The following is a 225739-nucleotide window of genomic DNA, read 5'->3' on the forward strand; positions in this document are numbered from 1 at the left end:
AGCAGGCGCGAGTGCTCGGCATGCTCGCGGAGGGCCTTCTGAACAAGCAGATCGCCTACGAACTCGGTGTGTCCGAGGCGACCATCAAGGCGCATGTCTCGGCGGTGCTGCAGAAGCTCAACGTGGACAGCCGCACCCAGGCCGTCATCCGCCTGTCGAAGATCGGCAGCGAGATGCTGCGCGGCGGCGAAGGCGACAGTACGGCCAGCGCCTGAGGCCGGCCAGGGCCCGTTCCGCTCAGCCGAACCGGCCCGAACGCGGGAAGCCCTTGGGCACCATCCGGCCGGCGCCGGCACGCACGCCCATCCATTCGGCCAGTTCGTCCCTCGACCGGGTGAACGTGCGGCCGGACGAATCCTGCCAGCTCAACCCCTCCTGCATCGCGAACACCTTGGCGTCGCCGATGCCGCCATCCTTGTAGCGCTGCAGCCGCACGCCCTTGCCGCGCGTCATCTCGGGCACCTGATCGAGCGGAAAGACCAGCAGCTTGCGGTTCTCGCCGACGACCGCCACATGGTCGGGTGCCGCCCCGCCCTCGGCCGTCTCGATCGTCCTGCAGATGCGCGCCTCGTCGGGCATCTTGACGTTCATCACCTGCTTGCCCTTGCGCGTATTGGCGCTCACATCGCTTTCGCCGACGACGAAGCCGTTGCCGGCCGACGAGGCGACCAGCAGCTTGCGCCCGGGCCTGTGCACGAAGGCGGTGACGATGTCGGCGTCATTGTCCATGTCAACCATCAGCCGGATCGGCTCGCCATGGCCGCGCCCGCCGGGCAGCCGGTCGACGCCGATCGTGTGGAACTTGCCGGTGGTCGTGAACACCAGCACCTTGTCGGTCGTGTGGGCGGGGAAGGCGGTCTTGAGCGTGTCGCCCTCCTTGAAGGTCAGCGTGGACGGGTCGATCTGATGACCCTTCATGGCGCGCATCCAGCCCTTGTCGGATACGACGACGGTGACCGGCTCCTTTTCGATCATCGCCTGCTGGACCGCTTCGAGATCGATCTCCTGCGCCTCGGCGAACGAGGTGCGGCGCCTGCCCAGCTCGGTCTCCTTGCCGAACCGGTCGCGCACCTTGCCGATCTCCCAGGCGATCGTCTTCCACTGCGCGTCCTCAGAGGCCAGCAGCCGTTCGATCTGGTCCTTTTCCTCGGTGAGCTGGTCGAATTCCTTGCGGATCTCGACCTCCTCGAGCTTGTTCAGCGCGCGAAGCCGCAGGTTCAGGATCGCGTCGGCCTGCACCTCGGTCAGCTCGAACGCGGCCATCAGCTGCTTCTTCGGCTCGTCCTCGTAGCGGACGATGCGGATCACCTCGTCGATGTTCAGATAGGCGATCAGGAAGCCCGAAAGCACCTCGAGCCGCTTTTCGATGTTGGCCAGCCTGTGCTGTGACCGGCGCACCAGAACGTCGCGGCGATGATCGAGCCATTCGCGCAGCACCTCGCGCAGGTTCATCACCTTGGGCACGATCCCGCCGGAAAGCACGTTCATGTTCAGCGGCTGCCTGCTTTCCAGATCGGTCAGCTTGAACAGCGACTCCATCAGAAGGTCCGGGTCGACCGAGCGCGACTTCGGTTCGAGCACGATGCGCACATCCTCGGCGCTCTCGTCGCGCACGTCGTCCAGCAGCGGCACCTTGCGGGCGATCAGCAGTTCGGCGATCTTCTCGATCAGCCGCGACTTCTGCACCTGATAGGGGATTTCCGTGACGACGATCCGGTAGCCGCCGCGACCCGTCTCCTCCCTGTGCCAGCGCGCGCGCACCCGGAAACCGCCGCGACCGGTCTTGTAGGCTTCGAGGATGTTCGCACGCGGCTCGACGATGATGCCCCCGGTCGGCAGGTCCGGGCCGGGCACGAACTCGACCAGCTTTTCGATCGTCGCGTTCGGAAACTTGATCATATGCAGCGCCGCCTCGCAGATTTCGGCGGCGTTGTGCGGCGGGATGTTGGTCGCCATGCCGACCGCGATGCCCGAAGAGCCGTTGGCGAGCAGGTTCGGGAACGCGCCCGGCAGCACGACCGGCTCGGTGTCTTCCTCGTTGTAGTTGGGTCGGAAGTCGACCGCGTCCTCGGTGATGCCCTCGAGCAGCAGCGTGCCGACCTCGGTCATCCGCGCTTCGGTGTAGCGGTAGGCGGCTGGGCTGTCGCCGTCGATGTTGCCGAAATTGCCCTGGCCGTCGACCAGCGGATAGCGCACCGAGAAATCCTGGGCGAGCCGGACCAGCGCGTCATAGATCGCTTGGTCGCCGTGCGGATGAAAGTTACCCATCACGTCGCCGACGATCTTGGCGCACTTGCGGTAGGCGGCCTCGGGATTGAGGCGCAGCAGCCGCATCACGTAGAGGATGCGCCGGTGCACGGGCTTCATGCCGTCGCGCGCATCGGGCAGCGCCCGGTGCATGATCGTCGACAGGGCGTAGGCGAGGTAGCGCTCCTCGAGCGCCGACTTCAGGTCGATCGGCTCGACCTCGCGCCCGGGGCCGTCGCCATCGCCCGGCGGTTGCACGGTTTTCGACATGATTTCTGGTTACCGGCTTGCGCGATTCGCAGCAAGCGAGCCGCTGAGCGATCCCCGGCGGGGCCGGGGATCGCGCGGCGCGTCCTGGCTCAGGCCTGCTTTCGCAACAGGTCGCGGATTTCGGTCAGGAGCACCACGTCCTCCGCCGGCGCGGCGGGCGCGGCTTCGGCTTCGGTTTCCTGCTTGCGCTTCATGTTGTTTACCGCCTTGACCATCAGGAAGATGATGAAGGCGAGGATCAGGAAGTTGATGACGGCGGTCAGGAAGGCGCCATAGGCCAGCACGGCGCCCTGTTCGCGGGCCGCTTCAAGCGAACCCGCGGTGACCTCCGCGCCGAGCGGGATGAAATAGTTGGAGAAGTCGAGCCCGCCGAAGATGGCTCCGACGATCGGCATGATGACATCGCCGGTCAGCGACGTGACGATCGCGCCGAACGCCGCCCCGATGATCACGCCCACGGCGAGATCCATGACATTGCCCTTGGCGATGAATTCCTGAAATTCCTTGAGCATGTGCGCCCCCTTTGTCGGTTGCTCGAAAGACGATCGCGGCGGACCAGAAAATGCCGCCGGCGCTCACTACAGCACTTGATGCCCGCGTGGAACGGCAATTCGGCACCGACGGCCATTGAGTGTGGTTAGACATCGATGGTGCGCTCTGCTTGAATGCGCGCCGGATCGGGAGTGGTGCATGCAGGGTTGGCTGGTAGCGCTGTCGGCGTTCGGATATCTGGCCATTCTGTTCGCGGTCGCCGCCTATGGCGACCGGCGTTCGCGCGCCGTCCCGCCGGGCAGCCCGCGACCGCTGATCTACGCGTTCAGCCTGGCCGTCTACTGCACCTCATGGACCTTCTTCGGCTCCATCGGCCTCGCCGCGAGCGACGGCTTCGAGTTCTTCGCCATCTATCTCGGGCCGATCCTGGTCTTCACCCTTGGCTATCCGCTGGTCCGGCGGGTGGTCCACCTGTCCAAGTCCGAGCGGATCACCTCGATCGCCGACTTTCTGGGCGCCCGATACGGCAAGTCGATGCACGTCGCAGCGCTCGCCGCCTGCATCGCCGTCATCGGCACGGTTCCCTACATCGCGCTGCAGCTGAAGGCCGTCTCCAACGCGGTCACGCTGATGGTCAGCCACTATGACGGCACGGGCGGCTATCCCGCCACGCTGACGCTCGACGTGTCGTTCGTCGTCGCGGCCTCGCTGCTGGTCTTTTCGGCGCTGTTCGGCACCCGCCATGCCGATGCGACCGAGCACCAGGACGGGCTGATCACGGCGATCGCGGTCGAATCGGTCGTCAAGCTGCTCGTCTTCCTGCTGGTCGGCCTTGCCATCACGTTCTTCATCTTCGGCGGCATGGAGCCGATCGCCGAGGCGTTCCGGTCGGACCCGGCGGTCGCGCGATCGCTGTCGGAGGGCACGTCCGGCGAGACCTGGCTGGTGATGACGTTGCTCAGCGCCTGCGCGATCCTGATGCTGCCCCGCCAGTTCCACGTCACCGTGGTCGAGCATCGCTCGGACGTCGAACTGCGCCGCGCCGCCTGGCTGTTTCCGATTTATCTGATCGCCATCAACCTGCTGGTCATGCCGATCGCCGTCGCCGGCATGATCCATCTGGGGCCGGACGTGCCGGCTGACATGTACCTGCTGGCGCTGCCGCTTGCCGCCGACCTGGACCTTCTGGCGCTGATCACCTTCATCGGCGGGCTGTCGGCGGCGACCGCCATGGTGATCGTCGCCTCGGTGGCGCTGGCGATCATGGTGTCCAACGACCTCGTGCTGCCGGCGCTGCTGTGGCGCAAGGGCGCGGCCGCCCGTTCGGCGGCGAGCGACTGGTCGCAGATCATCCTGAGCATCCGGCGCGTCGCGATGGCGGTGATCATCCTCGCCGCCTTCGTCTATTACCGGCAGGCCGACCAGACGGCGCAACTCGCATCGATCGGACTTTTATCGTTCGCCGCGATCGCCCAGTTCGCGCCGGCCTTCCTGATCGGCCTGATCTGGCGCGGCGCCAATGCCCGCGGCGCGTTTCTTGGGATGGCGTCGGGCTTCATCGTCTGGGCCTACACGCTGCTGCTGCCCAATCTGGCCGGCGCCGATTCGCAGATCGTGCGCGAAGGCCTGCTCGGCATCGCCATACTTCGGCCCAGCCAGCTCTTCGGGGTCCAGTTCGACCCGCTGGTGCACGGCGTCTTCTGGTCGCTGGCGGTCAACATCGCCTTTCTCGTCGGCGGCTCGCTGTCGCGCGTGCCGACGCCGCTCGAACGCATCCAGGCGGTCACCTTCGTGCCGCGCGAGACCCAGCAGACGATCGGCCTCAAGCGGTTCCGGACCACGACCACCATCGACGAACTCAAGGGCGCCATCGCCCGCTATGTCGGCACCGCGCGCATGGAACGCGCGTTCGAGACCTTCGAGTTGCGCGAGGGCCGCAAGCTGGTCGGATCGGATACGACCGACATCTCCGTGGTGCGCTATGCCGAACAGGTGCTCGCCAGCGCCATCGGCTCGTCGTCGGCCCGGCTCGTCCTGTCGCTGCTGTTCGAAAAGGACGGCGCCTCGTCGCGCGAGACGGTGCGGCTTCTCGACGACGCATCCGAAGCGTTGCAGCAGAACCGTGACCTTCTGCAGAAGGCGCTCGACCAGATGGATCAGGGCATTTCCGTGTTCAACAGCGAGTACCGGCTGACCAACTGGAACGGGCAGTTCCGGCGGCTGCTCGGCCTGCCGCCCGAAATGGGCAATTTCGGCATGCCGCTCAAATCGATCACCGGAACGCTGGTCGAGGGCGGGCAGATCACCGTCGAGGCCGAGCGCGAGCTTGTCGAGAACGTCACTCGGTTCCGCCGCGCCTGGCAACTCTCGCTCGGCCGCAGCGGGCGCATTCTCGAAATCCGCTCGAACCCGATGCCCGACGGCGGGCTCGTCATCACCTACACCGACATCACCGGTCGGGTGGAGGCCGACGAGGCGCTCAAGCGGACCAAGGAGAGCCTCGAGATGCGGGTTCAGGCGCGCACGGCCGAACTGACCGAAGTCAACGAGGAACTGGCCGTCGCCCGCCGCCGCGCCGAAGAGGCCAACATCGGCAAGACGCGCTTTCTCGCTGCCGCCGGCCACGACATCTCGCAACCGCTCAACGCCGCGCGGCTCTACACCTCCTCGCTGGTCGAGCGCATGGGCGGGCAGGCCGACGCGACCAATCGCGAGATCGCGCACAAGATCGATTCCGCGCTCGAATCGGTCGAGCACATCATCGGCGCCGTGCTCGACATCTCCCGGCTCGATGCCGGCGCGCTGACGCCGAGCCCCACCCGCTTTCGGCTGATCGATCTGCTTGAACAGGTGCGCACGGATTTCGCGCCGATGGCGCGCGAGAAGGGCCTCGAGATCCGCCTCGTGCCGACCAGCCTGATCGTCGAGACCGACCGCAACCTTTTGCGCCGCCTTTTGCAGAATCTCGTCTCCAACGCGGTCAAGTACACCCACGAGGGCCGCGTCCTGATCGGTGTGCGCCGGCACAATCATGACGCGGTGATCGGCGTCTACGACACGGGCATCGGCATCGCGCCCGACAAGGTGGCGCGGGTGTTCGAGGAGTTCCAGAGGCTGTCGGACGGTGCGCGCATCGCCGCCGGTCTTGGCCTTGGCCTTTCGATCGTCGACCGGATCTCGCGTGTGCTGAGCCTGGAGGTGGCGCTGGAATCGACGCCGGGTCGCGGAACCGCCTTCAAGGTCGCCGTGCCGACCGTCGAGGCGGCGCCGCAAGCCGCTCCGGCCCCAAGGCCCGCCGAGCCCGCCCCGAGCCGGTCGATCCTGACCGGGCTGACCATCGCCTGCATCGACAATGACGAGACGATCCTGTCGGGCATGAGCGTGCTGCTGACCGGCTGGGGCGCGACCGTGATCGGAGCCCCCCGCCGCGAAATGCTGGCCCGTGCGCTCGATGAGCATGGCGCCGATCCGCAGGTGATCATAGCCGACTACCATCTCGACGACGGCACCGGCATGGACGTGATCGCCGATATGCGCGCCCGCTATGGCGAGGAGATCACCGCCGTCCTCGTCACCGCCGACCGGTCCGGCGAACTGCGCGAACGAACCTCGTCCGCCGGCGTGCATCTTCTCAACAAGCCGCTCAAGCCGGCGGCCCTCCGCGCCATGCTGACGCAGGTGCCGCTGCCGCGCGTCGCTGCCGAATAGGGCAGGACAGAGGGCGCCCGGATCGTAGCCCGACAATGAGCCGACCTCCAAATTTCGGTGCTGAGCCCGCCGGATTAACCATCTCAATTTTCACTTTCGCAGTAATTGCCCGTTAATTTCGGCGACCGGCGCCGGCGGGTGGCGCCCATACATTCCTCGAACCCCTGGTGCGATCCATGCGTGGTCTTTTCGGCGCGGCCGGTCTTTGTGTGCTATCGGCTCTTGTGGTCGCCGGGTGCACCGCATCCTCGGGCATCGAAGCGCTGGAGTTGCCCGAACCTTCGCGCGAGATCACAAGCTCGATTACGCCGCCGGCGCCGGTCCCGGCCGCCGGCGTCCCCGATGCCGCGCCGGCGAACGCGATGGCGCCGTCCGCCCTTTCGCGCACCGCTCCCGCGATTTCGACGCCGCCGGCGCCGGCCCCTGTCGAAGTGGCGCTGGCCCGTCCCGAAAACCCCGCTCGAACGGGCGGCCGCCTGACGATCTACGCCCCCCGTTTCGGCGACGCCAAACCGGTCAATTTCGGCCGCGCCTCGCCCGACAGGTTCGCCGTGCACGGCGTTGACGTCTCTCACTGGCAGCAGGAGATCGACTGGAAGACGCTGCGCACGCAGGGCGCCAATTTCGCCTTCATCAAGGCGACCGAGGGCGGCAAGCATGTCGACCGGCTGTTCCGGCGCAACTGGGACGAAGCGCGAAAGGCCGGTATTCCGCGCGGCGCCTATCATTTCTTCTACTGGTGCCGTGCAGCCTCCGAACAGGCCGACTGGTTCATCCGGAACGTGCCCAAGGAGCCGGGCGCGCTTCCGCCGGTGCTCGATGTCGAGTGGTACGGCAACAAGGGCTCGTGCCCGAAAAAGCCGCCGCGCGCCACAGTCCTCAAGAAGATGAAGGTGTTCTCCGATCGGATCGAGGCGCACTATGGCGTCAAGCCGATCATCTACACCACGCCCGACTTCTACGAGGACAATCTGCAGGGCCAGTTCACGGACCATTCCTTCTGGTTGCGTTCGGTCGCCGCCCACCCCAGGGAGCGCTACCCGAACCGTCCGTTCGCCTTCTGGCAGTATTCGGGAACCGGCACGGCCAAGCGCGGTGTCGAAACGAAGATCGATCTGAACGTCTTCAACGGCACCGAGGAAGGCTGGCACAACTGGCTGGCGCAGAACCTGACACGCTAGCACGCCGCCCGGCGACGAAAGATCCGCGCGATCGCGATTGACCGCCGTGAGCGGGTGTTGCAACGGTTCGCCATCACCGAGCAGCGCGGAATCATCGCATGAGCCGGCCTCTCTATGTCATTGAACACTGGGCCCTTGCCGAGCCCGATGCCGGACGGCGCCACCTGATCGCGCGCGGCCACGACGTGCGCGTGATCGAGCCGTGGCGGGGCGAGGTCTTGCCCGACCTGACCGGCGAGGAAGCCGGCGTGATGGTGATGGGCGGCCCGCAAATGGTCACCGATCTGGCCGACCATCCCTACCTGTCGGACGAATGCCGGCTGATCGAGCAGGCGATGGAGAAGAGCGTCCCGCTGGTCGGCGTGTGCCTGGGTTCGCAACTCGTCGCGCACGTGCTTGGCGCCGCTGTCGGCCCTCTGACCGACGGCTCGCAGTGCTTCGGCTACTACCCCACACGATCGACTGGCGATGGCAGCGGTCTTCTGCCCGAGCGGCTGGTGACCCTCAACGGCAACGCCGAACACTGGTCTCTGCCTGAAGGCGCGCGCCTTCTCGCGATGGGCGAGAGCGAGGCGGCGCCCCGCCAGGCCTTCTCCTACGGCGAGACGACGATCGGCCTGCAGTTCCATCCCGAGGTCACGCGGCCCATTCTCGACCAGTGGCAGCGCGATTATGGCCATGTCATCGGTCTGCCGGGTACGCAGCCAAGAGCCGAGCAGGACGAAGGCTTCGGCCGGCACGATCCGGCGCTCAAGGCCTGGTACGGTCGCTTCCTCGACACCTGGTTCGGGCCGCCGGCGGCCTGATCAGGGCCGGGAAAGGGCGTCCTCGATCGCCTCGCGGATGAAGCGCTGATAGGGGATGTCGCGCGCTTTCGCCCGCGCCTTGACCGCATCGAGCATGTCCTCGGGCATGCGGATGTTGATCTGCTTGTCCTTGCGCCGCAGTTCGAAGCGCATGAACCGACCGCCGGAGAGGTCATACTCGGTCAGGTCGGCATTATCGACGAAGTCTTCCGCTTCCTTGTTCGTTCGAAACGTCGGAAGCGGCTTAAGTGCTCTGTCTGAGTCGCTCATAGTGTTCGGCCTCCTTTCTGTGCATGTAGCGCGCGCTGATGGGTCGAATGAGGATGCGGCCCAGCCTGTTGCGATAGCAGAACGCCACGAACAATCGTGCGCCGTCCTTCGTGCGGCCGATGCCGCGAAAGCGCGGTTCGGCGAGCGTCGAATTCGGATCGTCGAAGACGACGAGACCCTCGTTGAACACGAACTCGATCTCCGCCTTGCTGACACCGTGCTTGGCGCATTTGGGCCAGTTGCCGTCATCCCAGTCGAAGCCGTCGATCTTCATCGGCCATCACGATGTCTATACAAATGCATAGACATGAAGGCAAGCTCACATCCAGCGCGCCACATAGGCCACGGTCGCGGGATCGAACCAGTTGCGCGAATATTCCTCGATCGTGTTGGCGTTGCCCCAGGAAATCCGTTCGACGCGGCCGAGCGGATCGCCGGGCCTGAACGGCAGGCCGTCCGGCGCGAAGTCGGGGCAGGGCGAGACCGACACGCGATCCTCGACGCGGGCGATCCAGAAGCCGAGCGCCTCCCGGTAGAAAAGATGCAGCGATTCCGGAATGTCGGCGGCGTCGAGCGAAGGCGCATGGCGCACGTCGAACCAGATTTCCTCGACGGCGGCGGGCGCATCGCCCAGATAGCGCAGCCGCCGGATGCGCCACGCCTCGGTCGAGGAGCCGCTACCAAAGCGCGGCGCGAAGTCGGGATGCGGCAGCCGGTCGAGCGACAGGATGCGCGCCGTCGGCAGGCCCGCCCCGTCCTTCAGTTCCAGATGGAAGAACTCGTAGATCGCGCCGGTCTTGGCGCGCGCCCGCACATAGGTGCCCGAGCCCTGGATGCGCTCGAGCAGGCCGCGGCCTTCCAGGTCCGCGAGCGCCTTGCGCAGCGTGCCGACGGCGACCCCCAGGCTCCTCGCCAGTTCGACCTCGGTCGGCAGGCGCGCCCCGTCGGGCCATATGCCGGCGGCAATCTCGCGCGCCAGAAGTTCGGAAATCTGGATGTAGAGCGGCAGCGCGCCGCCCTTGACCGGTGGTGCCGCCACGGCTCGTCCCCTTTGCCTCGACCATAGGCGGCGGAGCAGACGCTGTCACCGCTTCAATTCATTCACTATTGATACATGTATGATCCGATGCTAGCTCTATCGGCAAAGGGCGCGTCACAAGCGCCACCGAAGAATGGCTGGGAGAATGCCAGATGACCGTCGTACCGGTGACGAGCGCGGACCTCGATGCCGCCGAAGTGGCGTGGTTCGCGCCGATCTGTTCCGATGACTACCGTTACCTGGGCGTGCCGGACGGTACGTTGCGCTCCTCGTTCGCCCACACAAGCGAGATCGTGCGCACCGCCGACCGTCTCGGCTTCCGCAACATACTGTGCCCCTCCTCCTATCAGGTCGGCCAGGACACGTGGAGCTTCGTCTCCGCCATGGCGCCGCAGACCGACAACATCAACATGCTGGCCGCGATCCGCTGCGGCGAGGTGCATCCGGCCATGCTGGCGCGCGCCATCGCCACGGTCGACCACGTCATGAAGGGGCGGCTGACGCTGAACGTTATCTCTTCCAACCAGCCCGGCGAGGATGCGACGAGCGAGTTGCGCTACAAGCGCTCGACCGAGGTCGTGGAAATCCTGCGCCAGGCCTGGACCCGCGAGCAGATCGATTATGAGGGCGAGATTTACCGCCTCAAGGGGCTGAGCACCGAGCCGGTTCGCCCCTACCAGCAAAATGGCGGGCCGCTCCTCTATTTCGGCGGCTATTCGCCGCCGGCCGTTGAATTGTGCGGCGCCCACTGCGATGTCTACCTGATGTGGCCCGAACCCGAGGAATTGCTCGCCGAACGCATGCGGACCGTCCATGCCCGCGCCGAGGCCCATGGAAGGACGCTTGACTACGGCCTGAGGGTCCACGTGATCGTGCGCGACACGGAGGCCGAGGCGCGCGACTATGCCGACGAACTGGTCTCCAGGCTCGATGATGGCACCGGCGAGGAAATCCGGAACCGGGCGCTCGATGCCAAGAGCTTCGGCGTGTCGCTGCAATCGGCCAACCGCGACAGGGCCGACGAGGACGGCTTCGTCGAACCCAATCTGTGGACCGGCATCGGCCGCGCGCGGTCGGGCTGCGGTGCCGCGCTGGTCGGCTCGGTTGACCAGGTCATGGACAAGCTCGAGCGGTACCGGAAGATGGGCATCCGCGCCTTCATCCTGTCGGGCTATCCGCATCTGGATGAGTGCGTCAATTTCGGGCAGAAGGTGCTTCCGCACTTGCAAACCTGCTCGTTGCCCCATGTCTATGGGCGCGTACCCGAACAAACACCGGCAACGCCGCTCGGCGTTGGAGAACGACACTGATGGAAACGATCGACTTCGGCCACGGCGTGCCGCCCATGAGCCGGCTGGTCTATGGCGCCTGGCGCCTGGCTGACGACCATGACCGGTCGCTGAGCCATGTGGTCGAGAAGGTCGAAGCCTGCCTCGACCAGGGTATCACCACCTTCGACCATGCCGATATCTATGGCGACTACGAGTGCGAAGCCCTGTTCGGCCGCGCGCTGCACGGCCATTCGACGCTCAAGCAGAAGATGCAGATCGTCACCAAGTGCGACATCATGCTGGTCTCGCCGGACAAGTTCCCGCGCCGGCGCACCAAGCACTATGACACCTCGGCCGCCCACATCCGCGATTCGGTCGAGAACTCCCTGCGCCGGCTCGGTGTCGAGGTGATCGACATGCTCCTGATCCACCGGCCCGATCCCTTCACGGATCATCACGAGACCGGCGGCACGCTCGATGCGCTGATCGCCGAGGGCAAGATCAGGGGCGCGGGCGTCTCCAACTTCATGCCATGGGACGTCGATCTGCTGCAGTCGGCGATGCAGAACCCGATTCTGACCAACCAGATCGAGATCAGCCTTCTGAACAAGTCGGCCTTCACCAATGGCCAGATCGCCACGGCGCAGAGGCAGGCCATGCCATTGATGGCGTGGTCGCCGCTCGGCGGCGGTGAACTGTTCATGCCCGGCAGCGAGGTCGGCAAGCGCATCATGCCGCGCCTGACCGAACTGGGACAGGATCAGGGCGTCGCCGCCGAAGCGGTCGCGCTTGCCTGGCTTCTGGCCCATCCGGCCCGGATCATGCCCGTCGTCGGCACGAACTCGATGGGCCGGATCCGCCACATCTCCGATGCGCTGAACGTCGAACTCGATCGCGAGACCTGGTTCGAACTCTGGGCGCTGTCCGAAGGCGCCGAAGTGCCTTGAAAGGAAACCCGATGAACGCCGACGCCCATCTCAATCTCACCGCGCTCGAGCAGGCCGAACTCAAGCGGGCCATGGGCTGCTTTGCGACCGGGGTGACGATTGCCGCGACGCGTCACGGCGGCGCCGATCACGGCATGACCTGCAATTCGTTCAACACGGTCTCGCTCGAGCCGGCGATGGTGCTGTGGTCGATCAGGAAGCAGAGCGCCAGCCGCGCCGCGTTCCTTGAAAGCGGCGGCTACACGATTTCGGTCCTCGGCGCCGACCAGCGCGCCCTCGCCGAACGGTTCACCAAGGGTGCGCCGCAGGCGCGGTTCGACGGCGTTGACGCCGAGCGCCTGCCGAGCGGCCGCCTGCGGGTCGCCGATGCCATCGCCTGGTTCGACTGCGAACTGGTCGAGGCGGTCAGCGCCGGCGATCATGACGTTCTCATCGGCCGGGTGATCGCGTTCGCCGCGCGGCCGGACGCGCCGCTGCTTTACGTTCACGGCGCCTTCGTCGGCGAGGACTGAGCCCTGCGGCCAGCGCCGTTGAGCTGCCACAGCGCATGGGCGCCGAGCGCGCCGATCAAGAGCGCGCCGCCCAGCAGCACCGCCGGCGTCGGCGCTTCGGCGAAGATCAGCCAGACCCAGACGGGTGCGAGCACGGTTTCCAGCAGATAGAACATCGAGACCTCCGGCGCGGAGATGTATTTCGGTCCCGTCGCCAGACACCAGTAGGCGACCGGCAGCAGCACGACCCCGTTGAAGACGTGCCAGAACGCGTTGTCGGCGCTGACAGGAGCGCCCTGCCAGCCCAGCACGATCGCGGCGATCAGCGCCGGCACGATGCCGCCGATCATCGGCGCGAAACCGACGTCGGCGCGGCTGGCGCGCGAGATCGTGATCACGCTCGAGATCAGCAGCGAGGCGGCCAGAGCGAACATGTCGCCGAGAAGGTTGCCGGCCCTGAGCCCGTCGGCGACGATGATGCCGACCGCCACCATCATGGCCAGGATCGTCAGGACCGTGGCCAGCGACGGCCGCTCCTTGAGGAAGAACCAGCTCATCAGCGCCGTGAAGGCCGGCGTGAAGGCGATGATGAAGGCGACATTGGCGGCATCGGTGTTCATCACCGCGATCACGAAGGCCACGACCGTCAGCCCGTAAATGCCGGCGATTGCGTATCCGACACGGCCGGGCAGAAGGATGATCGTTCGCCCGGTCAGCCGTTGCGCGATCTGCCAGATCACCAGCGCCGCGATGAACGCGCTCCCCGAGCGCAGCAGCATCGCCGACCAGGGGTCGCCGCCACCGAGCTTGATCATCGGTATGTCGAAGCTCAGCGCCGTCCCGCCGATCGCGGTCAGCAGCAATCCCCTGGCATGCGGTGTCATCGCCGCACTTGGCTGGGCGCGGCGAAAACTGTCAAGCCGACCGGAGGCGCCGGGCGTTCCCGGCGGCCGGTTTCAGTGCGTCGGGGGTGCGATCACGTGCAGGGCGCCGCGTTGCCGCGGCATCGAAGCTGCCGGCGCGCCTGCACGATCTGCCAGATCGAATGGGCAAGAAGCGCCCCGATCAGCAGCGTGCCGCCGGTCAGAACGGCCGGTGTGGGCGCCTCGGCGAAGATGAGCCAGACCCAGATCGGCGCGAGGACCGTTTCCAGCAGATAGAACATGCCGACCTCGGGGGCGGTGATGTATTTGGGGCCCGTCGCCAGGCACCAGAAGGCCACCGGAAGCATGACCATGCCGTTGATCACGATGAAGAACGGTGCGTCGAGCTCGGCCGGTCGGCCCTGAAGGCCGAGCACGAGCCCGGCGACGGCAAGCGGCAGGAGCCCGCCGACCAGTGGCGCAAAGCCCATGTCCTGCCGGCTTGCCCGCGCCAGCGTGATCGCCGCTGCGAGCAGGATGGCGGCGCACAGCGCGAACAGGTCGCCGAAAACGCTGCCGGTCTGAAGTCCGTCGCCGACGATGATGATCACCGCGACGACCATGACGGCCATGGTGAGGAGCGTGGAACGGGCGGGGCGTTCGCCGAACAGCGCCCAGCTCATCAGCGCGGCGAACATGGAGGTGAAGGCGATGATGAAGACGATGTTGGCCGCGATCGTGTGCTGAACCGCCAGCACGAAGAAGATCGCCGCTGCGCCATAGAGCGCCGCGACCAGCGGTGCGCTGCGACCGGGAAGCAGGGCGATCGGCCGGCCGGTCAACCAGCGCGCGAGCTGCCACAGAAGCAGCCCCGCGAGCAGGCCGCCGGCGGAGCGAACCAGCAGGATCGACCAGGCATCGCCGCCGCCGAGCTTGAGCAGCGGAATGTCGAAGCTCAGCGCCAGCCCACCGGTGGCGGTGATCAGGACGCCTTTGGCGTGCGGTGTCATCAGGCCTGCTCTCGTCGCGCGATGACGGCGTGGCGTGCCGCGCCGATCATGGCTCCTGCCGTTCCCAGCCGTTGCCGGTCAGATGTTCCTGCGGCTGGAAGCGGATCTTGTAGTCCATCTTGCGCGAGCCCTCGACCCAGTAGCCCAGATAGACATGGGCGAGCCCCTGCCGGCGGGCGCGCTCGATATGGTCGAGGATCATGAAGGTGCCGAGCGAGCGATGCTCCTCGGCCGGGTCGAAGAAAGAATAGACCATCGAATAGCCGTCCGACATCATGTCCGACAGCGCCACCGCGATCAGCGGGCCTTCGCCGCGGCCGGTGACGAAACTGTCCGGGCCGCGCCGGCGATATTCGATGACCTTGGATTTGACGTGCGTGTCCTCGACCATCATGGCGTAGTCGAGCACCGTCATGTCGCTCATGCCGCCGCCCGAATGGCGCGCGTCCAGATAGCGGCGGAACAGCGAATACTGTTCGCTCGACGGCTCGGCGGTGTATTCGGTGCCGATCAGATCACCGTTGCGCCGGCTGATGCGTTTCATCGAGCGGGTTGGCTGGAACTCGTCGGCGAGGATGCGCACCGACACGCAGGCCCGGCAGCTTTCGCAGGCCGGCCGATAGGCGATGTTCTGGCTGCGGCGGAACCCGCCAAGCGTCAGAAGATCGTTCATCTCGGAGGCCTTCTCGCCGACCAGATGCGTGAACACCTTGCGCTCGAATTGCCCCTCCAGATAGGGGCAGGGGGCCGGCGAGGTCAAAAAGAACTGGGGCGCCTTGGCGCTGTGTCTTGTCATGGCCCGGTGCAGACTGTTGTCCCGTCGGCGCAGCGCGCCGGGTCACAACAATGGCATGTCGGAGCGCTCGGTCAAGCACCCGTGCAGGTTTTACCGACCCTGATCGAAGCGCTCGGCGCGCACCACCACGGTGCCAAGGGCCAGGTCGTGCAGAAGCCGCTTGTGGCGTGTGAACAGGGCGACCAGCACGATGAACGGTGTCAGGATCGCGTTCGCGGCCCAGAAAAGGACCGCGTGCACGATGGCCGTCATCCAGTCGATCGGCTGACCGTCATAGCGCACGAGCTTCAGGCCCATGGCGCGCATGCCCAGCGTCGCCTGCGCCTGCCCGCCCATCGTCCAGGCGATGTAGGTCAGCGCGATGAACGGGGTCAGGATGGCGTAGAGCAGCCAGGCGATGCCGAAGGTGACGATGCCCAGAAGGGCGATCACCGGCACCGCGATCACGACCAGCAGCAGGACCAGCGCATAGTCGATGACGAAGGCGAAGGTGCGTCGCGTGCGCACGCCTTCGTAAAGGCGCCAGTCCTCGAACCGGCCGGCGATGTCGATCGGGGTGCTCATCGTATCTGTCATGGCTTGCAGATGGCGGCCCGGCCGCTGCCTTTCAAGACCTGGGTCAGCCGGCGAGCAGGCGCGCCACGCGCGGCGCATAGTAGGTCAGGATGCCGTCGCAGCCGGCGCGCTTGAACGCGACGAGCTTTTCCATCATCACCTTCTCGCCGTCGATCCAGCCATTGGCCGCCGCCGCCTCGATCATCGCATATTCGCCGGAGACCTGATAGGCGAAGACGGGCACGCGCAACTCGCTCTTCAGGCGGTAGCACACGTCCAGATAGGGCAGGGCCGGCTTGACCATGAGCATGTCGGCGCCCTCGTCGAGATCGGCCTCGGCCTCGCGCACCGCCTCGTCGGAATTGCCCGGGTCGACATAATAGGTCTTCTTGTCGCCCTTCAGCAGCCCGCCGGTGCCGATCGCCTCGCGATAGGGGCCGTAGCAGGCCGAGGCGAATTTCGCCGTATAGGACATGATCGCCACGTCCTGATGGCCGGCTGCGTCGAGCGCGTCGCGGATGGCGCCGATGCGCCCGTCCATCATGTCCGACGGGGCGATGATGTCGGCGCCCGCATCGGCCTGCAGCACGGCGGCGCGCGCGATGATCCCGACCGTCTCGTCATTGACGATGATGCCGTCGCGCAGCACGCCGTCATGGCCGTGATCGGTGAACGGGTCGAGCGCAGCGTCGGTGATCACGCCGATGCCGGGCACCTCGGCCTTGATGGCGGCCGTTACGCGGTTGATGATGTTGTCGGCATCGAGCGCGTGGCTTCCGGTCTGGTCCTTGCGCTCGTGCGGGATGTTGGCGAAGATCGCGACGGCCGGAATGCCGAGCCCCTGCGCCTCGCGGGCGGCCAGCACCGCGCGATCGATGGTGAACCGTTCGACGCCCGGCATCGAACCGACCTGTTCGGCCTTGTCCTCGCCCTCCATGATGAAGATCGGCCAGATCAGATCGTCCGGCCCCAGCGCGCTTTCGCGCACCAGCCGGCGCGACCAGTCCGCCTTGCGCATCCGCCGCAAGCGCCGGCTGCCCGTGATCTCGTCGACGCTGCGTCCGCCTTGATGTCGGCCCGTCATTGCCTCTCCGCCGCTTCGGTGTTCGCCAAGGGCCCGCCTTTACAACGCGCTTTGCCTTTCGCAAACCGTTACGTTAGGCAAAGTGCGGTGATCCAGCCGCCCGGGGGCGAACATCATGGTGATGCTCGAAGCAGGTCTGCAGCCGCCCAGGAGGGGCGCCGTCGAGCGGCTGTTCGCGCTCTTGCTGCGCCTGCTCGCGGTCGTCTCGCTGATCGCCGGCCTGCTCTACTGGGCAGGGCTCGTCGGGATCGCCGGCGACGGCGCCTTCCGCTTCGACCTGCTCGCCCCGCACGTGCGGATCCTTTACACCGCGCAGGCGGTGATCGCGCCGGCCGCAGCGCTCGGTCTTTGGCTGACGGCGCGCTGGGGCGTGGTCCTCTGGGTGGCCGCGACGACCGCCGAGATCGTCGCGCACGGACCATTGTCCGACGCGTTCCCGGCCCGGCCCGGTGTGGCTCTGGTCGGCCTGGTGTGCCTGGTGGTGCTGGCGCTGGTGGCGATCGCCACGCTGCTCGAGCGGCGGACCGCGGGCCGGACCGGGTCGTGATTCCGCCGGCCCCGGAACCGGTCGAAAGCCGGCGTTCGGCTTGACCTTCCGTTAAGCACGGCGACAGGGAACGACCCCGTAACGGTCCGTTAACGCTTGCCTTTAAGCAGCATTTTATGCGCTTTGCTTAGGTTGCCCCTCACAAAGGCGGGAAACATCGCCGACCAAACATGTGAGGCAGTTATGATCAACCAGTCCAACTTCGTGGGCGAACCGCGCACGGAATCCGACGCCGACGCACTGCGCCGTCTCTACCACGAGACGCTGCAGCTTGTGGAGCGTCTGCATCGGCGCCTGCAGGACGTCGTCAAGGACGAGTTCGACCGGTCGGGCCGCGACGACATCAACGCGGTCCAGGCCATCTTGCTGTTCAACATCGGCGACAGCGAACTGACCGCCGGCGAACTGCGCTCGCGCGGCTACTATCTGGGCTCGAACGTATCCTACAACGTCAAGAAGCTGGCCCAGGAAGGCTTCATCAACCACAGCAAATCCAAGGCCGACAAGCGCTCTGTGCGCATTTCGCTGACCGAAAAGGGCCGGGAGGTCGCCGAGACGGTGGCGGAACTCTACGAACGTCACATCTCCTCGATCGAGGCGGTCGGCGGCATCAATGCCGAGGAATTCCAGAAGATGAACCGGGCGATGCAACGCCTCGACCGCTTCTGGAACGACACGATCCTCTATCGCCTCTGAGCCGAAGGCAGGTGTTTGGGCGAGGGCCGGGCGCTGCGCCCGGCCTTCGGCGTTCGCAAGGTGCGAAGCGATCTATTCGGCGGGCTGGCGGTGGCGCGTGCCTGCCGACGGCGCGGGCCGGCGGGGCAGAACGAGAAGCGCCGGAACACGCTCCATGTAGTCGGCATAGTCGGGCCGGGTCCGCATCATGTGCTGTTCGGTCAAAGGCAGCGAGACGAACCGAATGACGAGCGTCAGCAACGCCGGACCGGCGAGCGCCAGCAGGCTGCCGGAGATCGCGAACGCGGCGATGCCGATGCCCCACCACAGGATGATCTCGCCCAGATAGTTGGGATGGCGGCTCATGCCCCACAGCCCGTCCGTGACCATGCCGGTCTCCGGGCCGGCCGCGCCGGTCACCCGCTTGCCGGTCGCAAGCTGCACGTCGGCGATCCATTCGATCGCAAGTCCGATGCCGTAGACCGCCATGCCGACGATGAAGCCGATGGTGGCGACTTCCGAGGGGCCTGCCAGAAAGGCCACGTGCAGCGGCGAGGCGATCAGCCAGAGAAGGACCGCCTGCAACAGGAACACCTTGAAGAGGCTTGCCCACCACCATGACGGGCCGCCGCTCTCGCGCATCGCCCGATAGCGGCCGTCCTCATGTACCGAACCGTGATGGCGGCGCACCAGATGGATCGCAAGCCGCGCAGACCATGCCAGCACCGCTGCGAGGAGCACAGCCTGGTAGGTGCCGCCTATCCCGTGGAACCAGACATGGACCAGAGCGATCACGGAAAATCCGGGGCCCCAATAGTAGTCGATCACGCCGGCATCTTCGGTCAGGACATTAATCAGCCATATTCCTGTGAAAGCCACACAGGTGAGGGCGAATGTCACGAACAGCGAGGCTTCCATCCGTCGCGCCTTTCGGTCAGCGGGAAACCGGCCTACATGGTTTCCGTTTTGTTAAGCGGGTGGGGCTATAGCTCGTTCAGACGGTAAACCCCAGGGGCGAACAAACGGGATTACGCGGATCGATCATGAATGGATTGAAATCAACCAGCAGGCGCGCTTTTCTGAAATCGGCCGGCACGGCGGGCGCCATGGCCGCCTTCACTGGCCATGCGGCGGCACAGTCGTCCATCATGGAGATCCTGCAGTCGCCCGAACGCGGCAACTGGGATGACCAGTTCGATGCCGCCGGCCAGCGCGTCAGCCGGGTGACCAACACGCGCATGCCCGTGCTCAGCCAGGAAACCGCGTTCCACGTCGAGGGCGCGATCGAACGCTACCGCCAGATCGTGGCGAGCGGCGGCTGGCCCCGGGTCAACGCCAACAAGGCGCTCAAGGTCGGCGTCCAGGACAATGCCGTGCGCGAACTGCGCCGGCGTCTGATCGTTTCGGGCGACCTGCCGCGCAACGCAGGCGACAGCGCCACCTTCGATACCTTCCTTGACGGGGCGCTCAAGCGCTATCAGGCCCGCCACGGCATGACCGCCGACGGCGTCGTCGGCAACTACACGCTTGCCGCCCTCAACGTGTCCGCGCCGGTGCGCCTCGGCCAACTCGAGACCAACCTCGTCCGTCTGCGTTCCATGTCGGGCTTCCTCGGCGACCGATACGTGATGGTCAACATTCCGGCCGCCCAGATCGAGGCGGTCGAGAACGGGCGCGTCGAACAGCGCCACAAGGCCATCGTCGGAAAGACGGACCGGCAGACGCCGATCCTGTCCTCGCGCATTCACGAGGTCATTCTCAATCCGTACTGGACCGCGCCCAAGTCGATCATCCGCAAGGACATCATTCCCCTGATGCGCGAGGATCCGACCTATCTGACGCGCAACAAGATCCGCCTGTTCGATCAGCAGGGCAACGAAGTGCCGCCCGAGATGGTCGACTGGTCGACCGAGGAGGCCGTCGATCTGCGTTTCCGCCAGGATCCGGGCAAGATCAACGCCATGTCCTCGACCAAGATCAACTTCCACAATCCGCACGCGGTCTACATGCACGACACGCCGCAGCAGAGCCTGTTCGGCCAGTTCATGCGCTTTGAATCGTCGGGCTGCGTGCGTGTGCACAACATCCAGGAACTGACACTGTGGCTGCTTGAGTCCTCGCCCGGCTGGGACCGCGCGCGGGTCGAGCAGGTGGTCGCCTCCGGCGTCAACACCGAGGTTCCGCTGGAAGTGCAGATCCCGGTCTATTTCGTCTACGTCTCCGCTTGGGCGACCGATGGCGGCGTGGTCCACTTCCGCGACGACATATACAAGCGCGACGGTGTCGAGGAACTGCAGCTCACCTCGACGACGCTGTAACCGGCCTTTCGGCCGCAAGTCTGACAAGGGGCCCACGTGGCCCCTTTTTCGATGCTGCGTCCATTGTTCACATTGCGTCATCGGCGGTCCCGGCGGGACATGACAGCCACAGGCGCCCATGGTATGGCGCCGCTTTGCGACCCCAACACCGCCGAGGACCGCCCATGTCGACCGACAGCGCCGCCGCGCCGCACCTTTCCGATGCCTTTTTCGGCGACGATCTCGCCAGCTGCGACCCCGAGATCGCCGGCGCGATCGGCAAGGAGCTGGGGCGTCAGCAACAGGAAATCGAGCTGATCGCATCCGAGAACATCGTCTCGCGCGCCGTGCTCGAGGCGCAGGGCTCGGTGATGACCAACAAATATGCCGAGGGCTATCCGGGCCGGCGCTATTATGGCGGCTGCCAGTATGTCGACATCGCCGAGGAACTGGCGATCGACCGCGCGAAGGAACTGTTCGGCTGCGGCTTCGCCAACGTCCAGCCCAATTCGGGCAGCCAGGCGAACCAGGCGGTGATGCTCGCGCTCGCCAAGCCCGGCGACACGATCCTGGGCATGAGTCTGGACGCCGGCGGCCACCTCACGCACGGCGCCCGGCCCAACATGTCGGGCAAATGGTTCAACGCGGTCCAGTACGGGCTCGACCTCGACACCGGCCTGATCGACTACGACCAGGTCGCCGCGCTTGCCGAAGAGCACAAGCCGCGCCTGATCATCGCTGGCGGCTCGGCCTATTCGCGTGTCATCGACTTCGCCCGCTTCCGGAAGATCGCCGATGCCGTCGGCGCCCATCTGTGGGTCGACATGGCGCATTTCGCCGGTCTGGTCGCGGCGGGCGTGCATCCGAGCCCCTTCCCGCATGCCCATGTCGCGACGACGACCACGCACAAGACACTGCGCGGCCCGCGCGGCGGCATGGTGCTGACCAACGACGAGGACATCGCCAAGAAGATCAATTCGGCCGTCTTCCCGGGCCTTCAGGGCGGACCGCTGATGCACGTGATCGCCGCCAAGGCCGTCGCATTCGGCGAGGCGCTTCAGCCCGAGTTCAAGAGCTACATGAACGCGGTGGCCGAGAACGCCAAGGTTCTGGCCCAGACCGTGATCGAAGGCGGCATGGAGATCGTCTCGGGTGGCACCGACACGCACCTGATGCTGGTCGATCTGCGCCCCAAGGGCGTCACCGGCAAGGCCGCCGAGACCGCGCTCGGCCGCGCCTTCATCACCTGCAACAAGAACGGCGTGCCGAACGATCCGCAAAAGCCGGCCATCACCTCGGGCATCCGGCTGGGCACGCCGGCGGCGACGACGCGCGGTTTCGGCCCGGCCGAGTTCCGCGAGGTCGGCCGGCTGATCGTTCGCGTGGTCGACGGACTTGCGCAGGCCGGCGATGAGGGTGATACGTCCGGCATCGAGGACGCGGTCAAGGCCGAGGTCGTCGAACTGACGCGGCGCTTTCCGATCTATCCGCATCTGAACTGAGGAGTGCCGGGCCGTGCGCTGCCCGTTCTGCCATACCGAAAACACCGCCGTGAAGGACAGCCGTCCCGCCGAGGACGGCACGGTGATCCGCCGCCGGCGCGTCTGCGCCGATTGCGGTGGCCGCTTCACCACCTTCGAGCGCGTGCAGCTGCGCGAACTGTTCGTCATCAAGAAGAACGGCCGCAAGGTGCCGTTCGACCGCGACAAGCTGGCCCGGTCCTTCGAGGTCGCCCTGCGCAAGCGGCCGGTCGAGCAGGAGCGCGTCGAGCGCGCCGTCTCGGCGATCGTGCGTCAGCTCGAAAGCTCAGGCGAACAGGACATCCACGCCGACGAGATCGGCACGATGGTCATGGAAGCGCTCAAGCGCATGGATGAGGTCGCCTTCGTGCGCTTCGCCTCGGTCTACAAGGACTTCCGCGACCCGCAGGACTTCGCCGACCTGCTCGGCGAGATCGCCGGGCCGGACGTCGACCCCGACCCCGTGGCCGATGCCGCCGAGTGATACCGGCTCCATGACGGCCGACGATGCGCGCTTTCTGAGGGCCGCGTTGCGCTATGCCCGTTGGCATCTGGGCCGCACCGGCACCAACCCCTCCGTCGCCACGCTGATCGTATCAGACGGCGCGATCGTCGGGCGCGGCATCACCGCGATCGGCGGCCGTCCGCATGCCGAAACGATCGCGCTCGAAGAAGCAGGCGCGGCCGCGCGCGGCGCGACCGCCTATGTCACGCTCGAACCCTGCGCCCATCATGGCCGCACGCCGCCCTGCGCCGAAGCGCTCGTCGCGGCGGGAGTCGCGCGCGTCATCGCCGCCGTCTCCGATCCGGATGAACGGGTCTCCGGCAGGGGGTATGCGATCCTGCGCGAGGGAGGCATTGCCGTGCTCGCCGACTGCGACCCCGCCGGCGCTGGCGACGTGCTCGGCGCCTATCTGACTCGGTCATCGAAAAAACGCGCGCAAGTGACTCTGAAGCTTGCCGTTTCCGCCGACGGCATGGTCGGCCGCAAGGGCGCCGGCCAGGTGGCGATCACCGGCGCGGTCGCGCGCGCCCAGGCGCACCGCATGCGCGCCGAACACGATGCGATCCTCGTGGGCATCGGCACGGTACTGGAGGACGACCCGGAACTGACCTGCCGGCTCGAGGGCATGGAACCGCGCTCGCCGCGCCGGATCGTGCTGGACACCGATGCGCGCCTGCCGCTTGGCTCGAAGCTGGTGGCTGGCGCCGCCATGCCGCCGGTTCATGTCGCGACCGCCGACCCCTTGTCCGACCGGGCGCGTGCGCTCGCCGAAAGGGGCGTGCGGCTGATCGCCAGCGAGACGGTGGACGGACGCATCGCGTTGCCCGAACTGGTCGAGGATCTGGCAGCGCTCGGCATCGCCAGCGTCATGGTCGAGGGCGGCGCAGCCGTCGCGCGGGCCTTTCTTCAGGAGGGACTCGTCGACCGCATCGCCCTGTTCGAAAGCGATGTGCTGGTGGGCGAGGGCGGCATCGCCGCGCCGTTCACGGGCGAAACCCTGCCCGCCGGGTTTGCGGTTGCGCGCCGGGCGGTCTATGGCGCCGACCGGTTCATGCTTGCGGAGCGCCCCTGATGTTCACCGGGATCGTCACAGATATCGGCGAGGTGATCGCCGCCACCGACCTGCCCGAGGGCCGGCGCTTCCGGATCGCCACGGCCTACGACTCCGCGACGATCGCCATCGGCGCCTCGATCGCCTGCGCCGGCGTCTGCCTGACCGTGACCGGGCTGCCCGAGCCCGGCAACGATGCGCGCTGGTTCGAGGTGGAAGCCTGGGAGGAAGCGCTGCGCCTGACCAGCGCCGGCAAGTGGGCAGCCGGAACGCGGCTCAATCTCGAACGGGCGCTGAGGGCGGGGGACGAATATGGCGGGCACATGGTCTCGGGCCATGTCGACGCGATGGCGACGATCACCGAGACCCGCGTCGAGGGCGATGCGGTGCGCTTCATCCTCGTCGCGCCCCATGCGCTGATGCGGTTCATCGCGCCCAAGGGGTCGGTGGCGCTCGACGGCACTTCGCTGACCGTGAACGGTGTCGAGGATGATCGGTTCGATGTCTTGCTGATCCGCCATTCGCTCGAGGTGACGACCTGGGGCGAGCGGAAAGCGGGCGATGCGGTCAACCTCGAGATCGACCCGATCGCGCGTTATGTCGCGCACTATGCCGACCGGCTTGCGGCGGCCGGCACAAAGGCGTAGGGCACGGCCAAAACAGCCATCGGCGCAAGGCCGCACCGTTCCCATGAGTTCCGACAAGCCACATATCCTGATCGTCGAGGCGCGCTTTTACGACGACATGTCCGACGCGCTGCTCGATGGCGCCCGGCACGCGCTCGAAGCGGCCGGCGCGACCTTCGATGTCGTCACCGTGCCCGGCGCGCTCGAGATCCCCGCCGCGATCGCGTTCGCGCGCGCCGGCCGCACGATCTATGACGGCTATGTCGCGCTCGGCATGGTCATTCGCGGCGAAACCTATCATTTCGAGCTGGTCTGCAACGAATCCGCGCGCGGACTGACCGATCTGGCCATCGCCGACAAGCTCGCCATCGGCAACGGTATCATGACCGTCGAGAATGCCGAACAGGGCTGGGCCCGCGCCGACCGCAACCGCAAGGACAAGGGTGGCGCCGCCGCGCGGGCCGCGCTCGCCATGATCGGCCTGCGCGAAAGGCTCGGCACACGATGAGCGCGGACGCACCAAGGCTCAAGGCCGCCAACAAGCGCGGCGCCGCCCGCCTCGGCGCGGTGCAGGCGCTCTATCAGATGGACATGTCTGGCTCGGGCGTGCTGGAGACGGCGGCCGAATATGAAACCTTCCGGCTCGGCCAGGAGATCGACGGCGTCAGGTATCGCGATGCCGATGCGGCCTGGTTCCGCGCCATCCTGTCGGGCGTGGTCGCCGAGCAGACACGGCTCGATCCGGTCGTGCGCGACTCGCTGTCCGAGGACTGGCCGCTGTCGCGGCTCGACGGCACGCTGCGCGCCATCCTGCGCGCCGGCGCCTGGGAGCTGATCCACCGCAAGGATGTGCCGGTCGCCGTCGTCGTGACTGAATATGTCGACATCGCGCACGCCTTCTTCGAGGACGGCGAGGAGCCGCGCATGGTCAATGCCGTGCTCGACCGCATCGCGCGCCGGACGAGGGCGGCATGAGCGCCGGGGGACACAGGATGTCCGCCACGGCGCCAAGCGCGCCGGTCGCCGATCTGAGCTTTGCCAAGCGCACCACGCTGACCATCGCCGCCTCGCAGGCGATCGTCGGCGCCGCGGCCCCGGTCGCGATCTCCATGGGCGGGCTTGCCGGCCACTATCTGCTCGGGGCCGACAAGACGCTGTCGACGCTGCCCGTCACCGGTTTCAATATCGGCGTGGCGCTCGGCGCGCTTCCGGCCGCCATGCTGATGCGCGCGGTCGGCCGCCGCAACGGCTTCGTGTCGGGCGCAATGGTCACCGCCCTCGGCGGCGCGATCGCCGCGCTCGGCCTGTTCGAGACCAGCTTCTGGCTGTTTGCCACCGGGCTTCTGGTGATCGGCCTTGGCGGCGCGTTCGTCCAGCAATACCGCTTCGCGGCCGCCGACGCCTCGCCGAAGATCTTCAAGCCCAAGGCGATCTCCTGGGTGCTGGGCGGCGGCGTCTTCGCCGCCATCATCGGCCCGCAGGCGGTCATCCACACCAAGAACCTGTTTGCGCCGGTCGAATTCGCGGGCGCCTTCGTCGCCGTGATCGGTCTTGGCCTGCTGGGCGCGCTGATCCTGTCGACGCTGAAGATCGCCGACCATGTCGAGCCGGTCGCCGCCGATGCGCCGCCGGCCGCGCCGGAGCGCTCGCTCGGCGCCATCGTGGGCCAGCCGCGCTTTCTGGTCGCCTTCATCTGCGGTGTCACGTCTTATGCGTTGATGAGCTTCCTGATGACCGGCGCGCCGCTCGCCATGGTCGGCTGCGGCTACAGCGCCGAACAGGCCACGCTCGGCATCTCCTGGCACGTCATGGCCATGTTCGCGCCGAGCTTCGTCACGGGCAACCTGATCGCCCGGTTCGGCAAGGAGACGATCGTCGCCGCCGGCCTCCTGATCCTGATCGTCTGTGGCCTTGTCGCCCTGTCCGGAATCGCGCTGTGGCAGTTCTGGCTGGCGCTGATCCTTCTGGGCGTCGGCTGGAACTTCGGCTTCATCGGCGCCACCGCCATGCTGACCGACACCTATACGCCGGCCGAGAAGAACAAGGTTCAGGGCGTCCATGACTTCGCCCTGTTCGGCACGGTCGCCTTCGCCTCGCTGATGTCGGGCGCGACGCTCAACTGGTTCGGCGAAACCGCAGAGGCCGGGTGGGTCGCGCTCAACTGGATCCTGCTGCCGGTCGCCTCGGTCTGCCTGGTGCTGCTTGCCGGCTTCGTCCTGCGCGACCGGAGGCTCGCCGCCCGGCGCGGCTGATACCGCCGGCCGGCATCGGCTTGGGTAAAGGGCGCATGCCGCCTTGACCCAAATTCGCCCTTTCTGCATAGACGACGCCGACGCGGGGCCGATCGGCCCTGCCTTTCGTTTATGCGGCTCGCCGGGGGACCTGGGCGGGCCCGTCAGGAGGACACCCGATGATACTTCTCGCCGTCATTGCCTGCGGCCTATTGTCTATCGTCTATGCCATATGGGCCACCCAGTCGGTGCTTGCCGCCGACCAGGGCAACCAGCGCATGCAGGAAATCGCCGGGGCCATTCGCGAGGGCGCGCAGGCCTATCTGAACCGGCAGTACGCCACGATCGGCATCGTCGGCGCGGTCGTCTTCATCGCCACCTGGCTGTTGCTCGGCGCTACGGCCGCGATCGGCTTTGCGATCGGCGCGGTGCTCTCGGGCGTCGCCGGTTATATCGGCATGCACGTGTCCGTGCGGGCCAACGTGCGCACGGCCCAGGCGGCCGCCCACTCGCTTTCGGCCGGCCTCGACATCGCCTTCAAGTCCGGCGCGATCACCGGCATGCTGGTGGCGGGCCTCGCGCTTCTGGGCGTCGCCATCTACTACTACATCCTCACCGACATGATGGGCCTTGCGCCCGAAAGCCGTATCGTCATCGACGCGCTGGTCGCGCTCGGATTCGGCGCTTCGCTGATCTCGATCTTTGCGCGTCTGGGCGGCGGCATCTTCACCAAGGGCGCCGATGTGGGCGGCGACCTGGTCGGCAAGGTCGAAGCGGGCATTCCCGAGGACGATCCGCGCAACCCGGCGACCATCGCCGACAATGTGGGCGACAATGTCGGCGACTGCGCCGGCATGGCCGCCGACCTGTTCGAGACCTATGCGGTGACGATCGTCGCCACGATGGTGCTCGGCGCGATCTTCTTCGCCGGCAACGAAGTTCTGGCCGACGTCATGCTCTATCCGCTGGCGATCGGCGCCGCCTGCCTTCTGACCTCGATCGTCGGCACGTTCTTCGTGCGGCTGGGCACCAACGGCTCGATCATGGGCGCGCTCTACAAGGGCCTGATCGCGACCGGCGTTCTGACCATCGCCGGCCTCGGCGCGGCGACCTCGCTGACCATCGGCTGGGACGACATCGGCGAAGTGGCCGGCCAGACCATCAACGGCCGCTACCTGTTCTATTGCGGCCTGATCGGTCTTGTCGTCACCGGCCTGATCGTGATCATCACCGAGTACTACACCGGCACCAACAAGCGCCCGGTGAACTCGATCAGCCAGGCCTCGGTCACCGGCCACGGCACCAACGTCATCCAGGGCCTTGCGGTCTCGCTGGAATCGACGGCTTTGCCGGCGATCGTCATCGTCGCCGGCATCATCGCCACCTTCCAGCTCGGCGGCCTGTTCGGGATCGGCATCGCGGTCACCGTCATGCTCGGCCTTGCCGGCATGATCGTCGCGCTCGACGCATTCGGCCCGGTCACCGACAATGCCGGCGGAATCGCCGAGATGAGCGAACTCGACCCCGAGGTCCGCAAGTCCACCGATGCGCTGGACGCGGTCGGCAACACGACCAAGGCCGTCACCAAGGGCTATGCGATCGGTTCGGCCGGCCTTGGCGCGCTGGTGCTGTTTGCGGCCTATTCGAACGATCTGGCCTATTTCGCGGCCAACCCGGAGACCTATACCTACTTCGCCGATCTCGGCGACATCTCGTTCGAACTGTCCAACCCGTACGTCGTGGCCGGCCTGATCTTCGGCGGACTGATCCCCTACCTGTTCGGCGGCATCGCGATGACCGCGGTCGGCCGCGCCGGTGGCGCCGTCGTCGAGGAAGTGCGCCGCCAGTTCCGCGAGAAGCCCGGCATCATGGAAGGTACCGAGCGGCCCGACTATGCCCGCGCGGTCGACATGCTAACCAAGGCGGCGATCAGGGAAATGATCATCCCCTCGCTGCTGCCGGTGCTCGCGCCGCTGGTCGTCTATTTCGGCGTGCTGTTGATCTCCGGCTCCAAGGCCTCGGCCTTTGCCGCGGTCGGCGCCATGCTGCTCGGCGTGATCGTCAACGGCCTGTTCGTCGCCATCTCGATGACTTCGGGCGGCGGCGCCTGGGACAACGCCAAGAAGTCGTTCGAGGACGGCTTCATCGACAAGGATGGCGTCAAGCACGAGAAGGGCTCGGAGGCCCACAAGGCCTCGGTGACCGGCGACACGGTCGGCGATCCCTACAAGGACACGGCCGGCCCGGCGGTGAACCCGGCGATCAAGATCACCAACATCGTCGCGCTTCTGCTGCTGGCCGTCCTCGCCCAGTAGGCCGGCGCGACCGCCACGAAAAAGGCCCGCGCGGAGCGATCCGCGCGGGCCTTTTCTATCCGGCCTTCCCGCGAAGTGCGGGCTGCGCTCAGCGTCCGCCGAGCAGTGACTCCGGCGAGGGTCCGCCGATCGTGCCGGTCAGGACCTGGGTCAGGAAAGTCTGGTCACGGCCGCCCGTCGGTGTCGTACGGGTGATGAAGTCGAACACGCGTCCGTCCTGAAGGCCGTAGTCGGCGATCCGCTCCACCGTGTTCTCGCCGTCGAAATAGACCGCGAGGATGCGCTGGTCGACCAGGCGCGGCTTGAGAAACTGGGCGCGGCGCTGCCGCGTCTGCGAGATGTAATAGAACACCTCGTTCTCGAACGTGTTCGTCGTCGTCGGCGTGCCAAGCGCCAGAAGCACCTGCTCTCGGCTCGAGCCGGGCGGCACCAGCGCCAGCGTCTGCTCGTCAACCACGTAACCCTGCTTGAAGGTCTCGGACATGTTCGTCACTTGCGACACGTTCATCAGCTCGGAACCGACCGAGTTGCAGCCTGCAAGCGCCGTGGCCGCCACAACGAGCGCGGCCGATGCCCGCAGCCCCGTTCGCGTCGACTTGAAATTTCGCGCCATGACGTTCATCTCCTTGGCCGGGCCTGCCGGCCGTACTGGACCGTTCCGGTAAACCAGCGGCGGCCCTGTTGCAAGCCGTCGGCGCCAGTCCTGCCGGTCGGCCACGGATATGCGCATGATTGTGTCACTGTTTCGGCGAAGCACGCAAAACGCCAATCGGATCATCGTCGACCGGCTGTTCGATCAGATCGTCGCGGCGGCCCGCCAGCCGGCGATCTATGCCCAATGGGGTGTGCCCGACACGCCGCTTGGCCGCTACGAGTCGCTCGGCCTTCACATGATCGTCTTTTTGCGCCGAACGCGCGGCGCCGGACCCGGCGTCGAAGCGCTCGCCCAGGACGTGCTCGACGAGTTCTTCAAGGATGTCGACCATTCGATCCGCGAACTCGGCATCGGCGATGCCGGCGTGCCCAAGCGCATGAAGAAGCTGGCGCGCATGTTCTATGGCCGCATGGGGCCCTATTGGGAGGCGATCGACGCGGGCGATGCCGACGCGCTCGCCGCCGCGCTCGAACGCAACATCGCGCCCGACGCCAAGGAAGAGCCGGAATTCGACGCGCGCTCGCTCGCCGGCTACACGCTCGCCGCGGCCGAAGCACTGGCGGCCCAGGACGACGCGTCGCTCCTGTCGGCCCGGATCGCCTTCCCGGAAGCGGGAGCCCCGGCATGACCGACCGACACGAGCCCGATACCATCTCGCCGGTCAGCCATCGGCTCAACGTTTCGGTCCTGCCCGCGCGCGGCCGTCGCCAGACGATCGAGGCCGATGCCGAGCAGCGCCAGGCGCTCGCCGCCGAACACGATCTGGTTTCGGTCGAACGCTTCGCCGCCGACATCGAGGTCAAGCGCTGGCAGCGCGACGGCGTCAGGCTGGTCGGCACGGTCGATGCCGAGATCACCCAGCGATGCGTGGTCACGCTCGATCCCCTGCCGGCGCGCGTCCGGGCGCCCTTCGAGGCGGTGTTCGTGCCCGACGATTCGCCGCTGTCGCGCCGGGCCGAGCCGGGCGAGGGGGCGGACATCATCGTCGACGCCGAGGGCCCCGACCTGCCCGAGCCGTTCACCCCGCCAATGCTCGACATCGGCGCGGCGGCCGAGGAATTCTTTGCGCTGGCGCTCGATCCCTATCCGCGCAAGAAGGGCGCCGAGCCGCCCGGGGACTTCGCGCCGGACCCGGCCGACGCACCGGAAAACCCGTTCGCCAAGCTGGCGGCGCTGAAGACGAACGGCGAGCGCTAGGACGCATTTTGCCGGTTGAGCACACGACCATTATCGTTATGGTGCCGCCACCTTGCAGGGGCGGGCGCACCCCGATGCGGGGCGCCGGAATTTCAGGATCGGTTGAACGGTGATCACGGTATCGATTGATGCGATGGGCGGCGATCACGGCCCCTCCGTGGTCATTCCCGGCGCAGCGCTGTCGCTGGAGCGCCATCCGCAGATGCGCTTCATCCTGTTCGGAAAGGCCGACGAGATCGAGCCGATTCTGGCCGGCCATCCCAAGCTGAAGGCGGCAAGCACGGTCGTGGACTGCGAGGTCGCCGTGCAGATGGACGCCAAGCCCAGCCAGGCGCTCCGCAACGGCCGCTGGAAGTCCTCCATGTGGAAGGCTATCGAGGCGGTCAAGGCGGGCGAGGCCGACGTTTGCGTCTCGGCCGGCAACACCGGTGCGCTGATGGCCATGGCGCGGTTCTGTCTCAGGACCATGGGCGACATCGAACGGCCGGCGATCGCCGCCATCTGGCCGACCCTTCGCGGCGAATCGATCGTCCTCGATGTCGGCGCGACGATCGGCGCCAACGCGTTGCAACTGGTCGACTTCTCCGTCATGGGTGCGGCGATGGCGCGTGCGCTGATCGAGGTCGAGCGTCCGACGGTGGGCCTTCTCAATGTCGGCGTCGAGGAGATCAAGGGCCAGGAGGAGGTCAAGGAAGCAGGCCGCCTGCTGCGCGAGGCCGAACTGAGCGGGCTCGAATATCACGGCTTCGTCGAGGGCGACGATCTGGGCAGGGGCACGGTGGATGTCGTCGTCACCGAGGGCTTTTCGGGCAACATCGCGCTGAAGACGGCCGAGGGCACCGCCCGGCAGATCGGCGAGTATCTGCGCTCGGCGATGAGCCGCACCTGGCTCGCCCGGCTCGGCTACCTGCTCGCGCGCGGCGCGTTCCGCCGCCTCAACGACAAGATGGACCCGCGCAAGGTCAATGGCGGCGTCTTCCTTGGACTGAACGGCATCGTGGTCAAGAGCCACGGCGGCACCGACGATGAGGGCTTCGCGGCCGCCGTCGACATGGCCTACGACATGGTCCGCAACGAATTGCTCGCCCATATCGATCACGACCTTCAGCATTTCCACAACGGCCAGGTCCGCGCCAGCCTCGATGCGGCGGTCGAAGACAGCGGGTCCGCGGCAAAGGCAGCACAATGATCAGAACAGCCATCAGGGGCGTGGGATCGGCCCTGCCCAAGCGCGTCGTGCCCAACAGCGAACTTGAGGAGCGGCTCGAAACGTCCGACGCCTGGATCCGCCAGCGCACCGGCATCGCCCAGCGCTATGTGGCCGGTGACGACGAGACCACCGCATCGCTCGGGGAGGCGGCCGCACGCGCCGCGCTCGACGATGCCGGCATCGACATCGACGCGATCGACCTGATCATCGTCGCCACCTCGACGCCGAACAACACCTTTCCGGCGACCGCCGTCGACATCCAGTGCCGGCTTGGCATGCACCATGGCGCCGCCTTCGATATCCAGGCCGTTTGCACGGGCTTCATCTACGCGCTGACGACCGCAGACACCTATGTGCGCGCCGGCCTCGCCCGCCGCGTCCTGGTGATCGGCGCGGAGACCTATTCGCGCATCCTCGACTGGAACGACCGGCGCACCGCCGTCCTGTTCGGCGATGGCGCCGGTGCGGTGGTCGTCGAGGAGGCGCACGGCAACGGGCTGACCTCCGACACCGGCATCCTGGCCGCCCATCTGCGCTCGGACGGTCGGCACAAGGAAAAGCTCTATGTCGACGGCGGCCCCTCGACCACGCAGACGACGGGCCATCTGCGCATGGAGGGACGCGAGGTCTTCAAGCATGCGGTCGGCATGATCACCGACGTGATCGAGCAGTCGTTCGCGACCGCGGGCATCACCGGCGAGCAGATCGACTGGTTCGTGCCGCACCAGGCCAACCGGCGCATCATCGAGGCCTCGGCGAAGAAGCTCGGAATCCCCGAGGAAAAGGTCGTGATCACCGTCGACCGTCACGCCAACACCTCGTCCGCCTCCATCCCGCTGGCGCTGGCTGTCGCGGTTCAGGACGGCCGCATCGGCAAGGGCGATCTGGTGCTGCTCGAGGCGATGGGTGGCGGCTTCACCTGGGGCGCGCTGCTCGTGCGCTGGTGAGGCCGACTCCGATTGCCTGTTTCAAAACGGGATTCGGACCATGTCGCCGGCTTCATATCCGGGCGCATTTGCTTGATTTCAAAGGTCTTTGACGATACCCTTCGGCGCGTCCGAGATTTATCGCTTTGCGGAAAGACATTTCATGGGGGAGAATACGGTCACACGGTCGGACCTGACCGAAGCCGTCTACCGCAAGGTGGGACTGTCACGCACCGAATCCGCCGCTCTCGTTGAAATGATCATTGACGAAATCTGCGATGCGATCGTGCGCGGCGAAACCGTCAAGCTTTCCTCCTTCGCCACGTTCCAGGTGCGCTCCAAGACCGAACGCATCGGCCGCAATCCGAAGACGGGCGAGGAAGTGCCGATCTCGCCGCGCCGGGTCGTCACCTTCAAGGCGTCCAACGTGCTCAAGCAGCGCATCATCGACGGATACAAGAAGCGGCACAAGAAGGGCTGAGGACGAGACGGGGGCAGGGCTCCAATAGCGCCGCGATGAGGGACGATGATGACCGAGAAGAGCCCAGACGCCTTCCGCACGATCTCGGAGGTCGCCGACGACCTCGACCTGCCCCAGCACGTCCTCCGCTTCTGGGAAACACGCTTTTCGCAGATCAAGCCGCTCAAGCGCGGCGGAGGGCGGCGCTACTATCGCCCGTCCGATGTCGATCTGCTGCGCGGCATCCGGCACCTCCTTTACGAGGAGGGATACACGATCAAGGGCGCCCAGAAGATCCTGCGCGAGAACGGCGTCCAGTTCGCCGTCGCCATCGGCGCGGGCGACCTTTCTGCGCTCGAGGAAATGGCCCGCCGCAACGCCGAGGCGCGCGCCATCGAGGGGCAGGCGTCCGAGAACAAGGTCGACACGGCGCAGAAGGCCGATTCCCCCTCGGCCAGGGCAGCGGCCGACGCGGTGGACGACGAGCCGACGGCCGATGCGGATGTGATGGTCGGCCATGCAAGGCCCCGGTCGCGCGGCCTGTTCGGTCTTGGCGGCCGTGGCGGAGAAGGCGCGTCCGAGACCGGCACGGACCTTTCCCGTGACAACCGGACCCTGTTGCAGGAAGCGCTGTTTGATCTTCTCGAATGCAAGCGCCTGCTCGACCAGGCACGCTGATCGCACCGGTGTTCGACCAATACTCCTCGCGTCGTCCGCGCTTCGGTCGGTGCCGAGCGGACAAATCCGCTCTTGTTTCGCGCGCCCGCCGGAACTATAGCACGCCAAGGTCGGAGCGTAGCGCAGCCCGGTAGCGCACTACACTGGGGGTGTAGGGGTCGTGGGTTCGAATCCCGCCGCTCCGACCAGTTTTCCCTTCATCGTCGGTTTCCGCATCGGTCCTTTCGCGGAACGATGGGTCCGCCGACGTCCGGCCCGAACGCGCGACCCTGGCGCGCGGGGTGCCGGTCAGCTTGCCGTGTTTTTGGCGATCCAGTGCCGGTGAAGGTCTTCGATCCGGCTGCTGGTCAGCAGCGGCATGGCCGCTTCGAGTTCGTCCTCCGGCCAGTCCCACCATCGCATTTCCTCAAGCAGCGCGATCAGCCGCTCGTCGAAACGCTTGCGGATCGTCCGTGCCGGGTTGCCGCCGACGATAGCGTAGGGCGCCACGTCCCGGGTCACCAACGCGCGGGTGCCGATGACCGCACCATCGCCGATGCGAACCCCCGGCATGATGATGGCCTCCGACCCGATCCAGACGTCGTTCCCGACAACCGTGTCGCCGGCCGGCACGTAGCCGTTTTCCGCCGCCGCGAACGTGGGAACCTCGGACATCCAGTAGAAGGGAAAGGAGCTGACCCAGTCGTGCCGGTGCCCCTGATTTCCCGCCATGATGAAGGCCGCACCGGTCCCGATCGAGCAGAAGCTTCCGATGAGGAGCCGGTCGACGCCCGCATCGGGCAGAAGATAACGCGCGCAGTCCTCGAACGAATGACCGTGGTAGTAGCCCGAATAGTAGCTGTAGCGACCGACGCTGATGTTGGGGTTCTCGACCTGCTTGTCGAGCGGGACGCCCTTGAACGGGCTTTCGAAGAAATTTTGCATGGTCCGGTTCCTGAAATGAGTTGTTTTCTGCGGTCAGGCAGAAGCGGCGCGCATACACTTCGGTATCGCGGCGATCCCCCGGGCGTCTTCCGGGGCTCATTCAGGTGGTTCGGCGTGCCGCCTTCATCGGGCTGGAAACCTGCTGCAGGGTGGGGCGTCCAGCATAGCCCGCGCGGCGATCGAGGCCAAGCCGCAAGAGGCCTTTTGCCGCGAAAGAACGTCTCGGGATGCCCGATACGGGCAATGTCGCTGACGGCGACGCGCCTCCCGCGTTCAGGGAGGGCTCGGCCGTTTCCCGTTGGTTTGCGATAAGCGAACCGGCTACCGGTCAGGCGTACGTCGATGCGTCGCGAGGCGTGCCGTGATGCGCCGGCGGCGTGGGCGAGGGGACCTGCGCGCGCTGGTGGCGCGCTTCAAGCGCGATGCAGCCCCAGATGATGCCCATGATGAGATAGAGATGCCGCCACCGGTCGGTGTCGATGACGTTGCCGACCAGCATGTGGCCGAAGAAGACAACCAGCGCACAGATCAGAACGGGCTGCCAGGGCCGGTCGCGCAGGGCGATCCGCAGGCCGGCCCCGAGCGTCCAGAAGACCAGCGTGACATAGGCGGCAAAGCCAAGCCACGAATAGTCGAACAGCGCCTTCAGCCAGATGTTGTGCGTATCGGTGCCGAACCGGCGGCCGAACTCGAGCGGGCCGATGCCGAGCGGGTGCTCGGTCGCCTTGAACAGGCCGAGCACCTGGTTCGAAAAGCGTCCGCCCTGGCCCGCATCATAATCCTGGACCAGGCGGGCGCGCTCGACCAGCATCTCGCGCACGGTGTCGATCTGCAACGCGATGCCCAGCGCGATGACGATCGCAACGAACGCCGCCACCGACAGCGCCAGGACACGCAGCCGGAACGCCGGCGTCGGCGAGGCGATCAGCAGCGTCATCGTCAGAAGAAGCGCGCAGACGACGAACAGGCCCCAGCCGGCGCGCGAGAAGGAAAGAAACAGGGCGAGCACGAGCACGGCAAGCAGCGGCAGCCGCCACAGGGCGCCCTGAGCGGGCGCGTCAGAACGCCGTGAAGGCACCAGATGGTCGGCAGTGCGAGAAAGGGCGCGAACACGTTCGGGTCCTGAAAGGCGCCCATCGCGCGACCGTAACGAGTGAAGATCTCGGCGCCGGGCAACAGGCCGAAATAGCCGACGATTCCCAGAAAGCCGGTCAGGACCGCGGCGGTCAGATAGCCGTTCATGATCACGTTCAGCCGCCGCCAGTCCGCCGCGATCACCGCAGCAAAGAAGATCGCGGTGAAGGCGAGAAAGAAGCCGACGGCCAGATAGAGCGGCGCGTCCCGCCAGTTTGCCATCGTCATCATCGAGATGACGCCGCCGATGTTGAAGACGACGAGCAGCACCGTCAGCGGCATGATCGCGGCGGGCAGGCGCAGCCCGCACAGGAACCATATGGCGACGAGCCCCACCATGAACAGTTCGTACGGCGCCGGCTCGTTGATCACGAAGCCGCTCAGGAACGCGCTCAGCCAGATGGCGAACGCCGCCAGCAATCCGCCGAGCGCGCGGTTCCTGTCGACCGGCGAGAGGGGCGGGGCGGCGGTCGTCAATAGGCGTTTTCCGTGTTCAGAAGGCTGATCGGCGTCAGGAACAGGATCTTCAGGTCGAGCAGCAGCGACCAGTTTTCAATGTAGTAGAGGTCGTACTCGGTGCGCTTCTTGATCTTCTCGTCCGTATCGACCTCGCCGCGCCAGCCATTGATCTGTGCCCAGCCGGTGACGCCCGGCTTCACCCGATGCCGCGCGAAATAGCCGTCCACCACCTCGCCATAGAGCTTGTCACGGGTCTGGGCGTGAACGGCGTGCGGACGCGGGCCGACCAGCGACAGATCGCCCTTGAGCGCGTTGAAGAACTGCGGCAGCTCGTCTATCGAGGTCTTGCGGATGAACCGGCCGACGGGCGTCACGCGCGGATCGTTGCGGGTCACCGCGTTGCGCGCCGTCGCGTCCTGCTGATCCACATACATCGAGCGGAACTTGTAGACGTTGATGATCTCGTTGTTGAAGCCGTGCCGCTTCTGCACGAAGATCACGGGGCCCTTCGATGTCAGCCGCACCGCGATCGCCGTCGCCAGCATGATCGGCGAGAGCACGATGATCCCCAGAAGCGAGAAGACGATATCGAAGCCGCGCTTGGCGACGCGGTCCCAGTCGCGGATCGGCCGGTCGAAAATGTCGAACATCGGCACCTTGCCGATGAACGAATAGGTGCGCGGCCGGAAACGGAGCTTGTGGGAATGGGCCGAAAGGCGGATGTCGACCGGCAGCACCCAGAGCTTCTTGAGCATGTGCAGCACGCGGTTCTCCGCATCGAGCGGCAGCGAGACGATCAGCATGGAGATGCGGGCGCGCCGGGTGAACTCGACCAGCTCCTCGATGTTGCCGAGCTTCGGGTAGCCCGCCACGATCAGCGGTGAACGCTCGTCGTCGCGGTCGTCGAAGATGCCGCAGATGCGCACGTCATTGTCCGGCTGCGCCTCCATGGCGCGGATCAGCTTCTCGGCGGCCTTGCCGCCCCCGACGATGACCGCGCGCCGCTCCATGGTGCCGTTGCGCGCCCATTTCCGCACGAGCCAGTTCAATGTGAGCCGCACGGCGAACAGCAGAACGAGGCCGGCCAGGAACCACGATCCGAACCAGACCCGCGAGAAGTCCTCCGAGGTCTTCATGAAGAACGCCGTCAGGGCCATGACGGCGAACGCGGCCGTCCACATCGCGGCCACGCGCGGGAAGAACGCAACCGAGTTGCGGATCGCACGGATCTGATAGGCGTCGGCCACCTCGGCGAAGATCACGTAGAGCGCCGAACCGGTGATGATGGCGGCGGGATAGTCCAGGAGCATGCCCTGCGGCACGCCCACATAGACCAGCATGATCAGAACCGAGATCGCGGCAAGCGCGAGGAATTCGCCGACGCGCAGCAATCCGCTGACCATCGACGGCGAGATCGTGTCGCGCCGGTATTCGTCCGCGATCCGCGCGGCCAGCGAATTGAGCTGGCCCTCCTTGATGACCAGTTCGTCGCCCGTCTGGTAGGCGCGGACGGTCTCCGGCGTGTAGCGCAGGCGCGGGTCGATCTCGTTCATCACTGCTTTCCGTTCGCGATTGCCGCGAAAGCCTATCGGGGCAGGCTTAAGAAACGCTTGATGAAGGCCCCGATCCCGGCCCCGCCGCGCCTCGCGCGCGGGCAAGCGCCTCGCGATAGGTTTCGATGATCGCGCCGGCCATCGTCTCGGCGCTGAAGCGGGCCCTGAGATCGGCCACGGGCGGCATCTGCCTTGCCAGCCGGTCGGGCTCGGAGAGGGCCCTGTCCATCGCTACGGTCAGTTCGGCGCCTTCGGGCGCGATCAGGGCAGGGTTCTCTGGCCCCATGATCTCTGGAATGCCGCCGACATGGCTTGCGATCAGGGGTTTGCCGGCGGCAAGCGCTTCGAGCACGATGTAGGGCATCGCCTCGGCGCGCGAGGGCATGGCGACGGCGCGGGCAAGCGCGAACGCCTGCCGGGCCGGCATCGGGTCGCGCAGGGCGATCGCGTCGCCGAGCCCCGCATCGGCAATGCGGCCCGCGATGGCGTCGCGATCAGGGCCCGCGCCGACCATCACGCCAGAGACCTGCGGATGCGGACCGCCGCGCAGCGCGCCGATGGCGTCGACGAACAGGTCCGGCCCCTTCAGCATGCGCATTTCGCCGATGAACAGAAAGTCCGCCGCATCGGGCGCGGCGGGGACCGGTTCGAACTCGCCGGGGGCAAGCCCGTTATGGACAACGCGGGTCGGACAGCGCGGCTCGCCGATCTTGGCGCGCCAGGTCTGGCGTTCGTAGTCGGCCACGAAGAGGATCGTCTCGCAGACCCGTTCCAGCATGCGCTCGACGGCGAAGTACAGCCGGCCGCTGCGGCTCGCCGGGTCGTAGTGAAGGCTGCCCCCATGCGGCGAATAAATCCGTGCCGGCCGCCTGGAGCGGTTCGCCATCGCACCCACAGCGCGCGCGAAAACGCCGCCCTTGGCGCCGTGGCCATGGACCACGTCGGGCTCCATTTTCCTCAGCAACGCCAGTATGTTGCGGGCAGCTCCAATGTCCCCGGGTCCGATCGAGCGGGCCATCGGCACCCGCCGCAGGCCGAGCGCGAGGCCTTCGGCCAGTTCGGCCAGCATCGGTTCATTGTAGCCAGCCGTGCCGGCAACGTCGCAGATCAGGCCGACCCGGTGACCGGCCGCGCCCTGGGCGTCGGCCAGATCGCGCACATGGCGCAGAACGCCGCCCATGGGCGCCCTCAGCACATGGACGATCGTCAGGCTCGGCGCGTCGGCCATCGCATCAGGGCCGGTCAGAACAACCGTTCGCGGACATAGATCGTGTCGCCCGGCAGGATCGGGTCGGAGATCAGCACACGGCCGGTCATGACGCGGCCGTTGATGTGGCGGGTGATGTCGGCATTGGCCTGGTTGGCGCGGGCCGAAAAGCCGCCCGCCGAGGCGATGGCGGTCTGCACGGTCATGCCCGGCACGTAGGAGTATTGGCCCGCGGCGCCGACCTCGCCCATCACGAAGATCGGCCGATAGGTCTCGACCTGTACCGAAACGTCCGGATTGCGCAGGAAGCCCTGGCGCAGCTCGGTGGCGATGGCGCTTTCGAGCTGGTGGACGGTGCGGCCGCGCGCCGGCACGGCGCCGACGAGCGGAAACGAGATATAGCCCGACTGGTCGACCGCGTAGGCGTTGGTCAGATCGGCCTGGTCGAAGACCGTGACCCGGACCTGGTCGCCGGCATCGAGCGTATAGGGCTGGTTGATCGCCTCGTGGAATGCTGGCGGGGCGGGGCGATAGCCCGAGCAGGCCGCCAGCGCGAGCATGGCGGCGGCGGCGAAACCTCGCATGACAAAGGAGCGCAACTGAACACGCATTGGCACTTCCAACCGTTCATCGAAAGGCGCGTGGTGCGCCCTGGTCGGTACGGTTATCGCGTCATTAGGGTTAATGGCCGGTAAAGCGGGCGGGGTCGGCGCTCCGCCGCCCGGCATGATTTACGCTTCGTCAATCCCGGTGAACGAAGTCTGAAGGGCCGGTTTACACCATGGAAACCATACCGGTTTACGCTCGCCGGCAAGTACCGCGTTGCCGGAGTGTGCACATGGCCGTTTCGTCCTATCAGTCGCAAGACGCCGACCTCGATGTCGGCCGGCTGTTCTCGGCCCTATGGCGCGACAAGTGGATCATCGTGATCGGGGCGCTGGCGATCACCGCGATCGTCACGCTTCTTTTGTTGATGGCAACACCGCAATATCGCGGCGATGCCCGCGTGCTGATCGATGCCGGCGAGTCCGTCTTCACGCGCCCCGATCGCGACCCGCTGGCCGATCAGACGCTGCTCGACCAGGAAGCGATCGCCAGCCAGGTCCAGATCATCACTTCGACCGATCTCCTGCTCCAGGTGGCGGAACAACTCGATCTGGCGTCGCGCGAGGAGTTCAACGCCGACGCCAACCTCTCGGCCTTCCGGCGCGGGCTGATCCTGATCGGCCTTGCCGCGGACCCGTCCGAGCGCAGCCAGGAACAGCAGGTGCTCACCGCAATCCGCGAACGGCTTTCGGTTTATCCGGTCGAGAACTCGCGCGTCATCGTGATCGGCTTCCGGTCCTCCGATCCCGAACTTGCGGCCCGCGTTCCCAACACGCTGGCCGAGGCCTATGTCGCCCTCGAAAGCCGGGCGCAGCTCCAGAACACGGGCGCGGCCGCCGACTATCTCGAGCGCGAGATTGCCGACCTGCAGCAGGAGGTGCGCGCCGCAGAGGCGGCCGTCGCCGACTATCGGGCGGAGAACGGGTTGCTGCTGGGGGAGAACAATGCCGTTCTGGCCACCCAACAGCTTGCCGAACTGTCGACCGAGCTGTCGCGGGTCAGGGCCGAACGGTCGGCGACCGAGGCGCGGGTGCGCAGCGTGGAAGCCGCGCTCGAAAATGGCGTGTCCGTCGACACGCTGCCCGACGTGATCGCCTCGCCCGTCATCGCCCGGCTGACCGAGCAGCGCGCGAACCTGCAGGCCGAACTGGCCGATCTGTCGACCACGCTGCTGCCCGGCCATCCGCGCATGCAGGCGCTGCAGTCGCAGATCGAGGGTCTGGGTGCGCAGATCCGCGCGCAGGCGCGCAACGTGCTCGCCGGCCTCCGCAACGAGGCCGGGATCGCCCGTGATCGTGAGGCCGAACTGGGCGCCGATCTCAACACGCTCAAGGCCGCCTCGGCCGACGCCAACGACAGCGAGGTCGAACTGCGCGCGCTCGAGCGCGAGGCGGCCTCCAAACGGGCGCTGCTGGAGACCTATCTGGTGCGTTTCCGCGAAGCCCAGTCGCGCGATCAGGGAGAGTACGCCCCGGCGAAGGCGCGCCTGATCTCGTCCGCCACCGTGCCGATCGAGCCGTCCTTTCCGCGCATGGTGCCGCTCATCGGTGCGACCTTCTTTGCGTCCCTTCTATTCATGATCGTCGTCACGCTTATGCGCGAACTGTTTTCAGGCCGCGCTCTGGTTCCGGCGGCAAATGCGCCGGCGGTTTCCGATGCGGCATCGGCGGCCCCTGCCGTCAGCGAGCCCGTCGCGCCGGCCGCCACGCCCTCGGTCGCTGACGCCGAGCCCGAGCAGGTGGGCCGTGCGGCGCCCGCTGCCGCACCTGCCCGTGCCGAAGGGCCGGCCAACGACAATTTCTCGGTCTCCGCGGTCGCCGACAAGCTCATCCGGCGCGGTGCCGGCCGGGCGCTGATCGTCGCGCCGCCGGGCGGCACCGCCGCGCCGAATGTCGTCGGCATCGCGCGGCGGCTCGACGAGAAGGGCCTTCGCACCATCGTGCTCGATCTGTCGGGAACCGGCTATGCCGGCGGCCTGATGGACGCCGATCCGGCCGAGCCGGGCATCACCGATCTTCTGGCCGCGCAAGCCTCCTATTCGGAGGTCATCTTCGGCGACAGCCGGTCCGGGGCCCATGTCATGCCTTCGGGCGGCGCCGATCCGGAACGCGCGCTGGCGGGCATCGAACGGCTCCCGATCATCCTCGATGGCCTCGCGTCCGCCTACGACATCGTGGTCGTCGACTGCGGCGTCACCGACGCGGCCGGTCTGGCCCGGCTTGCCAGCCACGAAAGCGAGATCATCCTTTCGGTCGACCCCGAAAGCGGCGATGCCGCGGTCGAGGCGGCGCAGGACCTGGCCGATGGCGGCTACGACGATGTGCTGATCGTGCTGGGCGAGGATGATGCCTCGCCCGATCCCGATACGCCCGTCGATCTGCGCAAGGCGGGGTGAGCGGCTAGATCCTTGCGACCTAAGAGCGGCTTGCGAGCGCCTTGCGCACCCGTTTTGCAAGGGCCCAGGCCCGTTCGTTGGACTTGAGCGCCCGCACGAGGCGGCTCCGGCCGGTCTGGGCGGCCGCCCGCATCTTGCCCGGCAGCGTGAGGCCGATCGTCGTGTCGTAGTGCGTGGTCTCGATATCGCACCAGGCACGCTTGTATCGTTCGTCCCCGATGCCGAAGTCGAAGATCCTCACTCCCGTCTCGCAGGCGTGGGCGATCATGCTGAAAAAGAGCTGTTCGCCGGGTCTCGCTGGCGCATGGTGGACGTCGAACGTGCCGAACTCGACCGTCATCCGGCCGTCGAGCGTCGTCGTGCCGGCGATGGCGATGATCTCGTCGTCCAGCGTCAGGGCGTGCAGTTCATGCTGCGGGCCGTGCTCGGTGAACAGCACCCTGAAGAACGCCTGCGTGCGCGCGTCGCCAAAGACGTCGGAAATGCCGGCCGCCCTGAACCGTTCCGCCTTCAGCGCAAAGAAGCGGTCGAGCGCGGCCGGCGCATCCGCCACGGGAACCGGATGGTGGAACGCGACGGTCCCGATCGCGTCGAGCTTGCGCCGGTAGCTGCGTATCTTCTTGCGTTTGTTCTTGCCGCCGCGTTCGGTCAGCAGCGTGTCGAAGTCGCTGTCGATTGCGAACGAAAGCGCGATGTTCGGGCTCTGGACGCTCGTGCCGAAGACGAACGGATTGGCGATGCCGTTCCAGACGGCGTGCTGGCGCTCCAGTATGATCGAGCCGGCCGGGCAGTCCGCCGCCCGCAGCGCCGCCTTGATCGCCGGCTCTCCCGCGCGCGCCAGTGCCTCGATGTCGGCACGGCGACCGACGGGAAAGTTCCCGTTCGCGTGGCGCCCGCCGCAATAGCCGGCGACCCCGTTTCCGCACAGTTCGAGCGGCAGCAGGACCGGACCATGGCCATCCGTGGCGAAGGTCAGGAACATCGGTTCGCAGCCGGCCGTGCCGACCCAGGCCGAAAGCATTGCCGGGTGCTGGTAGCCGGTGTGGATCATGTCGGGCGTGATCGCATCGATTGCGGTGCGCGCGGCGGCGACGCCCGCGATGACCTCGACCGAGACCGCCGGCACGCGCGCGGCGGTGGCGGCGCCGGTCCGCTGAAACGTTGCGTCAACCATTCCTTCAACCCTTTCACCGTACCTTAAGCCGATGCGGGTTTCATTTCCGTTGAAGGCCGCCGGCCAATTGCCCCGGTCGGGCGGTCACTGACGTGCAGGATAGGTGATGTACAAGACGCTGTGGCGGAAGTCGGTCATGATCGGCGCGCGCGCGACAGGCCTGTCCGCCGTGTCCCAGCGGCTCTTCGGCGGTATGGGCGCGATCTTCATGCTGCATCGGATCGGGCCGCCGCAGAACGCCTCTGGGCTCAACGCGTTCCTGTCCTGCGCTCCGGATTTCCTGGACGAGCTGTTCGGCACGCTCAAGCGCGAGGGCTGGCGCTTCGTCACGCTCGACGAGGTCGCCGATCGCCTGCGCGCGGGCCATCGCGACGAGCGTTTCGCCGCCGTGACGCTCGATGACGGCTACCGCGACAACGCCGAACTCGGCGCGCCGGTCTTTGCGGCGCACGAAGTGCCTTATGCGGTGTTCATCTGCCCGGGGCTCATCGATGGTTCGACCTATCTGTGGTGGGAGATCGCGGCGCGGATCATCGAAAGCCGCGACACGGTTCGCTTCCGCACGCACGACGATGCGATCGAACTGCTCTGCGCCACCGCCGCGCAGAAGCAGGCCGCATACGATCGCCTTACCGGCTATCTGACGAGCGAAGTCGACGAGGACGCCCAGCGGGTCCTGATGACGCGATTCGCGGCCGATCACGGCGTCGATGTCGATGCGCACCGGCGCGCGTCGATCATGGACTGGGACGAGGTCCGCGCGCTTGCCGCCGATCCGCTGTGCACGATCGGCGCCCACACGTCCCACCATTTCAGCCTCAGGCGCCTCGAACGAAACCGCGCGATGGAGGAGATCGCCGGATCGGTGCGGCGCATCGGCGCCGAGATCGGCCAGACGCCGCGTCATTTCGCCTATCCCTATGGCGGTCCGTCTGCGGTCGGCGAACGCGAGGTCGATCTCGTTCGCCAGGCCGGTCTCGCCACGGCGGTGACCACGCGCCATGGCCTTCTGCAGCCCGGCCACGCCGACCATCTGCACGCCCTGCCGCGCATTTCGCTGAACGGCGAGTATCAGCAGCCGCACTATGTCGAGACGATGCTGAGCGGGTTGACCGTGGCGCTCGCCAACCGGGGTCGGCGCCTGGTCACGCTTTGAGCCTCAGCGGGCGTCCTCGCGCCGCGCCGGTCGTTCCATCCATGAGATGATGAACATGGCCGGCACCACCCAGACCAGCCCCGAGAGCCCGAAGAAGGCCAGATGCACATACCATGCGCTGTCGGCCAGCCGCGCCGAGGCGATCGCCATCGCGACCAGCGCATAGACGATCACCAGCGCCACCAGCGCGACCATGCCGATGAATTTTCTCAGCCTTTGCGGCATCGGGTCTTCCTCTTTGACCGCCGATCTAGCACATGCGATCGCCGTGCCAAGCCCCGCACGCTGCGGCAAAGCTGCACTTGCCAGTCCGCCGGCCATTTGCCATCTGCGCTGCGACCCGACAGCGAGCCGGACCATGAGTGCCGTCACCACACCAGCAATGCAGACCCCTGATATCAGACGCGCGGACGCCGAACTGCGCCATCGCGCTCAGGTGCGCGGCTGGCTCTATTTCACGGCTCTCGTCCTGCTTGTGCTCGTCACCGTCGGTGGCGCCACAAGGCTGACCGATTCGGGCCTGTCGATCACCGAATGGGCGCCGATCCACGGGGTCATCCCGCCGCTGACCGAGGCGCAGTGGGAAGAGGAGCTCGAACGCTACCGGCAGATACCGGAGTACCAGGTCGTCAATCGCGGCATGTCCATGGCCGAGTTCCAGTTCATCTACTGGTGGGAATGGGGCCACCGGTTCCTGGCGCGGGCGCTTGGCCTCGTATTCGCAGTGCCGCTCGCCTTCTTCTGGCTGACCGGCCGGCTGGACAGGCGCGTGAAGCTGCCGCTGCTGGGCCTTCTTGCGCTCGGCGGTCTGCAGGGCTTCATCGGCTGGTGGATGGTCTCGTCGGGCCTGACCGAGCGGGTCGACGTCAGCCACTATCGCTTGGCCGTGCATCTGTGCATGGCGGCGCTGATCCTGGGCTGGATCGTCTGGGTCGCGCGCGGGCTCGCCCCGCACGCCCGCGATCTCAAGCCGACCGCGCGATCGAGCCTGTGGGCCGGCATCGTCGCCGGTCTTGTCTTCGTGCAGATCTATCTGGGCGCCCTCGTCGCCGGGCTCGATGCGGGCTGGGTATTCAACGAGTGGCCGATGATGGGCGAGGGGCTGTTTCCGGCCGTGATGTGGGAGCCGGCGCTCGGCTGGCGCAACTGGGTCGAAAACCCGGCCATCGTCCAGTTTGCTCATCGCACGGGCGCCTACGTGCTGCTGGCGGTCATCGTCGGCCACGTCTGGTCGTGCTGGCGCTGGGCCCCGGGTTCGACGCATGCCCGCCGGGCCATGGTGCTGCTCGGACTGGTGCTCGCGCAGGCCCTTGTCGGCATCGTCACGCTGGTGATGGAAGTGCCGCTCTTCTGGGCCCTCGTGCACCAGGCGCTGGCCTTCTTCACGCTGGCCTTCGCGGTCGCGCACTGGCGCGCCATGGTCGGCCCGCTGCCGCTGTCGAACGGCCGCCGGCACCTGCACGCCTGACCGCGATCAGTCGAAGCGGACGTCCGCCTTCGACAGCATCAGGTCCAGGTTCTGGACGGCCGCGCCCGAGGCGCCTTTGCCCAGATTGTCGAGCGAGGCGATGAGGTTCATCTGCCCGTCGCCCGGCGTGCCGCAGACATAGAGCCGCATCCGGTCGGTTCCCGCCATCTCGGTGGCATCGTTCCGCGCAAGCCCCGCGCTCTCGTCCAGTTCGACCACCTCGACGACGCTCTGGCCGGCATAGTGGGTCTCCAGCGCCTCGTGCACGCGCTCCATGGAGGCATTGTCGTTCAGATGCGCCGCATGCAGCGGCACGTTGACCAGCATGCCCTGCGCGAACCGGCCGACCGAGGGCGTGAAGACCGGCCGTGTCGAAAGCCCCGAGCGCTCCATGATCTCGGGCACGTGCTTGTGGCGCAGTGACAGCGCATAGGCAAAGAACGGCGCGGCGATGCGGTCGTCCGCCGTCTGGTCCTCCATCTGCCGGATCATCTGCTTGCCGCCGCCCGAATAGCCGGAGACCGCGTTGATCGTCAGCGGGTAGTCGGGCGGCAGGATACCGGCCAGCACGAGCGGCCGCACAAGGCCGATCGCCCCGGTCGAATAACAGCCCGGATTGGAGACCAGGCGCGCCTCGGCGATGCGGCTTGCCTGGCCTGGCTCGGCCTCGGCGAAACCGTAGACCCAGTCCGGGTCGGTCCGGTGCGCGGTAGATGCATCGATGAACCGCGTCTCGGCACCCTCGGCCAGCTTGACCGCTTCGCGCGCCGCATCGTCGGGCAGGCACAGGATGGCGATCTCGGCCTCGCGGAGCAGGGCGGTGCGCTTTTCGGCATCGCGCCGGTCGTCGGCGGCGAGCGACAAGAGCGCGATGTCGGTGCGCTTGGCGAGCCGGTCGCGGATTTGCAGCCCCGTCGTGCCATGCTCGCCGTCGATGAATATCTTTGCTGCCATGGAAACCCTGAACGTCTTTCGTTTCAATATGTTGCCGCGGACTTCGGACTCAGGTCGCGAACCCGTTGAATCGCGATCTCAACGGCTTGAATCACTGTCTCAGCCGGCCGCCTTGCGCGCCGCCAGAAGCCCAAGATAGTGCATCGCCACCGTCGCCCCGGCGATGGCCGTGATATCGGCGTGATCGTAGGCCGGCGCAACCTCCACGACGTCCGCGCCGACCAGTTGCAGGTTCTTCAGATGCATCAGCGTGCCCAGCATCTTCGCGCTTGAGGGGCCGCCGGCGACAGGCGTTCCGGTACCCGGAGCGAACGCCGGATCGAGGCAATCGATATCGAAAGTGATGTAGGCCTTGCCGCCGCCAACGCGCGCATAGATCGCTTCGGCGATCTCGGTCGCGCGCATGTCCTCGAGGCGATGCGCGTCGATGATCTCGATCCCGCAGGTCGCGGGCGCATGGGTGCGGATGCCGATCTGGATCGACCGATCCGGATCGATGATGCCATCACGCGCCGCGCGACCGACGAACGAGCCATGGTCGATCCGGTTGCCGTCGTCCGGCCAGGTGTCCTGATGGGCGTCGAACTGGATCAGGGCGAGGGGCCCGTGCGCGGCCGCGTGCGCCTTCAGCAGCGGCCAGGTGACGAAATGGTCGCCGCCCAGCGCCAGAACAAACGCGCCCGCCGCGATGACAGCGCGCGCGGCGGCCTCGATGCGCGCCGGCGTTTCGGCATGATTGCCGTAGTCGAGCAGCACGTCCCCGGCGTCGATCACCGCGAGATCGGCGAACAGATCGTTGGCGAACGGGTATTGCGGATCATTGTCCATGATCGCCGAGGCGCGGCGGATCGCCTGCGGGCCGAACCGGGCGCCCGGCCGGTTGGAGACGGCCGCGTCGAACGGGATGCCGAGCACGGCGACATCGGCGCCGGCCGGATCCTTGGAATATTTGCGGCGCATGAACGATGTCACGCCCGCATAGGTCGGATCGCCGGCCGCGCCGGTCAGCGGGCCTTCGGCGATCGCATGGTCGATGGAGCTTGAGGGCATCGGTCGGGCCTGTTCACAGCGCTGGAACGTCCATCGCGTTCAACAGCTTTCGCGCCCCGTTGGCAACCGACTTGCGGCGATCATCGGCGAGCGCGCGCACCCGCACCTCGATGCGCGGGATGATCGCCGCATCGCGTTTCACCCAGCGCTGGAGCGTCTTCATCGTCATGTTCAGGGCGATCCAGTCGTCTTCCTCTTGCAGATTGCGGATCATGATCGCCGTCGCGGCGGCGCGCTGCTTGGCCGTGAGCCGTTTCTCATGCTCGAGGAACAGTTGCGCCAGCGTCCATTTGGCCGAGGGCTGGTCGATCGCCGAGACCTCGGTGATGAACCGGTCCGCCCACGCCGGGAACCAGTCGGGCCGCGCCTTGAAGACACGCCGGCAGGCGTTCGAGGTACGCAGGCGCACGATCGCGTCCTCGCTGAAATAGCAGTCGAACAGTTCGTCCATGCGACCCGGATCGTCGAGAACGATCTCGACCACTTCGAGCGTGCGGCCCAACGAGTTGGGATGGCCGCCGGCAAGCATCATGCGGAACGGTTCCATGTCCATTCATAGCCGCGACCGCGCCAACAAAAAAGCGGGGCCGGGGCCCCGCTTCGGTCTCTGCTGACAGGCGCCGAAAGATCAGCGCTTGGAGAACTGGAAGCTCCGGCGTGCCTTGGCCCGGCCGTACTTCTTGCGCTCGACCACGCGGCTGTCGCGGGTCAGGAAGCCGCCCTTCTTGAGCACCGGGCGAAGCTCGGGCTCGTAGTGGGTCAGGGCGCGGGAAATGCCGTGGCGCACGGCGCCCGCCTGACCGGAGAGCCCGCCGCCCTTGACGGTGGCGACGACGTCGTACTGTCCGTCGCGGTTTGCGGCGATCACCGGCTGCCTGAGGATCATCTGCAGGACCGGACGGCCGAAATAGGCCTCCATGTCCTTGTCGTTGATCGTCATCTTGCCGGTGCCCGGCTTCAGCCAGACGCGGGCGACGGCGTCCTTGCGCTTGCCGGTGGCATAGGCGCGGCCATGTTCGTCCAGCTTCTGGACATGCACCGGGGCTTCGGGCGCGGCAGCCGGCTGACCTTCGCCGGTCGCCAGGTTGCCCAGTTCTTCAAGGGAGTTTAGATCAGCCATCAGATACGGGCCTTCTTGTTCTTGCGGTTGAGCGCGGCGACATCGAGCATCTCCGGCTTCTGCGCTTCGTGAGGATGGTCGGTGCCGGCATAGACGCGCAAATTCTTCATCTGGCGCCGGCCGAGCGGACCGCGCGGGATCATGCGCTCGACGGCCTTTTCCACCACGCGCTCGGGGAAGCGGCCGTCCAGAAGCTGCTCGGCCGAGCGCTCCTTGATGCCGCCGGGGTGGCCGGTGTGCCAGTAGTACTTCTTCTCCCAGCGCTTGTTGCCGGTGAAGACCACCTTGTCGGCGTTGATGACGATGACGTTGTCGCCATCATCGACGTGCGGCGTGAAGGTCGGCTTGTGCTTGCCGCGCAGGCGCGAGGCGACGATCGTGGCAAGGCGGCCCACGACGAGGCCGTCTGCGTCGATCATCACCCATTTCTTCTGCACATCGGCAGGTTTCTGCGAAAAGGTCCGCATGGGTTCGTCCTTGTTCCATCCCGCCGGACGCACCGCGCGGGCATTTCTTGTTGCTTGGATTGTCGCGTGAAGCGGCAAAAACGGACGCACGGGACCAGCCCGCGCGTGCTCGTAGGGGCGTCTAGTCGGCGCGGCGTGTCTTGTCAAGCGACATTTCCGAGCCAAGTCTCAAAAAGGGATTGAAAAGCAGCAGGTTAGCAATACGGTATTATTTTACCGTATGAGGCTTGCGTGGCGGGATCGAATAGGTGGCCGTGGCGTGGGAGACGAGCGTGCCGTCCTCGTCGCGAACCGAGACCTCGGCCACCGCCAGCCGCTTGCCGAGCTTCAGAAGACTGGCTTCGCAGGTCAGCGGCCCGGGCGCGGCCCGGTGGACGAAATTGATGTTCAGGTTCGTCGTCACCACGAGCGCGACCGGGCCGATATGGGCAAGGATGACGTAGTAGGCGGCAAGATCGGAGATGGTGAACAGGGTAGGGCCGGAAATCGTCCCGCCGGGCCTGAGATGCCGGTCGTTCGGCTCGAGCCGCACGCTCACCGCGCCCGGCTGCACCGAGCGGACCGAGAGCACCCGCCCGTCCATGTGGACCTGAGGAAAGTGCGCGTCGATGAACGCCTCGATGTCGCTTGCCTCCATGACCGGGGTAAACCGTTCCGCCACGTTCTTCTCCTGCTTCTTGCCCGCACGTTTCCGCTGGGATACGGCTTGAGGGGTTAGCCGGAGCACCCAAGGGGAGGCAAGCCATGGCGGGAACGGTCACCGAACTCAGACAGCCCGAACCGGAGGGGCTCGTGCTGGCCCGCAATGAGGGCGCGATCGCGCGCCTGACGCTCAACAGCCCACCCGCCAACGCCCTTTCGATCGCGATGATGGAGACGCTGCTGTCAGCGCTGGTCGAGGCCGGGAGCGATCCGTCCGTGCGCGTGATCGTGATCCGGTCGGAGGGGCGCGTCTTTTCGGCCGGGCACGATCTGAAGGAACTGACCGCCCATCGCGCCGATCCCGACCGTGGCGCCGCCTTCTTCGCGTGGACGTTTGCGCTGTGCGCCGACCTGATGACCGCGATCGTCCGCCATCCCAAGCCGGTGATTGCCGAGATCGACGGTCTGGCGACCGCCGCCGGCTGCCAGCTCGTGGCCAGTTGTGACCTGGCGATCTGCACGGACAGCTCCGGCTTCTGCACGCCGGGCGTCAACATCGGCCTGTTCTGCTCGACGCCAATGGTCGCGCTGTCGCGCAACGTCCAACGCAAGCAGGCCATGGAGATGCTGCTGACCGGCGAGACGATCGATGCGTCGACGGCCAGGGAGTTCGGTCTCGTCAACCGCATCGTGCCGCGCGAATATCTGAATCAGGTTGTCACGAAATACGCCCAAACCATTGCCGACAAGTCGTCCATGGTTGTCCGGACGGGCAAGGAGGCGTTCTACCGGCAGGCCGAGATGGATCTCGACGAGGCCTATGCCTACACGGCCGAGGTGATGGTCGAGAACATGCTGGCGCGCGATGCCGAGGAAGGCATCACCGCGTTCCTGCAGAAGCGCAAGGCGCAATGGACGAAAGAGCAATGAGCGGCAGCGAGACCGACCTTCGCTGGACATGTGAGATGGCTTGCCGTGCAGCATGGCCGGCGGCCATCGAGGTGCGGCACGGGGATTGGACGGCGCGCTACGACGGCAGTCCGATCCGACGCACCAACTCGCTCAATCCGCTGCCCGGCGCGACAGGCCTCACCCGTGATGTTCGCCATGCTGCCGAGTCGTTTTATGCCGGTCGCGGGCGCCGAACGGTGATCCGCCTTCTCGACTTTGCGGCGTCCGATCAAGCGGCGCTCGAGGGCGAAGGCTATCGGTGCGACGGCAACACGCAGACCCTCCACGCCCGGCTGGACGGGGACATCGCCGGAATCGGACAGGACACGACGCTGCATGATCATGCGTCGGCGGGCTGGCTCGCTCTGCGCGAAACGCTCAATCCCGATGGTGGCGTCTTCCGCTCCATGCTGCAGCGGATCGAAGCACCACTTTGTTTCGCTGAGACGCGGGTTGATGGGCAGGTTGCGTCCATCGCTTATGGCGTTCTCATCGACGATCTTCTGGTCATCGAGGCCGTTGCCACCGATCCGGTCTTTCGGGGACGCGGCTTGGCTCGCCAGACCGTCGGTGCGCTGATCAACTGGGCTCGGCGGCAAGGCGCCGGGCAGGCGACCTTGCAGGTTGTCGCCGAAAACGCGCCGGCGCGGGCGCTCTACCAGCGGCTCGGCTTTGACAGGCTCCTGTTCTCATACAGCTACATGTATGCGCCCCAGCCGGAGCGCATGGAGATGTGATGGCGCCCGCCATGCACCACGACAGCTATTCCGACGAGCATGTCCGCTCTGTTCTGACGGGCGTCAAATCCATCGCCGTCGTCGGCGCTTCGCCCAACCCGGCCCGGCCGAGCCATGGCGTGACGAAGTTCCTGGTTCGCAAGGGGTTCGAGGTCTTCGCCGTCAATCCCGGCCATGCCGGCAAGACGATCGCCGGCGCGCCCGTCGTGGCCTCGCTCGCCGACCTGCCGCAGCCCGTCGATATGGTCGACGTGTTCCGTCGCTCCGAACATCTCGGCGGGGTGATCGACGAGGCCCTCGCGCTGCCGGACCGGCCGAAGGTCGTCTGGAGCCAGCTCGGCGTGCGCGACGACGAGACGGCGGCCCGTGCCGAAGCCGCCGGCATCACCGTCATCCAGGACCGGTGCCCGGCCATCGAGATGCCGCGGCTGGGCCTCTGAGACGCAACTCCGTTCCCCGGTGACGAATGTTTGCCGGCGGTTGCGCGCCGATTGCGTCCCCGGCGCGCAAAAATCTTCTTTGCATTCGCTTCTGGCCTCGCCGATAAGATCGGCCGGATCCCCACGAACCTGCATCCGGGAGGCAAGAACCATGTCAGATCATACGCCGGGCTTTGAGACGCTCGCCATTCACGCGGGCGCCCAGCCCGACCCGACCACCAAGGCGCGCATCACGCCGATCTACCAGACGACCTCGTTCGTCTTCGACAGCGCCGACCATGCCGCGCGCCTGTTCGGCCTGCAGGAATTCGGCAACATCTATACGCGCATCATGAACCCGACCAACGCCGTGCTCGAAGAGCGCATCGCCGCGCTCGAAGGCGGCACGGCGGCGCTGGCGGTGGCCTCCGGCCATGCCGCCCAGCTTCTCGTCTTCCACACCCTGATGACGGCCGGCGACAACTTCGTCGCCTCCACCCGCCTTTACGGCGGGTCGATCAACCAGTTCGGCCATGCCTTCAAGAACTTCGACTGGCAGGTGCGCTGGGCCGACATGGATGATCCAGACGCGATCGAACAGCAGATCGACGAGCGCACCCGCGCCGTCTTCGTCGAGAGCCTCGCCAATCCCGGCGGGGTCATCACCGACCTCGAAGCGGTCGCCAAGGTCGCCCACAAGCACGGCCTGCCGCTGATCGTCGACAACACGATGGCCACCCCCTACCTGACCCGTCCGATCGAGCATGGCGCCGACATCGTGGTCCATTCTCTGACCAAGTTCATCGGCGGGCACGGCAACTCGATGGGCGGCATCATCGTCGATGGCGGCACCTTCGACTGGTCGGCCTCGGGCAACTACCCGATGCTGTCGGCGCCGCGCGAGGAGTATGGCGGCGTCGTGCTGCACGAGGCGCTGGGCAACATCGCCTTCGCCATTGCCTGCCGCGTGCTCGGCCTGCGCGATTTCGGTCCCGCCCTGTCGCCGTTCAACGCGTTCCAGATCCTGACCGGCCTCGAGACGCTGCCGCTCAGGATGCAGCGCCACTGTGATAACGCCCATGCCGTCGCCAAGCATCTGAGCAAGCACGACGCTGTCTCCTGGGTCCGCTATGCGGGCCTGAAGGGCGACAAGTACAAGGACCTTCAGAAGAAGTACGCGCCCAACGGGGCCGGCTCGGTGTTCACCTTCGGCCTCAAGGGCGGCTACGACGCCGGCGTCAAGTTCGTCGAGGGCCTCGAGATGTTCTCGCATCTGGCCAACATCGGCGACACGCGGTCGCTGGTCATCCATCCGGCCTCGACCACCCACCGACAGCTGTCCGACGACCAGCGCGAGGCGGCCGGAGCCGGCAACGATGTGGTGCGCCTTTCGATCGGCATCGAGCACATCGACGACATCATCGCCGACATCGACCAGGCGCTGGTCAAGGCCGGCTGACCCATGGGGCCGGCCGCCATCGACGGAAGGAGAACATCGAGATCGCTCTAGGATAGGATGGGGGCCAGGCGCGAGGCGAGGAATGCACGGTCCACGGGCAGGGGGTCTTCCTGTTCGTATGAATGCATCAGCAACTGGGCGTGCCGCCCAAGGATCGGCGCCACGCCGGTGTCCGCGACGTCGTGCAGTCGCACCAGCGCGTCAGCGATATGCTGAAGCATCAGCAGGTTGCCGGAGGCCGCCCTGCGCAGCGGGTGAAAGGCCGTGTTGATGACGTCCTCGACTGTCAGCCCCGCGATCTGGACGCGCACGGTTCCGGCGTCGTCCGCCAGCACCCGTCGCCGCAAGCCTCGTCGCACCGGCTCGGCGCAGGCCGAGCTGATCCGGTCGACGCAGGCGATCGCGGTGAACGTGTCATTTACGCCCGGCGACAGCGCCCGCAGCGCGATTTCCAGCAGCACGCTGATCGAATATTCGATGTCCTCGACCGAACCGCGCGCGGGCTGCAGCGCGATCGCCTGGTTGACGGCGTCGGCTGCCGCCCGCCCGTCGCCAGGACCCTGCCCGGCGCTGAACCGCGCGATCGTCTGGCCCTTGAGCATGAACGTGCCCGTCTTGCGGGTGATGTCCAGGAAAAGACCGTGTTCTGCGGCAAAGCTGAGCAGCGACTGCTCGTCCATGCCGGTGATGTAGCCGTTTTCCGCGGCGCTTATCTCGGACATGGACGCCTCGTCGAATTCGAACGCCCTGTCATCCTCTTCGGTCTCGGCCAGAACGCGCGCCAGACGGCTTTCAAGCTGTCTGGAGATTTCGGCGATCTCCTCGTCGATTGTCACGCTGCGCGAGACGGTGTGGACGAAGAAGATCAGCTGAAGGACCGCCACGGCCGACAGGGCGACAGCCATTGCGATCGACAGGACGGGCACGAAGCCGGGGTCGGTCTGGTGCAGCAGCGTCAGCGCGAACAGGAACAGACCGCCGAAGAGGCCGGCCGTCACCTGATTGACACGGTCACTCGTGAAGCGGCGGAGCAGGCGAGGTGCGATCGTTCCGGCCGCCAATGTGAAGACCACCAGTACGAGTGAATAGACAAGGCTCAGCGTTGTCACCGCCGCGCCGGCGATTGTCGACAGGATGGCAACCGCGGTCTGGTAGTCGGTCTGCAGGAATTGATAGGGCTCGGCGCCGGACAAGGCGGCGAACCACTCGTCGAGCCAGAGCGCGAGCGGCGCGATCGCCCAGACGAACAGCGCGATCGTTCCGGGCACGGTGATCAATCCCCGCACGTTGCCCAATTCCGTCAACGCACGCTTGTACATATCGCCCCTCGCGCCGGCCTGCTGGCCAAAACGATGGCAGTGTCGCGCGGTTCCGTCGCCGCGTCAAAGCGTTGGACGCGGGTTGACCTGCCGCAAGGCGCACAAGCCGGATGATCGCTATGTCCGCACTTGGCGAAATCAACCGGAAAGGAGCGTGTCGATGCGCTTCCGCACCATCGTTTCCGCAATGGCCATCGGCGTGGCCGCCGCACCGGTCGTCGCTCTGGCGCAGTCGGCCGACCCGGCCTGGCTCGATACCGTGTCCGAGCAACTGGCCCGCGACGAGCAGTGTCTGGTCGAATACTACGTCAACATCCGCGAGGGCGAACTCGCTGGCCGCAAGACCTACGAAGCGCGCGCCCAGTGCCGGGACGGTCGTCAGTTCGACGCCGTGCGCACCGAGCCGGAAGCGCAGTTCACGGTCCGGCTGTGCGAGGTCCAGGTCTGCTGACCGGCATGGTCCACGGCCCGATCAGTCGACGTCCGCCGAGGCTTCCATGCTGCTGAAGCGGCTGAAGTTGACGCCCTTTTCGGTCGGCACCGACTGCAGGTCCCCGCCCTCGGCGATGATCGCGTTTTGCAGCACCACCGGAAGCGGCGGCCGCCACGCATCCTGCGGGTCGCGCGACACCTCCTCGTCGGGATAGATGTTGTCGAACGTCCAGTTGACGTTCTCCCAGGCGCGATGGAACTTCTCGGGCAGGAACTTCTTCACGGCGAACAGCGTCGGCCGCCGGTCGCCGAATGCCGAGGTCTGGATCAGGATGTCCTCGGGCACTTCGATGCCGCGTTCCCTGAGCCGGTCCTTGTCGACGACCTCTGAGACGACGAAGGCCGGCCGTTCGCTCGGCGGTTGCGCCAGCACCTCGCGGTGAAGCGCCTTGAATTCCGGTGTGGTGATGAAGGCGATCAGATCGTCATAGGCGGCTCGCATGGCCGCCTGCAGTTCTTCGAGCGTGAAATCGAGATGATCATAGGTCATGGCCGGTGCTCCGGTTGCGTCGAAGGGGCGCCGGGACGCTGCCCCGGCGCGATGCCTTTGCCGAAGTCGCGGGCTTCAGGTGCTGCCGCCGGCGCCGCCGCAGAAGCTCAGCCCGCCGCCGCATGCGCAGCCGCCCACGGCGACCACGTCGGGATCGTTGGGCAGTTCGCTGCGGGTGCCGGTGAAGGCGCCGGCATCGTCGACGCTGATCACCGGCTTGCCCGGCTCGAAATAGCGGCTGGAAATGCGCATGTCGTCGGGAAGCGGAACGCCTTCCTTGCGCAGGCGCTTGGGGTCCAGCAGTTTGGCCCCGACCTTGAGCCGGTCCTCGACCGGCGTCTCCTTGAGCTTGCGCATCGCCTCGACGAAGGCCGGCGACGAAATCGCGTCGATCATCTCGCTCGACATCTTCTTGAGGCGCTCGACCTCAAGCTCATCCACTGCTTCCTGCGGCATTTCTACCTCCCTCAAATGTATTAATACCAGTTGAAGGTTAGCATAAATCTGGGATTTTGAAAGAAGATATAAAAGATCAACCCGATACAATCATACCGTGAAGTATCGATGTTGCCGATTGCGAGACGTTCGACTTAGTCCCAGCGCATCGGTGCGCTTTCGAGCCCGTGAAAGTGATAGGTATCGCCGTAGCGCGGTGGACGGGCGAACCGGATATCAGGCAGCCGTTCGAACAGCACCGACAGCGCCTCCTGCAGTTCGATCCGCGCCAGCGGTGCGCCGATGCAGAAGTGAATGCCGGCGCCGAACGTCACGTTGGCCTGGTCGGTGCGGCCCGGCCTGAAGGCGTCCGGCGCCTCGAACCGGCGTGGATCGCGATTGGCGGCGCCGAGCAGCAGGCCGATCCGGTCGCCCTTTTTCAGCGCGATGATCTGCCCCTCGACAGAAAGATCGATGTCCTCGAGCGCATAGCGGGTGAACATGTGCAGCGGCGCATCGTGCCGCAGGCATTCCTCGGCGGTTGCCGCGGTCGCTTCGGCATCGTCGAACAGCGCGGTCGGCTCGAGACCCGAACCGAGGATCGACGCCATCGCGTTGCCGATCTGATGGACGGTCGCCTCGTGGCCGGCATTGAGCAGCAGCACGACCGTCGAGATGAGTTCGTCCTCGCTCAGCGTCGTGCCGCCATCCTCGGCGGCGATCAGCGCCGACAGGAGATCGTCCGCCGGCACGTCACGCTTGGCGGCGATCTGTCCGCGCAGGAAGGCTGCGAAATCGCGTGCCGCTTCGTTGGCGGCGACCTGCTCGGACATCGGGGGATCGAGCACGTACATCTTCACGATTGCGTGCGACCAGGCGAGCAGTTGCGGACCGGCGGCGCGGTCGACGCCGAGCAGCGTGCAGATCGTCTCGAGCGGGATCGGCGTCGCATAGGCCGACAGCAGCTCGACCTCGCCATCGGCCGCGAACCCGTCGATGAGCCGGTGGCACAGCGCGTTGATCGCCGGCCGCAGCCGTTCGACCTGGCGCGCGACGAACGCCTTGGTGATCAGCCGCCGCAGCCTGGTGTGCGCAGGCGGCTCCAGTTCGAGCAGCGAATGGCGTTCGACCGCGTCGAAAGCGGCCAGATGCGTCGGCCGTTCGGGCCAGCCCAGCTCCTGCCGCGTCGCCACGTGCAGGATCTGCCGCCCGAACCGGCGGTCGCGCAGCAGCCGGTCGACCGCGTCGTAGCCCGCAAAGCACCAGTGGCCGTAATCATCCCAGAAGAATGCCGGGCTCTCCCTATGCGCCCGCCGATAGGCGGCATAGACGTCCTGGACGAAGGCCGGATCACGCGGGTCGAGGCAGACGCGATCGACCTGTCCTGTGCCCGCATCCGCCAATGCCGCAAACCTCCATCCGTTCGTCCCTGCCGCGCGCTCCATAGGTCCGATTTACCCTGACGCGCAAGCGTCGGCCCGTCCGCCCTTGCGAAGCCGGTGGCCAGCGCCCTATCTAGGGGGTCGCAAGTCCAGTGATTCCCGCTTTCCTGCCGCCGGTTCGCGCGGCGGTTCCCGATAGGTGAAAAATGCCAAGCCCCCTTGATACCGCGATGAATCTCGTCCCGATGGTCGTCGAACAGTCGAACCGTGGCGAGCGCGCCTACGACATCTTCTCGCGCCTGCTCAAGGAGCGGATCATCTTCATCACCGGTCCGATCGAGGACGGCATGGCTTCGCTCGTGTGCGCCCAGCTTCTGTGGCTGGAGGCCGACAACCCGAAAAAAGAGATCGCCATGTACATCAATTCGCCCGGCGGCGTCGTCTCGTCCGGGCTGGCGATCTACGACACGATGCAGTTCATCAAGCCTGCCGTGTCGACGCTTTGCATCGGCCAGGCCGCCTCGATGGGCTCGCTGCTGCTGACCGCCGGCGCCAAGGGCATGCGCTTCTGCGTCCCCAACTCCCGGGTCATGGTCCACCAGCCCTCGGGCGGGTATCAGGGCCAGGTGACCGATATTCTGATCCACGCCAAGGAGGTCGAGAGCCTCAAGCGGCGCCTCAACGAGATCTATGTCCACCATACCGGCCAGGATTACGACACAATCGACAAGGCGCTCGAGCGCGACAATTTCATGACCGCCGAGATGGCCAAGGAATTCGGGCTGATCGACAAGGTCATCTCGTCGCGCGAGGCGATGGAAGCCGAGGCCAAGGGCGACTAGGCCCATCGCGGATGTGGAGTGCGGCATGATTGCAACGCATTTCCGATTGCTCTTGCCGCAATGCGCGCTAGGCTGATGCCAGTGTTAAGGTCTTGTTGACAAAGGCCGCCTTAGCCTTCGATGATTCGAGGGGTCGGGTTTGTGTCTTTGCCGCGTATGTTTATTGTGTCCCCATGGGGTGGCGCAGGGCAGCTAGTGTACACCCCATGACCGCGAAAACGCCGGACGTGCCGGGCAGGGACCGGCCGCAATCCGGCGCAGGAAAGGATTGATCATGAGCAAGGTTTCATCGAGCGGAGGCGGCGGCGACGCCAAGAACACGCTCTATTGCTCATTCTGCGGCAAGAGCCAGCACGAGGTCCGCAAGCTGATCGCCGGACCGACCGTGTTCATCTGCGATGAATGCGTCGAACTGTGCATGGACATCATCCGCGAGGAAAACAAGTCGTCGATCTCCAAGTCGAAGGAGGGCGTGCCGACGCCGCAGGAGATCCTGGGTGTCCTCGACGACTATGTGATCGGCCAGGAACGCGCCAAGCGCATCCTGTCTGTCGCCGTGCACAACCACTACAAGCGCCTGGCCCACGCCGAAAAGAACGAGGACGTGGAACTGGCCAAGTCCAACATCCTGCTGATCGGCCCGACCGGCTGCGGCAAGACGCTGCTCGCCCAGACGCTTGCGCGCATCATCGACGTGCCGTTCACCATGGCCGACGCGACGACGCTCACCGAGGCGGGCTATGTCGGCGAGGATGTCGAGAACATCATCCTGAAGCTGCTGCAGGCGTCCGACTATAATGTCGAGCGCGCCCAGCGTGGCATCGTCTACATCGACGAGATCGACAAGATTTCGCGCAAGTCGGACAACCCGTCCATCACCCGCGACGTGTCGGGCGAGGGCGTCCAGCAGGCGCTCCTGAAGATCATGGAAGGCACGGTGGCCTCGGTGCCGCCGCAGGGCGGACGCAAGCACCCGCAGCAGGAGTTCCTGCAGGTCGACACGGCCAACATCCTGTTCATTTCGGGTGGCGCGTTTGCCGGCCTCGACCGGATCATCTCCGAGCGCGGCAGCAACACCTCGATCGGTTTTGCGGCCTCCGTTGAGGCCGCCGACGAGCGCAAGGCGGGCGAGTTGTTCCGCAAGGTCGAGCCCGAGGACCTGCTGCGTTTCGGCCTGATCCCGGAATTCGTCGGCCGCCTGCCGGTGCTCGCCACCCTCGAGGACCTCGACGAGGACGCGCTCGTCTCGATCCTGACCGCGCCCAAGAACGCGCTCGTCAAGCAGTACCAGCGCCTGTTCGAGATGGAGAATGTCGAACTGACGTTCCATGAGGACGCGCTGCGCGCGATCGCCCGCAAGGCGATCGAACGCAAGACCGGCGCGCGCGGACTGCGCTCGATCATGGAGACGATCCTGCTGGACACCATGTTCGAACTGCCGGCGCTCGAGGGCGTCCGCGAAGTCGTCATTTCCGACGAGGTGGTCACGGGCGGCGCCCGTCCGCTCTACATCTATTCGGACAAGGACGAAGAGGCCCAGGCCGCCGAGAGCGCCTGAGGCCAGTCGACCTTCCTTGCGGCCGGCGGTCCGACGACCGGCGGCCGTCGCGTGCGAAACTTCCGTGAATTGGCGTTGCCGGCGTATCGCGGCACCCTTCGTCGCGATTGCGCGAATCTGCCGATGGCGCGATGATGGTCCCGATGCGGCGCTCCGGTTGAAATGCCGGCCTTCCGGCTCCAGTTAACGGTGGACGCCACGTGCGTATCCAGTGCCGCCGGGACTTCGGTACGGCGGCCAATCGGCGCCAAGCCGCAAGCGGCCGAAAGGCCTTGAAAGGACGTAACGCATGACAGATGCAATCCAGGAAACGACAGCGGGCGGACAGGACGGGCTCTTTGCCGTGCTGCCGTTGCGCGACATCGTTGTCTTCCCGCACATGATCGTGCCGCTTTTCGTGGGACGCGACAAATCGATCCGCGCTCTCGAGGAAGTGATGGAGAACGACCGCCAGATCCTGCTGGCGACTCAGAAGGACGCTGCCGACGACGACCCGTCGACCGACGCGATCTACGCGACCGGCACGCTCGCCAACGTGCTGCAGCTCCTCAAGCTGCCCGACAACACGGTCAAGGTGCTCGTCGAGGGCGTCGAGCGCGTCGCGATCGACCGCTTCACAGACCGCACGGACTATCTTGAGGCCTATGCCAGCCCCGTCGAGATGCCGGCCGAGGACGAGATCGAGGTCGCCGCGCTCGCACGCTCGGTGGTCGCCCAGTTCGAAGACTATGTGAAGCTCAACAAGAAGATTTCGCCCGACGTCGTCAGCGCGGTCGCGCAGATCGATGATCATTCCAAGCTGGCCGACACAGTCGCCTCGCATCTCGCCGTCAAGATCGGCGACAAGCAGGCGCTGCTCGAGACGCTGCCCGTCAAGGAGCGGCTGGAGAAGGCGCTCGGCCACATGGAGGCCGAGATTTCGGTCCTGCAGGTCGAAAAGCGCATCCGCAGCCGTGTCAAGCGCCAGATGGAGAAGACGCAGCGCGAATATTATCTGAACGAGCAGATGAAGGCGATCCAGAAGGAGCTGGGCGACGGCGAGGACGGCCAGGGCGAACTGGCCGAGCTCGAAGAGCGCATCGCCAAGACCAAGCTCTCCAAGGAAGCGCGCGAAAAGACCGAGGCCGAGTTCAAGAAGCTCAAGCAGATGAGCCCGATGTCGGCCGAGGCCACCGTCGTGCGCAACTATCTCGACTGGATGCTGTCCATTCCGTGGAACAGGAAGTCGAAGGTCAAGTACGACCTGGACCTCGCCGAAGAGGTGCTCGACGCCGACCATTACGGCCTCGAGAAGGTCAAGGAGCGGATCGTCGAATATCTGGCCGTGCAGAAGCGCCAGAAGAAGCTGAAAGGCCCGATCCTGTGCCTCGTCGGCCCGCCCGGCGTCGGCAAGACCTCGCTCGCCAAGTCGATCGCCAAGGCCACCGGACGCGAATATGTCCGCATGGCGCTCGGCGGCGTTCGCGACGAGGCCGAAATCCGCGGCCACCGGCGTACCTATATCGGCTCGATGCCCGGCAAGATCATCCAGTCGATGAAGAAGGCCAAGAAGTCCAACCCGCTCTTCCTGCTCGACGAGATCGACAAGATGGGCATGGACTTCCGCGGTGATCCGTCCTCGGCGCTGCTCGAGGTGCTCGATCCGGAACAGAACAACACCTTCATGGACCACTATCTGGAGGTGGAGTACGACCTGTCGAACGTTATGTTCATCACCACGGCCAACACGCTCAACATCCCCGCGCCGCTGATGGACCGGATGGAGATCATCCGCATCGCCGGCTACACCGAGGACGAGAAGGTCGAGATCCTGAACCGGCACCTGATGCCCAAGGCGGTTCGCGACAATGCGCTCCAGCCCGGCGAGTTCGAGGTCACCGAAGGCGCGATCCGGCAGATCATCCGGCTCTACACGCGTGAGGCCGGCGTCCGGAACCTCGAGCGCGAGCTGATGAAGCTCGGCCGCAAGGTCGTCACCGAGATCCTTCGCTCCGACGTCAAGACGGTGAAGGTGACCGAGGACAATCTGGCCGACTATCTGGGCGTGCCGAAGTTCCGCTTCGGCGAGATCGACCAGGAAGACCAGGTCGGCGTGGTCACCGGGCTTGCCTGGACCGAGGTCGGTGGCGAATTGCTGACGATCGAGGGCGTCATGATGCCCGGCAAGGGCAAGATGACGGTCACGGGCAACCTCAAGGACGTCATGAAGGAGTCGATCTCGGCTGCCGCGTCCTACGTGCGTGCCCGGGCGATCGACTTCGGCATCGAGCCGCCGGTGTTCGACAAGCGCGACATCCACGTGCACGTGCCCGAGGGTGCGACGCCCAAGGACGGTCCCTCGGCGGGTATCGCCATGGCGACGGCCATCGTCTCCGTGCTGACCGGCATTCCGGTCCGCAAGGAAGTGGCCATGACCGGCGAGATCACGCTGCGCGGCCGCGTGCTGCCGATCGGCGGATTGAAGGAGAAGCTTCTGGCGGCGGTCCGGGGCGGCATCAAGAAGGTGCTGATCCCGCAGGACAACGCCAAGGACCTCGCCGACATCCCCGACAACGTCAAGAGCGCGCTGGACATCGTTCCGGTCAGCCATATCGGCGAAGTGCTCGAGCATGCCCTCGACCGGCAGCCCGAGCCGATCGAGTGGACCGAAGAGGACGAGAAGATGGCTGCGGCGATCGCTTCGTCCAGCGAACAGGTCCCAAGCGTCGCCCACTGAACGGTGGCCGCACATCGCCAATATTGATCAAGGCGCCGTTTCGACGGCGCCTTTTTCGTGTCTGGTTGCCTTTAATGGCGTGATTTCATGTTGAATTCTGTCGTTTACCGATCGTTTGACGCCTAAGGGCTTAGGAATCGCCCCAATTCCCGCTAGTGTCGCCCCACTGTGCACCGACCGCCGATTCGCGCCGGTGCCGGACAATTCCGACTGAGGGGAGTAAACCCATGAACAAGAATGAACTGGCCGCAGCGGTCGCCGAAAAGGCTGGCCTGGGCAAGGGCGATGCGGCATCGGCTGTCGACGCCGTCTTTGCGACGATCACCGAAACATTGAAGTCCGGCGGCGATGTGCGCGTGCTCGGCTTCGGCAATTTCGTCGTCCAGCAGCGCGCCGCCACGACCGGCCGCAATCCGATGACCGGCGCGGCCGTGGACATTCCGGCCAAGCGCGTGCCGAAATTCTCCGCCGGCAAGGCACTCAAGGACGCCGTGAACGGCTGACCTGCATGCCGGGGCGGCGTTCGCCGCTCCCGACAGGAACGGAGACGGCCCATGCGTTTCGGGCCGCTTCCACTTCGACCAGGGCGAAAATCGGCAGCGTGGGCTCTGGCGGGGCATGATCGCCAGTCACACCGAACGGCCGCAACAACCCGGCTCCGGAACCGACGGCGGCGGCTTGAGTGGAAATGCGGGGATCGTGCCTGCGTCTTCTGCATCGCAGGCATGGCGTTGAACTCACCGCCAGTGAGAAGGCGCAACGCCGTCGCCACACTTGGCCTGCGCAGGTGTCCCCCGGCGGGCGATTTCGGGGGACAAGCGCGTCGTCCACAGGTTCACCGAACCTGCCACGCGTTTCGCGGTGATCAGCTAAGTGCTTGAGGTCATTGGTGGGCGATGAGAGACTCGAACTCCCGACATCTTCGGTGTAAACGAAGCGCTCTACCAGCTGAGCTAATCGCCCTGGTCGACCGACCGCCCTCCGTCTAGTCGCCAACCTGTCTGCTTGCAAGCGGCTTTGATGCGGCCATCGAGACGGCCAGCGCGTGCCCCTTGCGGGCCGCGCGCGCGCCCGCCGGAATCGGCGTTCGCACCGCTTGACACCATCATGGGTTCCACTTAAGTGACCGGAACGCCGGCGCGCCCGGCGCCCAGCAAATGCGGGTGTAGCTCAGTTGGTTAGAGTGCCGGCCTGTCACGCCGGAGGTCGCGGGTTCGAGCCCCGTCACTCGCGCCATTTGCTGTAGGTTTTCAATACATTGGCAAGTCGTCTGCGGACCTGTCGCATCTCGGCGGGTACGGGCGGCTTGGGCGCTCAGTCCTCGTCGAAGAGGCCGGCTATGATCGGCAGCACGAAGTCGGGTTCGGCGTAATAGACCAGTTGTCCCGCCTCGGGGTGCTCGTGCAGCACCGCGCGACTGTGATAGCGGCGGGCGAAGGCCCGGACCGTCTCGATGCGCACCACCGGATCGTGCGCGCCATGAATCAGATGGATCGGCCTGTCGGTCCCGTCGATCAGGTGGGACCAGTCGCGCACCACATGGTAGCTGTCGATCTCGAAGGCGCGGTGGCCCTGCGCGATCGCATACCGATACCCGCCCGAGACGATGTTGAAAATCTCGCCGCGCGCGCAGGCCTGCTGGTCGGGCTGCGAGGCGACGTACAGCGCATCCATGAATTTCTTGGCGCCGCCATGATCGAGCTGCCGGATGCCGGCGCGCAGGAGGAAGGGCAGCGCGCTCGGCGTGTAGCGGGCGGTGTAGGCGACCATGCGCTGGCGCGGCGACATCACCTTGAACTGGTCGGCGCTGACGATCGGCAGCCCCCCGGCGACCGCGACGATCGCCGCCACCCGATCACCGAACCGTCCGGCAAGCGCATGCGCCGGGACCGCGCCGGCCATGTGGCCGACGACGACGAAACGGTCGAGGCCGAGCGTTTCGATCATGTCGTGCAGGTCGTCGGCGAACGCGGTCATCGCATGCTTGGTCGGCACGTGCGGCCCTTCGGCCGACCCGAAGAAGGGCCGCTCGGGCCCGATCAGCCTGAGCCCGTGCTCGTTGAGCAGGGCCTGGATCTGGTCGGTCACCTGCACGCCGTCGAGCATGCCGTGCAGGAAAACGACCGGCTTGCCGTCCTCCGGTCCGAACGTGTGATAGGGGATGGAACGGCCGCACGGCAGAACGTGAAAGCGAACGACCTCCGCGCCGATGCGGCGGCGGTTCACATTGGCCGGCATGTGCGCCGACAGCACCGTGCAGAGCCGCAGCAACTCGTTCTGCGAGTGCGTGTGCGTCTTCTTGAGGATCGACTTGAGCTGGGTCCGCACCGTGGCGACCGTCCGGCCCCGGATCTCGGCGATGTCGTTGAGATCGCGGCCCTCGACGAGCATGCCGGTGATCTCGGCCTCCGATGCCGACAGGCCGAACGCATCGCTGATCACCTTGCCGGCCTGGTCCGTCCACCGCACATCCGCCTGATCGAACATCAGTGTGCGGTTCTTCGGCTGGTCGCCCATCACGGTGACCAGCATGTGGATGCTGCGCTCCATCGTGCCGCTTTCGAAGGCGACGATGAACGGCCGCGGCTCCAGTTGCGGATCGGTCAGTTCGGAAAGCGCGTTCTCGATCAGTTGCGCGCCCTGTGCGCCGACCGGCAGGGCCGAGACCGCCATGCCCTTGGCGACCTTCAGATCGCGCGCGGCGATCCCGTTGAACCAGACGACGCGGCCTTCCGGATCGAGCATGAACTTCGGCTTGCCGGTGGCGAACACCTGCGATCCGCCCGGATGCTCCCGCTCGCGCCCCAGCGCTTCCAGAATCTGGAAGGAGGTCTCGAAATGCGGCATCGCCCCGCCGACCTCGATCAGGTCGTCGCCCTCGGGCTCCCGCTCCCGTTCGGCGCCAAGCTCCTCGACCGCCTTTTCGATGTGCTGCTGCCAGCGCGCCATCAGCGTGTCGTAGCTGTCCGGCGTCACCGCCGTGCGGTAGACCGCCTCGAGCAGCTCCGGTTCCGGTGCGATCTGTGGTGTGTTCTTGTCTGACATGACCAGTGTCGTCGCCGTTACGCCCGCCGCGCGAGCTTATCCATACACCATCTGGTGTAAAACGTCGCCCTTGCGGGTCCGCAACCTGCGTGGCGGCGACGCCTGGCGCCACCAAGGGCTGCCATTCGTCCGATGAACTTGTCACACCCGGCCGGCACAGTAAGGTTGCGATGAAGCGATTCGCGACGCGAAAGTTGATTCGTGACCGGTGGCAACGTCCATCTGAGGGGAATGGTCATTGAACGAGTGCCCGCCCGGGCCTGCGCCCGAAGCCGATCTTCGTGACCAGATGCGTCGGGCGCTGGTGGTTGTCGCGGCCATGGCCCTGCTTGTTGCGGTTCCGGTCGGCGCCGTGGCGCAGCCGATCGAACTCGTTCCCGGCGAGGCGGTCGAGACCGAGATCGAGGATGCCGAGCAGGAGCCGGAAATCCCGGCGCTCGAACTCGTCGACGAGTTGCGCGAGGCGCCCACGATCGAACCGGTCGATGTCAATGGCGGCGCCGGGGCAACCGCTGCCGACACCGAAGCCGAGGTGCGGACGCCGCAGCCAAGGACCGAACCCCGGCGGCGCGCGCGTCTCGCCGCACCGCCACCGCCGCCGCCGCCTTTCGTGATCCGCACGATCGAGGTCTCCCCGTCGGGCTATCTTCTGGCGTCGGAAATCGACGCGGTGGTCAGCGAACTGGTCGGAACGCGCATCGCGATCGCCGATCTCGCCACGGTGGCCGCGCGCTTCAACGCGCTCTACGATGCCCAGGGCATCGCCCTTGCCCAGGCGCTGATCGACCGGGTCGACCCGACCGCCGGTCTCATTGTCATCGAGCTGCTGGAAGCGCGCATCGGCGCGGTCGAGCCCAACGGTCGGCTCGCGCGTGACGAATACTACCGCAGCCGCATCGGCGTCGCGCCTGGCGATCTCGCCGACAACCGCGTCATCCAGGCCAACCTGCAGCGCTTTTCGGTGACCGACGGCATCATCGCCGATGCCCGTTTCGTGCCCGGCGCCGAGCGCGGACAGACCAATCTGGTCGTCGATTTCGCCGAGCCGCAGAAATACGTCTTCACCGCCAGCGCGGACACCTACGGCAATCCGGCGACCGGGCAGTACCGGGCTCGCTTCGGCTTCACCGACGCCTCCCTGACCGGCGTGCTCGATCCGCTGAGCCTGACGTTCACCATCTCCGAGGGGTCGCAGGCCCTCGGCGGCGCCTATGCCCGGCCGATCAATGCGCTGGGCACCCGCATCTTCACCTCGCTGGACGGCGAACGTTCGACGACGCTGGGTGCCACGCGCGTGCTCGCCCACTCGATCAATGGCGAGATCGGCGTCAACCATGCGTTCCTGACCGAACCGCAACTGCGAATTCTCGGTCGCGCGTCGGCGCTCGGCTTCTTCGACGAGAGCCTGCTGGCCGGCGTGCGCATCAACGACCAGATCGGCGGCGGCGTGCAGGCTGGCGTGACCATCGTCTACGAACAGCCGGGCTTTCTCGTTACCTACGACCAACTCGTGCGCCACGTCATATGGGACGACCGTGTCTTCGCGCAGACCGGTCTGGATACGACCTATCTGGCCGGCAGCGGCACGGTGATCGTGCGCCCCGTCGACCGGGTCGCGCTGTCGGTGCGCGGCGGCTGGCAGGCCGCATTCGGCGATCGCGCGCCCTCGGCCTACCGCACCACGATCGCTTCGCCCGAGATCGTGCGCGGCTACACGACGGGCCTTTCGGCCGGAGACGGCTACTACTGGATCAGGTCCCAGGTGGAAGCGGAGTTGCCGCTTGGCGAGGAGACCGACGTCGCCGTGCGGCCGTTCGCGTTTGCCGATTTCGGCCAGGCGTTCGATCAGGTGGCCGGCAGCCCGCTCGCCCAGGATCCGCTGGCCTCGGTCGGCGCCGGCGTGGCGGTGCAGATCGCCAATTGGGGTACAGGCGAGGTGTTCGTGTCCAAGCCGCTCGTCGATGCGAACGGTTTTGACGCGGACGATGCGGTGCGCGTGGACGGACGCGTGGCGCTGCGGTTCTAGCGGTTTCGAGCGAGATGACGGGAGATGGCTTCATGAGACGCGCACTTGTCACGACCGGCGCGGCGATCGTCGCGATGGCCGCAGCCGGCTTCGCCCACGCGCAGGACCAGACGCAGGATCGCGTCGTCAATGGCGAACGGTTCGGCGCGTGGACAGTCAATTGCGAGGCGCTGGCCGTCAACGAGACGGTCTGCGTGCTCAACCAGCGCCTGGTGCGCAGCGCCGACCGCGTCTTCCTCGCCGAGTTCCTCGCCTTCGACAATGCCGGCGAACCCGGCGCCTTCCTCGCCGCGCGCGTGCCGCTTGGGGTGCATTTCCCGTCGGGCTTTTCGATCCGGCCGGATCAGGAGAGCGAGGACGTGCTGGAACTGGCCTGGCAGTCCTGCGCCACCGATCTGTGCGAAGCGCTGATCCCGCTCGATGCCGAGCAGATCGAGGCGCTGTCGGCGGCCGACGGCGCGATCGCCGGCTACCGGCCGCGTTTCGGCGCCGACCCTCTGGTCTTCCGCGTCGATCTGACCGGCCTTGCCGATGGTCTCGCCGCGCTTGCCCGCGCCACCGGCAATGCCGACGCCGATGCGGGCGCAGAGGATGACGACACGGACGCCTCGGACGCTCAAACCGACCAGTGACCCGGCGCGCGGGCGCTTCCCGACAGCCGGTCGGGCGATACCTCAACTGGGGTAAAACCGCCTCCCATCGCGCCGAAACGGGTGCCAGGGCCCGGAATTTCTTCACTTTTCGCTAACCGTGCCGTTCAGCCGGTCGCCGCGCCGGGCTTTAGTTCGGCATGCGCGGGTCGCGAGCGGCACGCGCCAATGGGGCGAAAATACCGGCCGCGCGGCAGGGTTATGCGGACCGGCAGCGTGTCGGGAGGCACCATGGCACTGGCAAGATTGCGGCGCGATCTGTTCGTGAGCGCGAGCGCGCTGTGCGTTGTCGCCGTCACGGGCGCCGCCTTGGGTCCGGCCCGCGCACAGGTCACGGCGGACGGGCGCACCGCCACGAACGTCACCACCAGCGGGACGGTCACCGACGTGACCACCTCGACCGTCGTCGGCGGACACGGTGTCAACACGTTCTCGAGCTTTTCGACCGGTGCCGGCACCACCACGAACCTGCACGTGCCCGGCGGCGCGTCCGGCACCGTCAACATCGTCAATGGCAGCCGCAGCCAGATCAACGGCGCCGTGCGTTCGATGCAGAACGGACAGGTTGGCGGCAACCTCTACATCGCCAATCCGAACGGGTTCGTGGTCGGCCCGGGCGGCTCGGTCCAGGGCGGCTCGGTCAGCCTGTCGACGCCCTCGCAGAAGTTCGTCGATGAATTCGTCGGCCCGAACGGCGCGGTCAGCGGTTCCCATGTCGACCGCCTCGTCAGCGGCACCGCGCCGCAATCGGACGCCGACATCGACGTTCAGGGCTCGATCAGCGGTCACCGCGCGGTGCGCCTGCGCGCCGGCGGCAATGTCACCATCTCCGGCCGGGTCTCGGCCGGCGACCGCGCCGCGATCATGGCGGGCGCGGTCAACGGCGCCGGCCCCGCCCCGGGGGTGACGCTCGACGCGGGCGGCACCGTGACGGTCTCCGGCAGCGGCCGCGTCGTGTCCGTGAACGGCGCTTCCGGCGGCAATGTGAAGGTGCGGGCGGCCCATGTCAGGCTCGAACCGGGCGCGCGAATGCTGGCCGAAGGCGAGGGCGCCGGCCATGGCGGCACGGTCGACGTGTTCGCCACCGGGTCGTCGGTGCTGAGTGCGGGCGCGACGATTTCGGTCGCCGCGCGCGGCAGCGGCGATGGCGGCCATATCGGCTTTTCCGCCGAGGAACTGGTCGAACTGAACGGCGAACTGGCCGCCTGGTCCGGGACCGGGCAGGGCGGCTCGATCTTCATCGACCCGGACGTTCTGGAAGTCGACACCGACCGGATCACCGGCGGCGTGGACATCACGCTTCAGGCCGGCGACCGCATCGTCGTCAGCGAGCGCACCATCATCAACACGCGCAAGACCGACGGCGATCCCAACGATTTCGGCGCGGCCTCGGCTGGCGATTCCGGCGACATCATGCTCGTCGCCCCGCAGATCGTCATCGAAAAGGGCGCCCGGCTTCTCGCCTTTGTCGAAGAGGGCAGCGGGTTCGAAGCCGGCGACATCACGCTCGAGGCCAACCGCATCGACGCCGACGGCCATTCGACCGAACCGTCGCCGGTCAGCGTCAGCGGCATTTCGATCAACGGCGCTTATCTGCGCGGCGGCAACATCCGGCTGATCGCCGAGGTCGAAAAGGACAATCTCGTCGACGTCGAAGGCACGGCCGACGGCTATATCGCCAGCCTCGGGCTCGATGACACGGGTGTCGGTTTCGTCGACGATCTGGTCGAACTGGTCAGCGATGCGGCGTCGAAGGCCGATCAGATCCTAGACAGCGTCAATTACGAGAACTGGCCGTCCTATCTGGAAGCGCGCACCCGCATCGAGGTCACCGGCTCCTCGCTCGTCGCCAGCGGCGATATCGAGGCGGCCGCGCAGTCGCGCACCGTAACCCGGATCGGCCCGGACACGGACGGCATGGCCGTCGTCGTTTCGGTCTCCAACACCAGGGCCGAAACGGTCATCGCCGATTCGCGCCTCGAGGCCGGTGGCACGGTCGACGTGAGCGCGACGACGAAGGCGACCCAGGATCTCAAGGCCGAGGCAGCCCAGGGGTTCGATGGCCAGAACGACGGCGTCAACATCGGCGCGGCCATCTCGATCCGGATGGCCGAGGCGACGACGATCGTCTCGGGCGACGCCGAGACGGCCTACGATCCGACCGAGCCCGGCAACGTCGCCGATGCCGGCATCAAGGCCAAGGAAGGCATCGCCATCGGCGCCACCAACATCGTCGATGTCAGCGCGGCGGCCGAGGCGCTCCTGTCCGACAGCGCGTTCGGCGGCGCGATCCTTGTCTCGCTCGACGATATCGACGCGACGACGGCGGTCGGAACCGAACTGGTCAACCCCAAGGGCAAGATCAGCGTCGAGGCGCTCAACGACTATCAGAGCGTCGATCTGTCCGCGCGCGTCACCGGCGGCACGCTGACCGACGCGGACAGCCCCGATCCGACCGCGCCCGATCCGACGCCCGAGGACAATCGCGAGCAGCTCCTGCCGCTTCTCAGTGCTGCGGCGAACACGGCCAATGAGGCCTCCGGCGTCTCGGACGACAATGGCGCTCCGGCCCCCGATCAGTCCGGCGATTCCGGCGACAATGCCTATGCGGTTGCCGTCGCCGTCGCCAACCACAATGCGCAGGCGCGCACGCTGTTCGGTGATGCGGACTATACATTCGACACAGATGCCGGTACCGGCCAGCGGCTCGGCACGCCGCTCATCCTGGTCGAGCCCGAGAGCGATCAGCGCGGTACGCCCGATCTGGGGCTTGACGAGACCGGCGTGGTCATCGGCGCGCGCAACCAGCTTGGCGCGGTCTCCCAGTTCGCGCTGGCGGCGGCCGGCTCGGCCGATCTGCCGGACGACGACACGCCGGGCGGCCTGACCGGCAAGTCGAAGAGCGAGCTTCAGTCGGGTGGCGGTCTCGTCCTTCTGGGCGCGTTCAGCCTCGCCGACTGGGACATGCAGGCCGACGCCCGCGCGAGCGCAAAGCTCGACGCGCCCGCGCCCGGCGATGTCGTCTACATTCCCTACGAGCCGACCATCGTCACCCCCGGCTCGGTCTCGATCATCGCCGAGAACAGCGCGCCGGATATCGCAGGACGCGACGCGCTGGACACCGCTCATGCAGCCCGCAAGGCCGAGATCCTCGGCGAAGCCGACCCGGACGCCGATCCCTCGGTGATCGGCGCCTGGTCGGATGGTGAAGGACCGATTTTCACCGATGCCGACGACGCGCCGATCGCGCTCAGCCGGGCGCGCACGCTCGGCGCGGGTGACGAACTCGGCATCGGCTTTTCCCTGTCACGCCTGACCGGCGACCAGACCGCCACGGCGACGCTCGGCGCAGGCAGCTACATCGAGGACAATGCCGACGAGTATGGCGACATCGACGAGGGCGCCAACGACGAGACCTGGCTGGTCAGCGCCCGGCTGAGCGGGGCCTTCGGTGCATCGGCGGGTGCGCCGGGCGACAGCGTCGGCTCGGCCGAGGGCTCGGGCCTGGGCGCATCGGTCTCGCTGGTCGACATGGACGGGCTGGCGCGCGCCAATGTCGAGAACGGCGCGATCATCGCCGCGACGGAAAACATCGACGCGGTCAATGTGAGCGCGCGCGACGACCGGCTCGTCTTCGCCGATGCGCGCGCGCACGGTTCGGCCGAGAAGACCAATTTCGCCGGCGCGCTCGCCCTGACCCAGCGCGACGACACCGTGCAGGCGTTCGTCGGCCACCAGACCGATTTCGAGATCGCGGGCGATTTCGCCCTGACCGCCACCAATGCCGGCGACACGGTCACCGTGGTCTCGGGCGCCGCCGACGGCAAGAGCTCGATCGGCGTCGGCGTGAGTCTGAACTTCGCCGACCGGACCACCGAGGCGCGTATCCTGGGCAAGCAGGAGGCGCTCGCTTACGGCCCCGACACGGACCTTTCCGGCTGGGCGCTGCTGGGCGGGCTGGAGATCGCCGCCGAGGCCGAGGGCAACGTGATCGTCGGCGGCACCGTCTCGGCCGGCGGCAGCGGCGACGAGGACGACGCCGGCGAACCCGGCGCCGGCGATCCCGACCCCGATGCGCCCGACGATGACGCAAAGGACGAGGACAAGACCACCATCGACCCGGACATGCTGGGCACGGACGATGCGGACCGCGTCAAGCAGGCGATCGGCGGCGGCGCGCCCGACAAGGAGGGCGAGGGCGGCTTCACCTTCGCCGGCGATTTCGGCGGCCTGTTCGCCGATGTGACCACCCGCGCCGGCATCGCCGACCGCGACGGCGTGTTCAGCCAGCACGATGCCGACGACATCTATGTCGATGTCGAGGGCGAGGTTTCGATCACCGCGCTGACCGATATCGCCTATGGCCAGTCGAGCGCGGTGACGGCCGCGGCGACCGGCGGCATCGGCATTTCCGGCAGCTTCGGCCTGACCGCCATCGCCCAGGATACGACGACGACGCTGCTCGACACCGACATCGAGTTCGGCGCCGATCTGGTCGGCGAGGACAACACGCTCAAGCCGCTGTCGATCCGCTCCCCCGACCGGTCTACGCTCGATCTGGTCGTCAACGGCCGCACCGGCCGCGCCGACGATGGCTGGGGCATTTCGGTCGCCGCCAACTTCGCCCGCGTTGCCGCCACCGCGCGCACCGAACTGGTGGACGCCTCGATCCGCTTCGGCACCGGCAACGGTCCGCTCGAACAGGGCGGCGGCGAGGGCGGCTTCGAAGGCGAAGGCGAGGGGGGCTTCTGCGAGGAGTGTTCCGTCGAGATCACCGACGAGGCGCGCGACATCGAGATCACCGCCCATGCGGTGCCCCAGATCACCATTCGCGCCGCCTCGCTGCGCACCGGACCGGAAGCAGACGACCCTGATGCGCCCGCTGACCCCGACGCGCCCGGTGACCCCGACGCCGACGACGAACCCAAAAAAGCCGATGTCGCCGACACCGAGCAGATGGACGCGGTCGCCGATCTGGTTCGCGATGCGGGCGAACAGGCGCGCAATGGCGAGGAAGAAGGCGGCGGCGGCCTCAAGGGCCTGTCGATCACCGTCGCGCCGCTGCGCCTGATCGCCGATTCGACCGTCTGGCTCGAGGATTCGCTCGTCGAGGTCGATCTCAACCGCGACGCCAACGGCCAGCCGGCCGGCTCGGCCGGAACGCTGGAGGTGGCCTCGACCGCGCGCACGGGTCTCGACATCGACGCCTCCTCGGACACGATCGCCGCAGCCATCGGCATCACCGACACCAATTCCCGCACGGTCATCCGCTCCACCGACTTCGACGCCTTCAACGACGGCACGCTGACCATCACCTCGACCGCCGTCGAGGACCACACCATGCGCGCGACCGCCGGCGCGGAACGCTTCATCAAGGCGGCCGGCATCCTGTCGCTGCGCTCGGTCGACAACCGCATCCTGATCGACGCCCAGCAGGACCTGGTCCCCTGGTACTTCCGCGACAACGAGACCCAGACCTTTTCCCGCTTCATTTCGGGCGACGGGCTGACCATCGCCGCGCGCACCGAGCACGACATCGACATGGAGGTGATCGCCGCCGACGGCACCGCGTCGGCCCTTGCGATCGCCGGCATCGTCTCGCTGGCTGACACGGTCACCGAAGTGGCCTCGGGCGCGACCATGTTCCACGATGGCGACGCGCCGGTCACGGTCAAGGCCGAGAACGTCTACACCAACTATTCGGCGCGCGCGGTCGCCTCGGCCGGCACGCTGGTGCCCGGCGCCGAGGATCCCGCCGAGGGCGGCGAGGGCGACGGCGATCCGGACGACCGGCCCGGCGATGGCGACGGCGACAAGATCGGCAAGGTGGCCACCGCGCTGATGGACGTCTCCGACGAGACCCAGGAAGAGGTGCAGGAAGACCAGCCGGCCCCGCCCGGCGGCGGCGATACGCCCGAAGCGCGCGCCAGCTTCAAGGATGCATTCGCGCTCGCCTTCAATCTGGAACGCCACGACGACGTGACGACCGCCCGGCTCGGCGGCGAGCGCTACCAGCCCGATGCGCCCGAACCGCTCTATGTCGGCGCGACGATTCTTGGCGGCTGGAACACTGGCGAGGGCAGCCTCGCGCTGAGCGCGGCGACCGGCATCGAGCAGTTCCACAAGGAGACGCGCTCGGCGATCGGAACCGGAGCCGATTCCCCGCGCGTGGGCGCGGTCGTTTCCGTGCCGCTCGGCGACTGGAACCTGACCACCGACGCCGCGCTGGGGCGCAACTTCTTCACCTCGTCCGCCGGTTCGATCGCCGTCAGCGCGACCACGAACCTGCCGCAGATCGCCTTCCAGAACAGCCCGACCGGCCAGTTCATCGACGATGGCGGCACGCCGGACGATCCGGGCGACGGCACCGTGCTCGACCGCGATGCCATGTTCGAACGCGGCGGGGGCGGCTATGTCGACATCGACGACCGGCCCTTGTCCGCCGATGCGCTGGTCGGCGACGACAATTGGAACATCGTCACCTCGACCCAGACCGACGGCGAAAAGGCCGCCATCGCCGTCGATGTCGCCATTCACCGCTTCCGCACCGACACGACCGCCCGCTTTGCCGCGACCAAGAACGCCGGCTCGATCGACACGCAGTCGCTGTCCCTGACCGCGCTGACCGATGGCGGCTTCGCCTCGCGGCGCGACAATGCCGATCCATTCGTCTCCGGCGCGTCGGGCGTCGGCGGATCCGGTCATGTGCTGATCATGCGGCCGACAACCGAAGCGATCTTCGCGGCGCCGCTGCCCGAGGCGCGCGGCAACTCGATCGGCACGATCGGGGCGCTGAGCCTTTCGGCGACCAACGATCTCACCGCGGCGACCGCTGCCGCTTCCTACGGCAAGGCCGAGAAGTTCGCGCTGAACATCGGCTTTGCCATGACCGACTATGACGGGGTGGCGAACGCGCTGCTTGTCGACCCGTCGCGCTACAAGATGGGTGAGACATCGCTGATCGCCACCGACAAGAGCACGCTGCTGGCCGATGCCGGCAGCGGCGCCTCCGGCAGCACATCGATCGGCGTGTCGCCTGCGCTGGTCTTCGCCGACCGCACGGCCGATGCGGCGATTGTCACCAATCCCGATGGCAGCTCGGGCTTCACCGGCGACTGGTCGCTCGGCTCCACCACGGTCGCCGCTCTGATCGGCGGCGATGTGATCGTCACCTCGGTCGCCGGGGCCGGTCTCGACGAATCCTCGGCCATCGACGAGGACGATGACGGTGAGCCCGACAAGCGCAAGAAGACCGAGGTGCCGGTCAAGCTGCTTGGGGACCGCGCGACGACCAACGCCGACGATCTTGCCGACAAGACGGCCGACACCAAGACCGACGATCCGGCCAACCCGGACGACGACAACGACAATCTCGACAGCCCGGCCGACGGCAAGGAGTTCGGCTTCGCCCTTGCCGGCGATTTCTCCGGCATCTTCGGCGATGTGGCGGCAACGGCCCGCATCGAGCACAACCGGACTGTCGACACGACGTCGGGCGGTGGCGGCAACCTGTCGGTGGTCGCCACCAACACGACACGCAACTTCGCCGCCGCCGGCTCGGCGGTCTCCGGCGCGGGCGAGTTCGGCATCGCCGCCTCGGTGGCGCTCGGTCGCATCGACCGGACGACGCGCGCCACGGTCAGCGCGCCCGAACTGTTGCTCGATGACGGGGCGAGCTTCGTCCAGGCGATCGACACGACGACGATGAACCTGTTTTCGGCCGGACGCGGCGACGCGGCGGTCAAGAGCACCGTGCTCGGCAGCGCCTCGGTCGATGTCAGCACCGTCGTCACCGAGGCGTTGGTCACCGATACGAACGTCGATCAGGATCTCGCCGGCGGCGGTCTGACCGTCTCGGCGCGCAATGGCGGCTCGTCGCTGCTTCTCGCCGGCGCCGTGCGCGACCCGGCCGAGGAGGACGACGCCGACGATCCCGATGCGCCGGATGCACCCGATGCGCCCGACGCACCCGATATCCCTGCCGGAGACGGTGAAGGCGAGGGCGGCGACGAGGAAGCCGAAGGCGGCGGCGACGGCTCGGGCGGCTTCTCGGTCGGCATCGCCTTCGCCGGCAACGTGCAATCCGAAACCGTCCGCGCGCTGATCGACGAGAGCACGATTTCGGCGGGCGAAGTCACCGTCAGCGCCCGGCGCGACGGCTCGATCGACGGCGCGGCCGCCTCGAGCGGTTCGTCCGATTCCTTCACTCTGGCCGCGGCGGCGGCGGTCAACGTCACCGACCGCGATGTCACCGCCGACATCGTGGGTGGCTCGGTCGAGGCCGGCGCCGTGGACGTCAGCGCGACTGACACCGCCGACAGCCGTGCCCGGATCGGCTCGGACGCCGCATCGGGCGAGGTCAGCATCGGCGCTTCGGCGGCGGTCGTCGTCGAGGACCGGACCGTGCGCGCACGGATCACCGATGCCGACCTGTCCGGCAATCCGGCCGTGACCGTCACGGCGACCCAGTCGGGCAATGTCGACGTCATGCAGAAGGGCGGCGGTGAGGCCGACGAAGGCTTTGCCGGCAACATCGGCGTCGGCGTGATCGTTTCGCGGCGGACGACCGAGGCACTGATCCGCGATGCCGATGTCGATGCGGGGTCGGTCGCCATATCCGCCCTCACCGAGGGCGATCTCGTCAACCGGCAGGGCCTGTCGGTGGCGGCCGAGACCGCCGGTGCGATCGGCGTGATCGTCTCCGACCTGCGTACCGACACCAGCGCCCGGATCATCGGCGGCGACGTCGACGCAGGCACCGGCGACATCATCGTCGGCGCCCGGCAAGCCGGCCGCGTGCTCGCGCGCACCGGCAAGTCCGGCTCAGGCGAGAACGCGCTCGATGTGATGGTCTCGAGCGCGACGATGAACGGCACGGTCATCGCCGAAGCCGACGGCACGACGCTTTCCGGCCGGCGGGCCGAGTTCAAGGCCGAGGACAAGTCGGTCCTGCAGGCGGCCGCGATCGCGCGTGCCGAAACCGGCGGCGTCGGCATCGTCGGCGGGGTCGGCTATGCCCGTAACGGGCTCGACGTCAGCGCCCTTGTCACCGACACCGCGCTCGATTTCACTGACCGCACCGATGTCGTCGCACTGAGCGAGGCCGCGCTGACCGGCACCGTGGTCGGCATGAATTTCGGCGGCGGCAACTTCGCGGCTGCGTTCCAGGCCGGCTGGCTGACCTCCAATCGCGAGATCGTTGCTCGCGCCTCTGGCGACTTCGGCGGCACCGTCGGCGGCGATCTGAACGTCCGCGCCGAGCGTCAGGACAAGCTGATCGGCATCTCGGTCACCGCCCAGGAGGCGAACGCCGCGGTCGGCATCGGCGGCAACGTGCTGCAGACCGGTGGCCGCACGCTGGCCGAATTGATCGTCGACGACGATCTCGTCATAGACGGCGCCCTGTCGGCACGGGCCCGCGATCTCAGCGAGGCGGGCAACATCGCCATCGGCGCGGCGACGGGATCGGGCAGCTTCAGCCTGGTCGGCTCGCTTGCCTACACGCAGATGGGCCGCCGCCCTGCTGGTGCCGTCATCCTCGAACCCGGTGAGCGCAGCCAGGAACACGAGGCGCAGAACGAGCAGACGCGCGACGATCTGGGCAACGCGGTGGCCGACGAACTTCAGATCACCGATGCGGCCGCCCGCGCCGATCTTGTCCGCCGCATGGATCTGGCGGTCGAATCGCGCGTTGTCGTCGCAGACGACACGTCACTCACCGTCCCCGGCGCGACGCTCATCGAGGCCGAGGATGCCCGCAAGGTCGCCTCGATCGCCGGTCAGATCTCGATCGGCTTCGACACGGGCGGGCTGACGGGCGAAGCGGCGAACGCGGTCACCATCGACGAAAACGGCATCTCCGTCAGCGCCCGCGATGTCGCCAATACGGCGCTCTCCAACATCATCCAGATCGCGCTGTTCGGCTTTCCGAGCGGCGATGACGATGGAGGCCTGGACGAAGCAGGCGGCCAGGCCAATGGCGACAGGCCCTCCGGCGACGGCGGCGATGGCGGCGACGGATCGAGCGGCGGCAGCGGCGGGGTCTCGATCGGCGCGTCCTTCGGTTGGGCGCGGCTGGGCGGTCTCGTCTCCGCCGATCTGGTGCTCGGCAGCGGGTCAAGAGCCGTGCTCGGCGACACGACCATCACCGCCGCCTCGACCGCGCGCGCCATGGGCCTTTCGGCCGGCGCCTCGGCGGGCCAGTCCAACGTCGCGATCGGCGCGGGTGCCGGCATCAGCCGGCACGACCAGCTGGTTCGCGCCCGGATCGACGGCGCGGGAAGCTGGGCCACCACCGGCAGCGCGCTGCGCGTCGGCGATCTGACCGTCGATGCGACATCGGACGGCCAGTCGCGGGCGATCGCCGGTTCGGTCACCGCCACGAGCGGCAATGTCGCCGTCGCCGCCGTGCTCGCCGTCTCCGACATGGACGCGCAGACCGAGGCGTCGATCACCGACGTGGCGATCGATGCGGGCGGCGATGTCGCCCTTTCGAGTGTCGACGAGGGTGGCGCGCTGTCGCTCGGCGTGTCGGTCGGCGCGTCGACTGGCGTCGGGATCGGCCTTTCGGTCGGCCTGAACAGCGCCAAGAGCGTCACGCGCTCCACTGTGCTGGACGCTGAAATCAATTCCAGCCGCGACATCGTCGTCGCGACCCGGCGGTCGCAGAGGATGAACGCCTTCGTCCTTCAGGCCTCGGTCGGCTCGAGCGCCGGCGTGGGCGCAACGCTCGGCATCTCCGAACAGAAGGGCGAAAGCGTCGCGCTGGTCGATAATTCGACCCTGACGGCCACCGATGACGTGATCGTCGACACGTTCGGCGATTCCGAGCTGACCGCCGCCGCGGTCGGCGCCGCCGGCGGCGGCTCGGCGGGCATCACCGGCTCGATCTCGATCACGATCAAGCGCGACGTCGCCGCGGCAAGGATCGTCGATTCGACCGTGACGGCTGATGACAGCGTGCTTGTCCGCGCCATCAATGGCGGCGTTCTGTCGGGCGTGGGCGGGGGCGACGATTCGGCCAGCCGCGAACTGGGGGCCAGCCAGACCACCGGCTCGATAGCCATCGGCGGCTCGGTCGGCATCGGCGTGTCGGTCTCGGTCATCTCGATGGCCTCCGAGGTCATCTCGGAGATCGTCGATTCCGAGGTCACGGCGCGCGCCTTCGATGCCGGCATCGACACGATCACGCGCTCCGCCACGGGCGATGTGCAGACCGACTATGTCGAGCGCCAGGACACCGCGATCAGCGGCGTCTCCGTACTCGCCGACAATCAGACGTCCCTTCAGGCCATTGCCGTGTCGATTGCCGGCGCCGGCTCGGTGGCGATCGGCCTTCAGGTGCCGGTGCTTCTGGTGCGCGACGCGGTCAAGGCGCGCATCGTCGACAGCACGGTCGTCTCCGGCCGGAACGTCTCCGCCGAGGCCTACAATCAGAGCGACATCTTCACCTTCTCGCTGACCGGCGCGGTCGGCATCGGCGGCGCGGGCGTGGGCGCGCTGGTCGAGGTCGGCTCGCTCAAGAAGACCACCGAGACAGAAGTGATCGGCAGCACGATCGACGCCGACCGCGACATCGTGCTGACCGCTGCCGCCCCCGAAAAGCTGAACAAGTTCTCGATCGCCGTCGCCGGCGGGCTCTATGCGGGCGTTGCCGGCATCGTCGAGAGCCTCGTGACGACCAACGCCACGCGTACGCTGGTCTACGATTCCACCCTGATCAGCGGCCGCGACACCGAGCTTGTCGCCGCATCGCCGCGCAACATCGTCAACAACGCGGCGACCGCCGCCGGCGGTATTGCCGGCGTCGCCGGCGGCGTCGTCATCCTCAATGCGCGCGATGAGACCCGAGCCGAGATTCTCGACGGCAACGCCGGCGATGCGTCGAACCTGCGTGTCACGCGCGATCTCGACATTCGCGCGGATTCGCAGCTGCGCACCAATTCGGTCGTCGCCGGCGCGGCTGGCGGCCTTGTCGGCGTGAGCGGGTCGATCCTGGTTTCCAAGTTCGAGCAGCAGGTCTTCGCCCGCATCGGCAACAACACCGATTTCGGCGCCTATGTGGGCGCGCCGGCGCCGCGCAACGTCAATGTCCACGCCTATCAGGGCTTCGACCAGACCATGACGGTCGGCGCGGTCGCCGGCGGCTTCGTCGGCATCGGCGCCTCGGTCGGCGTGACCAATGTGCGCAACACGGTCGAGGCCTCGATCGGCAGCGGCGTCACCCTCGTGGCGCAGGACACGATCACGGTCAGGGCCGATGGCGTGCGCGACCTGACCGCGAACGCGCTGACGGTCGGCGGCGGCGCGGTCGGCTTTTCGGGCGCCGCGCTGGTTGCCAGCTTCGCCGCCTCGGCCGACGACGAGGAGAGCCGCGAGACCGTCGAGGAGGTCGATGCGGGCATGGAAGGCGATCCGTTCGAGGCCGAGGGCGACAGCCCGGCCAATGCGGACAGCCAGCTTGCCTCCCTGCTCGGCGAGGCGGCCGGCGACCGCAACTCGGTCGATCTGGGCGGTCTTTACGCGACCGGCCAGACCGACGCCCTGCGCGCCTCGATCGGCGACGCCACCCGGCTCGAGGCGGGCGACGAGATCGATATCGCCGCGAAGGAAGACGGGCTGATCAAGATGCGCGCGGGCGCGGCCGCCATCGGCGGCTATGCGGGCGTTGCCGGCGGCGTCGTCACGCTCAAGCGCGGCTCGACCATCGTCACCGAGATCGGCGACAATGTTCAGATCCGCGGCGGCGACGTGATGATCGGCGCCAGTGCCGTCGATCAGACCGGCCAGCGCGATGTCGACGAGGACGGCAACCCGCTCGGCAACCAGGTCGCCGTCGCCGGCAGCGGCGGCCTCGTCTCGGCCAACGCGGCCATCGCCGTGACCACCCTGTCGCGCACGATCGATGTCGAGTTCGGCCAGAACGTCGACATCAATGCCGGCGCCGGCGATGTCGCGATCAGCGCCCGCGAGGATGGCGAGACCTGGGCGAGCACCGTGTCGGCGTCGACCGGCGCCATCGCCAATGGCGGCGCGCTGGCGACGACGAGGCGCGAAACCGACATCGCCATCGATCTGGCCGATGCGCGGGTCGTCGGCGTCAATGTCGACGTGACCGCCGAGCGCGACGGCCTGCTGCGCAGCCAGGGCGTGGCCGCCGCCGGCGGCATCGCCTCGGGCGTTGGTGTCGCCACCGACACGCGCGACGAGGCGACGGTGACCGTCGATCTGGGCACCGCCCGCATCGAAACGCTCGACGCCGCGACCATCCGCGCTTCGAACGCGGCCAACGTCACCTCGCTCGCCGTCGGCGTCGCCATTGGCGGCGGCGGCGCGGTCGGCGTGTCGAGCGCGGTCGCCCGCCGCGAGGGAATCGCGCAGGTCACCGGCTCTGGCGCCGAATTCCGCGTCGGCACGCTGTCGGTGACGACCAATGACGCGGTGTCGATGGACGAGGAGGGCGTCAGCCTGGTCGACGCGCGCGCGATATCGGCGGCCGGCGGCGGTCTTCTGGGCGGGCAGGGCGCCCGTTCGAATGCGGTCAACGAAAGCCGCTCGATCATCGACCTGACGATCGCCTCGCTCGATGCCGAGGGTGATGTGGAGATCGACGCGCGCACCAACGGCGCCATCGACACACGCACCGACGGTTTCGCGCTCGGCTTCGCCGCGGCCGGCGCCAACCTGACCGAAGCCACCATGTCGAGCATTGCTTCGACCCGTGTCGATCTGACCGGCAGCGCGCAGGTGGACGGCTCGGTTCTCATCGGCGCGACGGCGGCCGACACCACCTTCGGCAAGTCGGTCTCCGGGCAGGGCGGGGCGATCGCGCTTCAGGCCTCCAAGGTCAATCTGACCATGGTGCCGACCACCACCGTCGCCGTGACCGGTTCGGGCATCGCCGCGCTCGGCGGCATCGACGTTGTGGCAAACCGGGCCAGCACGTTCGAAGTCGAAGCCGATTCGCTGCAGGCATCCTTTTCGGGCGCCAGCGGAACGGGCATCGACAGTACGGTCGACGCGACGATATCGGTCCAAATCGGCGCCGACCTGACCGCGCCGACCATCACCGTCGCCGCGCTGCAGCAGATCACCAAGCTGGCCGAAGGCTTCAACGTGCGCACCACGACCGGCGGCGTCACGAGCGGCTCGTCCGTCAGCAGCGAGACGATCGTCGATGTCGACAGCAACATCGAGATCGGCAGCCGACTCGAACAGCTCGTCTCGCCGTTCCTTGACGGTGAGGGCATCGCGGTCACGCTCAACAACCGCTTCGATCTGGTCGACCGGCTCGAACTCGACACGGGCGGCGCCGTGGCGATCCCGCGCGGCGACGGTCAGATGCGCATCGACGTGCGCAGCGCCGACATCCTGTTCGAAGACGCCGAACTCGCCGCCTTCGACGACATCACCGTCTCGGTGACCAACGATGTCGATGCGAGCCTTGAAGCCAACGTCGCCGCCTACGGGCTGGCCGGCGCGCCAAGGGGCGGCGTCGAGCTCGAATTCGATGCCAATCAGCTCATCGCCCTGAGCGGGTCGAGCGAACTGACCTCGCGCGCCGGCTCTGTGCGGCTGCTCAACGGCCGGACCGTCACGCGCCAGCAGGAAATCCTGCTCAACGCCGAAACGCGCATCTTCAACGGAACGACGATCCCCGTGCCCGCCGGCGTCACGGCGATCGCGGACGCCGATGTCCGGTCTGGCCTGACGATCGGCACCAACGCCCGCATCATGGCCGCCCGCGACGTGCGGCTCGTCTCCGATCAGGGTTTTGTCGACCCGTACGGCTACTATTCGGTCTCCGACCTCTATTCGGGCGCGGCCGAGGCGATCACCAACTTCTTTGGCGGCATCGTCGGCGCCGACGAAATCTCGCTCGACCGAACTGGCGGCCAGTCGATCAACAATTCGGCCTCGCGCACCGCCATCGCGGGCACCGCCATCGCCGGCGCGTTCGCCGAGGCGACCGTGGACATCGCCCTCAATGGCGACATCACGCTGGGCGGCAGCACCGAGGGCGTTTCGGTCGATTATGCCACCAACGAGTTGCGCAACGCCGCGCTCGTCGCCTTCATCGCCGAGCGGCAGGCCGAACTCGACGACATCGACATCTACGAAGAAGGTGCCGACGAACTGCGCGCCCGCCTTCAGGCCGAGATCGACAGCCTTCAGGCGCGACTCGCACGCCTTGGCGGCGCCGACGCGCGCGGCGACACGGTCACCGTCTCGCCGATCGTCGCCGCGGTCGGCAATATCGAGATCATAACCGATGCGATCGGCGGCGACGGTCGGCTCGAAGCCAATGGCGACGCGCTGATCCGCATCACCAACGCTTCGTCCGCCCTGCTCGAGGTGGAGGGCGCCTCCGTGCCGTTCCGCGCCGGCGGCGAGGTGCGCGTCAACGGCGTTGCCGTGCGCGACAATGCCGAGGCGCTGCAGCGCGCCGGAGAGGACCAGTTCGTTCGGGCCGAACTCGACATCGCGCCCTCGGACGGCGACCGGCCGTCGATCTCGATCTCGGGCACCTATATCGGCTCGGGCGATGACGACCGCTCCGACATCATCATCTCGGGCAACATCGAGAACCTCAACGGCGACATCACCGTCTCGACGCTCGACGGCAACGTGCTGGTGCTGGACGCAGACATTTCCGGCCGCAACGTGACGATCGACGCCGGTGGCGACTTCTTCCTGTCCGCCCCGCCGGGCGTGACGACGGTGGGTGGGCGCGATCCGGCCGGGCTCTATCGCGACTTCTTCGCCGAATATGAGGACATGTCCGATCAGGCGTATCTTGGCTACCTGATCGACCGGGGGCAGCTCTTCCTGCCCGGCGTCAGCGGCGTCATCGCATCGAACGCCTATATCGCAGCGGGCGTGCCCGCATGGGAGCGCGAGCGCGGCAACGGCCAGATCCGCGCCATCGGCGGCGTCTACATCTATGCCGATACGCTCAACATCGACGGCACCATCCAGTCCGGCGAGACCGACTGGCGCCTGACCGTCCACGATCAGCTGTCGACGCGGCTGGCGAACCTCACGCCGGGCGAAATCGCCGGCCGCGACCGCATCCTCATCTCGCGCGCGGTGCGCGACGACGGCGACCTTCTGATCGGCGACGAACTGACCGGCCCCACGGGCATGGTCCCTCTGGTCTCCTCGAACGTGTCGGTCTGGTACAATGTCGGCACGGGCGAACTGGAAGTCGACCCGATGATCACCAAGGGCGGCTATGTCGAACTGGTCGGCCGGATCATCTCGACGGGCGGCAACTGGCGCAACGGGCCGACCGAGAACCAGGCGCGCATCACCGCAGCCAACGGCTATGGCCATGTCACCGTCAACAACATGTCCGACCTGCCGGTGGTCTTCTCGGCGATCAACACGGCGACCGAACCGGTCGACGGCTTCATCACGATCACCGATCTGGGCAACAAGGTGCTCGACCGCCCGCCCGGCCAGGACGATGTCTTCCAGAGAACGACCTACCGGATGTTCGGCGGCCAGATTCAACGGACCACGCTCGCCACCACCAATTTCAGCGGGACGCCGTCCGTCATCCCGATCATCACGGCGCTCGATCCCGACACGGCCCAGTTCCAGATTTCCGATGCCTACGCGCTCGAATATTCGCGCTCGCGGATCATCGAGGAGGTCACCACCGAGCAGAAGACGGTCACCGAACGCTTCATCCTCAACAACTACGAAGAGGACGAGGTGCTCAGCACCTCCTCGCAGATCCTTTTCGAGGACGAGGAGCTTCGCTCGATCGCGACACTGGTGACCACCACCGCCGCCGATCTGGCGACGCCCTACGATTACGGCCGTGACATCACCGACGAGACGGTCCAGACCGGCAACTGGGCGCTGGTCGGCGAGCGCCGCGTGGTCGATCGGTTCCTGGGCGTCCCCGTCAAGTGGGAGAGCGATTACGAACGCGAGATCGTGCGCACCTACAACCAGCTCGACAATCACGAGATCGCCGCCAACGTGCCGATCTCGATCGGCTTTGAAGGGTTCGAGACCTCGGCCATCACGATCGACTCGGTCGGCGATGTCCGCTTTGCCGGCAATGTCTTCAATGTCGCCGGCGAGACCGAGGTCAACGCCACTGCAGGCTCGATCTCGGCCGAAAGCGGCAACGCCATCCTGTTCCTCGACCATTCCCGCTTCGAGGCGGCCGGCGACATCTCCGGCGCCGACTTCATCACCACAAGGCGTCTTGGCGGCGGCCTGACCGGCGGCGGGTTCACCGAACGCACCGCGCGCACCGGTGTCGCCGACATGGTGATCGACCAGAACGACGGCGCGCGCCTGTTCGCCCAGTCCAACGGCGGCGACGTGCTGCTGCGCGAACTGTCCGGCAACATCACGGTCAGCCAGGTGTCGGGCAACCGCGTCCGGCTCGTCTCGCCCGGCTCGATCTTCCGCGAGAACCGGCTCAACCGTCCCAACCCCGCATTCGGCGCCGACACGCTGGAACTGATCGCCGAAAGCGGCGCCATCGGGACGCCGCAAGGGCCGCTGCCGGCCATTGTGGCGACACGCCTCGACGCCCGGGCGCTGGGCAACATCTCCATCAGTTCGCCCTTCTCCGATCTGCCGGTCGGCCACGTCCAGTCGACCGATGGCGAGGTGTTGCTGACCTCGACCCGCTCGATCACCGACGCCAACGACAATGCCGTGCCCGACCGCCGCGCCATCGACGGGCTGCTCGACGAATTGTGGGACGAGATCGGCCTGCGCGATCTCGGAACGGCGTCCGACGGCCGGCGCGAGGAGGTCACGCGCGGGCTCGAAGCGGCCGAACGCGCCGATTACGAGTTCTACTGGTCGGTCCGCCGCCAGATCGAGATCACGCGGAACGAGACCGGCGAAGTCGTCGACAAGCGCGTCCGGGATCTGGGCTACGACGAGGACTACCAGTTCAAGTTCACCGACGAACAGGTCGACGCCATGCTCGATGGCAAGGCGAGCGGCGTCCCGCTGACCCAGGAGCAGATCGACGCCGAGGCCGAGGCCAGAACCGAGGCCTACCACCGCATCCATGAGAAGTATGGCGAGGGGCCCTACGATGTCGATGTCCGCATCAAGCTCGATGATGAGATCGTCGCCGAGACGCAAAGGGCGATGTTCTTCACCGACGCGCAGCTTCAGAACCGGCTGCGCGCCGAGCTGGTGCTCGGCATCACCGACACCGAACTGACCATCGAGGAGGCCAACATCACCGCCGACACGGCGAACCTTTCTGCCAGCATTTCGATCGGCAGCCGCATCGAACCGGTCGTGCTGCGGGACGGGGACGAACTGACCGAGGAACTGCTCACCGCGCTTTGGACGGCCGAGCCGGGCGATATCGTTCGCAAGGGCGACCAGACGGTGATCACCATCTTCGACGATGTCGATGTCGATCTTCAGGGCGAATTGACCGCGTTCGCGTTCAACGACGCGCTGATCGGCTCGGAAGGCGATCTGCGGATCAATTCGGTCGACGCCAACGAGATCGTCCGTCTGAAGGCCGGCGGCTCGATCGTCCGCGCGCCGGGCGCGGGTGTCGACGACATCGTTTCTGGCAACCGGATCCTGCTGGAAGCCGCCCAAGGCGGCATCGGCACCAGCCCCGCTCCGGTTCGCGTCGGCACCGAGGGCGCCGAACCGTCCGTCTCCGCGCGGGCGAGCGGCAATATCTTCATCACCGCGAACGGCGATCTGCCGATCGGCACCATCTTCACCCCGTCCAGCGTCCGGCTGACCGCCGATGGCGGCACGATCAGCGCCGTTGCCGGCCAGACCACCCCGCATGTGACCGCAACCGCGGCCTATCTCGCCGCCCAGGGCTCGATCGGCCCTGGTGGCAGGGCGCCGCTGGTCGCCGGCATCGACGGCGCGCCGGTCGTGGTGCGCACGCAATCGGGCGGCGGGGTCGCCTTCGACGTCGCGCCGGGCGAGACGGCGCGCTATTGGCTCGGCGGCGCAATCCTGCCGCAGACGATCACGATCGGCGGCGAGGGCGATCTCGAACTCGGCGATTCGATCTTCGCCTGGAACGCGATCGACATCGCGGTGGATGATCTGGACCTGTCGCAGTTCATGGTGTCGAACAATGGCGGCGGCATCGAACTGAACGTCACCGGCGAACTGGACGCCTCCTCGCCGGATGCCTGGATCGGCGCCGTCGGGGGCCTGACGCTCGATATCGGTCGCCTTTTGACCGGAGATGAGGGCGCGCTGCGCATCGACACCGATCGTCTCGACGCGCGGATCGGGGGCGGCAACGCTCTTATCTCCAACGGTCAGCGCCTGCGGCTCGACGAACTCGTGCTCGATGGTGGCGGCGTGATGCAGCTTGTCACCGAAGGCCCGCTGACGCTGAACGGCAAGATGGGCGTTGCCGGCGGCGGCACGATGGTCCTGACCGGTACGAACGGCATCGCGGGTACCGGCCAGCTCACCGGAGGACAGGCCTTCTTCACCGCCAACGCGGGCAATATCGATGTCGACCTGACGGTCGACGATCTGGACGTCCTGAACCTTGCCGCTTACGCCGGCTCGATCCTGGTCGATCTGGCGAGCGGCAACATGCGGAGCGATTTCGTCACGGCGGCGCAGGGCGATGTCTTCATCACCCACTTCAATGCGGGCGACGAGGTCGCGATCGAACGGATCGGCGCAGTCCAGGATCCGCAGATCGTGGCCTCCGCGTTCGGGTTCGACCAGTGGGGCGCCGAACCGGTCGATCTGCTGCGCGCATTCGACTTCCCGGCCGTGCGGCCCGAACTCTATACACCGACCGCGGTCCCCGGACCCGGTGAACCCGGCGAGGGCGGCGGCGAAGTCGGTGGCGGCGGCAACACCGGTGGTGGCGGCGGCGGCAATACCGGTGGTGGCGGCGGCGGCAATACCGGTGGCGGCGGCGGTGGAAACTCCGGTACTGGCGGCAACGCCGGCGGCGGCACCGGTGGCGGCAATGCCGGTGGCGGTACGGGTGGCGGCCGCAATCCGGGCGGCGTCATCAACGACAATGGACGGGTCCCCGATGGCATCGTCCGCGGTCCCGGCGGCAATACCGGTGGCGGGTCGGGCGGCTTTGATCCGGGCGGCGGCAAGCCGGGCCTCGGTCCGGCGGGCGGCGGTTTCACGCCAGCCCCCGGAGGCGGCAACGGGCGCGGTCCCGGCCTTTCGAGACCGGGTGGAGGCGCGCCCGAGACCGGCGACGGACCGCTGTTCGAGACCCGCAGCACCGCCGGCGGCCCGAACGTGCGCATCCAGAACTCGACCGGTTTCGGCTCCGGTGGTACGAGCGGCGGGTCCGAACGGACCGGAGGCAGCGCGGACGATGAGGAAGAAGAGCGCGACGACGACCGCCGCGCGCGGCGCTGATGTGACGGTGCCCGGGGCACCCGGTTTCGCATTCGCCCTTGCCTTGGCCGCGCTCGCCTTCTGTCTGCTTCCGATGACGGCGGCGGCGCAGGACGCTCGCGCCGACCGGTTCCGCGACTGGATGCTCTACCGCGCCGGAGGGCAATGCCTTTTGACGACGCAGATCGCCAGCAGGGCATCCGGTTCCACCATCGCCGAGGTGATCCTGCGCCCGCGCGGCGACGGCGAGCCGGGCGCGGCGATCGGCGTGCGCGTCCCGAACGGCGTATCGCTCGCCGACGCCATCGCCTACGTTCATCCAGAGCGCCCGGGCGAGGCGGTCGGTCTTCAGTGGCAATCGTGCGACGCGGAACGGTGCCTTGCCGCCGGAACGCTGAGCGAGGCCGGTCTCGACCGGCTCAAGCGTGGCCGCTTCATCGTTCTCGGCTTCCGCCCCGTCGCCGGCGCGCGCACGCTCAATGTCGACATTCCGCTGTTCGGCGTGACTGCCGGCTGGCGGGCGCTCGAGGCCTGCGCCGAATGACCGTGCCGACCCTTGCACCCTCGTCCGCAAGGCGATAACTGGCCTGTCAGAAAAAGAGCGCGCCCGCCTTCTGCCCCGTGCGGCTTTCGGCCATATGGTGCGCCGCGACGAATGGGACTAGATGAATCGCAGTCCCACGAACCATCGGGGTGTTGTCACATGGAAGCCGTTGTCGCCTCCTATCTGCCGATCATCATCTTTCTCGTCGTGTGTTTCGGCATCGGCGCCGCGCTGCTGATCGCGCCGTTCATCGTCGCCTATCAGAGCCCGGACCCGGAAAAGCTGTCGGCCTACGAGTGCGGCTTCAACGCCTTCGACGATGCGCGCATGAAGTTTGACGTGCGCTTCTATCTCGTGGCGATCCTGTTCATCATCTTCGACCTGGAAGTGGCGTTCCTGTTTCCCTGGGCGGTCTCGTTCGGCGAACTGGGCATGTTCGGCTTCTGGTCGATGATGGTCTTCCTTGGCGTTCTGACGGTCGGCTTCATATATGAGTGGCGCAAAGGAGCGCTGGAATGGGATTGAACGACGACCAGACACTTCTCGCGCCGCAGCCGCGCGGCGTCATCGACCCGAAGACGGGCAAGCCGATCGGCCATGACGACTCCTTCTTCGGCGAGATCGACAACGAACTGGCCGACAAGGGCTTTCTGGTCACCTCGACCGACGAGCTGATCAACTGGGCCCGCACCGGCTCGCTCATGTGGATGACGTTCGGGCTCGCCTGCTGCGCCGTCGAGATGATGCACACATCGATGCCGCGCTACGATGCCGAGCGCTTCGGCGTGGCGCCGCGCGCCTCGCCGCGCCAGTCCGACGTGATGATCGTCGCCGGCACGCTGACCAACAAGATGGCGCCGGCGCTGCGCAAGGTCTACGACCAGATGCCCGAACCGCGTTACGTGATTTCGATGGGCTCGTGCGCCAATGGCGGCGGCTACTACCACTATTCCTATTCGGTGGTGCGCGGCTGCGACCGCATCGTGCCGATCGACATCTACGTGCCCGGCTGTCCGCCGACCGCCGAGGCGCTGCTCTACGGCATCCTGATGCTGCAAAAGAAGATCCGCCGCACCGGCACGATCGAACGCTGACCCGCGCCGGTCGCCGCAAAACGGAAAGCCATTGATGGCCACGCTTGAAAATCTCGACGATCTGGCGAGCACCGTCGCCGACACGCTCGGCGACATCGACCACGAGGCGCACACCGCCTGGGGCGAACTGTCGATCACCGTCGGCGTCGAGGATATCATCCCCACGCTGACGCGGCTGCGCGATTCCATGCAGACCGGCTTCGTCTCATTCATCGACCTGTCCGGCGTCGACTATCCCGAGCGGGACAAGCGCTTTGACGTCGTCTACCACCTGCTGAGCCCGACGCTGAACCAGCGGCTGCGCGTCCGGGTGATGACCGACGAGGAAACGCCGGTTCCTTCGGCCACGGGCGTGTTTCCCGGCGCCAACTGGTACGAGCGCGAGGCCTACGACCTTTACGGGATCCTCTTCACCGGCCATCCGGACCTGCGCCGGCTGCTGACCGATTACGGTTTCGAGGGCCATCCGCTGCGCAAGGATTTCCCGCTGACCGGCTTCGTCGAGGTGCGCTATGACGACGAGGCCAAGCGGGTGATCTACGAGCCCGTCAGCCTGCGCCAGGAGTTCCGCGATTTCGACTTCCTGTCGCCGTGGGAGGGGACGGAGTATGTGTTGCCGGGGGATGAGAAAGCCGAAGGGAAGTGAATGGTGAAGTGGTGAGTAGTGAATAGTCGAGACCGCCACGCACCCATTCACGACTATCGGGATCTTACGGTCTGGAAGGATTCAATGGCGCTGGCAGTTGAGATTTATCAGTTGACGAAGTCCTTCCCGCCGGACGAGCGCTTCGGAATGAGCAGTCAAATGCGGCGATGCGCAACATCCATCCCGGCCAACATTGCCGAAGGATTCGGTCGGGAGAGCCGGCAGTCTTTCATCCAGTACTTGCGGATCGCGCAGGGCTCGCTGAAGGAACTTGAAACGCTCTCCGAATTGGCACGGCGGGTCGGCTTGCTGGGTGGAGATGAAAGCGAAGGGGTGGCCTCGAAATGCACGAGCCTTGGCAAGATGCTTCGGTCACTGATCCGCAAGCTCGAGCAAAAGGGCCGATAGCGTCGGCATGACCATTCACCAATCACCATTCACCATTCACGCGCCCGCCAGGAGCGCTCCATGACCGAACACAACGTCCGCAACTTCAATATCAATTTCGGTCCGCAGCACCCTGCGGCGCACGGCGTGTTGCGCCTGGTGCTCGAGCTTGACGGCGAACTGTGCGAGCGCGTCGATCCGCATATCGGCCTGCTGCATCGCGGCACCGAGAAGCTGATCGAGCACAAGACCTACCTGCAGGCCGTGCCCTATTTCGACCGGCTCGACTACGTCGCGCCGATGAACCAGGAGCACGCCTTCGCGCTCGCGGTCGAACGTCTTCTGGAGGTCGAGGTGCCGCGCCGGGGCCAGCTCATCCGCGTGCTCTACTCGGAGATCGGCCGGATCCTGTCGCACCTTCTGAACGTGACAACCCAGGCGCTCGATGTCGGCGCGCTCACCCCGCCGCTGTGGGGGTTCGAGGAGCGCGAAAAGCTGATGATGTTCTACGAGCGGGCCTGCGGCGCGCGTCTGCACGCGGCCTACTTCCGGCCCGGCGGCGTCCACCAGGACCTGCCGCCCAAGCTTGTCGAGGACATCGGCGACTGGATCGATCCGTTCCTGAAGGTCGTCGACGACATTGACGGGCTCCTGACCGGCAACCGCATCTTCAAGCAGCGCAACGTCGACATTGGCGTGGTCGATCTGGACGATGCCTGGGCCTGGGGCTTTTCGGGCGTGATGGTGCGCGGCTCGGGCGCGAAATGGGACCTGCGCCGTTCACAGCCCTACGAATGCTACGACGAGATGGAATTCCAGATCCCGATCGGCAAGAACGGCGACTGTTTCGACCGCTATCTGATCCGCATGGAGGAGATGCGCCAGTCCGCCGCGATCATGCGCCAGTGCGTCGACAAGTTGATGAGCGCCGACGGCCAGGGCCCGGTTTCCGACACCGACGGCAAGATCGTGCCGCCCAAGCGCGGACAGATGAAGCGCTCGATGGAAGCGCTCATCCACCATTTCAAGCTCTACACCGAAGGCTACAAGGTGCCGCCCGGCGAGGTCTACGCCGCCGTCGAGGCGCCCAAGGGCGAGTTCGGCGTCTATCTTGTCGCCGACGGCACCAACAAGCCCTACCGCTGCAAGCTGCGCGCGCCCGGGTTCGCGCATCTGCAGGCCATGGATTTCCTCAGCCGCGGCCACATGCTGGCCGACGTCTCGGCGATCCTTGGTTCGCTCGACATCGTGTTCGGAGAGGTTGACCGATAATGTCCGTACGCCGTCTCGCCGAAGACACGCTCCAGCCCGAAGGCTTCAAGTTCGACCGCGCCAATGCGGCCGAGGCCAAGGGGTGGATCAGGAAGTATCCCAAGGGCCGCCAGCATTCGGCGGTGATCCCGCTTCTGATGCTGGCCCAGGACCAGGAAGGCTGGGTGACCCGTGCCGCGATCGAGCATGTCGCCGAGATGCTCGATATGCCGCTGATCCGCGTCATGGAGGTCGCCACATTCTATACCCAGTTCCAGCTGGAGCCGGTCGGCACGAAGGCGCATGTGCAGGTGTGCGGCACCACGCCCTGCATGCTGCGCGGCGCCGAGGAACTGATGGCGGTCTGCCAGCGCAAGATCAACGAGCGCCAGTTCGTGCGCAACGATGCGGGCACGCTGTCCTGGGAAGAGGTCGAGTGCCAGGGCGCATGCGTGAACGCGCCCATGGCGATCATCGGGCGCGACGCCTACGAAGACCTGACGCCTGAACGGCTCGAGGAGATCATCGACGCGTTCGAGGCGGGCAGGGGCGACGAGATCGAGCCGGGCCCGCAGATCGACCGGGTCTATTCGGCGCCGGTAACCGGCCTGACGAGCCTGCTCGACGATGACGGGAAAAAGCCTGCTTCAAGGGCGCGCAAGACACCGGGAACGAAGAGCAAGGCCGCCGCGGCCAAAGGACCGGATGCGGCCAAGGCCAAGCCCGGCACGGCGAAGACGAAGACCAAGGTCAGCCCGACGGCTGCGATCGCCTCCACCGCGAGCGCTGTCCGCCCCAGCAAGAAGCAGCCGGCCAAGTCCGTGGCCGAAGGCAATCCGACCATGAAGCTCGCCGCGACCGCCTCGGGCCGGGCCAAGAAGCCCCCGAAACGCTCCGAACTGACCGGTTCGGAGAGTCCGGCCGCGGCGGCACAATCCAGGGCGGCGGGCCGGGACACGCCGCAGACAGCGCCGAAGAGTCCGGCCCGCACCCGCAAGCCGGCCAAGGGCGCGCCGGCGGCCACCGCGCGTGGCGCCGCGTCCGACAAGACCGTCAAGGCCGCCTCGCAAAGCGGCACCAGGGCGTCGGGCGCCGCCATGCGCGATCCGGTGGTCCACGACGAGATGGGCGGCCTGCGCGCGGACAAGAACCGGCCGGCGGCGATGGAGCGTCCCGCCGCGCCCGACGATCTCAAGCTGATCTCCGGCGTCGGGCCGAAGCTCGAGGAAAAGCTCAACGGTCTGGGCATCTACACGTTCGGCCAGATCGCCAAGTGGAAGAAGGCCGAGCGCGAATGGGTCGACGGCTATCTGAGCTTCAAGGGCCGCATCGAACGCGACGACTGGGTCAAGCAGGCCAAGGCCTTGGCCAAGGGCGGCGTGGACGAGTATGTTCGTGTCTTCGGCAAGAAGCCGCGATGAGGCAGCGATGACGGATCAGACCCAGGAACTGATGTTCGAGATACTGAAGAACCTCCAAGGTGAGGTCCGCATGCTTCGCGAAGGTCAGCGAGACATAAAGGAAGAGCTTATCGCCGTGCGCCTGCACCAGCATGCGGCGCAGGGAGAGCTCAATGCCCTGCTTTCCCGCATGGGAGGCGTGGAAAACCGTCTCGAACGCATCGAACGACGCCTCGACATCGTATCGGAACCGGCGAACTGAGAGAAAACCATGCTCGCTGACAAGGATCGCATCTTCACCAACATCTACGGCCTGCGCGACAAGTCGCTCAAGGGCGCGATGGGCCGTGGTCACTGGGACGACACCAAGGGCCTGGTCGACAAGGGCCGCGACTGGATCATCTCCGAGATGAAGGCGTCGGGCCTGCGCGGCCGTGGCGGCGCGGGATTTCCGACCGGCCTGAAATGGTCGTTCATGCCCAAGGAAGTGGGCGAGCGGCCGCATTACCTCGTCGTCAATGCCGACGAATCCGAGCCGGGCACCTGCAAGGACCGCGAGATCCTGCGCCACGATCCGCACACGCTGATCGAGGGCTGTCTCGTCGCCGGCTTCGCGATGAACGCGCATGTCGCCTACATCTATGTGCGTGGCGAGTTCATGCGCGAGCGCGAGGCGCTTCAGGCGGCAATCGACGAGTGCTACGAGGCCGGCCTTCTGGGCAAGAACAACAAGTGCGGCTGGGACATGGAGGTCTACGTCCATCACGGCGCCGGCGCCTATATCTGCGGCGAGGAGACCGCGCTGCTCGAAAGCCTGGAAGGCAAGAAGGGCCAGCCGCGCCTCAAGCCGCCGTTCCCGGCCAATGTCGGCCTTTACGGCTGCCCGACCACCGTCAACAACGTCGAATCGATCGCCGTTGCGCCGACAATTTTGCGGCGCGGGGCAGGCTGGTTCTCGGCGCTCGGCAAGGAGAACAACACCGGCACCAAGCTGTTCTGCGTGTCCGGCCACGTCAACGCGCCGTGCACGGTCGAAGAGGAGATGTCCATTCCGTTCCGTGAACTGATCGACCGCCACTGCGGCGGCATCCGTGGCGGCTGGGACAATCTGCTGGCGGTGATTCCTGGCGGCTCGTCCGTTCCGCTCGTTCCGGCCGAACAGATCATCGACTGCCCGATGGACTTCGACAGCCTGCGCGGCCTTCAGTCGGGCCTCGGCACCGCCGCCGTGATCGTCATGGACAAGTCGACCGACATCGTAAAGGCGATCGCGCGGCTGTCCTATTTCTACAAGCATGAAAGCTGTGGCCAGTGCACGCCGTGCCGCGAGGGCACCGGCTGGATGTGGCGCGTGATGGAGCGCATGGTCGTCGGCAACGCGCACAAGCGCGAGATCGACATGCTGCTCGATGTCACCAAGCAGGTCGAGGGACACACGATCTGCGCGCTTGGCGATGCCGCCGCATGGCCGATCCAGGGCCTCATTCGCCACTTCCGGTCCGAGATCGAGCGCCGCATCGACGAGTTCTCGCGGAACGCGCATCAGGCCAAACCGGTTCTGGAAGCGGCGGAGTAGAATTTCGCCGAGAATTATGCTGCAATGCAGCACGCGTTCCCTTGCCTGTTCTCTTTGTGTTGATCGAAAGGGCCGGGCTAGGGGGCGAACGAGACCATGAAGAGACCGTTACCGGTCCGCCCGGACGCCGTTACGACGAGCGTCCGGCACGAGGAAACACCACGGAACGGCGAACGCAAGCGACAGCTGAGGAGAGACACATGTCGATGTTTCCGTTCGCAGACGACTGGATGAGCCCGCAGGCCAGGGAAAACCCGTTCGTGGCGCTGATGCCGGGCATGGAGCCGCTGCAGAAGACCACCGAAGACTGGCTTCGCGGCATGGGTGTGCCGAGAGTTCCGGACATGTCCGGCATGGCCGTGCTGCCCGACGCCAAGGCAATCGAAGCCAACATGGAGACGATGCTCAACGCGGTGCCGGGCTTCGAGGGCATGCCGAATCTCGCCACTCATCCCGTGGCCGCGATGGCCGCCGGCACCGCCGTGTCGATGGGCGCGGCGAGCCAGATGATGGGCACCATGTTCGGCGCGATGACGGGCATGATGGACACCGCCATGCGCATGCAGAAGGCGACCCGCGAGGTCTCGCCCTTCGCGCCGCCCGGGACGGACATGACCAACCCGCTCAAGTTCGAGTGGGCGTTCGGCCTGGCTGAAGAGATGGCCGGGAATGCCGCAACCGTGGCCGAGACCACGCCGAAGGCCGAGGTCCGCGCGCCCCGCAAGAAGGCAACCGCCAGGAGCAACGGCAAGACGAAGCTCGCGCTGGAACCGGCGGCGGCCGTGGCGCCGACGCCCGATGGCGCGCCGGCCGCGACGATCCCCGCCGCGGAGGCCGTTGCGACCGAGCTTCCGGCCCGCCCCGGAGGCCCGGCCCCGCTCGACATCATGCCCGAGGATTTTCGTCAGCCACGCAAGGTGGAAAAGCCGGCATCGCCCGACGATCTGAAGATGATCTCGGGCGTCGGTCCCAAGCTCGAAAGCGTGCTCAACAGCCTCGGCATCTGGACCTTCGCACAGATCGCCGAGTGGACCCCCGAGGAAGTCGCCTGGGTGGACGATTATCTCCAGTTCAAGGGCCGCATCGAGCGTGACGGCTGGATCGCCCAGGCTGCCGCGCTCGCCAAGGGCGGCCGCGACGAATATGTCAGGATGTTCGGCAAGGAGCCGCGCTGAGACGGACCCATCGGCCCGGGCGCCAAGGCGTCCGGGCCGGCCCATTGACCGGCACTTGCAGAAGGCCGGCGACAAAAACGGAGGAAAGCCCTTGCTGCTGGCCGAGGCAAACATTGCTCGCGCAAAAAAACCGCTCGACGATCCGGCCATGGCCGATTTCGTTGCAAGGATCGACCAGGTGAACGCGGTCGCCGAACGCTCGGACGGCTTTGTCTGGCGCTATCAGGTTGCAGAGGGCAACACGCTCGCGATGGGCGTTTTTGACGATCCGATGGTGATCTTCAACATGAGCGTCTGGGAAACACCCCGGCACCTCGAACACTATGTCTGGAATACCGTCCACAAGCACGTTTACCGGCGCAAGGCCGAGTGGTTCGACGCGATCGAGTCCCATAACTTTGCGATGTGGTGGGTGGAGGACGGGCATCGACCTTCGCCTGATGAAGCACGCCAACGGCTTGACCATTTGGACCGGCACGGCAATACGGACCATGCGTTCGACTGGGCGCACTTGCCGCACGTCAAGCTGTGGCAGAGCCAGCGCTGCGCGTGAGATGACGACTGAGAGACGGAAAGGCGCCCATGGCCCTGATCAAGGTTGACGGCAAGGAAATCGAGGTTCCCGACCACTACACGCTGTTGCAGGCGTGCGAGGAAGCCGGCGCCGAGATTCCGCGTTTTTGCTATCACGAGCGCCTGTCGATCGCCGGCAACTGCCGGATGTGCCTGGTCGAGGTGAAGGGCGGGCCGCCCAAGCCCGCCGCGTCCTGCGCGATGGGCGTGCGCGATCTGCGCCCGGGCCCCGAGGGACAGCCGCCTGAGGTTTTCACGACCACGCCGATGGTCAAGAAGGCTCGCGAAGGCGTGATGGAATTCCTGCTGATCAACCATCCGCTCGATTGCCCGATCTGCGACCAGGGCGGCGAGTGCGACCTGCAGGACCAGGCGATGGCCTACGGCATCGATTCCTCGCGCTTCCAGGAGAACAAGCGCGCCGTCGAGGACAAATATATCGGCCCGCTCGTCAAGACGATCATGACGCGCTGCATCCACTGCACCCGCTGCGTCCGCTTCACGACCGAGGTCGCCGGAATTTCCGAGCTTGGCCTGATCGGTCGCGGCGAGGACGCCGAGATCACCACCTATCTCGAACAGGCGATGACGTCCGAACTGCAGGGCAATGTCATCGACCTTTGCCCGGTCGGCGCGCTCACCTCGCGCCCCTACGCCTTCCAGGCGCGCCCATGGGAGCTGACCAAGACCGAATCGATCGACGTGATGGACGCGGTCGGCTCGGCCATCCGCGTCGACACGCGCGGCCGCGAGGTCAAGCGCATCATGCCGCGCGTCAACGAGCAGGTGAACGAGGAGTGGATCTCCGACAAGACCCGCTTCGTCTGGGACGGCCTGCGCACCCAGCGGCTCGACCGGCCCTACGTGCGCGGCGCCGACGGCAGGCTCAAGCCCGCCGCGTGGAGCGAGGCATTCGCTGCCGTCAAGGCGGCGCTCGACGGCAAGGCGGGCGACCGGATCGGCGCCATCGCCGGCGATCTGTCCGGTGTCGAGGAGATGTTCGCCGCCAAGCTCCTGATGGAAAGTCTTGGTTCGCCGAACGTCGATTGCCGCCAGGACGGCGCCGCGCTCGATCCCGCGCTCGGCCGCGCCTCCTACCTGTTCAACGCCACCATCGAAGGCATTGAGGATGCCGACGCGATCCTGATCGTCGGCGCCAATCCGCGCTTTGAGGCCTCGGTCCTGAACGCGCGCATCCGCAAGGCCTGGCGCGCCGCGCCGATCCCGATCGGCGTGATCGGCGACATGGGCGATCTGCGCTACGATTACGAGGCGCTCGGCGCGGGTCCCGAAACGCTCAAGGATCTGGTCGAAAAGGGCGGCAAGTTCGTCACCAGGCTCAAGAAGGCCAAGCGGCCGCTGATCATCGTCGGCCAGGGCGCGCTGGCGCGCGGCGACGGCCGCGCCGTGCTCGGCCTTGCCGCAAGCCTTGCTGATCAGGTCGGCGCGCTGACCGAAGACTGGAACGGCCTGTGCGTCCTGCACACGGCCGCCGCGCGCGTCGGCGGGCTCGACATCGGCATGGTGCCGGGCGAGGGCGGTCTGAACGCGGCCAGGATGGTCGCAGAGACCGACGTGCTGTTCCTGCTTGGCGCGGACGAGATGGATCTTCGCAAGCGCAAGCAGGGCGCGACGACCATCTATATCGGCACCCACGGCGATGTCGGCGCCCACCATGCCGACATCATCCTGCCGGCCGCGGCCTACACCGAGAAGTCGGCGATCTACGTCAATACCGAGGGTCGCGTGCAGATGACCAACCGCGCCGGCTTCCCCCCGGGCGAAGCGCGCGAGGACTGGGCGATCCTGCGCGCCCTGTCCGACGTGATCGGCCACAAGCTGCCGTTCGATTCGCTTGGCCAGTTGCGCGCGAAACTGTTCGAGGCGCACCCGCATCTGGCCGCGATCGGCACGATCCAGCCCGGCGACGCCGACGCCATGCGTGCATTGGCCTCCAAGGGCGGACGGCTGGGGAAATCGGCGTTTGCATCACCGGTCAAAGACTTCTATCTGACCAACCCGATCGCCCGCGCCTCGGCCGTCATGGCCGAATGCTCGGCGCTGGCGCGCAACGCCATGCCCGAAGCGGCGGAATAAGCCGGCGATTGGACCGATATCATGCTTGAGACCTACGTCATTCCCGGCCTGCTGATCCTCGCCCAGTCGCTGGCGTTCCTGACGGTGCTGCTCGTGTTCACCGCGTTCGTGCTGTACGCCGACCGCAAGATCTGGGCTGCCGTGCAGAGCCGGAAGGGCCCCAACGTGGTCGGCCCGTTCGGCCTGCTGCAGTCCTTCGCCGACCTTTTGAAGTTCGTCATCAAGGAACCGATCATTCCCGCCGGCGCAAACCGGGGCATCTTCCTGTTCGCGCCGCTCGTGTCGGCCGGCCTTGCGCTGATCGCCTGGGCCGTGATCCCGGTGCAGGAAGGCTGGGCGATCGCCAATATCAATGTCGGCATCCTGTTCGTGTTCGCCGTCTCCGCGCTCGAGGTCTACGGCGTGATCATGGCCGGCTGGGCGTCGAACTCGAAATATCCGTTCCTGGGCGCGCTGCGCTCGGCCGCGCAGATGGTCTCCTACGAGGTCTCCATCGGCTTCGTGATCGTCACCGTGCTGCTGCTGGTGGGTTCGCTCAACCTGACCGACATCGTGCTCGCCCAGCGCGACGGCATCGGCACCTGGCTGGGCCTGCCGAACACGTTCCTCGACTGGCACTGGCTCGGCCTTTTGCCGATGTTCGTGATCTTCTTCATCTCCGCGCTCGCCGAGACCAACCGGCCGCCCTTCGATCTGGTCGAGGCCGAATCGGAACTCGTCGCCGGTCACATGATCGAATATTCGTCGACGCCCTACATGCTGTTCATGCTGGGCGAGTACATCGCCATCCTTCTGATGTGCGCGCTGACCGTGATCCTGTTCATGGGCGGATGGCTGCCGCCTTTCGATTTCGCGCCGTTCACCTGGCTGCCCGGCGTGTTCTGGTTCATGTTCAAGCTGTGTCTGGTCTTCTTCATGTTCGCCATGGTGAAGGCGATCGTGCCGCGCTACCGCTACGACCAGCTCATGCGCCTTGGCTGGAAGGTGTTCCTGCCCATATCCCTGTTCATGGTGGTGGCCACCGCCGCCTTCCTCAAGCTGACCGGCTGGGCTTAAGCCAAAGGACCGGAGACCGAACCGATGACAACATTCGCGCAAGCCGCCAAATCGCTGCTGTTGGCCGAGTTCGTCAGCGCCTTCTTCATGGCGATGCGCCGGTTCGTGGCGCCCAAGGCGACGATCAACTACCCGCACGAGAAGGGCAAGCTGAGCCCGCGCTTCAGGGGTGAGCACGCGCTGCGCCGCTATCCCAATGGCGAGGAGCGCTGCATCGCCTGCAAGCTGTGCGAGGCGATCTGCCCGGCCCAGGCGATCACCATCGAGGCCGGCCCGCGCCGCAACGACGGCACGCGGCGCACGGTCCGCTACGACATCGACATGGTCAAATGCATCTATTGCGGCTTCTGCCAGGAGGCCTGTCCGGTCGATGCGATCGTCGAGGGACCGAACTTCGAGTTCGCCACCGAGACGCGCGAGGAACTGTACTACGACAAGGAAAAACTGCTGGCCAACGGGGACCGGTGGGAACGCGAGATCGCCCGCAACATGGCGCTCGACGCGCCCTACCGTTGAGGCCGGCGACAAGAAAAGTCCACGGGGCGGGGCGGTTCAACCAAATGCGCCTAGCCCCAGCGCGCCGGGCCTGCTAGAGCGCAGCCGGCACACCACAGATCGGGGAAACACATGCTGTTGACCGGCCTTTCGGCGGCATTCTTCTACATGTTCGCGCTCGTTGCGGTGACATGCTCGGTCATGGTCGTCGTGGCGCGCAATCCGGTGCATTCGGTGCTCTACCTGATCGCGGTGTTCTTCAACACCGCCGCGCTCTTCATCCTGACCGGCGCCGAGTTCCTCGGCATGATCCTGCTGGCGGTCTATGTCGGCGCCGTGGCGGTGCTGTTCCTGTTCGTCGTCATGATGCTCGAGGTCAATCGCGCCTCCGTGCGCCAGGGCATCGCGGAATACGCGCCGGTTGGCGTTCTGATCGGCATCGTCATCGCCGCCCAGCTTCTGATCGTTGTGGTCGGCCAGTCCTTTGCCGTGGCGACGCCCGGCACGGCCGAACTGCCGATGCCGGACCCGGCGGTGCGCCACAACACGGCCGCGCTCGGCGACGTGCTCTACACCGACTATGTCTACTTCTTCCAGATCGCCGGCATGGTGCTGCTGGTGGCGATGATCGGCGCCATCGTTTTGACGCTTCGCGACCCCCGTCCGCAGGTCAAGCGCCAGGACATCGGCGCCCAGGTCGGCCGCGATCCGAAGAAGGCGATCGAACTGGTCGATGTCGACAGCGGCAAGGGGCTCTGAAAGACGCCATGACCATCACCATCGCCCACTTTCTGACCGTCTCGGCGCTGATGTTCGTCATCGGCATCTTCGGCATCTTCCTCAACCGCAAGTCCGTCATCGTCATCCTGATGAGCGTCGAACTGATCCTTCTGTCGGTGAACCTGAACTTCATCGCCTTTTCGGCGCACCTGCAGGATCTGGTCGGCCAGGTCTTCGCCCTGTTCGTGCTGACCGTCGCGGCGGCCGAAGCCGCCATCGGGCTTGCCATCCTCGTTGTCTTCTACCGCAATCGCGGCTCGATCGCCGTTGAAGACGTCTCCACGATGAAGGGCTGATCGCACCCATGTATCACGCCATCGTCTTCCTGCCCCTTCTGGGCGCGCTGATTGCCGGCTTCGGCGGACGCGCGCTCGGCGCAAAGGCCTGCGAATACGTCACCTCCGGCTTTCTGGTGATCGCCGCGATCCTGTCGTGGATCGCGCTGATCACGGTCGGCTTCTCGGAAGCCGATCCGCGCACGGTCCAGGTCATGCGGTTCATGGATTCGGGCAATCTGGATGTCGACTGGGCCTTCCGCATCGACACGCTGACGGTGGTCATGCTCGTCGTCGTGACGACCGTCTCCTCGCTCGTGCACATCTATTCGATCGGCTACATGCACCACGACCCGCACCGGCCGCGGTTCTTCGCCTATCTGTCGCTGTTCACCTTCGCCATGCTGATGCTGGTGACCGCCGACAATCTGATCCAGATGTTCTTCGGCTGGGAGGGCGTCGGGCTCGCCTCCTATCTGCTGATCGGCTTCTGGTACAAGAAGGCCTCGGCCAACAACGCCGCCATGAAGGCGTTCATCGTCAACAGGGTTGGCGATTTCGGCTTCATCCTGGGCATTTTCGGCGTGTTCGTGCTGTTCGGCTCGGTCAATTTCGACACGATCTTCGCCAATGCCGCCGCCTTCGCGTCCGTCGACGGCGAGGCATCCGAGGCGGCGCGCGAGGTGCTGCTGACCTTCCTCTGGATGGACCTGACCGCCGGCGAGGCGCTGACCGCCGTGTGCCTGCTGCTGTTCCTGGGCGCGATGGGCAAGTCGGCCCAGTTCCTGCTGCACACCTGGCTGCCCGACGCGATGGAGGGCCCGACGCCGGTCTCCGCGCTCATCCATGCCGCCACCATGGTCACGGCGGGCGTGTTCATGGTCGCGCGCCTGTCGCCGATCTTCGAATATTCACAGGACGCGCTGACCGTCGTCACCATCGTCGGCGCCATCACCGCCTTCTTCGCCGCCACGGTCGGCCTCGTCCAGAACGACATCAAGCGCGTCATCGCCTATTCGACCTGCTCGCAGCTCGGCTACATGTTCGTCGCGCTCGGCATCGGCGCCTATGGCGCCGCGATGTTCCACCTGTTCACCCACGCCTTCTTCAAGGCGCTCTTGTTCCTGGGCGCCGGCTCGGTGATCCACGCGGTCTCCGACGAGCAGGACATGCGCAAGATGGGCGGGCTCCGCAAGCACATCCCGATGACCTACTGGATGATGATCATCGGCACGGTCGCGCTGACCGGGGTCGGCATTCCGGGCACTTACATTGGCACCGCCGGCTTCTTCTCCAAGGACGCCATCATCGAGAGCGCTTTCGTCGGCCAGAACGCGGCCGCCGGCATCGCCTTCGGCCTGCTGGTGATCGCCGCGCTGTTCACCTCGTTCTATTCCTGGCGCCTGATCTTCATGACCTTCCACGGCAAGCCGCGCGCCACGGCCGATGTCATGCACCATGTGCACGAATCGCCGCCCGTGATGCTGGTGCCGCTCTACGTGCTTGCGGCGGGCGCCCTGTTTGCCGGCGTCCTCTTCTATTCGGCGTTCGTCGGCCACGGCCACCACGAGGGCTGGTACAACGACTTCTTCCGCACGGCGCTGTTCGCCGGACCCGACAACCATGTTCTCGACGAGTTCCACGACGTTCCCTACTGGGTGAAGTGGAGCCCGTTCGTGGTCATGGCCATCGGCCTTGTGACGGCGTGGTACATGTATATCCGCTCGCCGGAGACCCCGGCCGCACTCGCCCGCCAGCACGCCGGCCTTTACCGGTTCCTGCTCAACAAATGGTATTTCGACGAACTCTACGACTTCCTGTTCGTCCGCCCGGCAAAGCGTCTCGGCACCTTCCTGTGGAAGCGCGGAGACGGCTGGCTGATCGACGGGTTCGGACCGGACGGCGTCGCCAGACGCGTCACCGACGTCACCGGCCGCGTGGTCAAGTGGCAGACCGGCTACATCTACCACTACGCCTTCGCCATGGTGATCGGCATCGCCGCGCTCGTCACCTGGATGATGCTCGGAGGAGTGCTGTGATGGCCGGCATGCCGCTTCTGTCGCTGGTCACCTTCCTGCCGCTGGTCGGTGTCCTCGTCATCTTCTTCATCTCCGACGAGACGGAGATGGGCCTGCGCAACATCCGCATGGTCGCGCTGCTGACGACCGTGTTCACGTTCCTCGTCTCGCTGCTGATCTGGGCCGGCTTCGACACGTCCAATCCCGGTTTCCAGTTCGTCGAGGAGGCCGAGTGGCTCGGCGGTGGGCTGACCTACCGTATGGGCGTCGACGGCATCTCGATGCTGTTCGTCATCCTGACCACCTTCCTGATGCCGATCTGCATCCTGGCGAGCTGGGAGGCGGTGCAGAGCCGCGTGAAGGCCTACATGCTCGCCTTCCTGATCCTCGAGACGCTGATGATCGGCGTGTTCTGCGCGCTCGACATCGTGCTGTTCTACGTCTTCTTCGAGGGCGGCCTGATCCCGATGTTCATCATCATCGGCGTGTGGGGCGGCAAGCGGCGCGTCTACGCCTCGTTCAAGTTCTTCCTCTACACGCTGCTCGGCTCGGTGCTGATGCTGCTCGCCATCATGGCCATGTACTGGGAGGCGGGCACGACCTCGATCCCCGAACTTCTCGCCCATGATTTCCCGCCGCAGATGCAGTTCTGGCTGTGGCTGGCCTTCTTTGCGTCCTTCGCCGTCAAGATGCCGATGTGGCCGGTGCACACCTGGTTGCCGGACGCCCACGTCGAGGCGCCGACGGCCGGCTCGGTGATCCTTGCCGGCATCCTGCTCAAGCTCGGCGGCTATGGCTTCATCCGCTTTTCGCTGGGCATGTTCCCGCTCGCCTCGGCCGATCTGGCCTGGCTCGTGTTCACCCTGTCGGTGATCGCCATCGTCTACACCTCGCTGGTGGCGATGATGCAGCAGGACATGAAGAAGCTGATCGCCTATTCGTCGGTCGCCCATATGGGCTTCGTGACGATGGGCATCTTCGCCGCCAACGTGCAGGGCCTTGAGGGCGCGATCTTCCAGATGCTCAGCCACGGCCTCGTCTCGGGCGCGCTGTTCCTGTGCGTCGGCGTCGTCTACGACCGGCTGCACACGCGCGAAATCGCCGCCTATGGCGGGCTGGTCCACAACATGCCGGCCTATGCGGTCGCCTTCATGGTGTTCACCATGGCCAATGTCGGCCTGCCGGGCACGTCGGGCTTCGTCGGCGAGTTCCTCACCCTGATGGGCATGTTCCGCGTCAACACCTGGTTCGCCCTGTTTGCGGCGACCGGCGTGATCCTGTCGGCCTGCTATGCGCTGTGGCTCTATCGGCGCGTCATCTTCGGCGCGCTCGAAAAGGAGACGCTGAAATCGCTGCTCGATCTTTCCACCCGCGAGAAGGTCACGCTCTACCCGCTCGTCGTGCTGACGATCTTCTTCGGCGTCTATCCCGCGCCCATCCTCGATGTGATCGGCCCCTCGGTCGAGGCGCTGCTGGTCGACTACCAGGCCGCGCTCGATGCGGCCGCCGCGGCCGGTGACGTTGCCGCGCAGATGAACTGAACGGACCCACGATGACCGCCCAAGACCTTGCCCAGAGCCTTGTCATCGCAGCGCCCGAGCTGATCATCGCGGTCGGCGCGATGGCGCTCCTGATGGTCGGCGTGTTCGTCCACAAGGACCGCGCCAACGCGATCGTGACGTCGCTCACGGTGGCGCTTCTGGTCGCCGCGCTCGGCTGGATGGTCTTCTTCACGCCGACGGGCCCGGCCTTCGGCGGCGCCTATGTCCATGACGCCTTCAGCCTGTTCATGAAGACGCTCGTGCTGGTCGGTTCGACCGTTGCGCTCGTCATGTCGGTCGGCTTTGCCCGCGAGGAGAAGTTCGACCGGTTCGAGTTCCCGATCCTGATCGCGCTGGCGACGCTGGGCATGATGCTGATGGTCTCGGCCGACAATCTGCTCGGGCTCTACATGGCGCTCGAACTGCAGTCGCTGGCGCTCTACGTGATTGCCGCGATCAACCGCGATTCGATCCGCTCGACGGAAGCGGGCCTGAAATATTTCGTCTTGGGCGCGCTGTCGTCGGGCATGATGCTGTACGGCATCTCGCTGATCTACGGCTTTACCGGCCACATCGACTATCAGGCGATCGCCGGAGCGATAGGCGGCGAGCGCTCGATCGGGCTGCTGTTCGGCCTCGTTTTCCTGCTCGTCGGGCTGGCCTTCAAGATCTCGGCCGTGCCGTTCCACATGTGGACCCCCGACGTCTACGAGGGCGCGCCGACACCGGTGACGGCCTTCCTCGCCGCCGCGCCGAAGATGGCCGCCATGGCGCTTCTTGTGCGCGTGGTCATGGAGGCGTTCCAGCCCGTGACCACCGACTGGCAGCAGATCATCGTCTTCATCTCGATCGCCTCGATGCTGCTCGGCTCGTTCGCCGCCATCGGCCAGAGCAACATCAAGCGCCTGATGGCCTATTCGTCGATCGGCCATATGGGCTACGCGCTGGTCGGCCTCGCGGCCGGCTCGGTCGCCGGCGTTCAGGGCGTCATGCTGTACATGGCGATCTATCTGGCGATGACGCTGGGCACCTTCGCCTTCATCCTGGCCATGCGGCGCAAGGACGAGGGCAATGTCGAGCAGATTTCCGATCTTGCCGGCTATGCAGCCAACAATCCGCTGATGGCGACGATCCTGACCGCGCTGATGTTCTCGCTGACCGGCATCCCGCCGCTCGCCGGCTTCTGGGCCAAATGGTATGTCTTCCTCGCCGCCGTGGAGGCGGGGCTGTGGCCGCTGGCGATCATCGGCGTGCTCGCCTCGGTGGTCGGCGCCTACTATTATCTGCGCATCATCAAGATCATGTGGTTCGACGACGCCGAGGCGCGCTTTGTTGCCCCGGCGGGCGAACTGCGGCTGGTGATGGGCGCAAGCGGCCTGTTCGTTCTGGCCTACATCGTCTTCGGCGGGCCGATCGCGGCCTATGCCGAAACCGCCGCGCGGACCTTCTTCTGATCGTGGACACGTTCCGGCTTTCCCCGGATGCCCTGGCCGCCGGCTACCGGCTCGAGGCGCACGAGCGGATCGGCTCGACCAACGCACGGGCGCTCGAGCTGGCGGCAAACGGCGAGTCCGGGCCGCTCTGGGTGGTGACGGACGACCAGTTCTCCGGCCGCGGGCGGCGCGGACGGCAGTGGCACGGGCCCAAGGGCAATCTCGCCGCATCGCTGCTGATCACGCCGCGCACCGATCTCGGCACGGCCGCGACGCTCGGCTTTGCCGCAAGCATCGCCCTGTCCGACGCGCTCGGCCGGCTCGCCCCTGAGATGGGCCTTTCCCTGGGGCTCGATGGCATGGACGCCAACGGCGCGGGCAGGACGCGCCTCGAACTGAAATGGCCCAACGACGTCCTGCTTTCGGGCGCCAAGATCGCCGGCATATTGCTGGAATCGGCGTCGCTTCGCGGTGGCGCGCCGGCGGTGGTGATCGGTATCGGCGTGAACGTGGTTGCCGCGCCGGAGGATGTGGGCTACCCGGCGACCTCGCTGCGCGCGGTCGGCTTTCAGGGCTCGGCCGCCGATGTGCTTGCGGTGCTCGCCGATGCGTGGCTTGACGCCCATCGCATCTGGAGCGGGGGCGACGGCCTGCCTCAGGTGCGCCGGCGCTGGCTCGAACGGGCGGCGGGACTGGATGCGCCCGTGGCGGTGCGGACCGGAGGCGGCATCGTTCGCGGGCGCCTTGAAACGATCGACGACGACTGCCGGCTGATCGTCAGGCACGACGACGGCACGGTGACGAAGGTTGCGGCCGGCGATGTCCATTTCGGCGCGGTGGCGACCGAACGGCAGGCCGGACAACACGGCGGAGAGAACTGACATGGCCCCCAAGGGCGAACCCGAACTGGTATTCGTGCCGCTTGGCGGCGTTGGCGAGATCGGCATGAACCTGGCCCTTTACGGCTATGGTCCCGAGACCCGGCGCCAGTGGCTGATGGTCGACTGCGGCGTGACCTTTCCCGGTCCCGACCTGCCCGGCGTCGATCTGGTCCTGCCCGACATCCGCTTCGTCGAGGCCGAGCGCAAGAACCTCGCCGGCATCGTCATCACGCACGCACATGAGGACCATTACGGCGCGCTCCTGTCGCTCTATCACCGCCTGTCGCCGGACGGCTCCATGCCCGTGCACATGACCCCGTTCGGCGCCGGCATGCTCGAAGCCAAGGCGCAGGGCGAGGCCGACGCGCCGAAGGTGCCGATCGAGACCTATGATGGCGGCGAGCGCTTCTCGATCGGCCCGTTCGACATCGAGGCCATCGCCGTCACCCATTCGATCCCCGAGCCGGTCTCGCTCGCCATCCGCACACCGGCGGGCCTGGTTCTGCACACCGGCGACTGGAAGCACGACATCGATCCGGCGCTCGGCCCGCTGACCGACGAGGACCGCTTCCGGCAACTGGGCGACGAGGGCGTTCTGGCGCTGATCTGCGATTCAACCAACGCCATGCGCGAGGGCGAGTCGCCGTCCGAACGGCAGGTCTCGCAGGGGCTCGCCGAGGTGATCGCCAACGCCAGGGGCCGCGTGGCGATCACGACGTTTTCGTCCAATGTCGGCCGCATCAAGTCGATCGCGCTCGCCGCCCAGGCGGCAGACCGGCGCGTGCTTCTGATGGGCCGGTCGATGAAGCGGGTCGTCGATGTCGCCACCGACCTTGGCTACATGGAGGGCATCGAGCCGTTTCTCGACGAGGCCGAATTCGCCTCGGTGCCGCGCGATCAGGTGGTCATCATCCTGACCGGTTCGCAGGGCGAACCGCGCGCCGCGCTGGCCAAGCTCGGCCGTGACGAGATGCGCGATGTCAAGCTCACCGCCGGCGACATGGTCGTCTATTCCTCGCGGACGATTCCCGGCAACGAGAAGGCCATCCTTGAGACGAAGAACCGGCTCATCGACATGGGCATCGACGTGATCGAGGACGGCGACGCGCTGGTCCATGTCTCCGGCCATCCCCGCCGCAGCGAACTGCGCCAGATGTATCAGTGGACGCGCCCGAAGATCGGCGTGCCGGTGCATGGCGAAGCGGCGCATCTCTCCGCCCATGCGGCGCTGATGCGCGAGGCCGGCATCGCCTCGGTGATGGACGCGCGCAACGGCGATCTGGTGCGTCTCGCTCCGGGCGACCCGGAAATCATCGACGATGTGCCGCACGGCGAGATCTACAAGGACGGCGCCATCATCGGCGATGATGACGCGGTCGGTGTGGTCGACCGGCGGCGGCTCTCCTTTGCCGGCCATGTCGCGGTCTCGGTGATCCTCGACAGGAAGCATGAGATCGCGGTGGAACCGCAACTCGTCGCGGTCGGCATCCCGCGCAACGATGCCCACGGCGAGGATCTCGAGGACATCCTGTTCGAGGCCGCGGTGGGCGCGGTCGAGTCGATGCCGCGCGGCCGGCGCAAGGACCTCGATCTGGTCGAGGAGGCGGTGACCAAGGCCGTGCGCGCCGCCGCCCGCAAGGCATGGGGCAAAAAGCCGCTCGTGACGGTGCTCGTCGACCGCGTATAGGTGCCCGCATGCTTGGACGTCTGAACCATGTCGCCATCGCCGTGCCGGATCTGGGCGCCGCCGTCGCGCGCTACCGCGATACGCTTGGCGCGTCCGTCTCCGCGCCGCAGGCGCTGCCCGAGCACGGCGTGACCGTGGTCTTCGTGGAGCTCGAGAACACCAAGACCGAACTGCTCGAACCGCTTGGCGAGACATCGCCGATCGCCGCCTTCCTCGAACGCAACCCGTCGGGCGGCATCCACCATATGTGCTATGAGGTGGACGACATCATCGCGGCGCGCGACCGGCTGAAGGCGCAAGGCGTGCGCGTGCTCGGCGATGGCGAACCGAAGACCGGCGCCCACGGCAACCCGGTCCTGTTCCTGCATCCCAAGGATTTCGACGGCACGCTGATCGAACTCGAGGAGGTGCCCGCCCGATGATTGTCACCGCCGGTCGCGCGCGCGGAGCCTCGTGATGGGCTGGCTCTCGGCATTCGCCATCTTCTTCATCATCTGGTGGGTCGTGCTGTTCGCCGTCCTGCCGATCGGCGTGCGCTCGCAGGCCGAGGACGGCAGCGTCGAGCCGGGCACTGAAGCTGGCGCGCCTGTCGCGCCGCGCCTCGGCTTCAAGGTGGCGCTGACCACAGCAATCGCCATCGGCGTGTTCTCGATATTCTACGTGCTGACGGTGACGATGGGGCTCAGCGTCGATGACATCCCGTCGATCGTCCCCGACTTCTCCGAACCGGGCTGATCGCGCGACCCGGTCGCCACAAAAAAATGGCAGGACCGAAGTCCTGCCATTTCGAAACGGGTGATTTTCTTCTCTTCCCGATGGAAGCGGCGGCTCCTTGGAGCGCCCGAAAACCAGTTCCTCCCAAGACTTTGACCCGTTCCGTGGCCGCAGGCGCGCTAACGCCTGCGAGCGTGGCGGGGAAGCTAGCAATGACAAGCGCGCTTGTCACCCGTAAATTGCGGCTAACTTTTGATTTTCGCGACACAATTGCGCCCGGTTCATATCGCTGCCGACACAAGCGCGACCGGTGCGCGTCGCGTTTTGCGTTTCGTTGCGACGCGGTCTAGAAGGGCCCCAATTTCGCCGCTGTCGGCGGTGATTCCATGGCCCTCATTCCGATCGGTCCGACCATGCGCCTGTCCCGCTACTTTCTGCCCATTCTCAAGGAGAATCCCAAGGAAGCCGAGATCGTCTCGCACCGGCTGATGCTGCGCGCCGGGATGATCCGCCAGCAGTCGGCCGGCATCTATTCTTGGCTGCCGCTCGGCAAGAAGGTGCTCGAGAAGATCAACCAGATCGTGCGCGAGGAGCAGAACCGGGCAGGGGCCATCGAGATCCTGATGCCGACCATCCAGCCCGCCGACCTGTGGATCGAGAGCGGCCGATACAATGATTACGGCCAGGAGATGCTGCGCATTCGCGACCGGCATGATCGCGCCATGCTGTTCGGGCCGACCAACGAGGAGATGGTCACCGACATCTTCCGGTCCTACGTGCGTTCCTACCGGGACCTGCCGCTCAACCTCTACCACATCCAATGGAAGTTCCGCGACGAGGTGCGCCCCCGCTTCGGCGTCATGCGCGGCCGCGAATTCCTGATGAAGGACGCCTATTCCTTCGATCTCGACTATGAGGGCGCGAAGGCCTCCTACAACCGCATGTTCATCGCCTATCTGCGCACCTTCGAGCGCCTCGGCCTCAAATCGATCCCGATGCGCGCCGAGACCGGACCGATCGGCGGCGATCTCAGTCACGAATTCATCATCCTGGCCGATACCGGCGAATCCGAAGTGTTCTGCGAGAAGACGTTCCTCGATATGCCCGTGCCCGGCACCGATGTCGATTTCTTCGACAATGCCGAGATCGCGTCCATAGTCGAGCGCTGGACCACGCCCTACGCGGCGACCGACGAGATGCACGACGAGGCCGCCTGGGCGGAGATCGCCGATGGCGACAAGGTCTCCGCGCGCGGCATCGAGGTCGGCCACATCTTCCATTTCGGCACCAAATATTCCGAGCCGATGGGCGCGACCGTCGCCGGCCCGGACGGCAAGGAGGTGCCGGTCTCGATGGGGTCCTACGGCATCGGCCCCTCGCGCCTGATCGGCGCGATCATCGAGGCATCCCATGACGATAACGGGATCATCTGGCCGGAAAGCGTCGCCCCGTTCGGCGCGGTCGTCATCAACATGAAACCGGGCGAGGAAGCCTGCGATAACTGGTCCGAACGCGCCTACGCCGCGCTCGGCGAGGCCGGCGTCGACCCGCTCTATGACGACACCGACCAGCGGCCCGGCGCCAAGTTCGCCACCGCCGACCTGATCGGCCTGCCCTGGCAATTGATCATCGGTCCGCGCGGGGTCAAGGCGGGCACGGTCGAACTCAAGCACCGCGCGACCGGCGACAAGCACGAGCTCGATCTCGATGCCGCCATCGCGCGCATCACGGGAGCCTGAACCGGTGGACGCGAACGCTCCGGCCGACAAGGCGGGCACGGCGGACGGCGCAGCGGTCGCCCGCAAGGACGGCGCCGCAGGCCCGTTCTCGGCCTTCGAGCGGATGATCGCCTGGCGCTATCTCAGGCCCCGCCGCAAGGAGGCGGCGGTGTCCATCGTCACCATCATTTCGCTGGTCGGCGTCACGCTGGGCGTTGCCGCGCTGATCATCGTCATGGCGGTGATGAACGGGTTCCGCGCCGAACTGCTCGACCGCATCCTCGGGCTCAACGGGCACGTCATCATCCAGCCGGTCGAACGGCCGCTCGACGATTATGCGGCGGTCGCGGACCGCATCTCGGGCGTGGACGGCGTGAAGATCGCCGTGCCGCTGATCGAGGGGCAGACGCTCGCCTCGGGCAATGCCGGCGCCGGAACGGGCGCGCTGGTGCGGGGCGTGCGGACCCAGGATCTCGATGGCCTGACCTCGATCTCCGAGAACATCGTCGAAGGATCGCTGGTCTCTTTTGCGTCCGGAGATGGCGTCCTGATCGGCAGCCGCATGGCGCGCAGCATGGGGCTGATCGCCGGCGATTCGATCACCCTGGTCTCCCCCGAAGGCGATGTGACCCCGTTCGGCACCACGCCGCGCGTGAAGACCTACCCGGTCGCGGCGATCTTCGAGATGGGGATGAGCGAATATGATTCCTCGATCATCTTCATGCCGTTCGAGGAGGCCCAGCTCTACTTCAACTCGGAAGGCGTCGCCCAGCTCATCGAGGTGTTCATCGACGATCCCGACGCGGTCGACGCTTTCGCGCCGCTGATCGAGGAGGCGGCGGACCGGCCGATCTTCATGGTCGACTGGCGCCAGCGCAACTCGGCCTTCTTCTCGGCGCTGGTGATCGAGCGCAACGCCATGTTCCTGATCCTGTCGATCGTCGTGCTGGTGGCCTCGCTCAACATCATTTCGAGCCTGATCATGCTGGTCAAGGAGAAGGGCAGGGGCATCGCCATCCTGCGCACCATGGGCGCCAGCCAGTCGGCCATCCTGCGCATCTTCATCATGGCAGGCACCGGGGTCGGGGTGGTCGGCACCGGCGTGGGTGTGCTGCTCGGCGTGCTCGTGTGCTGGAACATACAGTCGATCCAGCGCTTCATGAACTGGGCCTCCGGCGCCGAGGTCTGGGACCCGACGATCCGCTTTCTCACCGAGATACCGGCGCGGATGGACGCCGGCGAGACCTTCGCGGTCATCATCCTATCGCTGACGCTGTCGTTCCTGGCCGCCATCATCCCGGCGCGCCGCGCCGCCCGGCTCGATCCGGTCGAAGCGCTGAGGTACGAGTGATGGCCGACGCGGTGCTGCGCCTTGAGGCCGTCGAGCGCGCCTATCAGGAGGTCGATCACAAGCTCGAAGTGCTGCGCGGGGCGGACCTCGCCTTGATGCCCGGCGAGATGGTCGCGCTCGTCGCCCCGTCGGGCGCCGGCAAGTCGACGCTGCTGCACACCGCCGGTCTGCTCGAACGGCCGGACGGCGGCGAGGTCTACCTGTCGGGCAAGCCCTGCGGCTCGCTCACCGACCGCGAGCGCACCGCGCGCCGGCGCAACGACATCGGCTACGTCTACCAGTTCCACCATCTGCTGCCCGAGTTCTCGGCGCTCGAGAACGTCATGATCCCGCAGCTCATTCGCGGTCTGCCGCGCCGCGAGGCCGAGGCCCGCGCGCACGAACTGCTCGACTATATGCGCATCGGCCCGCGCGCCACGCACCGGCCGGCCGAACTGTCCGGCGGCGAGCAGCAGCGCGTGGCGATTGCCCGCGCGGTCGCCAACGCGCCGCTTGTCCTGCTTGCCGACGAGCCGACCGGCAATCTCGATCCGGACACCTCCTCCTACGTGTTCGAGGCGCTCGAGGCATTGGTGCGCCAGTCGGGACTTGCCGCGCTGTTCGCCACCCACAACCATGCGCTGGCCCGCCGGATGGACCGGATCGTCACCATGGCCGATGGCCACATCGTGCCCTACGACCCGCCGGCCTGATCCGCTAGCGCGCCAATTCATTCACTCTTTGTTCACGCTGCCTTCCGTTCGCGTCCGCCACGGTCGGGCACCCGTTGACGCATGAACAGAAATAGAACAAAATGCCAACAGGACAGAACGGGAGTGAGACATGACCGACCTCGCACGCGACTTCGCCGCTTTCTTCTCGATCGCGACCTTCGTCGCCACGCTGGCCCTTGCGATCGGCTATCTGTGACGCCGACGGTGGATAGCCGCGCCGGCCGGCTGGACAGGCCGGACCGGCCGGACGACGATCGGTCCGTGACGCGGCGCTGATTCCGGCGCCGCTCGAAGGGCAGGCACAACAATGGACAGTGTGGACGATCGCGCAAACGCAGGCGAGGCGCCCGGGGCGGATGCTCCAGAAGCGGGCCTCATCGATCCGGGCTTCATCCATCTGCGGGTGCATTCGTCCTATTCGCTGCTCGAGGGCGCGCTGAAGCTCGACAGGATCATCGAGTGGGCCAAGCACAACGGCGCCCCCGCGCTCGCCGTGACCGACACGTCGAACCTGTTCGGCGCGCTCGAGTTCGCCCAGAAGGCGTCGGGCGCCGGCATCCAGCCGATCATCGGTTGCCAGCTTGGTCTGCGTTTCGACGCCGAGGGTGAGGAAACCAGGGGCCGCGCCGGCCGGGCAGGCCATGCCGATCCGGCGATCGTCCTGCTCGCCGCCGACGAGACCGGTTACCGCAACCTCGTCGAACTGGTCAGCCGCGCCTATCTGGACGAAGACGATCTCGACGCCGTGCGGGTGCACGACACCTGGCTCGCCCAACGGGCCGAAGGGCTGATCGCGCTGACCGGTGGGCCGGGCGGGCCGGTCGGTTCCGCGCTCGCCGCCGGCCAGCCAAGGGTCGCCGAGCAGCGGCTCGCATCGCTGGCCGCGCTGTTCGGCGATCGTCTCTACGTCGAGCTCCAGCGCCATGGCGACTGGGACCGGACCGTCGAGGCGCGCACCGTCGAACTGGCCTACGCCCACCGGCTGCCGCTGGTCGGCACGAACGAGGCCTTCTTTTTCGCGCGCGAGGATTTCGAGGCCCACGACGCGCTGATCGCCATCGCCGAGGGTGCGCTTTTGTCGATGGACGATCGCCGCCAGCTGACCGCCGATCACTGGCTGAAGCCGCCCGCCGACATGATCACCCTGTTTTCCGATCTGCCCGAGGCGACCGCCAATACGGTCGAGATCGCCCGGCGCTGTTCCTGGTTCCCGCGCAAGATCAAGCCGATCCTGCCGCGCTTTGCCGCCGTGCCCGAGGGTGCGACGGGCGAGGAGGCCGAACAGGCCGAGGCGGACGAGTTGCGCCGCCAGGCCGTCGAGGGACTGAACGCCCGGCTCGAGCATCAGGGCCTGGCCGACGGCTACAGCCGCGACGATTACGACGAGCGGCTCGATCACGAACTGTCGATCATCGCGCGGATGAAGTTCCCCGGTTACTTCCTGATCGTCGCCGACTTCATCAAGTGGGCCAAGGCGCAGAACATCCCCGTGGGCCCGGGGCGCGGCTCGGGTGCGGGCTCGCTGGTCGCCTGGGCGCTGACGATCACCGACATCGACCCGCTGCGCTTCTCGCTGCTGTTCGAGCGCTTCCTCAATCCCGAACGCGTGTCGATGCCCGACTTCGACATCGACTTCTGCCAGGACCGGCGCGACGAGGTGATCCGCTACGTCCAGGACAAGTACGGCCGCGACCAGGTTGCCCAGATCATCACCTTCGGAACGCTGCAGGCGCGCGCGGTGCTGCGCGATGTCGGGCGCGTGCTCGAAATGCCCTATGGGCAGGTCGACCGCCTGTGCAAGCTGGTGCCGAACAACCCGGCGAACCCGACCAAGCTGGCCGATGCGATCGCCGGCGAGGCCAAGTTCGCCGAGGAACGCGAGCGCGAACCGATCGTCGGCCAGCTGCTCGACATGGCGCTCAAGCTCGAAGGGCTCTACCGGCACGCCTCCACCCACGCCGCCGGCATCGTGATCGGCGACCGGCCGCTGTCACAGCTCGTTCCGCTCTACCGCGACCCGCGCTCGGACATGCCGGTCACCCAGTTCAACATGAAGTGGGTCGAGGATGCCGGGCTGGTCAAGTTCGACTTTCTCGGCCTAAAGACGCTGACCGTGCTCGACATGGCGGTGCGGCTGATCGCCCGGCGCGGCGAGACGATCGATCTTTCGGCGCTGCCGCTCGACGACCCGCCGACCTACCAGATGATGGCGCGCGGCGAGACCGTCGGCATCTTCCAGGTGGAAAGCCCGGGCATGCGCAAGGCGCTGGTCGGCATGAAGCCCGACCGCATCGAGGACATCATCGCGCTGGTCGCGCTCTATCGGCCCGGTCCGATGGACAATATCCCCACCTACAATGCGCGCAAGCATGGTGACGAGCAGATCGCCTCGATCCATCCGAAGATCGATCATCTGGTCGCGGAGACGCAGGGCGTGATCGTCTACCAGGAGCAGGTGATGGAGATCGCCCAGCTTCTGGCCGGCTATTCGCTCGGCGAAGCCGATCTTCTGCGCCGCGCCATGGGCAAGAAGATCCGCGCCGAGATGGACAAGCAGCGGGTGCGCTTCGTCGAGGGCGCCGTCGAGCGCGGCGTCTCCAAGGCGCAGGCCGACTTCATCTTCGACCTGCTGGCCAAGTTCGCCGACTACGGCTTCAACAAGTCGCACGCGGCCGCCTACGCCATGGTCGCCTACCAGACGGCCTATCTGAAGGCGCATTATCCGGTCGAGTTCCTCGCCGCGTCGATGACCTACGACATGGCCAACACCGACAAGCTGAACGATTTCCGCCGCGATGCCGAACGGCTCGACATCACGGTCGTGCCGCCCTCGGTGCAGACCTCGTTCCGCGCTTTCGAGGTCGGCGACAGGCGCATCTTCTGGGCGCTGTCGGCGATCAAGGGCGTCGGCGATGCCGCCGTCGACCACATCGTGGCGGTGCGGCCGGACGGCGGCTTCGACAGCCTTGAGGATTTCGCCCGGCGCATCGATCCCAAGATCGTCGGCCGGCGCGTTCTCGAAGCGCTGATCGATGCGGGCGCGCTTGACTGCTTCGGCCACGACCGGGCGGTGCTCGCCGCCGGGCTCGACCGGATCCTGGGCCTTTCTCAGCGTGTCGCCGACGAGGCCGAAAGCGGGCAGGGCGACATCTTCGGCGCTGTCGAGGCGAGCCAGCCCGAACGCCTGTCTCTGCCCGCCGACGCGCACTGGCCGGATGCCGAACGGCTGATGCGCGAATTGCGCGCGATCGGCTTCTACTTCTCCGCCCACCCGCTCGACGCCTACGCGCCCATCCTCGAAAAGAGGCGCGTTCAGGCCTACGCCGATTTCGCCGCGGCGATCCGCCATGGCGCGACCGCCGGCCGCCTTGCCGGCACCGTCGCGCACAAGCAGGTGCGCCGCACCCGCAACGGCAACAAGATGGGCATCCTGACCCTGTCCGATCCGACCGGGCAGTATGAAGTCGTCATGTTCTCGGAGATGCTCGAACAGTTCGCCGATGCGGCCGAGCCGGGCCGAAGCTTCGTGTTGACCGTCGGCGTGCGGCACCGTGACGACGATTCCATCTCGCTGACGCTCAATTCGCTCAGCGCGCTCGACGAGCACGCCGGCGCCGATGCAGCCCACATGCTGCGCGTGTTCATGCGCGATGCGGCGCCGGCGCGGTCCGTGGCGCGGCAGCTGCGCCAGAATGGGCCGAGCCCGGTGTCGCTGATCGTCATCAAGCCGGACGGGGCGGGTGAGGTCGAAATCGAACTGCCCGGCCAGTATTCGGTTTCCGGCCCGGTCGCCAGCGCCATCAAGGCGGTGCCCGGCGTGGTCGACGTCGAACTCGTCTAGGTGGCAACCGTGGCGCCGGCTGTTGACTCCTGTTCGCGGCCGACCGCGTCCGTCTCCGGCTGGCTTCCGTGCGCCACCGTCTCGCGAAGATGGTCGATCATCACGCGCGTCTTGCGTGGCAGGAATTGACGGCTCGGATAGATCAGCCATGCCGCCGTGTCGAAGCTGGTCGCGGCCACGTCATGTGCGGGGAACAGGTCCCGGCAGCGCCCCGCGGCGAGGTCGTCGGCGATCAGCCAGTCGGCAAGCAGCGCGGGCCCCGCGCCGGCGAGCATCAGTTCGCGAACCTGCAGCGCGCTCGAACTGAAGACGCCGCCGCGCACCGGCACCTCCTGCACGCGGCCATGCGTGTCCCGGAACATCCATCGCGTGCGATAGGCGGGCATGGAAAAGAGCACGCAGTCGGTTCGCACAATGTCTTCCGGCTCGTGAGGCACGGGGTTGGCCGAAAGCCAGTCGTGCGAGGCGACCACCCGGTAGCGGGTCGGCATGAGCCGGCTGCAGATCACGTCGGCATCGATCTCCGGCGCCAGCCTAATGGCAAGATCGATCCGGTTCTCGACCAGATCGAGCATCGTGTCGCTCAGTTCCAGTTCGAGCTTCAGGCGCGGATAACGCGCGCGGAAACCGGCCACCAGCGGCGTCAGCAAGTGGACGCCGAAAGCGACTGAGGCAGTCATCCGCAGCGTGCCTTCCGGCTCGCCCCGGGCGGCGGTCGCGGCCTCGCCCGCCGCGGCAAGCTCGTCCAGGACCGGTTCGATCCGCGCCAGATAGCGCGCGCCGGTTTCGGTCAGCGAAAGGCTGCGCGTCGTGCGATGGAAGAGCCGCGCGCCAAGCGTGCGTTCGAGCTTCGATATCGTGCGCGAGACCACCGACGGATCGATGGTCCGACGGCGCGCCACGGCGGCGAAGCTCCCATATTGCACAACCTCGCGCAGCATCTGAAGGTCTTCGGTATCCATTCATGCGAAACTTGCATGAATTTCATGCGCGCGCGAGGGTTTATCCGGGACGCGCGGCGCGCGATCCTGCCCCTGCAGACCGGAGGCCATCATGACAGACTTCTCGCAGAAAACCGCCATCATCACCGGCGCCTCGCGCGGCATCGGCGAAGCCGCCGCGCGGGAGCTTGCCGCAGCCGGCATGAACGTCGTCCTCGCGGCGCGGTCGGCTGCCGACATCGAGCGCATCGCCGCCGAGATCGCCGAGGCGGGCGGCGAGGCGATCGCTATGACCTGCGACGTCGCCGACCACGCTTCGGTGAAGGCTGTCGTCGATCGCGCGCTCGACGCGTTCGGCACGGTCGACCTGCTCGTCAACAATGCCGGTGTTATCAATCCGATAGCCCGGCTTTCTGAATCAGATCCGGAGGCGTGGGGCGCGGCCATCGATGTCAACGTCAAGGGCGTCTATCACGGCATTCGTGCCGTGCTGCCGGCGATGGAGCGGCAGGGCGGCGGCACGATCATCAACATCTCCTCGGGCGCGGCCTACGGGCCGATGGAGGGCTGGAGCCACTACTGCGCGTCCAAGGCGGCCGTCCTGATGCTGACGCGCGCCGTGCACAAGGAGCATGGCGAAAGCGGCATCCGTTCGGTGGGGTTGAGCCCGGGCACGGTGGCCACCCAGATGCAGGTCGACATCAAGGCCTCCGGCATCAATCCGGTTTCGCAGATGGACCCGGACGCGCATGCGCCGCCCGAATGGATCGGCCGCGCCATCGTCTGGCTGGCCGGCGAGGGGGCGGACGACTATCTCGGCGGCGATCTCAAGCTGCGCACAGATGCCGAGGCGCGCGCCGCGATCGGACTGCCGCCGGCCTGACTCGGTTCATTCGCGGGGCTTGTTCAGCCGGCGCACGGCGGCGTCCATCGCCTGCAGGAAGCGCGAACGGTCCGCGCGCGTGAACGGCGCCGGCCCGCCGATCTGTTCGCCGCCGGCGCGCAGATCGGCCATGATCGCTCGGGTCGCCACGGCGTTGCCGATCGAGGCAGTGGTGAAAGGCACGCCCTTGGGGCCGAGCACCGCCGCGCCGGCGGCAAGGCAGCGCTCGGCAAGCAGGATGTCGGCGGTGATCACCAGAACATGGTCGCCTGCGCGTTCGGCGATCCAGTCGTCCGCGGCGTCGAACCCGTCCGAGACGATGACGCGGTCGATCAGCGGATCGTCGGGGATCCGGATGAAGCTGTTGGCGACGATCGTCACCGCCACGCCATAGCGCTCGGCGACCCGGTAGACCTCGTCCTTGACGGGACAGGCATCGGCGTCGACGAGGATCAGGGGGGCCGGGCGGTCGGTCTGCATGACGGCCTTATCGGGGCGATGGCCGGCGCGCGCAAGCCGCTATCCGTCGCGCTGCGGCCGGCCGCGATGATCGGTGCCGAACGTGTAGCCGGTCTCGACGGCCCGCTCGCCGAACTTGCCGCGCAGCGCGTCGACCGCGCGTTCGGCCTTGGCGCGTCTTGCCGCGCTCACATCGATCAGATCGTCGGGATCGGCCCGCGCCGGGTCGGCAAAATCGGCGACCCCGACGCCGAGCAGGCGATAGGCGGTCCCGTCCAGTTCCTTTTCAAGAAGCGGCAGCGCCGCCCGGAAGATGCGGTCGGCAAGCTGAGTGGGATCGGGGAGCTGGCGGTTGCGCGTCTTGGACCGGAAGTCACGGTCCTTGAGCTTGAGCGTCACCGTGCGTCCCGCCAGCCCTTTTGCCTTCAGCCGCGCCGAAACCTTCTCGGTCAGCGACCGCAGCACCGGCACCAGCGTTTCGGCGTCCGCATGGTCCTCGTTGAACGTCGTCTCGTGGCTGATCGACTTGGCGCCGCCGCGCGGTTCGACATGGCGCGTGTCCTCGCCGCGCGCCAGATGATAGAGCCGCCGGCCCATCACGCCATAGCGCTTCATCAGGGTTGTCTCGTCCATCGTCTGGAGCTGGCCGATGCGCGCGATCCCGTCGCGCTCGAGCACGCCGGCGAACGCCTTGCCGACGCCCCAGATCAGCGTCACCGGCTGCCCGGCAAGGAACGTCATCGCCTCGGCCTGACCGATCACCGAGAAGCCGCGCGGCTTTTCGAGGTCCGAGGCCACCTTGGCGAGGAACTTGCAATAGGAAAGGCCCACCGAAACGGTGATGCCGATCTCGTCCTCGACGCGCCTTGCGAAGCGGGCGAGCGTGCGCGCCGGCGTGTCGCGGTGCAGCCGCTCCGTGCCGGTCAGGTCCAGGAAGGCCTCGTCGATCGACAGCGGCTCGACGAGCGGCGTCAGTTCCTCCATCAGCGCGCGCACCTGCCGGCCGACGGCGGCATATTTCTCCATGTTCGGCTTGATCACCACCGCGTCCGGGCACGCCTTGAGCGCCTTGAACATCGGCATGGCAGACTTCACGCCATTTATCCGCGCCACGTAGCACGCCGTTGAAACGACTCCCCGTCTGCCGCCGCCGATGATCACCGGCTTGTCGGCCAGATCGGGATTGTCGCGCTTTTCGACGGCTGCATAGAAGGCATCGCAATCGACATGGGCGATCGACAGCGCCGAAAGCTCGGCGTGGCGCGCCATGCGCGGGCTGCCGCAGCGGCGGCAGCGTCGCTCGTCAGCCTCGGCGGGGGCCAGGCAGTCGCGGCAGAAGGCGTTGTCGGCGCGCGGCATCGTCATGGCTTGAACATAGCACGAACGCCAAGCGGCCGTGAGCGCTTTGCGCGGTCAGACGAAGTCGCCGGGGCCGGGCACGGCGCCACCGGCGAGTTCCGCGTGGGCGCGCTGGACGGTCGCCGGCTCGATGCCGTTGTCGTCGCAAAAGCGCATCAGCGTGGGTTCATGCGCCAGGAGGAATTCGAGCACCCCGGCCAGAAACCCCGGCTCGCTCGCCGCCTGGCGCATCTGGCCGGGCTCGATGCCGGTCAGCGCACAGAAGCGGCTGATCATCTCGCCGTCGGCGGAAATCCAGGAAAGCGCCGCGATCGCGATCGACGACCCGTCTGCGTTTATCGCCGCGCCGTGCGCGGCCTGGTGATCGGACTGCCTTTGCATGCCGGCTTTCGCTCTTTTTCAATCAAATGCTTCTATAGCCAAGTCCGGGACGGCTTGGGCACAATGTGCCGTGCGGCGATTCTCTCACACAGACCGACCGCCAACGGGGTTCGATATGACAAAGACCGTGATGATCGTAGAAGACAACGAGCTCAACATGAAGCTCTTTCGCGACATCATCGAAGCCAGCGGCTACCAGACCGTGCGCACGCGCAACGGGCTCGAGGCGCTCGATCTGGCGCGGGCCAACCGGCCGGACCTGATCCTGATGGACATCCAGCTTCCCGAGGTCTCGGGCCTGGAAGTGACGAAATGGCTCAAGGCCGACGATGATCTTCATCCGATCCCGGTGATCGCGGTGACCGCCTTTGCCATGAAGGGCGACGAGGAGCGCATCCGCCAGGGTGGCTGCGAGGGCTATATCTCCAAGCCGATCTCGGTCCCTAAGTTTATCGAAACGATTCGCTCCTATCTTGGCGACGCCTGAGCGCCGCATGGCGCCGGCCGTTCGCGCATGGAGCCGACATGACCGCACGCATCCTCGTCGTCGACGACAACCAGCTCAATCTGGATCTGCTCAACGCGCGCCTGACGATGGAATATTACGAGGTCGCCACCGCGCTTGACGGCCATCAGGCGCTCGAGGCGCTGGCGCGTGAAAGCTTCGACATCGTGCTGCTCGACATCATGATGCCGGGGATCGACGGGTTCGAGGTCTGCCGGCGCATCAAGGCCGATCCGGGGACGATGGACATTCCGGTGGTCATGGTCACCGCGCTCGACCAGATGGAGGACCGCGTGCGGGGTCTTCAGGCCGGTGCCGACGACTTCCTGACCAAACCGGTCAACGAGCTTCAGCTGCTGGCGCGCGTCAAGAGCCTGACCCGGCTGAAGATGCTGACGGACGAATTGCGTCTGCGCGCCCACACCACGCGCGACATCGCCATAGAGGAACTGCTGCGGCGCCACGGCACAAAGCCCGAAGCCCGCGCCGAGGTGCTGCTGATCGACGAACGCGCCTCGGTCTTCGAGCGATACAGCGGCATTCTGCGCGGCGTCGCCAATCTGCACCACGTCAGGGATCCGCAGGAGGGCGTGCTCGCCGCCGCCGAGGGCGGTTTCGAGTGCGTGATCGTCTCGGCCGACTTCGCCACCTTCGATCCGCTGCGCGTGATCGCCCAGCTTCGCTCGCTGGATCGCACGCGCTTCCTGCCGATCATCCTGTCCTCGGACACCGAGAACGATACGCTGATCGCCCGCGCGCTCGAGCTGGGCGTCAACGATTTCGTCGTCCGCCCGGTCGACGCCAACGAATTCGTCGCGCGCCTGCGCACCCAGGTGCGCCGCAAGGCCTATCATGACGGGCTGCGCTCCAACGTCGCCGAATCGATCGAACTTGCCGTCACCGACGGGCTGACCGGCCTGCACAATCGACGCTATCTCGACACCCATCTTCAATCGCTCGTCGACCGCGCCCGCAAGCGCGGCCGCCCGCTGTCGCTGCTGATCACCGACATCGACCACTTCAAGGCCGTCAACGACACGCACGGCCACGATGGTGGTGACGAGGTGCTGCGCGAGTTCGGCCGCCGCCTGCGCGGTCAGGTACGCGGCCTGGACCTGGTCTGCCGGTTCGGCGGCGAGGAGTTCGTGATCGTCATGCCCGACACGTCGGCGGTGATGGCCGCCGAAATCGCCGAGCGGCTTCGGCTCGACGTCGCCGAGACGCCGTTCGCGGTCGGCGCCGACCGCTCGAAGATCGCGGTGACGGCCTCGCTCGGTGTCGCAACGCTCGATCCCTCATCCGCAGAAGATGGCGCGGCCCTGATCAAGAAAGCCGATCTCGCGCTCTACGAAGCCAAGAACGGCGGTCGGAACAAGGTTATTGCCAAGGCCGCGTAGATCGCCTGAAATGAGAAAACCGCCGGGGCAGGGCGCCACGGCGGTTTGCAGGAAAAGTCCAGGACGGGTGGGGCGAAGCCCTACTTGATCTTGGCTTCCTTGAACTCGACGTGCTTCTTGGCGATCGGGTCGTACTTCCGCTTGACCATCTTCTCGGTCATCGTGCGGCTGTTCTTCTTGGTGACGTAGAAAAAGCCCGTATCGGCCGTCGACTGCAGCTTGATCTTGATGGTTGTGGCCTTGGCCATGGTGATGCGCCTCTCGAACGGTGCCGGTGCTGTCGGACAAAAACAAAGCCGGCGCGCGCGAAGGCGGCCCGGCGTCTGGCGGCAGATGACCCATCGGCGGGAAAAAGTCAAGGCCGGCGGGCTGCTCAGGGAAACGCGCCGTCCGCCGGATATTCGACGATGCGCCGGCCGTTTCGAACCCGAAAGCAGGGCACCGGCGCGTCCGAGGCCAGAGCTGGATCGGCGCACAGCCGCTCGTGCGACAGCCGCATCATCACCCGCGTGATCTGGTGCACCGCGTCATCGTCCTCCCTCGGCAGAGGATACCAGCCGATGTCGGCCAGTTCGCCGTCGGTCGACGCATAATCGAGCCGGGCGCGGTCGACCGAGGCGAGGAAGAAGCGCGTGTCGTAGCGACGGACCTGACCGGGCGGGGTGATCGCCCGCGCCACATAGCGGATCGGCGTGCGAAGGGCCGCGCCCGCGAGCAGCAGGCCGGTTTCCTCGTGCGCCTCGCGCAGCGCGCATGTCCCGAAGGCGGCCGCCCGTCGCGATCGGCTGCGGCCGCCCAGCTCGTCGGCCAGCCGTTCGATGTCGGCTGTGGCCAGTGCGTCCGGCGTCCGCGCGAAGCTGTCGGACCGTTCGACCCTGCCACCGGGAAAGACGCGATTGTGCGCCATGAAGACATGGCCGCCCGAGCGTCGGCCCATCAGGAACAGCGGATCCTTGCCGGTCATGTCGGCCAGGATCAGCGAGGCGGCATCGGCGGGCCGGAGGGCGGGGCGCTGCGTCATCGGCGGGCCGGCATGCGATCGTCAGCCGTGCTGACGCGGATCGATGTCGGGGTCGGCGACGTCGTCGGTCTCGCCGCCGAAGCCGTGCATCCGGTTGGCCCATTGCAGGCCGATCACCGCGCCCTTGATCGGCGGGATCAGCGCCAGCGCCATGATGATCGTGACCGGGATCCACAGCGCCAGATGCGCCCAGCCGGGCCAGTCCGTCACGCGCTCGACGAGCAGGAAGCCGGCGACGACGATGTGGCCGACGATGAACACGTTCAGATAGGCCGGCAGGTCGTCGGCGCGGTGATGGAGGATTTCCTCGCCGCAATGGCCGCACCGGTCGACCGACTTCGCATAGGCGCGAAACAGGGCGCCCTCGCCGCAGTTCGGGCAACGACCCTTGGCGCCGCGCCACATCGCCGAGAACAGGGGCCGACGCGGCTCCAGGCCCGCGCCGCCGAAACTCTGCGTCCGGAACGTCCCGCTCATCGCTTGCCTTTCCCTCGGCCCGCGCGCTGGCTGCGCCGCGCGGGTCGCCCGCTGCGTTGTCCGCGTGTGGCCTTGTGGCGCGACTTCATCGTCTTGCCCAGATCGCGCGGATCGCTTTCCATGTCAAAGCGGATCGCGCCGGCCAGCGCCTGCACCTCGGCGAGCCGCACCTCGACCGCATCGCCCAGCCTGTAGCCCTGACCGGTGCGTTCGCCCACCATCGCGTGCAACGCCTCGTCGTGGCGATAATAGTCCTCGCCCAGCTTCGATGCGGGGATGAACCCGTCCGCGCCATAGGCGTCGAGCGTCACGAAAAGGCCCGAACCTGTCATGCCCGACACGCGCGCGTCGAACGTCTCGCCGACGCGCCCGTCCAGATGTTCGGCGATCAGCCGGTCGACCGTGTCGCGCTCGGCATTGACCGCACGCCGTTCGGCCGACGAGATCAGCCCGGCGATCTCGCGCAGCTGGTCGAGCTCCATCTCGGGCAGTTCGTCGCCGCCGTCGCCCAGACCGAGAGCCCGGATCAGCGCGCGGTGGACGATCAGGTCCGCATAACGCCGGATCGGCGAGGTGAAATGCGCGTAGCGCTTCAGGTTCAGGCCGAAATGACCGATATTGTCCGGCGAATACTCGGCCTGGCTCTGCGAGCGCAGCACCACCCCGTGCACCAGCGGCGAGTGATCGGTGTCCTCGACCCGATCGAGGATCGCGTTGAACGCCGACGGGCGGAGCTGGGCGCCGCGCGCCAGCGGGATGTCGAGGGTCTTGAGGAATTCGCGCAGCGCCTCCTGCTTGGCGAGCGCCGGCGCGTCGTGGATGCGGAAGACCAGCGCCTGCTTCTTCTTCTCCAGCGTCTCGGCGGCGGCGACGTTCGCCTGGATCATGCATTCCTCGATCAGCTTGTGCGCGTCCAGACGCGGCGGCACGACGACCTTGTCGACCGTGCCATCCTCGCCAAGCACGATCTCGCGCTCGGGAATGTCCAGCTCCAGCGGTTCGCGGTCCTTGCGGCCCTTCAGCAGACACCGGTACGCCGCCCACAACGGCTTGAGGATGGTGTCGAGCACCGGGGCGGCGGTCTCGTCGGGCGCGCCATCGATCGCCTGCTGGGCCTGCTCGTAGGACAGCTTGGCGTGCGAGCGCATCATGATGCGGTGGAAACTGTGCGTTGTCTTGCGCCCGCTCGCGTCGAAGACCATGCGCACGGCCATCGCCGGCCGGTCCTCGTTCTCGCGCAGAGAACACAGATCGTTGGAGATGCGCTCGGGCAGCATCGGCACGACACGGTCGGGAAAATAGACCGAGTTGCCGCGCTTCTGCGCCTCCCGGTCGAGCGCCGAGCCGGGCCGCACGAAATGGGCGACATCGGCGATCGCCACCGTGACGATGTGCCCGCCGGGGTTCTTGGGATCGTCGTCGGGCGCGCCATGGACGGCGTCGTCATGGTCCTTGGCGGTCTCCGGATCGATTGTGATCAGCGGCACATCACGCCAGTCCTCGCGCGGCGGCTTGAGCTTCGGCCGTTTCGCCGCCTCGGCTTCGGCCAGAACCTCGTCGGGGAAGATGTGCGGAATGCCGTGCGCGTGGATGGCGATCATCGAGACCGCCTTTTCGCTCTTCAGCGAGCCGATCACCTCGAGCACTTTCGCTTTCGAAAGCCCATGCCGGCCCGAGCGTGTCGTCTCGACCTCGACCAGATCGCCGGGTTTCGCCCCACCCAGATCGGCCTTGTCGACCTCCATCTCGCTCTGCTTGCGCTCGGTCGGCTCGATCCGGTAGCCGCCCTTGTCCGTGCGGCGAACGACGCCGAGCACGGCCGCCTTCTTCCTGTCGAGCCGCTTGATGACGCGGCCGGCATAGGCGCCGTCCTCGGCCTGTTCGCCGATGCGCGTGAGCACCCGGTCGCCGACGCCGGGCACGATCACCTTGGCGCGACCCTTCTTGGGCGGCGCGATGGCGATGCGCGGAACAGCGCCGCGTTCGGTGTCCCATTCGATCGGGCGCGCCAGAAGGCCGCCGTCCGGATCGCGGCCGGTCACTTCGAGCACCATCACGGGGGGCAGGGAGCCGGGCGTTGCAAGGCGCTTTCCGCGCTTTTCGATCAGCCCCTCTTCTTCCAGTTCGCGCAGCACGTGTTTGAGCGCGACGCGCGCGCCGCCCTTCAGCCCGAAGGCGCGGGCGATGTCGCGCTTGGTGGCCTTTTGCGGATTGTCGCGCACGAAGGCGGCGATCGCCTCGCGCGATGGCGTGCCTTTGGGGCGAGCGGCCTTACTCATCGGCCGAGGCCGAAGCGGCCGCCTTGCCCTTGCCTGTCGCCTTCTTCGGCGCCGCCTTCTTCTTGCCCGTCGCCTTTTTCTTTGCGCCGGACGGGCCCGCGACTTTCTTGCCCGCCTTTTCGGCGCGCGCGGCGATCAGTTCGACCGCTTTTGGCAGGTCGACGCTCATCGGGTCCGTGCCCTTCGGGATGGTGGCGTTGATCTTGCCATGCTTGACATAGGGCCCGTAGCGGCCGTCATGGACTGTGACCGGACCGCCCACTTGCGGATGCTCGCCAAGTTCCTTGAGCGCCGCCGCGCCGCGGCCGCGCGCGCCGCCCTTGGCCTTCTTTTCGGCGATCAGCGTGACCGCCCGGTTCAGCCCGACCGAGAAGACCTCCTCGACGCTTTCGAGGTTGGCGTAGGTGCCGTCATGCAGCACGAACGGGCCGTAGCGGCCAAGCCCGGCCGAGATCATCTTGCCGGTCTCGGGGTGGGCGCCGACGTCGCGCGGCAGCGACAGCAGCGCCAGCGCCTTTTCATGGTCGATTTCCTCGGGCTTCCAGCCCTTCGGCACGCTCGTGCGCTTGGCCTCCTTGCCTTCGCCTCGTTGCACGTACGGCCCGAACCGGCCCGTGCGCAGGGTGATCTCCTCGCCGGTGAACGGGTCCTTGCCGAGCACCTGCGGGCCGTCGGCGAAGGCATCGGCCTCGCCATTGCCTTCCTGGCCGAGCTGGCGCGTGTAGCTGCAGTCGGGATAGTTCGAGCATCCCACGAACGAGCCGAACTTGCCCAGTTTCAGGCTGAGCTGGCCGGTGCCGCATTTGGGACAGATGCGCGGATCGGATCCGTCCTCGCGCTTTGGAAAGACCAGCGGTTCGAGCCGCTCGTTGAGCGCATCGAGCACGTTGGCGATCCGCAGTTCCTTGGTCTCGTCGACATGGGCCGAGAAATCGCGCCAGAAATCGCGCAGCACGTCCTTCCAGGCAAGCTTGCCGTCGGAGATCAGGTCGAGCTTTTCCTCAAGGTCGGCCGTGAAATCATATTCGACGTAGCGCTCGAAGAAGTCCTGCAGGAACGCCGTCACCAGCCGGCCCTTGGGTTCGGGCACCAGCGCGCGCTTGTCCAGGCGCACATAGTCGCGATCCTTGAGCGTTGAGACCGTCGCCGAATAGGTCGACGGCCGGCCGATGCCGATCTCCTCCATCTTCTTGATCAGCGAGGCTTCGGTGAAGCGCGGCGGCGGCTCGGTGAAGTGCTGGTTCGCCTCGATCGCCTCGCGCGCGCAGGTCTCGCCCTCGGCCATCGGCGGCAGGCGATTGTCGTCGCCGTCCTCGTCATCGGCCTTCTGGTCGTCGCGGTGTTCGGTGTAGGCGGCAAAAAAGCCCTCGAAGGTGACGACCGAGCCCGTCGCGCGCAGTTCGGCGCGCTTGCCGTTGCCTTCGGCGAGGATGTCCACGGTCGTGCGTTCGAGCCGCGCCTGTTCCATCTGGCTGGCGATGCCGCGCTTCCAGATCAGATCGTAGAGCTTGAACTGTTCGTCGGTCAGCACGGAACGGATCGCATCGGGCGCCCGTGTGAAATCGGTCGGTCGCACCGCTTCGTGCGCTTCCTGCGCGTTCTTTGCCTTGGATGAATAGAAGCGGGGTTTTTCGGGCACGAACCTGCCGCCGAACCGCTCGCCGATCGCAGACCGGGCGCTGTCGATGGCCTCGGGCGCCATCTGCACGCCGTCGGTCCGCATGTAGGTGATCAGGCCGGCGGTCTCGCTGCCCAGATCGACGCCCTCGTAAAGCTTCTGGGCGATCTGCATCGTGCGCGCCGGCGCAAAGCCCAGTTTCGCCGAGGCGGCCTGCTGCAGCGTCGATGTGGTGAAGGGCGGCGGCGGATTGCGCTTGACCGGCTTGGCCTCGACGTTTGCGACCTTGAAGCTGGCCGCCTCCAGCATCGCCTTTATGGCGCCGGCCGTGTCGCCGTCCTTGACGCCCATCTTGGTCAGCTTCTTGCCGTCGAACCCGGTCAGCCGGGCGGTGAAGGACGCCTCGGCCGCCGTCTTCAGCTGCGCCAGGATGGACCAGTATTCCTCGGGCTTGAACTGCTCGATCTCGGTTTCGCGGTCGCAGACGAGACGCAGCGCGACCGACTGGACGCGGCCGGCCGAACGGGCGCCGGGCAGCTTGCGCCAGAGGACGGGCGACAGGGTGAAGCCGACCAGATAGTCGAGCGCCCGGCGCGCCAGATAGGCGTCGACCAGCGGGCCGTCGATGTCGCGCGGATGGGCGATGGCGTCGAGAACCGCGTTCTTCGTGATCGCGTTGAAGACGACGCGCTTGACCGGCTTGTCCTTCAGCGCCTTCTTCTTGTTGAGCACTTCCAGCACATGCCAGGAAATCGCCTCGCCCTCGCGATCGGGGTCGGTGGCGAGAATGAGCCCGTCGGCCGCCTTGACCGCCGAGGCGATCTCGTTCAGCCGCTTGTTGGAGGCGGTGTCGACCTGCCAGGACATGGCGAAGTCGTCCTCGGGCTTGACCGAGCCATCCTTGGCGGGCAGATCACGGACATGGCCGAACGAGGCCAGGACCTTGTAGCCCGACCCCAGATATTTGTTGATGGTTTTCGCCTTGGCTGGCGATTCGACGACAACGACTTCCATGAACGACCTGCAAACAGGCGCCTTCTGCACGGCGCGGCGGCACGGACATGGCCGCGCTGTGCCGTCCGGTCAAGGCCCGACCGGCGCATTTGTGCCCGTCCGCAGGTCATTGCGCGCCCTTCGGAGCACACCTTAAGCGTGCAGTTAATGGCGTGTTCGGCTTGAATTACAACCAGAGGTAACATAGTCTGCCATTGTTGCGACATGCTACGCGATGTCGTCGGGTGAGGAATGAGTCGTGTCAGATGTGACCAGTCCATCGCGGATGGACAATATCCGCTATATTCAGGCCATGCTTGGCGAATTGCGCACCATGGCCGAGGCCGAGCGCAGCGATCTCCTGACCTACATGATCGAGATGGCATATATCGAAGCCAGCGACATCGTGCGCGGCGAACGTCCGTTACGGGTCTCCGAGCAGAAGCGAAACTCGATTGCCTGAATGACGCTCGATGCGACCGGCAAGGTCGAGTTCGATGATGATCAGCGCCATCTGCGCCGGGCCGACACCGGCCTCCGCGATCAGATCGTCGACCGGCACAGGCGCGGGACCCAGAAGCGCGATCACGCGCTCTCGCGCATCGTCGCCGGGGGGTGGCTCGCCGGGTGAAGGCATGTCGATCGGTGGCGGAGGCGGCTGATAGAGGCCCGCCTCGGGGTCGAGCGGCGCGATCGCCTCGACGATGTCGTCGACCGAACGCACCAGCGTCGCGCCGTCGCGGATCAGCGTGTTGGTGCCGTGCGCGCGCGGATCGAGCGGCGAGCCCGGCACGGCAAGGACGAGCCGGCCCAGTTCGCCGGCCAGCCGTGCCGAGGTCAGCGAGCCGGATCGCGCGGCGGCCTCGACCACCACGAGCGCGATCGACAGCCCTGCTATGATCCGGTTTCGGCGCGGAAAGTCCTTTGAGCGCGGCTGCCAGCCGAACGGTTTTTCGGTGATCGAGCAGCTCGGCCCCCCGGTCTCGATTCGTTCGAGAAGCGGCACGTTCTCAGGCGGGTAGGGGCGGTCCGGGCCGCCGGCGAGCACGGCGATGGTTCCGGTCTCCAGCGCTGCTTCGTGCGCGGCCGCGTCGATGCCGCGCGCAAGGCCCGAGGCGACCGCGTAGCCGGCCTCTCCGAGACCGGCGGCGAGGCGCCGCGCCATCGTCAGCCCGGCCATCGAGGCGTTGCGCGAGCCGACGATCGCCACGCACGGCTGTCCCAGAACGGCGGCATCACCCTTGACCGTCACCAACGGCGGCGCCTGGTCGGACAGGCGCAGAAGCGGCGGATAGTCCGGCTCGCCGATGCCGATCAGGCGCGCCCCGTGCCGCGCGATCGCGGCCAGTTCGGCTTCGGCCTCGTCTTCGGAGGGGATGTGCGGATGACGCTGGCGCCCGCCGCGCGTTGCCAGCGTCGGCAGCATGGAAAGCGCGTTCTCGGCCGAGCCGCAATGGTTGATCAGGTCGCGGAAGGTCGCCGGGCCGACATTGTCCGTCCGCCAAAGGCGCAGCCAGGCGATCCGCTGCCTGTCGGACAGTTCGAACCGGATCGGGTCGGCTTCGGTATCGGCCTGCTCGCCTTCCGGCAATGCGTCTCCCCCGTCACCCCTTCTGGCCGATCCGGCTTTCGGTGCCGGCGCGCAGCCTTGCGATGTTCGTGCGATGCTTGAAGACCACAAGCGCCGTCAGCAGAACGTATAGCCAGCCGAGCGCGGTCTGGCCAACAAGGAACAGGGTCAGGGTCGTCACCGCGACGCCGACGAGCGCCGCAAGCGATGAATAGCGGGTGGCGAACGCGGTCACCAGCCAGCCGACCGCGAACGGCAGCAGCACGGTCCATGAATAGCCCAGCGAGATGCCGGCGAAGGTGGCAACGCCCTTGCCGCCGCGAAAGCCCAGCCAGACTGGGTAGAGATGGCCGACGAACGCGCCAAGGCCGGCCGCGAGCGCGGCCTCCAGGCCGAACGCCTTGCCGATCACGACGGGGACGAGCCCCTTGAGCGCGTCGAGCAGCAGCGTGAGAGCGGCCAGCCATTTGTTGCCGGTGCGCAGCACGTTGGTCGCGCCGATATTGCCCGATCCGATCGACCGGATATCGCCGAGCCCGGCCGCGCGCGTCAGCAGCAGGCCGAACGGGATCGACCCGCTCAGATAGCCGCCAGCGAGCGCGACGAGGATCGCAAAGATGCTCCAGTCCGTGGCCAGTTCCATGATCGCCTCCCGTGCCGACTATGCGGCAAACACGGTACGGCCGCCAACCACCGTGCGCACCGGCCTGCCCGAAAAGCGCGCCCCGTCGAACGGCGTGTTCTTGGACAGCGATTTCAGATCGGCCGGATCGAGCACGAAGGGCGCGTCGAGATCGACCAGCGCGAAATCGGCGGGCGCGCCGGGCGCGAGCGTGCCTGCATCCAGGCCAAGGCGCCGGGCCGGCGCCGTGCTCATCGCCTCGATCAGGCGCATGAGCGGCACCTCGTCCGAGTGGTAGAGGCGCAGCGCCGCGCTCAGCATCGTCTCGAGCCCGACCGCGCCGTCCTCGGCCTCGGCGAAGGGCAGGCGCTTGGTGTCCACGTCCTGCGGGTCGTGGTCGGAGCAGATGATGTCGAGCGTGCCGTCGCGCAGGGCCTCGACCATGGCGAGCCGGTCGTCCTCGTGGCGCAGCGGCGGCGCCAGCTTGAAGAACGTGCGGTACTCGCCGACATCGTTCTCGTTCAGCGACAGATGGTTGACCGACGCGCCGGCGGTGACATCGAGCCGTTCGCCCTTGGCCGCGCGGACAGCGTCGGCCGACATGGCGCAGGAGATCTTGGCGGCGTGATAGGCAGCGCCCGTCAGCCGCGCCAGGCGCAGATCGCGTTCGAGCGGCAAGAGTTCGGCCTCGCGCGGGATGCCGGGCAGACCGAGCAGGCTCGCGAAGAGCCCCTCGTTCATGACGCCGCGCCCGATCAGTTCGTCATCGGCGGTATGGTGGGCGATCACCGCGCCGAAATCGCGCGCGTACGTCATCGCGCGGCGCATCACGGCGGCGTTGGCGATCGTCGCGCGCCCGTCGGTGAACATGACCGCGCCCGCCGCCTTCAGATTGCCGATCTCGGTCATCTCGGCGCCGGCAAGCCCGACCGTGATCGCGGCCGCCGGATGGACGCGGACCGTGCCGGTCTCGCGCGCGGTGCGCAGCACGAACTCGACCAGCGCCACATCATCGATCACCGGATGGGTGTCGGGCATCATGACGATCGAGGTCACGCCGCCCGCAGCCGCCGCCTCGCAGGCCGAGGCGATCGTCTCGCGGTGCTCGCCGCCCGGTTCCTCGACATGCACCCGCATATCGACCAGGCCGGGGATCAGCGTCAGGCCGGCGCAATCGATGGTCGTCGCACCCTCCGGCATGCCCTGATTGCGCGCACCCGCGCCGCAGGCTGCGATCACGCCATCGGTGACGATCAGCGTACCGGTCTCGTCGATGCCGCGCGATGGATCGACGATGCGCGCGTTCTGGTAGACCTCGGTACCGGAAGCGGGGGCCATCATGTCGGCGTCTCCGGCTTGCGCGGGTCGAGCAGCGCTTCCATCACCGCCATGCGCACGGCCACGCCCATCTCGACCTGCTCCTCGATCACCGATTGCGGCCCGTCGGCGATCTCCGAGGCGATCTCGACGCCCCGGTTCATCGGCCCCGGATGCATGACCAGGCAATCGGGCCGGGCATGGGCGAGCGTCGGCGCATCGAGCCCGTAATGGCGGAAATATTCGCGCACCGAGGGCACGAACGCGCCGGCCTTGCGCTCGCGCTGCAGACGCAGCATCATGACCACATCGGCATCCCTGATCCCGTCGGCCATGCGCACATGGTGCTCGGCGCCCATCTCGGCGATGCCCACTGGCATCAGCGTCGACGGACCGACCGCGCGCACCCGTGCGCCCATCGTGTTCAGCAGGATGATGTTCGAGCGCGCCACGCGGCTGTGCAGGATGTCGCCGCAGATCGCCACCGTCAGCCCGTCGAGCCGACCCTTGTGGCGCCGGATCGTCAGCGCATCGAGCAGCGCCTGGGTGGGGTGTTCGTGCGCGCCGTCGCCGGCATTGATCACCGAGCAGGCGACCTTGCGCGCCAGAAGGGCGGCCGCGCCCGCCGCGCCATGCCGGATCACCAGAATGTCGGGGTGCATGGCGTTCAGCGTCATCGCCGTATCGATCAGCGTCTCGCCCTTCTTCACCGACGAGGAGGCGACCGCCATGTTCATCACGTCCGCGCCGAGGCGCTTGCCGGCCAGTTCGAACGAGGCCTGGGTGCGGGTCGACGCCTCGAAGAACAGGTTGATCTGGGTGAGGCCGCGCAGCGTCGCCCGCTTCTTGTCGCGCTGGCGCGAAACGTCCACGGCGCGGTCAGCCCGGTCGAGCAGGGTTTCGATGTCCGGATAGTTCAGCCCTGCCATGCCCAGAAGGTGCCGGCGGGCGAAGATCGGAAGGTCTTGCGGGCTGTCCATGCTGAATGGGTCGCATAAGCGCTATCGCACCGGCCCGCAAGCGGTCCGCCGACCGGTCGACAGGTTTTTGCCGCCATCGGACACGGGCCATTCGCAGCGCGCGGCGCTTGGGTTAGGTTTGGCCTGCAGCGCCAGAATCAAAGGGTCCGGGAACCGACAGTGAGCCAGACACACCAGGTCATCAACCAGCCGCCGCCGCGCGCCGGCGGAAATGCCTTTCGCGACGATCCCATGCTGCTGGCCCTGGCGCGGCCGCTGGGCGATCAATCGATCCGCGAACTCGACGAGATCGGCCGCTACGTGCTGGCGCCCGAGGCCCTCGATCTGGCGCGGCTCGCCAACGAATACGAGCCGAAACTGAGGACTCACGACCGGCAGGGGCATCGCATCGACCGGATCGAAGTGCATCCGGCCTGGCACGCACTCATGCGCCGGTCGGTCGGCTACGGTCTTTCCGGCTCGATCTGGGAGGAGGGCGCCGGGCGCTCCGGCGATGCCCATCTGAACCGCGCCGCGCGCTTCTATCTCCTGTCGGGGCTCGAAAGCGGCCATATGTGCCCGCTGACCATGACGAGCGCGGCAATGGCGGCGCTGCGCGTGTCGCCGCAACTTGCGCGGGAATGGGGACCGCGGCTGACCACGCGCAAATATGACAGCTCGAACAGGGCGCCGGTCGAAAAGAGCGGCCTGCTGATAGGCATGGGCATGACCGAGAAACAGGGCGGCAGCGACCTGTCCGACATGTCGAGCCGGGCCGAGCCCGCCGGAAACGGGCTCTACCGGCTGACCGGCCATAAATGGTTCATGTCCGCGCCGATGGCCGACGCGTTCCTGATGCTGGCCCGCGCGCCGGCGGGCATTTCGTGTTTTCTGGTGCCGCGCCTGATGGCGAGCGGCGAGCTGAACGGGCTGCGTTTCCAGCGCCTCAAGGACAAGCTCGGCAACCGCTCGAACGCCTCATCGGAGGTCGAGTTCGCCGGCGCCATCGGCCAGCTCGTCGGCGAGGAGGGCAGGGGCATCCGCACCATCATCGAGATGGTGACCCTGACGCGGCTCGATTGCGCGCTCGGCTCTGCGGGCATGATGCGGGCCGGTCTGGCCGAGGCGGTCCACCATGCGCGCCACCGCAAGGTGCGCGGCGAAGCGCTGATCGACAAGCCGCTGATGGCGCGCGTGCTCGCCGACATGGCGCTCGATGTCGCCGCCTGCACCGCGCTCGCCTTTCGGCTGGCGCGCGCCTATGACGCTGCATCGAAAGACGCGGCCGAAGGCGCCTTCGCCCGCGCCATGACCCCTGCGGTCAAGTACTGGGTATGCAAAACCGCCCCGCCGCTTCTGGCCGAGGCGATGGAGTGCATGGGCGGCAACGGCTATGTCGAGGAAGGCGTGCTCGCCCGCCATTATCGCGAAGCGCCCGTCAACGCGATCTGGGAGGGTTCGGGCAATGTGATGGCGCTCGACGTGATGCGCGTGCACGAAAAGTCGCCCGAGGCGATCGAGACGATCGTCGGCGGGCTCTCAAGGCAGCTTGGCGCGCGCGGCGAAAAGACCGTCGAGGTGATCCGTGCAGCGCTGGTGCTGGCCGCCCATGACGAGGGCGCCGCGCGCATCGCGACCGAGCAACTCGCAATCGCTTCGGCGGCCGCCGAACTGCGCCGGCTCGGCATGGGCGCACTGGCCGATGCCTTCGCCGAAACGCGCCTTGGCGGGGCCTGGCGCGCCACCTACGGCATGCTCGACTCGCGGTTCGATGCGCGGGCCATCATCGACGGGCTCTACGCGCCGCCGAGCTGAGCGACGATCGCCAGCACGGCCGGCATGGACAGGAAGGCGATCGCGGTCTGAACGGTGACCGTCGCGGCATAGGCCTCCGCGTCGCCGCCCATCTCGCGGGCCAGCACATAGCCGTTCATCGCGGTGGGCACCGAGGCGCAAAGCGCAAGGTAGCTCAGTTCCGGCCCCTCGATCCCCACCAGCATGGCAAGTCCGATCATCACGACGGGCAGACCGACGAGCTTGAGCACGGTCGGCGTCGCAATCGCCCAGACCGACAGCGTCCGCCGGTCCACCTTGAGGCCGGCCCCGATCGCCAGCAGGCCCATGCCGAGCGCGGCGCGGCCGAGAAGATGCAGCGCCTCCATGATCGGACCGGGCAGGGGCCAGGGCAGCAGCCGCAAGACGATCGCCAGCGCCGTCGCCACGATCAGCGGATTGACGGCGATCTTGGCGAGCGTGCCGCGCAGATTTGGCGCGGCGTCCGTGAACCAGGCAATGACGCTGACGCAGGCGACGTTGATCGGGATGATCACGACCGCCATGGCCAGCGCGACCATGGCCGCGCCCTCGGGCGGGAACATGGCCTCGGCGACGGCCAGCGCGATGAAGCCGTTCCAGCGCACCGCGGCCTGGAACACCGATGAAAAGCCCGGCCGGGTGACCCCGCGTGCGCGCAGGGCCGGCCAGAGCGCGAGCGTAAGCGCGCCGATGGCCATGACCGCCACAAGAAGGATGCCGATCAGCCAGCCGAGGGTCAGTCCGCCGAAATCGGCGCGCACGATCGTCGTGAACAGCAGCACCGGATAGAGCACGTAGTAGCCCATCCGGTCGAGCCCGCGCCAGAAGGTGGGCTCGAAAAGGGACAGCCGCCTCAGTCCGTTGCCGGCGAAGATCAGCAGGAAGATCGGCGCGATGGCCGCGAATGTGATCGCCATGGCATGGCCCATACGCCCGCGCGCGCGATCGGGCAATCCGCGACGTCTTCGGCGTTAGAGGCGGCGGCCGCGTTAACCCTAACGAATGGTTGCCATTGTGCCCCCAATCGCGCTGACCGATAGTGGGGCGGGCAGGGCACGAGCGGCGAACGGAGCGACATATGCGCTACATCTTCTGGTTCTGGTTCGTGCCGATGGGCTTCCTGTGGAGCTGGTACTTCCTGTCGCTCAACGACATCAGCCTGGGCATGGGCTTCTTTTCGCGCGAAACCCACGACCTCGTGTTCCTGATCTACGGTCATATTCTGGACCTCGAGAAGGACATGATCGTGCGTCTGCTCGTCAAGGCCTGCATCGTCGACACCGGCCTGATCTTCGCGATCCTGGCATTCCGGCGCCGCAAGCAGATCCGCGCATGGTGGAACGCGCGCCGTGCCGAACAGCGCCCGGAAGAGGCGGCGACGGCCCGCGCCGAGGTTCAGTTCACGACGCCCGCCGAATAGAGCCTGTCGAGCGCACCCTGCAGGATGAACGCGGCGGCTTCCGAATCGACGCGGTCCGCGCGCTTCTTGCGGCTGACATCCTGATCGATCAGCGACCGTTCGGCGGCGACCGTCGAAAGCCGTTCGTCCCAGAACGCGAACGGCAGGTTCAGATGCCGGTCCATGTTCCTGGCGAATGCGCGCGTCGCCTGGACGCGCGGGCCCTCCGTCCCGTCCATGTTGACGGGAAGGCCGATCACCACGCCGCCGACCCGGTCCCTTGCAAGCTGGCGGCCGAGCGCCTCGACGTCGGCGGTGAACTTGCCGCGGCGGATCAGGGTGCGCGGTGTGGCGAACGACAGGCCGGCATCGGAGACCGCAAGGCCGATCGTCTTCGTGCCCAGATCGAGCGCGGCGAGCGTCTGGCCGCGTTCGAGTCCGTCGGCGATTTCCTCGATGGCGACTTCCGGCACCGCTTGCCCCATGGACTGTGACCGAGCGCCTTTCTAATGTGCGCCCGGCGCAAAGGCGAGGGAGGTTTGCCGATGAAGATCACCTGGTACGGCCATTCGGCGTTTCGCATCGATCACGGCGATGCCCGCATCCTGATCGATCCGTTCCTGACCGGCAATCCGTCGTGGGACGGCGGCTGGGAGGGGCCGGCCGACGGCGTCACCCACGTGCTGCTCACCCACGGTCATGACGATCATCTCGGCGACAGCGTCGATATCCTGAAGGCGACCGGCGCGATGCTCGTCGCCAATTTCGAGATCTGCATGTATCTGGTCGGTCAGGGGGTCGACGACGCCAGGATCAATCCCGGCAACCATGGCGGCACGGTCGACTGCGGCGGATTTGCGACCTCGTTCGTGCGCGCCGAACATTCCTCCTCCAGCCAGACCGACGGCGGGCAGAACGTCTATCTGGGCAACCCCGGCGGCCTCATCCTCGCTTTCGAGGACGCGCCGAGCGTCTATCACATGGGCGATACCGCCATCTTCGCCGACATGGGGCTGATCGACGAGTTCCATCGGCCGCAGATCGGCATCGTGCCGATCGGCGATCGGTTCACCATGGGCGCGCAGGCGGCCGCACTCGCCTGCCGGCGCTATTTCAACTTCGACAAGGTGATCCCTTGCCATTTCGGCTCGTTCCCGATCATCGACCAGACTGCGGACGCGTTCGTCGATGCGATGGAGGGCGAATCCGGCACGGTGCTCCTGCCGAAGATCGGAGAGCCCGTCGACGTCTGAGGCGCATTCGTGCGCCCGGGATGATGCAGCCATCAGGCCGCCGGGCCCGGTAGCCCGGGGGGCGTTGCGCGGCCACCACGCCATCGCTATAGCGGGCCTGCAAGTCCTGCCCGGAGTTTCCGATGTCCGTCGATACCGCAACCGTCAAGCGCGTCGCCTCGCTTGCCCGCATCCGCGTCACCGATGAGGAAGCAGCCAGCCTCGAAGGCGAATTGAACGCGATTCTCGGCTTCGTCGAACAGCTCTCGGAGGTCGATGTCGAGGGCGTCGAGCCGATGACCTCGGTCACCGAGATGACCATGAAGAAGCGCGAGGACCAGGTGACCGACGGCGGTATCGCCGATGCCGTCACCGCCAACGCGCCCGCGTCCGAAGACAATTTCTTCCTCGTGCCCAAAGTGGTCGAGTGAAAGCGAGCATGTCCAACCCATGACCGACCTGACGCACTTGACCATCGCCGAGGCGCGCGAGCAACTGCGCGGCAAGCAGATCACGGCGAGCGAACTGACCGATGCCTATCTCGGCGCGATCGAGGCCGGCAATGGCGCGCTCAACGCCTATATCGCGGTCACCGCGGACCAGGCCCGCGCCATGGCCAGGGCCTCCGACGAAAGGCTGGGCAAGGGCGAGGGCGGCGCGCTCGAAGGCATTCCGCTCGGCATCAAGGACCTGTTCGCCACGCGCGGCGTCCATACCCAGGCCGGCAGCCACATTCTTGACGGGTTCGAGCCGCCCTACGAATCGACCGTCACGTCGAACCTTTGGGCCGACGGCGCGGTCATGCTGGGCAAGCTCAACATGGACGAGTTCGCCATGGGCTCGTCCAACGAGACTTCCTATTACGGCCCGGTCACCAACCCCTGGCGGGCGAAGGGCGACAACAAGGCGCTTGTGCCCGGCGGCTCGTCGGGCGGCTCGGCTGCTGCCGTCGCCGCATGGCTGTGCGCCGGCGCGACCGCGACCGACACGGGCGGGTCGATCCGCCAACCGGCGGCGTTCACCGGCACGGTCGGCATCAAGCCCACCTATGGCCGCTGCTCGCGCTGGGGCATCGTCGCCTTTGCCTCCTCGCTCGATCAGGCCGGCCCGATCGCGCGCGATGTGCGCGACGCGGCGATCCTGCTCAAGTCGATGGCGAGCATCGACGACAAGGACACCACATCGGCGGACGTGCCCGTGCCGGACTACGAGGCGGCGATCGGCCGGTCGGTCAAGGGCATGACCATCGGCGTGCCGGCCGAATACCGCATGGACGGCATGCCCGGCGAGATCGACACGCTATGGCAGCAGGGCATCGAATGGCTGAAGGAGGCCGGCGCCGAGATCAGGCCGATCTCCCTGCCGCACACCAGGTACGCGCTGCCGGCCTACTACATCGTCGCCCCGGCCGAGGCGTCCTCGAACCTGGCCCGCTATGACGGGGTCAAGTACGGGCTGCGCGTGCCCGGCAAGGACATCGTCGAGATGTACGAGGCGACCCGCGCGGCCGGCTTCGGCGCCGAGGTCAAGCGCCGGGTGATGATCGGCACCTATGTCCTGTCGGCCGGCTATTACGACGCCTATTATCTGCGCGCGCAGAAGGTGCGCACGCTGATCAAGCGTGACTTCGAGACGGTCTTCGCCGACGGCGTGGACGCGATCCTGACCCCAGCGACGCCCTCGGCCGCGTTCGGCATTGGCGACCAGGACATGGCCGCCGATCCGGTCAAGATGTATCTCAACGACATCTTCACGGTGACGGTGAACATGGCCGGCCTGCCGGGCATCGCCGTGCCTGCCGGGCTCGACGCCAACGGCCTGCCGCTCGGCCTGCAGCTGATCGGCAAGCCGTTCGACGAGGAGACGCTGTTCGCCACGGCCAACGTGATCGAACAGGCGGCCGGCCGGTTCACGCCGGAAAAGTGGTGGTGAGCGAGGCAGGAGCCGCGCTCGACGCGCTCAGGGCCGACGGGTTCGCGATGGGCGAGGGCTTCGAGCGCGCCCACGCTATCGCGAAGGCGCACGAAGGCGAGGCGCCGTTCGACTGGATTCATGCGCTGTGCCACCGCATCGAGGGCGATGCCGGCAACGCGAACTACTGGTATCGCCGCGCCGGCCGCCCGCCTTTCGACGGCGGGTTCGAGGCCGAAGCCGACGCCATCGCCGCCGAACTGGGCCGATAGGCCTCAGCCCTTGTAGATATCGGTAAGCGGGATCGACACGCCGAGTCGGGCGAGCGCGATCGTCGCAGCGCGGTCTTCGAGGATGATCGGTTCGATCTCGAACGCGCCGTCTTCGTTGCGCGTCCACTGCCACACGCGCGGCTCGTCGGCCGAGAAGATCAGGTACGTATCGAGGCTTTTCAGGCCGAGATATTCCTCGCGCTTTGGCCCGAAATCATTGTGCTGGGTCGAGGGCGACAGCACCTCGACGACGACGATGGCGTTCTCGGTCCAGCGCGCGTCGCCCGCTCCACCGGCCGTTTCGACGAAGACATCGGCATAGCGCATCGTATCGTCGTCGGTCGGGATCGCGAAATCGCCGGCATGGACGCTGTAGGCATCGTTGTCCAGGCTGCTTCTCAGCGCGAAGTAGACATTGCCGGCGATCAGCGAGTGGTTGCGTCTGACATATGGCAGCATCACCGGCACCCCCCGCACCAGTTCGTACTTGCGGTCCTGCCGCTGTCCCCAGCGCATGAACTCGTCCAAGCTCATCTTCGGTGGGCTCTGGACGTTCATGCGTCGCTCCTGACGCCCTTTGGGTCCGAATAAATGTCGGCAAGCGGGATCGTCACGCCGAGCCGGGCGAGGGCGATCGTCGCAGCGCGGTCTTCGAGGATGATCGGTTCGATTTCGAACGCGCCGTCTTCGTTGCGCGTCCATTGCCACACGCGCGGCTCGTCGGCCGAGAAGATCAGGTACGTATCGAGGCTTTTCAGGCCGAGATATTCCTCGCGCTTTGGCCCGAAATCATTGTGCTGGGTCGAGGGCGACAGCACCTCGACGACGACGATGGCATCATCGATGTGCGGCGTGTCGCCGGAAAGCCCTGCCGGGATGACCAGAAGGTCGGCGAAGCGAGAGGAGTCGTCCCCGGTTCGCAGGGCGAACTCGGCGTCGGCGAGTTCGAATGCCGTGCCTTTCAATTGTGGTCCGATCGTCTGGACAAGTGCCATGACGATCCGTGAATGCTTCAGTCTCACCCATGGCAGCATCACCGGCACCCCCCGCACCAGCTCGTACTTGCGGTCTTGGTGCTGTCCCCAGCGCATGAACTCGTCGAAACTCATCTTCGGTGGGCTCTGGACGTTCATCGCCGCCTCCGTTGCTGGCCCGACTATAGCAGCGCGGACCGAGCCGGCAAAACGGGCGCGGCGTTGCGGCCGCGCCCGCCGTCTCAGCGATTGTCGAGTTGGCTGCGCACCAGTTCGAGCCCGCGTCTGGTGATGCGATAGGCGCCGCCATTGAGCGAGCGGATCGCACGCTTGCGCTTGAGCTTGCGGAAGAGGTCGAGGTCGAGATCGGGATATCGCCACCCCTCGCGGGTGAAGCAGTCGACCTGGATGATGCGCTTGTCGGCCTTGACGGCCCGGATGTGCCCGCCCTGGGCGAGCAGGTGCAGGATGCGCTGTTCTGCGCGCGAAATGTCCATTGTTCGAAGTCCGGTACTGGCGGCCATCTGGCCGCAGACAAAGGCAGGCCGCCGGCGGGCGGCCGGTTGCTTCTGTCTGGCCCTGATCCGTCGCGGGGACGGTCAGGGCATTACCGGGTCTCGTTCGAACCGAACATGAAGGCTCCTGTAGCGCCGCCGATATAGGCGGCGGCAGCCGGCAAGTCCAGCGCTCACAGCGCCGAAACCATCTCCGCGATGCGCTGCTCGACCAAGGCGTTGAAATCGGCCGCCGGCTGCTGGCCGGCGATGCGCGGGCCGAGCGGGTCCTCGGCGCGGATCGCCGATCCGCTCATCTGTTCGAGCACCGCATGGCCGCAGAACGGCACATGCAGCTCCGAATAGCCGCCCTCATGCGCCATGACGAGCCTGCCGCCGCAAAGCCCGGACGCGGCCTCCATCACCATCTGCGTCATCGCGCCGAAGGTGTGTGATCCGGCCATCATCCGCGACAGCGGATCGACGCCGGACGCATCGAACCCGCAGGCGACGATGATCACGTCCGGCCGGAACGCGGACAGCGCCGGCAGCACGAGGCGCTCCATCGCCATCAGGTAGCCGGCATGGCCGGTGCCCGGCGGCAGCGGCACGTTCAGGTTCGCGCCGAGCCCGTCGCCCTGACCGCGCGCGTTGAATTCGCCCGTGTCGAGCGGATAGTTGCGCTCCTGGTGCAGCGAGATCGTCAGAACGTCGTCGCGCTCGTAGAAGATCGCCTCGGTGCCGTTGCCGTGATGGACGTCCCAGTCGACCACCGCGAACCGCTCGGCGAGGCCCGCCGCCTTCGCCGCCTCGATGGCGATCGCGATGTTGTTGAGCAGGCAGAACCCGTTCGGAAAGTCGGGCAGGCAGTGATGGCCGGGCGGACGCGACAGGGCATAGCCATTGTCGAGTTCGCCGCGCAGAACGGTTTCGAGCGCCGTCTTGACCAGTCCTGCCGACAGCGCCGCGATCTCGTAGCCGCCCGGGCCGAACGGCGTGCGCAGGCCCAGTTCGCCGCCGCCTTCATCGGACCGGCGCTTGAACTCGTCCACGTAAATGTCCGGATGGACTCGCAAAAGGTCCTCCCGGCTCGCCGGCTCGGCGCCGCGCATGGACAACTCCCGGTCGAGGCCTGTCACGGCAATCAGATTGCGGAAGCGGCGCTTGGTTTCGGGATTTTCCGGGAGTCCGCCCGCCGCCAGCGGCTGCACCAGCCCGCCCACGGGCGCCAGGAACGCGTAGTTGCCGCCCGAATGCCAGAAGCAGCGCTCGTCGAAGAAGAAGCCGGTCCGATTCATCGGCAGCACTCGACCCGCTCGCGCGAGCCATGTCAACGGCGCTGTGACAACCGTCACATAGTCGAGATGTCCCCGGGCTTAGGCCGCGCTATGATGGCACGGAAACTCTGCGGAGATCGGACATGCGGAAACTGACGGCAATCGCGGCGGCGCTGATGGCGGGCCTTGTGATCATGGGCGGCCCGGCGGCGGCCGCCGAGCGCGCGATCATCGTCATGGACGGGTCGGGCTCGATGTGGGGGCAGATCGACGGCAGGACCAAGATCGAGATCGCGCGTGAAACGCTCGGTGGCGTGCTGACCGCCATTCCCGATGATCTCGAACTGGGCCTGATCGCCTATGGCCACCGCGAAAGGGGCGCCTGTTCCGACATCGAGGAAATCGTCGCGCCCGGCACGGGCAACCGCGATGCGATCGCCGAGGCCGTCGGCGCGCTCAACCCCAAGGGCAAGACGCCGATTTCGGATGCGGTGCGGATCGCCGCCGAAAGCCTGCGCTATACCGAGGACAAGGCGACCGTGATCCTGGTCACCGACGGCATCGAGACCTGCGAGGCGGACCCGTGCGCCGCCGCCACCGCGCTCGACCAGCAGGGCATCGATTTCACCGCCCATGTGATCGGTTTCGGCCTGTCCGACGAGGAAGGCGCGCAGGTTTCCTGCCTGGCCGAGAACACGGGCGGCAAGTTCATCATGGCCGGCAACGCCGACGAACTGGGCGATGCGCTCACCGAGACCGTCACCGCCGAACCCGAGCCGGAGCCGCAATTCGCCATCGGACCGGGCATGGAGGACGGTGTCGACAGGCCCGGATCGGATTTCGAACGCATCGTTCTGACCGATGCCGACCCGGCGATCTGCCAGTCCGCCTGCGAGGACAATGCCGCATGCCTCGCCTGGACCTTCGTCAAGCCCGGCGTGCAGCGCGACGACGCGGTCTGCTACCTCAAGGAGCCCGCACCGGCCGCCCGCGAAAACGATTGCTGCATTTCGGGCCTCAGCGACAAGCCCGTGCCCGTCGATCGCAATCTCACCGCCATGGCGATGCTGGCCGAGGACGTGCCGCTCGATACGATCGATACGTTCTGGGAGGTCTTCCCGATCGGCGAAGCCGGGCAGCCGGGCGATCGTGTCGACTACCGCTACGAGCGGGCCGGCTATGACCGTTTTGTGGAGCCGGGCCGCTATCTCTTGCGCGGCAGCGCCGGCATGGTCAGCGCCGAGACGACGGTCGATCTGTCCGCGACCGAGACGACCGACACGCGGCTCGTCTACGAAGCCGGCATCGTCGATCTGACCGTCGCGCCGGCCGAGGGCCTCGAGCCGGACGGCAACGCCTACATCAACATCGCCGCCGGCGATGAGACCGAGACGGCCTATGGCCGCCTCGTCCATGTCGTCCCCGCCGGCGCCGTGGACCTGACGGTGCGCATCGGCGAAGCCGAACTGACCGAAACACTGGACATCGCGGCGGGACAGACGCTCGAGCGCACCGTGATCGTGCCGGCTGGCAGGCTGACCACCGGCGCGCTCTACGCCGAGGGTGGGCCGGTCGTCGAAAGCGGAAACATTCGCTACGATGTCTTCTCGGCCAAGAAGAAGCTCGATGGCAGCCGCACCGGCTGGACCGGCAGCTACGGCGCGGGCGACTACATGCTGCCACCGGGCGATTACGTGGTCGAGGCGCGGCTCGGAATCGCCACGGCCGAAGCACCCGTCAGCATCGGTGCCGGCGAACTCAGCGAAGTCGAACTGGTCATGGATGCCGGCGTGCTGGCGATCGAGGCGCCGGGTGCCCGCCGGATCGATGTGCTCGCGGGCAAGGCGGACATCGAAGGCGATCGAGCCCGGCTCGAAGGCGCCTATGGCGAAGCCCTGCAGGTCACCGCGCCGGGCGGCGACTATCTCGTCCGCGTCGAATATCAGGGCGATCGCGCGCCCGTCGAGCAGGCCGTGAGCGTCACCGCGGGCGAGCGCACCGAAACGACGATCGAATAGGGGCGCATCCCTTCGGGGGGACCGCCGTCAGCGGCAAAAAAAGACCGGGTCCATCCGAAGATGAAGCCCGGCCAGTCGGTTGGGAGACGTTCGGAGGGGGTCAGGCGTGGGTCAGCCGTTCCGCCTCGATATCGTGTTTCAGGCGCTCGAACATGTCGTGGTTGCGGCAGTATCCGGGCGCCTCGTCGGCGTGGTCGTGCTCGGCCAGCCAGGACTGGCACGCGTCCGGCTCGGCGCAGGTCATGCACCTGTTGGCGGCGCGCCGCAGCACGTTGGCGTGGTCGGCGCGGGTTTCCAGCGCGTCGCGCACGTCGACCGTGTCGATCATCCGTTCCATCAGATCGGCCTTGCGCATCATGCGCTTGTAAAGGCTCAGAAGGGGCATGGCGTTTTCCTCGCGTTTGACCAAGCCTGATGCGATTTGCGCCGCGCCTCTTTGACTTCGATCAAGCGTTTTGCGGGGTGGCCGGGCCGGCCGGACCCTTGCGGGCCGCGCGCCCGTGCACTAACGAGCAGCAGAGACTCCCGTACCGAAAAGAACCGGACGACGGACCGCCATGACGCTCGTTGACACCCGCACGCCCGATCCCAAACGCCTGATCTCCGGCGCCACCGGCGACTGGGAGGTGATCATCGGCATGGAGGTGCATGCACAGGTCACCTCCAGTGCCAAACTGTTCTCCGGCGCCTCGACCGAATTTGGCGCCGCGCCGAACGCCAATGTCAGCCTCGTCGACGCTGCGATGCCGGGCATGCTGCCGGTCATCAACGTGGAATGCGTGCGCCAGGCCGTGCGCACCGGCCTTGGCCTGAAGGCACAGATCAACAAGCGCTCGGTGTTCGACCGCAAGAACTATTTCTACCCGGACCTGCCGCAGGGCTACCAGATTTCGCAGTTCAAGCAGCCGATCGTCGGCGAGGGCGTGGTTCAGGTCGCCGTCGGCCCGGACCGGAACGGCGAGTTCGAGGAGGTCGAGGTCGGCATCGAGCGGCTGCATCTGGAGCAGGATGCCGGCAAGTCCATGCACGACCAGCATCCGACCATGTCCTATGTCGATCTGAACCGCTCGGGCGTTGCGCTGATGGAGATCGTCTCCAAGCCCGACCTGCGCTCGGCAGAGGAGGCCAAGGCCTATCTGACCAAGCTGCGCCAGATCCTGCGTTATCTGGGCACCTGCGACGGCAACATGGACGAGGGATCGATGCGCGCCGACGTAAACGTATCGGTGCGCCGGCCCGGTGAAGCGTTCGGCACGCGCTGCGAGATCAAGAACGTCAATTCGATCCGCTTCGTCGGCCAGGCGATCGAATACGAGGCCCAGCGCCAGATCGCCATTCTCGAGGATGGCGGCACGATCGACCAGGAGACGCGCCTGTTCGATCCGCAGAAGGGCGAGACCCGCTCGATGCGGTCCAAGGAAGAGGCGCACGACTACCGCTACTTCCCCGATCCGGACCTTTTGCCGCTCGAGTTCGACGACGCGTTCATCGACGAACTGGCGGCCAATCTGCCCGAACTGCCCGACGAAAAGCGCGCCCGCTTCATGGCCGAGGGGCTGACGGCCTATGACGCTTCGGTGCTCGTCTCCGAAAAGGCCATCGCCGACTATTTCGAGAAGCTCGCCGCGGGACGCGAGGCCAAGACCGCGGCGAACTGGGTCATCAACGACCTGCTGGGTGCCTTGAACAGAACCGGCCAGACCATTGACGAGACTCCGGTTTCTCCCGGCCAGCTCGGCAAGATCATCGATCTGATCCGTGAAGGCACGATCTCCGGCAAGATCGCCAAGGACCTGTTCGAGATCGTCTGGGAAGAGGGCGGCGACCCCGAAGCGATCGTCGACGAGCGCGGCATGAAGCAGGTCACCGACACCGGCGCCATCGAGGCCGAGGTCGACAAGGTGATCGCCGCCAACCCGGACAAGGTCGAGCAGGCCAAGGCCAAGCCCAACCTCGCCGGCTGGTTCGTCGGCCAGGTGATGAAGGCGACCGGCGGCAAGGCGAACCCGCAGGCGGTCAACGCGCTGGTGCGCGACAAGCTGGGCGTCGATGCGTGAGGCGGCCGTCCGCCCGTCCGTTCTGGAGGATGTGCCGGAGATCATCGCGCTGACCAAGGCGAGCTGGGCGCGCACATACGATCCGATCCTCGGAACGGCCGCCCGGATCGAGGCCTGTGACGCAAAGCACGTGCCGGCCCTTTTCGAGGCCGAGATCGCCGACCCAGATGGCGTCAGCGCCGTCGCCGAATTCGGCGGCCGGATCGTCGGCCATGCCGGCGGCCGGTTGCGCACCGACGGCACGCTCTACATCGACCGCCTGCACGTTGCCCCTGAAGGGCAGGGGACCGGCCTTGCAACCCTGTTGCTCGATGCGGTGGTCGATCAGGTTCGCCCGCGCGTCCGTCTGATCGAGCTTCTCGTGCTCAACGGCAACGGTCGCGCCATGGCGTTCTATCGCAAGAACGGCTTCGAGCCGATCGCCGCGCGCGGACCGGGTCACGGCCTTGGCGGGGTGGGCGACGTCGCGATGCGCCGCAAACCCGCCTGAGTTGCGCGATTCCAGCTTCCCCCTTGTCATTTTGCCGCATTGCGTCAAGGATGCGGCCGATTGACGCCGGAAAGGGCCAAGACAGAAGCGATGTGGATCCGCACTGCGTCCACCGACGATCTCGAAACGATCTCCGCCATGCTGACCGAGACATGGCACGATACCTACGATCACATCTACGGCCGCGAGAAGGTGGCCGAACTGACCAAGGCCTGGCATTCGGTGCCCGCGCTCAAGCAGCGCATGAACAAGCCGCGCACAGAATTCATCGTCTGCGACGACGGCGCTGAGATTTCCGGCATGGCCTATGTGAGCCAGGTCGACAACGAGACCTCGATGCTGCACCAGCTCTACGTGCGCCCCTCGACCCAGGGCCAGGGCATCGGCAAGAAGCTCCTGATCGAGGTCGAGGCCTGCTTCCCCGACGTGCGAAAGATCCGCCTCGAGGTCGAGGAGGCGAACGATCGCGCCGTGCGCTTCTATGGTGAGAACGGTTTCCGGCAGGTCGGAACGACGCCCGACTGCGGGGTCAAGGGCTCGGGCATTCCGGCCGTGATCATGGAGAAGGTGATCTGGTAGCGCCGCGGCCCCGGCGAGCCTACCACTCCATCAGCGCCGTGCCTGCCTGATCGTAGACCTGAGCCAGCGAGCATTCGATCAGATAGTCGCGCTCGGTGCGGTCGCACATGTGCACCGCGGTCGCCCGCGCGATCGTCTCGGTCGGCAGGCCGCAGACGACTTCGTGCCAGTGCAGCCCCTCCTGGTGCTGGACGAAGATGTCGATGCTGAACCCGGCCGGCTCGCACCAGTTCGTGCGGATGCAGTCCTCCTCGTAGGCGCCCGATTCCATGCATTGGGCGACGGCCGCCGCGAAGGCGGCCTCCATGGTCTCGCCGACCGCCACGCCGCTGCCCTGTTCGGGCGCCTGCACGAATGCGATGCCCTCGGCGTGTACGCTGCCTGCGCCGGCGAACAGGATCGCGCCCGCCATCACCGCTTCGTGAATTCGCCATGCCATGGCCGTCCCTCCATTGTGACCGTGTTCCGATGGGCAGCGGCGGCATCGGGGTCTATGCTGATCGACGATCGCAGCCGCCCGGGACACGATACCATGACCCGCTTTCTCGTCATCGCCATTCCCGTGTTTCTGATCGGCTTCGTCAGCGGCGGGGCGGCGTGGTACCTGTTCTCGCCGCTCTTCATCGATGACGTCGTCTCCGAGGACCTGCCGGCCGGACTGGTCGTCACCGAGGTCGCACGCGGCGCCTTTCGCGATGCCGACCGTGCCCACCGCGGGCAGGGCACGGTGCAGCTGCTCGAGACCGGCGCGGGCGCGCATCTGCTGCGCTTCACCGATTTCGAGGTCACCAACGGTCCCGACCTCGAAGTGTGGCTGGTCGAGACGCCCGATCCGCAATCTTCGGCCGACGTGACCGCCAGCCGGTGGCTCTCACTCGGCCAGCTCAAGGGCAATGTCGGCGACCAGACCTATGTCGTTCCGGAGGGAACCGATCTCGCCGCGTTCGGTTCTGTCGTCATCTGGTGCGAGCAGTTCTCCGTCCTGTTCTCGCCGGCGACCCTCACACGGACGGCCGGACAATGAGACCATGATCGACACGACGATCCGCAATCCGGGCAATGAGGCCCACCGCGCCCGCATCAAGCCCGTCGGCCGCCTGCTGCGAGTGCATCGCGGCGACACCGTGCTGGCCGAGAGCCGTCGCGCCGTCCGTCTGATGGAGACCGGCCGCGACCTCTACGACCCGGTCATCTACGTGCCCGAGGCGGATCTGGTGGCCGCGCTGACGCCCGTCGGGGGCAAGTCGACCCATTGTCCGCTGAAAGGCGACGCCTCCTATCTGGCGTTCGACGGCACCGAGATCGCCTGGACCTACGACCGCCCGCTCGAGGGATCGCGCATGCTCAGGGGCCTTGTCGCCTTCGACGCCGAAAAGGTCGTCATCGAAGAGATCGGAGCGGACGCCTAGGCCCTCGTCCCCCTTGCATTGGCCCGGGCGCACGGTCATAAGCGGCCCATCACCGATTGGGCGGACCCGATGAAGACCTTCCTCACTCAGTTCTTTACATGGTGGAACGGCCAGACGCTCGGAACGCGCTACTTCACCTGGCGTTACGGCAAGCGCGTCGGCGAGGACGAGTTCGGCAATGTCTATTATCAGGGCGGCACCGACGCCGACGGCGCCACGCGCCGCTGGGTCATCTACAACGGCTATGCCGAGGCCTCGATGGTTCCGCCCGGCTGGAGCGGCTGGCTTCAGCACCGGTTCGACACGCCGCCGAGCGAGGAGGATTACACCCCGCGCGAGTGGCAGAAGCCGCATCTGCCCAACCTGACGGGCACCTCGGCCGCCTATCGCCCGAAAGGGTCGATGTACAATCCCGAGAAGCGTCCGGTCGCCGACGGCGACTACGACGCCTGGACCCCGGGCGGCTGATCGGCGCCAGGTGTTCTTCGGCGAAGCCCGCATTCCGGACGGCGTCCGCGTTTACGCCATCGGCGATGTCCATGGTTATGCCGGCCTGCTCGCATCGCTGTTCGCGCAGATCGACGCGGAGCTCGCCGACGATCCGCCGAAGGATTACCGCATCGTCACGCTGGGCGATTATTGCGATCGCGGGCCCGACAGCCGGGCCGTGCTCGATGCGCTGATCGCCCGCCGCGCCGCCGATCCGCGCCTTGTCTGCCTTAAGGGCAATCACGACGACTGGATGATACGGATGCTGACCGAGCCGGACCGTGTCGGTCCCGAATGGCTCACCTGGGGTGGTCGCGAGACGCTGGCCTCCTACGGGGTGGGCACGCCCGAGGCGATCCCGGTCGAGGGGCTGGCGCCGCTTGCCCGGCAGTTCGGCGCCGCGCTTCCGGACGAGCATCACAGCTTCGTCGAAGACCTTCCGCTGATGCATGTCGAGGGCGACTATTGCTTCGTCCATGCCGGGCTTCGCCCGCATGTCGCACTTGGTGACCAGCGCATGGAGGACCTGATCTGGATTCGCGAGCCCTTTCTTTCGCACGCCGGCTCGTTCGGGAAGGTCGCCGTGCACGGACACACGATCCACGAGCGCCCCACAGTGCTTCCAAACCGGGTCGCCGTCGACACCGGAGTCTACCGGTCCGGCCTGCTGACCGCGGCCGTGCTCGAAGCGGACCGTTGCCGGTTCATCTGCGCACATCCGGGCGGAATTGCCCTGATCGCCCCATGATTTGACCACAAGCGCCGACTATCGCACCCCCACCCACAAGCGGAAAATGGCATAACGTGCACCCATGAAGCCGATTCGCACTCTTCTGGCCGGAAGCCTGATCGCCGTCGCCGCCGCGATCGCACCGGCCGTCGCCCAGGAAGCGGCCAAGACGCCCAATCCGGTGGCCGAATTCTCCGGCATCGACAAGATCACCGGCCGGATCATCACCTTCGACGTCTATATCGACGAGACCGTGCAGTTCGGCGCGCTGCAGATCACGCCGCGCGTGTGCTACTCGCGCCAACAGAACGCCCCGCCCGGCTCGTCCACCTTCGTCGAGGTCGACGAGATCACCCTCGACCGCAAGATCCGGCGCATCTTCACCGGCTGGATGTTCGCCGACAGTCCCGGCCTGAACGCGATCGAACATGCCGTCTATGACGTCTGGCTGAAGAGCTGCAAGCCGGACTCCGAAGTGCCCGCGCCGCAGAGCTGATAGCCCGCCGTCCTCTTCCATGTTAGGCTCCCTCCGACGGACAAAGGAACGGGGGAGGGGTGCCATGCGCGCGTTCATTGTCTTGCTGTCGGCTGCGATGATTGCGGCCGCCGTGCCGGCCGATGCGGCCGAGATCGACGATCATCCGCTCATCAGCCGCTATCCGGGCTCCGAGCCGACCCGCCGGGAGGGCAGCGAGTTCGAGACCTATCCGCTGATCGTCGGCGTGAAGCCGGACAGCCTGGAATTCGACAGCATTGAGCTCGAGGGCACGTTCACGCGGATCAACTACGAGAACCCGCCCGACCGCTCGGCGCTGGAGATCCTGACCAATTACGAGCAGGCGATCGCCGGCGCGGGCGGCGAGATAATCTACAAATGCGTCGAGGCCGAATGCGGCCCGTCCTTCGCGGGAAGCCGCTGGGGGCGCTTCAACGGCTCGATCCACCTGCCGGGCGTCGGCGGCTACGTGGCGGGCAAGGTCGCCACCGTGCAGGGCCCGGTCTACATCGCCATCGGCGTCGCCGAGCGGCGCCACCAGATCGCGCTCCTTGAGGCCGGCGAGATGGAGACCGGCCTGGTCGAGGTCGATCCGGACGCGCTCGGCGACGAACTCGACCGGCTCGGCCATGTGGCGATCCCCGGTGTCTTCTTCGACGTCGGCAAGGCGACTCTGACAGCCGAGTCCGATGTCGCCCTTCAGGCGATGGCGACGATCCTCGACGCGCGGCCGGAGATGCGCGTCTGGGTGGTCGGACACACCGACTGGACCGGCGATTTCGGGCTCAACATGCGCCTGTCCGACGAGCGGGCCAAGGCGGTCGTCGCGGCGCTGACGGGCCGTTTCGGCGTCGACGCGACCCGCCTTCAGGGGCACGGGGTCGGGCCACTCGCGCCGACCGCCTCCAACGCCGGCGATCCGGGCCGTCAGGCAAACCGCCGGGTCGAGCTGGTCATCGCACCCTGAACGCGCCCGGGCGGCTCAGTCGAACACCGCTTCGCCGATCAGCGCCTCGGCGAGCATCCCCTCATAGTCCGCCCGCGGCACGTCGATGGCGCCGAAGCGCTTGAGGTGCTCGGTCGTGAACTGGGTGTCGAGCAGCACGAAGCCGCGCTGCCTCAGCCGCTCGACCAGATGGACCAGGCAGACCTTGGAGGCGTCGGGGCGGCGCGAGAACATGCTTTCGCCGAAGAAGGCCCGCCCCAGCGTGACGCCGTAGAGCCCGCCGACGAGTTGGTCGTCGTCCCACGCCTCGACCGAATGGGCATGCCCGAGCCGGTGCAGATCGGTGTAGAGTTCGAGAATGGTGCGGTTGATCCACGTCTTCTGGCGTCCCGGCGCCGGTTCGGCGCAGGCGCGGATGACTGGCCCGAAGGCCGCATTGAAGGTGATCTGGTAGCGCTGCTGCCGGACCGCCTTGGCAAGGCTCTTCGGGACATGGAATGCATCGAGCGGGATGATCCCGCGCATCTCCGGCTCGACCCAGTAGAGCGTCGGGTCGTGCGCGTCCTCGGCCATCGGAAACAAGCCGACAGAATAGGCCTTCAGGAGCACCTGTGGCGTGATGCGGCCGTCGCCGCCCTTGCCGTCACGGTTGGCCATGTGATCCTGCCGCCCGGCCACGCACCGGTCGCGCTCTACCGCTCGTCCTTGTGCGCGGCGAGGTACTTCTCGAGCCAGTGGATGTCGTAGTCGCCATTGGCGATGTCCGGGTTCTCGACCAGGTCCAGAAACAGTGGCAGCGTCGACGAGATGCCGTCAATGACGAACTCGCCGAGCGCCCGCCGCAGCCGCATCATGCATTCGACGCGGTTGCGGCCGTGCACGATCAGCTTGCCGATCAGGCTGTCATAGTAGGGCGGGATCGAATAGCCCGCATAGACGCCCGAATCGACTCGAACGCCAAGCCCTCCGGGCGTGTGGTAGTGGGTGATCACGCCGGGCGAGGGCATGAAGGTGCGCGGGTCCTCGGCGTTGATCCGGCACTCGATCGCGTGCCCGTTGAAGACGATCTGCTCCTGGGTGGCGGAAAGGCCGGCGCCGGAGGCGACGCGCATCTGCTCGTGCACCAGATCGATCCCGGTGATCGCCTCGGTGACCGGATGCTCGACCTGCAGGCGCGTGTTCATCTCGATGAAGTAGAACGCGCCGTCCTCGTACAGGAACTCGATCGTGCCGGCGCCGCGATAGCCCATCTCGGCCACCGCGTTGGCGCAGATCATGCCGATCCGCTCGCGTTCGGCGTCATTGAGCGCCGGAGAGGTCGCTTCCTCCCACACCTTCTGGTGGCGGCGCTGCAGCGAACAGTCCCGTTCGCCCAGATGGATGCCCTTGCCCCGGCCGTCGCCGACCACCTGCACCTCGATGTGACGCGGCTTGTCGAGAAACTTCTCGATGTAGACCGCATCGTTGCCGAACGCCGCGCCCGCTTCGGTCCGGGCCGTGTCGAGCGCGACCGAAAGGTCGGCCTCCGAACGCGCCACCTTCATGCCGCGTCCGCCGCCGCCGGCCGCCGCCTTGATGATCACCGGATAGCCGATCTCGGCGGCGATGCGCTTGGCTTCGACCGGGTCGGTGACCCCGCCATCGGAGCCGGGCACGACAGGGATGCCGAACTTGGCGGCGGTGCGCTTGGCCTCGATCTTGTCGCCCATGATCGAGATGTGGTGCGCGGTCGGGCCGATGAAATTGATATTGTGGGCTTCCAGGATCTCGGCGAACTTGGCGTTCTCGGACAGGAAGCCGTAGCCGGGATGGACGGCGTCCGCGCCGGTGATCTCGCAGGCGGCGACGATCTGATGGATGTTCAGATAGCTGTCGCGCGAGGGCGGCGGGCCGATGCACACACTCTCATCGGCAAGGCGGACATGCATCGCCTCGTCGTCGGCGGTCGAATGGACCGCGACGGTGGCGATGCCCAGTTCCTTGCAGGCGCGCAGGATGCGAAGCGCGATCTCTCCGCGATTGGCGATCAGGACCTTGTTGAACATGAGGTCGGTCCCGCGCCTAGGCGATGACCAGAAGCGGCTGGCCGAACTCGACCGGCTCGCCGTCTTCGATCAGGATTTCGGTCACCGTGCCCGACCGGGGCGCGGCGATCTGGTTCATCACCTTCATCGCCTCGATGATCACCAGCGTCTCGCCTTCGGTGACGCTGGCGCCCACTGCGATGAACGGTTCGGCGCCCGGCGCGGGCGCCAGATAGGCGGTGCCGACCATCGGCGCGGGAACGGCGTTGGAGCGATCTTCGGATGCTGCGGCCGGTGCGGACGCTTCGGCCGCTTGAGCGGCGGGAGCCGCAGGTGCCGGCGCCGGCTGGGCGGGCATTTGCGGGGCGGCATGGCCGATGAAGTGCTGCGAGATCTCGCGGCTGACGCGCACGCGCATCTCGCCCTGCTCGACTTCGATCTCGGTCAGGTCGGTTTCGTTGAGGATTTGCGCCAGATCGCTGACCAGTTTCGTGTCGAACGTCTTCTTGTTGTCAGACATTATCGTCCTCGTTTTGCCCCCGGCCGCCCGCCCGCGCGGCCATGGTCTGGTTAAGCCGCGTCGGCCTCGACCGCAAGGGCACGCAGCGCGAGCAGGTAGCCGGTCGTGCCCATGCCGCAGATGACGCCCTGGCAGACCGGGGCGATCATCGAACGGTGGCGAAAGCGCTCGCGCGCGTGGATGTTGGAGATGTGCACCTCGATGGCGTGCGCGTTCGAGCCGGCGATCGCATCGCGCATGGCGATCGAGGTGTGACCGTAGGCGCCCGGATTGATGACGATCGCATGCCCGGCGAGCCCCGCCGCCTGGATGCGGTCGACCAGTTCGCCTTCATGGTTGGACTGGAAGTGCGTGACCTCGAGGCCGAGCTCGGCGCCGAGCCGTTCGCAGGCGGCGTTGACGTCGTCGAGCGTCTGGTCGCCATAGACGTCCGGCTCCCGCTTGCCCAAAAGGTTCAGGTTCGGTCCGTGCAGAATGAGTACGTGCTTGCCCATGGCGCATATGGCCTCGTCTCGCGTCATGCCTGACTAGTCGTCGCGCGGTGCGTCGACAAGCCCGGCCTTCGCGGCACGGGTCCGGCGAGCGGCGAAAACCACATCATTTCCCGGGGCGCGGCCGCTCAGCAGCTCGTTTCGGCGCACTCGCGCGCCTCGTCGATCTTTTCGCGAAGAAGGTCCGCGCCCAGCGCGCCGGGCACCAGTTCGGTGCCGATCACGTAGGAGGGCGTGCCGGTGATGCCGAGCGCCTCGGCCAGAAGGTAGGTCATCTCGACCTGCCGGGCATTGGCCGGGTTGGTCATCTCGTCCCGCAGCGCCTGTTCGTCCGCGCCCAGTTCCAGCGCGATCTCCATGGCCGTCGTCTCGTTGGCGCGGCCTTCGGCCATCATCAGCCGTTCGTGAAACTCGCCATAGGCCTGCGGCATGACCCGGTTGAAGGCCAGCGCGACCTGGTGGGCCCCGTTGGAATCCTCGCCCAGGATCGGAAACTCCTTGAGCACGAAGCGCAGGTTGGGATCGCTCTCGATCAGCGTGTTCATGTCGTCGAGCGCACGCCGGCAGAAGCCGCAATTATAGTCGAAGAACTCGACCACCGTGATGTCGCCGGCCGGATTGCCGAGGACCGGGTCGGACGGATTGCGGAACAGATCGTCCGCCGCCGAGGTGATGATCTCGCGCCGCCGCTCGTCTTCTTCGGCCACCTGCCGCGCCTCGAGCGCCTCCTGCACCTCGATCATCACCTCGGGATTGGCGAGCAGATAGTCGCGTACGATCTCGCCGATCTCCTCGCGCTGGGACTCGTCGAAGGCTTGCGCGGCCGACGGGCCCGCGAACATCGCAAGGCCGATCAGCGTGGCAAGCACGGTTCGGGTGAGGCGAGCGATCATGAGGTGTCTCCGGTGGGTTGGACGGCGCGCCGCTCAGCGCGGCACGCGAAAGCGCTGGATGTCGTCGGCGCGCAGCCACTGCGGCGCGCCACGTTCGAAACGCCGCTTGGCGCGGGCGGCGAACCGGCGCGCCTCGTCATAGCGGCCGGCATGGAAGTTGGCTTCGGCGGTCGCCAGTTCTGCTTCGCCGTCGGCGCCCAGCCGCCCATAGGCCATGGCCAGGTGCTGATAGGCGCGCGTGTTGGCCGTGTCGAGCGTGATCGCCACCTCCAGTTCACCGATGGCGCGGCGCAAATTGGCCTCGCCGCCCGCCAGCACAAGCGCATGGCCGAGCGCGACCTGGATCGTCGGCGCGTTGCCGTTGGTCAGCTGCACGGCGCGCGAGAAGGCGTTCACCGCCCCTTGCGCGTCCTGTGCGCGCAGCAGCACCTCGCCCTTCATCTCGTGCAGATAGGGATCGCTCGGGCTCTCGGCGATCAGCCGGTCGATCATCGGCACCGCGTCGCGCGGCGAGCCGTAAAGGAAGGTCGAGATCGCCTTGCCGTAGCGCGCCGCCTGCGAATTGGGCGCGTCCCGGAAGGCGTCGTCGACCGCGCCCGGCCCGAACACGTAGGCGAGGATCTTCGCCCGTGCCCGGTCGTGGCGCCGTTGCAGCGCGGCGCTGTCGGTCTTGTCGAAATGCGGGCTTTGCCGCGCGATCGTCTCCAGCGCCGAAAGACGTTCCCGGGGCAGGGGGTGGCTGATCTTGTAGGGGTTGATGCGGTCGGCGATCAGGCTGATGTCGCGCTGGAAGCGCACGAACGTGGTGAGCAACCCCTTGGCCGACTGACCGGTGCGGTTCAGATAGTCGACGGCCGCGCGATCGGCGGCCAGTTCCTCCGAACGGCGGTAGGACATCAGCCCGCGCTGGGCGGCCTCGACACCGCCGGCCGCGATGCCGCCGCCGGCCTGGGCGGCCTGCCGGTTGCCGGACACGCCGCCGGCGATCGCCGCGCCGACGCCGAGCACGGTGGTCACCGCCGCGATCGTCTGGGCCCGGTCGATCTGCTGGCGCAGCCGGTCCTGATGCCCGCCGGCCAAATGGCCGACCTCGTGCGCGATCACGCCGATGATCTCGTTGGGCGTTTCGGCCTGCACGATCGCGCCCACATTGATGAAGATCTTGCGGCCCGACACGAACGCGTTGAACGAGCGCTGGTTGACCAGCACGATCTCGGTGCGGTTGCGCTTGACGCCGGCGACGCGCATGATCGGCTCGGCATAGTCGGCGAGAAGCGCCTCGATCTCGGCATCGCGCACGATCGGCACGCGCGTCGACTGCGCGGCGGCCGTGGCCACCGCCGACAGGGCGAAGGCGACGACGAGCAGGCAATGGAGCATGCGGCGGGCCAAGATGGCGATGACCTTCCCGGATATCGTTTGCGTGCGGGCGGCAAATGGCCTAGCGGCGGTACCGCGCTTTGCGCACCAATAGCAGCGAAAACAAGGCGGTTCACGTGATTTTCGGTCCCTTCGCGACAGGAACCCCGGCGCAATGATGGCGACATCGAAACGCGCCCGGGTCGACCCGTTCCACGCCATGGATGTCCTGGCCGAGGCCAATCGCCTGGCGGCTGAAGGCAAGCCCGTCTTGTCGCTTGCGGTCGGCCAGCCCGCCGCGCCGGTCCCCGAACCGGTGCGCCGGGCGGGCGCCGAAGCGCTGCTTGGCGGGCGGCTCGGCTACACCGACACGCTCGGCCGGGCCGAAACGCGCGCCGCCATCGCGGCCCATTATCGCGACCACTACGGCGTCGACGTGCCGGCCGGGCGGATCGCCGTGACGACCGGCTCGTCGGCCGGCTTCTCGCTGGCGTTCCTGGCCCTCGCCGATCCGGGCGCCCGCGTCGCCATCGCATCGCCCGGCTATCCCGCCTATCGCAACATCCTCAAGGCGCTGTCGCTTGAAGCGGTGGAACTGCCCGCCGCCGGCAGCGCCTTCGATCTGGACGCGCTGATCGCCGCCCACCGCGAAAGGCCGATTGCCATGCTGCTGCTGGCGAGCCCCGCCAATCCCACCGGAACGGTGATCGAGCGGGACGAACTGGGCGCCATCATCGCCGCCTGCCGCGACCACGGCATCGTCTTCATCTCCGACGAGATCTACCACCGGCTCCGCTATACGGGCGACGACGTCACCGCGCTCGAGTTCGGCGACGACGTCATCGTCATCAATTCGTTCTCGAAATATTACTGCATGACGGGGTGGCGCATCGGCTGGATGGTGCTCCCCGAAACACTGGTGCGACCCGTCGAGCGGCTGGCGCAGAGCCTTTACATCTGCGCGCCCGACGTCTCGCAGATCGCCGCGCCGCACGCCTTTGCCTGCACCGGGGACTATGAGGCGATCAAGGAAGGCTACCGCGCCAACCGCGCGCTGCTGCTGGAACGGTTGCCCGGAATGGGGATCGAATTCGCAGCCGCTCCGGACGGTGCCTTCTATGTCTGGTGCGATATCTCCCGGCACACCAACGATTCGATGGCCTTCGCAAAGCGAATGCTGTCGGAGATCCACGTCGCGGCGACCCCCGGCGCCGACTTCGACGTGTTCGAGGGCGAACGGCACATCCGCTTTTCGTATGCCGGCGATCAGGCGGTGATCGCCGAGGCGCTGGACCGGATCGAAGCCTGGCTCTGACCGCAGCGCGTATCGGCGAGAAAAAACCGCGCCAGGGCAGGGCCTTGTCGCGGTTTTTCGATTCGGTCTGTCAGCGCGGTGCGATCAGAAGAAGCCCTTGCCGCGCGCCCACCATCCGGCGCGCTTGGGCTTTTCGTCCTTGCCGGCGCTGTCGGAGACGACGACCGGCTCGACATCGAGATTGATGTTGGAGGCGGTCGCGCGCTGGCGGGCGGACTTGTCGTCGCCGTTGGCCGCCGCCGCGTCTTCGGCCGCCTCGCCGTCGGCTGCCTTTTCAGGTTCGTCCTTGGCCGTTGGAGCCTTGTCCTCGTCGCCCGCAGTTTCGGCCGGCTTGGTTTCGACCGGGGGAGCCGCCTTCGGCTGTTCCTGCGGCTGATCGTTCGCCGCGTCCTTGCGTGCGCGCGTCGCCTTGTCGGCGTCCGGCTTGTCCTGCTCGGGCGCATCGGCCTCAGGCGTCTTTGCCTCGGTGCGTGCCGCTTCGGCCTCGGCGGCGATCTGGTCGGCCAGCGGGCCGACCGGCTCTGCGTCCGGCACCCGCACCCGATCGCGGCGGCTGCGGCCGCCACGGCGTCCGCGCGAGCGTCGCTTGCGCTTGCGGCCGCCGGAGCGGTCGTCATCGTCGTCGCTGTCATCGGAGGAGGCATCGGCCTGGCTGGCATCGGCGCTTTCTTCCTCGCCATCCCTTGCGCGGCCGCGCCGGCCTCGGCGACGCTTGCGCCGGGGCTTTTCGTCGTCGCCTTCATCGTCCGAGCGGGCGTCCCTTTCGCCGCTCGTGTCCTGCTGCGCCTCTGTCTCGGCCTCGTCGTCGTCATCGTCCAGACCGATGCCGATCGCCGGGCTTTCGATCGTGGGAAGGTCGGACACCGCTCCCCGGTCGATGGCGAACATCTCCGCGCCGATCTCGTTGTCCATCTCGACGGTGATGCGGACGCCGAAACGGCCTTCCATCTCGGCCAGCGTGTCGCGCTTGTTGTTGAGGATGTAGAGCGCCGTGTCGGCCGGCGTGCGCACTGTCACATGGTGCTTGGAATTCTTGATCAGATGCTCTTCCAGCGAGCGGATCACATGCAGCGCCACCGATTGCGGCGAGCGCACATAGCCGGTGCCGTTGCAGGTCTGGCACACCGACATGGTGCTTTCGAGCACCGAGGCGCGCATGCGCTGGCGGCTCATCTCCAGAAGCCCGAAATGCGAGATGCGGCCGACCTGGATGCGCGCGCGGTCGTGCTTGAGGCAGTCCTTGAGCTTCTTTTCGACCGCACGATTGTTGCGGTTCTCGTCCATGTCGATGAAGTCGATGACGATCAGGCCGGCGAGGTCGCGCAGGCGCAACTGGCGCGCCACTTCCTCGGCCGCTTCCAGATTGGTGGCGAGCGCGGTCTCCTCGATCGAGTGCTCGCGCGTCGACTTGCCCGAGTTGACGTCGATGGCGACCAGCGCCTCGGTCTGGTTGATGATGATGTAGCCGCCCGATTTCAGCGTCACCTGCGGCTGGATCAGCTTGTCGAGCTGCGCCTCGATGCCGGTCCGCGCAAGGATCGGCGCGGTCTCCTTCCACGGCTTGACCACCTTGGACTGGCTCGGCATCAGCATCGTCATGAAGTCCTTGGCTTCACGATAGCCCGCCTCGCCGGCGACGATGATCTCGTCGATTTCCTTGTTGTAGAGGTCGCGGATCGACCGTTTGATCAGGCTGCCTTCCTCGTAGACCAGGGCAGGCGCCGTCGATGACAGGGTCAGGTCGCGCACATTGTCCCAAAGGCGCATCAGGTAGTCGTAGTCGCGCTCGATCTCGGCCTGCGTGCGGTTGGCGCCGGCGGTCCTCAGGATCACCCCCATGCCCTTGGGCACGTCGAGCTTCTTGACGCATTCCTTCAGGCGCTTGCGGTCGGAGGCGTTGGTGATCTTGCGCGAGATGCCGCCGCCGCGCGCCGTGTTCGGCATCAGCACCGAATAGCGGCCGGCCAGCGACAGATAGGTGGTCAGCGCGGCGCCCTTGTTGCCGCGTTCTTCCTTGACGACCTGGACCAGGATCACCTGGCGGCGCTTGATGACCTCCTGGATCTTGTACTGGCGCCGCGAAGGGCGGCGGCGCGGGCGGCTCTCCTCGAGCGCGTCGTCCTCGCCGACATCCTCGAAATCGGTGTCCTCGTCGTCATCGCCGCTATCGTCGCCATCGTCCTCGTCGACATCCTCGGCGACGGTGTCCGCGGTGTCGGCATCGGTCGCAAGCGTGCGCGCCACGCCCTTGGCGTCGTCGTCTTCCAGCGCGGCGAGGATGGCTTCCATGCCGACCGGTTCGGCGTCGGGCGTCTGGGCCTCGCGGCTCTTGCCGCCGCGCCGGTCGCGCCGGCCCCGTCCGCGACGGCGACCGCCGCCACGGCTCTTCTTGCCGCGCCCGCCATTGTCCCCGTTCTTGCCGTTGTCGCCGTCCTCGTCATCATCGTCGAAGTCGGCGTGGGCCTGGGCCGCCTCCTCCTCGATCAGCGCCTGCCGGTCGGCCAGCGGGATCTGGTAGTAGTCGGGATGGATTTCGGAGAAGGCCAGAAAGCCGTGGCGATTGCCGCCATAGTCGACGAAGGCCGCCTGAAGCGACGGTTCGACCCGCGTTACCTTGGCGAGGTAGATGTTCCCGCGGATCTGCTTCTTGTGTTGTGATTCGAAATCGAATTCTTCGAGACGGTTACCCTTGACGACGACGGCACGTGTTTCCTCCGGGTGGGAGGAATCGATGATCATTCTGTTTGACATATGTTCTGTATCCGCCGGGCGGAGCGGCCTGCGCGCGCTCCCGAACGGGGAGCGCCTTTCGGCACAATGGCTGCGCCTTCGGCGTCAGCGGAAGTCCGCCCACCGATGGCCGCACGCCCGGTTGTCCGTTGATTTGCGCTGACCGTGGCTTCGCATCGAGGCGCGCCGGCATCTCATCGGGTGCGGCGGAGGCTTTCTGCGATACTCTCGATTGTCTGAACAACATGGCCGGACAGCAATTTACGATGGACCCGTGCTGGCACGGGCCGTGAAATGCGCTCCTCATCGGAGCGGGAAACTGCGTAGCGGTTTCCAAACAGACCTCTGCGACGATCCTGGCAATCGCGCGGACGACGCGTCGGCAATCCTGCGTGGCGGACCAAGATACCTTGCATCGGCACCGGACCGCTTGTTTCAAATTAGGTACTTGTCCTTGCAACCGCAAGCGATTTTATTCTTTGACGTAGCCGTCGGGCGGTGTCCGGCAGGCTGCGGCGGCTTGTCGCGGACGCCGCCAGGGCTGCTTTCCCGCTTGAACCCGGACACCGGACCGGCCATATGCGGCTCGCTTTCAGACTCGTCAATCTGTGGACGGATGCGCGCGGTCGAACCGCGTTGTCATTGACTTTACGTAACCGACCCGTCCACGCAGTCAGAGCAAACCCACTCCAAGAGAATCGACGGCGGTTCGATCCGTCTCGCAATGCCCGTGTTGGACGACAACAAGAACAGTTACCGCGAGCGCGTTTCGCTCTGTACGACCACCTATGACCTGCTGCGGCTGATCAGGGAGGTGACGACGGAGTTCGGCTACCGGTATTTCTCCATAGCGCGGCTGCCGTCCTCTAAGGACGAGCGGCTGGCCTCGCTGACCGTTCTGACGAACTGGCCGGAGGAACTGCTGCGCCGCTATGACGAGATGGGCCTTCTCAAGGACAGCCCGATCTATGGCGCGCTGCGCACGACCACCCGGCCGCTGATCTGGTCGAACCGGGCCGGCAGCCGGCACCTCCTGCGCGGGCATGGCCGCGAGGTGCAGGACATGTTCTGCTCGTTCGGCATGGTCGAGGGGGTGCACATCAGTGTGCAGGAGCCGGGCGGCAAGCGGGGCGCGGTGGGCCTTTCGGGCGACCGGCCGCCGCCGGGCGAGGCGGAACTGGCCGAACTGAGCTATGTGGCGAACCTGATCTACGAGCGCTTCTCAGAGCTCGACAAGGGCAACAAGCCCCAGAAGATGCAGAAGCTCAGCCAGCGTGAGGGCGAATGCCTGATGTGGACCGCGTCGGGCAAGACCAGCGCCGAGATCGCGATCATCCTCAAGCTGTCCGAACACACGGTCAATCACTATCTGACGGCGGCCTGTCAGAAGCTCGGCGCGACCAACCGGGCACACGCCGTCTACAAGGCCATGCGCGCCGGCTATCTGGACTAGGTCCTGACCTGGGCAGCGCGATCGGGAGGAAACATGGACCAGACCCTGCAGTTCGCCGTGCTCGACAAGGCAAGGCCGGTTCAGAAGGTCGAGGGGGCGGGCGTCGACGGAACGACGCTGCTGACCCTGCTGTCGCAGTTCGAACCATTCGGCCTGTGGCGCATGGAACTGGCGACCGGCCTCGTCTACTGGACGCAGGACATCTACGAGATCCATGAACTGCCGCCCAGCAGCGGGCCGGTGAACCTGAAGACCGCGATCGACGCCTACCATCCCGACGACCGGCAAATGGTCATCGATTGCCTCGAGGACGTCGTCGCCCGCAAGTCCGGGTTTCACTTCGTGCTGCGCATCGCCGGCAAGTCGGGCGGCTACAAGCTCGTCAAGGCGCTGGGCATGTTCCATGTCGACGCCGATGGCGCCGAATGGCTGATCGGCACGTTCTGCGAGGACCCCGGCGGGGTGCGCGGCGTCGTCATCCGCTGAGCGGTGTCTCAGGGCCGGGGAGCGGTCCGGCCAGGGCCCCTTGGCAACGCATTGTTGATCAGGGCGGCGCGCAGGGCGTCGTCGCCGACACCATCTTCTCCATCGGCCTTGATATGCTGCAGTTCGATCGATGCGTGATCGGCCCGGATCGTCAGCCGCACATGCGCGACGAGCCGACCCGTCGCAATCCGCACGCCGAGCGCGACGCTCGGGGCGCCATTCCAGTCGGCGCTGACATTGGCGTCGCGGTCATAGCCGATGAAGCCGGGCGCGTAGTGCAGCTCGGCCGCCGCATCGACGATCTCGGCGACGGCGGCCTCGCGCCCGTTGACCACATGGTCGATGAAGGTGACGAGCTCGGTCATCCGCAGTTCGCTGACGAGCGGGGTCAGCGCCTTGGCGAGCGTTCGTTCGAGACCGAGATAGCGATCGTCCGGCAACATCGGCTCAGACCCGCTTCTTGTTCAAATAGACGATAATCTCGGCCACGGCCTCGAAGAACTCGGGCGGGATCACCTGGTCGACCGAAACCTGCTTGTACATGGCGCGCGTCAGCGGCGGGTTCTCGTGCACCGTGACATCGTGCTCGATGGCGATGTCCTTGATCCGCTGCGCGATCAGGTCGGTGCCCTTGGCGACGACCACGGGCGCCCGATCGGTCGGCGGATTGTAGCGCAGCGCGATCGCATAGTGCGTGGGGTTGGTCAGGACCAGCGTGGCGTTGGGCACCGAGCCCATCATGCGCTTGCGCGAGCGTTCCCGGGCCACCGACTGCATTCGCGCCTTCATCAGCGGGTCGCCCTCGGCCTGCTTGAGCTCGTCGCGGATTTCCTTGTGCGACATGCGCAGGTCCTTCAGCCACTCCCGGTTCGTCCACAGGAGGTCCGCGACGGCGATCAGTGTCATCGCCAGGACCATGGTGAACAGCAGGCCGAACAGGATCCGCCCGATCTGGGTCAGGAACACTTCCGAACTGGTCATCGGGCCTTCCGCGAGGACCGGCATGATGTTGCCCGCAAAGATCGCCACACAGGCGCCCGTGAAGACGATCTTGGCCAGCACCTTGAAGAACTCGGCCCAGCCCTTGGAGCCGAACATGCGCTCGAACCCCTTCTTGGGCGAGACACGCGAGAATTCGGGCTGAATGCGCTTGAGCACCATGCGCGGCGGGTTCTGCGCCAGCGAGCCGGCAAGCCCGGCAAAGGCGAGCGCCAGCATCACCGGCGCCAGGATCACCATGGTGACCTCGAAATAGCGGGTCATCACGAGCAGCGTGTCGGCCGTCGTGCTGAGCGAGTACTGGCCGGCCCGGTCGAGCAGGATCTCGAGCTGCGACTTGAGGTTGGCGGTCAGCCCGCTCGCCGCAAAGCCGATGATCGCGGTGATCGCGGTCAGCGTGAACAGCACCGGAAGTTCCTTCGAAAAGGCCGTCTGTCCCTTCTCGACAGCGTCCTGCTTCTTCTTCTCGGTCGGTTCCTCTGTCTTGCTGTCCTTGTCTTCGTCTTCGGCCATTGCCGGTCACCGTGTCGTCAGCTTCGCTTGGGCAGCGTGATGCGACCCTCGGAGGCCAGCTTCATGGCGAGCTGCGCGATCTGCTTGCGCGCATCCTCGATTGCCGCGGCGGTGTCGCGGCCGCCGGCCGACAGTTCCGACTCGATCATTTTGCGGGCCCGCTGGCTGATCGAGGACAGGATGGCCTCCTTCAGCGCGTCGCCGGCACCGCGCAGGGCGCGCACCAGAAGGTCGTTGGGCAGTCCGTCGACGACGAGCGTCCGGTCGCGATCCTCCAGCAGGACCAGATCGTCGAAACGGAACAGGCGCGATTCGAGCGCGGCGAGCTGCTTGGGGTCGATCGCCTCGCGCACATGCTTCATCAGCGATTCGCTGGCCGACTTCTCCATCGCGTTCATGATCTCGGCCACCCGCAGCGGCGCGGTGGCGCTGCCGCCCGAGCCGCCGCCGTCATTGTCGAGCTTGAGATCCTTGACCAGCGCGCGGCCGACATGGGTCAGCCGGTCGACCGGTATCTCGCGGGCCGTCATCATCGCCGTGACGATCGGCGTCTGCTGTTCGGCCGGCATGGCCTCGAGCACGCCGGCGGACTTCGCCGGCGGCAGTTGCGCCAGAAGGGCGGCGACCAGGCGCGGCGGCTCGGCCGCAAGGCGCCCGACGAGCACGTCGTTGTCGACGGTCGCGATCAGCTCCCAGGGCGACTTGCGGGTCTCGGCCGGCTGGGACGCCTTGGGCGCGGGATCGCCGGGGGTCTCGGTCATCGATTCGTCGATGATCGCGTTGATCGCGTCTCGGCTGTCAATGATGCCGGAGCCTTCGACGAACGCGGCCTCGAACTCGCTCACCAGCGCGTCCACGTCTGTCTGCGGCAGGTTCTTCAGGCTGTGACCGGCATCGATCATCAGCCGCAGTTCCTCGCCCTTGAAATATTTGAGAAGCTGCTTGGCGCGCGGCTTTCCCATCGCGATCAGGACCGCGGCGGCCTTCTGCGGCGTCGTCAATGTGTAGCGGTGCTGCATGGGACCCGGCTTCCCTCCGACATGATCAGGCGCAGACGCTGGTCACCTTGAAGGCGAAGCGGTCGGGCTCTTCCTCGGAGACCTGCATCTGGCCGGTGGCGACCTTGACTCCGTTGACGAAGATGTCGACCGGATCGCCGACGCGGCTGTCGAGCGCGATCGTCGACCCCTTTTCGAGCCGATTGAGTTCGGCGACCGACAGTTCGGCCCTGCCGATCACCGCCTGCACCTGAAGCGGGATCTCGCGCAATGTCTTCGACAGCCCGGCGGTCGCCGCCTCGTTGTCCTTGTCGACGACGTCCTGCAGGTCGTGAATGGCCTTTTCGAGCGCATCGTCCGGATCGATGCGGATATTGTCGTCGTCCGCCTCGGCGACGGCGACATGCTCCTCGTTTGCCTGCGTTGCCATCTCACTTACCCCCTTTGCGTGAATGCTGTTGCACGTGCGCCTCGATCGCCGCAGTCAGCGGCGCGATCGGGCCTGTCACACGCGCTGCGTTCGCCTGTCCGAGCCGCCCGATCTGACCGGCGAACAGGTTGCGCCCCTTGGCCCGCACGACGGCGCCCCCGCCGGCCGTGGCCCCCTCGATCACGTCGCCGGGCTTGAGCCGGGCGATCTGTTCGAGCGTCATCCCCTCGAGCGGCAGCACCACGTCCACGTCGATCGTGAAATCGGGCACGTTGAAGCCGCGCCGCTCGCGGCTTCTTGCGGCGGCCGCCTCGATCTCGGCCAGCCGCGCCGACAGTTCGATCAGCAGCCGGTGCGGAATGTCGAGCCAGCACCAGACGCGGTTGACGCCGAACGTCAGCGAAAAGGTCAGCGTCGCCAGCGCATCGCCGCTCGTATTGGCAAGCGCGGCGTCATCGCCACGGTGCACGTTGACGCGGTTGAAGCCGAGCAGCGGCTGGTCCGTCTGCCGCGTCCGGTTCGCTGCTTCGGTCACCGTATGCAGGACGCCGAGTTCGAGATGCGACACTGGCCCCGTCGCTGCCGGCAACTCCATTTCCGGATCGGCGCCAAGAAGCGCGCTGTCGAGAAGGTTCGCGCCCTCGCGGTCCAGATGCAGGATCAGCCGGCACTGTTCCTCCGGATAGTGGAACGTCAGGCCGACGCTGTGGTCGCTGGCGGCGGGCTTCTGCGCGCCGGGCGGTTGCCCGCCGGCCTGGAAGGCGAATCCCAGTTCCGGCGACAGCGTGCGCAACCGCGCGTCCATATGGGCGCCGAACGTCGTGCCCATCCGCTTGATGACCTGGCGGACAGCGTCCTCGCTAACCCGCTTGCGCAGGATGCGGTCGACGACATCGCGGTCTTCGGCGGACAGGTCGTATCGTTGGGCAATCGAACTCACGCGGCCTGCGCCTCGTTCGCCCGGCTGGCCTCTTCCTCGACATCCTCGAGGGAGGGACGATAGTAGGCCGAGATCGTCTTGCGACCGAACTCGAGGGCGACCTGCGGCATGGAGCCGTTCATGTAGGCGATCAGCGTTTGCTTGGCGACGTAGTAGAGCCGCACGCTCTTTTCGCGCACGCCCTTCACCTTGGTGGCGATCGGGCCGACGACGGCATAGGCCAGGAAGATGCCCAAGAACGAACCGACCAGCGCGGCGGCGATCAGCCCGCCCAGGATTTCGGGGCTCTGGTCGATCGCGCCCATCGCCTTGATGACGCCGAGAATGGCCGCGACGATGCCGATCGCCGGCAGCCCGTCGGCCGAGTTCTGCAGCGCCTGATAGGGCTTGAGCCGGTCGCCCTTGATCGTCGCGATCTCCTCTTCCATCAGGGCTTCGACCTCGTGCGGACGCGCATTGCCGACGATGATCAGCCGGACATAGTCGCAGATGAAGTTGGTCAGGTCCTCGCGTTCGAGGACCGCCGGATACTCCGCGAAAATGTCTGATTCTTCGGGATTGTCGATATGCGCTTCGACCTCGTTGCGCGGTTTCGACTTCAGATCCCGCATCAGCCGGTGCAGCAGGCCGAGCAGTTCCAGATAGTCGTCCTCGCCGGGCACCTTGTTGGTCAGCGCTTCCATCATCGCCTTGCCGGTATCCTTGATCGCCGACATCGTGTTGGCGACGATGAAGATGCCGATGGCGGCGCCGCAGATGATCACCACCTCGAACGGCTGCCAGAGCACTTTGACGTAGCCGCCCATGGCCATGTAGCCGCCAAGCACGCAGCCGAACGTTACAATCAGTCCGATGATGATGCCCACTGGGAACTCCTGTCGCGGTTAACCAAAAGCTAAGCGCCAAACCTTGCTTGAACCTGTCTTTTCGGCCCTTGCCCCGGTTCGGCACGCGCGCGCGAGGCGCACGGAAAGGTTCGCGCAAGAACTTGCCGGTAGGCTGGCCGCATGACGGGCAAGGTGCGGCCATGAACACGACGCTGGTTTCCTTCAAGCAGATCACGCGCGACATGAGCGCGAGCCTGGACCGGCTCGGCGAGCGCGCCGATATCCAGCGCGAGGTCGACTACTACCGGGAGACGATCGGGACGATCAAAACGCCCGAGCAGTTCGTCGCGGATACGCGCGTGTTCAATTTCGCCATGAAGGCGCACGGGCTCGAGGACATGGCCTACGCCAAGGCCTTCATGCTCAAGGTCCTCAAGGAAGGCCGCGACGAGCAGGATGCCTTCGCCAACACGCTCACCGATCCGCGCTACCGCGACTTCGCCGAGACGTTCGACTTCGCCCGGCACGGCGAGACCGCGACCATCTTCACCAAGGCGCAGGACGGCGTCATCGACCGCTACATGATCCAGTCGCTCGAAAACGAGGCGGGCCGCAACGATCCGGGCGTGCGGCTGGCCCTCTACTTCCAGCGCAAGGCTCCCGAGATCACATCCTACTTCGACATTCTCGCCGACAAGGCGCTGAGCCAGGTCGTGCGCACCGCGCTCGGCATGCCGACCGCCACGGCGACGCTCGACATCGACAAGCAGGCCGCGATGATCGCCGACAGGCTGCCGCTGTCGGACCTCAAGGATCCGGCCAAGCTCGACAAGTTCGTCGAGCGCTTCGCCAATCTCTGGCAGCTTCAGAACGGCGGCGCGCAGGGCGGCGTCATCCCGCCCGGTTCGCCGGCCCGGCTGCTGATGCCGGTCAGTTCGATGGGCATTTCCGGCGATCTGCTGCTGCAGATCGCGCAATTGCGGCGATAGGGGCGATTCGATGAACGATGGCTTGACGGTCGGGCTTTCTGCGCAGATCGCGCTCGAAAAGCGGCTGACGACGATCTCCTCGAACATCGCCAACACGCGCACGGTCGGCTTCCGCGCCGCCGAGGTGAAATTCGAGGACGTCGTCGCGCGCCAGCAGGCCGCCGAGGGCAACACCGTCATCGCCTTCGCCTCCGACGGGGCCGAATTCGCCAACACCGAGGCCGGCGGGATCGAGAAGACCGGCTCGCCGCTCGATTTCGCGATCAACGGCGATGCGTGGTTCGCGCTCGAGACGCCGGCCGGCATCGCCGTCACCCGTGACGGCCGCTTCAAGGTGACGGGGGAGGGTGCCGTCGTTTCGCTGGGCGGGCACCCGGTCCTCGATCCGGGCGGCGCGCCGCTCGAGGTCGACCCCGGCGGCGGAACGCTGGAGGTGGGCGCCGACGGCTTCATCCGCCAGGATGGCGCCCAGGTCGGCGCGCTCGGCCTTTATGCGTTCCAGCCCGGCCCCGATTTTGTCCGGCACGGCGATTCGGGCATTCTCGCCGGCGGTCTGCCCGATCCGATCGTCGATGCGCCCGACGTGACGGTCGTGCAGGGCTATGTCGAGCAGTCCAACGTCGACCCGGTCGAGGAACTGACCCAGCTCATCATGGTCCAGCGCAGCTTCGACAATGCCAGCGCGGCGATCCGGTCCACCGAAGATTCGCTCACCAAGCTGATCAATGCCTTCCACCGCGGCTGACACCGGTCCCACCCTCGAGGCGCTCGCCGCCGGTCTGAGCGCCCTGCCTGCGGCGGAAAGCCTTGTCGCGCGCGGCGGGCTCGTCACGGCCGTCCGGCCCGACGGTGTCGTGGTCGAGGGGCTGCCCCGGACCGCCTGCATCGGCGACATCGTCCGCTTCGGCAGCCCGGCCAGCCGGGCGCTGGGCGAAGTGCTCCATGTCGAGGCCGGACAGTTCGTCATCGCGCCGGTGACACCGCTCGACCGGGTTTCGGTCGGCGATATCGCGCTGCACGCGGGCAACATCGATCCGGTGCCGGACGCGCGCTGGCTCGGCCGCGTGGTCAACGCGCTCGGCGAGCCGATGGACGGCAAGGGGCCGCTGCCGCGCGGCACGCAATCGCAGCCGACCGAGATGCTCGGCGCGCTCGGCCGGGTGCGCGTCGCAGAACCGTTCCGCACCGGCGTTCGGGTGATCGACCTGTTCACGCCGCTGTGCGTCGGCCAGCGCTTCGGCATCTTCGCCGGCAGCGGCGTCGGCAAGTCCACGCTTCTGTCCATGCTGGCGCGCGGGGGCGGCTTCGACGCGGTCGTCGTCGGTCTCGTCGGCGAGCGCTCGCGCGAGGTGCGCGAATTCGTCGAGGACACGCTCGGCGAGGAGACCATGGCCAGATCGCTCATCGTGGTGGCGACCGGCGACGAGAGCGCGGTGATGCGCCGGCGCGCGGCGCCGCTCGCGATGCGCTTCGCCGAGGCGTTGCGCGATCAGGGCAAGCGCGTCCTCTACCTGCTTGATTCGGTCACGCGCTACGCGCATGCGCTGCGGGAGACCGGCATCTCGGCCGGCCAGCCGCCGGTGCAGCGCGGCTATCCGGCGACCGTCTTCTCCGAGTTGCCGATGCTGCTCGAACGGGCCGGGCCGGGCGGGCCGAACGGCGGTTCAATCACCGCCATCGCCACGGTGCTGGTCGACGGCGACGACCACAACGACCCGGTCGCCGACACCATGCGCGGCATTCTCGACGGCCATCTGGTCCTCGAACGGTCGATCGCCGATGGCGGGCGCTATCCGCCGGTCAACGCGCTCGCCTCGATCTCGCGCCTGTCGGCACGGGTCTGGAAGCCGCAGGAGGCCGATCTCGTCGCCAGCCTGCGCTCCATGATGGCCCGGTTCGAGGAAACCCGCGACCTGCGCCTGCTGGGCGGCTGGAAGCCGGGCAGCGACCCCGAACTCGACAAGGCCGTCAGCACGGTGCCGCATCTTTACAGGGCGCTCAACCAGCGCCCGTCCGACCCGCCCTCGATCGACCCGTTCGCCGAACTTGCCGGAGTGCTGCGCGATGGTGCCCAGAAGTCCTGACCGGCGCCGCTGGCGCCGCAGCCGGCTGGGCCGCGCCTGGCGCAGCCTGCGCCGTGCCCGGGCCGGCGACGTCATCGTGTGGAGTGCCGCCCTCGGCCTTGCCGCCCTTGCGGTATGGTTCCCGTGGGACGTGCACCTGAACGAAGCGCGCTACGGACCGCCCACCTTCCAGTTCTCGCGCGGCGGCGAAATCCCCGCCGACGTGATCGCGCTCGAAGACGGGCGCGCGCCGCTGTTCGACATGGTCGCCGGCACCTATGCCGGCGATCCGCCGCCGCGCGAAGTGCCTGCCGAGCAGCCGCCGAACCCGTTCACCTCGGCCGCCGTTCCGCTCGATGACGGCCAGGCCGACGAGGAACAGGAGGCGACGCCGCCAGGCGTCGACCCGATCACGACCGCCAGCATTCCCGACGGCGAGGCGGCCGCGCGCGTCTACCGCCTGCTCGACGCGGGCCGGGGACTGGCGCTGATCGCCGACGCCGAAGGCATCTACATCGTCCGGCCCGGCGCGATGCTCCCGGACGGGCGGCGCGTGACCGCCGTCGTCGGGCGCGGCGCGGCCGCCCGGATCGTCGCCGCCGACCGCACCGAGGTCCGCTTCGACTGATCCGGACCCGGATCCGGCAAGCCACGCGCAAGTCACCGCCGATATCCTCACGCCAAGTGAAAGGATGTCATGATGACACCGGTGCAGTTGTTCGATCTTGCCGCACGCCAGGCCGACTGGCTTTCGGTCCGCCAGGCGGCCGTCGCCAGCAACATCGCCAATGCCAACGTGCGCACCTATCAGGCCCAGGACGTCGCGCCCTTCGAGGAGCACGTGAAGGTGGCCCAGGTCCGGCTCGAAGCCACCCATCCCGAACATGTGGGCGTTCCCAAGGGGCAGGGCGCGGTCGAGGGCGAGGCCACGCGCGCGACGATGCAGACGGTCGGTGGTCCCGTGGTGCTGGAGACCGAGCTTGCCAAATCCAACCAGGTCCGTGCCGGCATGGAGTTGAACACGGCGGTCGTCGCCGCCTTTCACCGCATGACGCTCATGGTCAGCAAGGGGTAGGGCTCATGGATGCGCTGACGGCATCACTGAAGGTCGCGGGCTCGGGGCTGCACGCCGAATCGACCCGCCTGCGTGTGGTCTCCGAGAACATCGCCAACGCCAGTTCGACCGGCGACACGCCCGGCGCCGATCCCTACGCGCGCAAGACGATCGCCTTCCAGAGCGCGCTCGACCGCGCTTCCCAGGTGTCGATGGTCGAGATCGACAAGATCGGCGTCGATCGCACCGCCTTCGTCCAAGAATTCGATCCTTCCCACCCGGCCGCCGACCCTGACGGGTACGTCAAGCTGCCGAACGTCAACCCGATCGTGGAGATGGCCGACATGCGCGAGGCCAATCGCAGCTACCAGGCCAACCTCCAAGTGCTCAAGCAGGCGCGCGAGCTGATCTCCATGACCATCGACCTGATGAGGGGACGCTGATGATCGAACAGCTCCAGGCCGTCGCCGGCGCCGGCTTCGCCCGCACCGAACTGACCCAGTCGGCCCAGTCCGCCGCCGGTGGCGCGGCGGCGAGCGGTGTTTCCTTCGGCGAGATCATGCGCGACCAGATCGCCGCGTCGGTCAACTCCGTCAAGGGCGCCGAAAGCGCCTCGATCGCCGGCATGCAGGGCGAGATGGACGTGCGGCAGGTGACCGACGCCGTCATGGAGGCCGAACGCAACCTGCAGGCGGCCGTCGCCATCCGCGACAAGATCGTGACCGCCTATCTCGACATGACCCGCATGGCGATCTGAGGAGTACAGCGCATGAAGGCCCTTGCCATCGCCGCCACCGGCATGAACGCCCAGCAGACCAATCTGGAAGTCATCGCCAACAACATCGCCAACGTGAACACGACCGGCTTCAAGCGGGCCCGGGCGGAGTTTTCCGATCTGCTCTACCAGGTCGAGCGCGTCGCCGGCGTGCCGAACCGGGCGAACGAGAACATCGTCCCCGAGGGAAGCCACATCGGTCTTGGCGTGCGCACCGCGGCCGTCCGCGAGATCCATCTTCAGGGCGCGCTGAACTCGACCAACAACCAGCTCGACCTGGCGCTGACCGGCGAGGGCTTCTTCCAGATCGAGGGCGCCGGCGGCGTCACCCACTATACCCGCGCCGGATCGTTCAACACCAATGCCGAGGGCCAGATCGTCACCGTGGACGGCTACAACGTGCAGCCCGACATCGTCATTCCCGAGAACACGGTCGACATCTCGATCAACGAGAGCGGCCAGGTCTATGTGCGCGTCGCCGACCAGACCGAGATGCAGGAGATCGGCCAGCTCACGCTTGCCACCTTCTCCAACAATGCCGGCCTCAAGCCGCTCGGCGGCAACCTCTATGCCGAGACCGAGGCTTCCGGTCCCGCCGTCGTCGGCGTGCCCGGCGATCCGGGCTTCGCCACCGTGCGCCAGGGCTATCTGGAGCAGTCCAATGTCGATCCGGTGCGAGAGATCACCGAACTGATCGCCGCACAGCGCGGCTACGAGATGAATTCCAAGGTCATCCAGGCATCCGACCAGATGCTGGCGACCGTTTCCAACGGCTTGAGGTGATGGGCGGTGCGCGCAGCGGGATGGATCGCGATCGGGGCAATCCTTGTGCAGATGGTGGCGCTCGGCGCCGCCATTGCTGATCCGGCGCGCGAATACGCCGTGGTCGAGCGGATCGTCTATCCCGGACAGACGATCGATACCGCCAACGTCGCGATTCGCCAGCACACCCGGTCCATTCCCGACGACTATCCTGTCGTGCGCAGCCGCAACCAGCTCGCCGGCATGGTTGCCACGCGTACCCTGCTGCCGGGCCGCGCCATCGCGCCCGACATGCTGCGCGCGCCGCACGCGGTGCAGCAGGGTTCGACTATTTCGGTCAGTCTCGAGGAAGGGCCGCTGTCGATCGTCATGAAGGCGATCGCGCTCGAGGACGGCGCGGTCGGCGAGACGATCCGCGTACGCAACGCCCAGAACGGTCGCACCGTCTGCGCCACCGTCCGTTCGCCCGCGCTCGCCGAGGTGTGCTGATGCTCCGCGCCATCGCCTGCGCGCTCTGCCTGGTCGCGATCATGGCGACCGACGCGCTCGCCACGTCCAGGATCAAGGATATAGCCGTGCTGCAGGGCGGCCGCGACAACCAGCTGATCGGCTACGGCCTCGTCGTCGGCCTTCAGGGAACCGGCGACAGCCTGCGCAACGCCCCCTTCACCGAGCAGTCGATGCGTTCGATGCTGGACACGCTGGGCGTCGCGACCGCAGAGGGCCGGGCGCGCCTCAAGAACATCGCCGCCGTCATGGTCACCGCCAACCTGCCGGCCTTCGCCACCTCCGGCGCGCGCATCGACGTCACCGTCTCCTCGCTCGGCGATGCCACCTCGCTGGGCGGCGGCCAGCTTGTCATGACGCCGCTGCTGGGCGCCGACGGGCAGATCTATGCGGTCGCTCAGGGATCGGTGTCGGTGTCCGGCTTCACCGCCGAAGGCCAGGCCGAGACCGTCACCCAAGGCACGCCGACCACCGGCCGCATCGCCGGCGGCGGCATCGTCGAGCGCGAGGTGCCGGTCGATTTCAGCCGCGAGGGCGGTTTCCTGCTGCAGTTGCGAAACCCCGACTTCTCCACCGCCGTGCGCATCACCGACGCGATCAACGCGCATGCGCGCAACGCCTTCGGCCACGCCGTCGCCAAGGAACTTGACGCGCGCACCGTCCGGCTGAACAAGCCCAAGGACGTTTCACCCGCCCGCTTCATCGCCGCCATCGAGAACATCGGGGTGGAGACCGACCAGCCGGCCCGCGTGGTGCTCGACGAGAAGTCGGGAACGGTCGTGATCGGCGCCGACGTGCGCGTCGCGCGTGTCGCCGTCAGCCATGGCGCGCTGACGGTGCGCATCACCGAGGCGCCCAACGTCGTCCAACCCGCGCCGTTCTCCGACGGCGTCACCGCCGTCGAGCCGACCACCTTCATCGATATCGACGAGGAAGGCACGCAGATCGGCACGATCGATGGCGTCGACCTGCAGAGCCTGGTCGAGGGCCTGAACCGGCTCGGCGTGCAGCCGCGCGACATCATCTCCATCCTGCAGGCGATCAAGAGCGCCGGCGCGCTCAACGCCGAACTGGTCGTCCAATGAACGGAAACGCCATGACCATGCATCGCAACGCCGCATCGCTTTCCCGCCTCGCCGTCGCCGCCTGCGCACTAGCCGGTTCGGCCCTGTTTCCGGTCGCCGCCCACACCCAGACGCAGGCGCCCGCCGACGTGCAGAACTTCTGCACCAACATCGTCGACGAGGCGCGCGAACGGCGCTACGCGATCCAGCGCGAGGAACTCGAGGCGCTTCGGGCCGAGATCGAGGCGAAGATCGTCGAACTCGAGGACAAGCGTGCCGCCTTCGAGCAATGGGCCGAAAAGCGCGAGCAGTTCGCCGAAGCCGCGAGCGAGGGGCTGGTCGCTGTCTATTCCAACATGCGTCCCGACGCGGCCGCCGAACGGATGGAACAGATCCCGCCGCAGCTTTCGGCGGCTCTTCTGACCAAGCTCAAGCCGCGCACCTCGGCGGCGATCCTCAACGAGATGTCGACCGAGGACGCCGCGCTGATCACGCAGATCATGGCGGCGGTGGGCGACACCGACCTGCCCGCGGGAGACGGCTGATGCCGATTGCTGCAGCAGCCATGCGGATCGTCCCGGCGCTGGGCGCGGCGCTCGTCCTGAGCGCCTGCGCGGCGACACAGGATCTCGGCCACCCGCCGGCCCTGTCGCCGGTGGGTTCGGGCATCGACAATCAGCTTCCCCCGCCGCTGATCGAATCCAAATATCCCGGCCAGCCCGTCAACAAGTACTCGACCTGGGACGACCGGACGGCGAGCCTGTTCACGGCGCGCAAGGCGTTGACGCGCGGCGACACGCTGACCGTGCTGATCGACATCGCCGATCGCGCCCAGCTTCAGAGCGATTCGGAGCGTTCGCGCAGCGCCACGCGCTCCTGGCGGCTGGGCGCCAATGCCGAACTGAACGGCAATGGCGGCGGCGGATCGGCCGACGCCAATTTCGGCGGCGATACGGATTTCTCCGGCGAGGGCGCCACCTCCCGGTCCGAGCGGATCGATTTGCGCGTGGCGGCGACGGTGGTCGACGTCCTGCAGAACGGACATCTGGTCATTCGCGGCACGCAGGAGGTGCGCGTCAATGCCGAGATCCGCATTCTGACCGTGGCCGGCATCGTGCGTCCGGCCGATATCGATCCGTCCAACACGATCGCCTACGACCGGATCGCCGAGGCCCGCATCTCCTATGGCGGAACCGGCCATATCGCCGAAGTGCAGCAACCGCCCTACGGGCAGCAGTTCATCGACCGCATCTCACCGTTCTAGAACGGCAACGACCCGGGGCTCAGACGGCATGGCCGAGGACATCGCCGAAGAGGAGAAGGAAGAGAAGGGCACATCGACCATCATGGTCATGGTGTTCCTCCTCGTCGCCGCATTGCTGGCCGGCGGATCGGGATTTGCGGCCGGCAAGGTGCTGTTCGCGCCGATGATCGTTTCAAGCGAATCGGACGCGCCGGTGGCGGCCGGACCGGACAAGCCCGAACCCGACGATGCGCACGCGGCGGCCGAGGAGGGCGACGCGCACGGGCAGGGCGCGGCGAGCGGCGTTCGCGGTCCCGACTACAGCAAGCTCAAGGTGATCGCGCTCGATCCCATCACCACCAACATCGGAACGCCCGCGGACGTCTGGGTGCGGATGGAACTGTCGATGGCCGTCGATGCGGGCGAGGACGGCGAGGGCCCCGACGAAGCCACGCTCGAGGCCGTGCATGCCGACCTTCTCGCCTATATGCGCACGACGCGCCTTCGGGCGTTGTCCATGCCCAGCGGCTTCCAGCATCTGGTGACCGATCTCGAAACCCGCGCCGCGATGCGCACCGAGGGCGCGGTCAAGCGCATCTTCGTCAAGGCGCTGCTGCTCGAATGAGGCCACTCGTTCCCATTGCGTTGCTGGCGCTGTTGGTGCTGGCGCCGCTGCCGGCGGCGGCGCAGGCCCTCGAAGGGTTCACGCTGCCCGACGAGATCGGTGGGCTGACCAGCGCCAACATCATCCAGCTCTTCGGGCTGATCACCGTCTTGGCGATCGCGCCCGGCATCCTGATCATGGTGACGAGCTTCACCCGCTTCGTCATCGTCTTCTCGATCCTGCGCACCGGTCTCGGCCTGCAGTCGACGCCCGCCAACATCATCCTGATCTCGCTCGCCCTGTTCATGACCTTCTATGTGATGTCGCCGGTCTTCGACCGCGCCTGGCAGAACGGTCTGCAGCCGCTTCTGAACAACCAGATCAGCGAGGAGCAGGCGCTCGGCGAGATCGTCGATCCGTTCCGCACCTTCATGCTGGAGAACACGCGCGACGAGGACCTGAACCTGTTCACCGATCTTGCGCGCGAGCGCGGACAGGAAGTGGTCGTCAACGAGCAGATCGACCTGCGCATCCTGATCCCCGCCTTCATGATCTCGGAGATCCGGCGCGGTTTCGAGATCGGGTTCCTCGTCGTCCTGCCTTTCCTCGTCATCGATCTGATCGTGGCGACAATCATCATGGCGATGGGCATGATGATGCTGCCGCCTTCGGTCATCTCGCTGCCGTTCAAGATCCTGTTCTTCGTGATGATCGACGGCTGGAACCTGCTCGTCGGCAGCCTGGTGCGCTCGTTCGTCTGAGAGCGCGCACGCCACGGGCCTTGCGCGAACCTTGCAAGAAATTGCGGGGGGTTGTTTCAGCGTGCGTTAATGTCTGCCCCCTATAACGGCTATCAACAGCAGGCGCCGCCGTTGCGGCCGGCATGATGCCACCCCTGCCGTACCGGGCTTTCCGGAATGTCCCTTGTTTGTACCGAGTAGAAAGGGACACACATGTCCAGCTTGATGACCAACGTGTCTGCAATGACCGCCCTGAAGTCGCTCCAGCAGACCAACGCCGCCATCGAAACCACCCAGGCCCGCATCTCGACCGGCCTGCGCGTCAACGAAGCCTCCGACAACGCTGCCTACTGGTCGATCGCGACCACCATGCGTTCGGACAACAAGTCGCTCAGCACCGTGCAGGATGCGCTCGGCCTCGGCGCCGCCAAGGTCGATATCGCCTACACCGGCATCAACTCGGCGATCGACGTCGTCGACGAGATCAAGTCCAAGCTCGTCGCTTCGCGCGAGCCGGGCGTCGACCGCGCCAAGATCCAGTCGGAAATCGGCGAACTGCAGAACCAGCTGACCTCGATCGCCACCTCGGCCGGCTTCAACGGCGAGAACTGGCTGAACGTCGACTCCAGCGCCGCCGGCTACTCGGCGACCGAAAGCATCGTGTCCTCGTTCAACCGTGACGCCGCCGGCGGCGTGTCCGTCGGCACGCTGTCGGTCGACAAGTCGACCACGGCCCTGTTCGACGCCAACGCAGGTGCGACCGGTATCCTCGATACCGAATTCACCACCACCGGTGCCGGTGCGGTGACCGTGACGGTCGCCAACCTCGACCTGACCGCCGCCAACATCGACGAAACCGACATCGACAACATGATCACGGGCGTCGAGACGGCTCTGCAGGGCATGACCACCGCCGCTTCGAACCTCGGTTCGGCCAAGAAGCGCATCGATCTGCAGAACGAGTTCGTCGGCAACCTGATGCAGGCCATCGACCGCGGCATCGGCCAGCTCGTCGACGCGGACATGAGCGCCGAATCGACTCGCCTGAACGCTCTGCAGGTTCAGCAGCAGCTCGGCATCCAGGCCATGTCGATCGCCAACGGCAACTCGCAGGCCATCCTGTCGCTGTTCCGCTAATCGCAAGCGAGCTCCGCTTGACGATGGGGCCGCCTTCGGGCGGCCCCTTCACGTTCGGGCCGCGCCAGCGCGGTCCTTTTCGCGTTTGAGAGCCGCAAACGCGCGATCTGCGCGTTTTTCGCCACCCCCGCGATCGTGCGGGGCAGGGCGTTTAGTTTTTGTTAGCCATTCCTGTTTACCTTAATGAATTGATAGCGATCGTTTGCCGGCGCATGTGTCGTCGGCACGGCATGAGGCTTCCTCCTTGTACCAGCCGAAGCTGGATTGTCGCTTGTGTGCGGATAGTTAGAAAGGGCTTTTCATGTCCAGCTTGATGACAAACGTGTCTGCGATGACGGCTCTGCGTGCATTGCAGAGCACCAACAGCCAGATGGAAACGACTCAAGCGCGCATTTCGACCGGCTTCCGGGTGGCCGAGGCTGCCGACAATGCCGCCTACTGGTCGATCGCCACCACCATGCGTTCGGACAACAAGGCGCTCGGCACCGTGCAGGACGCGCTTGGTCTCGGCGCGGCAAAGGTGGACATCGCCTACACCGCGGTCAATTCGGCCATCGATGTGGTCGACGAGATCAAGGCCAAGCTGGTCGCCGCGCGCGAGCCCGGCGTCGACCGCTCCAAGATCCAGACCGAAATCGACGAGCTGCAGAACCAGCTCACCTCGATCTCGAACTCCGCCGCGTTCAACGGCGAGAACTGGCTGAACGTCGATTCGAGCGCCGCCGGCTACGCGGCGACCGAAAGCATCGTCTCCTCGTTCAACCGCGACGCCACCGGCGCCGTCTCGGTGGGCACGCTGACCGTCGACAAGTCGGCCATCGCCCTTTTCGACGCGAACGCCGGCGCCACGGGCATCCTCGACGACAACACCGCGACAACGGGCGGTGCCGCCAACGTTGCCGCCTCGGTCTCTGATCTCGATCTGAACACCGCCAACCTCAACGAGGTCGACATCGACGGCATGATCACGATCACCGAGACGGCGCTGCAGGCGATGACCGACGCCGCATCCGACCTCGGTTCGGCCAAGAAGCGCATCGATCTGCAGACCGACTTCGTCTCGACCCTGATGGACTCCATCGATCGTGGCGTCGGCCAGCTCGTCGATGCCGACATGAGCGCCGAATCGACCAAGCTGCAGGCGCTTCAGGTGCAGCAGCAGCTCGGCATCCAGGCCCTTTCGATCGCCAACAGCAACGCCCAGTCGATCCTGTCGCTCTTCCGCGGCTGATCGTCCTGAACTCCATGCCGGGGCCGTCCTTCGGGGCGGCCCTTTTTCGTTGAGGCCGGCGCCTGCGGCCCCCGCCATCACCTTCACGCAAGTTTGAGCCCCTAACCTCGGGACAAAGTTCTGGGGGATCGTTCGTGCCTGAAAACCTCAAGACCCTTCTCGCCAATCTGTCGGCTCTCGGCCCGCGCCGCCTGATGTTGCTGGGCGGCGTGTTCGTCCTGGTCCTGCTCGCCGTGGGCGTCGGTTCGATTTTCCTGAACCGGCCGGCCTACCAGCCGCTCTATGTCGGTCTCGAGCGCGACGACGTCACCCGCATGGGTCTGGCGCTCGGCGAGGCTGGCATCGTCTATGACGTCAACGCCGAGGGCACGACGCTGATGGTTCCGGCCGGCATGACCGGCCGCGCGCGCATGATCCTTGCCGAAAAGGGCCTGCCGTCGAGCGCGGGGGCGGGCTACGAACTGTTTGACGATCTGGGTTCGCTGGGGCTGACCTCCTTCATGCAGGAGGTGACCCGCGTGCGCGCCCTCGAGGGCGAGATCGCCCGTTCGATCCAGACCATCAGCGGCGTCAAGGGCGCGCGCGTGCATATCGTGATGGCCGAGCGCGGCAACTTCCGCCGCGCCGAGCAGGTGCCGACCGCCTCGGTGATCATCCGTTTCGACCGCGCCGGCGTCGAGAGCCGGGCCAATTCGATCCGCCATCTGGTCGCCGCAGCCGTTCCGGGCATGGTCGCCGACAACGTCACCGTGCTCGATTCGGCCGGTCGCCTTCTGGCCGCCGGCGAGGATCCGCTGACCAACTCGGCCTCCAGCGCCATCGGCATCGAGGCGACCGTCGAGAACCAGGTCGCCGACGGCATCCATCGGGCGCTTGCCGCAACGCTCGGCGGCGCGAACTTCCGCGTCAGCGTGCAGGCCGACATCAACACCGACCAGCGCCAGGTCGAGGAGACCGTCTTCGATCCTGACAGCCGCGTGGAGCGTTCCGTGCAGATCGTGCGCAGTGAGGATGCGGCGACCGAGCAGCTCGCCTCCGATCCGGTCACGGTCGAGCAGGATCTGCCCCAGGACGTCCAGGAGGGCGGCGCCGGGCCGAGCACCAACGAGCGCAGTGAGCGCCGCGAGGAAACCACCAACTATGAGCTGAGCTCCAAGCGCACGGCCACCGTTTCGAGCGGCTATACCGTCGACCGGCTTTCGATCGCCGTCGTGGTCAATCGCGCCCGGCTGGTGGCGGCAGATGGCACGCCGCTGGAGCCCGCGCAGATCGAGGAGCGTCTGGCCCAGATCCGGACCGTCGCCGCGGCCGCCGCCGGCATCGTCGACGACCGGGGCGACGTTCTCAACGTCACCGCGCTCGATTTCGTCGAGGGCGTGGCCGAGGGCGGTTCATCCGCGCCCGGTGCGATGGCCTCGCTCAGCGAGCATCTGGGCACCGTGATCAACGCGCTCGCCTTCGTCGTCGCCATCCTGGCGGTGATCTTCCTGGCCGTCCGGCCGATGATCGCGACGCTGCGCTCGGCCGAGTTCGCCGATCAGATCGCGCGGGTCGAGGCCGGCGAGACGCCGCTCCTGTCCAACCACAGCGCCGATTCGGCGGGTGAGGCGGGTCTTGCGAGCGGTGACGAACTTGCCGACATGGCCGCCGAATCGATCCGGCTGAAGCCGGCGCCGGAGGAGCGGCTTTCACGCATCATCGACATGAACGAGGAGCGTGCCGCGCAGATCCTGCGCCGCTGGCTGAACAACGAGGCGGCCACGAGCGATGCGTGATGTGTTCGAGGCGCTGTTGCCCGACTTCGCGGACGATCCGCGCCAGCACGCGTCCGGAGCAATGCCGCGGGGTGAAGGCGACGCCTTCGAGCCGCTTCTCGGCCCCCGTCCGGTGACCGAGGCTTTCCAGCAGCGCACGCTCGATCGGGATTTCCCCCACGGCATGGCGCCAGCCGGCGGCGCGGCGGACGCGGTGGCTCTGCAATCGATGCTGACCGACGCGTTCGGTGCGCCCGAGACGGCGGGCGAGCCGCAATCCGAAATGGCCACCGAGCCGCCGACGGAGCCGGTCGAGCCTGAGCCTCTTGCACAAGAGGCGGTCGCCTACGCCGAACCGGAGCCGGTCGAACCCGAAGGCCCGGACAAGGATGCGATCATCGCGGAATTGCAGGCCGAGATCGCCGCGCTCAGGCAGGCGCATGCCGACGAGCTGGCGCGCCTGGGCGCCGAAGCGGTTCCGGCGATGGCCGAAACCGTCGCCGCCGCCGTCACGGCCGCGCTCGGTCCAATTCTCGCCCATCCGCTTCTGGCCGCCGTCGAGACGGCCGCGATCGACCGGTTCCGCGAGGAAGTCGCCGCCATGATCCGCGCGGGCGGGGGTGTCGCGGTCAGACTCTCCGGCCCGCAGGACCTGCTCGACACGGTGCGCGATGGCTGGCCCGAGGGGCTGGCGTTGCCCGACCTTGCCGTCGCAGACGGGCCTGAACTCGTTGCGATCGCCGATCAGGCGGTGCTGTCGACCCGGCTGGCCGAATTGCGGCCGCTGCTTCTGGGAGAGGGCTCGTGAGCGCGGCGCAGGATCATCAGGAAATCATCATCATCAAGCGCAGCCACGATGATCATGACGATCATCACGGCGGCGCCTGGAAGATCGCCTTCGCGGACTTCATGACGGCGATGTTCTGCCTGTTCCTCGTGCTCTGGCTGGTCAACGCCGCCAACGAGGAGACCAAGCAGGCGGTCGCCAGCTACTTCAACCCGGTCAAGCTGGTCGACCGCAACCGCTCGGTGAAAGGCCTTTACGACGCGCAGGGCATTCAGGAGATCGAGGTGATCGCCTCCGAGGGCACCGGCAAGGCCGGCTCCGGCGAGACCGATGCGGCCGGCGGCGGTCAGGCCGAAAAGACCGGCGCCCCGACCGGCGACGCCGAGTTCTTCGCCGACCCTTACGAATCGCTCGATCAGATCGCCAGCCGCTACGAAGCCGGCGATGCGGCCGACGGCGAGCCGATGAGCGGCTTCAAGTCGTGGTCCTCCGAACAGAGCGACGCCCCCGCCGAGACGTTCTTCGATCCGTTCGCGCCCGAGCGGTGGACCGACATGCCGCGCCAGCCCCTGTCCGACTCGCCGCTCTCTGAGACCGGACAGCCGCCCGTGCCGGCGGTCGAGGGGCAGCCCGGCGAGACGGTGCCGGTCGGCACCGATCCCGATGCCGAGCCGGTCCCGGCGAACCTGTCCGAGCGGTTCGGAGAGCCATCCGGCGAGACCGCCACCGGCGATGCGGAGCGACCCGCGTTCGAGGGCGACACGGATCGGCCCGTGCAATCGGCAGGGCCCGATACGGCCGAAGGCGCCACTGCGGCCGAAACGGATACGGCCCCCATCGAATTGGCGGAAGCCGAAACCGCGGCCGGTGAAGTCGATACGCCGCCCGACGGGCAGAGCGAGTCCGCCGACCCGGCCGATCCCTCCGCCCAGGCGATCGCGGAAGCCGAACAGCTGCGCACCGAACTGACCGATGCGCTGACCCGGGCCTTCGGTGACGGCAACGTGCTGGTCGAACAGCTCACCGTCGAGGCGATGCCCGACGCCATCCTGATCTCGCTGACCGACAATCTGCAGATTCCGATGTTCGAGATCGGATCGGCCGTGCCGTCGGGGCCGCTCGTCGTCGCGCTTGAAAAGGTCGGTGGGGTGATCGGCGCGCGCGCCGGCGGTATCCGCATCGAGGGGCACACCGACGCCCGGCAGTTCGCGCCCGGCACGTCCGACAACTGGCAGCTGTCGGGCGATCGTGCGCGGGCCGCCTATTACATGCTGGTGCGCGGCGGCGTTCCCGAAAACCGGTTCCGCGCCGTCACTGGCAAGGCCGACCGCGATCTGGCCGACGCCGCCGACCCGCTCAGCGCCCGCAACCGCCGCATCGACATCCTGCTGGAGCTCGGCGAGCAATGACCGTCGCGCGCCTGATCGCGCCGCTGGCCCTGGGCGCCGCCGCCGTCACCGCGTCCGTGCCGTCTTTCGCCGCCTCGGACATTCCGACCCGGCCGCTCGGCGCGGTCCGCTCGCTGCATCATATCCAGGACCAGATCGCCGGCGGCGATCCCTCGGCCTTCCAGGTCCAGCCCAGCACGCTGCGCATCATTGACGGAATTTTCGCCGCCATCGACACCGGTTCGTTCTCCGAGCCGGATCAGCGGCGCGCGGTGCTCGCCTACGCCGTCAGCGGCGGCAATCCCGCCACCTTCGCGATGCTGTACGATGCGCTTGCACCGCATCTGGAAGGCGAAACGGAAAAGGTCGTCGCCGACGCGGTCGCGGCCGCGCTCATCGGCCGCCGCGTGAGCGATGATCCGCGCGCCAGCCCGCTGGCGATCGGCGGCATGCTCGGCGCCGGTCTGGCGCTGCTCAACGGCATCAACGCCGAGGATGCGGCCGCGCAGACCGCCTATCTGCGCCAGGCCCTGCTGCTCGCGCCGGGTACGCTCGTCGAGGAATCCGCCCTGCGCCGCCTGATGCCGCTGCACACGGCCGCCGGCGACCATGCGGCCTTCCTGGTCGCAGCGAGCCGCTATGCGCGCACATTCATCGATTCGCCCTACGCATCCGACTTCGCAACATCGCTCGTCGCCGGTGGCGAGGCCTTGATGCAGCCGAACCATCACGAGCGGCTTGCCGAGATCATTTCCTTCATGCCGGCCGCCCATCGCCGCTCGATCGTCGCGCGCCAGATGCGGGCCGCAACGGTTGCCGGCAATTTCGAGCTGGTGCGTTTTCTGGAGGCCCGCTTCAGCGACGAGATCGAAGCGCGTCAGGCCGCCATCGCCGGCACCGACGTCTCGCCGCCCGATCCCGCCGATACGCTGCGGCAACGCCTTTACGCGCTGATGGCCAATATCGCTTCCGCCGATCACCGCAAGGTCGCGGCCGAACTCGACGCGATCGATGCCGAGGCGCTGCCGCCGGCCGACAGGCAGTTGCTCGAGGTGGCGCGGGCCGTCGTCCGCGAGATGACGCGGCCGGGCGACCGCAGGGCCGAACAAGCGACGCCGGATGCGCCCGAAGCCGAGGCCGTCGAGGCGGCCAGCGCGCCGCCCGCGCAGGATGACGAGGATTTCGATCTGCCGATGCAGCCGGACGAGGACCAGGTTCGCACCGTGTTGCCGGGTTATGGCACGACCGCCGAGCCTGTGCTTCCCGCCCGGGCAACCGCGCCGGTCGCCGACAGCGAGCCGCAGACGCCACCGGCTGTTCCGGCCCGTGCCGACGAGGCAGACGGCGTCGACGCCGTGCCGGCAGAGCACCGCGATTTCATGTCGAGCGCCCGGGACATGCTCCGGGATGTCGAGACCGTGCTGGAGGAAAAGGGTCAATGAGTCAGCTTGCGATCATGCCGGGTCAGCAGGGCGTTGCGGCTGCGGGCTCACGGGGCGCCGCGGCGGCCGCCGGCCAGTCCGGCGATGGCTTCGCCTCCGCGCTGGGCAAGGCCCGCAAGGCGGCCGATGGTTCGCCCGAAACCCGCGCCGGCAAGGCTGAGGAACGGGATGCTGCGTCAAAGGGCGACCGCTCCGCAGATGGCGGCGAAACGGCCGGCGACGCGAAGGTCAAAGGACGCGGAGAAGGCCAGTCGGTTCGGGCAACCGCGTCGGCGGTAGATCCGAAGATCGGCGCGAAGACCTCGACCGAGGACGTCGATTCGACCGGCGACAAGGCGGGAACGCGCGATGGTGACGAGGCGGCGGGGGCCGAAGGCGAGGCCGGCAAGGCGGGCGAAGAAGGCGCTGGCGGCAGCCCGGTCGCGACGGTGATGGCCGTCATGTCGCTGCTCAATGCCAAGACCGTGGGCCCGCAGGAAGCCCAGGGTGCGCGCGGCGCTGGCGCCGCCCCGCAGCGCGGTGGCGGCAGGATCGACGGCGAAGCCATGCTTTCCGTCCGCACCGGCGCGCTCGAAGCGGACAAGGCCATGGCGCAGACCGTTCTCGGTGGCGCGCAGAAGGATGTCGGCGCGGCGATCGAGGCGGCATTCGGCGGCAGGCCGGAAGGCGGATCGCCCGACAACGCCTTCGACAAGGGCAAAGCGGCCGCCATGCAGGAGAGCGTGGTGCGGTTCGAGGGCCAGCCGGGGCAGGGCGCCAAGCCCGCCGCAGGTCTTGCCGCGCCCGCGCCCATACCCGCCGATGGCGCAAGACCGCAGCCGATCGTCGTTCCGGTCGATCTGGGCCGCGCGCTCGCAGGCGAGGGCGACCTGCCGGCATCGATGCGCGAGGCGGTGTCCTCGCACGTGGCGCGGGTCATGGCGACGCCGGTGCAGGGCCAGCCAATGTCGGTGCTGCGCATCCAGCTCCAGCCGGCCCATCTCGGCCAGGTCAACGTCACCATGCGCCTGTCCGGTGAACAGGTCCACGTCACGCTGACCCCCGACAGCGCCTCGGCGGCGCGCGTCCTTGGATCGGATCAGGATGCCATCGCCGGTGTGCTGCGCTCGCTCGGCGGCGCGTTTGCCGGTGCCAGCGTCGAAGTCGGCGGTGACATGCAGGCCCGCCAGCCCGGCGACGGCGGTGCCGCGCGCGACGGGTCGGCCGCGCAGGGCGAAGCCTTCCGTGACGAAGGCGGGCGTCAGCGGCCCGGTTCGGGCGCCATGACGCACGGCGAGCCGACCGATGCGGGCGGCCCACCACGCGGCGGAGCGCAGACGTCAAGCGGCGATGGTCGAATCATTATCTGATGGTTAACGACCCGTTAACGCGATCGGCGAGACTTGCCCGGGCCTTGTCGCAAAAGGGTTTTCGGCGCTGCGAGCGGCGCAGTTTCGATTCGTTGCATTCCGGCAACCCATGAAATCTTGGGGGGTGAGGGCCCTTCCGTACGGTCATAGCAATAGTGCATCGACTGGGGATTTGATTGGCGGGCAACAGATATGATCGTGATTGTCGACGACCGGGATGCGGTGCTGGACGCATACCGGGGGATGTTTTCTCGTATTGGCTATTCCGTTTTCGGAATGAATTCTTTGGAGGTCGAAGACTGGCTTGAAAGCAGTACTTCCGACGAGCTCGAAAGCATTCAGTCTTTTCTGATTGGAAAGACAAACGACGAGGATCGACTTATCAACGCGCTCCGCGCCCGGACGCGCGTTCCGATCATCGCCATGCTCGAGACCGGTTCGCTCGACGAGACCCTTCAGCGGTTCGACATCGGCGCCGATGACGTGGTCCGCAAGCCGGTGCACGTCCGCGAGATCCTCGCCCGCATCTCGGCGATCCGCCGCCGCGCGCAGGACAGCAAGACCTACATCGACTGCGGCCGCCTGCGCGTGTTCATGGACGGGCGTGACCCGCTGATCGACGGCAAGCCGTTCCCGCTGCCGCGTCGCGAGCGCCGGGTGCTGGAGTATCTGGCCGGCAATGGCGAGCGCCGCGCCTCGCGCACCCAAGTCTACAACGCCGTCTACGGTGTCCTCGAGGAGCATGTCGAGGAGTGCGTGATCGAAAGCCACATCTCCAAGCTTCGCAAGAAGCTGACCAAGGCGCTCGGCGTCAACGTGATCGATTCGCGCCGTTATCTCGGCTACCGGCTCGACATCGAGGCGCTGCGCGCCGCCGGCCGTGCGGCCGAGATCGTCGAGCAGCCTCGGGCAAGCTTGGCGGTGTAACCTTCTCGCACATTCGCGAGAAGGAGTCCGTCCGATGAGTCTTTACGGCATGATGCGTACCGGCGTGTCCGGCATGCAGGGTCAGGCGAGCAAGCTTGCGACGGTCGCCGACAACATCGCCAATTCGGCAACCACCGGCTACAAGAAGCTCGGCGTCGAGTTCTCGACGCTGGTGGTCAACAATCTGCCCAACAGCCACAACTCCGGCGGCATCATCACCAATGTGCGCCAGCACATCTCCCAGCAGGGCGTGATGCAGTTCACCAATTCGGGCCTTGATCTGGCCGTGGATGGTGGCGGGTTCTTCGTCGTCAAGGACGATAACGGCTCCTCCTTCATGACGCGCGCCGGATCGTTCGTGCCCGACGAGGAGGGCCGTCTGGTCAATTCGGCCGGCTACTATCTGGCCGGCTACAGCTATGACAATGGCGATCCCGCCGTCACGGCCAACAGCCTCGACGGCACCGAGATCGTGCGTCTCGACAACACCGAGATGACCGCGACGCCCAGCCAGTTCGGCAACTTCAGGGTCAACTTCCCGGCCGATGAGCCGGCCTCCGCCGCGCCGCTGCCCTCGACCAACGTGGCGGCCGCCGAGTTCACCCACAAATCGTCCGTTCTGGCCTATGACAATCTGGGCGGCTCGCAGTTGCTCGATGTCTACATGACCAAGACGGCGGCCAACACCTGGGAGGTCGCGGTCTTCGATCAGGCCCAGGCCGCGCCGGGCACGAACTTCCCCTATGGCGCCGGTCCGCTCGCGACCCAGACCGTGACCTTCGACGGCACGACGGGGCAGCCCAACGGCGCCACGACGATCGCCGTGCCCGTGCCCGACGGTCAGACGCTGACCTTCGACATGGCGGGCAGCACCCAGCTTTCGGCCGACTTCACCGCCTACGACGTCTCCGTCGATGGCAACGCGCCATCCTCGGTCGAGGAGTTGAACATCGCGGCCGACGGCACCGTCTACGCCCAGTACGAGAACGAGACGCTGCGGCCGCTGTTCCGCGTGCCGCTGGCGACGGTGATGAGCCCGGACCGGCTGACGTCGCTGTCGGGCAACATCTTCGTCGCCAACGAGGACAGTGGCGATGTCCGGCTCGGCTTTCCCGGCGAGGACGATCTGGGCGGCATCGTGTCCGGCGCGCTGGAATCCTCGAACGTCGACATCGCCGAGGAACTGACCAAGATGATCGAGGGGCAGCGCAACTACACCGCAAATTCGAAAGTCTTTCAGACCGGTTCGGAGCTGATGGACGTCTTGTTAACCCTCAAGCGCTAGTTTTGCGCCTCAAGGGCCAGCATGTGGGGCATGATGGGGTGGTGTCGGCTGGCTTTGGTAATTCGATGAAGCCTGTTCCCGGGGTGCCTGGCAGGGAAATGTCATGACGCTGACAGCCGCCATCAAGATAGCGCAGTCGTCGCTCTTCAATGTGTCCCAGCAGACACAGCTCGCCTCGCGCAACATTTCCGACGCGGGCAATCAGGACTATGTGCGCCGCGACGCGCGCGTGTCGACCGCGCCATATGGGGCTCGCGTCTATTCGATCGAGCGGGCCGACCAGCCCGCGCTCTTCCGCAGCGCCCTTTCGGCGCTGTCCGACAGTTCCGCCCAGTCCGTGATCGGCGACGCGGCCTCGCGGCTTCAGACGATCGTCAACGGCGTCGACAACCAGAATTCGCCCGCGACCAAGATCGATGCGCTGCGCGACGCGCTGCAGGTCTTTTCGTCGGACGCGTCCAACTCGATCCTTGGCGCCGCCAGCGTCGATGCGGCGCGCGATCTGGCCCGCTCGATCAGCAGCGCCTCGCGCGATGTGCAGGCCTTCCGCGGCCAGATCGACCGCGACATCGCGGCGGGCGTCGACCAGTTGCGCGGCCTGCTCGACCAGTTCGAGCAGGTCAACAGCCAGGTGGTCAGCGGCACGCGGACCGGCCGCGACATCAATGACGAACTTGACCAGCGCGACGCGCTGCTCAAGCAGATGTCCGAATATGTCTCGATTTCGGTCGTCACCCGCGACAACAACGACATGGTGCTCTTCGCGGGGCAGGGGATCACGCTGTTCGAGACTGTTCCGCGCGCGATCAGCTTCGACGCGCAGGCGGCCTACGATGCCACCACGACCGGAAATCCGCTGCGCATCGACGGCGTGCCGCTGCATGTCGGCCAGGGCGCCAACACCTCCGCGTCGGGCAAGCTGCCCGCGCTGATCCAGGCGCGCGACACCGTCGCCGTCCAGCAGCAGGCGCAGCTCGACGAGATCGCCCGCGGCCTCGTCGAGACCTTCGCCGAGACCGACCAGACCGGTGGCGGCGCGCCCCCGCTTGCCGGCCTGTTCACCTATGCGGGCGGCCCGGCGGTTCCCCCGGCGGGCACGATGGTCCCCGGCATCGCAGGCACGCTTTCGGTCAATGCCGCCTTCGATCCCGACCTCGGCGGCGATCCGATGCTTCTGCGCGACGGCGGAGCGAATGGTGCGGCCTACATCGCCAACACCACCGGCGGAGCGGCCTATTCGGACAACATCATCGGCCTGATCGGTGCGATCGACGCGCCGCGGACCATCGACCCGGCTGCCGGCGTCCCCGGCGACCGGTCGGTATCGGGCCTCGCCGGTGCCTCGATCGGCTGGATCGAGAACATGCGCTCGTCGGCCGACCTCGCGTCCCAGAGCAAGAAGGCGCTGCACGACAAGCTGTCCGGCGACTTCCTGGCCAAGACGGGCGTGTCGATCGACGACGAGATGACCAAGCTGATCGCGCTCGAACAGTCCTACGAGGCCTCGGCCCGGATCATGCGGGTCGTCGACCAGCTTTACGACGCACTGTTCGCGGCGGTGAGGTAAGGCGATGAAGATCCAGCACACCGCCACATACTCCTTGTTCAACGCGGCCCGCAGCGCCACCGCCAGCATGCAGGCCGAGCTTGCCCGGCTCCAGGAGGAAGTGGTCACCGGCGTCCATGCCGACAGCGGCCTCGTGCTCGGCGCCCGGTCGGAGGAGTTGACCTCGTTCAAGTCCGACATGGCCGAACTCAAGCGCCTGACCGACACCAACGGGGTGGTCGCCTCGCGCCTCGACATGTCGCAGACCGTCATGGACAAGCTCAACGCCATCTCCGACGACCTGGTCAACACGATCGGCCTGTCGCTGGGCGACGAGATGCAGCGTCCCGTCATCGTCACCGAATCCGAGGCGGCCATCGAGGAGATCACCAGCCTGCTCAACACGCAGGTCGGCGGCGTGCACATCTTCGGCGGGTTGAACACCGGCAATTCGCCGATCGCCGATCATGTCGGCGGAGCCGGCGAAGCGGCCTTCAACGCGGCCTTCACCGGCCATTTCGGCTTCGCCAAGACCGATCCCGCCGCGGCCGCCATCACCGGCGCGCAGATGACCGACTTCCTCGAAAACGTGCTCGCCCCGCAGTTCGAGGGAGCCGGATGGGCGGCCAACTATTCGGGCGCCACCGACGAGGTGGTGACCGCCCGCATCGGGCCGAACGTGACGACGGGCGCCTCGGTCTCCGCCAACGAGCAGGGCTTTCGCCAGTTGATGCTGAGCGCGGTGGTCGCGCGCGAACTCTATTCGGCGCCCCTGTCGCAGGAGGCTCGCGACAGCGCCGGCTTGTTCGCCATCACCAAGGCCAAGTCGGGCGGCGCCGAGATCACCGGCACCCAGGCTCGCGTCGGGCTGATCGAGAACCGCATCGAAGGCCAGAACAAGACCCTGACCGGGCAGATCGACGTCCTCACCAAGCTGACCGGAAACCTGGAAGGGCTCGATCAGTACGAAATCACCACCCGCATCACCCAATTGCTGACCCAGATCGAGGCCTCCTACGCCACGACCAGCCGGATCCAGCAAATGAGTATTCTGCGTTACCTTTGAGAAGAGCCAGGAAGGCCAACATGATCCAAGTCAGTTACGCCGAGATCGAGTCCGATTCGCTGGTCGGGTCGCGTGAGCGCGAGCACCAGTTGCTGGACCAGTCGATCGCCATGATGGACAAGGCCCTGGCCGAAGGCCCGCAGTCGCTGGCGGCCGTCGAGGCGATGCATTTCACGGTACGCATCTGGACCCACCTGCTGCAGGACCTTGCCGGCACGGACAACGAGCTGCCCGACGATCTGCGCGCCAGCCTGATCTCGATCGGCATCTGGATCCTCAAGGAAGCCGAATCGGTGCGGCAGGGCGAGGGCGGCTCGGTCGAACAGATCCGCGACATCACCATGATCCTCAGGGACGGCCTGCAATGAAGGGTACGTTCAAGCTGTTCCTGAAGGCGAACGAACGCGTCTTCATCAATGGCGCGGTGCTGCGGGCCGACCGCAAGGTCGGCATCGAACTGCTCAACGATGTCGACTTCCTGCTCGAGGCGCACGTGATGCAGGCCGACGAGGCGACTACGCCCCTGCGCCAGCTCTATTTCATCATCCAGATCATGCTGATGTCGCCGTCCGAAAAGCCGGCCGCGCTCAAGCTCTACAAGGATTCGGTCACGGCGCTGCTCGCCACCTTCGAGAACCAGGAGATCCTGGCGGGTCTGAAGGATGTCGACGTGATGATCGCCCAGGACAGGCCGTTCGACGCGCTCAAGACACTGCGCGCCCTGTTCGCCCGCGAGGACGAAATCCTCGACCGCAAGCGTGGCGAAAGGAAGGGATGCGATACTGCCGCCGCATGACAATTGACCGGCAGGTGGCAAGATGACCGACATCGGCGCGATAACGGGCGTGACGGGCGCAGGCGGGGCTGCCAGGACCGGCGGGCCGCAGACCGTTGACTACGACGCCTTCCTGAAGCTCCTGGTCGCCCAGATGCAGAACCAGGACCCGACGCAGCCGATGAGCGATACCGAATATATCGCCCAGCTTGCCTCGTTCTCCAACGTCGAGCAGTCCACCAAGCTCAACGACAAGCTCGACTATCTCATCCAGATGTCCTCGATCCAGCAGGCCGGTTCGCTGATCGGCCGTTCGGTCACCTCCGCCGACGGGCTGACCTCGGGCGTCATCAGCGAGATGCGCATCCTCAGCGACGGTGCCATCGCCGTCCTCGACAATGGCGCGGAACTTCCGGTCGGCCCCGGCCTGACCGTCCGCTGATCGTGGCGCGCCGCAGCGAGCGCCGCGATGGCTGAAGCCGACGTCATCGAGATCATCCAGCTTGCCATCTGGACCACGCTGGTCGCCGCCGGGCCATCGGTCTTCGCGGCGATGTTCGTGGGCGTGGCGATCGCCCTGTTCCAGGCGCTCACCCAGGTGCAGGAGATCACGCTCACCTTCATTCCGAAGATCGTCGTGATTCTCGTCACCATCTCCTTTTCGGCCGCCTTCATGGGCGCGCAGATCGGCCGCATGACCGAAGTCCTGTACGGACGCATCGAGACCGGCTTCTGATCGGTCCGAACGGGCATTCGACAAGCCCCGTGCAAGCCCCGCCGATCAGGATGACCCCATCCGGCTATGAAAGCCTGGAGTGAGGGCCCTTGGCGAACGTTCAGATACCGATGCAGGCGCCGTCGTCGCACGGCAACGACATCATTTTCGCGGTCGGCATCATCATGGTGCTGTCGCTTCTGTTCCTGCCCGTCCCGGTCTTCCTGATCGATGTCGGGCTGGCCGTTTCGCTCGCCTTCTCGGTCCTGATTCTGATGGTCGCGCTGTGGATCCCGCGACCGCTCGACTTCTCTTCGTTTCCGACGATCCTGCTGATCTCGACGATGCTGCGCCTGTCGCTGAACATCGCGACGACACGCGCCATCCTTTCGGAAGGCCATGCGGGCGTTCACGCGGCCGGCAACGTCATCGCGGGCTTTTCCTCGTTCGTCATGAGCGGCGACTTCGTCATCGGCCTGGTCGTTTTCCTGATCCTCGTCGTCGTCAACTTCGTCGTGATCACCAAGGGCTCGACGCGCATCGCCGAGGTCGGCGCGCGGTTCACGCTCGACGCCATCCCCGGCAAGCAGATGTCGATCGACGCGGACCTTTCGGCCGGCGTCATCGACGAGTCCGAGGCGCGCCGCCGCCGCAAGGAACTGGAGGAGGAAAGCTCCTTCTACGGGTCGATGGACGGCGCCTCCAAGTTCGTGCGCGGCGACGCGATCGCCGGCCTTCTGATCACCGCCATCAACATCGTCGGCGGCATCGTCATCGGGGTCACCCGGCACGGCATGTCGATGGGCGAGGCGGCCGATGTGTTCACCAAGCTTTCGGTCGGCGACGGCCTCGTCAGCCAGATCCCGGCGCTTATCGTCTCGCTGGCGGCGGGCCTGCTGGTCTCCAAGGGCGGCAACCAGGGCTCGGCCGACAAGATCGTCTTCGACCAGCTCGGCAACTATCCGCGCGCCCTGTCGGTCGCCGCCGGCCTGCTGGTGATCCTGGGCCTGATGCCGGGCCTGCCGGCCGCCCCGTTCCTGCTGCTCGCCGCCGGCATGGCCGCCGTCGCCTACATCCGGCCGATGCTGCGTTTTGCCGAGGAGGAGAAGAAGCAGCAGGCGATCGCCGACGAGGAGGAAGCCAAGCAGCGCGAGACCCGCGATTCGGTCAAGAGTTCGCTCGCCGTGCCCGAGATCCAGCTCTCGCTCGGCAAGCAGCTTGCCACCCAGCTCCTGCCCAAGCGCCAGGACATGGCGCACCGCATGAAGCAGATGCGCAAGCGCTTCGCCGCCGAATACGGGTTCGTTGTGCCGGACGTGCAGCTCGTCGACGAGCATGACACACCGCCCAAGGCGTACCGGATCAAGATCTACGGCACGACGGTGGTCGAGCACGAACTGCGTGTCGGCGAGCTGCTTGCCTTCGCAGACCCCGCCCAGATCGTCGGCATTCCCCATACGGTCGTGCGCGAGCCGGCCTTCGGCGGCGAGGCGCTGTCGGTGATGGAGACCTTCCGCGACGATCTGCGCCGCATGAACATCGCCACCGCCGACAATGTGAGCGTCATCCTGACCCATCTGAGCGAGGTCGTGCGCAACAACCTGCCGCAGCTGTTCTCCTACAAGGCGATGAAGACGCTGATCAACGACATGGAGCCCGAGTACCGCAAGCTCGCCGACGAGATCTGCACGACCCACGCCACCTATCCGGGCCTGCAGGCCGTGCTCAAGCTGCTGCTCGCCGAGCGCGTGTCGATCCGCAACCTGCCGCTGATCATCGAGGCCGTCGCCGAGATCGCGCCAACGACGCGCAAGTCCGAGACGATCGTCGAGCATGTGCGCGCCCGCATGGCCCAGCAATTGTGCGGCGATCTCACCGTCGACGGCGTGCTCAACATCGTCCGGCTCGGCAATCGCTGGGAGCTCGCCTTCCGCGAGGCGCTCAAGCGCGACGGCACGACCGGTGACATCGTCCAGTTCGACATCGATCCCCGCCAGCTCGAGGAGTTCGGCAACGAGATCGGCAAGGAAATCGTCACCCAGAAGGCCAAGCACAACCGCATCGCCATCGTCACCACGCCCGAGGCGCGGCCCTATGTGCGCATGATCGTCGAGCGCATGCATCCGGACGTCGCGGTCATGTCGCATCTGGAGATCGGCAAGGGCATCGAGATCCGGATCGTGGGCACGCTGTCGTGAACGCGGTCGCGGAAGCCTATCTGGTCGCGGGCTTCCTTCTGTTCTGCCGGATCGGCGCGGCGCTTATGGTCATTCCCGGCTTTTCGAGCGCGCGCGTCGCCGTGCGCATCCGGCTCCTGGCCGCCGTCGCGCTGACCGTGGCCCTGTTTCCGCTGATGGCCGACGAACTGCTTGGGCGCATCGATGCCGCCGACCTCGACGGGCTTTCGCGCGCCATCGTCGCCGAACTGCTGATCGGCGGCGTGATCGGCCTGATCGCCCGCGTCTACCTGCTGGCGCTTGAATTCATCATGTCGGCGGTCGCCATGTCGGTCGGCTATGGCGGCATGCTGGGCCCGAACATCGAGGGCCAGGAGCCGCAGGCGGCGATGACGGCACTCGTCTCGTTCACCGCGCTGATGATCCTGTTCGCGGTCGACTTCCACCATGTGGTGCTGCGCGCGGCGCTTGCCTCCTACGATGCCTTTCCCGCTGGCGCCTTCCCGTCGACCGCCGCGCTGCTCGAGGAATTCGTCGACACGCTGGCGATCACCTTCTCGATCGCGCTGAGGCTCGGAAGCCCGTTCATCGGCTTTGCGATCATCGCCAATCTGATGGTCGGCGCGCTCAACAAGCTGGCGGTGCAGATCCCGATCTATTTCGTGGCGCTGCCGGCGATGCTGCTCGGCGCGCTGATCATCCTTTATTTCAATCTGCCATTCATACTGGACGTGTTCGGCAGCAATTTCGAAGGCCTCTACAGGGGAATTTGACATGAAGCGCAGCGCCGCGCAGATCAAGCGCCTGATCCGCGCCCAGGAAACGGTCGCCGACCTCGCCCGCCTCGAACATCGCGCGGTCGCCGCCGCCGCCGCCGACAAGGGCGCCGAGATCGAGGCGCTCGAACGCTGGTCCGAAAGGCTCGACGCCCATGCCCTGCCGCTGCTCGACGTGACCATCGAGCGGCAGCGGACGCTTGCCGCTCAGAAGGTCGATCTCGGCCGCCAGCAGGAAGCGGCGCGCGAACGGCTGGTCGGGGCGACCGCACGGTGCCGCCCACTCGAGCGCGCCCACGCCAAGGCGCGGCAGGACGAAGCCCGCGCCGCCGAGGAAAAGCAACTCGCCGAACTGATCGACCGACAGTTTGCCGGCGCGAATCAAGGTTCCCGCAAGCCTCGGCGGTCATAATCGTCCCATGGAGATCACCGCCCTGACACCGGCCGCCGGCAGCGCCGCGGCCACCGTCGAGTCCGCCGCCGGGTCGCGGGAGGCCGGGCGTGCCGATGCCGAGCAGTGGCAGCGCGTTCAGGCGGCCGCTCAGGACGCCGCCGTCGCCAATGCCGAGCCGGCGCAGAAGGGTGGCTGGAAGCAGCTTGAATCGCTGCTTGTCCAGCAGATGCTGCAGTCCATGCTCTCGTCCGAAGATGGCGGCTTCTTCGGCAACGAGCTTGGCAGCGACTACTACGCTTCATTCATGGCAGAGCAGTTTGCGGCGCGCCTGTCCGAGGGGCTGGACCTCGGCATCGCATCGCGGCTTGACCGCCACTACGGACCGGGGGACGACCGATGAACGAAACGACGATCGCGCGCACCGACGACACCGAGATCCAGAACGTTCAGCGCCTCGTCGCGCGCCTGACCGGCATCATCAAGGGCGAGTGCGACGCGATCCGGGACAATCCGGCGGCCGATCTGTCCGGCTTCGTCGACGCCAAGAACCGGGCCCTTTACGAACTCGAACTGGCGATCCGCAACGACCGGTCCGTGCTCGCCGACCCGCACACGCGCACAGCGTTGCGCCAGTTGCGCGATGCGCTGGCGCTCAACGAGACCATGCTGCAGGCGCAGATCGTCGCCGTGGGCGATGCCATCGGCGTGGTCGAGGAACTGTCGGGCGCGGTGCCCTCCGATGGCACTTACGGAAACCCGGCCTACGCCAAGCCGGCAGCCTACCTGTGATCGGACGCTTCGCGGTCGCGCTGCTGGCGGTCGGCGCCTCGCTCGGGGGCTGTATGCGGGCACCGTGACCTCGCTCGGCGGCGACGGCGATCAGTCGGCCGATGGATATGCCGACGTATCGGCGAACACGCTTCGCACCGAACTGATGGCGACGCCGCTCGTCACCCGCGGCGGCATCTACGGCTATATCATCGGCCGCTACGTGCTCACGCTCGATGCGGACCTGATCGCCGAACGCGGTCCGCCGGTCGAGCAGATCGTCGCCCATGCGGTGAACAGCTATTTCTATGACCGCGCCGCCGACACGTTCTGGCTCGACGGGCCGCTCGGGGTCGACGAGATCGCCGACGGCCTCAAGGGCGCCATCAACGAGAGCGCCGGCGGTCCGCTGGTCACCGCGTTCGCTATCCGCCAGCTCGACTATCTGCAATCGCCGGAAATCCGCCAGCCGGTGATCTCGTTCGACCGGTGACCGGCCCCCGAGTGCTTCACGGTCGTCCGGGCACGTCGCGCACGGTGCGGAAATATTCGGCCTCGGCGATCTCGTGTTCGCCGGCCAGGCCGCCCTTCTGGCGCAGGCACAGCGCCTCGGCGTCCTCGTCCTCCGCGCTGACCGAAAGCGCGCGGATCATCCTGTCGGCCACATTGGACACCGCAAGCTGGAACTGCTCGTCCGAATAGCTGTTGGGCAGTTCCGCCCGCGCCTTGATCACACAGTAGCCGATGCGCGCGCCTTGCTGGTAGATCGGCACCGACACGGCGGGCAGGGGAACGACGCGGCTGAGGTTGACCACCGGGGCCGGCGCGCCGTCGCCACCGAACAGGCCGTCCGAGAAGGTGCCGACATAGGCGCCGCCCATCGCCACCAGCGCGACGCCGAGCGCGGTTCCGATCGTGCCGACAGGGTTCATGCGGTCTCTCCCGAAGCTCGCGGCCATTGTCGGCGCCGGGGCTTGCGCGAAACCGGCCTGAACCATGACCATTCACGATTCCCCGTTCACCCGGTTTCGAGCGGCAGCACCGTCGTGTCCTTCAGCGTGTTCAGCACGATCGCCGTCTTGACGTTCTGCACCGCCTCGTGGGCGAGCAGCGTGCCATTGATGAACGCCGACAGTGCGTTCAGGTCCTCGGTGACGACCTTGATCGAATAGTCCATCTCGCCGGTCAGCGCATGCGCCTCCAGAATGTTGGGCGCCGCGCGCACGAGCCTTGCGAAGCGTTCGGCATTGCCCTCGGTGTGCGTCGCCAGTGTCACCGAGATGATCGACACCAGCGCGAAACCGGCCCGCTCGCGGTTGATGACGGCGTGATAGCCGGCGATCAGCCCGTCCGCCTCAAGCCGGCTGCGCCGGCGCGAGCATTGCGACGGCGACAGTCCGATGCGCTCGGACAGCTCGTTGTTGGTCAGCCTTCCGTCATGCTGCAGTGCCGCGAGAAGTGTGCGGTCGTAACGGTCGAGGGTCGGTTCACTCACGGCATTCTCCATCTGGATGCACGATACATGCACAAATGAGGGGCATAACGCGCGGAATGCAAGCATCTTGCATCGCGATCGCGCTACAATCGGGAAAACATCACATTGGGAGAAATGCCATGGGTCCGTTCCCGCACGACGCGCCGAAGGCCGAGATCACCGAGAAGAACCCCGCCGGCACGGACGGGTTCGAGTTCGTCGAGTTCGCCCATCCCGATGCGCGCGAACTTGAAACGCTGTTCGAGACGATGGGCTATCAGCCCGTCGCCCGTCACAAGTCCAAGGCCATCACGGTCTGGCGCCAGGGCGACATCAACTATGTCGTCAATGCCGAGCCGGGCAGCCATGCCATGCGCTTCGTCGACGAGCACGGCCCGTGCGCGCCGTCCATGGCGTGGCGCGTGGTCGATGCGCAGCACGCCTTCACCCATGCGGTCAATCTCGGCGCGACGCCCTATGAGGGCGACGACAAGACGCTCGATGTCCCCGCGATCGTCGGCATCGGCGGTTCGCTGCTCTACTTCATCGACAAGTACGGCGACAACGGCTCGGCCTATGACGCCGAATTCGAGTGGCTCGGAGAGCGCGACCCGCAGCCCGAGGGCATCGGCTTTTACTATCTCGATCACCTGACCCACAATGTCTATCGCGGCAACATGGACAAGTGGTGGGCCTTCTACCGTGATCTTTTCGGCTTTTCGCAGATTCACTTCTTCGACATCGAGGGCAAGATGACGGGCCTGATCAGCCGCGCCATCACCTCGCCATGCGGCAAGATCCGCATTCCGCTGAACGAATCGACCGACGACAACAGCCAGATCGAGAGCTATCTGAAGAAGTATCGCGGCGAGGGCATCCAGCACATCGCGGTGGGCACCGAGGCGATCTACGACGCCACCGACCGGCTTGCCGAGAACGGGCTGAAGTTCATGCCAGGTCCGCCGGAAACCTACTATGCGATGTCCTATGACCGCGTGAACGGCCATGACGAGCCGGTCGAGCGCATGAAGAAGCACGGCATCCTGATCGACGGGGAAGGGGTCTTCGATGACGCCAACGGCGACCGGATGACCAAGATCCTGCTGCAGATCTTCTCGAAGACCGTGATCGGCCCGATCTTCTTCGAGTTCATCCAGCGCAAGGGTGACGAGGGCTTCGGCGAGGGCAATTTCCGCGCCCTGTTCGAGTCGATCGAGGCCGAGCAGATCGCAACCGGCGAACTGACGGTCGAAGCCGCGGAGTAGACAGGGTTACCCCCACCCCTTACCCCTCCCCCGCAAGCGTGGGAGGGGAACGTCTGCATCTTCGCTTTGCGCCGGAGACCGAGTAGCGTCCTGTCTCGCCCAGGTCACGTTCGATATAGAGGTCCTCCCTCCCACGCTTGCGGGGGAGGGATGCAGGGTGGGGGCCAAAGGTCATATCCGCCCTCACACCGCCTGGTCGTCCTTGTCGAAAAAGTGCAGGTGCCCGGGCTGGAACGACAGCCCCACCGTCTTGCCGCGCAGATCGTTGTTGGCGCCGGGCGTGCGCACGATGATCTGGCCGAGACCGCCGCAATCGACATGCAGATAGGTGTCGGCGCCCAGATATTCGGCCACTTCCACCTTGCCCGACACGGTGCCTTCGCCAGCCGCGACCACGTCGATGTGCTCGGGCCTTATGCCCATCTGCACCGCCGAAGCGCCTTCGGGCCGTTCGAACGGGCCGGTTCCGTGCCCGTCCAGATGATACTCACCACCGCCGGTCGCACACGGCAGGATGTTCATCTTCGGTGAGCCGATGAACTGGGCGACGAACAGATTGTCCGGCTTCTCGTAGAGCTGGCGCGGCGTACCCACCTGCTTGATCACGCCGAAGTCGAGCACGACGATCTTGTCGGCCAGCGTCATCGCCTCGACCTGGTCGTGCGTCACGTAGATCATCGTCGTGCCGAGCGTCTCGTGCAGCTTGGCGATCTCGAAACGCATCTCCACGCGCAGCGCCGCATCAAGGTTCGACAGCGGCTCGTCGAACAGGAAGCCGGCCGGCTCGCGCGTGATCGCCCGGCCGATCGCCACGCGCTGGCGCTGGCCGCCAGACAGCGCCTTGGGCTTGCGGTCCAGATAGTCCTCGAGCTTGAGGATGCCCGCAGCCTCGTTGACCTTCCGCTCGATCTCGGCCCGCGGTGCGCCGGCGGTCTTCAGGCCGAAGCCCATGTTCTCGCGCACGCTCATGTGCGGATAGAGCGCGTAGGACTGGAACACCATCGACAGCTTGCGCTCGGACGGCAGCTTGGCTGTGACGTCTTCGCCGTCGATCAGGATCGTGCCGCGCGAGGCCTCCTCAAGCCCCGAGATCAGCCGCAGCAGGGTCGACTTGCCGCAGCCGGAAGGGCCGACGAAGATGACGAACTCGCCGTCGCCGATATCGAGGTCGACACCCTTGATGACCTGCAACTCGCCGAACCACTTCTCCACCTTCTGCAGTGTGATCGAGCCCAATTCATCGCCTCCTATGCGGCCGCTGCGGCGCCGAACTCGTGCTCGAGCGCCAGATCGATCGCCGCCGTCCATGTGAAGTCCGGACCGCCCAGCCCATCGCCGGTCAGCGGGTCGAAATATTCGAAGAAGCCCGATTGCCGGACGAGCGCGCGCGTGTCGTGCCGGATACGGGTGGCGAGATCGGCGTGGCCGGCCGCATCGAGCCCGCCGGCGATCATCCAGTTCATCACGGACCAGACCGGCCCGCGCCAGTAGCGCCGTTGTTCGAAGCCCGGCCGGCGCGGGTCCCAGCTCGGAAAGCCGAACCGGCACAGATCGAGGATCTGCCGCGCCTGGTCGGCGAGTTCGGCCTGCTGGGCGCGCGTGCCCGCGCCGCCGAAGAAGGCCAGCATCGAGGCATTCGTGATCGCGTCGACCAGCGCGCCCGTGCGCATCTCGCGGGCGACGAAGCCGCCGGCCGCATCGTTCCACAGCGCCTGCGCGCCTTCGGCGTCGCGTGCGATCCAGTCCGCGATGGTGCGCCGGGCCGCATCGTCCTCGAAGCGCTCGGCGAGCACGGCGAGATCGCGGTCGGCGCGCATCAGGACGAACTGCACGCACGGGTCGGCCATCAGGAACGGCCCGTCGCGATAGATGCGCTTGTGGTCCCAGCCGCATTCGCGGCCGAACTTCACCATCGTCAGATAGCGGTCATAGGTCTCGTGCGTCGGGCGCTGGTCGGCGGCGACCCAGTCGGTGTCGCGCCGGTGATAGGCGCCCAGATCATCCGGTATCGTGATCCGTTCCATGCCCGCGTCCCAGTCGGGGCAATTGTCGCGGCCGGATTCCCAGGGGTGGATGATGGCGACAAGGCCCGTCTCGTCGGGATCGCGCTCCCGGTGCCACCAGCCGTGCCAGGCCATCAGCCTGGGGAACAGGGCATGCGCACGCCGAAGGTCCTCGCGATCGCCGGTCTCGACCAGCCAGCGCGCGACGATGGCGACCACCGGTGGCTGGGAATGGCCGGACGAAGGCGGCTCGGTGTTCGACCCCCAGATGTCCGGGCCGGGAAAGTAACTCGGATCGTGGTTGCGGAAGATGATGTGCGGCGCCATGCCGTCCGCCCACTGGCCCTCGAAGATGGTCTCCAACTCGCGCCAGGCGCGGTCGCGGTCGAAGGCGGCGAAGCCGAGCGCGGCGAACGCCGAATCCCAGTTCCACTGGTACGGATAGAGCCCGGCCGTCGGCACCGTGTAGCCGCCCCGGTCGTTGGCGCGCATGATCGCGGTCGCCGTTTCGGACGTGGCATGCGTCATGGTCAGCCTTTCACGGAACCGGCGGTCAGGCCCGAAACGAGGAACCGTTCGAACCAGAGGAACAGGACGAGGACGGGAATGGTGGCGATCACCGCGCCGGCCATCAGGTGCTGGCGCGGCACTTCGGACGAGTTCAGCGAGACCACGCCCCGGGACAGCGTGAACATGTCGATGTTGTCGAGGAACATGAAGGCGAACAGGAACTCGTTCCAAGCGATCATGAAGACGTAGAGCGCCACCGAGGCGAGAGCGGGCAGCGACAGCGGCAGGGTGATCTTCGAGATCACGCCGGCGCGGGTGAGCCCGTCCATCAGTCCCGCTTCCTCGAGTTCGGACGGAATGCCCCGGAAATAGCCCTGCAGCATGTAGAGCGCGACGGGGATCGTCGTCGCCGGATAGACAATCAGAAGCCCGGTCAGCGTGTTGCGCAGGCCAAGCTGTGAGAACACCGCGTAGAGCGGGATTACCAGCACGATCGCCGGAACCATGTAGATCAGAAGGATCGACCGCGACAGGAACGCCTGGCCCGGAAAACGCAGCCGCGCCACCGCATAGGCGCCTGGCACCGCGAACGACAGGGTGATGATCACCGTGCCGATGGCGACGATCGCCGTGTTCATCAGGAACGTGCCGAAATGATAGGTGGTGAACAGTTCCACATAGGAGCGGAACAGGCCGGCCGGTCCCTGCGACAGGTCGAGCGAGAAATCGAGCGGATTGGCAATCAGTTGCGCCTGGTTCTTCAGGCTCGTCATCACCATCACGTAGAAGGGCAGGGCGACGAGCACGGTGAAGAACACCAGCCCCAGCCCCTTGGCGAGCCGGATGGCGATGACCTCGGCCTGATAGCGCGTCAGCCGGCCCGAGGGCTGGCCACGCACGCATTCGCTGATCGCGGCCCAGGTCAGGCCGACGAAGGCGGCAAACGCGGCGAACTGGGCGAGCGGCGCGGTCGAAAGCGGCAGGCCGAGCGGCGCGCCGAAGGTGGCGATGACCAGCGCGATGGCGACCGAGGCGATCGCCGCGATCGTCAGCCCCGGCGTGCGCGCGGCGGGCCCGAATGCCATGATCAGCCCGCCGCACACCGCCCCCGCCAGCATCGCCGCCCCGACGGGCGGCGTGGTGATCGCGCCCGAAGCCAGCATGAAGGTGACCGACACGACGACCATCCAGACCAGCCCCCAGATGGCGCCGGTCACGATCCCCGCGATGGTCCCCACGCCCGGCTGCATCAGCCCTCATCCTGCGGCGAATATCTGAAGATGATCAGCGAGAAGCAAAGCAGGACCAGGAACACGACCACGGCGACCGCCGCGCCCGCGCCGAGGTTGGAGATGGCAAAGGCCTGTTCGTAAACATTGACGACGAGGGTGCGCGTGCCCGCCGCCCCGCCGGTCAGCAGGAAGATGTCGTCGAAATTGTTGAAGCTCCAGATGAAGCGCAGCAGGAACAGGATCGCCAGAATGCCGACGAGCTGCGGCAGCGAGATGTACCAGAACTGCTGCAGCGGCGTCGCCCCGTCCATCTCGGCCGCCTCGTACATGTCCGACGGGATCGACTGCATGCGCGCCAGGATGAACAGGAACGACAGCGGGAAGGACCGCCACGCCTCGATCAGGATGACCGTCGTCAGCGCCACGGGGAACTCGAAGGTCAGGCCGAAGAAGTCGAACGGCACGGCGCGTTGGCCAAGGAAATTGATCGGTTCGCCCAGCACGCCCATCTGGCGCAGGATCGCGTTCAGCGTGCCCGAGAACGGATCGAGCAGCAGAACCCAGGTGAACGCAATGGCGATCACCGGCGCGACATAGGGAAAAAGGAACAGCCCGCGCAGGATCGTGCGCCCGCGAAAGGTTGTGTTGAGCATCTGCGCGGCGAACAGGCCGAGCACGATGGCGCCGAGCGTGGCGAAGATCGTGTAGTAGATCGTCACCCGCAAAACGTGCCAGAATTCGTCGGCCGAGAAGATGCGCTCGAAATTCTCGACCGTGAATTCGGCGCTGGTCAGAATGTTCTCGGCGTCGGCGCGGCTGACCGCCTCGAAGGCGCGCAGCGGTTCGGGGTCGGCAAGATAGGCCTCGGTCGCCGTTACTTCGATCTCGATCGAGGCCCGGTAGCGCGGTTCGACCTCGCCCAGCGCGCAGTCGAGCCTGCGGCCGTCCAGCGTGCAGCGCGGATCGAGATCGCCGGCAAGCTCAAAGCCCGCCGGCAGCATGTCGGAGAAGCCCGCATTGCGCAGCGGGTCGTCCTGCGAGGAATTGCGCACCCGGTATTGCAGTGTCGCCACGTCGCCGGGCGCGACGAGATCGCCGCGCAGCCGCTCGTTGACGAAAAGGCTCGCCGGCCTCAGATCGCCAAGGCCGACCGGCTTGAACGAGATCCAGAAATTGGCGAGCAGCGGCGCCAGAACGACGGCCATGACGATGGCGAACGTCGGCAGCAGCATCGCATAGGCAAGGTTGCGCTCGCGCCGCGCCAGCGGCCCGAGCGTTTTCGGCGGCAGGGCCGGGCGCATGAGCGCCGCATCATGTGCCGCATCGCCGATGCGTTCGAGCTCTTCGGTCGTCGCCATGGCGGGTTCGCCGTGCGGGCGCGAACGCCGGGCGGGCTGTGGCCCGCCCGGAGCGGGCGCCTATTCGATGGCGCCCAGTTCGTCGTTCATCTGCGCGACCGCGGCGGCCGCCTCGATCTCGCCATCGATATACTGGCGCACGATGCGGTTGATGACCTGGCTGTTGATCATCTTGGAAGCGAGCGAAAGCTGGTTTTCCTTCACGCCCCAGCGGTCGGCCGTCTCAAGGCCCGAGGTGATCTTGTCGACCGTCTCCTGCGGGTAGACCTCCGACAGCGCCGCCTTGCGGTCGACGCCGACCGGCAGGTCGGCCCAGCCCTCGACGAAGCTGGTGGGTGCGTCCGGCGTGCCGCGCCGCACCGGGAACTTGCCTTCGGGCGCCATCGACAGCGTTTCGAGATAGCCCTCATCCATCGAGAACCTGACGAAGTCGGCGGCGACGTCCGTGTTGGCGTCGGCCGTCACGCCGAAATAGCGCACGTCCGCCCAGGCCGCGCCGTCCGGGTTGGACGGGCCGGAGAAGGTGGTCACCACGTCGGTCTTCGAGGCAAGCTCGGTCGAGGTCGGATCGTCATTGATCGTCGGCGGGGCCGAGTCGCGCAGGCCCGCAAGCTCGTCCAGGATGAAGGGCGACCAGATGATCATCGCCGCGTCGCCGGCGAAGTACAGTTCGCGCGACTGCTGCCAGAACAGTTCGCCCGGCGGCGAGGCGTCGGCCAGCGCCTTGTAGAACTCGAGCACTTCGGTGGTCGCCGCCTCGTCGAGCGGGGCGAACCCGTCCGCGCCGACCGGCGAGACGCCGTTGGCGAGGAAGACATGTTCGAGCACCTGGCTCATGAAGTTCTCGTCCACCTTGGTGGCGGCGACGAAGCCGTACATCTCGGGCGGGTTGTGCAGCGCGTCGATCGCGGCGGTGATGTCGGCGTAGGAATCGGGCGCTTCCAGTCCAGCCTCGTCGAACAGATCCTTGCGATAGACGATCATCTGCGTCCAGCCATCCACCGGCACGGCGGCGGTCAGCCCGTCGAAATCGGCCATGTCGATGGCGCCTTGCTGGAAAGTGTCGGCGCCAAGTTCCTGGACGATGTCGTTGTTGGTCTCGACATCGAGAATGCCGGCCTCGGCCCAGGGCAGCACATATTGCAGCGTGTGATAGATCACATCGGGCAGGTCGCCGGCGGCGAAGGCGGCGGTGGCGCGCGTGCCCAGTTCGCTTTCGGTGACGGGGATCACCTCGACCGTATGGCCGGTCGCCTCCTGGAAACGCGACGCGATCTCTTCCTGAACGGCCAGCCGTTCGGGTTGTTCTTCGGTCGTCCAGAAGCGGATCGTGTCGGCACTCGCCATGGCGGTCATCGAGACCGTCACGAGGAGCGCCCCGGTGAATGTGGTCAGGCTTCTCATTCGCTTTCCTCCCGTGCGAAAGACCCTGATGGGCGTCATGGCACACCGGAAAGGCCCGGCACGCCCGAACTGTCTGGGTGCGGACGGGAAAGCGGCACCAACGGCGCGTGTTGCGGCGCAAGTTCATGGCCGCGAACTGCCGTTGGGCCATCCTCCCTGAGCGAAATTTGTAGCCTTAAAGCGCTTTGGGAATCAAGCAGGACCGAATGACCGGCGGTGGCCGGCCGCGCGGCGCCGGTAACGCGATACAAGGGACCGGCGCCGCGCCGCCTGCCGGTCGGCGCGCCCCGAGGGGCGGCCGGCAGCCGGTGCTGTCTGCCCGAAATCGATAACCCACGAGCCCTGACCCGAACCTTAACCGCCAACCCCCCGAAATTCGGGGAGGGGCCGGCATGCAGACGCTTTGACGCGGGCCAACGCCGTGACAAAGTACGGACGGAACCGGACAGGGAGCAAAGCAATGATCGGCGGCACCGAAAGCGGTCTCAAGCCATGGCAGAACAGCGCCCGCGATCTCGTCAACGTCGCGATGGGACGCAAGGCGGCGGACCTCGTCGTCCGCAACGGGCGCTGGGTGAACGTTCATTCGGGCGAGGTGATCGCAGGCACCGATCTGGCGATCATCGACGGCCGCTTTGCCTATTGCGGTCCGGACGCCGGCCATTGCATCGGCGAGGGGACCGAGGTCGTCGACGCCGATGGCCGCTATCTGGTGCCGGGCCTGTGCGACGGGCACATGCACATCGAAAGCGGCATGCTGACGGTCACCGAGTTCGTGCGCGCGGTCGTCCCGCACGGCACGACCTCGATGTTCGTCGACCCGCACGAGATCGCCAATGTGCTCGGGCTCGACGGCGTCCGCATGATGCATGACGAGGCGCTCGAGATGCCGGTCAACGTGTTCGTGCAGATGCCATCCTGCGTCCCGTCCGCGCCGGGGCTCGAGCATGCGGGCGCCTCGCTCGGCCCGCAGGAAATCGCCGAGGCGATGGCCTGGCCGAACATCATCGGACTTGGGGAGGTGATGAACTTTCCCGGCGTCGCCGCCAACGACCAGACCATGGTCGGCGCGATCGCCGCCACCGTCGGCGCCGGCAAGACCGTCGGCGGGCACTACGCTTCGCCCGACCTCGGCATCGCCTTCCACGGTTATGTCGCCGGCGGGCCGGAGGACGACCACGAGGGCACGCGCGCCGAGGACGCCATCGCCCGCGTCAGACAGGGCATGAAGGCGATGCTGCGCCTCGGCTCGGCCTGGTACGACGTCGCCGAGCAGATCAAGGCGGTTACCGAGCACGGGCTCGACCCGCGCAACTTCATCCTGTGCACGGACGATTGCCATTCGGGCACGCTCGTGCGCGATGGTCACATGGATCGTGTCGTCCGCCATGCGATTCAGCAGGGGCTCGATCCTGTCACCGCGATCCAGATGGCGACGATCAACACGGCCGAGCACTTCCGGCTGGAGCGGGAGCTGGGCTCGATCACGCCGGGCCGACGCGCGGACTTCCTGATCGTGTCGAACCTTGCCGAGCTTCGGATCGACGAGGTCCGGGCGCGCGGTGTGAAGATGGCCGAACGCGGGCGGCTGACCGGCGAAATCTCGGCCTACGAATATCCGCAGGCCGCCAAGGGCACGGTTCGGCTCGGCAAGGAACTCGCCGCCGAAGACTTCCGCATCGAGGCGCCGGTGAACGAGGGCCGGGTCGACGTGCGTGTGATCGGCGTCATCGAGAACCAGGCGCCGACGCGGGCCATGCAGGCGACGCTCGATGTCGAGGGCGGGATCGTCCGGATGGACCGTCCGAACGATGTCTGTCAGATCGCGCTGGTCGAGCGACACCGGGGCACCGGCGCGGTCACGAACGCTTTCGTCTCCGGCTTCGGTTATACCGGCGATTGCGCGATGGCCTCGACCGTCGCCCACGACAGCCATCACATGATCGTCGTCGGCACCAACCACGAGGATATGGCGACGGCCGCCAACATGCTCGGCGAGGTCGGCGGCGGCGTCGTGATGGTCTCGAACGGCGAGGTGCTGGCGTTGGTCGAACTGCCGATCGCCGGGCTGATGAGCGATGAACGAGCCGAAATCGTCGCGCAGAAGGCCGACCGGCTGGGCGAGGCCATGCGTCAGATGGGCTGCACGCTCAACAACGCCTACATGCAGCACTCGCTGCTGGCGCTGGTGGTGATCCCCGAACTGCGCATTTCCGATGTCGGGCTGGTCGACGTGACGACGTTCGAGACGGTGGACGTGTTCGTGTGATGTTCAGTCGAACGCCTCTTCCCAGTCCTGACCGCCATAGAAGAAGCGCAGAAACGTCACGGCGTCCTCGTCGAGCGTGAAGGCGATGGTGATGCGGCGCTCGAAACCGACGATGCGCAGGCCCGGCAGCAGGTCGTCACGCGGCGCGCCACGCGCGGCGGCGAGGTCGAAGCCGAAGCAGAAGCGGCGAATGCGACGGACATAGGAGATCGCGACGGCTCGGCCGGCCGCCGATGAAATATGATCATAGATCGCATCGAGATCCGCCTTCGCTTTGGCCGTGATGCGGACGCGCCGCCGCCTCATCGATCCGAACTGGAGAGGCGTCGATGCCGATCCTCGATCGCATCGAATACTTCGTCGGCATCCAGAAGCTGCGACGGGTCCGCCTTGACTGCCTCATAGGTCGGCACGACCTCCTCGCGCAGCCATTTCTCGATCGCCGCGTCACGCTCGCGCAGTGCGCGCAGGCCCTCGCGGACCACCTCGCTGGCCGAGCCATATTCGCCGCTGTCGACCTTGCGGTCGATATAGTCGGCCGCCGCCTGCGGCAGGCTGACGGTTCGCTTCAGGGTCTTGCCCATGCGTCGGTCCTCGCTGGTATGAAGAAATCATACCAACCCGTCCAAGGAAGCTCAATCCCGCCAGAACGCCGGCGACAGCAGCACCAGCATGGTGAACAGTTCGAGCCGGCCCAGCAGCATGCCGAACGACAGGATCCATTTGGCGCTGTCGTCGAGCGCGCCGAAATTGCCCGCCGGGCCGATCACCTCGCCAAGGCCGGGGCCGACATTGGACAGCGCCGTCAGCGCGCCCGAGAAGGCCGTGACGAGGTCGACGCCGGTCAGCGCGACGAGCACCGTGCCGATCCCCACCAGCATGAAGAAGGTGCCGAAATACATCATCGTCACATATTGCTGCTGGTCGGGCACCGACACCGAGCCCGAGCGCACGGTGCGGATCGCATGCGGATAGATGAAGGTCTCCAGCGACCGCTTGATCACGCCGAACAGAATGATCCACCGCGTCGCCTTGATGCCGCCCGAGGTCGAGCCGGCGCAGCCGCCGAGCACGGTGGCGACGAGGATCAGCGCCACGGTGAACGAGTTCCACTCCATGTAGTTGTCGACCGCATAGCCGGTGGTCGTGACGATCGAGACGACCGAGAACACGGCCTTGGTGAAGCCTTCGCGGAACTCGATGGTCTCGGACAGATCGAGCTGCATCGACAGCAGGATCGCCAGAAACAGCGTGTAGCCCAGGAACACCAGAACCTGGTTGTCGCGAAACGCGTCGAACCTGGCCCGCAGCGCCAGCAGGATCAGCGCGGTGAAGGGCAGGGCCGCGATGATCATGAAGACGATGGCGATCCAGTGCGTCCACGGGCTGGCGAAGAAGCCGAAGGAGCGGTCGTGCGTGGAAAAGCCGCCCGAGGCGAGCGTCGTCATGGCGTGGTTGACCGCATCGAACGCGCTCATGCCCGACCACGCGTAGAGCGCCGCGCACAGCACGGTCAGCGCGGCGTAGATGCCGACGACCGAATAGGCGTAGGTCGAAAACCGCGCGAACGGCCGGTCGTAACGGTCCGACGACTCGATCTTGAAGAAGCTCGCCCCGCCGATCTTCAGGAACGGCAGGATGAACAGGCCCAGCACGATCACGCCGAGCCCGCCGATCCATTGCAGCATGGAGCGCCACAAGAGGATGCCCGGCGGCATGGTGTCGAGCCCCGAAAGAACGGTCGAGCCGGTCGTCGTCGCCCCCGACACGCCCTCGAAGACCGCGTCGGCCAGGCTCATCTCGATCGTGGCGAACATGAACGGCACCGACGCCGCCGCGCAGAAGGTCAGCCACAGCATGTTGACCACAAGGAAGGTGAATCGGGTCGAGACCACCGGTGGCCCGGCCCTGGTTGCCACGGCGATCAGCGCCGACAGACCGCCGATCATCGCCGCCGACGAGGCGAACACCTTCCAGTCCTCGTTGCCGTAATAGAGGTCGACGAGCCCCGGGATCAGCATCATCGTCGCCAGATAGAAGGCGAAGATCGCGCTCACATGCATCGCGCTGCGCAGCATGTTGGCATTCATGGAAGGGCCTGCCCCGCGTCCGGTATTCGCCTTCTGCCCGCACGGCCATTGGCAAAGCGGGTTGAGCGCGTATACACGGAGCGCCGCGCCGATGCCAAAGGATTTCGGCGCTGCACAAGCGGCGGACCCGCACCGCGTCCGCCGCCCGAACCCGTGGGAGTATGAGATGGACCTGCCGGCACCGGCCGAATTCGAGCGCGACGTGCGCGCCGCGCGCGCGGCGATGGATGCGCTGTTCGAACCGACCCCGCTGCAGGAGAACGTCTTCCTGTCCGAGCGCTACGGCGCGCGCATCTTCCTCAAGCGCGAGGACCTGACGCCGGTCCGCTCCTACAAGATCCGCGGTGCCTTCAACTTCCTGCGCAAGCGCATCGGCGCCGGTGAGACCGATCGCTTCGTGTGCGCGTCGGCCGGCAATCACGCGCAGGGCTTTGCCTATGCCTGCCGGCACTTCGGCGTGACCGGGACGGTCTTCATGCCGGTGACGACGCCCCAGCAGAAGATCGACAAGACCCGCGTCTTCGGCGGCGATGCGGTCGAGATCGAACTTGTCGGCGACATCTTCGACGCCTGCAACGCGGCCGCGCTCGAATTCGCCGCGCGCGAGGGCGCGGTGATGGTGCCGCCGTTCGACGACCCGGACATCATCGAGGGACAGGCGACGGTTGCCCTCGAGATCGCCGAACAACTGCCTGAGGGCGTCACGATGGACCGGCTGCATGTGGCGGTCGGCGGCGGCGGGCTGACGAGCGGCATGACGCTTCTGTTCGAGGCGCTCGGTCTCGCCCCGAAGATGATGCTGATCGAACCCGCCGGCGCCCCCAGCCTGAAGCGCTCTCTGGAACGCGGCGAGCGCGTCCGGCTCGACCGGATCGACAGCTTCGTCGACGGCGCCGCCGTCGCCCAGATCGGCGCGCACACGCACGACGTTCTCAGGCGCTACCGGCCCGAAGACGTCACGCTCGTCAGCGAGGATCGGCTGTGCTCGACGATCATCGAGATGCTCAATGTCGAAGGGATCGTGCTCGAACCGGCCGGCGCGCTGTCGATCGACGCGCTGCGCGACGTACCGGCGCGCGAACTCGCCGGCCGCACGGTCGTCTGCATCACCTCGGGCGGCAATTTCGACTTCGAACGCCTGCCCGACGTCAAGGAGCGGGCGCTGCGGCACGAGGGGCTGAAGAAGTACTTCATCCTGCGGCTGCCCCAGCGGCCCGGCGCGCTGCGCGACTTCCTCGAGATCCTGGGCCCCGAGGACGACATCACCCGCTTCGAGTATCTCAAGAAGTCGGCGCGCAACTTCGGTTCGATCCTGATCGGCATCGAAACCAGAAAGGCATCGAACTTCGTCGGGCTGATGGCGCGCATGACCGATGCCGGCTTCGTCTGGCAGGACATCACCGACAACGATCTCGTCGCCGGCGTTCTGGTCTGATCACTCGGCCGCGTCGCGATCGGGCAGGATGAAGTTGTCGCCCCCCTTGATCGGCTGGCCCTTCACCTCGTCCTTGAGGTCGCGGATGTGGCGCTTCGGCGGTATCCGCCCGTTGCGCGACAGCAGCACGGCGACCGGCCGGGTGCCGTCGAATTCGGACAGGATGATCACCATGATCGCCATGATCGGCACCGACAGGAGCGCGCCCGCGATCCCCCACAGCGACGCCCAGCTTGCCAGCGACACCAGGATGACGAACGGGCTGAGATTGAGCGACCGGCCCATCAGCGACGGTTCGAGGATGGAGCCCACGAACACCTGGCACGCGGTCAGCGCCAGGAACAGGCCCAGGATCGTCCCCCAGTCGCCGAACTGGACGATGGCGATGGCGACGGGGAACATCACGCCCAGGAACGAGCCCACATAGGGCACATAGTTCATCAGCGCGATCAGGACGCCCCAGAACGCGGCGAAATCGAGCGCCATGAACGCCATGACGACATAGCACATCAGCCCAAGGATCAGGTTGATCAGCGTCTTTGTCGCCAGATAGTCGCCGATGCGCGTGTTGATCACCGAGACGATCTCGATCACCCGGCGCGCGTCGTCGGGATTGTCGGTCAGCCGTTTGGACTTGCGCTCGAAGGCCTGTCGTTCGGCGAGCGCGAAGCCGGTGTAGACGAAGATAATGACCATCGTGCCGACGAGCACGCCGACCGACGTGACGGTCGAACCGATCAACGACTGCAGCGAAACGCCGCCGAGAATGTCGCGCCTGAGGGTCTCCCAGGTCGGTTCGGTCTCGAACCCGAACTCTTCGCCGAAGCCGCGCCAGACCCCCTGGATGATGCCGAGCAGCCGCTCCTGATAGGCCGGCGCCAGCGCCAGAAGCTGGTTGATGTTGGAGATGATCAGCCAGACGAAAGCGCCGACGATGCCGATGATCACCAGGATCGAGATCGCAAAGCGCACGGGCGAGGGGATCAGCGGTCCGATCGCCGGAATGCGCCGCATGTACTGCGCAAGGGCCGTGACGATGTAGGCCAGGATGATGCTGGCGATCACCGGAATGATGATGTTCTGGCCGATATAGAGGATCCAGCCGATCATCAGCGCGAGCGCGAGACCGAACACGAAATTGCGGAACCGGTCGTGACGTTGCGAGATCATGGGCGCTCCGGAGATCGGCGCATTGTTTCAGATCGGTGGCCGATTGTGCAAGCGCACAATCACGGGCGACACCGCAAAAGCGCCCCCGGCGAACCGTTCGCCGCTCCGCTGCGCTTGCCAAGCGGCCGCACGCTCCATAAGGGCGGTTCTTTCCAGACGGAGGAAAGCCGATGGCCGGGCTGGCGGCACTGTGTCTCGCCTATGTCTTTTCGCAGTTCTACCGCTCGTTTCTTGCGGTCCTGACACCGGCATTGGCGAGCGATCTTGACATGACCAAGGCGCAGCTCTCGCTCGCCTCGGGCCTGTGGTTCGCCGCCTTCGCATTGATGCAGTTCGTCGTGGGGGTCGCGCTCGACCGCGTCGGACCGCGCCGCACCTCGACGCTGTTCATGTTCGTTGCGGCCGCTGGCGCGTTCCTGTTCGCCGCCGCCTGGTCGCCGGTGGCGATCATCGTGGCGATGGCGCTGATCGGCGCCGGCTGCGCGCCCGTGCTGATGGCGTCCTACTTCATCATCGCACGCAATTTCGTCGCGGCCCGCTTCGCGCTTCTGGCCTCGGTCTTCATCGGCATCGGCAATCTGGGCAACATCGTCGGGGCCACGCCGATGGCCGCCGCCGCCGAGACTTTCGGCTGGCGCCCCACGGTCGCCGCGCTCGGCGTGGTGACGGCGCTCGTCGCGCTGGCGATCTTTGCAGCCGTGCGCGACCCCGGGCGCATCGACGATCCGGACGGCCCGCCCGGCTTCAGCGGGTTCATCGCGCTGATGCGCATTCGCGCCCTGTGGTTCATCATTCCGCTGACGCTGGTCTATTACGCCACCGCCGGCGGCATACGCGGCCTGTGGACCGGGCCTTTCCTCGCCGAGACCTATGGCGCCGACGCGCTGGTGATCGGCCAGGTCACGCTGGCCATGGCGCTGGCCATGGCGGTTGGCAGCTTCGTCTACGGTCCGCTCGACAACTGGCTGAACACGCGCAAATGGATCATCGTTTCCGGCGTCGCGGTGGCGATCGTGGCGTGCACGTTCCTGGCGTTGTTCCCGCAAAGCGGCATCGCGGCCGTCACCGTGGCGCTCGTCGCCATTGGGGCGGCCTGCGTCGGCTACGGCGTCCTGACCGCGCATTCCAAGAGCTTCATGCCGCCGGCGCTGATCGGCCGGGGCGTGACGTTGATGAACTTCTTTTCGATCGGTGGCGTGGCGCTGATGCAGATGCTGACCGGTGCCCTTGTGACCACGACCGCCGATCCGGCCGATCCCGTGCGGGCCTACCACTATCTGTTCGGCTTCTATGCGCTGATGCTGGCCGCCGCGCTCGCCATCTACCTTTTCTCGCGTGATGCAAGGCCGCGCGGGCCGGACCGGCCCGAAGGCCTATAGCCCTTCAACCCAGTCAGCGATCGTGTCGGCCATCATCCGGTTGTTGGACGGCGACAGCGCGTCGCCGGCGATGACATGGTCGTTCGGGTCGTCCGACTGTTCCACGGCGACGATCTGCGTCGGACCGCCCCAGCGCTCGGCGATCTGGCGCGTGACCGTGTGATCGACGATCTGGTCGGCATCGGAGAAGACGAACAGGGCCGGCATGGTGGCGTTCTCGTGGAAGAGCCCCCTTGCATGCGCGACGGCCGCGCCCATCGGCAGGATCGAGACGGACGGATAGCGCTCGGTCCAGAAACGCGCATGCGCCTCGTTCTCGGGTTCGAAGCTGCGCTCGGCGCCCAGGATCAGCGGCACGATCCGCTCCGCGAAGGGCATGGTGAGGATCTCGCTGCCGCCGGCCTTGACCTTGAAGTTCGGCGAAACGAACACGATCCCGTCGATCCGGTCCCTGAGATCGGGATGGAGCGCGGCGATCGCGGCGAGCGTGCCGCCGGTCGAAGTGCCGATCAGCACGACCGTCTCGCCCAGCCTTTCGCCGATGGCGATCGCTTCGGCGACATCGTCCATCCAGTCCTGCACCACCGGCTCTGCCATCGCATCATTCGAACGGCCGTGGCCGGCAAGCCGGGTGTAGAACAGGTTCGCGCCCAGTGCCTCGGCCGCCATGTCGGGCGCAGGCCGTATTTCGCCGGCCGAAGCGGAAAAGCCGTGCACGTAGACCAGCGCCACGGGCGTCTTTGCCTTCGAGGCGGGGAACGCCCAGACGATCTGCTTTTCGGCGCCCTCGACGATGTCGTCGAACCGCGCCTCGCTCTCGGCCAGATAGGCGTCGAGATCCTCGCCGATCGTCGCCGCGTCGAACCGCAACGCGGTGTCGACCGGTTCGCGCGGTCCGAACAGCCACAGCGCGGCGATGACGACGATGAGGGCGACGAGCGCATAGAGCACGATGCGTATCCGGGATCTGCGTCTTGGTTGCGGAGCGGGCGCGGTCTGGTCGGCCATGGCGGTGCGAATCCGGTTTGCCACTGATGGGTGCCGATTGGTAGCCGCAGGCCAGCGGCTTGGCAAACGGTCGGCCCGGCCCGTTGGCGACATTGACAGGGCCGGTCCGACCGCCGATCTTGCCCGCAAAGGAGACGATGATGGCGGGATTTCTCAGGCGTCTGTTCGGCGGAAGCGACGACGGTGGCGACGACCCGTCCGCGCGCGCGCCCGACGAGGTCTATGAGGGCGTCGAGATCCGAGCCGCGCCGGTCAAGGAGGCCGACGGCCAGTGGCGTCTGGCGGGCACACTGACAAGGACCGTCGACGGCGCCACCATCACGCGCCGTTTCCTGCGTGCCGATCTGCTTGCCTCAAGGGACATGGCCGTGTCGTCATCGCTCGCCAAGGCGCGGCTGATCATCGACGAAAACGGCGACCGCCTGTGGACCGGCGACACCGACCGGCCCACCTGACGCCCGCTTGACGCGCCGCGCGCCGGACCGCAAAAGGGCGGTCTTTCCCGCCGTTTGCCGAGCGCTTCATGTCCGACTTCCTTGCCGCCGAACGCCTGACGGTCCGTCCCGTCCGTGCATCGTTGCGCGGCCGGGCCGTGCCGCCCGGCTCCAAATCGATCACCAACCGCGTGCTCCTGCTGGCCGCGCTCGCCAACGGGACGAGCCGCATCACCGGCGCGCTCAGGAGCGACGATACCCGCCATATGGCGACGGCCCTGCGCGCAATGGGCGTATCGGTCGAGGAAACCGACGCAACCAGCTTCGAAATCTCCGGAAACGGCCAACTGCAAGCGCCTTCCGATCCGCTCTTTCTGGGCAATGCCGGCACCGCCACGCGGTTTCTGACGGCGATCGCCGCCTCGGTCGACGGGACGGTGGTGGTCGATGGCGACGAACACATGCGCAAGCGGCCGATCGCCCCGCTGGTCGAGGCGCTGCGTGCATGGGGTGTCGCAATCGAGGCCCCGAGCGGATGCCCGCCGGTCACGATCAGGGGGACCGGCCGGCTGCCGGCCGGCCGGGTGACGATCGATGGCGGTCTGTCCAGCCAGTATGTCTCGGCGCTGCTGATGGCCGCGCCGCTGGCCGAGGGGCCGGTCGACATCGTCCTCACCGGCGATCAGATCGGCGCGCGCGGCTATGTCGACCTGACGATCGCCGCCATGGAAGCCTTCGGCGCCGGCGCCGAGGACGTTTCCGCCGGCCACTGGCGCGTTTCGCCGACCGGGTACATGCCCGCCAACCATCATGTCGAGCCCGATGCGTCGGCGGCGACTTACCTTTGGGCGGCTCAGCGCCTGACGGGCGGCGCCATCGACATCGGCACCGCGCCGGACGCGTTCACCCAACCCGACGCGAAAGCCCATGACCTGATCGCGCTTTTCCCGCGCATGCCGGCGGTGATCGACGGCGCGCAGATGCAGGACGCCGTGCCGACGCTTGCCGTTCTCGCCGCCTACAACGAGACACCGGTTCGCTTCGTCGGCATCGGGAATTTGCGCGTGAAGGAATGCGACCGCATCGCAGCGCTCAGCCAGGGGCTGAACGTAATCCGACCCGGCCTTGCCGCAGAGGAGGGCGACGAACTGGTCGTCCACGCCGATCCGACGCTCAGGGGCGCGACGGTGTCGGCGGAGATCGACACGTTCGCCGACCATCGCATCGCCATGAGCTTCGCGCTCACCGGGCTCGTCACCGATGGCATCACGATCCTCGATCCGGGCTGCGTCGCCAAGACGTTCCCGGCCTACTGGGACGTGCTCGCGGGGCTGGGCGTCGAACTGCGACCGGCCGGCTGACGACCCATTCGACACCCGCTTCTCGTGTGCCTCAGTGCACATTCCGATCGGCAGCGATCTGACATCTACGGCGCATAGTGAGCCAATGATGGAGACCCACATGAGAAATACCCTTTCACTGGCGATGGCCGCGGCCATCGCCATTCCCCTCGGCATCGGAGCAATCGCGGTCGCGCCGTGTACGGCCACCGCGGGCATCTTCTGTGATGTGTGCAAGGCCCAGGGATGCAAGTGCGACGGCGAGAAGTGCTATGACTGCGACGATGCGCTGACCACCGACCCCGGAAACGAGAACGGCAGCCGGACGCCGAGGTTCGGACTGAAGAGCAGCCTGTCGGCGCCGGCGGCTCAGCCGGGCCAGTTTACCCGATAAGCCGGCGATCGGTCATGAAGGTGTGAGGCGGGCTATCGCTCCGCCTCATGCCAGCCCCGGATCGATCCCCACATTGGGCCGGTCGATCACTTCCCTAAGCGCAAAGGACGAGTTTATCTTTACGACGTGCGGCAGGTTCGACAGCCAGTCGCGGTGGATGCGCTCGTAATCGGCCAGGTCCCTGGCCGCCACGCGCAGGATATAGTCGTACTCGCCGCTCATCAGATAGCAGACCAGAACGTTCGGACAGCGCCTGACCGCCTCCTCGAAGGCGCGCAGCGTCGTCTGGAACTGGCCTGACAGCGAGATGTGAACGATCACCGTCATCTGGTGGCCGAGCGCGCTGTTCGAAACACGCGCGTGGTAGCCCCGGATCGTGCCCGCCTTCTCCAGCGCGTCGAGCCGGCGCGAGCAGGCCGAGGGCGACAGGCCGACCTTCTCGGCGAGCGTCGCGTTGGGCATGCGCCCGTTCTTCTGAAGCTCGGTCAGAATCGCACGATCGATCGCATCAAGAGCCATGGTCGCAAAAATTCCCGGTGATTGCGCTGAATTCCCGCAGACTATTGCACAATTGCCGGGACGTCCACCGGCCTTTGCACGGACATTGCGCGCCGCTTCTGCGATCCTTGACGCACATGAGTTTTGGGAGGCTCGAATGCTCGTCGGCTGTCCGAAGGAAATCAAGAACCACGAATACCGCGTCGGCCTGACGCCGGGTTCGGTGCGCGAATATGTGGCCCACGGCCATCAGGTGATCGTCGAGACCGGCGCGGGCATGGGCATCGACGCGGGCGATGACGCCTATCGCGCCGCCGGCGCGCGCATCGCCGAGAACGCTTCGGAAGTGTTCGAAAAAGCCGACATGATCGTCAAGGTCAAGGAACCGCAGCCGTCCGAGTGGACGCAGTTGCGCGAAGGCCAGATCCTGTACACCTACCTGCACCTGGCGCCAGATCCGGACCAGACCCGCGGCCTCGTCGAGAGCGGCTGCACGGCGATCGCCTACGAGACCGTCACCGACGATCACGGCGGCCTGCCGCTGCTGGCCCCGATGTCGGAGGTGGCCGGCCGCCTGTCGATGCAGGCCTCGGCGACCGCGCTGCAGAAGGCCAATGGCGGGCGCGGCGTGCTGCTGGGCGGCGTGCCGGGCGTCAAGCCGGGCAAGGTGACGGTGATCGGCGGCGGCGTGGTCGGCATCAATGCCGCGCGCATGGCGATCGGCCTTGGCGCGCATGTGACGATCATCGACCGCTCGCTGCCGCGCCTGCGCGAACTCGACAACATCTTCCAGGGCCGGGTCGAGACCCGCTATTCGACGGTCGAGGCGCTCGAGGAGACCGTGTTCGACGCCGACGTGGTGATCGGCGCGGTGCTGATCCCCGGCGCGGCCGCCCCCAAGCTCGTCACGCGCGAGATGCTCGGCGGCATGAAGAAGGGGGCGGTGCTGTGCGATGTCGCCATCGACCAGGGCGGCTGCTTCGAGACCTCGAAACCGACGACCCATGCCGAACCGACCTACGAGGTCGACGGCATCGTCCATTACTGCGTCGCCAACATGCCCGGTGCCGTGCCGGTCACCTCGGCGCACGCGCTCAACAATGCCACGCTGCGCCAGGGCCTGGCGCTTGCGAACCGCGGGCTTGAGGCGCTGACCGACGACCCGCATCTGCGCAACGGGCTGAACGTCCATCGCGGCCGGATCACCAACGGCCCGGTGGCCGAGGCGCTCGGCTACGAACTGGCCGAGCCGCAGGTGGCGCTCAAGGTCGCCTGATCGGCGAACGGTTTGCGTCCGGCGTCCTCCCCGCCGGGCACAGAGGGTCCGGTGGCGTCCTCGCGCCCCGGACCCAAATCATTTCTAGTATCCGATCACCAGATCGGTGACCCGGCGCAGCGTCACACGGCGGTTGCGCCACTCGGCGCGCTGGGTCGGGACCAGCAGGTCTTCCTCGCCATAGCCGATCGTCTCCATGGCGCGCCACGGAACCCCGTGCCTGGCAAGCCCGGCGGCGACCGATTCGGCACGGGCCTGCGAAAGGCGCAGGTTGGCCGCGTTCGAGCCGACCGCGTCCGTATGACCCTCGATCAGGAACAGTTCGCGGCCGCGCCGGCGCAGGATGCGCTTCATGGCGATCGCGATCTCCTCGAGCTTCCAGGATTCGCTGCGCGGTATGTGCGCCGAACCGAAGGCGAAGTTGATCGACTGGATGTCGACGGACGGTGCGATGCGGCGCAGGTCGCGCCGGCGTTTGAGTTCGCCGATCGACACGCGTGCGTCCGGCATGATCACCCTGGACGGATCGGCGCCGAGCCTGTCGAGCAGTTCGGCCGCCGAAGGCGTCGACTGGGCGGTGGCGGGCAGGGCGGTCAGCGACAGTGCGCCGCCGGCAAGGGCGGCGAGAGCCGCCCGGCGATGGAGGCAATTGGTCATGGTCGTTCCCTTCGGGTTCAATATCCTCGGGAACGTGATGCCAGCGCGCGGCTGAATTGCCGCTGAACGCCCCGTTCAGGGACCGCCGGTGATGCCGAAGCGGGTCGAAAGGCCGGTCCGCTCGTTCTCGGTGAGCGGATGCACGCGGCCCTGCGACTGCCGGTAGGGCCGGAAGCCCATCTTCTGGTAGAGCGGCAGCGCCGCCGGGTGGTCGAGCGTGCAGGTGTTGACCGTGACTTCCTCCGGCTCGGCCGACCATGCCGCCTCGATCGCCCGGCCCAGGAACCAGCGGCCGAGCCCCATGCCGTGCACGTGCGGCATCATCCCGAAATAGGCCAGATCGGTATGGCTTTCGCTCTTGCGGTTGAGCTCGAAGAAGCCAGCCGGCGCGCCGTCGACATAGAGCACGGTGATCTCGCACGGCTCGGCGTGGACGGCACGCCGAAGCGCGGCATCGTCCATGCGCAGCCGCGCTTCCCAGTTCCAATGGATGCCGACCTGGAAATAGAGGTACCGGTAGAAGTGCAGCGGGGGCTCCGGCACCGCCAGCAGCGCCGCGTGCACGTTTGCCGGCTTGGCCGGATAGGTCGCCGGCGGCCGCTCCATGCGCAGGTAGGTGATCGTCGTGTCGAGCGGCTCGGCACCGTTCGCCGCCTGTCCCGCGCGGTTCGGCCTCAGCCAGCTCATCGTCCTACCCGTCCGCCGGCCCCGTTTCGACGGGCGTGTCGGCGCGCCCGCCCCATTGAGACCATGATCCGTCATAGAGCCTGTGGTCGGCCGCGCCGAGCGAAGCGAGCGCCAGATTGATCACCGCCGCGGTGACGCCCGACCCGCAGGTCGTCACCACCGGCCGGTCGGGATCGATGCCCGCTTTGGCGAGCGCGGCCCGCAGCCCTTCGAGATCCTTCAGATAGCCGTTCTCCGACAGCGTGGCGTAGTGCACGTTGCGCGCGCCCGGCATGTGGCCCGAGCGCATGCCCGCGCGCGGTTCGGGCTGGGAGCCGGTGAACCGTCCGGGCCCGCGCGCATCGGCGATCTGCGCCGATCCCCCGGCAACGATGTCGCCCATCGCGTCGAGATCGACCACGCGGCCGGCGTCGAACTTCGGAACGAAGGCGGTGCCCGCGATCTTCGTGGGCGCGTCGGTGACGGGCCGGCCGTCGGCCTTCCAGTTGTCGAAGCCGCCGTCGAGCACGAAGACGTTGGATGCGCCCATGACGCGGAACATCCACCACACGCGCGGCGCGGTGAACATGCCCGGGCCGTCATAGACGATGATCGTGTCGTCCCGGGTGATCCCCATCGCGCTGACGTGGCGCTCGAATTCGGTCGGCGAGGGCAGCGTGTGCGGCAGGTCGCTTTCGGGATCGACCACCGCATCCTGGTCGAAGAAGACCGCGCCGGGAATGTGCGCGGCGTCATATTCCGCGCGCGCATCGCGCTTCTGGTCGGGCAGGTACCAGGACGCATCGACGATCGACAGGCCCGGATCGTGCAGATGCTGTTCCAGCCAATCGGGCGAGACGACGAACGGGCTCTTGTCGGCCATGGCGATCCCTATTGCGGCGGTGCGCCGAACCTTATCCGGAAGCGGCGGTTCTCGCGACCCTTCTTCTCGATCTTGCCGATATGGATCGCTCCGACCTCGCCCGTCGAGCGGACATGCGTGCCGCCGCAGGGCTGGCTGTCGATCGCCGCATCGGCGCCGATGCAGACCAGCCGGATGCGACCGGCGCCCGAAGGCGGGCGCACATTCTTCGATTTGACCAGGCCCGGATTGGCGTCAAGTTCGCTCTCGTCGATCCACTGCGCGTAGACGGGGTGATCGGCGCCAACCATCTCCATCAGCGCGGCCGCCACCTCGGCCTTGTCGACCGTCTCGGCCATGTCGAAATCGACGCGGCTTTCGGTCTCGCCGACCGACGCGCCGGTGATCGGGAAAGGGCAGGCGACCGTCAGCAGATGGCAGGCCGTATGCATGCGCATCAGCGCGTGCCGCCTGTCCCAGTCGATCGCGAGCCGCACGGTTTCGCCCGCCTCGGGCAGGGCCGACCCTTCGGCCGGCACGTGCACGATCTCGTCCTTGGTCTCGCCGGTCACGGTGGTTGCGATCGTGATGGTGCTGCCGTCGGCCCGGGTCAGCGTTCCGCTGTCGCCCGGCTGACCGCCCGAGGTGGCATAGAAGATGGTCCGGTCCAGCACGATCCCGCCGCGTTCGTTGACGCCGGCGATGGTGGCCTCGGCCTCGGCCAGATAGGCATCGTCTCGGAACAGCGCCTCGGTGCGGCTCACGGTTCGATCCCTTCGGTGACCGGGCGCAGGAAGCTGCGCTCGTAACGGCGGATGCAGCCGGTGCGCCGGGCGAAATCGAAGGCGGCCCGGCAGTCGGCGTCGTCGAACGATCGGGTCCGGTAGTCTTCGTAGCTGGCAAGGCTGTCGAAGGTGAAGCTGGCATAGGCGATGTCGCTTTCGCCCTCGGCCGGCAGCAGATAGCCATGGTGCTTGCCGCCGAACCGCTCGACGAGCGTGATCCACAGCCGCCCGTAATGCTCGAAATCGTCGATCCTGTCCGGATCGATCTCGTAGCGCAGAAAGCAGGTGATCATCCGGCGTCCTCGAACGGCACGTCGATGTCGGCCGTGCGCTCCATCCATTCGGGCACCGGCAGCCCCTTTTCGCGCAGGAACGCGGGATTGTAGATCTTGGACAGGTAGCGGTGGCCGTAGTCGCACAGGATCGTCACGATCGTATGGCCCGGCCCGAGTTCGCGCGCCATCGCCTTGGCGCCGGCGATGTTGATGCCGGTCGATCCGCCCATCACCATGCCTTCCTCGTGCACCAGCTTGAAGATGATGTCGAGCGCCTCCTCGTCGCCGATCCGCCAGGCGAAATCGGGTGAAAAGCCCTCCAGATTGGCCGTCACCCGGCCCTGGCCGATGCCTTCGGTAAGCGAGGATCCCTCGGACTTGAACTCACCGGTCGTATAGAAGCTGTAGAGGGCGGCCCCGTGCGGGTCGGCGATGCCGATCTTGACGTCCTTGTTGCGCGCGCGCAGACCCTCGGCGACGCCGGCCAGCGTGCCGCCCGAGCCGACCGCGCACACGAACCCGTCCACCTTGCCGTCCGTGTCGCGCCAGATTTCCGGCGCGGTCGCGTCGATGTGCGCCTGCCGATTGACGGTGTTGTCGAACTGGTTGGCCCAGATCGCCCCGTTCGGCTCGGATTTGGCCATCTGTTCGGCCAGCCGGCCCGAAAGCCGCACATAATTGTTGGGGTTGCGATAGGGAACGGCCGGCACCTCGACCAGTTCGGCCCCGCCCAGGCGCAGCGCGTCCTTCTTTTCCTGCGTCTGTGTTTCCGGGATGACGATCACCGTCCGGTAGCCGAGCGCCTTGGCGACCATGGTCAACCCGATGCCGGTGTTGCCGGCCGTTCCCTCGACGATCACGCCGCCGGGCTTGAGCAGTCCCTTCTGCTCGGCGTCCCGGATGATCCAGAGCGCGGCGCGGTCCTTGACC

General features: G+C 66.7%; 216 protein-coding genes and 3 tRNA genes (2 of these 219 running past the window's edge). 134 read left to right on the top strand and 85 right to left on the bottom strand.

The window, feature by feature from the left end; all coding sequences use genetic code 11:
• Nucleotides 1-215, top strand: partial view of a response regulator gene (locus E0E05_RS06850; protein ID WP_131616041.1) — the 3' portion only. Its footprint begins 472 nt before the window's first position; only the last 215 of its 687 coding nucleotides appear in the window; its start codon lies beyond the left edge, outside the window; the stop codon is at nucleotides 213-215.
• A gap of 22 nt (nucleotides 216-237) precedes the next feature.
• On the opposite strand, the gene parC is transcribed toward E0E05_RS06850, so the two are convergent.
• Nucleotides 238-2517 (bottom strand): DNA topoisomerase IV subunit A, encoded by a 2280-nt coding sequence (gene parC, locus E0E05_RS06855; RefSeq protein WP_131616042.1) that lies wholly within the window; start codon nucleotides 2515-2517, stop codon nucleotides 238-240.
• 89 nt (nucleotides 2518-2606) lie between these two features.
• The gene (mscL, locus tag E0E05_RS06860; RefSeq protein WP_131616043.1) at nucleotides 2607-3029 is read right to left on the bottom strand and encodes a large conductance mechanosensitive channel protein MscL; all 423 of its coding nucleotides are present in this window, start codon (nucleotides 3027-3029) and stop codon (nucleotides 2607-2609) included.
• A gap of 178 nt (nucleotides 3030-3207) precedes the next feature.
• Here mscL and E0E05_RS06865 point away from each other — a divergent pair, with 178 nt between their 5' ends.
• The 3 genes from E0E05_RS06865 to E0E05_RS06875 all read left to right on the top strand — a co-directional run bounded on the left by E0E05_RS06865 (nucleotide 3208) and on the right by E0E05_RS06875 (nucleotide 8704).
• On the top strand, nucleotides 3208-6717 hold the full coding sequence (locus tag E0E05_RS06865) for a PAS domain-containing hybrid sensor histidine kinase/response regulator (protein ID WP_131616044.1): 3510 nt from the start codon (nucleotides 3208-3210) through the stop codon (nucleotides 6715-6717).
• A gap of 176 nt (nucleotides 6718-6893) precedes the next feature.
• Nucleotides 6894-7898 carry a glycoside hydrolase family 25 protein gene (locus E0E05_RS06870; protein WP_131616045.1) on the top strand — a complete coding sequence of 335 codons (1005 nt, stop codon included), beginning with the start codon at nucleotides 6894-6896 and terminating at the stop codon, nucleotides 7896-7898.
• 98 nt (nucleotides 7899-7996) lie between these two features.
• Nucleotides 7997-8704: a glutamine amidotransferase-related protein gene (locus tag E0E05_RS06875; protein ID WP_131616046.1), complete on the top strand. Its 708-nt coding sequence runs from the start codon at nucleotides 7997-7999 to the stop codon at nucleotides 8702-8704.
• On the opposite strand, the gene E0E05_RS06880 is transcribed toward E0E05_RS06875, so the two are convergent.
• The 3 genes from E0E05_RS06880 to E0E05_RS06890 are packed head-to-tail and all read right to left on the bottom strand — an operon-like array spanning nucleotide 8705 to nucleotide 10013.
• Nucleotides 8705-8974, bottom strand: coding sequence for a CopG family antitoxin (locus E0E05_RS06880; protein WP_131616047.1), 270 nt, complete (start codon nucleotides 8972-8974; stop codon nucleotides 8705-8707).
• The gene (locus E0E05_RS06885) at nucleotides 8949-9248 is read right to left on the bottom strand and encodes a BrnT family toxin (RefSeq protein ID WP_131616048.1); all 300 of its coding nucleotides are present in this window, start codon (nucleotides 9246-9248) and stop codon (nucleotides 8949-8951) included. The genes E0E05_RS06880 and E0E05_RS06885 overlap by 26 nt, the downstream gene beginning before the upstream one ends.
• 45 nt (nucleotides 9249-9293) lie before the next feature.
• The gene (locus E0E05_RS06890) at nucleotides 9294-10013 is read right to left on the bottom strand and encodes a GntR family transcriptional regulator (RefSeq protein WP_192900452.1); all 720 of its coding nucleotides are present in this window, start codon (nucleotides 10011-10013) and stop codon (nucleotides 9294-9296) included.
• Between the two features lie 152 nt (nucleotides 10014-10165).
• Between E0E05_RS06890 and E0E05_RS06895 the strand changes: the two genes are divergently transcribed.
• From E0E05_RS06895 to E0E05_RS06905, 3 genes are read left to right on the top strand one after another with little or no spacing between them, the layout of a single operon-like run.
• Nucleotides 10166-11323: an LLM class flavin-dependent oxidoreductase gene (locus E0E05_RS06895; protein WP_131616049.1), complete on the top strand. Its 1158-nt coding sequence runs from the start codon at nucleotides 10166-10168 to the stop codon at nucleotides 11321-11323.
• Nucleotides 11323-12231 (top strand): aldo/keto reductase, encoded by a 909-nt coding sequence (locus tag E0E05_RS06900; protein WP_131616050.1) that lies wholly within the window; start codon nucleotides 11323-11325, stop codon nucleotides 12229-12231. The genes E0E05_RS06895 and E0E05_RS06900 overlap by 1 nt, the downstream gene beginning before the upstream one ends.
• Before the next feature lie 11 nt (nucleotides 12232-12242).
• Nucleotides 12243-12743: a flavin reductase family protein gene (locus E0E05_RS06905; protein WP_131616051.1), complete on the top strand. Its 501-nt coding sequence runs from the start codon at nucleotides 12243-12245 to the stop codon at nucleotides 12741-12743.
• Here E0E05_RS06905 and E0E05_RS06910 read toward each other — a convergent pair.
• From E0E05_RS06910 to hemB, 5 genes are all read right to left on the bottom strand, one after another.
• Nucleotides 12716-13606 (bottom strand): DMT family transporter, encoded by an 891-nt coding sequence (locus tag E0E05_RS06910; RefSeq protein ID WP_131616052.1) that lies wholly within the window; start codon nucleotides 13604-13606, stop codon nucleotides 12716-12718. The two genes, E0E05_RS06905 and E0E05_RS06910, sit on opposite strands and share 28 nt — an antisense overlap.
• 92 nt (nucleotides 13607-13698) lie before the next feature.
• On the bottom strand, nucleotides 13699-14595 hold the full coding sequence (locus E0E05_RS06915) for a DMT family transporter (protein WP_131616053.1): 897 nt from the start codon (nucleotides 14593-14595) through the stop codon (nucleotides 13699-13701).
• Nucleotides 14596-14641: 46 nt separating this feature from the next.
• Entirely contained in the window at nucleotides 14642-15391 is a 750-nt protein-coding gene (locus tag E0E05_RS06920; protein ID WP_131616054.1) for an arginyltransferase, read from the bottom strand.
• 90 nt (nucleotides 15392-15481) lie between these two features.
• Complete coding sequence (locus tag E0E05_RS06925) at nucleotides 15482-15955, bottom strand: RDD family protein (RefSeq protein ID WP_131616055.1); 474 nt, start codon at nucleotides 15953-15955, stop codon at nucleotides 15482-15484.
• Between the two features lie 55 nt (nucleotides 15956-16010).
• Nucleotides 16011-17030 (bottom strand): porphobilinogen synthase, encoded by a 1020-nt coding sequence (gene hemB, locus E0E05_RS06930; protein ID WP_131616056.1) that lies wholly within the window; start codon nucleotides 17028-17030, stop codon nucleotides 16011-16013.
• Nucleotides 17031-17145: 115 nt separating this feature from the next.
• On the opposite strand from hemB, the gene E0E05_RS06935 reads away from it, so the two are divergent.
• On the top strand, nucleotides 17146-17577 hold the full coding sequence (locus E0E05_RS06935; protein WP_131616057.1) for a DUF6163 family protein: 432 nt from the start codon (nucleotides 17146-17148) through the stop codon (nucleotides 17575-17577).
• A gap of 183 nt (nucleotides 17578-17760) precedes the next feature.
• A complete protein-coding gene (gene ldtR / locus E0E05_RS06940; protein ID WP_052288043.1) occupies nucleotides 17761-18273 on the top strand; it encodes a transcriptional regulator LdtR in 513 nt (170 codons plus the stop codon).
• Between the two features lie 72 nt (nucleotides 18274-18345).
• Here ldtR and E0E05_RS06945 read toward each other — a convergent pair whose 3' ends face one another.
• A complete protein-coding gene (locus E0E05_RS06945; protein WP_131616058.1) occupies nucleotides 18346-19170 on the bottom strand; it encodes a DUF1295 domain-containing protein in 825 nt (274 codons plus the stop codon).
• Between the two features lie 161 nt (nucleotides 19171-19331).
• Between E0E05_RS06945 and E0E05_RS06950 the strand changes: the two genes are divergently transcribed.
• The 9 genes from E0E05_RS06950 (at nucleotide 19332) to E0E05_RS06990 (ending at nucleotide 28797) form a co-directional block, all read left to right on the top strand.
• The gene (locus E0E05_RS06950) at nucleotides 19332-20570 is read left to right on the top strand and encodes a L,D-transpeptidase family protein (protein WP_244598056.1); all 1239 of its coding nucleotides are present in this window, start codon (nucleotides 19332-19334) and stop codon (nucleotides 20568-20570) included.
• A 164-nt stretch (nucleotides 20571-20734) separates the two neighbouring features.
• Complete coding sequence (glyA, locus tag E0E05_RS06955; protein ID WP_131616060.1) at nucleotides 20735-22051, top strand: serine hydroxymethyltransferase; 1317 nt, start codon at nucleotides 20735-20737, stop codon at nucleotides 22049-22051.
• 13 nt (nucleotides 22052-22064) lie between these two features.
• Nucleotides 22065-22553, top strand: a complete 489-nt coding sequence (gene nrdR / locus E0E05_RS06960; protein ID WP_039724089.1) for a transcriptional regulator NrdR — start codon at nucleotides 22065-22067, stop codon at nucleotides 22551-22553.
• Nucleotides 22554-22563: 10 nt separating this feature from the next.
• Entirely contained in the window at nucleotides 22564-23646 is a 1083-nt protein-coding gene (gene ribD / locus E0E05_RS06965; protein ID WP_131616061.1) for a bifunctional diaminohydroxyphosphoribosylaminopyrimidine deaminase/5-amino-6-(5-phosphoribosylamino)uracil reductase RibD, read from the top strand.
• Nucleotides 23646-24272 (top strand): riboflavin synthase, encoded by a 627-nt coding sequence (locus tag E0E05_RS06970; protein ID WP_131616062.1) that lies wholly within the window; start codon nucleotides 23646-23648, stop codon nucleotides 24270-24272. Before ribD ends, E0E05_RS06970 begins: the two co-directional genes overlap by 1 nt.
• Before the next feature lie 43 nt (nucleotides 24273-24315).
• Entirely contained in the window at nucleotides 24316-24759 is a 444-nt protein-coding gene (locus E0E05_RS06975) for a 6,7-dimethyl-8-ribityllumazine synthase (protein ID WP_131616063.1), read from the top strand.
• Nucleotides 24756-25226, top strand: a complete 471-nt coding sequence (gene nusB / locus E0E05_RS06980) for a transcription antitermination factor NusB (RefSeq protein ID WP_039724085.1) — start codon at nucleotides 24756-24758, stop codon at nucleotides 25224-25226. The genes E0E05_RS06975 and nusB overlap by 4 nt, the downstream gene beginning before the upstream one ends.
• Before the next feature lie 17 nt (nucleotides 25227-25243).
• Nucleotides 25244-26503, top strand: a complete 1260-nt coding sequence (locus tag E0E05_RS06985; RefSeq protein ID WP_131616064.1) for an MFS transporter — start codon at nucleotides 25244-25246, stop codon at nucleotides 26501-26503.
• A gap of 158 nt (nucleotides 26504-26661) precedes the next feature.
• Nucleotides 26662-28797 (top strand): sodium-translocating pyrophosphatase, encoded by a 2136-nt coding sequence (locus E0E05_RS06990; protein ID WP_131616065.1) that lies wholly within the window; start codon nucleotides 26662-26664, stop codon nucleotides 28795-28797.
• 88 nt (nucleotides 28798-28885) lie between these two features.
• On the opposite strand, the gene E0E05_RS06995 is transcribed toward E0E05_RS06990, so the two are convergent.
• A complete protein-coding gene (locus tag E0E05_RS06995) occupies nucleotides 28886-29410 on the bottom strand; it encodes an outer membrane protein assembly factor BamE (protein WP_131616066.1) in 525 nt (174 codons plus the stop codon).
• A 115-nt stretch (nucleotides 29411-29525) separates the two neighbouring features.
• On the opposite strand from E0E05_RS06995, the gene E0E05_RS07000 reads away from it, so the two are divergent.
• The 7 genes from E0E05_RS07000 (at nucleotide 29526) to E0E05_RS07030 (ending at nucleotide 34111) form a co-directional block, all read left to right on the top strand.
• Complete coding sequence (locus tag E0E05_RS07000; RefSeq protein WP_131616067.1) at nucleotides 29526-30080, top strand: ubiquinol-cytochrome C chaperone family protein; 555 nt, start codon at nucleotides 29526-29528, stop codon at nucleotides 30078-30080.
• Complete coding sequence (locus E0E05_RS07005; RefSeq protein WP_131616068.1) at nucleotides 30077-30649, top strand: YceD family protein; 573 nt, start codon at nucleotides 30077-30079, stop codon at nucleotides 30647-30649. Before E0E05_RS07000 ends, E0E05_RS07005 begins: the two co-directional genes overlap by 4 nt.
• Before the next feature lie 109 nt (nucleotides 30650-30758).
• A complete protein-coding gene (plsX, locus tag E0E05_RS07010; RefSeq protein WP_131616069.1) occupies nucleotides 30759-31838 on the top strand; it encodes a phosphate acyltransferase PlsX in 1080 nt (359 codons plus the stop codon).
• A complete protein-coding gene (locus E0E05_RS07015; protein ID WP_131616070.1) occupies nucleotides 31835-32806 on the top strand; it encodes a beta-ketoacyl-ACP synthase III in 972 nt (323 codons plus the stop codon). Before plsX ends, E0E05_RS07015 begins: the two co-directional genes overlap by 4 nt.
• 142 nt (nucleotides 32807-32948) lie before the next feature.
• On the top strand, nucleotides 32949-33266 hold the full coding sequence (locus E0E05_RS07020) for an integration host factor subunit alpha (protein ID WP_131616071.1): 318 nt from the start codon (nucleotides 32949-32951) through the stop codon (nucleotides 33264-33266).
• Between the two features lie 45 nt (nucleotides 33267-33311).
• Nucleotides 33312-33923 carry a MerR family transcriptional regulator gene (locus E0E05_RS07025; protein ID WP_210215772.1) on the top strand — a complete coding sequence of 204 codons (612 nt, stop codon included), beginning with the start codon at nucleotides 33312-33314 and terminating at the stop codon, nucleotides 33921-33923.
• A 111-nt stretch (nucleotides 33924-34034) separates the two neighbouring features.
• Nucleotides 34035-34111: transfer RNA gene (locus tag E0E05_RS07030), tRNA-Pro, on the top strand.
• 100 nt (nucleotides 34112-34211) lie between these two features.
• Here the strand turns inward: E0E05_RS07030 and catB are convergent.
• The 6 genes from catB to E0E05_RS07055 form a co-directional block, all read right to left on the bottom strand.
• Nucleotides 34212-34847: a type B chloramphenicol O-acetyltransferase gene (gene catB / locus E0E05_RS07035; protein WP_131616072.1), complete on the bottom strand. Its 636-nt coding sequence runs from the start codon at nucleotides 34845-34847 to the stop codon at nucleotides 34212-34214.
• A 328-nt stretch (nucleotides 34848-35175) separates the two neighbouring features.
• Entirely contained in the window at nucleotides 35176-35862 is a 687-nt protein-coding gene (locus tag E0E05_RS17830) for an O-antigen ligase family protein (RefSeq protein ID WP_342212204.1), read from the bottom strand.
• The gene (locus E0E05_RS17835) at nucleotides 35787-36458 is read right to left on the bottom strand and encodes a hypothetical protein (protein WP_342212205.1); all 672 of its coding nucleotides are present in this window, start codon (nucleotides 36456-36458) and stop codon (nucleotides 35787-35789) included. The genes E0E05_RS17830 and E0E05_RS17835 overlap by 76 nt, the downstream gene beginning before the upstream one ends.
• The gene (locus E0E05_RS07045; protein WP_131616073.1) at nucleotides 36455-37993 is read right to left on the bottom strand and encodes an undecaprenyl-phosphate glucose phosphotransferase; all 1539 of its coding nucleotides are present in this window, start codon (nucleotides 37991-37993) and stop codon (nucleotides 36455-36457) included. The genes E0E05_RS17835 and E0E05_RS07045 overlap by 4 nt, the downstream gene beginning before the upstream one ends.
• 46 nt (nucleotides 37994-38039) lie before the next feature.
• Nucleotides 38040-39221, bottom strand: coding sequence for a glycosyltransferase family 4 protein (locus E0E05_RS07050; protein ID WP_131616074.1), 1182 nt, complete (start codon nucleotides 39219-39221; stop codon nucleotides 38040-38042).
• Nucleotides 39222-39235: 14 nt separating this feature from the next.
• Nucleotides 39236-39811, bottom strand: coding sequence for a polysaccharide biosynthesis/export family protein (locus tag E0E05_RS07055; RefSeq protein ID WP_131616075.1), 576 nt, complete (start codon nucleotides 39809-39811; stop codon nucleotides 39236-39238).
• Between the two features lie 227 nt (nucleotides 39812-40038).
• On the opposite strand from E0E05_RS07055, the gene E0E05_RS07060 reads away from it, so the two are divergent.
• Complete coding sequence (locus E0E05_RS07060) at nucleotides 40039-42201, top strand: GumC family protein (RefSeq protein ID WP_158629292.1); 2163 nt, start codon at nucleotides 40039-40041, stop codon at nucleotides 42199-42201.
• A 19-nt stretch (nucleotides 42202-42220) separates the two neighbouring features.
• On the opposite strand, the gene E0E05_RS07065 is transcribed toward E0E05_RS07060, so the two are convergent.
• Nucleotides 42221-43375: a GNAT family N-acetyltransferase gene (locus E0E05_RS07065; protein ID WP_131616077.1), complete on the bottom strand. Its 1155-nt coding sequence runs from the start codon at nucleotides 43373-43375 to the stop codon at nucleotides 42221-42223.
• 106 nt (nucleotides 43376-43481) lie between these two features.
• On the opposite strand from E0E05_RS07065, the gene E0E05_RS07070 reads away from it, so the two are divergent.
• Nucleotides 43482-44531 (top strand): polysaccharide deacetylase family protein, encoded by a 1050-nt coding sequence (locus tag E0E05_RS07070; RefSeq protein ID WP_131616078.1) that lies wholly within the window; start codon nucleotides 43482-43484, stop codon nucleotides 44529-44531.
• Nucleotides 44532-44534: 3 nt separating this feature from the next.
• Here the strand turns inward: E0E05_RS07070 and E0E05_RS07075 are convergent, their stop codons facing one another.
• The gene (locus E0E05_RS07075; RefSeq protein ID WP_131616079.1) at nucleotides 44535-44756 is read right to left on the bottom strand and encodes a DUF2842 domain-containing protein; all 222 of its coding nucleotides are present in this window, start codon (nucleotides 44754-44756) and stop codon (nucleotides 44535-44537) included.
• A gap of 133 nt (nucleotides 44757-44889) precedes the next feature.
• Between E0E05_RS07075 and E0E05_RS07080 the strand changes: the two genes are divergently transcribed.
• Complete coding sequence (locus E0E05_RS07080) at nucleotides 44890-45999, top strand: COX15/CtaA family protein (protein WP_244597992.1); 1110 nt, start codon at nucleotides 44890-44892, stop codon at nucleotides 45997-45999.
• Between the two features lie 6 nt (nucleotides 46000-46005).
• Here the strand turns inward: E0E05_RS07080 and argC are convergent, their stop codons facing one another.
• The 6 genes from argC to E0E05_RS07110 form a co-directional block, all read right to left on the bottom strand.
• Nucleotides 46006-46953 (bottom strand): N-acetyl-gamma-glutamyl-phosphate reductase, encoded by a 948-nt coding sequence (gene argC / locus E0E05_RS07085; RefSeq protein WP_131616080.1) that lies wholly within the window; start codon nucleotides 46951-46953, stop codon nucleotides 46006-46008.
• A gap of 99 nt (nucleotides 46954-47052) precedes the next feature.
• Nucleotides 47053-48003 (bottom strand): agmatinase, encoded by a 951-nt coding sequence (speB, locus tag E0E05_RS07090; protein WP_131616081.1) that lies wholly within the window; start codon nucleotides 48001-48003, stop codon nucleotides 47053-47055.
• Between the two features lie 13 nt (nucleotides 48004-48016).
• On the bottom strand, nucleotides 48017-48550 hold the full coding sequence (locus E0E05_RS07095; protein ID WP_131616082.1) for a hypothetical protein: 534 nt from the start codon (nucleotides 48548-48550) through the stop codon (nucleotides 48017-48019).
• Nucleotides 48551-48631: 81 nt separating this feature from the next.
• Nucleotides 48632-49123 (bottom strand): 30S ribosomal protein S9, encoded by a 492-nt coding sequence (gene rpsI, locus E0E05_RS07100; protein ID WP_131616083.1) that lies wholly within the window; start codon nucleotides 49121-49123, stop codon nucleotides 48632-48634.
• Complete coding sequence (gene rplM / locus E0E05_RS07105; RefSeq protein ID WP_131616084.1) at nucleotides 49123-49590, bottom strand: 50S ribosomal protein L13; 468 nt, start codon at nucleotides 49588-49590, stop codon at nucleotides 49123-49125. Before rplM ends, rpsI begins: the two co-directional genes overlap by 1 nt.
• A gap of 208 nt (nucleotides 49591-49798) precedes the next feature.
• Nucleotides 49799-50227 carry a PaaI family thioesterase gene (locus E0E05_RS07110; protein ID WP_131617937.1) on the bottom strand — a complete coding sequence of 143 codons (429 nt, stop codon included), beginning with the start codon at nucleotides 50225-50227 and terminating at the stop codon, nucleotides 49799-49801.
• A 107-nt stretch (nucleotides 50228-50334) separates the two neighbouring features.
• Here E0E05_RS07110 and E0E05_RS07115 point away from each other — a divergent pair, with 107 nt between their 5' ends.
• The 4 genes from E0E05_RS07115 (at nucleotide 50335) to E0E05_RS07130 (ending at nucleotide 53798) form a co-directional block, all read left to right on the top strand.
• Entirely contained in the window at nucleotides 50335-51162 is an 828-nt protein-coding gene (locus E0E05_RS07115; RefSeq protein ID WP_131616085.1) for an enoyl-CoA hydratase, read from the top strand.
• On the top strand, nucleotides 51159-51920 hold the full coding sequence (locus E0E05_RS07120) for a GNAT family N-acetyltransferase (protein ID WP_158629293.1): 762 nt from the start codon (nucleotides 51159-51161) through the stop codon (nucleotides 51918-51920). Before E0E05_RS07115 ends, E0E05_RS07120 begins: the two co-directional genes overlap by 4 nt.
• An 11-nt stretch (nucleotides 51921-51931) precedes the next feature.
• Nucleotides 51932-52360: a CoA-binding protein gene (locus tag E0E05_RS07125; protein ID WP_131617938.1), complete on the top strand. Its 429-nt coding sequence runs from the start codon at nucleotides 51932-51934 to the stop codon at nucleotides 52358-52360.
• Between the two features lie 151 nt (nucleotides 52361-52511).
• The gene (locus E0E05_RS07130) at nucleotides 52512-53798 is read left to right on the top strand and encodes an O-acetylhomoserine aminocarboxypropyltransferase (protein ID WP_131616087.1); all 1287 of its coding nucleotides are present in this window, start codon (nucleotides 52512-52514) and stop codon (nucleotides 53796-53798) included.
• 47 nt (nucleotides 53799-53845) lie between these two features.
• Here E0E05_RS07130 and E0E05_RS07135 read toward each other — a convergent pair whose 3' ends face one another.
• Entirely contained in the window at nucleotides 53846-55084 is a 1239-nt protein-coding gene (locus tag E0E05_RS07135; RefSeq protein ID WP_158629294.1) for a DUF2254 domain-containing protein, read from the bottom strand.
• A 193-nt stretch (nucleotides 55085-55277) separates the two neighbouring features.
• Between E0E05_RS07135 and E0E05_RS07140 the strand changes: the two genes are divergently transcribed.
• Nucleotides 55278-55568: a hypothetical protein gene (locus tag E0E05_RS07140; protein ID WP_131616089.1), complete on the top strand. Its 291-nt coding sequence runs from the start codon at nucleotides 55278-55280 to the stop codon at nucleotides 55566-55568.
• A gap of 21 nt (nucleotides 55569-55589) precedes the next feature.
• Here E0E05_RS07140 and E0E05_RS07145 read toward each other — a convergent pair whose 3' ends face one another.
• The 3 genes from E0E05_RS07145 to E0E05_RS07155 all read right to left on the bottom strand — a co-directional run bounded on the left by E0E05_RS07145 (nucleotide 55590) and on the right by E0E05_RS07155 (nucleotide 57979).
• Nucleotides 55590-56099, bottom strand: coding sequence for a hypothetical protein (locus tag E0E05_RS07145; protein WP_131616090.1), 510 nt, complete (start codon nucleotides 56097-56099; stop codon nucleotides 55590-55592).
• Between the two features lie 75 nt (nucleotides 56100-56174).
• Nucleotides 56175-56555, bottom strand: a complete 381-nt coding sequence (locus E0E05_RS07150; protein WP_131616091.1) for a hypothetical protein — start codon at nucleotides 56553-56555, stop codon at nucleotides 56175-56177.
• 134 nt (nucleotides 56556-56689) lie between these two features.
• Nucleotides 56690-57979 (bottom strand): cytochrome P450, encoded by a 1290-nt coding sequence (locus tag E0E05_RS07155; RefSeq protein ID WP_131616092.1) that lies wholly within the window; start codon nucleotides 57977-57979, stop codon nucleotides 56690-56692.
• A gap of 143 nt (nucleotides 57980-58122) precedes the next feature.
• Between E0E05_RS07155 and E0E05_RS07160 the strand changes: the two genes are divergently transcribed.
• The 4 genes from E0E05_RS07160 (at nucleotide 58123) to E0E05_RS07175 (ending at nucleotide 63535) form a co-directional block, all read left to right on the top strand.
• Nucleotides 58123-58758, top strand: coding sequence for an ATP-dependent Clp protease proteolytic subunit (locus tag E0E05_RS07160; protein WP_131616093.1), 636 nt, complete (start codon nucleotides 58123-58125; stop codon nucleotides 58756-58758).
• Nucleotides 58759-59032: 274 nt separating this feature from the next.
• The gene (clpX, locus tag E0E05_RS07165) at nucleotides 59033-60316 is read left to right on the top strand and encodes an ATP-dependent Clp protease ATP-binding subunit ClpX (protein ID WP_131616094.1); all 1284 of its coding nucleotides are present in this window, start codon (nucleotides 59033-59035) and stop codon (nucleotides 60314-60316) included.
• Nucleotides 60317-60605: 289 nt separating this feature from the next.
• Nucleotides 60606-63032 (top strand): endopeptidase La, encoded by a 2427-nt coding sequence (lon, locus tag E0E05_RS07170; protein ID WP_131616095.1) that lies wholly within the window; start codon nucleotides 60606-60608, stop codon nucleotides 63030-63032.
• A 227-nt stretch (nucleotides 63033-63259) separates the two neighbouring features.
• Nucleotides 63260-63535: an HU family DNA-binding protein gene (locus E0E05_RS07175; RefSeq protein ID WP_131616096.1), complete on the top strand. Its 276-nt coding sequence runs from the start codon at nucleotides 63260-63262 to the stop codon at nucleotides 63533-63535.
• 384 nt (nucleotides 63536-63919) lie between these two features.
• Here the strand turns inward: E0E05_RS07175 and E0E05_RS07180 are convergent.
• Nucleotides 63920-63995, bottom strand: a tRNA-Val gene (locus E0E05_RS07180).
• 196 nt (nucleotides 63996-64191) lie between these two features.
• On the opposite strand from E0E05_RS07180, the gene E0E05_RS07185 reads away from it, so the two are divergent.
• A tRNA-Asp gene (locus E0E05_RS07185) sits at nucleotides 64192-64268 on the top strand.
• A gap of 78 nt (nucleotides 64269-64346) precedes the next feature.
• On the opposite strand, the gene E0E05_RS07190 is transcribed toward E0E05_RS07185, so the two are convergent.
• The gene (locus E0E05_RS07190; RefSeq protein WP_131616097.1) at nucleotides 64347-66077 is read right to left on the bottom strand and encodes a bifunctional helix-turn-helix transcriptional regulator/alpha/beta hydrolase; all 1731 of its coding nucleotides are present in this window, start codon (nucleotides 66075-66077) and stop codon (nucleotides 64347-64349) included.
• Nucleotides 66078-66396: 319 nt separating this feature from the next.
• Here E0E05_RS07190 and E0E05_RS07195 point away from each other — a divergent pair, with 319 nt between their 5' ends.
• The 30 genes from E0E05_RS07195 to dnaE all read left to right on the top strand — a co-directional run bounded on the left by E0E05_RS07195 (nucleotide 66397) and on the right by dnaE (nucleotide 118360).
• On the top strand, nucleotides 66397-68103 hold the full coding sequence (locus E0E05_RS07195; protein WP_158629295.1) for a POTRA domain-containing protein: 1707 nt from the start codon (nucleotides 66397-66399) through the stop codon (nucleotides 68101-68103).
• A gap of 32 nt (nucleotides 68104-68135) precedes the next feature.
• A complete protein-coding gene (locus E0E05_RS07200) occupies nucleotides 68136-68735 on the top strand; it encodes an invasion associated locus B family protein (protein WP_158629296.1) in 600 nt (199 codons plus the stop codon).
• 249 nt (nucleotides 68736-68984) lie between these two features.
• Nucleotides 68985-89135 carry a leukotoxin LktA family filamentous adhesin gene (locus E0E05_RS07205; RefSeq protein ID WP_158629297.1) on the top strand — a complete coding sequence of 6717 codons (20151 nt, stop codon included), beginning with the start codon at nucleotides 68985-68987 and terminating at the stop codon, nucleotides 89133-89135.
• Nucleotides 89092-89658, top strand: coding sequence for an invasion associated locus B family protein (locus tag E0E05_RS17325; RefSeq protein ID WP_158629298.1), 567 nt, complete (start codon nucleotides 89092-89094; stop codon nucleotides 89656-89658). The genes E0E05_RS07205 and E0E05_RS17325 overlap by 44 nt, the downstream gene beginning before the upstream one ends.
• Nucleotides 89659-89817: 159 nt before the next feature.
• Nucleotides 89818-90183, top strand: a complete 366-nt coding sequence (locus tag E0E05_RS07215) for an NADH-quinone oxidoreductase subunit A (RefSeq protein WP_131616102.1) — start codon at nucleotides 89818-89820, stop codon at nucleotides 90181-90183.
• A complete protein-coding gene (locus E0E05_RS07220) occupies nucleotides 90174-90752 on the top strand; it encodes a NuoB/complex I 20 kDa subunit family protein (RefSeq protein WP_131616103.1) in 579 nt (192 codons plus the stop codon). The genes E0E05_RS07215 and E0E05_RS07220 overlap by 10 nt, the downstream gene beginning before the upstream one ends.
• 34 nt (nucleotides 90753-90786) lie before the next feature.
• The gene (locus E0E05_RS07225; protein ID WP_131616104.1) at nucleotides 90787-91398 is read left to right on the top strand and encodes an NADH-quinone oxidoreductase subunit C; all 612 of its coding nucleotides are present in this window, start codon (nucleotides 90787-90789) and stop codon (nucleotides 91396-91398) included.
• Nucleotides 91399-91482: 84 nt separating this feature from the next.
• Nucleotides 91483-91806, top strand: coding sequence for a four helix bundle protein (locus E0E05_RS07230; protein ID WP_131616105.1), 324 nt, complete (start codon nucleotides 91483-91485; stop codon nucleotides 91804-91806).
• A gap of 60 nt (nucleotides 91807-91866) precedes the next feature.
• Nucleotides 91867-93057, top strand: coding sequence for an NADH-quinone oxidoreductase subunit D (locus tag E0E05_RS07235; RefSeq protein ID WP_131616106.1), 1191 nt, complete (start codon nucleotides 91867-91869; stop codon nucleotides 93055-93057).
• Complete coding sequence (gene nuoE / locus E0E05_RS07240) at nucleotides 93057-94457, top strand: NADH-quinone oxidoreductase subunit NuoE (protein WP_131616107.1); 1401 nt, start codon at nucleotides 93057-93059, stop codon at nucleotides 94455-94457. Before E0E05_RS07235 ends, nuoE begins: the two co-directional genes overlap by 1 nt.
• 7 nt (nucleotides 94458-94464) lie before the next feature.
• Nucleotides 94465-94698 carry a hypothetical protein gene (locus E0E05_RS07245; RefSeq protein WP_131616108.1) on the top strand — a complete coding sequence of 78 codons (234 nt, stop codon included), beginning with the start codon at nucleotides 94465-94467 and terminating at the stop codon, nucleotides 94696-94698.
• A 9-nt stretch (nucleotides 94699-94707) separates the two neighbouring features.
• Nucleotides 94708-96012, top strand: a complete 1305-nt coding sequence (gene nuoF / locus E0E05_RS07250; RefSeq protein WP_131616109.1) for an NADH-quinone oxidoreductase subunit NuoF — start codon at nucleotides 94708-94710, stop codon at nucleotides 96010-96012.
• A gap of 200 nt (nucleotides 96013-96212) precedes the next feature.
• Nucleotides 96213-97187, top strand: a complete 975-nt coding sequence (locus E0E05_RS17655; RefSeq protein WP_244597996.1) for an NADH-quinone oxidoreductase subunit E — start codon at nucleotides 96213-96215, stop codon at nucleotides 97185-97187.
• A gap of 91 nt (nucleotides 97188-97278) precedes the next feature.
• A complete protein-coding gene (locus E0E05_RS07260; protein ID WP_210215773.1) occupies nucleotides 97279-97740 on the top strand; it encodes a DUF3291 domain-containing protein in 462 nt (153 codons plus the stop codon).
• Between the two features lie 29 nt (nucleotides 97741-97769).
• Nucleotides 97770-99857, top strand: a complete 2088-nt coding sequence (gene nuoG / locus E0E05_RS07265) for an NADH-quinone oxidoreductase subunit NuoG (RefSeq protein ID WP_131616111.1) — start codon at nucleotides 97770-97772, stop codon at nucleotides 99855-99857.
• A 21-nt stretch (nucleotides 99858-99878) separates the two neighbouring features.
• Nucleotides 99879-100913: an NADH-quinone oxidoreductase subunit NuoH gene (nuoH, locus tag E0E05_RS07270; RefSeq protein WP_039723361.1), complete on the top strand. Its 1035-nt coding sequence runs from the start codon at nucleotides 99879-99881 to the stop codon at nucleotides 100911-100913.
• A gap of 24 nt (nucleotides 100914-100937) precedes the next feature.
• A complete protein-coding gene (nuoI, locus tag E0E05_RS07275) occupies nucleotides 100938-101429 on the top strand; it encodes an NADH-quinone oxidoreductase subunit NuoI (protein WP_039723360.1) in 492 nt (163 codons plus the stop codon).
• A gap of 111 nt (nucleotides 101430-101540) precedes the next feature.
• Nucleotides 101541-102167: an NADH-quinone oxidoreductase subunit J gene (locus E0E05_RS07280; protein WP_192900453.1), complete on the top strand. Its 627-nt coding sequence runs from the start codon at nucleotides 101541-101543 to the stop codon at nucleotides 102165-102167.
• Nucleotides 102168-102175: 8 nt separating this feature from the next.
• Nucleotides 102176-102484 (top strand): NADH-quinone oxidoreductase subunit NuoK, encoded by a 309-nt coding sequence (gene nuoK / locus E0E05_RS07285; RefSeq protein WP_039723359.1) that lies wholly within the window; start codon nucleotides 102176-102178, stop codon nucleotides 102482-102484.
• Nucleotides 102485-102492: 8 nt separating this feature from the next.
• On the top strand, nucleotides 102493-104502 hold the full coding sequence (gene nuoL, locus E0E05_RS07290) for an NADH-quinone oxidoreductase subunit L (RefSeq protein ID WP_131616112.1): 2010 nt from the start codon (nucleotides 102493-102495) through the stop codon (nucleotides 104500-104502).
• Nucleotides 104502-106022, top strand: coding sequence for an NADH-quinone oxidoreductase subunit M (locus E0E05_RS07295; RefSeq protein ID WP_131616113.1), 1521 nt, complete (start codon nucleotides 104502-104504; stop codon nucleotides 106020-106022). Before nuoL ends, E0E05_RS07295 begins: the two co-directional genes overlap by 1 nt.
• Before the next feature lie 11 nt (nucleotides 106023-106033).
• Nucleotides 106034-107476, top strand: coding sequence for an NADH-quinone oxidoreductase subunit NuoN (gene nuoN, locus E0E05_RS07300; protein WP_131616114.1), 1443 nt, complete (start codon nucleotides 106034-106036; stop codon nucleotides 107474-107476).
• A 2-nt stretch (nucleotides 107477-107478) separates the two neighbouring features.
• The gene (locus E0E05_RS07305; RefSeq protein WP_131616115.1) at nucleotides 107479-108336 is read left to right on the top strand and encodes a biotin--[acetyl-CoA-carboxylase] ligase; all 858 of its coding nucleotides are present in this window, start codon (nucleotides 107479-107481) and stop codon (nucleotides 108334-108336) included.
• A gap of 1 nt (nucleotide 108337) precedes the next feature.
• Nucleotides 108338-110023, top strand: coding sequence for a ribonuclease J (locus E0E05_RS07310; protein WP_131616116.1), 1686 nt, complete (start codon nucleotides 108338-108340; stop codon nucleotides 110021-110023).
• A gap of 8 nt (nucleotides 110024-110031) precedes the next feature.
• Nucleotides 110032-110445: a methylmalonyl-CoA epimerase gene (gene mce, locus E0E05_RS07315; RefSeq protein WP_131616117.1), complete on the top strand. Its 414-nt coding sequence runs from the start codon at nucleotides 110032-110034 to the stop codon at nucleotides 110443-110445.
• A 34-nt stretch (nucleotides 110446-110479) separates the two neighbouring features.
• Nucleotides 110480-110758, top strand: coding sequence for a DUF1467 family protein (locus E0E05_RS07320; protein ID WP_131616118.1), 279 nt, complete (start codon nucleotides 110480-110482; stop codon nucleotides 110756-110758).
• 392 nt (nucleotides 110759-111150) lie between these two features.
• Nucleotides 111151-112476 (top strand): proline--tRNA ligase, encoded by a 1326-nt coding sequence (proS, locus tag E0E05_RS07325; RefSeq protein WP_131617940.1) that lies wholly within the window; start codon nucleotides 111151-111153, stop codon nucleotides 112474-112476.
• A 103-nt stretch (nucleotides 112477-112579) separates the two neighbouring features.
• On the top strand, nucleotides 112580-113806 hold the full coding sequence (locus tag E0E05_RS07330; RefSeq protein WP_244598057.1) for a lipoprotein-releasing ABC transporter permease subunit: 1227 nt from the start codon (nucleotides 112580-112582) through the stop codon (nucleotides 113804-113806).
• Nucleotides 113806-114498, top strand: coding sequence for an ABC transporter ATP-binding protein (locus E0E05_RS07335; protein WP_428977596.1), 693 nt, complete (start codon nucleotides 113806-113808; stop codon nucleotides 114496-114498). Before E0E05_RS07330 ends, E0E05_RS07335 begins: the two co-directional genes overlap by 1 nt.
• A gap of 397 nt (nucleotides 114499-114895) precedes the next feature.
• Nucleotides 114896-118360: a DNA polymerase III subunit alpha gene (gene dnaE, locus E0E05_RS07340; RefSeq protein WP_428977601.1), complete on the top strand. Its 3465-nt coding sequence runs from the start codon at nucleotides 114896-114898 to the stop codon at nucleotides 118358-118360.
• Here the strand turns inward: dnaE and E0E05_RS07345 are convergent.
• Entirely contained in the window at nucleotides 118357-119322 is a 966-nt protein-coding gene (locus tag E0E05_RS07345) for a LysR family transcriptional regulator (RefSeq protein WP_131616122.1), read from the bottom strand. The genes dnaE and E0E05_RS07345 overlap by 4 nt on opposite strands.
• A 91-nt stretch (nucleotides 119323-119413) precedes the next feature.
• Here E0E05_RS07345 and E0E05_RS07350 point away from each other — a divergent pair, with 91 nt between their 5' ends.
• Nucleotides 119414-120184, top strand: coding sequence for an SDR family oxidoreductase (locus tag E0E05_RS07350; RefSeq protein WP_131616123.1), 771 nt, complete (start codon nucleotides 119414-119416; stop codon nucleotides 120182-120184).
• 6 nt (nucleotides 120185-120190) lie between these two features.
• Here E0E05_RS07350 and E0E05_RS07355 read toward each other — a convergent pair whose 3' ends face one another.
• From E0E05_RS07355 to E0E05_RS07365, 3 genes are read right to left on the bottom strand one after another with little or no spacing between them, the layout of a single operon-like run.
• Entirely contained in the window at nucleotides 120191-120664 is a 474-nt protein-coding gene (locus E0E05_RS07355) for a YaiI/YqxD family protein (protein WP_131616124.1), read from the bottom strand.
• Nucleotides 120665-120703: 39 nt separating this feature from the next.
• Entirely contained in the window at nucleotides 120704-122008 is a 1305-nt protein-coding gene (locus tag E0E05_RS07360) for a DNA polymerase IV (RefSeq protein WP_131616125.1), read from the bottom strand.
• 48 nt (nucleotides 122009-122056) lie between these two features.
• Entirely contained in the window at nucleotides 122057-122383 is a 327-nt protein-coding gene (locus tag E0E05_RS07365; RefSeq protein ID WP_131616126.1) for a DUF3572 domain-containing protein, read from the bottom strand.
• Nucleotides 122384-122498: 115 nt separating this feature from the next.
• Here E0E05_RS07365 and E0E05_RS07370 point away from each other — a divergent pair, with 115 nt between their 5' ends.
• A complete protein-coding gene (locus E0E05_RS07370) occupies nucleotides 122499-122870 on the top strand; it encodes a response regulator (protein WP_131616127.1) in 372 nt (123 codons plus the stop codon).
• A 38-nt stretch (nucleotides 122871-122908) separates the two neighbouring features.
• Nucleotides 122909-124285: a PleD family two-component system response regulator gene (locus E0E05_RS07375; protein ID WP_131616128.1), complete on the top strand. Its 1377-nt coding sequence runs from the start codon at nucleotides 122909-122911 to the stop codon at nucleotides 124283-124285.
• 80 nt (nucleotides 124286-124365) lie between these two features.
• Here E0E05_RS07375 and rpmG read toward each other — a convergent pair whose 3' ends face one another.
• From rpmG to topA, 5 genes are all read right to left on the bottom strand, one after another.
• Nucleotides 124366-124533 (bottom strand): 50S ribosomal protein L33, encoded by a 168-nt coding sequence (gene rpmG / locus E0E05_RS07380; RefSeq protein WP_131616129.1) that lies wholly within the window; start codon nucleotides 124531-124533, stop codon nucleotides 124366-124368.
• A 125-nt stretch (nucleotides 124534-124658) separates the two neighbouring features.
• The gene (locus E0E05_RS07385; protein WP_131616130.1) at nucleotides 124659-125306 is read right to left on the bottom strand and encodes an NUDIX hydrolase; all 648 of its coding nucleotides are present in this window, start codon (nucleotides 125304-125306) and stop codon (nucleotides 124659-124661) included.
• 21 nt (nucleotides 125307-125327) lie between these two features.
• Nucleotides 125328-125783 (bottom strand): DUF983 domain-containing protein, encoded by a 456-nt coding sequence (locus tag E0E05_RS07390; protein ID WP_131616131.1) that lies wholly within the window; start codon nucleotides 125781-125783, stop codon nucleotides 125328-125330.
• Entirely contained in the window at nucleotides 125780-128062 is a 2283-nt protein-coding gene (gene rnr, locus E0E05_RS07395) for a ribonuclease R (RefSeq protein WP_131616132.1), read from the bottom strand. Before rnr ends, E0E05_RS07390 begins: the two co-directional genes overlap by 4 nt.
• Nucleotides 128055-130694 (bottom strand): type I DNA topoisomerase, encoded by a 2640-nt coding sequence (topA, locus tag E0E05_RS07400; protein ID WP_131616133.1) that lies wholly within the window; start codon nucleotides 130692-130694, stop codon nucleotides 128055-128057. Before topA ends, rnr begins: the two co-directional genes overlap by 8 nt.
• Before the next feature lie 238 nt (nucleotides 130695-130932).
• Here topA and E0E05_RS07405 point away from each other — a divergent pair, with 238 nt between their 5' ends.
• Complete coding sequence (locus E0E05_RS07405; protein ID WP_131616134.1) at nucleotides 130933-131136, top strand: hypothetical protein; 204 nt, start codon at nucleotides 130933-130935, stop codon at nucleotides 131134-131136.
• Here the strand turns inward: E0E05_RS07405 and E0E05_RS07410 are convergent.
• The 4 genes from E0E05_RS07410 to E0E05_RS07425 are packed head-to-tail and all read right to left on the bottom strand — an operon-like array spanning nucleotide 131098 to nucleotide 135162.
• A complete protein-coding gene (locus E0E05_RS07410) occupies nucleotides 131098-132264 on the bottom strand; it encodes a DNA-processing protein DprA (RefSeq protein ID WP_244597998.1) in 1167 nt (388 codons plus the stop codon). The genes E0E05_RS07405 and E0E05_RS07410 overlap by 39 nt on opposite strands.
• 13 nt (nucleotides 132265-132277) lie before the next feature.
• Nucleotides 132278-132886, bottom strand: coding sequence for a glycerol-3-phosphate 1-O-acyltransferase PlsY (gene plsY, locus E0E05_RS07415; protein WP_131616135.1), 609 nt, complete (start codon nucleotides 132884-132886; stop codon nucleotides 132278-132280).
• An 18-nt stretch (nucleotides 132887-132904) separates the two neighbouring features.
• Nucleotides 132905-134203, bottom strand: coding sequence for a dihydroorotase (locus tag E0E05_RS07420; RefSeq protein WP_131617942.1), 1299 nt, complete (start codon nucleotides 134201-134203; stop codon nucleotides 132905-132907).
• The gene (locus E0E05_RS07425) at nucleotides 134203-135162 is read right to left on the bottom strand and encodes an aspartate carbamoyltransferase catalytic subunit (RefSeq protein ID WP_131616136.1); all 960 of its coding nucleotides are present in this window, start codon (nucleotides 135160-135162) and stop codon (nucleotides 134203-134205) included. Before E0E05_RS07425 ends, E0E05_RS07420 begins: the two co-directional genes overlap by 1 nt.
• A 159-nt stretch (nucleotides 135163-135321) precedes the next feature.
• Between E0E05_RS07425 and E0E05_RS07430 the strand changes: the two genes are divergently transcribed.
• Nucleotides 135322-136956 (top strand): acyl-CoA dehydrogenase family protein, encoded by a 1635-nt coding sequence (locus E0E05_RS07430; protein WP_473665549.1) that lies wholly within the window; start codon nucleotides 135322-135324, stop codon nucleotides 136954-136956.
• Here E0E05_RS07430 and E0E05_RS07435 read toward each other — a convergent pair.
• Nucleotides 136938-137873, bottom strand: coding sequence for an AEC family transporter (locus tag E0E05_RS07435; RefSeq protein WP_131616137.1), 936 nt, complete (start codon nucleotides 137871-137873; stop codon nucleotides 136938-136940). The two genes, E0E05_RS07430 and E0E05_RS07435, sit on opposite strands and share 19 nt — an antisense overlap.
• Nucleotides 137874-138034: 161 nt before the next feature.
• Here E0E05_RS07435 and E0E05_RS07440 point away from each other — a divergent pair, with 161 nt between their 5' ends.
• The gene (locus E0E05_RS07440; protein ID WP_131616138.1) at nucleotides 138035-138376 is read left to right on the top strand and encodes a DUF6105 family protein; all 342 of its coding nucleotides are present in this window, start codon (nucleotides 138035-138037) and stop codon (nucleotides 138374-138376) included.
• On the opposite strand, the gene ruvX is transcribed toward E0E05_RS07440, so the two are convergent.
• On the bottom strand, nucleotides 138352-138840 hold the full coding sequence (ruvX, locus tag E0E05_RS07445) for a Holliday junction resolvase RuvX (protein ID WP_131616139.1): 489 nt from the start codon (nucleotides 138838-138840) through the stop codon (nucleotides 138352-138354). The two genes, E0E05_RS07440 and ruvX, sit on opposite strands and share 25 nt — an antisense overlap.
• Before the next feature lie 60 nt (nucleotides 138841-138900).
• On the opposite strand from ruvX, the gene E0E05_RS07450 reads away from it, so the two are divergent.
• From E0E05_RS07450 to E0E05_RS07465, 4 genes are all read left to right on the top strand, one after another.
• Entirely contained in the window at nucleotides 138901-139608 is a 708-nt protein-coding gene (locus E0E05_RS07450) for a metal-dependent hydrolase (protein ID WP_131616140.1), read from the top strand.
• A gap of 122 nt (nucleotides 139609-139730) precedes the next feature.
• Nucleotides 139731-140018 carry an Asp-tRNA(Asn)/Glu-tRNA(Gln) amidotransferase subunit GatC gene (gene gatC, locus E0E05_RS07455; protein WP_131616141.1) on the top strand — a complete coding sequence of 96 codons (288 nt, stop codon included), beginning with the start codon at nucleotides 139731-139733 and terminating at the stop codon, nucleotides 140016-140018.
• A 19-nt stretch (nucleotides 140019-140037) separates the two neighbouring features.
• Entirely contained in the window at nucleotides 140038-141519 is a 1482-nt protein-coding gene (gatA, locus tag E0E05_RS07460) for an Asp-tRNA(Asn)/Glu-tRNA(Gln) amidotransferase subunit GatA (RefSeq protein ID WP_131616142.1), read from the top strand.
• The gene (locus tag E0E05_RS07465; RefSeq protein ID WP_428977597.1) at nucleotides 141516-141770 is read left to right on the top strand and encodes a hypothetical protein; all 255 of its coding nucleotides are present in this window, start codon (nucleotides 141516-141518) and stop codon (nucleotides 141768-141770) included. Before gatA ends, E0E05_RS07465 begins: the two co-directional genes overlap by 4 nt.
• A 3-nt stretch (nucleotides 141771-141773) precedes the next feature.
• Here E0E05_RS07465 and E0E05_RS07470 read toward each other — a convergent pair whose 3' ends face one another.
• From E0E05_RS07470 to E0E05_RS07485, 4 genes are all read right to left on the bottom strand, one after another.
• Nucleotides 141774-142328, bottom strand: a complete 555-nt coding sequence (locus E0E05_RS07470; protein ID WP_158629299.1) for a Uma2 family endonuclease — start codon at nucleotides 142326-142328, stop codon at nucleotides 141774-141776.
• On the bottom strand, nucleotides 142325-142903 hold the full coding sequence (locus E0E05_RS07475; RefSeq protein ID WP_131616145.1) for a Uma2 family endonuclease: 579 nt from the start codon (nucleotides 142901-142903) through the stop codon (nucleotides 142325-142327). The genes E0E05_RS07470 and E0E05_RS07475 overlap by 4 nt, the downstream gene beginning before the upstream one ends.
• Before the next feature lie 83 nt (nucleotides 142904-142986).
• Nucleotides 142987-143241 carry a YjhX family toxin gene (locus E0E05_RS07480; RefSeq protein ID WP_131616146.1) on the bottom strand — a complete coding sequence of 85 codons (255 nt, stop codon included), beginning with the start codon at nucleotides 143239-143241 and terminating at the stop codon, nucleotides 142987-142989.
• A 191-nt stretch (nucleotides 143242-143432) separates the two neighbouring features.
• Nucleotides 143433-144536: a class II histone deacetylase gene (locus E0E05_RS07485; protein WP_131616147.1), complete on the bottom strand. Its 1104-nt coding sequence runs from the start codon at nucleotides 144534-144536 to the stop codon at nucleotides 143433-143435.
• 122 nt (nucleotides 144537-144658) lie between these two features.
• On the opposite strand from E0E05_RS07485, the gene E0E05_RS07490 reads away from it, so the two are divergent.
• Nucleotides 144659-146533, top strand: coding sequence for a PAN domain-containing protein (locus E0E05_RS07490; RefSeq protein ID WP_131616148.1), 1875 nt, complete (start codon nucleotides 144659-144661; stop codon nucleotides 146531-146533).
• Nucleotides 146534-146633: 100 nt separating this feature from the next.
• Here the strand turns inward: E0E05_RS07490 and E0E05_RS07495 are convergent, their stop codons facing one another.
• Nucleotides 146634-146918 (bottom strand): DUF6455 family protein, encoded by a 285-nt coding sequence (locus E0E05_RS07495; RefSeq protein ID WP_063776111.1) that lies wholly within the window; start codon nucleotides 146916-146918, stop codon nucleotides 146634-146636.
• Between the two features lie 172 nt (nucleotides 146919-147090).
• On the opposite strand from E0E05_RS07495, the gene gatB reads away from it, so the two are divergent.
• From gatB to E0E05_RS07510, 3 genes are read left to right on the top strand one after another with little or no spacing between them, the layout of a single operon-like run.
• A complete protein-coding gene (gene gatB / locus E0E05_RS07500; protein WP_131616149.1) occupies nucleotides 147091-148590 on the top strand; it encodes an Asp-tRNA(Asn)/Glu-tRNA(Gln) amidotransferase subunit GatB in 1500 nt (499 codons plus the stop codon).
• Nucleotides 148583-149080 (top strand): GNAT family N-acetyltransferase, encoded by a 498-nt coding sequence (locus tag E0E05_RS07505; protein WP_131616150.1) that lies wholly within the window; start codon nucleotides 148583-148585, stop codon nucleotides 149078-149080. Before gatB ends, E0E05_RS07505 begins: the two co-directional genes overlap by 8 nt.
• A 60-nt stretch (nucleotides 149081-149140) precedes the next feature.
• Nucleotides 149141-149659 carry a GNAT family N-acetyltransferase gene (locus E0E05_RS07510; protein WP_342212206.1) on the top strand — a complete coding sequence of 173 codons (519 nt, stop codon included), beginning with the start codon at nucleotides 149141-149143 and terminating at the stop codon, nucleotides 149657-149659.
• A 19-nt stretch (nucleotides 149660-149678) separates the two neighbouring features.
• On the opposite strand, the gene E0E05_RS07515 is transcribed toward E0E05_RS07510, so the two are convergent.
• Nucleotides 149679-150098, bottom strand: coding sequence for a hypothetical protein (locus E0E05_RS07515; RefSeq protein ID WP_192900454.1), 420 nt, complete (start codon nucleotides 150096-150098; stop codon nucleotides 149679-149681).
• A 93-nt stretch (nucleotides 150099-150191) separates the two neighbouring features.
• On the opposite strand from E0E05_RS07515, the gene E0E05_RS07520 reads away from it, so the two are divergent.
• The 6 genes from E0E05_RS07520 to E0E05_RS07545 all read left to right on the top strand — a co-directional run bounded on the left by E0E05_RS07520 (nucleotide 150192) and on the right by E0E05_RS07545 (nucleotide 153750).
• Complete coding sequence (locus tag E0E05_RS07520; RefSeq protein WP_131616151.1) at nucleotides 150192-150683, top strand: DM13 domain-containing protein; 492 nt, start codon at nucleotides 150192-150194, stop codon at nucleotides 150681-150683.
• 4 nt (nucleotides 150684-150687) lie between these two features.
• A complete protein-coding gene (locus tag E0E05_RS07525; RefSeq protein WP_131616152.1) occupies nucleotides 150688-151068 on the top strand; it encodes a DUF427 domain-containing protein in 381 nt (126 codons plus the stop codon).
• Between the two features lie 69 nt (nucleotides 151069-151137).
• The gene (locus tag E0E05_RS07530) at nucleotides 151138-151536 is read left to right on the top strand and encodes an NADH:ubiquinone oxidoreductase subunit NDUFA12 (protein WP_131616153.1); all 399 of its coding nucleotides are present in this window, start codon (nucleotides 151138-151140) and stop codon (nucleotides 151534-151536) included.
• 10 nt (nucleotides 151537-151546) lie between these two features.
• The gene (locus tag E0E05_RS07535) at nucleotides 151547-152305 is read left to right on the top strand and encodes a metallophosphoesterase family protein (protein ID WP_158629300.1); all 759 of its coding nucleotides are present in this window, start codon (nucleotides 151547-151549) and stop codon (nucleotides 152303-152305) included.
• A gap of 64 nt (nucleotides 152306-152369) precedes the next feature.
• Nucleotides 152370-152783 (top strand): DUF2155 domain-containing protein, encoded by a 414-nt coding sequence (locus E0E05_RS07540; protein ID WP_131616155.1) that lies wholly within the window; start codon nucleotides 152370-152372, stop codon nucleotides 152781-152783.
• A gap of 64 nt (nucleotides 152784-152847) precedes the next feature.
• Nucleotides 152848-153750 carry an OmpA family protein gene (locus E0E05_RS07545; RefSeq protein ID WP_158629301.1) on the top strand — a complete coding sequence of 301 codons (903 nt, stop codon included), beginning with the start codon at nucleotides 152848-152850 and terminating at the stop codon, nucleotides 153748-153750.
• A 15-nt stretch (nucleotides 153751-153765) separates the two neighbouring features.
• On the opposite strand, the gene aat is transcribed toward E0E05_RS07545, so the two are convergent.
• From aat to E0E05_RS07575, 6 genes are all read right to left on the bottom strand, one after another.
• On the bottom strand, nucleotides 153766-154386 hold the full coding sequence (gene aat / locus E0E05_RS07550; protein WP_131616157.1) for a leucyl/phenylalanyl-tRNA--protein transferase: 621 nt from the start codon (nucleotides 154384-154386) through the stop codon (nucleotides 153766-153768).
• Between the two features lie 35 nt (nucleotides 154387-154421).
• Nucleotides 154422-155774 carry an acetyl-CoA carboxylase biotin carboxylase subunit gene (gene accC / locus E0E05_RS07555; RefSeq protein WP_131616158.1) on the bottom strand — a complete coding sequence of 451 codons (1353 nt, stop codon included), beginning with the start codon at nucleotides 155772-155774 and terminating at the stop codon, nucleotides 154422-154424.
• Between the two features lie 16 nt (nucleotides 155775-155790).
• Nucleotides 155791-156273 carry an acetyl-CoA carboxylase biotin carboxyl carrier protein gene (accB, locus tag E0E05_RS07560; protein ID WP_131616159.1) on the bottom strand — a complete coding sequence of 161 codons (483 nt, stop codon included), beginning with the start codon at nucleotides 156271-156273 and terminating at the stop codon, nucleotides 155791-155793.
• 50 nt (nucleotides 156274-156323) lie between these two features.
• A complete protein-coding gene (aroQ, locus tag E0E05_RS07565) occupies nucleotides 156324-156794 on the bottom strand; it encodes a type II 3-dehydroquinate dehydratase (RefSeq protein WP_244598000.1) in 471 nt (156 codons plus the stop codon).
• 98 nt (nucleotides 156795-156892) lie between these two features.
• On the bottom strand, nucleotides 156893-157657 hold the full coding sequence (locus E0E05_RS07570) for a DsbA family protein (RefSeq protein WP_131616161.1): 765 nt from the start codon (nucleotides 157655-157657) through the stop codon (nucleotides 156893-156895).
• Between the two features lie 33 nt (nucleotides 157658-157690).
• Nucleotides 157691-159037 (bottom strand): M48 family metalloprotease, encoded by a 1347-nt coding sequence (locus tag E0E05_RS07575; protein WP_131616162.1) that lies wholly within the window; start codon nucleotides 159035-159037, stop codon nucleotides 157691-157693.
• A 154-nt stretch (nucleotides 159038-159191) separates the two neighbouring features.
• Between E0E05_RS07575 and E0E05_RS07580 the strand changes: the two genes are divergently transcribed.
• On the top strand, nucleotides 159192-160331 hold the full coding sequence (locus E0E05_RS07580; protein WP_192900455.1) for a pyridoxal phosphate-dependent aminotransferase: 1140 nt from the start codon (nucleotides 159192-159194) through the stop codon (nucleotides 160329-160331).
• An 84-nt stretch (nucleotides 160332-160415) separates the two neighbouring features.
• On the opposite strand, the gene E0E05_RS07585 is transcribed toward E0E05_RS07580, so the two are convergent.
• Nucleotides 160416-163082 (bottom strand): Rne/Rng family ribonuclease, encoded by a 2667-nt coding sequence (locus E0E05_RS07585; RefSeq protein WP_131616163.1) that lies wholly within the window; start codon nucleotides 163080-163082, stop codon nucleotides 160416-160418.
• A gap of 712 nt (nucleotides 163083-163794) precedes the next feature.
• On the opposite strand from E0E05_RS07585, the gene E0E05_RS07590 reads away from it, so the two are divergent.
• Together E0E05_RS07590 and E0E05_RS07595 are read left to right on the top strand one after the other, a co-directional pair.
• Complete coding sequence (locus E0E05_RS07590; protein WP_158629302.1) at nucleotides 163795-164514, top strand: helix-turn-helix transcriptional regulator; 720 nt, start codon at nucleotides 163795-163797, stop codon at nucleotides 164512-164514.
• A gap of 33 nt (nucleotides 164515-164547) precedes the next feature.
• Nucleotides 164548-165000 carry a PAS domain-containing protein gene (locus E0E05_RS07595; protein ID WP_131616165.1) on the top strand — a complete coding sequence of 151 codons (453 nt, stop codon included), beginning with the start codon at nucleotides 164548-164550 and terminating at the stop codon, nucleotides 164998-165000.
• A gap of 8 nt (nucleotides 165001-165008) precedes the next feature.
• Here E0E05_RS07595 and E0E05_RS07600 read toward each other — a convergent pair whose 3' ends face one another.
• The 6 genes from E0E05_RS07600 to motA are packed head-to-tail and all read right to left on the bottom strand — an operon-like array spanning nucleotide 165009 to nucleotide 169746.
• Entirely contained in the window at nucleotides 165009-165443 is a 435-nt protein-coding gene (locus tag E0E05_RS07600; RefSeq protein ID WP_131616166.1) for a hypothetical protein, read from the bottom strand.
• 4 nt (nucleotides 165444-165447) lie between these two features.
• The gene (locus E0E05_RS07605; protein WP_131616167.1) at nucleotides 165448-166512 is read right to left on the bottom strand and encodes an EscU/YscU/HrcU family type III secretion system export apparatus switch protein; all 1065 of its coding nucleotides are present in this window, start codon (nucleotides 166510-166512) and stop codon (nucleotides 165448-165450) included.
• A 17-nt stretch (nucleotides 166513-166529) separates the two neighbouring features.
• Entirely contained in the window at nucleotides 166530-167531 is a 1002-nt protein-coding gene (locus E0E05_RS07610) for a FliG C-terminal domain-containing protein (RefSeq protein ID WP_131616168.1), read from the bottom strand.
• 25 nt (nucleotides 167532-167556) lie between these two features.
• A complete protein-coding gene (locus E0E05_RS07615) occupies nucleotides 167557-167940 on the bottom strand; it encodes a FliM/FliN family flagellar motor switch protein (RefSeq protein WP_052287891.1) in 384 nt (127 codons plus the stop codon).
• Nucleotide 167941: 1 nt separating this feature from the next.
• Nucleotides 167942-168880: a FliM/FliN family flagellar motor C-terminal domain-containing protein gene (locus E0E05_RS07620; RefSeq protein WP_131616169.1), complete on the bottom strand. Its 939-nt coding sequence runs from the start codon at nucleotides 168878-168880 to the stop codon at nucleotides 167942-167944.
• Complete coding sequence (motA, locus tag E0E05_RS07625) at nucleotides 168877-169746, bottom strand: flagellar motor stator protein MotA (RefSeq protein WP_039723073.1); 870 nt, start codon at nucleotides 169744-169746, stop codon at nucleotides 168877-168879. Before motA ends, E0E05_RS07620 begins: the two co-directional genes overlap by 4 nt.
• A 161-nt stretch (nucleotides 169747-169907) precedes the next feature.
• On the opposite strand from motA, the gene E0E05_RS07630 reads away from it, so the two are divergent.
• The 35 genes from E0E05_RS07630 to E0E05_RS07800 all read left to right on the top strand — a co-directional run bounded on the left by E0E05_RS07630 (nucleotide 169908) and on the right by E0E05_RS07800 (nucleotide 199518).
• On the top strand, nucleotides 169908-170696 hold the full coding sequence (locus E0E05_RS07630; protein ID WP_131616170.1) for a DUF1217 domain-containing protein: 789 nt from the start codon (nucleotides 169908-169910) through the stop codon (nucleotides 170694-170696).
• A 10-nt stretch (nucleotides 170697-170706) separates the two neighbouring features.
• A complete protein-coding gene (gene flgF / locus E0E05_RS07635) occupies nucleotides 170707-171441 on the top strand; it encodes a flagellar basal-body rod protein FlgF (RefSeq protein WP_131616171.1) in 735 nt (244 codons plus the stop codon).
• A complete protein-coding gene (locus tag E0E05_RS07640; RefSeq protein WP_131616172.1) occupies nucleotides 171422-172780 on the top strand; it encodes a FliI/YscN family ATPase in 1359 nt (452 codons plus the stop codon). Before flgF ends, E0E05_RS07640 begins: the two co-directional genes overlap by 20 nt.
• Nucleotides 172761-173387 (top strand): hypothetical protein, encoded by a 627-nt coding sequence (locus E0E05_RS07645; RefSeq protein WP_131616173.1) that lies wholly within the window; start codon nucleotides 172761-172763, stop codon nucleotides 173385-173387. Before E0E05_RS07640 ends, E0E05_RS07645 begins: the two co-directional genes overlap by 20 nt.
• Nucleotides 173388-173456: 69 nt before the next feature.
• On the top strand, nucleotides 173457-173834 hold the full coding sequence (gene flgB, locus E0E05_RS07650; protein ID WP_131616174.1) for a flagellar basal body rod protein FlgB: 378 nt from the start codon (nucleotides 173457-173459) through the stop codon (nucleotides 173832-173834).
• A 5-nt stretch (nucleotides 173835-173839) separates the two neighbouring features.
• Nucleotides 173840-174256, top strand: a complete 417-nt coding sequence (flgC, locus tag E0E05_RS07655) for a flagellar basal body rod protein FlgC (RefSeq protein WP_131616175.1) — start codon at nucleotides 173840-173842, stop codon at nucleotides 174254-174256.
• On the top strand, nucleotides 174256-174570 hold the full coding sequence (fliE, locus tag E0E05_RS07660) for a flagellar hook-basal body complex protein FliE (RefSeq protein ID WP_131616176.1): 315 nt from the start codon (nucleotides 174256-174258) through the stop codon (nucleotides 174568-174570). Before flgC ends, fliE begins: the two co-directional genes overlap by 1 nt.
• Before the next feature lie 12 nt (nucleotides 174571-174582).
• Nucleotides 174583-175371, top strand: a complete 789-nt coding sequence (gene flgG, locus E0E05_RS07665; protein ID WP_131616177.1) for a flagellar basal-body rod protein FlgG — start codon at nucleotides 174583-174585, stop codon at nucleotides 175369-175371.
• Nucleotides 175372-175377: 6 nt separating this feature from the next.
• A complete protein-coding gene (gene flgA, locus E0E05_RS07670) occupies nucleotides 175378-175839 on the top strand; it encodes a flagellar basal body P-ring formation chaperone FlgA (protein WP_131616178.1) in 462 nt (153 codons plus the stop codon).
• Nucleotides 175839-176942 carry a flagellar basal body P-ring protein FlgI gene (locus tag E0E05_RS07675; protein WP_131616179.1) on the top strand — a complete coding sequence of 368 codons (1104 nt, stop codon included), beginning with the start codon at nucleotides 175839-175841 and terminating at the stop codon, nucleotides 176940-176942. The genes flgA and E0E05_RS07675 overlap by 1 nt, the downstream gene beginning before the upstream one ends.
• Before the next feature lie 11 nt (nucleotides 176943-176953).
• Nucleotides 176954-177466: a MotE family protein gene (locus E0E05_RS07680; RefSeq protein ID WP_131616180.1), complete on the top strand. Its 513-nt coding sequence runs from the start codon at nucleotides 176954-176956 to the stop codon at nucleotides 177464-177466.
• Nucleotides 177466-178185, top strand: a complete 720-nt coding sequence (locus E0E05_RS07685; protein ID WP_244598002.1) for a flagellar basal body L-ring protein FlgH — start codon at nucleotides 177466-177468, stop codon at nucleotides 178183-178185. Before E0E05_RS07680 ends, E0E05_RS07685 begins: the two co-directional genes overlap by 1 nt.
• A gap of 28 nt (nucleotides 178186-178213) precedes the next feature.
• Nucleotides 178214-178789: a flagellar basal body-associated FliL family protein gene (locus E0E05_RS07690; RefSeq protein ID WP_131616181.1), complete on the top strand. Its 576-nt coding sequence runs from the start codon at nucleotides 178214-178216 to the stop codon at nucleotides 178787-178789.
• On the top strand, nucleotides 178786-179529 hold the full coding sequence (gene fliP, locus E0E05_RS07695) for a flagellar type III secretion system pore protein FliP (RefSeq protein WP_131616182.1): 744 nt from the start codon (nucleotides 178786-178788) through the stop codon (nucleotides 179527-179529). The genes E0E05_RS07690 and fliP overlap by 4 nt, the downstream gene beginning before the upstream one ends.
• Nucleotides 179530-179721: 192 nt before the next feature.
• Complete coding sequence (locus E0E05_RS07700) at nucleotides 179722-180645, top strand: flagellin N-terminal helical domain-containing protein (protein ID WP_131616183.1); 924 nt, start codon at nucleotides 179722-179724, stop codon at nucleotides 180643-180645.
• 301 nt (nucleotides 180646-180946) lie between these two features.
• The gene (locus E0E05_RS07705) at nucleotides 180947-181876 is read left to right on the top strand and encodes a flagellin N-terminal helical domain-containing protein (RefSeq protein ID WP_131616184.1); all 930 of its coding nucleotides are present in this window, start codon (nucleotides 180947-180949) and stop codon (nucleotides 181874-181876) included.
• Between the two features lie 134 nt (nucleotides 181877-182010).
• Nucleotides 182011-183651, top strand: coding sequence for a flagellar basal-body MS-ring/collar protein FliF (gene fliF / locus E0E05_RS07710; RefSeq protein ID WP_131616185.1), 1641 nt, complete (start codon nucleotides 182011-182013; stop codon nucleotides 183649-183651).
• On the top strand, nucleotides 183644-184438 hold the full coding sequence (locus E0E05_RS07715) for a hypothetical protein (RefSeq protein ID WP_131616186.1): 795 nt from the start codon (nucleotides 183644-183646) through the stop codon (nucleotides 184436-184438). The genes fliF and E0E05_RS07715 overlap by 8 nt, the downstream gene beginning before the upstream one ends.
• Nucleotides 184435-185826: a MotB family protein gene (locus E0E05_RS07720; RefSeq protein WP_158629303.1), complete on the top strand. Its 1392-nt coding sequence runs from the start codon at nucleotides 184435-184437 to the stop codon at nucleotides 185824-185826. Before E0E05_RS07715 ends, E0E05_RS07720 begins: the two co-directional genes overlap by 4 nt.
• The gene (locus E0E05_RS07725; RefSeq protein ID WP_131616188.1) at nucleotides 185823-187247 is read left to right on the top strand and encodes a hypothetical protein; all 1425 of its coding nucleotides are present in this window, start codon (nucleotides 185823-185825) and stop codon (nucleotides 187245-187247) included. The genes E0E05_RS07720 and E0E05_RS07725 overlap by 4 nt, the downstream gene beginning before the upstream one ends.
• Entirely contained in the window at nucleotides 187244-188596 is a 1353-nt protein-coding gene (locus E0E05_RS07730) for a flagellar hook-length control protein FliK (protein ID WP_131616189.1), read from the top strand. Before E0E05_RS07725 ends, E0E05_RS07730 begins: the two co-directional genes overlap by 4 nt.
• Before the next feature lie 192 nt (nucleotides 188597-188788).
• Nucleotides 188789-189523 carry a response regulator transcription factor gene (locus E0E05_RS07735; RefSeq protein WP_131616190.1) on the top strand — a complete coding sequence of 245 codons (735 nt, stop codon included), beginning with the start codon at nucleotides 188789-188791 and terminating at the stop codon, nucleotides 189521-189523.
• Between the two features lie 34 nt (nucleotides 189524-189557).
• Nucleotides 189558-190808: a flagellar hook protein FlgE gene (locus tag E0E05_RS07740; protein ID WP_131616191.1), complete on the top strand. Its 1251-nt coding sequence runs from the start codon at nucleotides 189558-189560 to the stop codon at nucleotides 190806-190808.
• Between the two features lie 103 nt (nucleotides 190809-190911).
• Nucleotides 190912-192375, top strand: a complete 1464-nt coding sequence (gene flgK / locus E0E05_RS07745; RefSeq protein ID WP_131616192.1) for a flagellar hook-associated protein FlgK — start codon at nucleotides 190912-190914, stop codon at nucleotides 192373-192375.
• A gap of 4 nt (nucleotides 192376-192379) precedes the next feature.
• Nucleotides 192380-193420, top strand: coding sequence for a flagellar hook-associated family protein (locus E0E05_RS07750; protein ID WP_131616193.1), 1041 nt, complete (start codon nucleotides 192380-192382; stop codon nucleotides 193418-193420).
• Nucleotides 193421-193440: 20 nt separating this feature from the next.
• Nucleotides 193441-193788 carry a flagellar biosynthesis regulator FlaF gene (flaF, locus tag E0E05_RS07755; RefSeq protein WP_131616194.1) on the top strand — a complete coding sequence of 116 codons (348 nt, stop codon included), beginning with the start codon at nucleotides 193441-193443 and terminating at the stop codon, nucleotides 193786-193788.
• Nucleotides 193785-194216: a flagellar biosynthesis repressor FlbT gene (gene flbT / locus E0E05_RS07760; protein WP_131616195.1), complete on the top strand. Its 432-nt coding sequence runs from the start codon at nucleotides 193785-193787 to the stop codon at nucleotides 194214-194216. Before flaF ends, flbT begins: the two co-directional genes overlap by 4 nt.
• Nucleotides 194217-194238: 22 nt before the next feature.
• Nucleotides 194239-194637 (top strand): flagellar hook assembly protein FlgD, encoded by a 399-nt coding sequence (flgD, locus tag E0E05_RS07765; RefSeq protein WP_131616196.1) that lies wholly within the window; start codon nucleotides 194239-194241, stop codon nucleotides 194635-194637.
• 27 nt (nucleotides 194638-194664) lie between these two features.
• The gene (locus tag E0E05_RS07770; RefSeq protein ID WP_131616197.1) at nucleotides 194665-194931 is read left to right on the top strand and encodes a flagellar biosynthetic protein FliQ; all 267 of its coding nucleotides are present in this window, start codon (nucleotides 194665-194667) and stop codon (nucleotides 194929-194931) included.
• Nucleotides 194932-195041: 110 nt separating this feature from the next.
• A complete protein-coding gene (gene flhA, locus E0E05_RS07775) occupies nucleotides 195042-197108 on the top strand; it encodes a flagellar biosynthesis protein FlhA (protein ID WP_131617947.1) in 2067 nt (688 codons plus the stop codon).
• The gene (locus E0E05_RS07780; protein WP_131616198.1) at nucleotides 197105-197860 is read left to right on the top strand and encodes a flagellar biosynthetic protein FliR; all 756 of its coding nucleotides are present in this window, start codon (nucleotides 197105-197107) and stop codon (nucleotides 197858-197860) included. Before flhA ends, E0E05_RS07780 begins: the two co-directional genes overlap by 4 nt.
• Nucleotide 197861: 1 nt before the next feature.
• A complete protein-coding gene (locus E0E05_RS07785) occupies nucleotides 197862-198275 on the top strand; it encodes a hypothetical protein (RefSeq protein ID WP_131616199.1) in 414 nt (137 codons plus the stop codon).
• Nucleotides 198276-198282: 7 nt separating this feature from the next.
• Nucleotides 198283-198657, top strand: a complete 375-nt coding sequence (locus tag E0E05_RS07790) for a hypothetical protein (protein WP_131616200.1) — start codon at nucleotides 198283-198285, stop codon at nucleotides 198655-198657.
• Nucleotides 198654-199046: a hypothetical protein gene (locus E0E05_RS07795; RefSeq protein WP_131616201.1), complete on the top strand. Its 393-nt coding sequence runs from the start codon at nucleotides 198654-198656 to the stop codon at nucleotides 199044-199046. Before E0E05_RS07790 ends, E0E05_RS07795 begins: the two co-directional genes overlap by 4 nt.
• 64 nt (nucleotides 199047-199110) lie before the next feature.
• Nucleotides 199111-199518: a hypothetical protein gene (locus tag E0E05_RS07800; protein ID WP_131616202.1), complete on the top strand. Its 408-nt coding sequence runs from the start codon at nucleotides 199111-199113 to the stop codon at nucleotides 199516-199518.
• A gap of 16 nt (nucleotides 199519-199534) precedes the next feature.
• Here the strand turns inward: E0E05_RS07800 and E0E05_RS07805 are convergent, their stop codons facing one another.
• Nucleotides 199535-199957, bottom strand: coding sequence for a hypothetical protein (locus E0E05_RS07805; protein WP_131616203.1), 423 nt, complete (start codon nucleotides 199955-199957; stop codon nucleotides 199535-199537).
• A gap of 86 nt (nucleotides 199958-200043) precedes the next feature.
• Nucleotides 200044-200520: an Lrp/AsnC family transcriptional regulator gene (locus E0E05_RS07810; protein WP_131616204.1), complete on the bottom strand. Its 477-nt coding sequence runs from the start codon at nucleotides 200518-200520 to the stop codon at nucleotides 200044-200046.
• 119 nt (nucleotides 200521-200639) lie between these two features.
• On the opposite strand from E0E05_RS07810, the gene hppD reads away from it, so the two are divergent.
• Nucleotides 200640-201764, top strand: coding sequence for a 4-hydroxyphenylpyruvate dioxygenase (gene hppD, locus E0E05_RS07815; RefSeq protein WP_131616205.1), 1125 nt, complete (start codon nucleotides 200640-200642; stop codon nucleotides 201762-201764).
• Nucleotides 201765-201947: 183 nt separating this feature from the next.
• Here hppD and E0E05_RS07820 read toward each other — a convergent pair whose 3' ends face one another.
• The 5 genes from E0E05_RS07820 to E0E05_RS07845 are packed head-to-tail and all read right to left on the bottom strand — an operon-like array spanning nucleotide 201948 to nucleotide 208271.
• Nucleotides 201948-203000 carry an ABC transporter ATP-binding protein gene (locus tag E0E05_RS07820; protein ID WP_131616206.1) on the bottom strand — a complete coding sequence of 351 codons (1053 nt, stop codon included), beginning with the start codon at nucleotides 202998-203000 and terminating at the stop codon, nucleotides 201948-201950.
• 11 nt (nucleotides 203001-203011) lie between these two features.
• On the bottom strand, nucleotides 203012-204295 hold the full coding sequence (locus E0E05_RS07825) for an MGH1-like glycoside hydrolase domain-containing protein (RefSeq protein WP_131616207.1): 1284 nt from the start codon (nucleotides 204293-204295) through the stop codon (nucleotides 203012-203014).
• A 2-nt stretch (nucleotides 204296-204297) separates the two neighbouring features.
• A complete protein-coding gene (locus E0E05_RS07830) occupies nucleotides 204298-205527 on the bottom strand; it encodes a carbohydrate ABC transporter permease (protein ID WP_131616208.1) in 1230 nt (409 codons plus the stop codon).
• Entirely contained in the window at nucleotides 205527-206867 is a 1341-nt protein-coding gene (locus E0E05_RS07835; protein WP_244598005.1) for a carbohydrate ABC transporter permease, read from the bottom strand. The genes E0E05_RS07830 and E0E05_RS07835 overlap by 1 nt, the downstream gene beginning before the upstream one ends.
• Nucleotides 206868-206927: 60 nt before the next feature.
• A complete protein-coding gene (locus E0E05_RS07845) occupies nucleotides 206928-208271 on the bottom strand; it encodes an ABC transporter substrate-binding protein (protein ID WP_131616210.1) in 1344 nt (447 codons plus the stop codon).
• A gap of 460 nt (nucleotides 208272-208731) precedes the next feature.
• Here E0E05_RS07845 and ade point away from each other — a divergent pair, with 460 nt between their 5' ends.
• Nucleotides 208732-210540, top strand: coding sequence for an adenine deaminase (ade, locus tag E0E05_RS07850; RefSeq protein ID WP_131616211.1), 1809 nt, complete (start codon nucleotides 208732-208734; stop codon nucleotides 210538-210540).
• A gap of 3 nt (nucleotides 210541-210543) precedes the next feature.
• Here the strand turns inward: ade and E0E05_RS07855 are convergent, their stop codons facing one another.
• Genes E0E05_RS07855 through E0E05_RS07865 form a run of 3 tightly spaced genes read right to left on the bottom strand, consistent with a single transcriptional unit; the run spans nucleotide 210544 to nucleotide 212630 of the window.
• Nucleotides 210544-210846: a type II toxin-antitoxin system RelE/ParE family toxin gene (locus E0E05_RS07855; RefSeq protein ID WP_131616212.1), complete on the bottom strand. Its 303-nt coding sequence runs from the start codon at nucleotides 210844-210846 to the stop codon at nucleotides 210544-210546.
• A complete protein-coding gene (locus E0E05_RS07860; RefSeq protein WP_131616213.1) occupies nucleotides 210843-211124 on the bottom strand; it encodes a type II toxin-antitoxin system ParD family antitoxin in 282 nt (93 codons plus the stop codon). The genes E0E05_RS07855 and E0E05_RS07860 overlap by 4 nt, the downstream gene beginning before the upstream one ends.
• A gap of 51 nt (nucleotides 211125-211175) precedes the next feature.
• Nucleotides 211176-212630: a TrkH family potassium uptake protein gene (locus E0E05_RS07865; protein WP_131616214.1), complete on the bottom strand. Its 1455-nt coding sequence runs from the start codon at nucleotides 212628-212630 to the stop codon at nucleotides 211176-211178.
• A 166-nt stretch (nucleotides 212631-212796) separates the two neighbouring features.
• On the opposite strand from E0E05_RS07865, the gene ilvA reads away from it, so the two are divergent.
• Entirely contained in the window at nucleotides 212797-214065 is a 1269-nt protein-coding gene (gene ilvA, locus E0E05_RS07870; RefSeq protein WP_131616215.1) for a threonine ammonia-lyase IlvA, read from the top strand.
• Here the strand turns inward: ilvA and E0E05_RS07875 are convergent, their stop codons facing one another.
• On the bottom strand, nucleotides 214066-215235 hold the full coding sequence (locus E0E05_RS07875; RefSeq protein WP_131616216.1) for an AI-2E family transporter: 1170 nt from the start codon (nucleotides 215233-215235) through the stop codon (nucleotides 214066-214068).
• Nucleotides 215236-215405: 170 nt separating this feature from the next.
• Between E0E05_RS07875 and E0E05_RS07880 the strand changes: the two genes are divergently transcribed.
• On the top strand, nucleotides 215406-216614 hold the full coding sequence (locus E0E05_RS07880; RefSeq protein ID WP_131616217.1) for an MFS transporter: 1209 nt from the start codon (nucleotides 215406-215408) through the stop codon (nucleotides 216612-216614).
• Here the strand turns inward: E0E05_RS07880 and E0E05_RS07885 are convergent.
• Nucleotides 216609-217622 (bottom strand): alpha/beta hydrolase, encoded by a 1014-nt coding sequence (locus E0E05_RS07885; protein WP_131616218.1) that lies wholly within the window; start codon nucleotides 217620-217622, stop codon nucleotides 216609-216611. The genes E0E05_RS07880 and E0E05_RS07885 overlap by 6 nt on opposite strands.
• A 140-nt stretch (nucleotides 217623-217762) precedes the next feature.
• Here E0E05_RS07885 and E0E05_RS07890 point away from each other — a divergent pair, with 140 nt between their 5' ends.
• The 3 genes from E0E05_RS07890 (at nucleotide 217763) to E0E05_RS07900 (ending at nucleotide 219790) form a co-directional block, all read left to right on the top strand.
• Nucleotides 217763-218077, top strand: coding sequence for an HlyU family transcriptional regulator (locus E0E05_RS07890; protein ID WP_158629304.1), 315 nt, complete (start codon nucleotides 217763-217765; stop codon nucleotides 218075-218077).
• 68 nt (nucleotides 218078-218145) lie between these two features.
• Nucleotides 218146-219417: a 3-phosphoshikimate 1-carboxyvinyltransferase gene (locus tag E0E05_RS07895; RefSeq protein WP_131616220.1), complete on the top strand. Its 1272-nt coding sequence runs from the start codon at nucleotides 218146-218148 to the stop codon at nucleotides 219415-219417.
• Between the two features lie 85 nt (nucleotides 219418-219502).
• Nucleotides 219503-219790 (top strand): hypothetical protein, encoded by a 288-nt coding sequence (locus tag E0E05_RS07900; protein ID WP_131616221.1) that lies wholly within the window; start codon nucleotides 219503-219505, stop codon nucleotides 219788-219790.
• A 45-nt stretch (nucleotides 219791-219835) separates the two neighbouring features.
• On the opposite strand, the gene E0E05_RS07905 is transcribed toward E0E05_RS07900, so the two are convergent.
• Nucleotides 219836-220309 (bottom strand): Lrp/AsnC family transcriptional regulator, encoded by a 474-nt coding sequence (locus E0E05_RS07905; protein ID WP_131616222.1) that lies wholly within the window; start codon nucleotides 220307-220309, stop codon nucleotides 219836-219838.
• A 136-nt stretch (nucleotides 220310-220445) separates the two neighbouring features.
• On the opposite strand from E0E05_RS07905, the gene ald reads away from it, so the two are divergent.
• Entirely contained in the window at nucleotides 220446-221564 is a 1119-nt protein-coding gene (gene ald, locus E0E05_RS07910; RefSeq protein ID WP_039723243.1) for an alanine dehydrogenase, read from the top strand.
• Nucleotides 221565-221648: 84 nt separating this feature from the next.
• On the opposite strand, the gene E0E05_RS07915 is transcribed toward ald, so the two are convergent.
• From E0E05_RS07915 to E0E05_RS07940, 6 genes are all read right to left on the bottom strand, one after another.
• Complete coding sequence (locus E0E05_RS07915; protein WP_131616223.1) at nucleotides 221649-222221, bottom strand: OmpA family protein; 573 nt, start codon at nucleotides 222219-222221, stop codon at nucleotides 221649-221651.
• A 75-nt stretch (nucleotides 222222-222296) separates the two neighbouring features.
• Nucleotides 222297-222908: a GNAT family N-acetyltransferase gene (locus tag E0E05_RS07920; protein ID WP_131616224.1), complete on the bottom strand. Its 612-nt coding sequence runs from the start codon at nucleotides 222906-222908 to the stop codon at nucleotides 222297-222299.
• A gap of 4 nt (nucleotides 222909-222912) precedes the next feature.
• A complete protein-coding gene (sseA, locus tag E0E05_RS07925; RefSeq protein WP_131616225.1) occupies nucleotides 222913-223770 on the bottom strand; it encodes a 3-mercaptopyruvate sulfurtransferase in 858 nt (285 codons plus the stop codon).
• Between the two features lie 8 nt (nucleotides 223771-223778).
• Nucleotides 223779-224513 carry an alanyl-tRNA editing protein gene (locus E0E05_RS07930; protein ID WP_131616226.1) on the bottom strand — a complete coding sequence of 245 codons (735 nt, stop codon included), beginning with the start codon at nucleotides 224511-224513 and terminating at the stop codon, nucleotides 223779-223781.
• The gene (locus E0E05_RS07935; protein ID WP_131616227.1) at nucleotides 224510-224827 is read right to left on the bottom strand and encodes an NIPSNAP family protein; all 318 of its coding nucleotides are present in this window, start codon (nucleotides 224825-224827) and stop codon (nucleotides 224510-224512) included. The genes E0E05_RS07930 and E0E05_RS07935 overlap by 4 nt, the downstream gene beginning before the upstream one ends.
• On the bottom strand, nucleotides 224824-225739 hold the 3' portion of the coding sequence (locus E0E05_RS07940; RefSeq protein ID WP_131616228.1) for a cysteine synthase A. 119 nt of this gene lie beyond the right edge of the window; 916 of the gene's 1035 nt are visible here — the last part of the coding sequence; the start codon falls outside the window, past its right edge; it ends in the stop codon at nucleotides 224824-224826. Before E0E05_RS07940 ends, E0E05_RS07935 begins: the two co-directional genes overlap by 4 nt.

Origin of the sequence: Roseitalea porphyridii, assembly GCF_004331955.1 — a bacterium.
GTDB lineage: Bacteria > Pseudomonadota > Alphaproteobacteria > Rhizobiales > Rhizobiaceae > Roseitalea > Roseitalea porphyridii.

Excerpts from the sequence above, each read along its gene's own strand:
- parC (WP_131616042.1), bottom strand. The coding sequence starts at position 2,517 with ATGTCGAAAACCGTGCAACCGCCGGGCGATGGCGACGGCCCCGGGCGC.
- mscL (WP_131616043.1), bottom strand. The coding sequence starts at position 3,029 with ATGCTCAAGGAATTTCAGGAATTCATCGCCAAGGGCAATGTCATGGAT.
- E0E05_RS06865 (WP_131616044.1), top strand. The coding sequence starts at position 3,208 with ATGCAGGGTTGGCTGGTAGCGCTGTCGGCGTTCGGATATCTGGCCATT.
- E0E05_RS06870 (WP_131616045.1), top strand. The coding sequence starts at position 6,894 with ATGCGTGGTCTTTTCGGCGCGGCCGGTCTTTGTGTGCTATCGGCTCTT.
- E0E05_RS06875 (WP_131616046.1), top strand. The coding sequence starts at position 7,997 with ATGAGCCGGCCTCTCTATGTCATTGAACACTGGGCCCTTGCCGAGCCC.
- E0E05_RS06880 (WP_131616047.1), bottom strand. The coding sequence starts at position 8,974 with ATGAGCGACTCAGACAGAGCACTTAAGCCGCTTCCGACGTTTCGAACG.
- E0E05_RS06885 (WP_131616048.1), bottom strand. The coding sequence starts at position 9,248 with ATGAAGATCGACGGCTTCGACTGGGATGACGGCAACTGGCCCAAATGC.
- E0E05_RS06895 (WP_131616049.1), top strand. The coding sequence starts at position 10,166 with ATGACCGTCGTACCGGTGACGAGCGCGGACCTCGATGCCGCCGAAGTG.
- E0E05_RS06900 (WP_131616050.1), top strand. The coding sequence starts at position 11,323 with ATGGAAACGATCGACTTCGGCCACGGCGTGCCGCCCATGAGCCGGCTG.
- E0E05_RS06905 (WP_131616051.1), top strand. The coding sequence starts at position 12,243 with ATGAACGCCGACGCCCATCTCAATCTCACCGCGCTCGAGCAGGCCGAA.
- E0E05_RS06910 (WP_131616052.1), bottom strand. The coding sequence starts at position 13,606 with ATGACACCGCATGCCAGGGGATTGCTGCTGACCGCGATCGGCGGGACG.
- E0E05_RS06915 (WP_131616053.1), bottom strand. The coding sequence starts at position 14,595 with ATGACACCGCACGCCAAAGGCGTCCTGATCACCGCCACCGGTGGGCTG.
- E0E05_RS06920 (WP_131616054.1), bottom strand. The coding sequence starts at position 15,391 with ATGACAAGACACAGCGCCAAGGCGCCCCAGTTCTTTTTGACCTCGCCG.
- E0E05_RS06925 (WP_131616055.1), bottom strand. The coding sequence starts at position 15,955 with ATGAGCACCCCGATCGACATCGCCGGCCGGTTCGAGGACTGGCGCCTT.
- hemB (WP_131616056.1), bottom strand. The coding sequence starts at position 17,030 with ATGACGGGCCGACATCAAGGCGGACGCAGCGTCGACGAGATCACGGGC.
- E0E05_RS06935 (WP_131616057.1), top strand. The coding sequence starts at position 17,146 with ATGGTGATGCTCGAAGCAGGTCTGCAGCCGCCCAGGAGGGGCGCCGTC.
- ldtR (WP_052288043.1), top strand. The coding sequence starts at position 17,761 with ATGATCAACCAGTCCAACTTCGTGGGCGAACCGCGCACGGAATCCGAC.
- E0E05_RS06945 (WP_131616058.1), bottom strand. The coding sequence starts at position 19,170 with ATGGAAGCCTCGCTGTTCGTGACATTCGCCCTCACCTGTGTGGCTTTC.
- glyA (WP_131616060.1), top strand. The coding sequence starts at position 20,735 with ATGTCGACCGACAGCGCCGCCGCGCCGCACCTTTCCGATGCCTTTTTC.
- ribD (WP_131616061.1), top strand. The coding sequence starts at position 22,564 with ATGACGGCCGACGATGCGCGCTTTCTGAGGGCCGCGTTGCGCTATGCC.
- E0E05_RS06970 (WP_131616062.1), top strand. The coding sequence starts at position 23,646 with ATGTTCACCGGGATCGTCACAGATATCGGCGAGGTGATCGCCGCCACC.
- E0E05_RS06975 (WP_131616063.1), top strand. The coding sequence starts at position 24,316 with ATGAGTTCCGACAAGCCACATATCCTGATCGTCGAGGCGCGCTTTTAC.
- nusB (WP_039724085.1), top strand. The coding sequence starts at position 24,756 with ATGAGCGCGGACGCACCAAGGCTCAAGGCCGCCAACAAGCGCGGCGCC.
- E0E05_RS06985 (WP_131616064.1), top strand. The coding sequence starts at position 25,244 with ATGTCCGCCACGGCGCCAAGCGCGCCGGTCGCCGATCTGAGCTTTGCC.
- E0E05_RS06990 (WP_131616065.1), top strand. The coding sequence starts at position 26,662 with ATGATACTTCTCGCCGTCATTGCCTGCGGCCTATTGTCTATCGTCTAT.
- E0E05_RS06995 (WP_131616066.1), bottom strand. The coding sequence starts at position 29,410 with ATGGCGCGAAATTTCAAGTCGACGCGAACGGGGCTGCGGGCATCGGCC.
- E0E05_RS07000 (WP_131616067.1), top strand. The coding sequence starts at position 29,526 with ATGATTGTGTCACTGTTTCGGCGAAGCACGCAAAACGCCAATCGGATC.
- E0E05_RS07005 (WP_131616068.1), top strand. The coding sequence starts at position 30,077 with ATGACCGACCGACACGAGCCCGATACCATCTCGCCGGTCAGCCATCGG.
- E0E05_RS07015 (WP_131616070.1), top strand. The coding sequence starts at position 31,835 with ATGATCAGAACAGCCATCAGGGGCGTGGGATCGGCCCTGCCCAAGCGC.
- E0E05_RS07020 (WP_131616071.1), top strand. The coding sequence starts at position 32,949 with ATGGGGGAGAATACGGTCACACGGTCGGACCTGACCGAAGCCGTCTAC.
- E0E05_RS07025 (WP_210215772.1), top strand. The coding sequence starts at position 33,312 with ATGATGACCGAGAAGAGCCCAGACGCCTTCCGCACGATCTCGGAGGTC.
- catB (WP_131616072.1), bottom strand. The coding sequence starts at position 34,847 with ATGCAAAATTTCTTCGAAAGCCCGTTCAAGGGCGTCCCGCTCGACAAG.
- E0E05_RS07045 (WP_131616073.1), bottom strand. The coding sequence starts at position 37,993 with ATGAACGAGATCGACCCGCGCCTGCGCTACACGCCGGAGACCGTCCGC.
- E0E05_RS07050 (WP_131616074.1), bottom strand. The coding sequence starts at position 39,221 with ATGGCCGACGCGCCGAGCCTGACGATCGTCCATGTGCTGAGGGCGCCC.
- E0E05_RS07055 (WP_131616075.1), bottom strand. The coding sequence starts at position 39,811 with ATGCGTGTTCAGTTGCGCTCCTTTGTCATGCGAGGTTTCGCCGCCGCC.
- E0E05_RS07060 (WP_158629292.1), top strand. The coding sequence starts at position 40,039 with ATGGCCGTTTCGTCCTATCAGTCGCAAGACGCCGACCTCGATGTCGGC.
- E0E05_RS07065 (WP_131616077.1), bottom strand. The coding sequence starts at position 43,375 with ATGGTTGACGCAACGTTTCAGCGGACCGGCGCCGCCACCGCCGCGCGC.
- E0E05_RS07070 (WP_131616078.1), top strand. The coding sequence starts at position 43,482 with ATGTACAAGACGCTGTGGCGGAAGTCGGTCATGATCGGCGCGCGCGCG.
- E0E05_RS07075 (WP_131616079.1), bottom strand. The coding sequence starts at position 44,756 with ATGCCGCAAAGGCTGAGAAAATTCATCGGCATGGTCGCGCTGGTGGCG.
- E0E05_RS07080 (WP_244597992.1), top strand. The coding sequence starts at position 44,890 with ATGAGTGCCGTCACCACACCAGCAATGCAGACCCCTGATATCAGACGC.
- argC (WP_131616080.1), bottom strand. The coding sequence starts at position 46,953 with ATGGCAGCAAAGATATTCATCGACGGCGAGCATGGCACGACGGGGCTG.
- speB (WP_131616081.1), bottom strand. The coding sequence starts at position 48,003 with ATGCCCTCAAGCTCCATCGACCATGCGATCGCCGAAGGCCCGCTGACC.
- E0E05_RS07095 (WP_131616082.1), bottom strand. The coding sequence starts at position 48,550 with ATGGAACCGTTCCGCATGATGCTTGCCGGCGGCCATCCCAACTCGTTG.
- rpsI (WP_131616083.1), bottom strand. The coding sequence starts at position 49,123 with ATGGCTGATCTAAACTCCCTTGAAGAACTGGGCAACCTGGCGACCGGC.
- rplM (WP_131616084.1), bottom strand. The coding sequence starts at position 49,590 with ATGCGGACCTTTTCGCAGAAACCTGCCGATGTGCAGAAGAAATGGGTG.
- E0E05_RS07110 (WP_131617937.1), bottom strand. The coding sequence starts at position 50,227 with ATGGAGGCAAGCGACATCGAGGCGTTCATCGACGCGCACTTTCCTCAG.
- E0E05_RS07115 (WP_131616085.1), top strand. The coding sequence starts at position 50,335 with ATGGCGGGAACGGTCACCGAACTCAGACAGCCCGAACCGGAGGGGCTC.
- E0E05_RS07120 (WP_158629293.1), top strand. The coding sequence starts at position 51,159 with ATGAGCGGCAGCGAGACCGACCTTCGCTGGACATGTGAGATGGCTTGC.
- E0E05_RS07125 (WP_131617938.1), top strand. The coding sequence starts at position 51,932 with ATGCACCACGACAGCTATTCCGACGAGCATGTCCGCTCTGTTCTGACG.
- E0E05_RS07130 (WP_131616087.1), top strand. The coding sequence starts at position 52,512 with ATGTCAGATCATACGCCGGGCTTTGAGACGCTCGCCATTCACGCGGGC.
- E0E05_RS07140 (WP_131616089.1), top strand. The coding sequence starts at position 55,278 with ATGCGCTTCCGCACCATCGTTTCCGCAATGGCCATCGGCGTGGCCGCC.
- E0E05_RS07145 (WP_131616090.1), bottom strand. The coding sequence starts at position 56,099 with ATGACCTATGATCATCTCGATTTCACGCTCGAAGAACTGCAGGCGGCC.
- E0E05_RS07150 (WP_131616091.1), bottom strand. The coding sequence starts at position 56,555 with ATGCCGCAGGAAGCAGTGGATGAGCTTGAGGTCGAGCGCCTCAAGAAG.
- E0E05_RS07155 (WP_131616092.1), bottom strand. The coding sequence starts at position 57,979 with ATGGAGCGCGCGGCAGGGACGAACGGATGGAGGTTTGCGGCATTGGCG.
- E0E05_RS07160 (WP_131616093.1), top strand. The coding sequence starts at position 58,123 with ATGCCAAGCCCCCTTGATACCGCGATGAATCTCGTCCCGATGGTCGTC.
- clpX (WP_131616094.1), top strand. The coding sequence starts at position 59,033 with ATGAGCAAGGTTTCATCGAGCGGAGGCGGCGGCGACGCCAAGAACACG.
- lon (WP_131616095.1), top strand. The coding sequence starts at position 60,606 with ATGACAGATGCAATCCAGGAAACGACAGCGGGCGGACAGGACGGGCTC.
- E0E05_RS07175 (WP_131616096.1), top strand. The coding sequence starts at position 63,260 with ATGAACAAGAATGAACTGGCCGCAGCGGTCGCCGAAAAGGCTGGCCTG.
- E0E05_RS07190 (WP_131616097.1), bottom strand. The coding sequence starts at position 66,077 with ATGTCAGACAAGAACACACCACAGATCGCACCGGAACCGGAGCTGCTC.
- E0E05_RS07195 (WP_158629295.1), top strand. The coding sequence starts at position 66,397 with ATGGCCCTGCTTGTTGCGGTTCCGGTCGGCGCCGTGGCGCAGCCGATC.
- E0E05_RS07200 (WP_158629296.1), top strand. The coding sequence starts at position 68,136 with ATGAGACGCGCACTTGTCACGACCGGCGCGGCGATCGTCGCGATGGCC.
- E0E05_RS07205 (WP_158629297.1), top strand. The coding sequence starts at position 68,985 with ATGGCACTGGCAAGATTGCGGCGCGATCTGTTCGTGAGCGCGAGCGCG.
- E0E05_RS17325 (WP_158629298.1), top strand. The coding sequence starts at position 89,092 with ATGAGGAAGAAGAGCGCGACGACGACCGCCGCGCGCGGCGCTGATGTG.
- E0E05_RS07215 (WP_131616102.1), top strand. The coding sequence starts at position 89,818 with ATGGAAGCCGTTGTCGCCTCCTATCTGCCGATCATCATCTTTCTCGTC.
- E0E05_RS07220 (WP_131616103.1), top strand. The coding sequence starts at position 90,174 with ATGGGATTGAACGACGACCAGACACTTCTCGCGCCGCAGCCGCGCGGC.
- E0E05_RS07225 (WP_131616104.1), top strand. The coding sequence starts at position 90,787 with ATGGCCACGCTTGAAAATCTCGACGATCTGGCGAGCACCGTCGCCGAC.
- E0E05_RS07230 (WP_131616105.1), top strand. The coding sequence starts at position 91,483 with ATGGCGCTGGCAGTTGAGATTTATCAGTTGACGAAGTCCTTCCCGCCG.
- E0E05_RS07235 (WP_131616106.1), top strand. The coding sequence starts at position 91,867 with ATGACCGAACACAACGTCCGCAACTTCAATATCAATTTCGGTCCGCAG.
- nuoE (WP_131616107.1), top strand. The coding sequence starts at position 93,057 with ATGTCCGTACGCCGTCTCGCCGAAGACACGCTCCAGCCCGAAGGCTTC.
- E0E05_RS07245 (WP_131616108.1), top strand. The coding sequence starts at position 94,465 with ATGACGGATCAGACCCAGGAACTGATGTTCGAGATACTGAAGAACCTC.
- nuoF (WP_131616109.1), top strand. The coding sequence starts at position 94,708 with ATGCTCGCTGACAAGGATCGCATCTTCACCAACATCTACGGCCTGCGC.
- E0E05_RS17655 (WP_244597996.1), top strand. The coding sequence starts at position 96,213 with ATGTCGATGTTTCCGTTCGCAGACGACTGGATGAGCCCGCAGGCCAGG.
- nuoG (WP_131616111.1), top strand. The coding sequence starts at position 97,770 with ATGGCCCTGATCAAGGTTGACGGCAAGGAAATCGAGGTTCCCGACCAC.
- nuoH (WP_039723361.1), top strand. The coding sequence starts at position 99,879 with ATGCTTGAGACCTACGTCATTCCCGGCCTGCTGATCCTCGCCCAGTCG.
- nuoI (WP_039723360.1), top strand. The coding sequence starts at position 100,938 with ATGACAACATTCGCGCAAGCCGCCAAATCGCTGCTGTTGGCCGAGTTC.
- E0E05_RS07280 (WP_192900453.1), top strand. The coding sequence starts at position 101,541 with ATGCTGTTGACCGGCCTTTCGGCGGCATTCTTCTACATGTTCGCGCTC.
- nuoK (WP_039723359.1), top strand. The coding sequence starts at position 102,176 with ATGACCATCACCATCGCCCACTTTCTGACCGTCTCGGCGCTGATGTTC.
- nuoL (WP_131616112.1), top strand. The coding sequence starts at position 102,493 with ATGTATCACGCCATCGTCTTCCTGCCCCTTCTGGGCGCGCTGATTGCC.
- E0E05_RS07295 (WP_131616113.1), top strand. The coding sequence starts at position 104,502 with ATGGCCGGCATGCCGCTTCTGTCGCTGGTCACCTTCCTGCCGCTGGTC.
- nuoN (WP_131616114.1), top strand. The coding sequence starts at position 106,034 with ATGACCGCCCAAGACCTTGCCCAGAGCCTTGTCATCGCAGCGCCCGAG.
- E0E05_RS07310 (WP_131616116.1), top strand. The coding sequence starts at position 108,338 with ATGGCCCCCAAGGGCGAACCCGAACTGGTATTCGTGCCGCTTGGCGGC.
- mce (WP_131616117.1), top strand. The coding sequence starts at position 110,032 with ATGCTTGGACGTCTGAACCATGTCGCCATCGCCGTGCCGGATCTGGGC.
- E0E05_RS07320 (WP_131616118.1), top strand. The coding sequence starts at position 110,480 with ATGGGCTGGCTCTCGGCATTCGCCATCTTCTTCATCATCTGGTGGGTC.
- proS (WP_131617940.1), top strand. The coding sequence starts at position 111,151 with ATGCGCCTGTCCCGCTACTTTCTGCCCATTCTCAAGGAGAATCCCAAG.
- E0E05_RS07330 (WP_244598057.1), top strand. The coding sequence starts at position 112,580 with ATGATCGCCTGGCGCTATCTCAGGCCCCGCCGCAAGGAGGCGGCGGTG.
- E0E05_RS07335 (WP_428977596.1), top strand. The coding sequence starts at position 113,806 with ATGGCCGACGCGGTGCTGCGCCTTGAGGCCGTCGAGCGCGCCTATCAG.
- E0E05_RS07345 (WP_131616122.1), bottom strand. The coding sequence starts at position 119,322 with ATGGATACCGAAGACCTTCAGATGCTGCGCGAGGTTGTGCAATATGGG.
- E0E05_RS07350 (WP_131616123.1), top strand. The coding sequence starts at position 119,414 with ATGACAGACTTCTCGCAGAAAACCGCCATCATCACCGGCGCCTCGCGC.
- E0E05_RS07355 (WP_131616124.1), bottom strand. The coding sequence starts at position 120,664 with ATGCAGACCGACCGCCCGGCCCCCCTGATCCTCGTCGACGCCGATGCC.
- E0E05_RS07360 (WP_131616125.1), bottom strand. The coding sequence starts at position 122,008 with ATGACGATGCCGCGCGCCGACAACGCCTTCTGCCGCGACTGCCTGGCC.
- E0E05_RS07365 (WP_131616126.1), bottom strand. The coding sequence starts at position 122,383 with ATGCAAAGGCAGTCCGATCACCAGGCCGCGCACGGCGCGGCGATAAAC.
- E0E05_RS07370 (WP_131616127.1), top strand. The coding sequence starts at position 122,499 with ATGACAAAGACCGTGATGATCGTAGAAGACAACGAGCTCAACATGAAG.
- E0E05_RS07375 (WP_131616128.1), top strand. The coding sequence starts at position 122,909 with ATGACCGCACGCATCCTCGTCGTCGACGACAACCAGCTCAATCTGGAT.
- rpmG (WP_131616129.1), bottom strand. The coding sequence starts at position 124,533 with ATGGCCAAGGCCACAACCATCAAGATCAAGCTGCAGTCGACGGCCGAT.
- E0E05_RS07385 (WP_131616130.1), bottom strand. The coding sequence starts at position 125,306 with ATGACGCAGCGCCCCGCCCTCCGGCCCGCCGATGCCGCCTCGCTGATC.
- E0E05_RS07390 (WP_131616131.1), bottom strand. The coding sequence starts at position 125,783 with ATGAGCGGGACGTTCCGGACGCAGAGTTTCGGCGGCGCGGGCCTGGAG.
- rnr (WP_131616132.1), bottom strand. The coding sequence starts at position 128,062 with ATGAGTAAGGCCGCTCGCCCCAAAGGCACGCCATCGCGCGAGGCGATC.
- topA (WP_131616133.1), bottom strand. The coding sequence starts at position 130,694 with ATGGAAGTCGTTGTCGTCGAATCGCCAGCCAAGGCGAAAACCATCAAC.
- plsY (WP_131616135.1), bottom strand. The coding sequence starts at position 132,886 with ATGGAACTGGCCACGGACTGGAGCATCTTTGCGATCCTCGTCGCGCTC.
- E0E05_RS07420 (WP_131617942.1), bottom strand. The coding sequence starts at position 134,203 with ATGGCCCCCGCTTCCGGTACCGAGGTCTACCAGAACGCGCGCATCGTC.
- E0E05_RS07425 (WP_131616136.1), bottom strand. The coding sequence starts at position 135,162 with ATGGACAGCCCGCAAGACCTTCCGATCTTCGCCCGCCGGCACCTTCTG.
- E0E05_RS07435 (WP_131616137.1), bottom strand. The coding sequence starts at position 137,873 with ATGGCGATCACATTCGCGGCCATCGCGCCGATCTTCCTGCTGATCTTC.
- E0E05_RS07440 (WP_131616138.1), top strand. The coding sequence starts at position 138,035 with ATGCGCTACATCTTCTGGTTCTGGTTCGTGCCGATGGGCTTCCTGTGG.
- ruvX (WP_131616139.1), bottom strand. The coding sequence starts at position 138,840 with ATGGGGCAAGCGGTGCCGGAAGTCGCCATCGAGGAAATCGCCGACGGA.
- E0E05_RS07450 (WP_131616140.1), top strand. The coding sequence starts at position 138,901 with ATGAAGATCACCTGGTACGGCCATTCGGCGTTTCGCATCGATCACGGC.
- gatC (WP_131616141.1), top strand. The coding sequence starts at position 139,731 with ATGTCCGTCGATACCGCAACCGTCAAGCGCGTCGCCTCGCTTGCCCGC.
- gatA (WP_131616142.1), top strand. The coding sequence starts at position 140,038 with ATGACCGACCTGACGCACTTGACCATCGCCGAGGCGCGCGAGCAACTG.
- E0E05_RS07470 (WP_158629299.1), bottom strand. The coding sequence starts at position 142,328 with ATGAACGTCCAGAGCCCACCGAAGATGAGCTTGGACGAGTTCATGCGC.
- E0E05_RS07475 (WP_131616145.1), bottom strand. The coding sequence starts at position 142,903 with ATGAACGTCCAGAGCCCACCGAAGATGAGTTTCGACGAGTTCATGCGC.
- E0E05_RS07480 (WP_131616146.1), bottom strand. The coding sequence starts at position 143,241 with ATGGACATTTCGCGCGCAGAACAGCGCATCCTGCACCTGCTCGCCCAG.
- E0E05_RS07485 (WP_131616147.1), bottom strand. The coding sequence starts at position 144,536 with ATGAATCGGACCGGCTTCTTCTTCGACGAGCGCTGCTTCTGGCATTCG.
- E0E05_RS07490 (WP_131616148.1), top strand. The coding sequence starts at position 144,659 with ATGCGGAAACTGACGGCAATCGCGGCGGCGCTGATGGCGGGCCTTGTG.
- E0E05_RS07495 (WP_063776111.1), bottom strand. The coding sequence starts at position 146,918 with ATGCCCCTTCTGAGCCTTTACAAGCGCATGATGCGCAAGGCCGATCTG.
- gatB (WP_131616149.1), top strand. The coding sequence starts at position 147,091 with ATGACGCTCGTTGACACCCGCACGCCCGATCCCAAACGCCTGATCTCC.
- E0E05_RS07505 (WP_131616150.1), top strand. The coding sequence starts at position 148,583 with ATGCGTGAGGCGGCCGTCCGCCCGTCCGTTCTGGAGGATGTGCCGGAG.
- E0E05_RS07515 (WP_192900454.1), bottom strand. The coding sequence starts at position 150,098 with ATGGCATGGCGAATTCACGAAGCGGTGATGGCGGGCGCGATCCTGTTC.
- E0E05_RS07520 (WP_131616151.1), top strand. The coding sequence starts at position 150,192 with ATGACCCGCTTTCTCGTCATCGCCATTCCCGTGTTTCTGATCGGCTTC.
- E0E05_RS07525 (WP_131616152.1), top strand. The coding sequence starts at position 150,688 with ATGATCGACACGACGATCCGCAATCCGGGCAATGAGGCCCACCGCGCC.
- E0E05_RS07530 (WP_131616153.1), top strand. The coding sequence starts at position 151,138 with ATGAAGACCTTCCTCACTCAGTTCTTTACATGGTGGAACGGCCAGACG.
- E0E05_RS07540 (WP_131616155.1), top strand. The coding sequence starts at position 152,370 with ATGAAGCCGATTCGCACTCTTCTGGCCGGAAGCCTGATCGCCGTCGCC.
- E0E05_RS07545 (WP_158629301.1), top strand. The coding sequence starts at position 152,848 with ATGCGCGCGTTCATTGTCTTGCTGTCGGCTGCGATGATTGCGGCCGCC.
- aat (WP_131616157.1), bottom strand. The coding sequence starts at position 154,386 with ATGGCCAACCGTGACGGCAAGGGCGGCGACGGCCGCATCACGCCACAG.
- accC (WP_131616158.1), bottom strand. The coding sequence starts at position 155,774 with ATGTTCAACAAGGTCCTGATCGCCAATCGCGGAGAGATCGCGCTTCGC.
- accB (WP_131616159.1), bottom strand. The coding sequence starts at position 156,273 with ATGTCTGACAACAAGAAGACGTTCGACACGAAACTGGTCAGCGATCTG.
- aroQ (WP_244598000.1), bottom strand. The coding sequence starts at position 156,794 with ATGACGCGAGACGAGGCCATATGCGCCATGGGCAAGCACGTACTCATT.
- E0E05_RS07570 (WP_131616161.1), bottom strand. The coding sequence starts at position 157,657 with ATGATCGCTCGCCTCACCCGAACCGTGCTTGCCACGCTGATCGGCCTT.
- E0E05_RS07575 (WP_131616162.1), bottom strand. The coding sequence starts at position 159,037 with ATGCTCCATTGCCTGCTCGTCGTCGCCTTCGCCCTGTCGGCGGTGGCC.
- E0E05_RS07580 (WP_192900455.1), top strand. The coding sequence starts at position 159,192 with ATGATGGCGACATCGAAACGCGCCCGGGTCGACCCGTTCCACGCCATG.
- E0E05_RS07585 (WP_131616163.1), bottom strand. The coding sequence starts at position 163,082 with ATGTCAAACAGAATGATCATCGATTCCTCCCACCCGGAGGAAACACGT.
- E0E05_RS07595 (WP_131616165.1), top strand. The coding sequence starts at position 164,548 with ATGGACCAGACCCTGCAGTTCGCCGTGCTCGACAAGGCAAGGCCGGTT.
- E0E05_RS07600 (WP_131616166.1), bottom strand. The coding sequence starts at position 165,443 with ATGTTGCCGGACGATCGCTATCTCGGTCTCGAACGAACGCTCGCCAAG.
- E0E05_RS07605 (WP_131616167.1), bottom strand. The coding sequence starts at position 166,512 with ATGGCCGAAGACGAAGACAAGGACAGCAAGACAGAGGAACCGACCGAG.
- E0E05_RS07610 (WP_131616168.1), bottom strand. The coding sequence starts at position 167,531 with ATGCAGCACCGCTACACATTGACGACGCCGCAGAAGGCCGCCGCGGTC.
- E0E05_RS07615 (WP_052287891.1), bottom strand. The coding sequence starts at position 167,940 with ATGGCAACGCAGGCAAACGAGGAGCATGTCGCCGTCGCCGAGGCGGAC.
- E0E05_RS07630 (WP_131616170.1), top strand. The coding sequence starts at position 169,908 with ATGAACACGACGCTGGTTTCCTTCAAGCAGATCACGCGCGACATGAGC.
- flgF (WP_131616171.1), top strand. The coding sequence starts at position 170,707 with ATGAACGATGGCTTGACGGTCGGGCTTTCTGCGCAGATCGCGCTCGAA.
- E0E05_RS07640 (WP_131616172.1), top strand. The coding sequence starts at position 171,422 with ATGCCTTCCACCGCGGCTGACACCGGTCCCACCCTCGAGGCGCTCGCC.
- E0E05_RS07645 (WP_131616173.1), top strand. The coding sequence starts at position 172,761 with ATGGTGCCCAGAAGTCCTGACCGGCGCCGCTGGCGCCGCAGCCGGCTG.
- flgB (WP_131616174.1), top strand. The coding sequence starts at position 173,457 with ATGATGACACCGGTGCAGTTGTTCGATCTTGCCGCACGCCAGGCCGAC.
- flgC (WP_131616175.1), top strand. The coding sequence starts at position 173,840 with ATGGATGCGCTGACGGCATCACTGAAGGTCGCGGGCTCGGGGCTGCAC.
- fliE (WP_131616176.1), top strand. The coding sequence starts at position 174,256 with ATGATCGAACAGCTCCAGGCCGTCGCCGGCGCCGGCTTCGCCCGCACC.
- flgG (WP_131616177.1), top strand. The coding sequence starts at position 174,583 with ATGAAGGCCCTTGCCATCGCCGCCACCGGCATGAACGCCCAGCAGACC.
- E0E05_RS07675 (WP_131616179.1), top strand. The coding sequence starts at position 175,839 with ATGCTCCGCGCCATCGCCTGCGCGCTCTGCCTGGTCGCGATCATGGCG.
- E0E05_RS07680 (WP_131616180.1), top strand. The coding sequence starts at position 176,954 with ATGACCATGCATCGCAACGCCGCATCGCTTTCCCGCCTCGCCGTCGCC.
- E0E05_RS07685 (WP_244598002.1), top strand. The coding sequence starts at position 177,466 with ATGCCGATTGCTGCAGCAGCCATGCGGATCGTCCCGGCGCTGGGCGCG.
- E0E05_RS07690 (WP_131616181.1), top strand. The coding sequence starts at position 178,214 with ATGGCCGAGGACATCGCCGAAGAGGAGAAGGAAGAGAAGGGCACATCG.
- fliP (WP_131616182.1), top strand. The coding sequence starts at position 178,786 with ATGAGGCCACTCGTTCCCATTGCGTTGCTGGCGCTGTTGGTGCTGGCG.
- E0E05_RS07700 (WP_131616183.1), top strand. The coding sequence starts at position 179,722 with ATGTCCAGCTTGATGACCAACGTGTCTGCAATGACCGCCCTGAAGTCG.
- E0E05_RS07705 (WP_131616184.1), top strand. The coding sequence starts at position 180,947 with ATGTCCAGCTTGATGACAAACGTGTCTGCGATGACGGCTCTGCGTGCA.
- E0E05_RS07715 (WP_131616186.1), top strand. The coding sequence starts at position 183,644 with ATGCGTGATGTGTTCGAGGCGCTGTTGCCCGACTTCGCGGACGATCCG.
- E0E05_RS07725 (WP_131616188.1), top strand. The coding sequence starts at position 185,823 with ATGACCGTCGCGCGCCTGATCGCGCCGCTGGCCCTGGGCGCCGCCGCC.
- E0E05_RS07730 (WP_131616189.1), top strand. The coding sequence starts at position 187,244 with ATGAGTCAGCTTGCGATCATGCCGGGTCAGCAGGGCGTTGCGGCTGCG.
- E0E05_RS07735 (WP_131616190.1), top strand. The coding sequence starts at position 188,789 with ATGATCGTGATTGTCGACGACCGGGATGCGGTGCTGGACGCATACCGG.
- E0E05_RS07740 (WP_131616191.1), top strand. The coding sequence starts at position 189,558 with ATGAGTCTTTACGGCATGATGCGTACCGGCGTGTCCGGCATGCAGGGT.
- flgK (WP_131616192.1), top strand. The coding sequence starts at position 190,912 with ATGACGCTGACAGCCGCCATCAAGATAGCGCAGTCGTCGCTCTTCAAT.
- E0E05_RS07750 (WP_131616193.1), top strand. The coding sequence starts at position 192,380 with ATGAAGATCCAGCACACCGCCACATACTCCTTGTTCAACGCGGCCCGC.
- flaF (WP_131616194.1), top strand. The coding sequence starts at position 193,441 with ATGATCCAAGTCAGTTACGCCGAGATCGAGTCCGATTCGCTGGTCGGG.
- flbT (WP_131616195.1), top strand. The coding sequence starts at position 193,785 with ATGAAGGGTACGTTCAAGCTGTTCCTGAAGGCGAACGAACGCGTCTTC.
- flgD (WP_131616196.1), top strand. The coding sequence starts at position 194,239 with ATGACCGACATCGGCGCGATAACGGGCGTGACGGGCGCAGGCGGGGCT.
- E0E05_RS07770 (WP_131616197.1), top strand. The coding sequence starts at position 194,665 with ATGGCTGAAGCCGACGTCATCGAGATCATCCAGCTTGCCATCTGGACC.
- flhA (WP_131617947.1), top strand. The coding sequence starts at position 195,042 with ATGCAGGCGCCGTCGTCGCACGGCAACGACATCATTTTCGCGGTCGGC.
- E0E05_RS07785 (WP_131616199.1), top strand. The coding sequence starts at position 197,862 with ATGAAGCGCAGCGCCGCGCAGATCAAGCGCCTGATCCGCGCCCAGGAA.
- E0E05_RS07790 (WP_131616200.1), top strand. The coding sequence starts at position 198,283 with ATGGAGATCACCGCCCTGACACCGGCCGCCGGCAGCGCCGCGGCCACC.
- E0E05_RS07795 (WP_131616201.1), top strand. The coding sequence starts at position 198,654 with ATGAACGAAACGACGATCGCGCGCACCGACGACACCGAGATCCAGAAC.
- E0E05_RS07805 (WP_131616203.1), bottom strand. The coding sequence starts at position 199,957 with ATGAACCCTGTCGGCACGATCGGAACCGCGCTCGGCGTCGCGCTGGTG.
- hppD (WP_131616205.1), top strand. The coding sequence starts at position 200,640 with ATGGGTCCGTTCCCGCACGACGCGCCGAAGGCCGAGATCACCGAGAAG.
- E0E05_RS07825 (WP_131616207.1), bottom strand. The coding sequence starts at position 204,295 with ATGACGCATGCCACGTCCGAAACGGCGACCGCGATCATGCGCGCCAAC.
- E0E05_RS07830 (WP_131616208.1), bottom strand. The coding sequence starts at position 205,527 with ATGCAGCCGGGCGTGGGGACCATCGCGGGGATCGTGACCGGCGCCATC.
- E0E05_RS07835 (WP_244598005.1), bottom strand. The coding sequence starts at position 206,867 with ATGGCGACGACCGAAGAGCTCGAACGCATCGGCGATGCGGCACATGAT.
- E0E05_RS07845 (WP_131616210.1), bottom strand. The coding sequence starts at position 208,271 with ATGAGAAGCCTGACCACATTCACCGGGGCGCTCCTCGTGACGGTCTCG.
- ade (WP_131616211.1), top strand. The coding sequence starts at position 208,732 with ATGATCGGCGGCACCGAAAGCGGTCTCAAGCCATGGCAGAACAGCGCC.
- E0E05_RS07855 (WP_131616212.1), bottom strand. The coding sequence starts at position 210,846 with ATGAGGCGGCGGCGCGTCCGCATCACGGCCAAAGCGAAGGCGGATCTC.
- E0E05_RS07860 (WP_131616213.1), bottom strand. The coding sequence starts at position 211,124 with ATGGGCAAGACCCTGAAGCGAACCGTCAGCCTGCCGCAGGCGGCGGCC.
- E0E05_RS07865 (WP_131616214.1), bottom strand. The coding sequence starts at position 212,630 with ATGAATGCCAACATGCTGCGCAGCGCGATGCATGTGAGCGCGATCTTC.
- ilvA (WP_131616215.1), top strand. The coding sequence starts at position 212,797 with ATGGACCTGCCGGCACCGGCCGAATTCGAGCGCGACGTGCGCGCCGCG.
- E0E05_RS07875 (WP_131616216.1), bottom strand. The coding sequence starts at position 215,235 with ATGATCTCGCAACGTCACGACCGGTTCCGCAATTTCGTGTTCGGTCTC.
- E0E05_RS07880 (WP_131616217.1), top strand. The coding sequence starts at position 215,406 with ATGGCCGGGCTGGCGGCACTGTGTCTCGCCTATGTCTTTTCGCAGTTC.
- E0E05_RS07885 (WP_131616218.1), bottom strand. The coding sequence starts at position 217,622 with ATGGCCGACCAGACCGCGCCCGCTCCGCAACCAAGACGCAGATCCCGG.
- E0E05_RS07890 (WP_158629304.1), top strand. The coding sequence starts at position 217,763 with ATGGCGGGATTTCTCAGGCGTCTGTTCGGCGGAAGCGACGACGGTGGC.
- E0E05_RS07895 (WP_131616220.1), top strand. The coding sequence starts at position 218,146 with ATGTCCGACTTCCTTGCCGCCGAACGCCTGACGGTCCGTCCCGTCCGT.
- E0E05_RS07900 (WP_131616221.1), top strand. The coding sequence starts at position 219,503 with ATGATGGAGACCCACATGAGAAATACCCTTTCACTGGCGATGGCCGCG.
- E0E05_RS07905 (WP_131616222.1), bottom strand. The coding sequence starts at position 220,309 with ATGGCTCTTGATGCGATCGATCGTGCGATTCTGACCGAGCTTCAGAAG.
- ald (WP_039723243.1), top strand. The coding sequence starts at position 220,446 with ATGCTCGTCGGCTGTCCGAAGGAAATCAAGAACCACGAATACCGCGTC.
- E0E05_RS07915 (WP_131616223.1), bottom strand. The coding sequence starts at position 222,221 with ATGACCAATTGCCTCCATCGCCGGGCGGCTCTCGCCGCCCTTGCCGGC.
- E0E05_RS07920 (WP_131616224.1), bottom strand. The coding sequence starts at position 222,908 with ATGAGCTGGCTGAGGCCGAACCGCGCGGGACAGGCGGCGAACGGTGCC.
- sseA (WP_131616225.1), bottom strand. The coding sequence starts at position 223,770 with ATGGCCGACAAGAGCCCGTTCGTCGTCTCGCCCGATTGGCTGGAACAG.
- E0E05_RS07935 (WP_131616227.1), bottom strand. The coding sequence starts at position 224,827 with ATGATCACCTGCTTTCTGCGCTACGAGATCGATCCGGACAGGATCGAC.